The following is a 230,686-nucleotide window of genomic DNA, read 5'->3' on the forward strand; positions in this document are numbered from 1 at the left end:
TCGTGTATGTCTGGTAGCGATAGCGAGAAGGTCACACCTGTTCCCATACCGAACACAGAAGTTAAGCTTCTCAGCGCCGATGGTAGTTGGGGCATTGCCCCTGTGAGAGTAGGACGTCGCCAGGCAAAAAAACCAAGATACAATCGTATCTTGGTTTTTTATTGTGGTCTGGTAAATTATAAATTTAATGCCTGTGGATACTTTTTGGCAGGAACAGCCATGTCCAGCTTCGAAGACAAGCGAGCCATTCCTCGCCCCAGTACGAATAAGGGATGGCCGACTAAATACGAGCTTTACCGGGCTTACGCAACATCGGCAATACCCCTTATGAAGGGCATGTAACTTCAATTTCCTCGGGGAATATATGAATAATATCACCACTGTACGTGGTAACATCAAACCACCGGCACTCCAGTGTTCAGGTGGCGCAGAATATGTTGCTAACCGAAACTGTGCGCATGCGCTTTTACTATGTATTAAAAATTAGTTTTAGACCACAATTAATTATTCTATTGGAAAACGCGGAAGGATTACCCCACCGCGTTTTGTCTTTATAATTGTCTGTTAGCTCATTCCACCTTGACCAGAATTATTACCTCCACCACTTATTTGTGAGACAAGTGGAGCCATTTTAGAAATAGTTTGGCCAATATTTTGGTTGTTTCTTGTCATGGTATAGTAGGTAGCAGCTCCTACACCAACTGAAGCAATAAGTGGTAACCACATTGTATTCCTTTGCATTAGAAATCAACCCCTTCAATTTGTTGCCCCCAGACAGTAGTAGGTTTTCTCATTTAAACGAAAACATGCTAGGAATCATATACCAACATAAGAATTAGCTTCATATGCTGCATTCATACCAGCGACTCTGCCCGTTACTAATGCAGAAGTTATATTATAACCACCTGTATATCCATGTATATCTAATATCTCTCCACAGAAGTACAATCGTTCCATCATTTTAGATTGCATGGTATTTGGAACAATCTCTTTAATTGATACACCTCCGCCTGTAACAAATGCTTTTTCAAGAGGTAATGAGCCATGTACATAAAAAGTGAAATTTTTTAATTCATGAACTAGGTTTCGAATCACGTCTTTAGAAATATTTGCTGCTTTTTGTTCTTCATCCACCTTGTTTTTTGCTAATAAAAAGGTTATAAAACGATCTGGCGCAATTCCTTTTATTAAATTCTTAAATGTTCTTTTTGGAAACTCATCAATTAATTGAAGAATATCTGTAATTAGTTGTTCCTCACGTTTTTGAGGAAGAATGTCTAAATGCATAGGAACTTTATCTCTTCCTTTCATCAATTCCTTAACTACAAATTGGGAACAACGGAGCACTGCTGGACCAGATATTCCAAAATGAGTGAAGATCATATCCATTTGGTGAGTGATTATCGGTTTATTCTTTTTATTTAATACAGTAAGGGAAATATCACGTAAAGATAATCCTTGTAGGGTTTTATGTGTAATAAAGCCTTCCTTAGAAGTTAGAGCAACTTCAGTAGGGTATAGTTCGGTTATCGTATGACCGGCTTTTTTAGCCCATGAATACCCATCTCCTGTTGATCCGGTATGGGGTACTGCTTTTCCACCTACAGCAATAACGATGGAGGAAGTTTCAATTTTATTTCCATTTTGTAAAATGACGGTATGCTGATTCTCACCATAGTGAACAGCTTTAACTGGTGTGTTAAGATGAACGTTGACCTTTAATTCATCCAATTTATTAAGAAGTGCATCGACAACAGTTTTTGCAGAATTAGAGACAGGAAACATTCTACCGTGATCTTCTTCCTTTAATTTAACTCCCATTTCCTCAAAATAATCAATAATATCATAATTATTAAAAACGGAAAATGCACTATATAAAAATCTTCCATTTCCAGGAATATGCTTTATTACCTCTTCTTCAGGAAGCCTATTTGTGACATTACAACGGCCACCACCAGATATTGCAAGTTTTTTCCCTAATTTATTTCCTTTTTCTATTAACATTGTTTTAGCACCATGCTCTGCTGCTGATATAGATGCCATCAATCCTGATGGTCCACCTCCGATTACGATTACATCATACTTCAATTATATTCATTCCTTTCGTAGACTATCTTACCACTTACATGAATAATTGCTCAAATTTGTCGAAATCCGTACATAAATGAAAACAAAACGTAACTATAACGATATCCGTATGATGGATTAATATGATAAAATAGTTATGTTATTTAAATTGTAGATGCAGGTGAAAAGATGTCGAACTCAAATATTGTTAGGGGAGCTATGTTATTAACAGCCGCTTCCTTTATATCGAAATTTTTAGGGATGATTTATGTGATCCCTTTTCATGCTATGGTAGGAGAAAAGGGTGGTGCACTATATCAATATGCCTATATCCCTTATAGTATCCTCATTACAGTAGCAACCGTCGGAATTCCGTTAGCAGTGTCAAAATTTGTATCCAAATATAATTCACTCAATGATTACTATACTGGTATGCGAATGTTTCGAACTGGTATGTCGATTATGGCTATAACTGGAACGATAGCGTTTTTAGGATTGTTTTTTGGTGCTGAAGCATTAGCCAAGCAAATGATTCCAAGCGATGATTTACATAACTCAGTTGAAGATGTAACAATGGTAATTCGGATGGTTAGTTTTGCATTAATTATAACGCCATCGATGAGTATTTTTCGTGGCTTTTTCCAGGGTAATCAGTCAATGGGTCCAACAGCTGTTTCACAAGTGGTGGAGCAGATTGTTCGTATCATATTTTTATTAACTGCTGTATTCCTAGTATTAAAGGTATTTGATGGAGAGTTGGCATTTGCTGTAGGTTTAGCTACGTTTGCAGCTTTTTTAGGTGCGATTGCATCATATGTCGTGTTACTTGTTTATTGGAAAAAAAGGAAACCTTTTTTGGATAAAAATATTTCTCAACAAAAACATGTCTATGATATCCCTAAAAAGGACTTAATGAAAGAATTATTTCGTTACGCAGGACCGTTTGTCATTGTATCGGTTTCCATACCACTATTTCAATTTGTGGATAACTTAACCTTCAGTAAAACGATGGTCAAAATTGGTCGAGGCGAAATAGCAGAAATTGCACTTGCAGGATTTAACTTATATGGACATAAACTGGTTATTATACCAGTATCCATTGCAACAGGTTTATCATTAGCTGTTTTACCTGCAATTACCTCGTCGTTTACACAAAGAAATCAGTCATTACTATATCAGCAAATAAACCAGTCGTTTCAGGTTATTTTAACGCTTGTTATACCTGCTGTTGTTGGGCTTTCATTATTATCAACAGAGGCTTATGGTGCGCTTTATGGATTACAACATATAAGTATAACTGGTCCATTGCTAGGTTGGTATGCATTCGTAGGTTTATTTTATGCGATGCTTACGGTTTCATCCTCCATATTACAAGGGATAAACCAGCAAAATTATGCGGTAATTCACTTAATAATTGGTTTGTTAGTTAAAATCCTGTTTAATATTCAGTTTATATATATGTTTGGACAAAAAGGAGCCATATTTGCAACAGCACTTGCAGCTGGTGTTGCAGTAGCGTTAAATTGTTGGAGAATTAAAAAGGCAATCGAATTTCCTTTTAAACAAACGTGGAAACGTACAATATTAATAATAATCTTTGTGTTGTTTATGGCTTTTGCAATATGGATCACAAAGTTACTATTAGGTATGTTTATTGCCTATGAAGAATCTAGATTTGGAGTAACATTAATGTTAATCATAGGAGTAGTCTTCGGTGGTGGAGTATATCTATGGCTAGCATATGCTTCTACTTTATTAGAGAGAGTATTTGGTGAGAAAGTAAGAATCTTGGACAAATTACTTAAGAGAAAATGAGGGTTTTCATTGCGTCTTGATAAATTATTAGCAAACATGGGTTTTGGTAGTAGAAAAGAAGTTAAAGGATTATTGAAAAAGAAAAAAGTACTAGTAAATAATACTTTAACAATGGACGGAAGTATGCATATTGAACCAACAAAAGACATTGTGGAAGTAGATGACAAAATAGTTGAGTATAAGGAATACATTTATATCATGATGAATAAACCTCCTGGATATATATCAGCCACTGAGGATGTTAGGGAGAAAACGGTTATTGATTTATTACCTCCTGATGTACGTCGTTATCATCCATTTCCAGTAGGACGCTTGGATAAAGATACAGAAGGGCTATTATTATTAACTAATGATGGGAAACTTGCACATCAACTTTTGTCGCCAAAAAAAGATGTGTACAAAACATATTATGCTAGGGTCCAGGGTAATGTAACAAGTGAGGATATAACTGTTTTCGAGCAAGGTGTAACCTTAGATGATGGTTATGTTACCAAACCAGCTAAATTAAACATAATCGTTAGTGATACTATTTCTGAAATAGAAGTTAAAATAACAGAAGGTAAATTTCATCAAGTGAAACGAATGTTTGCTGCGGTAGGAAAGAAAGTGGTTTATTTGAAACGTCTTCGTATGGGAGAACTAAAACTAGATTCAGCTTTAAAACCAGGTGCTTATCGTGAGTTAGAGGAAGAAGAGTTATCCTTTTGCTTATCCATAAAGTGATCCTAGGGAAGGAGTTAACTATGTCTATATCCCATTATTTTATTGCTGTTCCACTACCAAATGAGCTAAAAGAAAAGCTTGCAGAATGGCAAAAAGTATTGAAAAAGCATGTGACTTATAAACAGTGGCCACATGTAGAGGATCTGCATATAACCTTAAAATTTTTAGGTGCTGTAAGTGAAGAGAAACTAAAGAAAGTTACAATGGAACTGAAAAGTATGGAGACATTATCTCCATTCCAATTAAATGTTCATTCCATTGGATCTTTCGGCAACCCTCAAAAACCAAGAGTATTATGGGCAGGCGTTGATACTACAGAGGATATAAAAGATCTTCAGCAAAAAGTAGCCAATTGTGCGGAAAAATGCGGTTTTAGTATGGAAAACAGACCTTATCGTCCACATATTACATTAGCAAAAAAATGGGATGGTACAGGAAAATTTAATTTGGATGAAATAAGACAGTATTTTATAGGGGAAAAATATATCTTCGAAGTAAATAAAATTATTTTATATCAAATTTTTCCGTCCAATACCCCAAAATACAAAGCAATGAACACTTTTCAGTTGGTTGGGAGAGAATGAAGTGGCTCAATTAATCAAGTTACAGAATTATATATCTCGTTATGAATGGAATATATATCGATACCCTAGTCAATACATCCGCTTAAAACAAGATAATTGGAATAAGCTTTTATATCTATGGAACACGGATGACGGTATGACTGAAGAAAAAGATAATGAAGAAGAACAGAAGCAATCTCGTTTTGAGAAATGGAAGACATTTAGAAAAAATAAAGACGAAGATGAGAAAATGGAATCGGAATCCACTGTAAAGAGGGGATTGCCACAATCTGAGCAAGAATTAAAACAGTACTTTTTAAACAGATTACTTCCTTTTCAACTAAAGTGGGCTACTTCTACGGTATCGAATGTATCCTTTATGGAAAAAAAATATGAGGAAGACGTGACCTTAAAGTATTTTTTACAGCGATTTCCGGATACGTATTTATTAATGTACTACCCCATATTCCATATTAAAAAAGCGCCGGTTGAAGGAGAAATTATTTTTATTAGTCCTGTAGGGATAGAGATCATCTATTTATTAGAAGAGGATCCACAGTGTGTATTTACTGTACAGGATGAAAGAACATGGCTAAAAAGGAATGAAAATAAAGACTCTAGCATATTGAGTCCATTTATTGCTTTAAAACGCTCTGAGAGAATTGTAAGAGGGATATTAAACAAATATAATGTTTCCTTTCCAATTACCAAAACAGTTCTGTCACGAAGTAACCGCATAGACTTTATTTCAGAACCATTTAATACCAAAATTATAGATAAAAATAGCTGCAAGACTTGGTTTGAAAGTAGACGTTCCCTTGTTTCTCCATTAAAAAACCAGCAACTAAAAGCGGCTGAACAGCTTTTGAAATATTGCCAAACTACTTCCGTGAAAAGGCCAGAATGGGAAGAAGATGAGCAAACATTTACGATAGTTGGAGAGGAATAAGTTTCGTATGTATATCTTTATTATTAATGTTGTTGCAGGAAATGGTAGGGGCAAGCGGATATTTAAAAAAATACAAAAAAGTAAACTGTATCAAAATATTACTAGTGATTATTATATTACCGAATATGAAGGACATGCCGAAGAAATTGTACGATTTGTTTCCAATCAAAATCTCGTAAACTTGAAAGCTATTATTGTCATTGGTGGGGATGGTACCATATATGAGGTTATGAATGGCTTACAAGATCCAACAATCCCTGTTGCATTTATTCCTGGTGGTTCAGGGAATGATTTTGCTCGAGGACTTTTGATAAAAAGAGATCCTATTACAATTTTAAAACATATTGTACAAAACAAATTTAAGAAGCCTTATTGGTTAGGGAATTATTGGGTAGATGGCACACACAGGAAAAGCTTTGTAAATAGTATAGGATTTGGTTTTGATGCTGAAATTGCCAAACAAGCAAATCAATCTTGGTATAAAAAAGTATTTAACTATTTACATATTGGTACACTTAGTTATGTAATTGCACTTATTCATGTTTTATTTCGTTTTAAACCATTTACAGTAGACCTTGAAGTTGATGGAGAAGTTCGCACTATAAATGAATGCTGGATGGTTACGATTGCTAACCATGCCTTTTATGGTGGGGGTATGAAAATTATTCCTGGTGCAACAATACAACCAAGAAGGTTTCCAGTATTGGTGATACATCAAATTTCTAAATGGAAAATACTAGGGTTATTTTTAACTGTATTTACTGGGAAACATATTGGATTTAAAGAGGTGGATCTCTTAGAGGCTACCAAAATAAAAATATCAACAAGTCACAATATTGAATATCAAGTAGACGGGCAAACAAATCAATGTCAAACATGTACCATCACGAAGAATAGTGAATCCGTCCAAATAATGGGAATGGATAATTGACAAAAATTAGTTTTATTATCTTGCAAAACATTTTATTTTTCGTTAATCTATTAACATGTTTGTAATTTGATAGTAATAAAAAATTAATATCATATACATATATGATTTTTTGAAAGATTTGAGGAATGTATGGTGGAATGGTTTAAAAAGGTATTAGGAAAGGAATGGAAGGTTACACCAGCTGGTGGATTGACTGGTGATGCGTATGTTGCTGAAAAAGACAACAGACGTCTATTCCTGAAAAGAAACTCTTCACCTTTCTTGGCAGTTTTATCCGCAGAAGGAATAGTTCCTAAATTAGTGTGGACGAAACGAATGGAAAATGGTGATGTAATAACTGCACAAGAATGGCTTGAGGGAAGAGAATTGTGGCCAGAAGAAATGCAACATCGACGGGTAGCAGACTTACTGCATAAAATCCATCATTCCTCTGAATTACTCCATATGCTGTTACGTTTAGGTAAAAAGCCGATCACATCTAGTGATCGATTTATTGAAATAAAACATCGTTTACATGCCAATAAACTTGTTGAAAAACATAGTGAGGTTCAACACGCTTTAACTTATCTTCAAAAATTACTACCTGTTACTAAGGAACAAAAACAGGTAGTTTGTCATGGTGATATCAATCATCATAATATGCTATTAACAAATGATGGGCAGTTATACTTGATTGATTGGGATAATGCGATGATCGCCGATCCAATTACGGATTACGGTATGATATTACAATGGTATATTCCTACTGAAAAGTGGGATAATTGGTTGACTAATTACGGCACTTCAAAAGATGAACAATTAGTGAAACGAATGTATTGGTATTTGATATTAGACTCACTTCAATTTATTTCCTGGCATTATGAACGTGATGAAGCGCATAAAGTAACGGAACGTTTGACGAATTTACAAGTATTAAATCAAACGATTGCTACTCTAATTTAGTTTGTTCTATAGCGTTGATCCATTGGGTGATATTGTCTTTGTTAGAGGTGATGTGTTCTTCCGTGTTTTGAACACTTTCACCTTGTCTTCCGTAATTATAAATTTCTGGAAGTAGTTGTAGAAGTTGATTATCTGTAATGGTATTGTTAGCCATCATAGACTTTACTAATCTTTTTATTTGTTGGTATTCAGACACTTCTGCACAGCAATCTGCTTGTTGTTCATCTAACAAGTCAAGTAATAAGGTTAATTGATTATTTACATTTAATGACATACGATCTCACCTCAGAGTATAGTATTCGATGATTAATTAAAAAATATGTAAAAGTAATTTTGAAAGAGGTGCACGTCTTGCGACAACGAAATAAACCATGGGCGGATGATTTTTTAGCAGATAATCAGCACATTGTCATTCCAAATCCAGGAGAACATAAACAAGAATGGAATAAATTATTTAAAAATAATAATCCCATTCATATTGAAATTGGGACGGGCAAAGGTCAATTTATTGTTGGAATGGCAAAGCAGTATCCAAATATTAATTTTATTGGAATAGAGTTAGCTAAGAGTATTATTGTAACGGCAGCTCAAAAGGTATTGGAATCAGAACAAGAAAATATCCTGTTAATAAATGAAAATGCTGAGAACATAACAGATTTATTTGCGGAAAATGAAGTATCTACAATTTATTTAAATTTCTCAGATCCATGGCCAAAAAATCGTCACGAAAAAAGAAGATTAACATACCATACTTTTCTTACTAACTACCGTGAAATATTAGTTCCTAGTGGGAACCTTATTTTTAAAACTGATAATCGTTCATTATTTGAATACTCGTTAGTAAGCTTTTCTCATTTTGGTATGCTATTAAACGAAGTAAATGTAGATCTACACGCAATAGAAGATCCCGAAAATGTCATGACTGAGTATGAAGAGAAATTTTCTGCAAAAGGACAACCAATATATCGTTGTAAATCAACATTTAACCAGGCTGGGACAAAAGGGTTTTAGTCTAAGAAAAATCCGAACTACGATTCATTCTTCAATTAGAATTTGAATTAGTGAGGATTTTTCTTTTGGCTTGTTTTCATAAACCTTGTTACTAATCAAATATAGATTGCGATAAGTTGGATCGCTCCAAAATCACAGGTCAATCGGTCGCTTAACGCACAGGACGTGGTGCTATTAGCTTGTAAGGGGTTTGCGCTTTGTTCTCATAAAATGATAGCGTTTGCGGGCAGAGGTATGTTTCGTTAAACTATATAAAAAGGGGGCAAAGGGTTATGGAGAAACTACAGGTAGGAAGAGCAACGTTAAGGTGGTTAAATGGCGGTGTTAATTTTCTAGATGGAGGCGCAATGTTTGGGGTTGTTCCAAAAGCTTTATGGAGTAAAAAATATCCAGTAAATGATAAAAATCAGATAGAGTTGCGTACAGATCCAATATTACTACAACTTGACGAAAAAAATTTAATAATCGATTCCGGAATGGGGAATGGAAAATTATCAGACAAGCAAATTCGTAATTTTGGAGTGTTAGAAGAGTCTGCACTGGAAAAGTCTCTGGCAGATGTTGGACTTACTGTTAATGATATTGATTATGTATTGATGACTCATTTGCATTTTGACCATGCTTGTGGACTAACGAAGAAAGTAGAAGATGAGTATCAGTCCGTTTTTAAGAATGCTGTAATTTACACTTCGTCTGTGGAATGGAAAGAGATGCAAAATCCTAACATTCGTTCTATAAATACATATTGGGAAATCAATTGGAAAGCTATCGTTAATCAAGTGGAAACATTTGAAGGAGAACTAGAAGTTTTACCAGGATTGAGGATGATCCATACTGGAGGACATAGTGATGGACATAGCCTACTGATATATGAAGATGGTAGTGAATGTTTTATTCACATGGCTGATTTAATGCCAACTCACGGTCACCAAAACAAACTATGGGCATTAGCATATGATGATTATCCAGTAACATCGGTACATCAAAAGGAAAAATGGATGGACATTGGATATCAGAAAAACGCATGGTACACGTTTTACCACGATGCTTATTACAGAGCAATTCAATTTGATGAAACGGGTGAAAAGAAAAATTATCTTGAACGACAACGATACAAATATAAATAAAGAAATAGCTGCTGTGAAGCAGCTATTTCTTTATAGTCTAAGAAATAATAAAATTTACTACTTGTGGATACTTCTTCGCAGGAACAGCCACGTCCAGCGCAAGCGCCCGTTTAGCGACTAGCGCAACTTCCCTCACCTCCGTACGATAAGTCAACATCGGCTTCCTTCGGTCGCCGTGTTTCCTTTATCTCCTGCGGCTCAGTCCAGTTCGTACGTCGCTAAACGGGCGCTTGCGCTTTTGTTCTAAATTAATATGTTTCAAATGCGTCTATTACAGCTCCGGTTTCTACATCAACAAAAAATTCGTATTGTTTATTTTCACCATCAATACTTCTTGTTATTCCACCGCGATAAGCATTATAAGTAAGTCCGTTTTTTTCAATATCCTCGGGTTTCATATAAATCCAAGATCCACTGATTGGGCCTTGTTTCTTAAATGTTTCCTTTGCTTGTTGTAATGCCTTTTCTGGTGTAACCTTCTGATAGCGATCAAGTTGTTGTTTGGCTAAGTAACCAACAGCAACTCCTAATCCAGCAGCCAATACGGCTCTTTTCATTCCCATATCATTTCACCTCTTGCATTATTTTTTCTCGTAACGAACAATACAGTCTTCCCTTTTCCATTTGTGCGCAAACTTATTTCTTATTAGTATACCTTAAATGATTTAATTTAGAAAATCGAAACTGTGATTCATGTGAATAAAGATGGAGCTAATAAAATTATTCTTGTTAATGTATGGTAGAATTGATAAAATATATGGGTGGAATTCTAATATTCTAGTAGTATAAGACTATAGATTACCGTATGATAAAATTACAAGTAAGTGATTTAACAATTACTCACCATGAGTTTGACTGTTAAAAACTTCATTGAGGAGACTATGAGTATGTGTGGTATTGTCGGATTTGCTAATAATGAGATTGATTTAAATAGAGAAAAAGTAATACAAGATATGATGAATACAATAAGCCATCGTGGACCTGATAGCGATGGTTATTCTTCGGATGAAAAAGTTACATTAGGGTTTAGACGTCTTCAAATCATTGATTTGACTACAGATGCAAGTCAACCAATGTTTAATGAAGATGGTAATATTGCGCTAATATTTAATGGAGAAATCTATAATTATCAAGAGTTAATGCGTGATTTGATAGACAAAGGGCATATTTTTAAGAGTCAAAGTGATACCGAGGTAATTATCCATGGCTATGAAGAATACGGAATGGATATTTTACAAAAACTAAGAGGAATGTTTGCCTTTTCCATTTGGGATAAGAAAGAGGACACGCTCTTTATAGCGAGAGACTTTTTCGGTATTAAGCCACTGTATTATACGCAAAACACTTCTGATAACGCGCTTATCTTTGGTTCGGAAATAAAATCATTCTTAAAGTATCCACATTTTAACAAAGAGTTAAATAAAGACGCATTAAAGCCTTATTTAACATTTCAATATTCTGCTTTAGATGAAACTTTTTTCAAAGGGGTATACAAGCTAAAGCCTGGACATTATATGGTTTATAAAAATGGTGAAACGACTATAAAACCATATTGGGATGTCAATTTTAATAGAGAAGAAGAGTCAATGGATTACTATGTGGAAAAAATTAAGCAGACGATGCAAGAGTCTGTTAATTATCATAGAATTAGTGATGTGAAAGTTGGTTCATTCCTATCTGGAGGGGTTGACTCAAGCTATATCACAGCTTTATTAAAACCAGATAAAACCTTCTCTGTTGGTTTTGAAGACTATGATGGAATATTTAATGAAACAAACATCGCAGAGGATTTATCTAAAAAACTAGGAATAGAAAATCATAAGAAACTAATAAATGCGGATGAATTTTTTGATGTTATTCCAAACGTGCAATACCATATGGATGAACCACAATCCAATCTTTCATCGGTACCACTTTATTTCCTAGCAGAGTTAGCTAGTAAACATGCGACCGTATTGCTATCAGGTGAAGGTGCAGATGAAATATTTGGTGGCTATGTTTGGTATGAGACTTCTAAGACGATGCAGAAATATGAAAAAATACCTTTTTCTATTCGTCGAGCAATATCTAATATTTCCAAGTTACTACCGGAAAATCGCATTACTACTTTCTTAACTAAAGGTGGTCAAAAGGTTGAAGAGAAGTTTATTGGCCAAGCCAAAGTATTTGAAGAAGATGATGCATTAAATGTATTGAAGGACGATTATAAACATGGGCCGAAACCAGTTGATATTTTAAGAGATTCATATAAAGTCGTTGACGGTAAAGATAATGTTTCCAAAATGCAATATGTAGATATGAAACACTGGTTGCCTGGAGATATTTTATTAAAGGCAGATAAAATGAGTTCTGCTCATTCTATTGAACTACGTGTTCCATTTCTTGATAAAGAAGTTATGGAAATGGCTGGAAAAATTCCAGCTGAATTAAAGGTAAATGATAAGGATACAAAATATGTTCTACGTAAAGCAGCTAATGATTTATTGCCTAAAGAATGGGCAAATAGACCAAAGGTTGGTTTTCCAGTACCGTTTCGTGATTGGATTAAACAAGAAAAGTATTATAACCGAGTGAAAGAGATCTTTACATCAGATATGTCTGAGGAATTCTTCAATACGGAAGAATTAATCAAATTGCTTGATGAACATTATACAGGTGAAGCAAATCGCGCTAGATACGTATGGACGGTTTATGTATTCCTTATTTGGTATAAAAGGTTTTTTATTGATACGAATGAAAATGAAAAGGATCTTGAAGAGTCAACACTTGTTACTGCTTAATATTATCTTTAAATATTAATCTGTTTCAATTTATATTTTTTGAGGAGAAAATCGATATGAAACTGATTATTAGGAATTCCCTCCTATTTTTTCTATCATTTTCATGTATCCTTATAGTAAGTATACATGGTGACAAATTATTGGACTTAGTCAACAATTTGTTAGATAAAAACAAAGGAACAATTACAATTGTTAATGTGGATGCGGAAAAAAGCTTCCCATTAGCACGTACGGAATTCCAAATTATCGATGTTGATACCAATTCGGTGGTTGATGAAATTCAAACATCGAGTAATGGTACGAATACAACGGATTTATTACCAGTTGAAAAAAAATATAAAATTGTTCAAAAGAAGGTAATGAATCCTTATGCTCTCAATTCGGAATCACCAATTATTGAATTAAATGAAAAAAGCAATCGTGTAGTAGTTGAAAACTCTGTAGAAGAGTATATTACCGATTACCATCGAACAGATGAAGAGGAACTAAAGGTAAATAGTGTAAAACTATCTGTAGATACGGTTTTACAAAATCCAGAGTTACCTAATGGCTGTGAGGTTACTTCATTAGCAGCTGTGTTAGGGTATTACGAGTATGATGTGGAAAAGGTTGAACTATCAGAACGTTACATGCCTAAAGAGTCATTTGTATCTAAAGAAGGCAAACTTTATGGTGCAGATCCACATCATGCCTATGCTGGTGATCCAAAAAGCCGTGGCCAAGGATTCTTTAGTTATCCACCACCAATTATAAATACAGCAAATAAGTTTTTACAAGAAACTAATAGTACGTATCAAGCAACAGATATCAGTGGAAGTAGCAGAGAAGAGATCTTTGAATATCTGAAGAAGGGTATACCAGTTATTACGTGGACGACAACAGATATGAAAGAACCGCGATTTAATTATTCCTGGTATATTTTTGAGACAAATGAATTGATGGAAGTACCGATTAATTCTCATACTGTTGTAGTTACAGGTTTTGATAATCAAGTAGTATATACGATGGACCCCCTTAAGGGGCAAAAATCCTACGACATGGAAGAATTTTTTTCTATTTATGAAAAGGCAGGCAGTCATGCGATGGTCGTTAATTAAATATTTCTAAAAACTAAGGTAGTTTATACCTTAGTTTTTTTTATGAAAAGAATGAATTATATTTTCAATAGTTCATTCATCTGCTAGAACAGTCACCCCAGCTCTTGTTGGTAAGTGTATTATTGCGTTTTGTTCTGGAAAGATTGTAATTCTTTCGTTATACTAAATATATTACATAGAGATAAAGTGGAGGGATTATGTATGAAGCAGGACACATTAGAACTATTTAAAACGTTAACAGAACTTCAAGGTGCACCAGGGAATGAACATGATGTACGTGCATTTATGAGGGGAGAGCTGGAGAAATATTCAGATGAGCTTATTCAGGACAATCTTGGCGGCGTATTTGGAGTAAAAAAAGGTGACGGACCAAGGGTAATGGTTGCTGGACATATGGATGAAGTTGGATTTATGGTTACTCAGATTACGAAAAGAGGCTTAATTCGTTTTCAAACACTTGGTGGCTGGTGGAATCAGGTTATGCTTGCACAGCGCGTTCAAGTTATGACAGATAATGGACCTGTTATCGGAGTGATAAGCTCTATTCCACCTCATAATTTAACCGAAGAGCAACGAAAAAAACCAATGGAAGTTAAAAACATGTTAATTGACATTGGGGCAGACGACAAACAAGATGCTGAAAAAATCGGAATTAAACCGGGCCAACCGATTGTACCAATTTGCCCATTTACACCGATGGCAAACGATAAAAAAATTCTGGCAAAAGCTTGGGATAACCGCTATGGTTGTGGACTTTCTATTGAGCTATTAAAAGAGCTACAAAATGAAACCTTGCCAAATCAGTTATTTTCGGGAGCAACGGTTCAGGAGGAAGTAGGATTACGTGGTGCACGAGTTGCTGCCAACATGATTAAACCGGATATCTTCTTCGCATTAGATGCTTCTCCAGCTAATGATATGACTGATGATAAAGAGTTTGGACAATTAGGTAAAGGTGCTTTATTACGTATTTTTGACCGTTCGATGATTACACATCGTGGTATGAAAGAATTCATATTGGACACGGCAGAATCTAATGACATCCCATATCAATACTTTATCTCACAAGGTGGTACAGATGCTGGACAAGTGCATCTATCAAATAATGGTGTACCTTCCGCAGTAGTCGGAATTTGCTCTCGTTATATTCATACATCAGCATCTATCATCCATGTAGATGATTATCAAGCGGCTAAAGAACTTCTTGTTAAACTAGTAAAGTCAACGGATCAAAATGCAGTAGATCATATACGTCAACAATAGAAATAATCGGCTGCTATCATAAGATGGCAGCTTTTTCTTAATTTCAAATATATGTAGTTTTCAATGGAGGTATTTCTTATGAAAGTAATCATTGGATCGAAAAACCCCACAAAAGTACAAGCTGTAAAAGAGATATTTCCTACCTATGAGGTTCATGCTCTCGATATACCATCACATGTATCATCACAACCATATACAGATGAAGAAACCCGGCTTGGTGCGATTAACCGAGCTACCCAATGTGTGAATCAGGACTCAGATGCAGTAGGTATTGGGTTAGAGGGTGGTGTAATGTATGTAGAAAACCAATTATTTCTCTGTAATTGGGGGGCGCTAGTAACACCTACTAATCAGATTTTTACAGCGAGTGGTGCAAGGATATTATTACCAATCGAAATAGACGAACAATTAAAAGCAGGAAATGAATTAGGAGATATCATGGATGATTATGCTAATAGAAAAGGAGTAAGGCATAATGAAGGAGCGATTGGGGTTTTCACAAATGATCTTATCACAAGACAAGAGATGTTTATGCACGTTGTAAAATTATTAAGAGGACAACTCGAATATTGGAATAACTGATAATTAAGGAGTTACCAAATGGCATACGTTCCTTATTTACCAAAAAGGTATTCGATTTTCACTTCGTTCAGACGAATAACGTACTATATGTCTGTGAACACTTAAAATATAAAGGTATGTTTAGTAATTACGTGCTTGATGTCCACGAACCTATGGAATAACGGATTGACGATAACTCTGTGAAGAGGTCGAGTGGAGGGGAACACCAGCTTTTGCCTGTCCTCCCCCTCATTGACCCCTTACAAATGCAATCATTCGTATATATAAGCAAGAACGTCAAGTGCTTGATCGACAGTTTCCACGGTTACTGTTGCTTTATTAGAAAGTTCTTTTAAAGGGTGGATTAATGATTCCGGTCTTACGATGATTGTCGGCTTATTTAAGGTTATGGCAGCACTAACATCCATTGCTGTATTCCATTGTTTATATTTTTCACCAAATAAGCCAATCACGACATCAGATTTTTGCATGAGAACTTGAGTCCTTAAGTTATTGATACTTGATGCTGCATCATCGTGATATAAATCATTTGGTTGTTTTCCTAATATGTCTTCACCAATACGGTCGGATAAATCATGATTTGTTTGTGGTGCAACAAAATGTAATGGAAGATTTCTTTCACTTGCTTGTTGTTTCAGCTTTTCACGCCAGTTATCATGAATTTGTCCAGCTAAATAAACGGTAAGTTCCATTATAATCCCTCCAATTTCTCATCTTAATTTAAGGTTGTTTTTCTAAATGATTGTTGCATATTACATAGAGTATTAATTCATAATTTATATAGAATGCGCAGTATAATGCACACTGCTCCTGAAATACACTTCGATTCCTGTGCTCCTCGCTCGCAAAACAAGTGCGTCTGCATCTTCTAGTAATGCTTCGCACTAGGCTTCCACGAAGCAAGGGAAAAAAGAAGTTTACGCAAGTAATTCCCTCGCTCCTGTGGGGTCTTATCGTCTTCGCTTGGAGTAGGGGTTTAACGGAGCGGACATGGCGTACGTTATTACGTAAAATAATCTCATTTGAAAATATAATCGGACATCAAGTACGTTATTTGCTCTAATTCGTACCAGGATACCTGTCATTTCGGTTAATAACGGAACAGATGTCCTTTAAACCCCTTTATTACCCAATTTTGTCACAAATAAGGGAAGAATTGTCCGTTTCCATACTTCTCCTATCCATGTACCTTCTTTGCCTCGTCGAGTTCCCTGTGGAAAGCGAAGACGCTGAGACCCCACAGCGAGCGTTCTTTGCGAGTGAGGAGGCTTAGTGCGAGCCCGCGGAAAGCGTAGTGTATTTCTGTAGCGGTATTCAGAGCGATATGTTACTTCGCATTTCACAATAAAAATAGCAACAATCGATATGAAAAAAAACCTAATTTAATGATAACCAATTTGTAATACAATTCAAAGTATTTGCTATCGAACGCAATTCTTGAAATTTGTGCGTCATAGTAATATAGTTATAGGGTATAAAGTACCATAGTAGGGGGAAAAACGTTGAAGAAGTCAACAATGTTTGTCATTGGATTGCTATCATTATTCATAATCATCATTTCGTTTTATACATATGAATCGGAAGATATGATTATAGAAGATGTAAGTAGAGTTGCTGAAAATAGTTTTCATGAGCACACGGAAATCGAAACTACATTTGAAGCCACTAGTTTCTCATTCTATCTTCCCGAAGGCTTAGAAGTAGATGAGGAAGATGCAAGTAATGTTATTTTGCATAGTGGGGAGCAGACATATATTATTTTCTACAATCAGTTTGAGGAACCTACTAGCGAACTGAATTACAATAATGCGAAAACTGATCAAGCAGTACTATTAGAATCATTTGAAGACGAAGAAAAATTCGGTTATATTCGAGTAATTCCAAAGGAAGAGAAAGCGTATGAGCTTCAAATTGGAATTGGAGGAGTAAAGATCACAACGATTACGTCAACTAGTAAGATTGAAGAAGATACAGAAGAATTGATGAAGACCGCTCGCTCCATTATTGAAACAGAAGAATTATAAGTAATTTAGGCTATCCACGTGGATAGCCTTTTGTTTGAAACATCGTAGAATGATGGATATGATAGGGTAAGGGAGATTATTAGTGATATGTTGTATATTGCTTAATTCATCTCCTCCAATTGGTTAAGCCTACTAGGAGGAAATGCTATGAAAATGACTAGTATAAAAATGAAGAAGATATTGGAAGAAAGACTTTCTAATGATAATTTCCATACTTCTTATAATCGAGATAAAGATACATTTCGTATTGAATGGAAAGCTTCCAAACAAGGGGTTACGATTCAATTACCAAATATTATTGCAAAGTATAACGACCGTGGAGAAGAAGCGGTTAATGAATTAGTTGCACATATAACAGAGTCCTTAAGAATAATGAATGAGAACCAGGAGCTGGAAGGGATGGAGAAGCAAATTTTTCCAGTTATTCGTTCTACATCGTTTCCTACGGAGACAAAAGCCGGCGCAAAGATTATTTTTAACGAACATACGGCAGAAACAAGAGTGTTTTATGCGCTTGATTTAGGTAAATCTTATCGTTTGATCGATGAACCAATGCTAGTTCAAGAAGGGTGGACAAAAGAACACCTCGATGAAATAGCTACGTTTAACATCCGCTCTCTATCGAATGATTATAAGGTTGATCAAGTAGCGGATAATGATTTCTATTTTGTAGCTAATCAAGACGGCTATGATGGGAGTCGCATTTTAAATGAAGCATTTTTAGAAGAAATGAAAGCAAAAAGTAAAGGTGAACTAGCTGTAGCCGTTCCACATCAGGATGTGCTCATATTAGCTGACATTCGAAATAAAACAGGGTATGATATATTAGCACAGATGACGATGAAGTTCTTTGCGGAGGGTAGGATACCAATTACTTCTCTTTCCTTCATTTACGAAGAGAAAAAGTTAACTCCTATCTTTATCCTAGCGAAAAATAGACCAGAAACTGAATAATTAAAAATTAGAAAGAGTGATAGAAATGAACGTATTTTACAACCCCAACGGAATTGGTGACGTATTAATTATTCCATTAATAGATGGGAATCGTGATGACTTAAAACATGAAAGTATTGGACCAATTACTAAAATTACAAACAACAATGAGGAAGTACTAGGATATAATATTTTCAATGCATCCTCACATCTTCAATTAACTAACACAGGCAAATTTGCATTAACAGAGGAATTACTTCAAGAAATAAAACAGCTGTTTCAGTCGCAAGGTCTCCATGACAACCTTGACTTTGATTTAAGTCCTAAAATTGTTGTAGGTTATGTGTTGGAGAAAACACAACATGAAAACGCTGATAAATTAAGTGTCTGTAAAGTGGATGTGGGTGATGAGACATTACAAATTGTATGTGGTGCACCGAATGTCGACCAAGGACAAAAGGTAGTTGTAGCAAAGGTTGGATCTACGATGCCAAATGGTTTAAAAATTAAACCGACAGAATTAAGGGGTGTACCTTCGAATGGTATGATATGTTCTCAAAAAGAATTAGGAATTCCTGATGCACCAAAAGAAAAAGGGATTTATGTACTCGATGATTCCTACTCGGTTGGACAGCCATTTTAGTAAGATATACAACCTATGTCTAAATGACATGGGTTGTTTTCATTACATAGCTTATTTTATTTTGTATCTTTCAGTGGATGTATTCCACTGCATGTGAGTAGAACGAATCGGGCTTTTAACGATAGATCTCTCCATTTATTTTAGTATTTGAATTATATTTAGAAGATAAGGGTTTTACTGTCTGTTGACCTGCGATAAAATACAAGTATGCAATGATTGAAAAGAAAAGAGTGAAAAGCATGTGGGATAAATGGAAGAAAAAAATACAAAATTTCATATGGGAAGAAGTAGAAGAGCAAACGACCATCGAACATCCTAAGAAAGAGGAAGAAATACCGAACATCGAAGCAAGAATGGTATACCAATACCCAAATAGGAAATCTTTTCATTTTCCAATCATTCCAGAGCAAGTGAAAAGAAAAGACGATAAGGATATACCTGCTTTTAAACGTAGAGTCCATTACAAACAGAATGATATAAGTAAAAGTACACAACCACAACAGGAGGATGAAAGCCAAGAGACTCCAAAACAACGATTTAAACCAAGTGAAGTACCATCACCAATATATGGTTTTCAACAGCGCAGACAACAAAAGGAAGTTGATCATGTTCCTGCTTTCATGAGGAAGAAGGAGAAAGAAAAAGAGAATAATGAACAGCAACCTATATCTAAACGAGAACACGATAAAGGTAAAATCGAAGAGAGAATAAAAGAATTAGAAAAGAAACCAAGTATCGAGAATGATATTCCTAGAATAGAAGATAAAGAAGAACCAAATAGAAGTACGGAATACGTTGCAGAAATGAAAAAAAAGGTAAAAGATGAAAATGTAAGTGTGAAGCCAGATAGAAATCAAAGAGAAGTAAGAAGAGATAATCAGAGTAAGCAGTCAATTCCATTTAATGTAATGATGACACCAAGAGATAAAAAGAATTTACAAGAACGGTCGAAAGTATCACCACCTATGGAAATAAAGGGTGAAGATAAGAGAACAAATCAATCATTACCAATTCATTTACTAGATGATTCCCAACAAGATGGAAATTCAAATGATATATGGGTGACAGAACAGAGAGCGTTATTAGAAAAAACACTGAAACACTTTAATGTGAAAGCAAGAGTCGTACATGCCACACAGGGACCTTCTGTGACAAGGTTTGAAATTCAACCTGATTTAGGTGTGAAAGTTAGTAAAATCAAGAATTTGAGCGATGATTTAAAATTAAACATGGCCGCAAGGGACATCCGAATTGAAGCGCCGATTCCAGGAAAGAACACGGTTGGAATAGAAGTCCCTAATCCAAAGGCACAAATGGTTAATTTACAAGATATTGTGGAATCAAGTGCATTTAGTGACAATCCTTCTCCTTTAACCATTGCATTAGGGTTAAGTATTGAAGGATCACCGATAGTTACTAATATACAAAAAATGCCACATGGTTTAATTGCTGGTGCTACAGGATCAGGAAAAAGTGTCTGTATTAATACGATTTTAGTAAGCTTAATCTATAAAGCTAGTTATGAAGATGTGAAGTTTTTACTTATCGATCCAAAAATGGTTGAATTAGCGCCATACAATGGTATTCCACATTTAGTTTCACCAGTAATCACCGATGTAAAAGCAGCGACTGCAGCTTTAAAATGGGCAGTTGGTGAAATGGAAGAACGATATGATAAGTTTGTTCACGAAGGCGTTAGAGATATAGAACGCTTCAATCAGAAAGTAAATAGAGAAAATCGAAGTCAGGAAAAAATGCCTTACATCGTAATAGTTATCGATGAGTTGGCTGATCTAATGATGGTTTCTCCACAGGATGTAGAAGATGCGATTTGTCGTATTGCTCAAAAGGCAAGAGCTTGTGGTATTCATCTATTATTAGCAACACAACGTCCGTCGGTTGATGTATTAACAGGATTGATTAAAGCAAATATCCCTACTAGAATCGCATTTAGTGTATCATCACAGGTTGATTCAAGAACAATATTGGACACTGCCGGTGCAGAAAAATTACTTGGTAGAGGGGACATGCTGTTTATTGAAAATGGAGCAGGGAAGAGTGTTCGAATACAAGGACCTTTTGTTTCGGATGATGAAATAGAAAGAGTAACGAAATATGCCCGTAATATCGCAGAACCTAACTATTTGTTCGAACAAGAATCATTACTCCAACAAATGACTATTGATGAAGAAGAAGATGATTTACTACAAGAGGTAATTCAATTTGTATTACATCAAAATAGTGCAAGTACATCTTTATTGCAACGCCATTTTAAAATTGGCTATAATCGCGCTGCACGACTAATCGATACGTTAGAAAGTAAAGGGATAATTTCTGGACAGAATGGAAGTAAACCAAGAGATATTTTGGTAACACATTCACAGATAAGTGAAGGATTCTAAGTTGGAAGATTGGTTGATATGCTAGCAGGTAGAATTTTCTTTAGTGCCGGTATTCCTACTTCTGTTTGAAGTTTTATTTAATATGGTACAATATACTTAAGTATTCAATGTCAATAAGAATCAAAAGGAGAAACACGCATGAAAGAAATAGCGCAAAAGTTAAATGGTGAAATAGAGCGATTAACGAATAAAACCTTTAAATTTGATGAACGAATCAAAGAGGGCTGGTTTTCAGCAGTCTATTTCTTAAAAACGAAGGAAATAGTAGAGAAAAAAATTCCCGATAACAATATTACAATGCAATTTTTTCAAAAACATGAAGCGGTATTATGTGGAACAGATGAAGCAATAGCATTAATACATACATTTTCCAAGGATCCGGAATCATTGGAAATTCATTCATTAAAAGACGGAGATAAAATTAGTCCATTTGAATCGGTGTTAACTATTTCAGGTCCATATCAGAATTTTGGTTTTTTAGAAGGGATCATTGATGGCATTCTTGCAAGAAGAACATCGGTCGCTACAAATGTATATAATGTTGTAAAAGCAGCGAGGACATCTGGAAAGCAAAAGCCTGTTATTTTTATGGGAGACCGTGATGATCACTATACACAACAAGCTGGTGATGGATATGCAGCATTTATAGGTGGCTCAACAGCACAAGCAACACATGCGATGAATGAATGGTGGGGGAAAGAAGGTATGGGTACGATGCCACATGCCATGATTCAAATGTTTAGAGGAGATGTTGTCGCAGCAGCAAGAGCATATCATGAAGTATATCCTGAAGATGATTTAGTAGCACTTGTTGATTATAATAACGATGTGATCACGGATTCCTTGAAAGTAGCAAGAGCATTTGGTGATAAGTTAAAAGGGGTTCGAATCGACACATCGAATACATTAGTTGATAAATATTTTCTAAGAAATCATCACTTGATGGGAACCTTTGACCCTAGAGGTGTTAATCCAGAAATTGTATTTGCATTGCGTAAGGCATTAGATGATGAAGGATATTCACATGTGGAGATTGTTGCTACAGGTGGATTTACAGAGAAGAAGATTCGTCATTTTGAAAATTTAGGTGTTCCTGTTGATACGTACGGAGTAGGAAGAAGCTTATTAAACATGAAAATTGGATTTACAGGTGACAATGTATTGTTAAACGGTACACCTGAGGCAAAAGATGGTCGCCGTTATCGACCTAATCCCCGTCTTGAAAAAGTGGAATATTTCAAGTAAATCCGAATGATTTTTTAATAAAAATAATGTTTTACTACGAACTAGGTTTTGCTATAATAATTTAATAGCTAATATTTTTATCATTGAAGTGTGTGTTCAAAAAGGAGGATGAAAAGGTCCGAGAAGTTCGAGGCGGCGTAGTTGCGAGCAGCGGAATGTATGGATTTAGATACATGAGCAGCGCAGAAACAAGCCAACGAAGAAATTCGATGTGTCATTTTTACCAGACTTTTTGAACATCCTCTTGAAGTGAAAAATAATTAATTTATGAAAAATATGTATTTGTATCTAAATACAAGTTGCCATTTGGTAAAAGATGCAAAGTGTTTTCTTACACATATATATGGAGGTTCTTTTTTATGACAACTTACCATTTTATTGGTATTAAGGGTACTGGAATGAGTGCTCTAGCACAAATACTTCATGATTCAGGTGAAACAGTCCAAGGATCAGATGTAGAAAAAAGTTTTTTTACTCAGGAAGCACTTGAAGAAAAAAATATTCCTATATTTCCTTTTTCAGAAAGTAATATTAAAGATAATTTTACGATTATAGCGGGGAATGCATACGCGGAGGATCACGCTGAGATTAAAGAAGCAAAGCGTCGTGGATTGAAATTCTATTGGTATCATGAATTTTTGGGAGAGTGGTTAAAGCAGTATACAAGTATTGCAGTAACTGGTGCACATGGGAAAACTTCAACGACTGGCCTGCTTGCACACGTATTAAATGCTGCTTATCCGATATCTTACCTCATTGGTGACGGAACTGGTAAAGGGCATGTTGATAGTGAGTATTTTGTATTTGAAGCATGTGAATATCGTCGTCACTTTTTACGATACGAGCCTGATTATGCGATTATGACGAATATTGATTTTGATCATCCTGATTATTTTACAAGTATTAATGATGTCTTTGATGCGTTTCAGTCAATGGCAGATAACGTGAAAAAGGGCATTATCGCTTGTGGTGATGACGAGCAATTACAACAGATTCAAGCTAAAGTTCCTGTTGTGTATTATGGTTTTTCACCTTCAAATGATTTTCAAGCGCAAAATGTAAAAGAAACAGAAGACGGAACGGAGTTTGATGTATTTGTACGAAATACGTATTATGACACATTTAAAATTCCAATGTATGGCGATCATAGTGTTTTAAATGCACTTTCCGTAATAGCAATTTGTCATTATGAAGGGCTTCCGTCAGAAGACATCAAAAATCTTTATACGTTTGAAGGTGTAAAAAGACGATTTACAGAAAAGAAAATGGGAAGTCAAGTCATCATTGATGATTATGCCCATCATCCAAAGGAAATTACTGCAACAATTAATGCAGCAAGAAAAAAATATCGTGATAAATCAATCGTAGCTATATTTCAACCTCACACTTTTACCCGTACTAAAACATTTTTACAAGAGTTTGCAGATAGTTTAAGTGAGGCAGACCACGTTTATTTATGTGATATTTTTGGTTCAGCTAGAGAAGATAATGGACAGTTAACGATTCACGATCTTCAAAAATTGATAGCAGAAAGTTCCATTATGGAACTGTCAAATACTGATGTACTTCAGAAATATCAAGACAGTGTATTGATATTCATGGGTGCCGGAGATATTCAAAAATTCCAGCAATCCTATGAAGATAGCTTGCAACAAGATCATTTAAAAGAAGCATAGTGCAGTAATAATAAGTGTTTATTACAAGTTGAAGATAAATATCATACCAAATCAAACTTTGATTGGTATGATATTTTTTATTTATAATCTATGTTTTAATGGATTTTTTTGCATAGTTTATTACTGTTATGAATATTAAATGTGAAGAAACTACAACGTGATTCCGCTTCAGACAGTCGCTTTCCGCTGGAAAAGCGAAGATGCTAAGAAGGAGAAATGGCCATCCTTCCCTCATCCCATCTCTCAAAAAATCAATTTTCCTAAAATTGCTCCCATCTCATTACTGATATGGGATAATACACGAGGACTTTCACCAATTACAATAACGTTTGTAATAATACTATCCAAGCGTTATTATATATTAAATCAAGTCCTAAAAAAGACGAGAAAAGTAATACAAAACTTGATATATGATTGTAAATTTTCTCTAGTTGTATAAAAGATTTAAAGGGTTTTCACACATAATTGTCGAAATTAGTAATAGAACACGTTATAGTAGTGGTATACTAATTGCAGATTTAACTCATATTAAAAAATAGTTGCCAAGTTTAACGAGGTTTAAAAAAGGGTAGTGTACATAAACAAGCCTTTTGAACCTTAGACCAGGTATTACGTAAAGGAGAAGGGATGGTATTTTAAATGGAAGGCTTATTATACATTGCTGCAATAATTGCTGCAGTTGCATTTGCAGTATTGGTAGTGTTTCTAGCAATGACTTTAAAAGCATCACAACGAACATTAAATAATGTGGCAGATACTTTAGAATCGTTGGAAAAACAAATGCAGGGCATAACAACTGAAACAACAGAACTATTAAATAAAACGAATCAGCTAGCAGAAGATGTTAATCAAAAGGCTACAAAACTAGATGGGTTATTTGATGGTGTGAAAGGTATTGGAGAAACCGTTAATGACTTTAATCAGTCACTTAGACAATTTACATCTAGTATTTCAAGAAACGCTACCCAAAATCAGGATAAGGCATCACAAGCTGTAACATGGGGTGCAGCAATTATGGATTTGTGGAAAAAAAATAGACATAAATAAAATTAGGGAGGAATAGGCATGGGTGATAATATTAACAGTAAAGATTTTTTAATTGGAACATTAATTGGTGGTGCTGTAGGGGCTAGTCTAGCATTGTTATTTGCACCAAAGTCAGGTAAAGAGTTACGTGGGGATATTAATCAAGGTGCAATTAATGCCAGACACCGTGCTGATGAATGGAGAGACAATGTCCAAGTAAAAGGTTCTGAGTGGAAAGATAAAGCATACGTGAAAGGTTCAGAATGGAAACAAAAAGCTATGGATTCCTCTTCGCAACTATCAAAAGTAGTGTCTGAAAAGACCCAAGATTTCACGAAGAACGTTCAAGGAAAATTACAAGAAAATAAAAGTAAAGAGGACGAAGCATTGGATGCAGTAAATGAAGTGTCAGAAGCTATTGACGATGCAACTGAAAAATTGAATAAACAGTAGTATAAATAAATGGAGGCAACTATTCAAAGTTGCCTCCATTTTTCTTATTTTAATTCCAATATATCTCCATGTTGAATGACATCGTAAAAGGTAGATTCTTGATTGTTTTTATATAGCTTAAAATTACCATCAATACGACTTATATCGATATCTACATAACGAAAGACATCTTGAAAAATAAATGCTTCAACCTTGCGATCACTAATTTGTATGTTATCGTTTGGATGTAGAATACTATCTTCATTTAAGGTCGTACCATTTTTCGTAATCGTCTTGGTTGATTGTTTCAATGACACTGGTTTGCCATTAAAGTTTACTTGAATGCTACTCCAATAGTCAGCTTCTTGGTGTTCTAGTATATCCTTTATCGTTACATTTTGACTCGAAGTAATCACTAAACGATCATTATGTTTTAAACTGTGTTCGAGAGAACCTACCTTGTTATTAATGAGAATTTGTGTTTCACCTTTTGCAATAGTAACTTTACGATTATTTACATTTATACGGAATTCTTTATCAGTTAGATAACTAGTTGAACCGATCGTCGCTAAAAATTCCCGGACTGTCTTTGGTTGCTTTAATTCGATACGATCTCTATCTTGAACAATATAATCTTTTGTTTGTAGTACATTGTTTACATATATTTTTGCTTTTAGGTCATAAGCTTTCTCATTATAACTAATTTTAGTAGTTGGTAATTCTTCGATGAGATGAGCGAGTGTCACTCTAGCTGGTGCTCCATTTGATCCATTTTCGACTGTAATATGATCCCCATTTTGCACGATTGTATCGACTGTTGCAGGGCTATCATTTAACATGATTTTCGGAGCTTCCCCAAACTCACCAGGCAACGTCAACTCTTTTCCATTTAGAGATACGATCGATGCCATTCCAGGCTTACCATAGAGTTTGTTAACTTCTATCCCACCTTGCACTAAGCAATCTCCAACTGTTAATTGTTTCATTTCAAACATTCGTATTACTTTATCATTGATCTTTACCGTAATGTAGTGGATCGGATTTTGTTCGGCTACGATCGCAATTCCAATTGGAGTTACAAAATCTGGTCCGCTCGGCAAGTTGTCGGTTTGATTTAACATTTGAATGGCATTGATTTCACGAACCGCCACCCGGTTTGTTGGTAATTGCAATTTTTGCGCTAGTAATGAAGTAAGTTCTGGCGTTAAACTACCACCTCCAACAAGCATAACAGCTTTGGGCGGACTAGCGTTTAAATGGAGTATTTCCTCTGTGATAGCATTAGCAAGCTTTTCGATACTTTCTTGAATGTCAGAAGCTAATGTTTCATATGTAATTGTAGTTTCAAACCCTAGAATGTCAGAAACGACTGCTTCCCCATCATTGACGATGCTTCGTTTTGTTTGTTCTGCCATCGGAAAATCAAGAAGATACTGATCACTTATTGCCTCGGTTATTTCATCTCCAGCAATAGGTACCATTCCATAGGCTACAACCGTTCCATGATTTGTAATTGCAATATCACTTGTACCAGCTCCAATGTCTACTAATGCTACATTTAATCTTCTCATCGATTCCGGAATTAATACGTGGATAGCTGCAATAGGCTCTAATGTTAAAGCTTCCATTTCAAGGTCAGCTTTTTGTAACGCAGTTAATAATGATTCTACTACGATTTTTGGTAGAAAGGTGGCAATGATTTCAGTCAAAGCGGTATTTCCGCTTTGTTCTAACAATGAACCGATTTGCTCCCCGTCGATTTTATACCGAAGTACGGAGTATCCTACACAATAATAATTGAAATAGTCACTTGATGAATCTTGGGATGCTATTTTTAATTGTGCAGCATGGACTGCGCTTAGTTCTAAATGTTTAATAGTTTCTTTTTCTGTAATTGTTTTGTTTTCTAGTGATATTGTAGCCTCTGATTCAATCGTTTTTAAAGACCGACCTGCAGCAGCTACACTAACCTTATGAATCTTGCCGTGTTTTTTCTCTAAGGTCTCCTTAACCTCATTAATAACATTTGCTACTTCAACGACATGATGAATTTGTCCATCATGCATGGATCGTACTTTATGCTCTTTCATACAATAATCAACCAATGAATAGGAATCGTTTATTTTCTCTAATATTATGCCTGTTACTGAGCGCGTCCCTATATCAAGGGCAAATATATAATTATTCATCATAACTCACAACTTTCCCCCTACGAAGTATATCTTCTCTATTATAACTTATTAATGACAAAGGAAAAATTATTAGCTATAATTATTTCTATTAATGATACTAATAATAACAATACATATAGCTTTAAGTTCAAGAGTGAACAAGTTATTCAGGAGGCTTTTAACTATGAGTACTAGTGATTTGGAACAGCTGAGAACACAGTTGGACGATGTGAATTTACAATTATTAGAGTTAATGAATAATCGGGCAGAAATTGTTCAACAGATTGGTCAAATAAAATTTAAGCAAGGAATGAAAGTGTTTGATCCAATTCGAGAAAGAGAGATGCTAAATCATCTCGTGGAACATAATCATGGACCTTTTGAAAATAAAACGGTTGAACATTTATTTAAAGAGGTTTTTAAAGCTTGCCTAGAATTAATAGAGGATGACCATCGAAAAGCTCTCCTTGTTTCTCGTAAAAAGAAACCTGAAAACACGATTATTGATATCAAAGGTGAGAAGATAGGTAACAGCAAAACGCATTTTGTAATGGGTCCTTGTGCTGTTGAAAGTTATGAACAAGTAGCAGAAGTTGCCAAAGCCATAAAAAGTAAAGGAATTAAATTACTACGGGGTGGTGCGTTTAAACCTAGAACCTCTCCATATGACTTTCAAGGATTAGGCTTGGAGGGACTGCAAATTTTAAGACAAGTTGCAGATGAGCATGACTTAGCAGTTGTTAGTGAAATTGTTAATCCTGCTCATATAGAGAACGCGCTTGAATATGTCGATGTGATTCAGATTGGCGCACGTAATATGCAAAATTTTGAATTACTAAAAGCGGCCGGAGATGTGGATAAGCCCGTACTCTTAAAACGAGGATTATCAGCTACAATATCAGAATTTATTAATGCCGCTGAATATATTATCTCGCGTGGGAATGGCAACATCATATTATGTGAACGAGGTATTCGGACGTATGAACGAGCAACAAGGAACACGTTAGATATATCAGCTGTTCCGATATTAAAACAAGAAACACATTTGCCTGTAATGGTTGATGTTACGCATTCGACAGGTAGAAGAGATTTACTTATTCCAATGGCAAAAGCTGCATTAGCAATTGGTGCAGATGGAATTATGGCAGAAGTACATCCAGATCCGGCAGTAGCACTATCTGATTCTGCTCAACAAATGGATATTCCGATGTTTGAACAATTTATGGATGAGTTGGAAAGGTATGCAATTTCACATAATTGAAAATAATGTATAGGGAAGAAATAATTTTTTGTGTTTTTTTTGAGATAAGAGTATGATATATGAAAGTAGAGATCGAAATTTGTTTGATTTTATAGGAGGTAATTTTGATGACGGTGACAATTTATGACGTCGCGAGAGAAGCAAATGTGTCAATGGCAACGGTATCTCGAGTTGTGAATGGCAATCCAAATGTTAAACCAACTACAAGAAAAAAGGTGCTTGCCACCATTGAGCGTTTAGGGTATCGTCCCAATGCCGTTGCACGAGGACTTGCTAGTAAAAAAACAACTACAGTCGGAGCGATTATTCCAGATATATCCAGTATATTTTTTGCAGAATTGGCTCGTGGTATAGAAGATATAGCAACAATGTACAAGTATAATATCATTCTGAGTAACTCAGATCAAAATAAAGATAAAGAACTACAGCTTATTAACACCATGCTAGAAAAGCAAGTTGATGGAATCATCTTTATGGGAGGAAATATATCTGATGAGCATGTTGCTCAATTCTCAACGGCATCTGTACCAGTTGTTTTAGCGGCAACGTATGATGAGTCAGATTCTATCCCTTCGGTTAATATTGACTATGAGGAAGCGGCATACGAAGCAACTAAATATTTAATTGAAAAAGGTAATCATCACCCTGCATTCATTTCTGGCCAAGAGGATACCATCATTAACCAACTTAAATATCAAGGGTATCTAAAAGCGCTGAAAGAATCGTCTATAGATATAAACGAGGATTATATTATTCATGGTGACTATTCTTATGATTCTGGTATGGAGTCTGCTGAAGTATTACTTAAGCTCGACGAAAAACCTTCAGCTATTTTTGTTGCATCCGATGAAATGGCCTTAGGAGTTATTCACGGTGCTCAAGATATGGGCTATCAGGTGCCAGAAGATTTAGAGGTATTCGGATTTGATAATACACGATTGGCCACGATGGTACGTCCTACACTTTCAACGATTGTACAACCTATGTATGATATTGGTGCAGTAGCCATGCGTCTTTTAACAAAATTCATGAATAAAGAGGAAGTTGACGAACAAAAAGTAGTACTTCCACATCGAATTGTTGAAAGAAACTCAACAAAATAAAATATATGCCGATATAATTAGTAAAATGAAATCCTACACAATTTGGGGAGCGAGAGTATGAGAAAACGAGATTTATTAACTCCTATCGGCATTACACTTGGCTTTATCATGATTATGCTTGCAATTCTTACAAAAGGCGGGACAGAAGGAATTACTTCTTTTTTGGATATAGCTTCGATTTTTGTTGTTATAGGTGGTTTAGTTGGATCTTTATTTATTAACTTTAAGATGGAGCAGATAAAGTTAACGAACAAAGTGTTGAAGGAAGCTTTTCGAAAAAGTGAACAACGCTTACCAAATCTAATCAATCTATTTATTCGATTATCAGAAAGAGCTAGAAGGGAAGGAATTCTAGCGTTAGAAAATGATATAGATGATGTAGATGATCCATTTATTAAAAAAGGAGTTCTACTCGCTATCGATGGAATAGAACCAGAAGTTATTAATGATATTATGAATGCAGAAATCACGGCTATGGAAGAGCGACATTACCGAGGAAGAATGATTATTGAAAAGTGTGGTGAGTATGCTCCCGCATGGGGGATGATCGGGACTTTAGTTGGTCTTGTTCTCATGTTAAATAGTCTTCAAGATCCTGCAACTTTAGGGCCAAACATGGCGGTAGCATTATTAACAACTCTATATGGAACGGTACTAGCTAATCTCGTGTTTCTACCAATGGCAAGTAAATTAGAAATTAAAACAGAAGAAGAAGTTTTTATAAAGCAAATCATTATCGAAGGTGTTACTGGCGTGCAATCTGGACAAAACCCTCGAATCCTAGAAGAGAAGCTAAGTGCTTTCCTTTCGAACGAGACAAGTGTGAAACAAGCAAATGATCCAACTGTTGATTTCGTGGAGGAGAGCATCCATGAAGCGTAGAGAGATTAAAAGGAATAAAAAGTCAGGTGCACCTAAATGGATGGTAACTTATTCTGATATGGTAACTTTAATCCTTGTCTTTTTCATTTTATTATTCTCCATGTCACAAATTGATTTAGTAAAGTTTGAAGCAGTTTCTGAATCGTTTCGAAACCAAAAGATTTTCGATTTTTATCCTTCTCCAGTTCCTATGGAAAATCCTTCAGAACAATCGAGTCATGAAGAAAGTAGTAATTTAACCAGTGAAATTGAACAGCCTTCTTCCATCCAGGAAATTGTGGAAGATCAAGACGATGAAGAAGAGTACGGAGAGAACAAAGAAGATTCTCTGTCAGACTTAATGGAAGATGTGGACAGTTATTTGAATCAAAATGATTTAAATAATGTAATTTCAGCTAGCCGAACAGAACGTGGTGTTGTATTGGTATTACAAGACAGCATACTGTTTAATTCAGGGGAGGCTGATATTTTAGATACAGCACTGCCATTTCTAAATAAAGTAGGCGTACTACTTTCTAATATTCCGAATCAGGTGAAGGTAGAAGGCCATACGGATTCCGTTCCTATGTCCAGCTATATTTATCCATCTAACTGGGAATTATCTGGTGCACGAGCAAGTAGTGTTGTACGCCATCTAGTGAATGAAATTAAGTTAGATGAAACGCGTTTTTCAATCGTAGGTTTCGGTGAAACAAGACCGATTGTTCCGAATGATAGTGACAGTAACCGAAGCAAGAATAGAAGAGTGGAAATCGTAATATTAGAAACTTCATCAGAAGAAAATGTTAGGAGTTGATCCATGAAGATCAACTCCTTTATAATGCTTTAAAATGGCGTATTTGTATATTTCAATAGATTCATAAGTACTTTTTCATTCTTATCTGTTATTTCTGCTTTCCGAGGGATATCTGGTACTAAATCTGTTGTGTCATGCCAGTGCCTTGGAAGTGTTACGGAAGCTTCTGTCTCCCATTTTTCAATCCATGCGGGAGTGATTTCCCCTTTTGCAGGGCTTCCTGTTTTCATGACATACCATAGTTGAGACCAAGCACGGGGAACAACTCTCCATATATCATAACCACCTCCACCTAATGCAATCCATCTACCATCACAATATTGATGAGCGAATTGATGTGCTAATTGAGGAATCTTTTCATAGATATTCATAGTTGCACATAAGTGGGTTAATGGATCATGCACATGTGCATCTGCCCCATTTTGTGTGACAATAACATCTGGTTTAAAATAGGCAATGATTTCTTTGAAAGCGAATTCAAATATGTGTAAGAAGGATTCATCTTGTGTAAATGCATCAATTGGTAGATTAAATGAATAACCATGACCTTCTTTTATCCCACGCTCATTCACATTACCAGTACCAGGAAATAAATATCGCCCTGTTTCGTGAATGGAAAAAGTACAAACATTAGGATCATCATAAAATGCCCATTGAACGCCATCACCGTGGTGTGCGTCTGTATCGACATATAAAACTTTCAAGTTGTACTTTTCTCTAATATATTTGATCGCAACTGCACAATCATTATAAATACAAAAACCAGATGCTTTTCGTTTAAAGCCATGGTGTAAGCCACCACCTAAATGAAGTGCATGATCAGATTTACCTTCTAAGACAGAATCAACGGCTGTTATGGAACCACCAACGATATAGGAAGCAGCCTCATGCATTCCCTTAAAGGTGGGTGTATCCTCTGTCCCTAAGCCAAATTCAAATCCCTTTTCTTTTGTTATGGTACCGTTACTTGCTTGTTTTACAGCTTCCACATACGCTCGATCATGAAAAAGTATTAATTCATTATCGGTAGCCATACGCGGTTGTATTATTTCATTTGTTTGGAGTTGGTTTACATGCTCTAATAAATCTTTCGTAAGTAAAACCCTTTTTTGATTAAATGGATGATCCGAGTGAAAATGATAGTCTAATAGCATATCTGAGTATACAAAAGTGGAATTACAGGTCATATTTTTGGCTCCGAAATATTATTTGGCCACATTAATTCATAACCGGCTTTTCGTAAATCCTGTACTAATGGAGTAGGGTTCATGGTTTGTACACGAAAAACTAGTATTTTATAATTCGGATCATCTTGATAGGGGTAAACCAAAACGGAAATTATATTCGTATTTCGTTTTCCAAAGATGGAGGTTACTTTAGGAATCATACCTGGGATATGTCGAACCTTGACTTCGATTTGTGAACCTTGCGTATGGGTTCCAGTAAGTTGTATTAGTGTATAAAGCATATCCTTTTCTGTTACAATTCCAACTAATTTGTTATTTTGAACAACTGGAACAGAGGCGAATTCACGATCATAAAATATTCGTGCTATTTCTTCAACAAAATCAAGAGGGTGAACGGTAATTACTGGCTGAGTCATAATAGTTTGAATTTCATTTTCTAACACTTGTTGGCCAGTACTCTTTTCCAAAATAGATGGACTGGCATCACGAACATCACGATCAGAGACAATACCAACGACATTTCTATCTTCATTGACGATGGGGATATGACGAATTCTGTGTTTCTGCAATAGATGTAAAGCTTCTGCAATGGAGTTTGTTGGTGATAATGTAACAACTTTTGTATTCATAATTTCTTCTACTAACATTTACATTCCCTCCCTCATTTTTCGATATCGATCTCGTTGTAAAAAACGTAATGTGTCAAATTTCTTTATCGATTCCTGATCAACATTTTTACCGATGCGAACCATTAAGCAATTAGCTGGGTGGGAGATTATTTCTGGATCGTCTGTAGGTGCAGGTAATAACCCTCCACTAGCCATCATTTTTTCCATTACTTTTCGGTAATCCCATATACTCAATTTTGTACCTTCTAGATCCCAATGCCAATAATATTCTGTTGATATGACAATATAATTTTCCATAAAATCATCCATCATCGATACCTTTAATAGACTGGAGGCAATTCCTGCTCCACGGAAAGAAGGAATAACTTCGATTGCACCTAGCTCAATTAAATTTTCCATATTGAACGTTGACCATCTTTCTAACGGGTCGGGGTGTAAATACGTAACATAGCCTATAATGGTTTCCTCTGTACGAGCAACGATAATTCGTCCTTCTGGTAAGTCTGCGATACTTAAAATTGCTTCAAATTGCTTTGTGGCTGGACGAAAAGCGGTAAGCTGTTCATGGAAGTTATATTGTTTTAATTCTGATGAAGGAAGTGGACCTTCAATTGTAATCAATCCGCTATTTGAATTACTAGTCATTGCATGGTAAGACATTTCATGATTCATTTTTTCACCACCAGCTCATTTGCTTCAATCATTATTCTTAATTGTATTATACAGGATAATCATGTGATTTTTTAGTGTTTTCAAGAATAGTTTTAAGAAAGAGAGGAGGGGGACACTAACGGGGTTATCGTGAGAGTGATAAATCGGAGCGGGCATGGACGTAATTTCATAAAATAAGGCTGTTTTCTAAAGGCTCTTTTCGCATAGTTTGTTGCTAATTTTACATAAACTGCGAAGCATAGTACTCATCGCTCCGGAAATACACTTCGATTCCCTGCGGGCTTACGATAAGCCTCCTCGCTCGCAAAACAAGTGCGCCAGCATCTTCTAGTAATACTTCGTACTAGGATTCCACGACGCAAGGGAAAAAAGAAGTTTACGCAAGTAGTTCTCTCGTTCCTTTGGGGTCTATCGTCTTCGCTTGGAGTAGGGGGTTAACGGAGCGGACATGTCGTACGTTATTTCGTAAAATAACCTCATTTGAAAATGTAATCGGACATCAAGTACGTTATTTGCTCTAATTCGTACCAGAATACCTGTCATTATGGTTAATAACGGAACAGATGTCCTTTAACCCCCTTTATTACCCAGTTTTGTCACAAATAAGGGAAGAATTGTCCTTTTCCATACTTCTCTTATTCATGTATTTCCTTGCCTCTTCGCGTTACCCGCGGAAAGCGACTGCTCGAAGCGAAAAACAGGTTGCAATTAATGCACATTTGATATAATCAGTAATATAACTGCGAAAATGTTTCAGGATTGATTTATTGATATTAGTTGGGAGGAATGAATATGAAAAGCAAATTTCTATTCGTAGTATTATTCTGTGTTTTAGGGTCTGCAATAGTTAGTAGTATGGATGCATTAAGTCATACTTTTAAATCAGTTTTTTATGGTACATCAATGGCAGTCTTAATCATCATTGGTTTAGTAAGTATCTATAATTATTTAAGAAAAGATAGAAGTAATCGGATTCAATAACTTTAGACAACGTACGCTCTAATTAGACAGATTGAACTTAGTTAAAGGTCTTTTTTATGCAGTTCTTAACATCTCAACCGTTTGTGTGATTTGATTTTTGACACGCTGAAATAGCATCGCTGACATCAAGTACGTTAAAAGCATTAATTCGTGAGAGTTCGATTAATAGATGAATAGATGTCCTTTAGCTTTTTATATTACCACCACATTAGTTCCAAATATGGGTACGAATATCTGGACCTGGACAATATCATTTCCAATCAGGATATTAAAAAAACCGCACAGTAAATTCGGATGTGAATTTACTGCACGATTTTTTATCAGCTTTACATGAAGCCTGTTAGGCGACAATCACTTATTTAGTCAGAGCCATTTTCATCCTCGTCGCCACCTGAGTCTGGGTCTTCAGGCTCTTGTTCTTCATCTCTATCTTCATTGTCACCAGGGTTTCCACCACCTGAATTCTCGTCTCCGTCTTTGTTATTATCATCTTTGTCTCGATCTTTTTTCTGATCTTCCTCTGGTTCTGAGAAATCTCCAACAACGACTTCTTTTGATGCAGATGATTCCATTCCGAAATAATCAACAGCTTTCACATGATATACTGCATTATTATTAGGAATAGAAAAATCGTTTTCAACAGTATTTCCAATTAGGCTGAATTTGCCATCGGGGCTATCTGCTCGATATATTCGATATCCTACAACATCTTTGCTGCTCGGTGCTTTCCAAGTTAGCGTACCACCTGATTTCTTCACTGATGTTGGAGCTGATGGCGCTTTTCCATCATCTTCAATTTCAGATCCCAATTCACTACTCGGTAAACTGATTTTTTCCCATGCCTCGCGATTAACATTCGGGAATAGCTGCGTTATATCACGAAGCTTATCATAGCCGTGTTTCTCTAAGAATTCTGGGTTAAACGTAATCCCATCTCCATCTACAAACTCTTTCGGTGTATTTGGACCAGCCAGAACAGCTTTACCGTTTACCATGACATAGTCACCACGAATCAGACTGTTGTCCACGTCAGTTGGTACGAATTTAGCATTAAATAAATCGCTTGTAACCAATCCAGCTTCACTACATAAATCAGACGGTAGCATACCAGAAATGGCGCAGAAGCTTCTAGAAACAATCCCTTCAGGCTGTGCAAATCTTTCTGAAGGTGCCATTAATTCTGGCTTAATGTCGGTCGCTACATTGACTAATTCTGCCCATAACTTAATATTTCGGTTACTATGATATAGATCACAGGAAGGACACTCTAATGATTTTCCAATCCGATAACCTAACCAGGCTCCCATTGTAACGTTGGGGTTTGTGCCAACAAAGTGTACATCTTTTGTATCGTTCGATGTTCCTGTTTTACCTGCCCAGTCTACACCAGAGTGCTTTAACTGTGAATTTAAATAGGATGCAGACCCTTGACTAATTACGTCACGCATCATATCCAGTGTTAAATAATTTGTTTGTGGAGTAAATACCTCTACTTCTTCACTTTCATGTTGATAAATAACTTCACCATCGGATGTAGTTATTTCTTCAATCATGTAGGCATCCACAAACTTACCGTTATTACCAAAGGTTGTAAATGCATTTGTGTTTTCTTCAATAGTAATACCGTGTGTTGCTGCTCCAATTGCAAGGGACGGATTCATATATTCATTATCAAGTAATGTAGTAATCCCCATTTTTTTAAGGTATTGATCTACTGGATTATCATTCATGATTTCTGCATATGTTTTAATCGCAGGAATATTATATGAATCAACCAAATGAGCACGTGCAGATAGTAAACCATGGTACCTCATGTCAAAGTTGCCTGGTATATATGGACCTTGTGGCGTGTTCCATACTGTTTCCACGTCTGCAATTGGTGTTCCAGGCTGTACAAATCCTGCTTCCATTGCGGGAGCGTAAACTAAAATAGGCTTCATGGTACTACCATTTGAACGCAATGCCTGTGTCGCGTAATTAAATTGATCTTCTAAGCTATAGTCGCGACCACCCAAAAAGCTTATAATTCTTCCTGTACTATTTTCAATTAGCATTCCAGACGCTTGAACCTGCTGTGTTATTTTTTCCGTCTCCCCAGTAACTGGGTTTTCGACTGGACCTGACCAATCTGGACCATAATGTTTGAAATTTTCCGCTACTTTCTGGAAGGCGTCATAAATTTCTTTATCAATAGTTGAATGGATATGGTATCCGTTTCGACGAAGGTCTCTATCAGCAAGGATACTATATTGCTCTTTTAATTCATCATTCTCCTCAAGATCATCCATTGTATAACCATCGTCAGCGGCTAATTTTTCCATAATAATGTCTTTAGCCCTTTCTACAAGTGCATCTTGTACATGCTGATAATTATCAATTTCTGAGTCGAAATCTGATATGAAATCTGCTGCAATGTCGTATTCTAAAGCTTCTTTATATTCCTTTTCGTTGATATATTCCATATCGTACATTCTATTCAGAACTACTTTCATTCGAGTAATTCCTGGTTCGATGCCTGCTTCATCTTTTAGTCCACCACCACTTGCTAAATTTAAAAATGGTGTATATTGGGAAGGGCTTTGTGGAAGGCCAGCAAGATATGCAGCTTGAGCTAAGTTAACATCTTTTGCATCAATACCGAATATCCCTTGAGCCGCCGTTTGTACGCCTGCAATATTTCTACCAGAAGCATCCCGACCATAAGGAACAATGTTAAGGTATGCTTCTAATATTTCATCTTTTTCAAAGAAACGCTCTAAGCGAAGTGCTAACAATATTTCTTTTGCTTTTCTTTCAAATGAAACTTCATTAGTGAGAATTTGATTCTTAATCAGCTGTTGCGTTAACGTACTTCCTCCTGATTTCATATCGGAATTAGTAAATTCTTGAACCAATGCACGAACAATAGCCTTAGGCACAATTCCATTATGTTCATCAAAATACTCGTCTTCCGTAGCAATTACAGCATCAATGAGAGTTTCGGATATTTGATCTAGATTTGTTTCTTCTCTATGTATATCTGAACGTATGTCCCCTAAATATACATTGTCAGCAAAATATAATCGTGAAGTCTCTTCGTAATTATAGATGTCTTTCTCCATACTGTCATATTCTCGTATTGGTTCATCTTTCACCAAGGAAGCAAAGTAACCAGCTCCAACGCCAACACCAAAAAACATACCTACAAAACCGATGACTAAAAAGAATAATATAATATTCCAAATAACATCATATGTTATACGTGATGCCCGTTGGATTTTTCCTGTTTTCCATATTGATTTTATTTTCTTACCATACTCTGTGAGTAGATTTTTAAAATTCACTATAATACCTCCTAAAATTCCACTACTAATTATAGCATATGGGCTCTTTTACGGGTATACATAATTATAAAATAATTGCAATATAACCTTTTATATGGTATGTATATAGAATAATGAATCATAAATGCTATGAAGGAATAAAGTAGTTAAGCAAATCACTATTAAAGAGAACTAGCGGTTGGTGTGAGCTAGTATATATTTGCTAATGAAATACGCTCTGGAGCATCTACTAATAGGATTTTTTAACCTATTGGAAGACGGTGTAGTCATCGTTAACAACCCCAAAGTGGCAATTCAGGTTGCAACAAGGGTGGTACCGCGTGTTAAACTCGTCCCTTATTGATAGGAACGGGTTTTTTTAATGGATAAAAAAATAGGAGTGAGAAGTAATATGGATATTTTACAGGATTTAGATCAACGTGGATTAATTCAACAAACTACTGATTTAGAAGGATTAAAAAAACACTTAGAAGAAAATCAAGTAACTTTATATTGTGGGTTTGATCCAACGGCTGACAGTCTACACATCGGTCACTTATTACCGATAACGATGTTGAAAAGATTTCAACAAGCAGGTCATAAACCAATTGCATTAGTTGGTGGTGGAACTGGAATGATCGGTGACCCGAGTGGACGTTCATCCGAACGTTCATTAAATACATCTGAAGTTGTCGAAGGGTTTAGCGAAAAACTAAAACAACAAATTTCCAAACTACTAGATGTAACTACGGAGTCAACGTCTGTCGTTGTACGAAATAATCATGAATGGTTAGGAAGTATGACGATTATTGACTTTTTACGTGATGCAGGAAAACATTTTGGTGTGAATTATATGTTAGCGAAAGAATCTGTTTCTGCTCGTATCGAACAAGGGATATCTTTTACCGAATTTAGTTACATGATTCTACAGTCACTTGATTTTCAAAAGTTATATGAACTAGAAAATTGCACACTACAAATTGGTGGAAGTGACCAGTGGGGAAATATTACTGCTGGAATGGAATTGATTCGACGTTCTAGGGAAAATCAAGATGAAGAAATTAAAGTATTTGGTTTAACGGTACCGTTAATAACGAAAGCGGATGGTACAAAATTTGGTAAAACTGCAGGTGGAGCAGTATGGCTTGATCCGGAAAAAACTTCGCCGTATGAATTTTATCAATTCTGGATTAATTCGGATGATCGAGATGTAATGAAGTTTTTACGTTACTTTACATTTTTATCTGAAGAAGAATTGGAAGCCCTACAGCAAGAGGTTGACGAACGTCCAGAAAACCGTGTTGCTCAGAAACGTTTAGCTGAGGAAATGACGAAAACTGTTCATAGTCAAGCAGCATTAGAACAAGCGCAAAAAATATCTGATTCATTATTTAGTGGAGATTTAAAACAACTTTCAGCAAGTGATATTAAACAGGGCTTTAAAGACGTGCCAACTTATCAAGCGGATAAAGAGGATATTGGGTTAGTTGATTTATTAGTTAATGCTAAAATCTCATCCTCCAAAAGACAAGCAAGAGAAGACATTAATAATGGTGCGGTCTATATTAATGGGGAAAGACAACAAGACCTACAGTATATTGTTTCAAAGGATGATCGGATTGAAGATACATTTACAATCATACGTAGAGGGAAGAAGAAGTATTTCTTAGTTCGGTTTAATTAAAGTTTTTGTTCGTATCGTTTGTTACAATTGATGTAAATTTTGACGTAACTCGACTGGAGAGCGACAATCTTAATAATACAAACTAGATAGATATAAAAGACTGTATTTAGTGGTGCGCCACATTGCAGTCTTTTTTAATGGTTAGGAATTTATAAAATTTAATGCCTGTGGATACTTCTTGGCATGAACTTCCAACTCCGACGGACAGGGCGTCATCGACCAGCACCTAGCGCAACTTCCTTCACCTTCGTACGATAACAGTCGACTTAGTCGAACATCCTTAAACTGTAAGATTAAAGAGGCGGGCTTTGCGCCAAACGGCGGCATACCCCGATGAAGGGGCATGTTTCCTTTTCGCTTTCGAGCATCACTATGACTGATTGTTTTCCATGGTGAATCCACTTGGTCCTTTAACAGCTATGTATAAAACAATAATTGAAGAGGATAAGGAATTTTGAATGAATTTGGAATCTCAACTATTAGATTACATATTGTTAGTCAACCTGTTGATTATCATTGTTTAGATCTAAATCATGAATGGATGAGAACAGAATAAAATGCTGCAGTGAAGGATTAATACTTGCTAGGGTTTACAATCAACAACCATACTATTATATGATTAAGCATCCAATCCTTACTCTTTTTTATCAATGAATAGGGTGCCATCTGTTTGAATTTGTGCAAAAAGCACATCGGAAATGGAGTTAACACCAAATTGCTTTAGTTGTTGTTTCACCCAATTTATATCAAGGTTTAATTTATCCAAGTTATTCGTTAGTATGATTCCGTCAGATATTACTTCTGTTGGAATTGGATATATTTTTGATTTGCTAGGAATATTCAAATCCAATTTTGTTACAGTGTTTTTATTTTCTTTTCTCTGAACTGATAGTTTGCCGTTAGTTTCAAATATTGCATAATCTACATCTGCTATAGAAAAGATCTTTTGCTGTCTTAACATCGCATTTAAAGAATCTAAGTCTAATCTACTTGTACGTAATGCTTTATCTACTAGTTTCCCTTCCTTGATTACAATTACCGGGGAACCAGTAACAACCATTCTTCCTTTTTTAGATTTAATATCAATGAAATCCATCAGTAAAGTAAATATAGTCCATCCAATTAATGCTAAAATACCATTACGAATGCTAAGATTCGAACTAACTACAAGATTTGCAGCAATGGAACCAATTGCGATTGCGGAAACAAAGTTAAAAAAGGTCATTTGGCTAATTTCTTTTCTTCCTAAAATTCTAGTTAGAATAAAAAGTACTAAAAATCCCGTAGCGATTCTTATTAGTAATTCATTTAATTCCATCTTATTTCCCACCTTTATAGTTTTTCCTTAGCATTATTGGTAGGTTTTTATTATTATAAACCCTATAAAAAATTTATATTATGTTAAAAACTATCTCCTCCAAATTATTGACGATACAACCAAGAAAAAACGTTGATAAAATTATTCAATCTCCATCGAAAGATCAACATTGATGAAACAAGCGCTGAAATAAGAGTATCGTCTATAAACACTGAATGGAGAATTTGTCATATAGATCATTCCCGTGAGTATTGGAATATACTAGTTTCGGTAATGCTGATTTTGAATGCAGAAAAGATTGGTTGAGATAGTACGAGGTACGGATGGATTTTGATGTGATTCTCGATTATCTCTGGAGTGTTTGTTACGTATATCAAAAAGCACATTGCTTAAGTAAAAGACGGATGTATTGATGATAGAAGTAAGTAATTCGGTATTTAGGTAAACACTACTACATCAGCAATCACCACTATGTATGCTAAGTTTTTCAGTCCACTCCTTCACAAAAGCTATTAATCTTTTTGTTCCCAAATTGGCTTCAATTTAGTGCATTATCTTTCAAGCTAGATTAAAATAAAAAACCCTGAAATGTTGATATAACAACATTTCAGGGTTTTTTGGAGTGTTAACCTGCAAAAACAAAAGTTAACGAGAGTAGAACTCAACGATAAGTTGCTCTGAGATTTCTGCAGGAAGTTCAGAACGTTCTGGTAAACGAGTGAACGTACCTTCTAACTTATCTGCATCAAATGAAACATACTCTGGAACAAAGTTGTTCACTTCGATAGCTTCTTTAATGATGTCTAAGTTTTGAGACTTTTCGCGAACACCAATAGATTGACCAGGTTTTACAAGGTAAGATGGAATATCAACACGTGAACCATCTACAGTAATATGACCATGGTTAACAAGCTGACGAGCCTGTCTGCGAGTACGTGCAAGACCTAAACGGTAAACAAGGTTATCTAGGCGAGATTCAAGAAGAACCATGAAGTTTTCACCATGAACACCTTTCATTTTACCAGCTCTATCAAATAAGTTACGGAATTGACGTTCGTTCAACCCATACATAAAGCGTAGTTTTTGTTTTTCTTGCAATTGTAAACCATACTCAGACATTTTTCTGCGTTGGTTTGCTCCATGTTGCCCAGGAGCATAAGGGCGTTTATCTAGCTCTTTGCCAGTTCCAGTTAATGAAATGCCAAGACGACGTGATTTCTTCCATACGGATCCAGTATATCGTGCCATAGGACATTTCCTCCTTTTATTTTATTTGCATAAAATAAAACTCGACCGTGTCTCTTCCACAAGTCCATTATGTATTCATGTACCATCGCTCCAGCAGCAGAGAGTTACACGATACACCTCTAAGATAGGTTTGTTATAAAAGTCTGGTAAAAATGACCGTCGAATTTCTGCGTCAGCTTGCTTTTGCGTTACTCACGTAAGAATACGATCCGTTACTCAAAGCTTCGCTACCTGAACTTCTAAGTCCTTTTTATCCTTTTTTTAAAACTTTACTTATAGAGGTACATAATGCGAACAAGTGGTGATTCACATAGGCTACCTTATTATTTTACACAAAGACTAGTATATAAGTTATACCACGTGAAGTCAATGGTTTTCTTTTCGATTTTAACAATATATAGGAAGAATCTCTGTACCATTATTGCCGTTGATACGTAAAAATAGTATAAAAAATTTCTAAAACTTCTTTAATAGGATAGGAAATATATCATTCTTATTATATAATAAATAAGTAATAGTTAGAAATTCCTAGATAGGTGATATGTGATGAAAAACCTTCAACACTTAATTCATGATTTAAGAAGTACATATTTTATGTTAATTACAGATAAATATTGTCAAAACAGTAAAGCATTCTATACACGCTTAACTAATATTTTAACCGAGTTACTTCAGGTATCCTATGTTGGATTTTATAGATACGATGATTGGAATACGACCTTCAATTTAATATCGGAAAAAAACGAGATGGTTCTCGAGCAAATCCTTGATAAACAACATTATTATAAGGATGCCATATTAAGTGATTCAGATGAAGTGTTTAAAGATCACCGAGATTTTTTCTCTTCCAAGCAGAACGACTATTCCTATGTGATTTTGCCATTGCAACCAACATTAGGTCCTGCATGTTTTTTGTTATTATTGTATCAGTCAAAGAATTTCCATAATGAAGTTTTGCCAATCATCAAAGAAGAGACGGAAAAAGTAATAAGTATAAATAATGACATAAATATACGAAATGACAGAGAGAAGAAAGAACAATTTTTATTGGAGCTGACATCTAGGTTCTTCTCTTTTGTTAGTAAGAGCGATATTCTTGCTGAAATAATTGCATCCGTTAAAAAAATGTATCCAACATTTACACATTTTTTATTATTGTCGCAGGATTATGATCACAATCCAAATTTACCTGTAAAAGCTCTAGAATATAGTGATGATTCCACCAAACGAGTGAGCTCTCAAGCTTTTATTAATGGCGAGATTCAAATCGAAGATCGCTTACAAGATAAAAAAACATATTTGTATGCACCTTTGATCGGCAACCAAGGAATATATGGAGTATTACAAATAATTACTCCAACAAATATGGAGTTTCCAGAGAATGAAATTGAATTTATTAAAGAGTTTGGTAATGCTGCTGGTCAAGCGATTGAAAATGCTTCTTTATATCAGGATTCCAAGCATTTAGTTTCTGACTTAAAGCTAATTAATGACATAACACATCAATTAAACTCAAATTTAAATTTAACAGAAATAACTCGAGTGGTAAGAGGTCAGATCGTAAATATTTGTCATGCTACGCAAATTGGTTTTATATATACGGATCAATCGGACCACCATAGTTTTGAAATATTAAAAGGAAGCACTCCTTATTTTGAATCAATAGAAGGGCGATCACTTTGTAAGTATTTGTGGAAACAGCTAAATACAAGTAAGGATCCGATATTTGCTGGCGAATTTAAAAGTGAGTTTAAAATTCCATATCGTTCTGTAATGGCAATACCGATGCATCATTCTGGAGCGATTAATGGATTAGTGGTAGTACTTCACGAAGAATCGTACTACTTCTCATTTAATAACTTTAAATTGATACAGTCTTTAGTACAACACTCCACATTAGCTTTAGCAAATACTATTTTAAAGGATCAGCTAGAAAAAGCAGTACATACAGATTACTTGACGAAGCTATATGCTAGAAGCTATTTAGATGAGAAGATAAGAGAGCATATGAATTCTGGTGAAATGGGCACACTTATTTTATTTGATATTGATGATTTCAAAAAAATTAATGATACCTATGGACATTATATTGGAGATGAGGTTATTAAACAAATAGCCGAAATTATTCTGACTAATATAGAGGACGAGGATGTCCCTGCTCGATGGGGTGGTGAAGAACTGGCCATTTATTTACCAAATACGTCTTTGAATGACGGCGTTAAGATTGCGGGAACCATTAGTAAGCAAGTGGCAAATTTCACATCACCTGCAGTTACCCTTTCAGCAGGTGTATCACTTTGGTCATATAATAAGAAAGATACTGCTAAGGAATTTTTTGTTCGGGCAGATAGGGCATTATATGAAGCCAAGAATTACGGGAAAAATTGTGTTGTTAAAAAGGGCTTAGATGAAGAAGCCCCCATACTACATGAATAGAGGCGGCTATCGGAGCCGCCTCATTATTATAGATGATTTTTTAATACATCTACAAACTGTTCCAGATATTGTTGATCCGTTTCATCAAAACGGTCTATAACAGGACTATCAATATCAAGTACGCCGTATAGTTCACTGTGAATGATAATTGGTATAACTATTTCTGATTGGGTTGCACTGTCACATGCGATATGGCCAGGGAATTGATGGACATTTTCGATTCGCTGTGTTTTTTGTTCTTTTATTGCTGTTCCACAAACACCTTTACCATATGGAATTCGGATACATGCTGGTAAGCCTTGGAAAGGTCCGAGTACAAGTTCATTATCTTTCCACAAATAAAAACCTACCCAATTGATTTTATCTAAAAATTGATTTAAAAGTGCTGACGCATTAGATAAATTTGCTACTGTATCATGTTCTCCATCTAGCAAAGCACCTAACTGTTTAATTAGTAATTCATAATCTTTCGCTTTATTACCTGAATAATTTTGGGTTTGGAACATGGTAATCGCCCTCTCGTGTTAGATAATGTTCGACAAAATAACAGATAATTGTCGATAAAAAAATGCAGGATTTTTGCCTTCATTGTCGTAATTATGATATAGATGGGTAATTCATTTTCGACATCGTACATTGGTGATATGGAAATCTCAAAATCAGGAGTTGAAAGAAATGAAAAACAATCCAACGAAACAAAAAGTAATTCATGCAGCTTCTAGACTGTTTTTTCAAAAAGGATTTCATGGTACTTCCGTCCGTGATATTGCTGAAGCGGCATCTGTAAATGTTTCTTTAATAAGCTATTATTTTAAAGGGAAGCAAGGATTGTTAGAATATGCGGTTACCCAATATTATGAAGCGTATTTAGAAACAATGGAAGATGCAACGAAGCAAACTGAGTCATTGTCACCTATTGATAATCTTAAGGGATTAATATATTCCATTATACAGTACAAACAGAAAAACCATCAATTGTCCTGTTTCATTCATCGCGAACTTTCATTGGATTCTGTTTTTGTAAGGGAAATGGCAGTAACGTATTTAGCGAAAGAGAATTATATAATCAGTATGGCATTTATGGATGCAGTGAAAATGGGAAAACAAACAAAGCTAGACCGTCAATTTTTATTAATGCAATTAAAAGGAATGTTAGTAACACCTTATATATTACATAATGAATGGAAGGACCAAGTTATTGGTGACTATTCACGTACTCAATTCATCAATAAGTATGTTCAAACGATTCATGACTGGATAGATTATGTCATCCATCAGGATGTGGCAATGAATACCAACTTTTCTAAATAATAAAATTTAGTTCATGTATCGTTTATGTAACCATCAACGCTTTATTCTAATCCGATCCACTGTATCAATGGATTTCTAAAAACATCAATAAAATACATAATTCGTCAATTTAATTTGTTTTTTTTAGCCATAAAAGGCTTTTACATGGTATCATAGGAAATATATAAATATGGATAATCGTCATGTTACATAACGTGTAAGAAAAAGGATATTCCTCTTATTTAGGGATTCGGTTTAGGGGGCTTTAATATGGAGTATATTATAGGATTTGTATTGATTGTAATTGCACTAATCATAGTAGGATTGATATTGCGAAAGCGTGTTTATGATGAGGTGGATCGCCAGGAAAGCTGGAAGATGGATATTATGAATCGAAATATCACGTCACAACTTTCGCGAATTAAAAACTTAAATTTATCAGGAGAAACACAAGAAAGATTTGAATCCTGGAAAGAACGATGGGAGCTTATCCTAGCGAAAGAGCTACCAGATATTGAGGAATATTTATTTGATGCAGAAGAATATGCAGATAGATATCGATTTCACAATTCCAAAAAAACGTTAAGAAAGTCAGATCAAATCCTTCAATCCATAGAAAAAGATATTGAGAAAATTCTACATGAATTAGATGAATTAATGGAATCGGAGGAATCAAGCAGAAAAGAGATTGAACATATTCAACCATCCATTAAATCTATGCGTAAACAACTATTACAAAATAGGTTTCAATATGGAAAGGCAGAGGTTCGCTTTGAAGTTGAGTTAGATGAGCTAGATGAACAATTGGCACAATATCATGAATTGGTGGACTCTGGAAATTACTTAGAAGCAAAAGATCTGGTAACAAATCTAAAGGTTGAACTTGAAAGATTGCAAGTAGAAATAGAAGAATTTCCGTCTTTATATAAAGCTTGTAAAAATGAATTACCGGGTCAAATTGATGACCTCTATACAGGAATAAGTGAAATGAAATCGGAAGGATATCGTGTGGAGCATTTAGGCTTTGAGAAAGAAATCCACTCTTATCAAAAACGATTACTAGACTGTGTAAATGCATTGGAAAAAGGAGATACCTCAGAACCAAAGGTAGTAATTAGTGAATTGGAAGAACGGATACAAGAGATGTATGAACTTTTGGAAAAAGAAGCACTCGCAAAAAGCTATATGGAATCGAAAGTACCTAGCTATCAAAAGTCCTTACATGAAATTGCTGCAACCTTCGAGGATACGAAGGTAGAGGTTGAAACCTTGAAGAAAACGTATTATTTTGATGATCAAGATATGGAAAAATATTTATCATTAGAAAAATCTATAACACAACTTCAAAAGCAATACGAAGAGATTAAAAATGGATTGGAAAAAAATGTCGCTCATTCAGAACTTAGATCACAACTGGATCATGCCTTTGACCAACTTGAGTCGATACAAAATGACCATGAAACATTTAAACAAAGTATTTATAATTTACGTAAAGATGAATTAGAAGCAAAAGAAAAACTTAAAGAAATGCGTGATCAAATTTACTTTACATCTAGGAAAGTAAAGAAAAGCAATATACCTGGTGTTCCAAATTTTATTTGGAACAGTATGGAGGATGCTACAGATAAAACGAATCGTGTACTGCAAGCATTAGAAAAACAGCCATTGGATATTGCAGAGGTACAACGAACATTGGCAGAAGCGAAATCATTGGTCGATAATGTTATAGATCAAACGGATACTATGTTAGAACAAGCATACTTAACAGAACAAGTTATTCAATACGCGAATAGGTATCGAAGTAAGTATCCATTACTGGCTGCAAAATTAGCCGAAGCAGAAAACATGTTTCGTTCTTATGAGTATGAACTTGCTTTAGAACAGGCTGCCGTTGCAATACAAGAAGTAGAACCAGGCGCTTTAAAGCGAATTGAAGAAAATCAATCAGCATTGACTTCCGTGTAAAAGTTAATTACTATATAAGAAATTCCAATAGATATAAGGCTGCCTTATGAAAAGGATTGTTACGAACTCTTTTCTAAAGTCAGCCTTCTATTTTTGCTTACAGCTATGTTAGTTCATAAGCGTAAAGTAAAGGAGACATCATATGATATATTTAGATAATAGTGCTACTACGAAGCCACATCCTGACGTCTTAAAAAGCTTTTATCAAGTATCAGATACGTTTTTTGCTAATCCATCTTCTATTCATCAATTGGGTGGAGAAACGGAGAAGTTACTACTAAAAGCAAAGCAGCAAGCGGCTCAATTACTACATGTAGAAGAAGATGAAATTATTTTTACATCAGGTGGAACAGAAGGGAATAATATAGCTATTAAAGGAATTGCCTTAGAGCATCAGAATCGAGGTAAACATATCATTACCTCTGAAATTGAGCATCCATCTGTATATGAGGCATGCAAAAGTCTCGAACAACTTGGTTTTGAAATTACCTTTTTACCGGTTGATCAAAATGGTGTCGTATCAGTAAAGGAATTGGAACAATCGATCCGAAAAGATACCATTTTAATTAGTATTATGCATGTAAATAATGAGATTGGTTCTATTCAGCCGATAAAGGAAATAGGTGAAATAGCCAAAAAGCACCCTAAATTGTTCTTTCATATTGACTACGTGCAAGGCTTAGGGAAAATCCCTTTAGCATTCGCGAATAGTGGGATAGACCTTTGTACAATGTCTGGTCATAAGATACATGGTTTGAAGGGTACTGGTATTTTGTATATAAATAAACGAACGAAGCTTTTTCCGTTATTTCATGGGGGAGAGCAGGAACGTAGTATTCGTTCGGGAACAGAAAATGTAGCTGGTGCAGTAGCAATGGTGAAAGCACTACGTCTCATTAAAGAACGAGAAAATGTGGAGATCAATAAAATGAAAGCACTCCGTGATCTTCTAAAAATAGAACTTGAGAAGATTGATGACATTCAAATAAATTCACCAGAGGCTGGGGCGCCACATATAATGAATTTTTCTGTTCCAGGAATAAAACCAGAAGTAATGATTCACATACTAGGTGAGCAACATATTTATATATCTACAAAGTCTGCTTGTTCCTCTAAACAAACCGATGAAAGTAGAATTGTTTCAGCTTGCGGTTTTAATCAGGAACGAGCAAAGACAGCGTTACGTGTCAGTCTATCCTATGAAAATACAGAGGAAGAAATAAGGATTTTTTTAACAAAACTAAACGAAGCAATACAACAACTAAAAGAAGTTATGGAGTAGATAAAAATGCAATATGATCATATATTAATTCGGTATGGAGAAATAGCTTTAAAAGGAAAGAATCAAAAAAAGTTTTTACTAAAACTTCAAGAGAATATTCGGCATAAGTTGAAGGATTTTCCAGAGGTTACAGTAAAAAGAACGCAAGGTAGAATGTTTGTTATCCTTAATGGACAAGATCCACATGTCATTATTGAAAAATGTAAAAACATTTTTGGGATTCACAGCTTTAGTCTAGCGATAAAGGTGAACAATGATGTAGATGAGATAAAGCATGCAGCATTATATGCTTTACAAAATGGAGAAAATATAAACACATTTAAAGTCACTGTAAAACGAATTAATAAAGATTTTTCCGTCCGTTCTCAAGAAATGAATCAGATTCTTGGCCGTCACTTACTAACGAATACAACAGATTACACCGTGAATGTGCATCAACCTGATTTGGAAATTAAGGTAGAAATCCGTTCTGAAGCAACATATATAACTTCTAGTGTAGTCCGTGGTCTAGGAGGATTACCAGTGGGTACCTCTGGTAAGACATTATTATTGTTGTCCGGTGGTATCGATAGTCCCGTGGCTGGTTACTTAGCGATGAAGCGAGGAGTTGAAATAGAAGCTATTCACTTCCATTCCCCTCCATTTACCAGTGAAAGGGCAAAACAAAAAGTACTTGATTTAGCAGAAAAATTAACAAGTTATGGATCAAAAATTAAAATCCATGTCGTACCATTTACAAAGCTACAACAGAAAATTTTCCAAGAAACCCCTAATGGATATGGGATGACAGTTATGCGCAGAATGATGCTACGTGTAAGTGAGCAAGTCTGTAAACAGGAAGAAATTTTATCACTTACTACTGGAGAGAATCTTGGTCAAGTTGCTAGTCAAACAATGCATAGCATGAACACTATAAATGAGGTTACGAATTATCCGATATTGCGTCCATTAATTACGATGGATAAGGATGAAATTATTGAAATCTCTAGAGAAATTGATACTTTCGATATCTCTATTCGACCTTATGAAGATTGTTGTACGATCTTTGTACCGAAAGCTCCAAAGACGAAACCTAAACGAGATCGAGTGAATTATTATGAAGAAAAATATAATTATCAAGAGCTCATTGAAGAGGCGATAGATGGAATAGAAGTTATTGAAGTTACAGATCAGAAGCAAGCAAAAGATGATATTTTTCAAGACTTATTCTAAGCTTTTCTCTGAGTTACTACTAAATAGAAAAACTAACAACACTTACCAATATAAAAAGTGAATGAATCACCTCTAATAGGTACAATATAAAAGTACCAAGGAGGTGATATACCATGGCAAATAACAATAGTTCAAACCAATTGGTAGTCCCTGGTGCTCAACAAGCATTAGACCAAATGAAGTATGAAATCGCATCAGAGTTTGGTGTTAATCTTGGTGCTGATACAACTTCTCGTGCAAATGGTTCAGTTGGAGGAGAAATCACTAAACGTCTTGTTCAAACTGCTGAACAACAATTTGGTGGTCCTCAAGCATAGTAAATTAAAATAGTATAATAATGGCTCAAGGACTATTCCGGTTGCGGAATAGTCCTTGTTAGTTTTACAGAAATGTTCGCTTAACCCGATCCCAAAATGAATTGTTTTTTAATTTAACAGTCTTAACTACCTTATCGCTTAGCGTAATCGAAATATCCCTTATATTTCTTATAGAATAAGCTTCATTATCCAGCCCTATTACTGGATAATCATTTCCATCCTGAGCAACTTCTAGTCTTAATGTACGATCACTTCCTAAAACAAAGGACGATCCAAGTGTACGGTAGCGATTATTATTTAATGAAGCGAGTTCAGATACTTGGAAACTTGGTATCATTGGATCAATCACAGCACCATGTGTTGACTTATTATAGCCTGTACTACCAGTTGGTGTTGCTACGATCAAGCCATCCCCTCGAAATGTTTCAAAATGGTTATCATCTATATATACGTCAATGGCAATGGTTTTTATAATAGAAGATCGTATGCTTACTTCATTTAAGCACTGAAAAGAAGTTTCTCCATTAACATTAGCTTGTAGAATTGGAAAGCGGCGAACTTCCATTTCTTCGTGTTCCATTATATGTAACATTTCATCAAAATTATCTAAATTAAAGTCACAGTATAGTCCAGACTCATTATTTTTCGTAATGCCAACATATAGACAGTCCTGACGGAAACCAGTATGACGTACAGCTTGTAAAAATGTCCCATCACCACCTACACTTACGATGATATTCGCTAGTTCCACATCGGAAACAATTGTAAAGTTATTCTTTTTTGCTAGTTGAAATAAAGGTTCTAATTTTTGTTTTAAGTCGTTGTCATGTTGATAAAAAAAGATATTTTTTCGATTTGACATGAAAGGATAGCACCTCCAATAGAGTTAATAAGATAATCTTACCATTCTCTAACTCCGAATTCTAATTCATACAAAAATACTTATAAAATTGGAAAAATGTAACATGCTAATATATAGACGATGTATGAATGGAGTTGGAACAATTGGTATGGATCATCCTTGGATTATTATTACTTATTATGATTTTTATTATCATGATATCTAAAGTCTATATAACACTAGGCTATACATACCAAAATCATGCTCATACTATCATGGTAAAAGTAAAAATGTATCAATTTAGTCTGTATTCAAATGAATGGCATGTTAAAAAGCAAGATGATATAGATCTATTAGATATGATTATGGACTGGGATTTAAGTGGTGGAACAGATGGATTGAAGAATCGTATGAAAAATAGTTTGCAAAAGATGAAAAACTTCGGAAACATACTAAAACGATTACTAGCAAAAACTCATTTTCATCAATTACACTGGCAAACCGTAATTGGAACTGGAAATGCTAGTACTACAGGAATAATAACAGGAGGGATTTGGACAATAAAGGGTTCTATTATCGCTCTGTTAAAAGAATTAGGGAACGTATCTGAAAATCCAACAATAATCATTAACCCTAATTTTCAAATGAAACAATTGGAGTCAAAGATTGATTGCATTGTATCGATAAGAATAGGGCAAGCTATATACACGGTTTTTAAATCACTTCGAAAATCAACTATGAAAAAGGAAGCTTACATCTAAAATACATGCTAATCATAAATAAGGAGGATCATCATGGAAGAACATCCAATTCAAGGCTTAATGACAACTGCTATGGAAAACTTAAAAGACATGGTCGAAGTAAATACCATCATTGGTGATGCAATTGAATCACCAGATGGTAGTGTGATTATTCCGGTTTCAAAACTTGGCTTCGGCTTTGCAGCGGGCGGTAGTGAATTTGTATCAGGTAATTCAAAAGGCGGCGATAATAGTAGTGAGAGTAATAATTCTTCGCTCCCGTTTGGTGGTGGTAGTGGTGGGGGTGTTTCCATTACACCTGTTGCCTTTTTAATTGTTAGTCAAAAAGGAATTAAAATGGTGCATCTAGATGAGAATACACATATTTACGAAAAAATGATTGATTTTGCGCCGAAAGCAGTTGAGAAGATTCAACAAATGTTAAAGGAATCTGGTCAATCTAACAAAGCCGATGGATCAAAAAAATCGAAAAAAGGTAAAAGACAAAGAGAAAGTGATGAAGAAGAGTACGAAGAAGATGAGCAAACAAACTATGATATTTAAGTAATATATTGCTGTTCATTGGACATATTATCCAAACTTCTTCATAATGAAAGAAGAGCAAATTAATATAGGAGGAATGATTATGGCACAGGTGACATTTAAACAAGATCTAGTTACACTTTTAGGGACAGAAGTAAAAGTAGGGGATCAAGCACCTGACTTTTCGGTGTTATCGAATGACCTAAACGAAGTAACGTTAAAGGATTATAAAGGGAAAATTAAACTAATCAGTGTTGTCCCATCCTTAGACACAGGTGTTTGTGCCGAACAGACAAAACGTTTTAATGAAGAAGCGGATCAGTTAGAAAATGTCCAAGTTATTACCGTTAGCATGGATTTACCGTTTGCTCAAAAACGTTGGACGACGGTGAATAATATTCAAGAATTAGAAACGTTATCTGATCATCGAGATGCTAATTTTGGTGAAAAATATGGTGTTTTAATTAAAGAATTACGTTTACTTGCACGGTCCATTTTTGTTGTTGATTCGAATGACAAAGTCTCCTATGTTGAATATGTAAAAGAGGTATCTAATCATCCCGATTATGATGCAGCATTGGCAGCAGCAAAACAAGCAGAATAAGTGTAAGTGTTTACATGATTATTACTCTTTCTCGACCGCATTCGAGAAAGAGTTTTTCTTTGTACAGAAGTACTTACTATTTGGTACAATGGATACGCTCTAGAATGAACGGAGGATTAACTCATGGAAAAATCAAATGTAGAAACACTATTTGAATGGATGGACAAAACAACACAGATTATTGAACAGCATGAACAAGTGCCATATTTGGATAGTTTAGCGATAACACTAGAAACGGTATTCTATCAGAATGTAGAAGATACAATGGATGATATTTTAACACATAAACTTCAACAGGCATTAAAAGAAATCGACATAAACTCATATCAATCAGATGAGATCCGTAAAGCAATACAGTTTACGGTCTTAAAAGGTATGAGCAATACGACGCAACAACAACATATGATTACACCAGAATCAGTGGCTTTAATCGTTGGATATCTTGCTGAGAAATTAACCGAAAATAAGGATAAGATACGCCTATTTGATCCTGCAAGTGGAACAGCAAATTTATTAACAACTGTAATGGGGCATTTAGGTGACAATGTAGAGGCATTTGCCAGTGAAGTAGATCCAACTTTGATAAAATTGGCTTTAGTAAGTGCAAACCTACAAAAAATGCAAGTAGAGTTTTTCCATCAAGATAGTTTACGTCCTTTTTTATTAGACCCATTAGATTTGATTGTTTCAGATTTGCCAGTAGGCTATTATCCAGACGATATTCGAGCAAATGACTTTGAATTAAAAGCAGATGAAGGACATTCTTATGCACATCATCTATTTATAGAGCAGAGTTTAAATTACACTGTTGATGGTGGATATTGCATATTGATCATCCCTAACTTCTTATTTGAGAGTGATCAATCAGATACATTAAATAAATATATGCAAAAGGTTGCTCACGTTGTTGGTGTACTTCAATTACCTGAAACTGCTTTTAAATCGGAGAAGAATGTGAAAAGCATATTAATATTACAAAAGAAAGGGGAAAATACAACCCCACCTAAACAGCCATTGTTAGTAAAGTTACCATCATTTAAGAATACAAAGGCTATGGAAGATATATTAGGACAAATGAATAATTGGTTTACATCATACAAAAGTTAATGACAACAATTAGGAGTGAGACATAATGAGTAATGTATTAGCTATAAATGCCGGAAGTTCATCATTGAAATTCCAATTAATTCAGATGCCTGAAGAAGAAGTATTAGCAATAGGGTTAGTAGAAAGAATTGGTTTGGAGGATTCTGTTTTTACTATTGAAGCAAATGGTAATAAAGATAAACAAGTATCTAATATTCCAGATCATGAAGTTGCAGTTAAACAATTACTAGAGAAGCTTATGGCTTCAGGCGTAATATCTTCTTTCGATGAAATTGATGCTGTTGGACATCGTGTCGTACATGGTGGAGAGAAGTTTAGCGATTCCGTAAAAATTACTGATGAAGTAATCCATGAGATTGAAGAAATTTCTGACTTAGCACCATTACACAACCCTGCCAATTTAACGGGTATTCGTGCCTTCAGAGAAGTACTACCAAACGTACCAATGGTTGCTGTATTTGACACTGCCTTCCATCAAACGATGCCAGAAAAGTCTTTCTTATATAGTTTACCATACGAATATTACGAAAAATATGGTATCCGTAAATATGGATTCCATGGAACTAGTCACAAATATGTATCACAGCGAGCATCGGATTTATTAGGAATTCCATTAGACCAGCTACGTTTGCTGTCTTGCCATCTAGGTAATGGTGCAAGTATTACAGCAATTGAAGGTGGAAAATCACTTGATACATCGATGGGATTTACTCCGCTAGCAGGTGTTACAATGGGAACACGTTCCGGTAATATTGATCCAGCACTAATTCCATATATTATGGAAAAAACAGGTCAATCTGCTGATGAAGTAATTGACGTGCTAAATAAGAAGAGTGGTATGTTAGCATTATCTGGGTTTTCCAGTGATTTAAGAGACATTGAGCAGAAGGCAGATGAGGACAAACGAGCAGAATTAGCCCTTGATGTTTTTGCAGGTCGAATTCATAAGTACATCGGATCTTATGCGGCAAGAATGTCTGGAGTCGATGCTATTATTTTCACAGCCGGTGTAGGGGAAAATAGTGCCACCATTCGTGCAAAAGTATTGAATGGATTAGAATTCATGGGCGTATACTGGGATCCAGCTTTAAACAATACTCGTGGTAAGGAAGCATTTATTAGTTATCCTCATTCACCAGTAAAAGTAATTATTATTCCAACAAATGAGGAAGTAATGATTGCTAGAGACACTGTTCGACTATCATAACTAACTAGAAGACAAGGCTTTTGCTAGAAAAAATTGCAGAGCCTTGTTTTCCTATAAGGGGGACCTGTTATGTCTATTGAAGAACATAAAAAGAATTATACGAAAGTGAATTGTATGATTGTCACAATTAGTGATACGAGGAACCATCAAACAGATAAAAGTGGTGCTCTAATGAAAGAGTTAATTGAACGTGCTGGCCATAAAATAATTGAAAAAGAAATAGTTCCAGATAGTCGGGATGCCATACGAAAACAAATAGAAGCTGGATGTGAAAATCCAATGATAGATGTAATCGTAACAAACGGAGGCACTGGCATAGCATACCGGGATGTTACCATAGAAACCGTACAACCAATGTTGGATAAAGAACTCATTGGGTTTGGAGAGATATTTCGCATGTTAAGTTACCAAGAGGATATTGGTTCAGCAGCTATCTTATCTCGTGCAATAGCAGGTGTGCGGCAATCCACCGCAATCTTTTGTACACCAGGATCTTCAGGTGCTGTGAAATTAGCAATGAATAAACTAATACTCCCGGAAATTAGTCATGTCGTACAAGAAATAAACAAGGATATATCACATATGTAATAACAATCAGTGGCGGATGAAAAAAACACCACTGATTGAAGATTCACCTACATCTAATTTTAATTAAATCGGAAAATGACCGTTTTCTCTTCGCTATCTAATAACCAATACATCACAATTTGCATAGCGAGTAATACTTTCTGATACACTTCCAATTAGGAATCGCTCAACGGCGTTCATACCTGTTGCACCACAGATAATTAAGTCAGCATTGAATGTTTTGGCGATGTCTTTCGCAATTTTAACTTTGGGGGATCCATACTCGACACAGCGAATAATATCCGTAATGCCTACTTCCTTGGCACTTTCAACATAGCTATCAATTAGATCCCTAGCATATTCTTCTGCACGTTCCCCAAGTGTTCTGTCATATGCTTCAGCAGTGGCAAAGGTACGAGAGTCTACAACATGAGCGAGTATAAGTCGTGCATGATTCCTTTTGACAATCGCAACTGCTTTATTAAACGCTTTTTCGGAAGCTTGTGACCCATCAACTGCAACGACAATATTATTGTACTCAAATTTCATCCTTCTCTCCCCCTTCATTCAAAAATTTATTTCTATTTTCATTATATGATAAAACGCTTTCATTTGGAAAAAGAAAACAGGCAATTGTTCAAGGTTTTTGTACAAACTAAGAAAGAAGCTTCAATAGAAGCTTCAACAGTGTGGAGGTGAACGTGTTGGCTAAAAAAGACACAAAAAAAGTCACTGAAGACAGACAAGGTGTAGCGGCAGTTCAAAATCAGCTATTTCAGAGCTATCAAAGTGGTGTAGTTGAGGATCAAAAGCATAATAACATTGGGGTATGGCATTTTAACAATCGCAAGGCATAGGCATACAGAGGCAATCCACCCGTAAAAAAGGGTGGATTGTTTTCTTATAATTATATATATTTATAATGAAGATGCTTTTTTTGGTGTTCTCTGATACAATGTAAGTGCTTACAGCGTATAACTATTGTAGGGAAGGATGAAATAGATGTATATCGGTATTCCAAAAGAGATAAAAAACAATGAAAACAGAGTAGCAATCACACCAGCAGGGGTTTTATCCCTAAAAACTGGAGGACATGAAGTAATAGTTGAAGCAGGTGCGGGAGCCGGTTCCGGATTTACAGATGAACAATATCGCGAAGCGGGTGCCACCATTGTTGCTTCCGCTAAAGAAGTTTGGTCCCAAGAAATGGTTATGAAGGTAAAAGAACCATTACCGGAAGAGTATGATTATTTTTATGAAGGATTGATCCTATTTACATACCTACATCTTGCGGCAGAGCCAGGTTTAACGAAAGCATTAATTGATAAAAAGGTAATTGGTATTGCATATGAAACGGTACAATTGCCAAATGGTGGTTTACCTTTGCTTACACCGATGAGTGAGGTTGCAGGTAGAATGGCATCACAAATCGGAGCTCAATTCTTAGAAAAATCAAAAGGTGGAAAAGGAGTTTTACTAAGTGGAATTCCTGGCGTTAAACGTTCTAAAGTAACTATTATCGGTGGCGGAGTTGTAGGAATGAACGCTGCGAAAATTGCAATTGGTTTAGGAGCAAATGTAACCATTATTGATTTAAACCCAGAACGCTTACGTGAATTGGAAGATATATTTGGTACCTCTATTAATACCATCATGTCGAACCCAATGAACATTGCTGATTCTATTGCTGATTCTGATCTAGTAATCGGTGCTGTGTTAATACCAGGTGCAAGAGCACCGAGGTTAGTAACAGAAGAAATGGTAGAAGCAATGACAGAAGGATCAGTTATTGTGGATGTTGCGATCGACCAGGGTGGGATTTTTGAAACGGTAGACCGGATTACAACTCATGATAATCCGACGTATACCAAGCATGGTGTATTACATTATTCTGTAGCTAACATGCCTGGGGCTGTTCCACGTACTTCAACAATTGGACTAACGAATGTTACCGTTCCATATGCTTTACAAATTGCTAATAAAGGATATAAACAGGCATGCCTTGAGAATGGATCCCTGTTAAAAGGTATCAATACGATTGAAGGATTTGTAACCTATAAAGCAGTTGCTGAGGCACACGGACTGGAATACGATGATGTATTAGGTCATTTACAATAATAGAGGGAGTGACTTCAAATGGGAGTCACTCTTTTTCATAGTTAAAGGTTCTTGGCATGGCTTTATATAGATTAATGCCACAGTTCAACTATGGACAGTCCAGAACTATTTAGCAAACTCGGGAACTAATGGAACAATTAGAAAACATCTTATGTAAAAAAGGATATTGTAAAATAAATATCGAATATATACTATATAACAACATAAAAAAGGAGAGATTATCGTGAAAGTATCGTATCATGGACATTCCGTAGTTAAAGTAAAAACAAGTACACACACTATATTAATCGATCCCTTTATATCTGGTAATGAAGCGTGTGATTTAGATGCAAATAAGGTTGAACCTGACGTAATTCTACTGACACATGGTCATAACGATCATGTAGGAGATACAGTAGAGATTGCTAAACGAACAGGTGCCTTAGTTGTTGCTCCTAATGAATTGGCATTGTACTTAGGACAAAAAGGTATTTCTACTCATCCAATGCATATTGGTGGTGCTCGTACCTTTGAGTTTGGACATGTTAAATTCACGCAAGCGTTTCACGGATCTTCTTATACGGAAGAGGATGGTTCGATTATTTATACTGGAATGCCAGGTGGAATTTTGTTAACGGTAGAAGGGAAAACGATCTATCATTTAGGGGACACAGCATTATTTACGGATTTAAAAATGTATGGGGAAATGAATGATATCGATCTTGCATTTATTACAATTGGGGATAATTTTACTATGGGACCTGAGGATGCGATGATTGCAGCAGAATGGATAAAAGCAAAAGTTGTTGTTCCGGTTCATTATAATACGTTCCCTGTAATTGAGCAGAATCCAGATGACTTTGTTCAAAAAGTAAAGAACGGGAAAGCGCGTAAGATGGAAATTGGGGAAGAATTGGTGTTGTAAACATACAACTAATTGTAAAACGTAACACGTGAGCGTGTTACGTTTTATTTATGATGGAAAAATATAGATATTATACAGGGAACAATAATGGTATAATGTAAACAGTTTTCTGACGGTGAGGGGGAGTCAGTGTTAATGCAAACAACTATAATTATTCTATTCGGAATCATAGGTTTAATATTTGGATCATTTTTTAATGTCGTCGGACTACGGGTCCCTAAAGGTCAACAATTTACAAATGACCGTTCCGTTTGTCCCTCCTGTCATAACCAACTTTCATGGTATGAACTTATTCCTGTAATATCTTTTATAATACAACATGGAAAATGTAGAAACTGTAAAACAGAAATATCTTATATATATCCTCTAGTCGAAGTTATTACCGGATTTTTATTCGCCTTTAGCTATGTCATGATCGGTTTTGATGCAGAATTATGGAAGGCGCTTCTATTAATTTCCCTTTCCATGATTATCCTTGTATCAGATATTGTTTATATGTTAATTCCCAATAAAGTACTTCTATTTTTCTTGCCTTTATTTATCATAATGAATGTTATTGACCCGTTGGAGCCTTGGTGGTCAGCTGTAGCTGGTGGAGCAATAGGATTTAGTATCATTGCAATCATCATTATTATAAGTCGTGGAGGTATGGGAGCAGGCGACATGAAATTATTTGGGTTACTAGGTCTTATGTTAGGAATGGAAAAAGTCTTGATCGCCTTTTTTCTAGCATGTTTCATTGGATCTGTACTAGGTATGCTATTAATCTTACTTGGAATAACTAAAAGGAAACAACCAGTTCCGTTTGGACCATATATTGTGTTAGCCACACTAATATCTTATTTCTTTTCTGAACATTTGATTTCATGGTATGTACGATTAATTTTATAGAAATATATTTTTTTTAATAATGGAAGTTGGGAAACATCGGAATGTTGTTGACGAATATGTAATACGTTGATACTATAAAATTAATACGAAAGTACTAAACAACAATTAAAGAGGAAGCTTTGATATACGATCTTATTATGGGCATCTCGATCGTGTTGAGCTACTGATGCAACCGGCCTTTACACAATTTATGATTATGTAGGGGCTTTTATTGTCTTTTTTTACTAGTTGACTAGGAATAAAATACTACATAAGAAGCGTTAGTAATTAACTATCCTAAAAATATAATTTTATTGTGATGGAGGTGAGATATTCGATGGCTAGAAAGAGACTAGGGGATTTGCTTGTTCACTCAGGGTTAATTACGGAAGAACAATTAGCTGCAACACTTTCTGAAAAATCATCTGATGAAAAGTTAGGCGATGCGTTACTTAAAGAAGGGTATATTTCAGAGCAACAATTAATTGAGGTACTTGAATTTCAACTTGGAATTCCGCATATCAATCTTTATCAATATCCAATAGACGAGGAACTAGTACAATTAGTCCCAAAAGAATTAGCAAAAAGACATACGGTCATGCCAATTAGGGTCGATGGCAACAAGCTTTTTGTCGCGATGGCTGATCCCATGGACTATTTTGCAATGGAAGAACTTCGGATGGCAACTGGTTTTCAGATTACTCCTGGTATTGCGACCAAGGATTCACTATATCGAACAATTACAAAGTATTATGATATACAGGAATCGATTAAAGAGGTAATGGGAGACTTTGCACCAGAGGAAAGTATTGATGAAACAGGGATTACAGATGAAGATTCTCCGATTGTACGACTTGTCAATCAAATTATAGCTAATGCAGTAGCCCAGAGAGCAAGTGATATTCATTTTGATCCACAAGAAACGGAGCTGAGAGTTCGTTATCGCGTAGATGGGATGCTTCGAACAGAGAGAGCATTACCTCGATATATGCAAAACGTACTCATTGCGCGGATTAAAATCATTAGTAATCTCAATATTACGGAAAGCCGAATCCCTCAGGACGGACGGATAAAAATGGATATCAATTATAAACCGCTCGATATCCGTGTTTCTTCCCTTCCATCTGTCTATGGGGAAAAAATAGTGATGCGGATACTAGATTTGTCAAATGCATTAAATGATATAGATAAATTAGGATTTACGACAAGTAATTTAAGAAATTTTAAAAGTATGATTGAAAAGCCAAATGGAATTATCCTTATTACCGGGCCTACAGGTTCAGGGAAATCCTCTACGCTATATGCTGCATTAAATCGACTAAATAGTGAAGAAGTGAATATTGTTACAATCGAGGATCCAGTTGAATATCAGCTACAAGGTATTAATCAGGTACAGGTGAAAGAGGAAATCGGTATGACGTTTGCAAATGGTCTTCGATCTATCTTACGTCAAGATCCAGATATAATTATGATTGGTGAAATTCGTGATTTTGAAACAGCACAAATTGCCGTTCGTGCTTCATTAACTGGACATCTTGTTTTAAGTACACTACATACAAATAGTGCTGTTGCAGCATTAACTCGCTTAATCGATATGGGTATTGAATCCTTTTTAATTGCTTCTTCATTAAATGGTATTGTCGGTCAGCGATTAGTAAGAAGAATATGTTCGGATTGCAATACACAGGTAAGTGTTACAGAACGTGAAATGGAACTATTTAATAAAGCAGGAATTGAAGTAACATCTGTCAATAGAGGAAAAGGATGTTCTAGCTGTGGGATGACTGGATATCGCGGAAGGATAGCCATACATGAAGTTCTTCCTATTGATGACCAGATCCGACGTTTCGTTATGAATACAAGTACTAGAGGGGAAATAAGAGATTATGCCAAAAAAAGTGGTATAAAATTTTTAATTGAGGACGGTCTAGAAAAGGTATCACAGGGATTAACGACGACGGAAGAAGTATTGCGAGTTGCTTCAATGGAATAGGAGGGATTAAATTGCTATTTACTATCAATGAACTCTTGAAAAAAGCATATATTAGCCAAGCATCCGATTTGCATCTTACAGTAGATTCTCCCCCTGTTTATCGAATTAATGGGAACCTAATTCTCAACGGAGAAGAAGTGTTGACACGAAATCATACAGAAGAACTCGCTAGAGAATTACTATCAGAATCAGATTGGGATCGCTTAATGAACGAAGGCGAGATCGATACTTCCTATAGTATAAAAAATGTTTCTCGCTATCGAATTAATGTATATCATCAGTTGGGGAATATTGGAATTGTAGCAAGAGTCGTTCCACAAGCAATTCCTTCATTGGAGCAATTGCAAATGCCTACGGTCTTACAAGAATTAGCACTGAAATCTCAGGGGTTAATTCTAGTAACTGGTCCAACAGGGTCTGGAAAATCAACTACTATGGCGGCTATGATTGATTATGTAAATCAACGTAAATCGAAGCATGTAATAACTCTTGAGGATCCGATTGAATTTGTACATAGCCATAAGAAATCTATCATTAATCAACGAGAAGTTGGTACGGATACGCAAAGTTTTGCCAACGGACTACGATCTGCTTTAAGACAAGATCCAGATATTATATTAGTTGGTGAAATGCGAGATCACACAACGATTTCAACTGCTCTTACCGCTGCTGAGACAGGTCATCTCGTACTGGCAACCTTACATACGAATAGTGCTGCACAAACAATTAATCGCATAATTGATGTATTTCCACCACATCAACAAGCTCAAATCAGGATTCAACTAGCATCTGTTCTTACAGGAGTAATTTCGCAACGACTACTTCCAAGAACTGATGGATCAGGAAGAATAGCTGCGACAGAAATTTTAGTCAATTTACCCGCGGTTGGAAACTTAATTCGTAATGAGAAGGTAGATCAAATTCCGAATGTTTTACAAACGAACCGTTCTGCAGGAATGCATACCTTAGAGATGTCTATCACGAACTTACTAACAAATGGATTGATACAAAACGAAGTTGCTAAGGAATTCCTTCCTGGTGTAGGTGATTATTAATGCCAGTGTATAAATATGTCGGGCGAACTTCAAAAGGAATATTGAAAAAAGGAACAATAGAAAGTGTCTCCAGATCCCTGGCCATAGCCGAGCTTCGAGAAAAAGGGATTAGCCCACGTGATTTAACAGAAACAAAGGCAACTATTTTTAACAAAGATATTTCACTAGGAGGAAACTCGGTTAAAAATCAAGACTTTGTCCTGTATTGTAGGCAATTTGCCACTTTAATTCGTGCAGGAGTTTCCATTGTCGAAGCAACTACTATTCTTGCTGCGCAAACAGAAAGTAAAGGGTTGAAAAAAGCACTCTATTTAGTGGAAAAAGATTTGAAGGAAGGACATGCTTTTTCTGCGGCAGCTGAAAAACAACCGAGAATTTTTCCAACTCTATTTGTTAATATGCTCCGTGCGGGGGAAGTAACTGGAAATATGGATGATACATTGGATCGATTAGCCAGTTATTTTGAGAAACAAAATAACATAAAGAAAAAGGTTCAATCGACGCTGGCTTATCCGGCAGTTCTATTGATAATTATTATTGCAGTTGTGATCTTTTTGATGGTGTCAATAGTTCCTAGTATAACAGCAACTTTTACTGAATTTGGTGGAGAACTACCAGCTATTACCGAACTAGTAGTAGGTATGAGTAATGTTATTAAAGAAGCTTGGTGGCTTGGATTGATCGTTATAGCGTTGTTTATTGGTGTAGTCCTACTTTTATATAAAAATGATAAAAGATTTCATTTCTATACCCATTTCATTTTATTTAAATTGCCAGTGTTCGGTAAGTTGCTACAGAAATCTGCTATTGCACGGATGACTAGAACATTATCTTCCCTTGTTTCTAGTTCTGTTCCAATCTTACAAGCATTAACAATTGTAGAAAGAGTTGTTGGTAATCCGGTAATTGGCAAGTTAATATTAGCATCTCGTGAAAGCCTGGAACAGGGAAGACCGTTATCGGAACCATTAAAGAATAGCTGGGTCTTCCCACCGTTAGTTACACAAATGATTGCAATTGGTGAACAAACAGGTCAGCTAGATTTTATGCTTTCTAAGGTTGCGGATTTTTATGAGGAGGATGTTGATCGTACAGTCGACACGTTGAAATCCTTAATTGAACCATTGATGATTGTTATTCTAGCGATTGTCGTAGGGTTTATCGTGATTGCTATCATGGTTCCAATGTTTTCGATCTACTCGGAAATTTAATATGGGAAATGCTTGGGGAGGTGAGTATAGCAGGACGTAGTTGTACTTATAAATTATTTTAAATTAAACACAATGGAGGAATAAGGATGAAAAAGTTATTCGATTTACTCAAAAATGATGAACGAGGTTTGACTTTGGTTGAGTTACTTGCGGTAATTGTTATTTTAGCTATTATTGGTGGAATTGCATTTGTATCTGTCGGAAATATTATTGAGAATTCTAGACAAGATGCACATATTGCAAATGCAATTCAGGCTATTTCTGCAGCTGAACTTGCTCACGCAAGTGGTGAAGAAATTAGTGAAGAAATCACAGCGAGTACTTTAAATACTTTTAACGATAATCTAGTGAATCCATTTGATAATGCTGACGAAAATTATGATTTTACAATTGTTCCAGATACGGATGGTGAATTTACTGTGACGTCTGATGAAACCGAATGTTCGTTTAACAATAAGACAAAAGCTGATTTAAGTTCTCAAGGAAGAGATATATGTACTAATTAATATAATTTTTTAACTTATTCTCAGCACAATCTGTGCTGGGAATACTTATAAATAACAACTCTTTTTACGATATCATGATTACTATAATGGTGATATCGTAAAAGGAATTGAACTCTAAGTTTTTCACGTATTAAACAGGATGGTGATAAACATGTTTGGTAAACCAGCTAAAGTAATCAATCTTGTAATTGAAGACTATGTCATTCGTATGGTCGAAATAAATGGTTCTAATATTTCATCAATAAAAATAAAGGAAAAAGCTATTCCTTTTGGTTTAATCGAAAATGGAAAAATACTTGATGAGATCGGTTTTTTTGAATTCATGAAGAAATTTGTAAAAGAATTTGGGGTTAAGAATCGCCATGTTCGTTTTTATGTGCCGAATTCTCTTGTCATTATGCGTCAAGTAAAATTCCCTATGAACTTACGGGACAAAGAGATAGATGAATATTTTCGTGAAGAAATTGGAAAATCACTTCATTTACCATTTAAAGACCCAGTTTTTGATGTTCATTATCTTCCTTTGAACGGAGAGGGGATAGAGTCGGAGGATGAACTTCTTCCCGCAACACTCTTTGCTGCTCCAAAGGAAGAAATGATGAAGTATACAGAAATTTTTGATGATGTCTCTTTAAAACCAGTAGCTGCAGATGTAGAAGCACTGGGTGTTTATCGTTACTTTTATCATATGAATAATGTACATCGAAATCATGTGTATATAATTATAGAACTAGATGTTACTTCATTTAATATAAGTATTTTTAAGAGACATCAATTGGAATTTTTACGATACCAAACCTTAGATCTACATTTAGTCGATTCGAGTTCGAAATACGAAAATCTCGGTAAAATAAAATGGAAATATGAAGAAGATGAAAAGGATGTTCGAGGTGTAGTGGAAGATCAGATTGTTGAATTAGAACGAATTATGAATTTCTACCGCTTTTCCATGAAAAAAGGGGAGGAAATGGTTAATGAACTGATCATTTTGGGAGATCACCCATTTATAGATGAATTTTATCAAAGTGCAGAAAACCATTTTGACATTCCTACTCGATTATTAGGAAGTGTTATATCGAGTGTAGAGGATAAAGAAATAGGACCCCAGTTTATACCTGCTTTAGGTTTGGCATTAAAAGGGGGTAACACAAATGCTTCCTGAAGTGAATCTCTTACCTAAAATAGAGCGGCAAAGCTCAGCTTTATATATCTTGTTTATTAGTGGATTACTCATATTTTTAATACTATTAGCAGCGATTACTTTCCTTTATTTTCATGTAAACAATAATCTGGAAGATACAAATCAAAACATAGAAAATTTAAATCAGGAGAGGCAACTTTTAGAGGCACGGCTGTCATCGACTGGTACAGATGAAACGATAGATTTATTTGAAAATGTATTAGCCTATGCACAACATCATGTTACTCCAACATCAAATTTTATTAATGAATTAATGGTGTTATTACCTGAAAATAGCTACTTAAGCAATTACAATTATAGTGTTGAATCGGTGGAATTTGAAGTGCAATTTGAAACAATGGATGATATCGCAGATTATGTTACAAAACTAACTGAATCAGACTACGTCACGGATGTTAAAGTAAATCAATTGAATGCGATTGAGGTGCCTGTTAAACAGGATAAAGAGGACGGAGAAGATAACGAAATTACTACTTCATTCTATACGGTTAGCTATTCTATTATTGTAAACGATAAATACTTGAAAGAGGAGGTAGATGGGGATGAATAATCTATTTCAAGAGAACAGAAAAATTCTCCTTCTACTTCTAGGGTTATTATTTTTACTATTGTTAGTTATTTTCTTTTTCTTTTTTCAACCAAATATTCAGGAGTTAAAATCGAAGGAAGGTCAACTTAGAACACTTGAAAATGAAGTTGCTAACCTTGGTACTGAGATAGAAAATATGGATGAAGCGAGTGAAAATGAAAACAATGATCTTAATAGTGTATCGAATAAAATCCCAATGAATCCTGCTATAGAAGGGTTAATTCTTACATTGCAAGAAATTGAACGGATTAGTGGAAGTAGTTTTGAAAATATTAGCTTTTCATATGGTGGAACTGTGGCACAACGAATGGTAACAGAAGAGGAGACCGAAGAAATAAAAACAGGAATTAATTTGGAAGAAAAGCCAGATAATCTAGAAGTAATCTCGATAACGATAACAGTAACTTCACCAGATTATGAACATTTTCATGAATTTATTAAACAAATTGAAGAGCAAGAGCGATTAATGACGGTTAGCTCTTTGAATTTTCAAAAACCAGCTGAAAAAGAGATTCAAATAAAAGAAAATCAAGCAGAAACTATTACATCAAATGTAACGATTTCGACATTTTATTATAAGAAATAAGGAATTGATCAATGACGTTTATAAATATCTCGATGTAGTAGGTTGGGTTAAAATGTGTGATAACAATCTAAGGTTAAAAATGTAAAAAATGTTCTAGGAACGGTTAGTTCTAATTATGTTAATCTTCTTCTAAATAAGTGAGATTTGATAGTTGTAGTATCGATTTAGAATTATCCTAAATAATAGTTCATTTAAGGATTGCGAGGTTTATATCCACAATGAAAAGATTTAATAGGAAAAGATTAAAGATATTTTGTAATGAAAATGGGATTACTCTCCTTGAAGTATTACTTTCCATTACCATATTAACTATTATTCTAATTTCACTTATGAGCATCTTTCAGCAAATGGGAGTTTTTAATCAGAAAAACGAGGACAAGTCGCAAGCTGTTAATGATGCAAAACAAATTTTATTAGAATGGCAAAGTAATCAAGATTTAAAGACTTTTCTTTCCAATCCAACTTTGAATGAAATACCAGATGCTATAACCGAAAGAGATACATATTTTTACGCAGAAAAAGATAGAGGTAATGAAAAAGAAATTGTTAATATTGCGAAAGACTCAGATTTAGCATCAGAACCTGTTAAAGCACATCAAATTCATGTTCAATTACTGGACGAAAATAATACAGTGATTGGTGAGAGATTTGGTTATATCATAGTGGAGGAGTGAGTTATGAGCCGAAATGAACAAGGTATAACATTAATAGAACTGTTAGCTACAATTACGATTCTCTCCATTGTGGGTATCATCATTTGGAATGTATTTTTACAAGGATATAATTTTTCACAAGATTCCATGATGAAAAGCAGAATGCAGCAAGAAACCCAACTTATTGTAGCTTCATTAGTAAATTTTCACCAGAAAACACCAGAACCATATAAAATCGAAAACTCGGAATGTGCGATAACCGTATCTAACAGTTCCGAAATAAAAAGGTTTGATCATTCTCAGCTATGCATTAGCTCAGACTTTACTGGAAATGTTACTCCAAACAATGAGGATATAAACCTCACGATAACAGTTGAAGACAAAAATGATGAAAGTAATTTGTTTAGTATGGAGACAATACTATATCGATTAAAGAGTGGGGAGTAATGATGAGATCTATCTTAAAGAGTAACAGTGGCTATGCACTCGTATCTGTGTTAATGGTATTCACGATATTTATGATACTATTATTAACCTTTATGACACAATCAATCTCCAGCATGAAGCAAAATACGGCGGTTGAGAAACGATCACAGTCTATTGAATTGGCTGAGATGGGGGGACAGTATTTTCAGTATACTGTAACCAATGTTTCTGATGCTATTTTACAAGCTGTTGGCGATCAAGTTGAAGCAGAATGGAATGTTAATAGCGGTTATTCTGATAATTATTACACGCAAATAGCAATTACATTATTCATGAACAATATTGAGTTACAATCTACAACTGTACCGATAAAGGATATGGAGAATGCCCACTTTGAGATTACCGACATAAGTATAACTCCAAATTTCACCGAGGAACAAATTGAATTTAAATCAAATAGTATTGGTAAAATTAATGGCGAAGAAAGTAAAATTCAAGCCGATCTAACAATTGATTTCACCAACTTTATTACTATAGTTGAACGAGAGGTAGAAGGGATTCCGCTACCAACAGGAGATGAGATTGAAGAGCCTAATAGTAATACTATTTGCACCCCTCAGAGGGAAATTGATTACTCTAATTTAGACTGTAAAATTAATGGAAATAAAACGTATAATAATTCTGCTCCAATATTTAATAATTCAATAGTGAAAATAACTGGTGGAATAAATGTAAATAGCAAAATGGAAGAAACCACTTCTTCTACACTATATGTTATAGGAAATTCAGAGTTAAATAAAAAATCAAGTTTTACTAATTCTAATTTATATGTTGAGGGTTATTCAGACTTTAATGGTAGGGTCGATTTTACAGATGATTCAATTACTTACTTTGGAAGGCGGGCTATTTTTAATAAAAGCTTGAATCATGTCAACTCTGATATGTTTGCAGATGAAAATGTTATATTTAATGATCAAACAAGTATAAATAGTGGTTCGAAAATTTATATAACAGGGAAGGCAGAATTTAATAAAAAGATTGATATCCTCAATTCTTATGCGTATTTTGGGAGTGCTGTATTAAATGACCATATCACAATTAATGGTTCTGAGGTTTATGTAGATGCTTATACAAATTTTAACAAACAATTAAAATTAAATGATTCAACCTTCTTTATTGATGGAGATGCAAATTTTAATGATAAAGTTGAATTATCAAGCAATGCTAAATTATGTATAAATGGTTATAGTCATCATAACAAGAAAATTACTACTACTAGTTCTAGTATGATTTTTGCAAAGGATAGTAATGAATCAGATGTTAATACAACTGATTTTGAAACGGAATGTAACTTTAGTACATCGACTACCGAAAAGCAATTTTTATTAGGAGATCCTCCTGAGATATTACCATACTTTGAGTATAATTGATGACTTGAAGACTTCAACTCTTGGTATCGATATAAATAGTAAATCTTAATAATAAGTGTAGAGACATTGTTCAAATTGTAACAATGTCTTATTTATTGATGTCATATTTAAATTACGAACAAGTACTATTTGGTGTTCAGTGGACTTCCTTAAGTACCCCTGCTCTTATATTTTGGAAACTAAAGAATGAATCTAACACTCCTTTCATAAACTCGATATAGAAAGGAGGAATTAACATGCGTCACTACGCAATTCTACGTTTACTACTAGCCGGTTTCTTTCTATATTTTGCTTGGCCACTTATACCAGTAGCATCGTCACAACTAGAAGCCGTTTTCTGGGGGACATGGCTCGTATTTTTCACACTTGTAGTTGGAGCAAATTTTGCAACACTATTACGAATGAACCCACCACCAGTTATGGAACAGGAAGAAATTAGACAGCGCGAACACTAATATTTATTGAGGTTCATGAGAATCAACTGTATAATAATAGTAAATACTTGGACTAGTACAGTTGAAAGTCGGTGATCAGTCATGGCTACAAAACATGAACAAATTATACAACATATTATTTCATTGAATGTTGGCAATAAGATTTCTGTACGCCAAATTGCAAAAAATCTAAATGTTAGTGAAGGAACGGCATATCGTGCCATAAAAGAAGCAGAAAATCAAGGTCTCGTAAGTACTATTGAACGAGTAGGTACTGTTCGAATTGAACGCAAAAGGAAGGAAAATATTGAACGGCTTACATTTGCAGAAGTGATAAACATTGTTGATGGACAAGTATTAGGTGGGAGAGAAGGTCTGCATAAAACCCTTAATAAATTTGTTATCGGTGCCATGCAACTCGATGCGATGATGCGCTATACAGCTGCTGATTCCTTGCTTATCGTTGGAAACCGGGTGAAGGCACATGAACTAGCACTAAATGAGGGAGCGGCTGTATTGATCACGGGTGGATTCGATACAGAAGATTACATCAAGAAACTCGCTGATGAAAAACAACTTCCTATTATCTCAACAAGCTATGACACGTTTACGGTAGCGGCTATGATTAATCGGGCAATTTATGATCAACTCATTAAAAAGGAGATCGTATTTGTAGGTGATATATCTACACCTTCTGAGGAAGCCTTCTCATTAACAGCGAAGGATACAGTGGAGCGGTGGTATGATTTAAATGAACAATCAACGCATACACGGTTCCCTGTATTAGATGAGAGAAGGCGTGTTATTGGAATTGTAACTTCAAAGGACATTATCGGAAAAGATAGTCATGTTTTAATCGAAAAAGTAATGACGAAGAATCCAATTGTTGTACAATCAAAAACTTCTGTAGCATACGTGGCACATATGATGGTTTGGGAAGGAATCGAAGTGGTTCCTGTTGTAGATCAAGCTGCTACATTACAAGGAATTGTCTCCAGACAAGATGTGATAAAAGCACTTCAACAAATACAAAGACAACCGCAAATTGGGGAAACGATAGATGATATTGTTTCTAGTAATATGGTAGAACTTGAGGATGATGAAGTTACATATCAAGCAAAAGTCATCCCACAAATGACGAATCAATTAGGGACTTTATCCAACGGGGTGTTCACTTCGCTCGTAACTGAAGCAAGCAGTAGAATGTTAGTACATGTGAAAAAAGGCGAATTAGTTGTGGAAAATTTGACCGTTTATTTCATAAAGCCCGTTCCAATAGATAGTACGATTACAATAAAACCTAAATTATTAGAAGCTGGACGTATTTATGCAAAAATTGATGTAGAAGTTTTCAACGAGAAAAAACTAGTAGGAAAAGCATTATTAATGGCACAAATCATGGATCGCTGAATGTAAAAAAGCTGACTAGTGGACCTAGTCAGCTGGATTTAAACGTCTCCATTCACTACGATAATGCTTTGTTTCGCGTATACCTCGTAGGGATTGTAAGATACCAAGAAAAATAAATACGATTCCGATAAAGAGGGATATTCTTGTTCCATAAAATATATATTGATTAATACCGAAGACTAAAAGGAAGATACCAAGACAAATTCGAGATTTTGCATTAAAATATGCTTGAGTCAATCTGTCCTTTGTTTTTAAAATTGCCACTTTATAATATACATATAAAACAACAGAAAGAACAATAAGTATTGGAAAAATAATCATTTGTTTATCTACTCCTAGTTTAGATTTCAAATAGGCTCAATTCATATTGTAGCTTGTTTTAGGCAAGAACGCTAGGATAAGAAGTGACAAATATATTACATATAAAGGAGAAATTAAGGTGACCACGAACAAAATCATGGAACTTATAAAACAATACGATACAATTATTATTCACCGTCATGTACGTCCAGACCCAGATGCGTTGGGATCTCAAGCTGGGTTAGGGGAAATGTTAAAACATTCGTTTCCATCCAAAAAAGTGTACGTGGTTGGAGAAGACGACCCTTCCTTAACTTTCTTAGTTAAAATGGATCATATTGATGATGAAGTTTTTAATCAAGCACTAGTTATTATTTGTGATACTGCAAATACGGAACGAATTGATGATCAAAGGTATCTGTTAGGTGATCACATTATCAAAATTGACCACCACCCTAATGTTGATGCTTATGGAGATGTAGCCTGGGTAGAGACTACGTCTAGTTCTACAAGTGAAATGATTTATGAATTTTATTTAAAACATAAGAATGAAGGATTGAAAATGAATGATGAAGCTGCCAGATTACTTTACGGTGGAATTGTTGGAGATACTGGCAGGTTTTTATTTCCTAGTACAACGAAGAAAACTCTTCAATATGCTGCGGATTTAGTTGCATATGATTTTGACAGACCGAAATTATATGATGGGATATATAGTGTAAAGGATCATATCGCTCGACTAAGAGGATATATTCTACAGAACTTTACCTTATCACCAAGTGGATTAAGTATAGTGAAATTAACGAAAGATATTTTACATGAGTTTCATGTAAGTCCAACAGAATCTGGACAATTAGTTGGCATATTAGGTGATATTGATGGGATTAAAGCATGGGTCTTTTTTATAGAAGAAGATGAACAAATACGTGTTAGACTCCGTTCAAAGGGACCAGTTATTAATGAAATTGCTGCAAAATATCATGGTGGTGGACATCCGTTAGCTGCAGGTGCTTCTGTGTACTCTTGGGAGGAGACGGAACAGGTAATAGAGGACTTAGAAATGGCCTGTCAAAGTAATTCAAAATAATAATAAAATAGCATTGATTTGTCTAAATAAATCAATGCTATTAGCTATGGTAATCGTTCATTATTGTTATTTTAACCATATACTAGCTACTCTTACTTTCTTTCATTGGAATAAACCAACAGCCAGTAGATGTTTCATCATAGTAGACATCTAGATTGTTTTTAAGTATCTCTCTCTTTAATAAACGAATAACTTCCCTTGACTCAGCATAAGCAGAATATCCATTTCTTAGTTGATTCATTTTACGTTCACAAATTCTTCTTTCGTGTAGGACTAACATTTAAATCTACCCCTTTCTTTAGAGTATATAAATGTAAAGAACAGAATATGATATTACTGTTTTTATTTTACAGCAAAAATCAAATAATCTCTACATTATAGTAAGAGGTTTCAAGAAATGTTCACATTAATTTGAAATTTTTGCTTCGGCACTGATTTTTACCTTCTTATTAATTAACAATCTTTTAATCTCAAATGTGTAAATAAAATCATCCACTTTGAAATCCTTGTTTTCAATTGTTGCTTCTAATAACTGATTGCTTTCATATACCGTATTAACATCTTGTCCGATGATGTGTTTAATCTCTTCTTTCATTAAATCTTCTAGTTGGACTAATAGTAATTTATCAATGCGTAGTTGTTCGGCATTCGTTATTTCCAATTCTATCGATTCAACAGTTATAGGCTGTTTTGATTTTTCGTCCAGATTTTGTTTATCTTCCTCTAACGCTTTGATATAGTTTTTTGCCTCGGTAAGCTCGGAACGAATGTTGCTATTTTCCTCTAGTAACCGCTCATACATAGTCGCATACATAAAAATAAGCACGAAATAAGAAATGAGTGCCCCAAAAAATACGCCTGCTAAAAAACGTTGCCAGCCAGGTTTTTTATGATAAGGAGGAATATGCATTATGTAATCTCCTCCTGAATTAACCATCCAATTAAAATCATTGCACCTTTTACGCCACCCATTGCTGACAATATTAATAAGCCCTGTTTCAGAATATCAAGCGAAGAACCGTCTGGACCAAGACTTCTTTCCAAATTTTCGATCGCATCAAATGTTCCACCAATTGCTGCAACAACAGCCCAAATTCGTAACTTTCTTGCTAAGCGACTCATCTCTGTAAACGGAGCATCCCCTGTCGCAAAGGCTCCAATACTTCCTATAAGGGTACCACCGAGAATTACGCCAAATGCAATAAAAAAGCAATGAATTAGAGAAGCAAAAAATCTTTCCTCCATATATGACGCTCCCTTTATGTTCTACTTCTTTCATTGTATGATGGAAATGGACGAGTTATGTTAGAGGGTGTGTTGATATACAGAAGGTATGTATTTTAGATATAATAGACTAGATTAGAGGGACATCCTCATAGAGGGAATGTTAAAGGACGGGATCGTATGTCATTTACCCATTTACAAGTAAGAAGTGGATACAGTTTAATGAATAGTACAATTACTGTCGATAAGTTAGTGAAAAAGGCGAGTGAGCTAGAATTCGATTCACTGGCATTGACAGATGAAAATGTATTATATGGAGCCATTCCATTTTATAAGGCATGCCGTAAATTCGGGATTAAACCGATACTAGGCATGGTTGTAACGATTTTGAATACAGATGAAGAACATGAAGAATGTGTATTATTAGCAAAAACAAATGATGCATATCAACAGTTATTAAAATTAAGTACTTCCATTAAAACATCGCAACATAATGGGATTGAGAAAGATAAACTGAAGGAATATAACGAAGATGTTATATGCATTTTACCAGTCCATAATAGCAAACTGAAAGATAGAATAGGGTCTACATCATATGCACGAGTGAAAGAATATATTGATTCCTGGGAAGGGATGTTTGCACCAGGCGATTTCTATTTAGGAATAGCAAATCATGATCAAGCGTATGATCAAGAAGTTCTGACAGCTGTAAAGGCATATTGTGATCACTATCAGACACAAGCTGTAGCAATAAATGATGTTCGCTACTTAAGTGAGACGGATGATATCGCTTTTGATTGTTTACAAGCGATGAAACATGGGAAAAAGTGGGAGATAAAACAAGTAAAACCGAGACTGCAGCAGCATCATTTACGCTCTGCAATGGAGATGGAGCAGTTATTTTCGACACAATGGCCAGAGATACTTGAAGCAACAAGGTCAATTTCAGATAAATGCCATGTATCTTTTGATTTTGAAAAGCGTATGATACCATCGTTTCCAGTACCACAAGGGATTGAAACACACACTTACTTAGAAAAAATTTGCTGGACGAACCTTGAAAAAAGGTATGAAGTGATCACAGAACAAATTAAGAAACGTCTAACATATGAATTAAATATCATTCAAACGATGAAGTTTAGTGATTATTTCTTAATTGTTTGGGATTTCATTACTTATGCAAAAGACAAGGAGATTGTCGTTGGGCCCGGAAGAGGGTCCTCAGCTGGTTCGATGGTTGCTTATGTTCTAGGCATTACAGATGTTGATCCAATAGAGTACAATTTATTGTTCGAACGATTTCTGAACCCAGAACGGATAACGATGCCAGATATAGATATTGATTTTTCTGATCAGCGACGAGATGAGGTCATCGAATATGTGCGTGGAAAGTATGGAAATGAGCACGTTGCACAAATTATTACGTTTGGAACGTTTGCTGCTCGATCATTATTACGTGAATTAATAAAAACGATGGATATCGATCAACAGGATGCCTACTTTGTTTTAAAAGAGGTTCCAACACAGTCATCGAAAACATTAGTGGAACATGTAAAAACATCAGGTGAACTAACAAACTATATTAAACAATCGGAGAAACTAAAGGCATTATTTCAAGTTGCGATTATATTAGAAGGATTACCAAGGCATGTTTCTACTCACGCTGCTGGAGTCGTTATTAGTGAACAACCACTCGTTGAACATGTTCCATTAACGATTGGTGCTAACGACACAAGTTTAACACAGTATACCATGACAGATTTGGAATCGATTGGACTATTAAAAATAGATTTTTTAGGACTTCGAAATTTAACATTATTGGAACGTATTTTACAATCGATTCAATATACAGATAAGAAAGAATTAGTATTAAATAAGCTTCCTGATGATGATTCATATACCTTCCACTTACTACAAAAAGGGTTAACGAATGGTGTGTTCCAATTAGAATCAGAGGGTATGAAGCAAGTATTGACTCGACTACAACCAAATAATTTTGAGGATATTGTAGCCGTCAATGCTTTATATCGACCAGGACCAATGGAATTTATTTCAGCTTATGTGGATAGAAAGCATAAAAGGAAGCAAACGACCTATCCACATCCAGATTTAATGCCAATTTTGGAATCAACGTATGGCGTATTAATATATCAGGAACAAATTATGCAAATAGCCAACCGTATTGCCGGTTTTTCGTATGGAGAGGCTGATATATTACGTCGCGCAGTAAGTAAAAAACAGCAGGCTGTAATGGATGAGCAAAAAGAAAGATTTTTACAAGGCTGTTTGCAAAATGGCTATAGCAAGGAAGTTAGTGAGGAACTTTTTGAGTGGATTGTTAAGTTTTCAAACTATGGGTTCCCCAAAAGCCATGCTGTTGCATATAGTAAAATTGCCTATCAACTAGCATATTTAAAAGCACATTATCCCAAGAATTTCTATGCCGAATTATTAAGCTCGATTGCAAACCAGCATGACAAGATTCATTTATACCTTCATGAAATGCGAGATTTAAACATCTTAATATATCCACCAAGCATAAATAAAAGTTTTGGTAAGTATACTGTTGAAAAAGACGGAATACGAATGGGATTACTTTCTATTAAAGGAATAGGGAATCAAGTTGTACAAGAAATTATTCGTGAGCGCAAGTCTGGGGGACCATTTAAGAATTTATTTGATTTCTGTTTACGAATTCCTACTAAATTAATCAACAGATCAACGTTGGAATTGCTGATAATGACTGGTGTATTTGATGAAACATATGCTAATCGAGCTAGTTTGTTAGCTTCTATTGACCAAGCAGTCGAACAAGGAGAGCTTTTTCGAGAATTCTCTGACCAACCGAATTTCTTTCAGGAACAGCTTGCGTTAGAGGTTACTTATGTGGACATTGACGATTTTAGCCAAATGAAAAAATTATCAGATGAAAAAGAATTAATTGGCGTATATTTAACCAGTCACCCGTTGAAAAATTACCGATCGCAATTACGACGAAATGGATTTGTATCCTTAGAACGTACCAAACAATTGGTTGGGAATAAACAGGTGAAAAGTGCCGCAATCATACAATCGATAAAAACGATACGAACAAAACGTGGTGACCCAATGGCTTTTATAAAGATCGGTGATGAAACAGGGGAAATGGATGCGGTAGTATTTCCAGATCTATATCGAAATATAAATCGATGGTTAAAAGAAGAAGAGATGATCACGATTAAAGGTAAAGTAGAAAATAGAAATGATAAACTACAATGGATACTCTCTGAAGTTGAAATGTTTCATGAAGAAATCTTCCAAAAGGCTGTGGAGAAAAGGTTATTTATTAAGGTAACAGAACAAACTAGTAATAATGCATTACAGTTTGTACAGAAAATCGCACAGCAATATCCAGGAAGTATACCGATTATTATCCACCATGAGGAGCAGGGGAAGACATATCAATTATCCTATGATTACAATGTCGACCCCAATTATGAATGTATGCAAGCTCTACACCGTCAGTTTGGTAAACCTAGTGTCGTTCTTGAGAAATAGAAGGTCGAATATGTCCATACTTTACAGACATATTCGATCTGTTATAATGTAATAGTTAAGTGGTCTGACCACCCTTGAAAGATTGTTCAAAAAGTCCGGAAAAATGACATCGAATTTCTTCGTTGGTTTGCTTCTCCGTTGCTTACGTATAGTTTACATATATTCTGCGACTACAAAGCTAGACCGCCTCGAAATAATTGGTCCTTTTCCCTTGTTTTTGAACTCTTATCATAGAACAAAGTAAATACCTTCTACTGCAAAAGGAGAGAATAAAGTGAATTTACGCGATGAAGCATTGCAAATGCATAAAGTAAACAAAGGTAAATTAACCACCCAATCGAAAGTATCTGTGCGAAATGCCAAGGATTTAAGTTTGGCATATTCACCAGGCGTAGCAGAGCCTTGTAAGGAGATACATGATCGTAAAGAAACCGTTTATGATTATACGATGAAAGGAAATATGGTTGCAGTAGTAAGTGATGGTTCAGCAGTGTTAGGATTAGGTAATATTGGTCCAGAAGCGGCTTTACCTGTGATGGAAGGGAAATCGTTATTATTTAAAAGCTTTGCAGGTGTAGATTCTTTTCCAATTTGTTTAGGCACAAATGATGTGGAAGAAATCGTCCGTACTGTTAAACTCATGGAACCAACATTTGGTGGCGTTAATTTAGAAGATATTGCAGCACCAAACTGTTTTATTATTGAAGACCGCTTAAAAAAGGAAACAAATATACCAATCTTTCATGATGATCAGCATGGCACTGCGATAGTAACTGTAGCAGGTCTTATTAATTCATTAAAATTAGTAGGGAAAACTTTCTCAGACATTAAAGTTGTAGCAAACGGAGCCGGGGCAGCAGGAATAGCCATTATTAAATTATTATATCATTTCGGTGTCCGTAATATGGTTATGTGTGATTCAAGAGGAGCGATTTTTGAAGGTAGATCCTATGGAATGAATGATGTCAAAGATCAAGTTGCTAAAATTACGAACTTAGATAAAAAAGAAGGTAATCTAGAAGAAATGCTTGAAGATGCTGATGTGTTTATTGGTGTATCTGTTGGTGGAGCATTAACACAAGAGATGGTTCGTAAAATGAATGTAGACCCTATTATATTTGCAATGGCTAATCCGGACCCAGAAATTATGCCGGATGATGCGAAAGAAGCTGGTGCAAAAGTGATTGGAACAGGTAGATCTGATTTCCCTAATCAGGTAAACAACGTATTAGCTTTTCCTGGTATCTTTCGTGGGGCATTAGATGTAAGGGCAACTAGAATAAATGAAAAAATGAAAATTGCTGCAGCCGAGGCAATTGCATCTCTTATTAATGAAGAGGATTTAAACCCAGATTATGTCATACCTGGCCCATTTGATGCTAGAGTTGCACCATTGGTTGCATCTAGTGTTGCAAAAGCAGCAATGGAATCAGGAGTTGCACGCATTCATGTTAATCCAGATGAAGTAGCGGAGAAAACAAGAAAGTTAGCACAGATATAATTATGTGAAATAGATGTTTTAAAGGAGTGGATCATGGCTGTGTCCATGTCGCCAAAACAAAAAGTATATCAAGGGGTACTGCAAGAGATACGTAAATTAATTGATGAGCACAAACTGAAAACAGGGGATAAACTACCCTCAGAAAGAGAACTCTCTGAAAAGTTACATGCAGGTAGATCTTCCATTCGGGAAGCTTTACGTGCGATGGAACTGTTAGGTTTAATAGAAACAAGGCATGGAGAAGGAACTTTTTTAAGTGCTTATCGACCTTATCAAACAGTAGAAGTACTAGCATCATTTATTCTTCAAGAAAATTCGACTAGAAGTGATTTAATCGCAACAAAGAAGATCTTGGAGAAAGAAGCTGCAAAATTAGCTTTTCAACATATGAAAGCTAAAGAAATTATAGATCTACAAGAAATTATATCTAAGCATGAAGATGATTTGAATAAACAGCATTTGGCCTTTTTTTCTTATCTACTTGAGAAAACCGAAAATCTTTTATTGTTAAAGGTTTGGAGATTGATGGAAGAATATTCAAGCACGATGAAAAAGGTGTATTATCCGAAGGACTTTTATATGAAACTCACAAGGTTGTATGGTAATGAGGATTACAGCACAATTGAAGACTTATTTCATGAAGTAGCATTAATAAAATAATTATTATCGACTTAATTTGACACCTTTTTTATTTTTAATTAGATATAGTTAGTAGGACATGAACAACCCAATTTTACTTTTGAAATAATGGCACCACTTGTCGTGGTCATCCTGAAAAAGGGGGAGTTATCTTGCTTAAAGACCTTTTTAGCAAAAAGAAAAAATATGCGTCAATCCCAAATGAACAAGCAAAACTAGATGTTCCTGAAGGACTAATGAAAAAATGTGATAATTGTCATAAAATATTTTATCGAAAAGAATTGAATAAAAACTTAAAAGTTTGCCCAAATTGTGGTCACCATCATCAATTAACTGCTTGGGAAAGAATAGATAGTTTATTTGATGAAGATACATTTCAAGAATGGGACAGCCAATTAGTATCCAGTAATCCACTTGCATTTCCAGATTATGAAGAAAAGTTGGAAAAAGACCGTGTCAAAACCGGCTTGAACGAGGGAGTTGTAACTGGTAAAGGGTGTATCGATGGACAAGCAACTGCATTTGCAGTGATGGATTCGAGCTTTCGGATGGGAAGCATGGGATCTGTGATGGGAGAAAAAATAGCACGTGCAATTGAAAATGCCAAAGATCAATCATTACCATTTATTATATTTACTGCATCTGGTGGGGCGCGTATGCAAGAGGGTGTTCTAAGCTTGATGCAAATGTCCAAAACTTCCGTTGCAATAAAACGATTCTCAGAAGCAGGAGGATTGATGATTTCTGTTATGACACATCCGACCACTGGAGGGGTATCGGCTAGTTTTGCTTCCTTAGGAGACTATAACTTTGCTGAACCAGGTGCATTAATTGGCTTTGCAGGAAGACGTATCATTGAACAAACGACTCGAGAAAAACTACCTGATGATTTCCAAACTGCTGAATTTCTATTTAAACATGGACAATTGGATCAAGTCGTTCACCGGCATGACCAAAAGCAGCTCTTTACAACATTATTGAAAATGCATCAGAAGGGTGGAACATCCTCATGAAGCAAGTACTTGAATTTGAAAAGCCAATTGTTAATTTAAAAGAAAAAATAACGGAATTAAAAAAATTTACAACAGATAGCGAAATTGATTTATCTGAGGAGATCAGCACACTTGAGAAAAGACTAGCAATTTTAGAAGATGATATTTATGGGAACTTAAAGCCATGGCAACGCGTCCAAATGGCTAGGCACCAAGAACGTCCAACGACTTTGGATTATATTAATGAGTTGTTCACAGATTTTTTAGAATTTCATGGAGATAGAGCTTATGGTGATGATGAAGCAATTGTTGCTGGAATTGCTTATTACAAAGAGATTCCTGTAACAGTAATTGGCCATCAGCGTGGAAAAAATACCAAGGAAAACATTCGTAGAAATTTTGGAATGCCTCACCCTGAAGGTTATAGAAAAGCGTTGCGTCATATGAAGCAAGCTGAAAAATTTAATCGACCAATTATCACCTTTATTGATACAAAGGGAGCAGATCCTGGTAAAGAATCTGAAGAACGAGGACAAAGTGAAGCCATCGCAAGGAATCTAATGGAGATGGCAGGACTTACAGTTCCAATTATTTGTATTGTAATTGGTGAAGGTGGTAGTGGAGGTGCGCTAGCCTTAGGTGTAGGTGATCGTATTCATATGCTGGAAAACTCCACATACTCTGTTATTTCACCTGAGGGAGCAGCGGCACTGTTGTGGAAAGATTCTGGTCAAGCACAAAAAGCTGCAGAATCCATGAAAATCACTGCACCAGATTTACATGAACTAGGTGTAATTGATGAAATTATTCCCGAACCCAAAGGTGGTTCTCATCGAGATATAAAAGAACAAGCAGAAAATATTAATATTGTAATAGAAAAATCGTTAGAAGAATTAATAAATCTGTCATCAGATGTATTACTCGAGAACAGATGGGAAAAATATAAACAAATTGGAGATTATAAGGAACTATAAAAATAATCATGGGGCAGTAATACCCCCATGATTATTTTCGTTTAATAAGTATGTTACATTTCCAATAGAATATACTTATTAAATGTTGTCATACCAATAAGTAGAACACATTTAAAAAATATATTTGAATCGACTGTTTTTAATTGATATTTTATGTTTTTACGATTATCTTGTTAATTGGAGGTATACATATCACGATTCACATTCGTGTATCTCGTGATGGTTTTGTACATACTAAAGCTGAATGAAATGAATTAGAATCGTTGTAACTTGAGGTGATTAATATGAAAAAAATCGGAGTTTTAACAAGTGGTGGAGATGCACCAGGAATGAATGCAGCAATTCGTTCTGTTGTCAGAAAGTGCATTTATCATAATGTGGAAGTATATGGAATAAAGAATGGCTACCAAGGACTAATTGAAGGTAGTATTGAAAAAATGGAAATAGGTTCAGTTGGTGATATTATACAACGTGGTGGGACAAAGCTATATTCGGCTCGCTGTGAAGAATTTAAAACAGATGAAGGTCAAAATAAAGGTATTGAACAACTGAAAAAGGTAGGCATTGAAGGATTAGTTGTTATTGGTGGTGACGGTAGCTTTAGAGGAGCACAAAAGTTAACTGAAAAGGGCTATCCTTGTATTGGTGTACCTGGTACGATTGATAATGATATCCCAGGAACTGATTTTACCATTGGTTTTGATACTGCTTTGAATACAATTATTGAAGCAATAGATAAGATTCGTGATACCGCAACATCACATGAACGTACATACGTAATCGAGGTAATGGGTAGAAATGCTGGAGATTTAGCTTTATGGGCTGGGTTAGCTGATGGTGCAGAAAGTATTTTAATTCCAGAACAGCCAGATGATTTTAAGGATGTCATTGATCGCTTAAAACGTGGTCATGAACGCGGGAAGAAGCATAGTATTATTATTCTTGCTGAAGGTGTAGGTAGTGGTATTGACTATGGTAATCGAATTCAGGAAGCCACGGATCTAGAAACGAGGGTAACTGTCTTGGGACATATACAACGTGGGGGGTCTCCTACTGCTAATGACCGTGTTTTAGCGAGTAGACTAGGTGCTAAAGCAGTAGATCTATTATTAGATGGAAAAGCAGGAAGAATGGTTGGTATTCAAAATAATAAACTAGTTGACCATGATATCGATACGATTTTAACTGTTGAACATACGATAGACCAAGATATGTATCAATTATCAAAAGAATTATCTATTTAATTTTCTTTCATTGGAATAGGTTTGAAATAATAAGGTTTATATTTTTATATTTTGTAGGAGGAATCATCAATGAGAAAAACAAAGATTGTTTGTACGATTGGCCCTGCTTCTGAGTCAATTGACAAACTAGAACAACTGATCGAAGCTGGAATGAATGTTGCCCGTCTAAATTTTTCCCACGGGGATTATGAAGAACATGGTGCACGTATAAAAAGCATTCGAGAAGCAGCAGAGAAAACGGGGAAGACAGTAGCGGTTTTACTCGATACGAAAGGTCCGGAAATTCGAACTGGTACATTTAAAGAGGGACAGGCTGAGCTCGTAGAAGGAAATGTTGTCTATATATCGATGAAAGAAGTGGAAGGGACAGCAGAAAGATTTTCCATTACTTACCCTGGTTTAATAGATGATGTCCATGAAGGCTCCAAGATTCTTTTAGATGATGGTCTGATTGAACTTGAAGTAGTTGAGATTGATCATACGAATAAAGAATTAAAAACGAAAACATTAAACTCAGGAACAATAAAAAATAAAAAAGGTGTAAATGTACCAAATGTCAAAGTGAATTTGCCTGGTATTACCGAAAAAGATGCAAATGATATTGTATTTGGTATTGAACAAGGTGTGGATTTTATTGCAGCTTCCTTTGTTCGTCGACCTTCTGATGTTCTTTCTATCAAGGAATTATTAGAAAAATATCAAGCAGAACATATTAAAATTATACCTAAAATTGAGAATCAAGAAGGCGTAGATAATATTGATAGTATTTTAGAAGTTAGTGATGGCTTAATGGTAGCACGTGGAGATCTGGGAGTGGAAATTCCTGCAGAAGATGTACCATTAGTACAAAAAATGCTAATTAAAAAATGTAATACAGTTGGTAAACCAGTAATTACAGCTACTCAAATGCTTGATTCGATGCAGCGGAACCCAAGACCGACAAGAGCAGAAGCGTCAGATGTTGCAAATGCAATTTTTGATGGAACCGATGCAATTATGTTATCAGGGGAAACGGCAGCCGGAAATTATCCTGTTGAATCCGTTAAAACAATGAGAAATATTGCTATAAAAACCGAAACAGGATTAGATCATGATTCGATCTTAAAGCTACGTTCTAAATCAGTAGATATGACCATCACAGATGCGATCAGTCAATCTGTAACACACACTGCCATGAATTTATCTGTTGATGCGATTATAACACCGACAGAAAGTGGACATACAGCTAGAATGATTTCAAAATATAGACCACAGGCTCCTATTGTTGCTGTAACTTTCTCGGAACGTGTAAACCGTCAACTGTCATTAGTGTGGGGGGTACATGCTGTCCTAGGTGCTAAAGCAACAACAACAGATGAAATGTTAGATATTGCCGTAGAAACTGGAATTCGTGCAAACTTATTCAGAAGAGGAAGTCGTGTCATTATTACTGCTGGCGTTCCAGTTGGTGAAAGTGGAACAACAAACTTAATGAAAGTACATGTTATTGGAGATGTTATTGCAAAAGGGCAAGGTGTAGGTAAAAGAGTTGCTTATGGAAGAGCGGTAGTTGTAAAAAATGCCCAAGAAGCTCTGGAAAAAGTGAGTTATGGTGATATCATTGTTACGTATGGTACAGACCGTGACATGATGCCTGCTATTGAAAAAGCAGGCGGAATTGTAACCGTAGAAGGTGGTTTAACTTCTCATGCTGCAGTCGTAGGTTTAAGTGTAGGAATACCTGTTATTGTTGGCGTGAAAGATATTATGGACCAGCTATCAGAAAATGAAGATATTACAATTGATGGTAATAAGGGTGACATTTATAAAGGACATGCAAGTGTACTATAAAAAAGAAGGGGATTCCCTTCTTTTTTATGAAGATTATATTCAGAATGTTTAGACCTGGGAGGAGTTGAACGAAATGCGTTGGTTGCTACTTGCGTTTCTAATTGTACCTGCCCTTGAAATAGGCGTGTTTATTTGGGCAGGCGGGGTAATCGGACCTTGGTGGGTTGTTGGATTAATTTTACTTACTGGGATTGTCGGTGTAACACTTGCCAAGCAACAAGGAGTGGAAACTTGGCATCGTGCTCAAAAATCAATGAATTATGGTCAAGTCCCTGCAGAAGAAATATTAGATGGAATCTGTATTTTTGTAGGTGGTGTATTTTTATTTACACCAGGTTTTATTACAGATATCGTAGGATTTATTTTAGTCTTACCAGGAACAAGAGGAATTTTTAAAGGATTTTTGCAAAAACTAATCAAGCGGTTAATAGACAAAGACATCATTATATATCGTAGATGACTTTTAGCCTTTTATAAACTGCCACACCTTTGTAAAAGTACCTGATTGGAACAGTACGTAAAATAAAATCATTAGTGCAGGAGCAATCAATATCCCTATTACTCCCCATACTTGAATGGTTATAAATAGTATAAATAACCCAAATAGTGGATTAACACCAATGCTACTCGATAAAATTTTTGGCTCCAATATTTGACGTGCCACAATAATAACACCAAATAAGATACATAAACTAATTGTCATCATGTAATTGGTCGTTACAAAAGAGTAAATTATCCAAGGAATAAATATAATTCCTGTTCCAATAAACGGTAAAATATCAAACAAAGCTGCGAAAAAGGTGATTGTTAAAGCATGTTCTACCTGGAGGATGAGCAATCCTATAAAAATAATACAGGTTGAAATAAAAATAAGTAATGCTTGTGCCTTTATATAACCAGCAAACGCACGTTTTAAATGGTCCATAAATTCTTTATAGAATTCATATGCACGAGATGGAATGAACTGTTTTACATTGTCTTTTAAATCATACCAGTCTTTTGTTATGAAAAAGGTTGCTAATAGGATAAATATGATGATGGTGAACGAATTAGGTACAAGTAAAATTATGGTTGGGAAATTTAAGAAAAAACCTTGTAATAAAGTTGTACCAGTTGTCGTAATATACTCCAAAAATTGTTGCACTTTATCTGTTATGGTAGCTTGTTGAGTAGGGTGTAGCGAATTAAAATAGGATGTTATTTGGTCATACAACGGGAGAATTTTATCATATACAAATGATTCAACAATTGTAATAAATGTCTGAAAATAAGTAGGGGTTATTTCTGCCAAGTACAGTGTACCCTGTATTATTTCGGACACAATAATTAGTAGAACACCAATTATGACGGTAAAGATAAATAGTATGACAGCTATGGTTGCTATCGTTCGATGAAATTTAGCTTTTTCCACTAAAGCAGTCACAAGTGGGTTAATTAGTAAGGATAAAGCAATTGCAATGATGAACGGGTATGTATAAGAAAATGTATATACAAACAAAAAGTAACTTGCTACAAGTATACCGATGACGATGAAACTTCTTAGAATTTGAAAAGAAAACTGCTTGTACATCTATAAAACCCCATTTTGGAATAAATCTTTTAAAATCTCTATAATCTTACATATGATATTGAAATGGAAAATAGACGTACGATAAAGTCATTACGATTATTTTCAAAAATAAAAGTAGGTTTTTTGTCGTTAATATAAGAATTTTTTTAGTATTTATCCTCAAAATTAAACGGTTTCAATTCACATTATCGTTAGAATACATTATAATTGTTCATGGGGATGACAATGTTTAGGGATATTGTCGAAAAAAATTAACATTATCCATGTTATAACTCTTAAATTATCTATAGAAAAGGAGAGGGTTTATTATGACAGCAACGAAAGGACTCGAAGGGGTAGTTGCAACACAATCATCAATTAGCTCCATTATTGATGATCAACTAACATATGTTGGTTATAGAATCGATGACTTGGCTGAAAATTCAAGCTTTGAGGAAGTAGTTTATTTATTGTGGAATTTAAGACTACCTACTCAATCTGAATTAGATACGTTTAAAAAGGATCTTGCTAAACATATGGAAGTACCTGATGCAATCATTGAACATTTACGTTCATATGATTTATCAACTGTTCACCCTATGGCAGCATTACGTACTGCAGTTTCTTTATTAGGATTATATGATGAAGAGGCAGATGTAATGGATGAAGATGCGAATAGACGAAAAGCAATTCGTTTGCAAGCGCAAATTTCTGCTGTAGTTGCAGCTTTTGCACGAATTCGTCGAGGACAAGATCCAATTAAACCAAAAAAAGATGTTAGTTATGCAGAAAACTTCTTGTATATGCTAAATGGAAAAGACCCTGAAGATATCGAAGTAGAAGCAATCAACAAAGCGTTAGTACTTCATGCAGACCATGAACTAAATGCTTCAACATTTACTGCAAGAGTTTGTGTAGCGACTCTATCAGATGTATATTCAGGTATCACTGCTGCAATTGGTGCATTAAAAGGTCCACTTCACGGTGGTGCAAATGAACGTGTAATGAAGATGTTATCTGAGATAGGCGAAGAAGAAAACGCAATTCCTTACATTAAGGAAAAACTAGCGAACAAAGAAAAAATTATGGGTATGGGACATCGTGTTTATCGTAACGGGGATCCTCGTGCAAAACACTTGCAGAAAATGTCGAAAGAATTGACTAAACTTACTGGTCAAGAAAAATGGTATAACATGTCTGTTAAAATTGAAGACTATATCAAAGAAAATAAAGGACTTCCAGCTAATGTTGATTTCTATTCGGCTTCTGTATACCATAGCCTAGGAATTGACCATGATTTATTTACACCTATTTTTGCGATGAGTCGTGTTTCAGGGTGGTTAGCACATATCTTAGAGCAATACTCAAACAACCGTCTTATCCGTCCACGTGCGGAATGGATTGGACCAAATACACAGCAATTTGTTGCAATTGAGAACCGATAGGTGAAATAATAGAAATATAATAGCCGGGAATGCCGGCTATTATCATGGGTAAAAAACTGATGATAAGAAGACTAGGAGGATTTTAGTTATGACACAAGGAGAAAAAATTGTTGTAGAAAATGGACAGATGAACGTTCCTAATGTTCCTGTTGTTCCTTTTATAGAAGGAGATGGAACTGGACCAGATATTTGGGCAGCTGCTAGTAAAGTAATCGAGGCTGCTGTTGAAAAAGCTTATAATGGTACTAAGAAAATTGAGTGGTTAGAAGTTCTTGCAGGTCAAAAAGCATTCGATCAAACGGGAGAATGGTTACCACAAGAAACGCTTGATAAAATTGATGAATATAAAATTGCAATTAAAGGACCTCTTACAACACCAATTGGTGGCGGTATTCGTTCTTTAAACGTTGCATTACGTCAAGAACTTGACCTTTTCACTTGCCTACGTCCAGTACGTTATTTTGAAGGAGTTCCATCTCCGGTTAAGCGTCCTGAAGATGTTGATATGGTTATTTTCCGTGAAAATACAGAAGATATCTATGCTGGAATCGAATGGCAAAAAGGTTCTGATGAAGTGAAAAAAGTAATCGACTTCCTAAATAATGAAATGGGAGTACATAAAATCCGTTTCCCGGAAACTTCAGGAATCGGTATTAAACCAGTATCTGAAGAAGGTACAAAGCGTCTGGTACGTTCAGCGATTGAATATGCACTAACAGAAGGACGTAGTAGTGTAACGCTTGTTCACAAAGGGAACATTATGAAATTTACAGAAGGTGCTTTTAAAGCTTGGGGATATGAAGTTGCTGAACAAGAATTTGGCGATAAAGTATTTACATGGGCTGAGTATGACCGCATCGTAGAAAAAGAAGGTAAAGACGCTGCGAATAAAGCACAAGATGAAGCTGTAGCAGCTGGAAAAATCATTGTAAAAGATTCTATTGCTGATATTTTCTTACAACAAATTTTAACTCGTCCAAATGAGTTCGATGTCGTTGCTACAATGAACTTAAATGGCGACTATATTTCTGATGCACTTGCTGCTCAAGTAGGTGGAATTGGTATCGCTCCTGGAGCAAATATCAATTACAATACTGGTCATGCGATCTTTGAAGCAACACATGGTACAGCACCTAAATATGCAGGATTAGACAAAGTGAACCCATCATCTGTTATTCTTTCTGGTGTATTAATGCTTGAACACTTAGGATGGAGAGAAGCAGCTGATTTAATCACGAAGTCTATGGACAAAACCATTGCTTCGAAAGTCGTAACATATGACTTTGCTCGTCTTATGGATGGTGCGACTGAAGTTAAGTGTTCGGAGTTTGGTAACGAATTAATTAAGAATATGGAATAGGTATTGACAACTAACTCTCTGCCACGTCCTCTATGATAGGGCGTGGCGGATTCTATTTTTAAAAAAATTACAAAAATAAGAGGAGGTTTTCAAAATGGGTAATAAAAGAAGTAAAATTTCCGTAATTGGTTCAGGTTTTACTGGAGCAACTACCGCTTTATTGATAGCGCAAAAAGAATTAGGTGATGTAGTTCTTGTAGATATTCCAAATATGGAAGATCCAACAAAAGGTAAAGCATTAGATATGCTAGAAGCTAGCCCTGTACAAGGGTTTGATGCAAATATCGTTGGTACTTCAGATTATGCGGAAACAAAGGATTCAGATTTAGTCATCATTACAGCTGGTATTGCTCGTAAGCCAGGCATGAGTCGAGATGATCTTGTTAATACAAATGCTAAAATTATGAAATCTGTAACACAAGAAGTTGTTAAATATTCACCTGAAACAACAATCGTTGTATTAACAAATCCAGTTGATGCAATGACATATACAGTATTTAAAGAATCTGGATTCCCGAAAGAACGTGTCATTGGTCAATCTGGAGTACTTGACACAGCACGTTTCCGTACGTTTGTTGCACAGGAATTAAATCTATCTGTGAAAGATATAACTGGATTTGTGTTAGGTGGCCATGGTGATGATATGGTTCCATTAATTCGTTATTCCTATGCAGGTGGAATTCCATTAGAAAACTTAATTTCCAAAGAACGACTTGATGCAATTGTGAAACGTACACGTACTGGTGGCGGAGAGATCGTAAACCTACTCGGTAACGGTAGTGCATATTATGCACCGGCTGCATCTTTAACAGTTATGGCAGAAGCGATTCTTAAAGACCAGCGTCGTGTACTTCCTACCATCGCATACCTTGAAGGTGAATATGGTTATAATGATATTTACCTGGGTGTACCAACAATCCTTGGTGGTAATGGAATCGAAGAAATTATTGAATTAAATTTAACAGATGAGGAAAAAGCTGCTTTAGATAAATCAGCTGAATCTGTTAAAAGCGTACTTAACATCTTACAATAGTGTATTAAAAAGCTTCTTTCTGCTTATTTGCAGGAAGAAGCTTTTTTAAGACTAGGCTTAATTGTTTTTTTTTGGTATAATAGAAAACGCTTACATAAATGGAGGTGTTTATATGATTGGAAAGAAACGAAAGTTAGGAAAGAAAATAGATAGTATATCTATTGGTGAATCCTATACGGCAACTCACATTATTCAGGATAAGGACCTTTTATTATATTTAGGTTTAACAAACGATGCTAATCCTCTATATATTCAACATGACTATGCTTCACAGACTCCATATCATCAGCCGATCGTTCCATCTGTAATGCTGTTTGGAATGGTGTCCTCTATGGTTTCGATGCATATACCAGGACCAGGCAGCCATATCATCGATCATGAGATGAAATTTCCGAAACCAGTTTATCATAATTCAGAAGTGAAATTTACTCTAGAAGTAATTGCGATGGATGAAAAAGAACATAAGGTAACTTTATCTGTACATGGGTATGATGTAGAAGGAGATGAAGTTATTCAAGGGAAATTAAATGTATGTCCGGCATATGAACCTAAATCAATCACTGCCAGTTCCTTGGAAAATTTCTTTTAACGAAGACAGAAATTAATTGACCTTACTTCGTATTGGGGATAAAATGCGAAGTAACAGCAGCGTGATTTCTACTCTGGGCAGTCGCTTTCCACAGGGAACGCGAAGAGGATACATGGATAGGAGAAGTATGGAGAGTGACAATTCTTCCCTTATTTGTGACAAAATTGGGTAATGAAGGGGTTTAAAGGACATCTGTTCCGTTATTAACCGGAATGACAGGTATTCTGGTACGAATTAGAGCAAATAACGTACGTGATGTCCGACAACATTTTCAAATGAGATTATTTTACGAAATAACGTACGCCATGTCCGCTCCATTTAAGCCCTACTCCAAGCGAAGGCGATAAGACCCCAAAGGAGCGAGGGAACTACTTGCGTAAACTTCTTTTTTTCCTTGCGTCGTGGAAGCCTAGTGCGAAGCATTATTAGAAGATGCAGGCGCACTTGTTTTCGAGTGAGGAGGCTTATCGTGAGCCCGCAGGAATCGAAATGTATTTCCGGAGCGGTGATCCTATGCTTCGCAGTCTATATAAAAATAGTACCAAATGATGCGAGTAGAGCATGACCGCTAGGGAGTAAGTCGAACTATCCAAACAACATATGGATAGTTTTCTTTTTATAATTTATAAAGTTTTCTTTACAATTACAATCCAATATTTCAATTACTTGCTATCCATTGTAAGATAGAACTATAGATAATAGGTCTTTTTCGGAAATGGGGAATAGATAATGAATGAGAGAATTCTTATTGTAGATGACGAGAGTTCCATTGTAACTTTACTAAAATTTAATATTGAAAAAGCTGGATTTCAAACAGATGTTGCATACAATGGTCTAGAAGCGATTGAAAAAGTTGAAGAAAGTGAATTTGATCTCATCATTCTAGATTTAATGTTACCAGAGATGGATGGAATTGAAGTATGTAAATATTTACGAAGAAAACAAATTGAAATTCCAATTTTAATGTTAACAGCAAAAGATGAAGAATTTGATAAAGTATTTGGGTTAGAATTAGGAGCGGATGATTATTTAACAAAACCGTTCAGTCCGAAAGAGGTTATTGCGCGTATAAAGGCCATCTTGAGGAGAACTACGAAACAGACAGACCTAAGACAGAACACAATTAGAATAGGTAATATTACTATCTATCCAGAGAGATATGAAGCGGAAATGGATAATGAGGTCTTAACGTTTACACGAAAAGAATTTGAATTATTATATTATCTTGCAAATCATAAAGGGAAAGTACTTTCTCGAGATCAGCTACTGAGTGCGGTTTGGGATTATGATTTTGTTGGAGATACTAGGATTGTAGATGTGCATATTAGCCATTTGCGAGAGAAGATTGAACCGGATACCAAAAAGCCGATTTATATCAAAACGATCCGTGGATTAGGGTATAAAATGGAGGTCCCCACAACATGAAAGCTCTTTTTAAAAGACCGATCAATTACTACGCACTAGGTATTACGTTATTAGTTGCTATTACAGGGCTTGTCTTATTTCAAGTAATTGATAATTATATTGTATTAATATCCGTTTTATTAACGGAGTATATTATTTTAATTATGATTCTTTTGCATGTTTACGATACGTATATTAAACCAATACAAAAAGCTACGAAAACAATGGACCAGTTGGTTAAAGGGAATTTTAGAGCAAGAATGCATCACCCGATTACAGGCAGCATTGGTGCCCTTAGTACTAAAATAAATGCTTTGGCAAGAAATTTGAGTGAACTCTCTATACATGAACAAATGCAAGCAGAACAATTTTCTACTGTTATTGATAATACGGAAAGTGGAATGGCATTAATCGATGAAAAAGGTTATATTCACTTAGTAAATCGAAAATTCATCTCTATGTTCGGTAAGTCGCAACGAGATTATATTGGTTATTTATATTACGATGTGATATCCAATGAAAAGGTTCATCGAATTGTCCAAGAAACATTTTTATATGAAAAAAATGTAAAAAAATCTTTTATACAAGATAATGCTAGTAAGCAGTATATTGAAATAGTTGGTGCTCCAATATTTAATGAACGAAACATTTTAAAAGGTGCTGTCTTAGTTTTTTATGATATTACAGAGCTTAAGAAGTTGGAAGTGATGAGAAAAGACTTTGTTGCAAATGTATCCCATGAATTAAAAACACCAATAACTTCTATAAAAGGATTTGCGGAGACCTTGCTTGATGGAGCAATAGATGATAAAGAGGCTAGACAACATTTTACACAAATTATTTATGATGAAAGTAATAGGTTGCAATCCTTGGTAGAAGATTTACTTACATTATCACGATTAGAGAAAGAAGAATACCAATTAACCATTTCAGAAGTTAATGTATCTAGTTTAATTGATGAAATTACCCCAATGATTGAACAATATGCCGGGCAACACGATATTAATTTTATTTTAGAAAGTAGTGAAAATATAACATTTAATGCAGATCATGATCGTGTAAAACAAGTATTAATTAATCTTTTAACGAATGCAATTAACTATACTCCTTCAAATGGGAAGGTTACTCTCGCGGTAACTGACAATCAAGAATTTGTCCAAATAGAAGTAAGTGATACTGGTATCGGTATACCAAGGGACGCATTACCTCGTATATTTGAACGTTTTTATCGTGTTGATAAAGCCCGTAGTAGGAATACTGGAGGAACTGGATTAGGGCTTGCAATTGTTAAACATATTGTCGATGTTCATGAAGGGAAAATCGAAGTAGATAGTGAAGTGAACAAAGGTACGACAATAAAAGTATACTTCCCTAAATAAAGTGCAAAACCTCACTCAAACGAGTGAGGTTTACATATGTCTGTAACCATTTTTACTTAAATAGTTCTACTTCGATTCCATGCATTATATCAAAAGCCCCTTGAGAAATATTCGCACATACAGTTAATGTGACATCATAAGTAGGGTAAAAGGCAGAATGGAAACTTACCCCTGGGTCATATCCCATGACATGAAATCTGTGAATCGTGTTTTTTCTTTTTGAAATCCAAATACCGTAACCATAATATTCCTCATCCTCTTCTTGAACATGAGGTGTAAGTAGTAAATTTGTCATGGTTTCGTTTAATAGATCTTGGTTTAATAGAGCTTTCCAGAAACGATTCATGTCTTTCGAAGTTACAAAAGCTCCACCATCTGCGCCGCCTTGTACAGGTAGAGAATAGATATTTGTTCTCCATGTGCCATTTGGATTTTCAATATAGCCTAAAGCTGTATTGCCAGGTAGTGAATCTAGTGCAAAATAACCTGAATCTAGCATACCGGCTTTTTGGAAAATATGTTTTTCTACATAATCGGTAAATTTAAGCCCGCTCACTTGTTCAATTACTAATCCAAGCAAGATGTACCCGGCATTGTTATAGTGAAAATGATCTCCTGGTTTGAACATCATCTGGCTATCCTGAAATAATGGCAGGAAATCGTGTAATCTACGTAAATGATACATCGGTTGTTTCATCCACAATTCTTCAAAATCATCCATAACTACTTCATCAAAATAATCTGGAATACCAGATGTATGTGTAAGTAAATGATGAATCGTTACTCCGTTATCAAAATGAGGAAGGTTAAAATCAAGATATTCCAATATCTTGGTGTCTAAGGATATCTTCCCTTCTCCAATAAGTTGGCAAACTGCTACTGATGTAAATATCTTACATCCAGAGGCAATGCCAAAACGAGTATGTTCATTGTTCTTTAATTTTTCTGCTCGGTTGGCATAACCATAACTTAAACTTTCTAGGACGGAATTTTGCCCTTCAATAAATGTAGTACCTGAAAAATTGATATTATGTTGAATGTCTCGTATTCGGTCCTGTAAACTATTGCCCATGTATAACACACTCCTAAATTTGCTTTTTTAGATGGCTGTTTTCTAAACAATTGTGCTTTTTCAAGGAATGAATATTCATTCGTAATTGATATAAAATGCGCAGTAAATTCAATCTCAAATTTCACGATGTTTTTTATTTTAAGTTAATGCACAGTCTATATAAAAAGCATCAAAATATGCGAAAAGGCCATTAAATAAAAATCAGTGGATAAAGCAAATTTTATTTATAGGTTCATTCAAATGAATAAATTCACAATACTCACTCCTTTGGGAATAGTTTACCATAATAGACCTTTATTCACTACCACTGAATTGATGTGAGTAGGAAGAATAAAAGGTTATATATTATCATTATTTTTTACGCCTTGTTGACTACATGGTAAAATAAATTAAATGATGTGATATTGAAGAATGGAGGATTTATACATATGTCTAATAAATTAGTTTTAATAGACGGAAACAGTATTATCTACCGTGCGTTTTTTGCCTTGCCTTTATTAAACAATGATAAAGGAGTTTATACGAATGCGGTTTATGGATTTACAACGATGTTATTACGTATATTAGAAGAACAAAAACCAACACATATGCTAGTTGCCTTTGATGCGGGAAAAACGACATTCCGCCATAGTACATATAAAGAATACAAAGGTGGACGTCAAAAAACACCACCAGAATTATCCGAGCAATTTCCTCTAGTAAAAGAATTACTAGATCAATTTAATATTAAGCATTATCAGTTAGACCAATACGAAGCGGACGATATTATCGGTACGTTGTCAAAACATGGAAACGAGAAAAAGTGGGATGTCTCTGTGATTTCCGGTGATAAGGACTTATTACAACTTGTCTCTGATTCCGTTACTGTCAATGTAACGAAGAAAGGAATCAGTGATGTGGAAGCTTATACACCATCTTATATGTTAGAAAAGATGGAGATTAAGCCGGAACAGATTATTGACTTAAAAGCGTTAATGGGTGATAGTTCAGACAATATTCCTGGTGTTCCAGGAGTAGGTGAAAAAACAGCAACGAAGCTGTTAAAGCAATTTCACACATTAGAAGAAGTTTATAATCATGTTGATGATGTTACTGGTAAAAAATTAAAGGAAAATTTAATTAACCATAAAGATGATGCGTTTATGAGTAAAGAACTTGCTACCATTAATCGTGATTCGCCTATAGAAGTTACGTTGGACGACCTTACATATACAGGGTTCCAGCCACATGATGTTAGTGTTATTTTTAAAGATCTAGGTTTTCAATCCTTGTTGGAGCGTATAGGTGAAGAAGGATCAGTAGAAGAAAGTAGTGAGGAACTGGGCGAAATTGAATTCAAGATTATAGATACTGTTACGGAGGATATATTTACTGGAGAAGACGCTCTAGTAATAGAAATGTTATCAGACAGCTATCATAAATCACCAATAGAAGGAATTGGTCTTGTTAATGAGCAAGAATCTTACTTTATACCGACAGAAGTAGCCATTAACTCAGAGGTATTTAAGACTTGGGCAGAAGATTTCTCTAAGAAGAAGAGTGTTTTTGATGCGAAAAAAACATTGGTAGGATTCCTGAAACATAATATCCATTTAAAAGGAATTACGTTTGATATGTTACTTGCATCCTATCTACTTAACCCTTCTGAAAATAATCATGATATACCAGCGATCGGACATCGAATGGGGAAGAAGGCAATTTTGTTTGATGAAGAAGTATATGGTAAGGGTGCAAAAATAAAAGTACCTGAGCAACCGATACTAGCTGATCATGTTGTACGAAAAGCAACATTACTAGCGGATTTAAAAATCGAGATGGAAGAACAATTGAATGAAAATGAACAATCTGCATTATTAAAAGAATTAGAAATGCCACTAGCCCTAATTTTAGGTGAAGTAGAACATTATGGTGTACAAGTAGATATTAACCGTTTAGAAGCAATGGGCACTGAATTAAGGTCGAGATTAGATGAAATTGAAAAAAGCATTTATGAGATAGCTGGTGAAACGTTTAATTTAAACTCTCCAAAGCAATTAGGACCGATCCTATTTGAAAAATTGAAGTTACCAGTGATTAAAAAGACAAAAACAGGCTATTCTACTGCTGCAGATGTACTTGAACAATTAGAAAATGAACACGAAATCATCCCGAAAATTCTACTATACAGGCAGTTAGGAAAACTTCAATCTACATATATTGAAGGGTTGTTAAAAGTTGTTGATAAGAAGACGAGCAAAATCCATACTCGGTTTAATCAAGCATTAACTCAAACCGGAAGACTAAGTTCGATTGATCCTAACTTGCAAAATATTCCGATACGCTTAGAAGAAGGTAGAAAAATTCGCCAAGCGTTTGTTCCATCCAAAGATGATTGGATTATGTTTGCTGCAGATTACTCTCAGATCGAATTGCGTGTGTTAGCTCATATTGCCAATGATGAAAAACTAATTTCTGCTTTTAAGAACGATTTAGATATTCATACCCAAACTGCCATGGATGTTTTTCATGTTCAGAAGGATGAAGTAACAGGTAATATGCGTAGACAAGCAAAAGCAGTAAACTTTGGGATTGTGTATGGTATAAGTGATTATGGATTATCCCAAAACCTTGGAATTACTCGTAAGGAAGCCAAACAGTTTATTGAACGATATTTTGAGAGTTATCCTGGAGTCAAGCAGTATATGGATGATGTCGTACAAGAAGCTAAACATAAAGGGTATGTAACTACATTAATGAATCGAAGAAGGTATTTACCAGATATTACAAGTCGTAATTTTAACTTGCGGAGTTTTGCGGAACGTACAGCTATGAACACACCAATTCAAGGATCAGCTGCTGATATAATTAAGAAAGCAATGATTGATTTACATGAAAAACTTTTAGATGAGAATTTACAATCCCGGATTCTTTTACAAGTACATGATGAATTAATTTTAGAAGCACCAAAGGAAGAACTTGAATCATTAAAAGAAATAGTCCCTGCAATGATGGAAAATACAGTTGAACTGAATGTTCCATTAAAAGTAGACTTTGCATTTGGTTCAAGCTGGTTTGATGCAAAATAAGGAGAAAAAAAGATGCCTGAATTACCTGAAGTTGAAACAATTAAAAATACGTTAAAGCGATTTGTATTAGATAAAAAAATAGAGGACATCTCTGTCTTTTGGGGAAACATCATAAAAGAGCCGGATGATGTGGAACAATTTAAACATATACTTATGGGTCAAACCATCCATAATATTAATCGAAAAGGAAAATTTTTATTATTTGAAATGGATGACTACACAATGATTTCCCATTTGCGAATGGAAGGGAAATACAGTGTAGTATCCAAAGAAGAACCAGTTAAAAAACATACACATGTGATCTTTCGGTTTACAAGCGGAGAAGAATTACGTTATAACGATGTTCGTAAATTTGGAACGATGCATGTTGTTCCAAAAGGGGAGGAGTTTCTCCATAAGCCTCTAAATCAATTAGGTCCAGATCCCTTTGATAATAGCTTTACCTTTGACTATTTTTATGAAAAGTTAAGAAAGACAAATCGCGTTATTAAATCGGTGTTGTTGGATCAATATGTAGTTGCTGGATTAGGAAATATTTATGTTGATGAGACGTTGTTTCGAGCTGGAGTCCATCCATTGAAAAAGGCTAATAAACTTACTAAAAAAGAGGTCAAAAAAGTCCAAGAACAGGCGATTTTAACGTTAAAAGAAGCGGTTGCTCAAGGGGGAACTACCATTCGTTCTTATGTAAATGGTCAAGGTGAAATGGGAATGTTCCAGCAAGAGTTATTTGTTTATGGTCAGGAAAATCAAGGTTGTAAAAATTGTGGGAAACTAATTATTAAGATGAAGGTTGGCGGACGTGGTACACATGTTTGCCCGAGCTGTCAAAAACAGTAATAGTTTTACACATGACTTTTCTTACATCATGGAAATAGGGGGATTTGGTAATGGCTTTAGTTATTGGTTTAACTGGTAGTATAGCCAGTGGAAAGAGTACGGTGTCTCTTATGTTTGATGACCTTCATATCCCTGTAATTGATGCAGACAAAATTTCTAGAGAAGTTGTAAAACCAGGAGAGAAGGCTTATCGAGAGATTGTCGACGTGTTTGGTACGGGAATCTTACAAGAAGATAAAAGCTTAGATCGTAAAAAACTAGGTGCAATTATTTTTACGAATGAACAAAAACGTGAACAGCTAAATCGTATTGTTCATCCGGCTGTTCGTGAAAGTATACTTTTTCAAAGAGATTCATTCGTAAATGCTGGTGAAAAGTGTGTCGTTCTGGATATTCCCCTATTATTTGAAAGCAAATTGACACATTTTGTGGATAAAACCATTGTGGTCTATGTGAATGAAGCAACTCAATTAGAACGGTTAATGGAACGAGATGGTTCCCATGAGGTGGAAGCGAAGCAAAGAATACAGTCACAGCTCCCAGTTAAAGAAAAAGCTAAGCTTGCTGACGCTGTAATCAATAATAATGGTACCAAGCATGAATCTTTTCGGCAATTAGAAGAAATCCTAAAACATTGGGGAATCTTATAATTATGAAAATCCTACGACTTGCCTGTCGTAGGATTTTTCTTTTGGGGTGTTTTAAAGAGTGATGCTATTTCGGAGTGATGTTTTGTAAAAGAAAACACTTTTTCGTGTGCGATGCAATGCTGTAGTTGCTTTCCATGGCCTAAGAGAAAGAGAAGGAGACGTGAATGGGGAAAACTAATCCGAGCAAATCGTAATATTTTTCTGGAGTGATATACTATCGCAGTATATATCAGTTGCAAAAACAATGCGAAAGACTCCTTCTTATTAATTTTAAAAAAATATGTACCTTTTACAACTATATGTGTTATACTATTTGTAAAAATAGAGAAATAAGTATAACACACTTGGGAGGACTATCAATGGAGAGAACACGAATTGCAATTAATGGGTTTGGCCGCATTGGAAGAATGGTGTTTCGCCAAGCAATTCAAGATGAACAATTAGAGGTTGTTGCTATTAATGCAAGTTATCCTCCAGAAACACTGGCACATTTAATCAAATACGATAGTGTCCATGGAATTTTTAACGGGAATGTGGAAGCGCTTCAAGGAGCGTTAGAAGTGAATGACAAAAAAATTATGATTGTAAATTCGAGGGACCCTGAGAAATTGCCTTGGAAAGAAAACAATATTGATGTTGTTATAGAAGCTACAGGTAAGTTTAAAACAAATGAAAGCGCTGGCTTACACCTGAAAGCAGGAGCAAAAAAAGTAGTTATTACTGCACCTGGCAAAGATATTGATAAGACTATAGTAATGGGAGTCAATCATGGCTCATTAGTTGCGGAAGATGATGTTATTTCAAATGCATCCTGTACTACCAACTGTTTAGCACCAGTAGTGAAAGTATTAGATGATCGTTTTTCTATTATTAATGGACTTATGACGACTGTGCATGCCTTTACAAATGATCAAAAGAATTTGGATAATCCCCATAAAGACTTACGACGTGCTAGAGGTTGTACACAATCTATTATTCCAACATCAACAGGGGCAGCAAAGGCGTTATCTGAAGTACTACCACATTTAGAAGGAAAATTACACGGAATGGCATTACGGGTACCCACTCCTAACGTGTCATTAGTTGACCTAGTAGTAGATGTAGAAGAATCTGTTACAGTGGATGATGTTAATCATGCCTTCAAACATGCGGAAGTAAATGAAATGAATGGAATCGTTAAATACAGTGAAGAACCACTTGTTTCGATTGATTATACAACAACAGAGCATTCGGCAATTATAGATGGATTATCGACTATGGTCATGGGTGAAAATAAAATCAAAGTTCTCGCATGGTATGATAATGAATGGGGATACTCCAAAAGAGTAGTGGATTTAGTTAAATATGTAGGTTCTTACTTGTATCAAAAACAAGTAAATATTTCCTAGTTTAATAGAAGTAATAAATAGAGTTCATTCTCTTATTTTGAGAATGAACTCTATTTTTTTGCCTAAAAATAACTAGGGGTTTTGTAGGAAACATGTTAAAATGATTATAGAATATACTGTCGTTTAAAATATATTTACTGGAGTTGACATATATGGCTATTCGTCATAAAGTATCAAAGTACTTAAATAATCATGCGGAAACGAGCGAAACTCATTGGGATCCAGCATTACAATCAAAGTATTATAAGACTACGAAGGATAAAGCGTTAGCTGCTTTAGAAAGCTTATTTAATAGTTCCCAGAAATACGAAATAAACTCAATTTCAAAAGAGCATGGTGAAATTAGTCTTCATGTTAAAAAGGGTAAAAAGGCTTTTGTTGTTATAACCGTTATAATGGTACGTCCTTATCAAACTGCGATTGATTTCTCCGTTACTACTGAAACGTTAATTCCAATTGATTTAGGCTATAGCACAAAATTGATTCAGCAATTATATCAGCAAGTAAATAAAGAGTTACCATTAATTGATAAGAAGTAACATGATTGGAGCTTTGTAGGATGAGATGTTCAAATTGCCAATATAAAAGTACTAAGGTACTAGATTCCCGACCAATTGAAGAAGGGCGTTCGATACGGAGAAGACGTGAGTGTGAACAGTGCGGTTTCCGGTTTACTACTTTTGAACGTATTGAAGAAATTCCTTTAATTGTAGTGAAAAAAGATGGTACAAGACAAGAGTATAGTAGGGAAAAACTGATCCGGGGTTTAATAAAAGCTTGCGAAAAACGACCAGTGTCCATTGAAACGATAGAATCACTCGCGCTTGACGTTGAAAAAGAATTACGTAACACTGGAGCGTCTGAAATAGATAGTAATGAAATCGGAGAAATGGTAATGGAAAGACTGTCAACAGTTGATGAAGTTGCATATGTCCGATTTGCTTCTGTTTATCGACAGTTCAAAGATATTAGTGTGTTTTTAGAGGAATTAAAAGAATTAATAAATGTCGAAAAAAAAGAATCTTAACGAGCCCTAACAATAGGCTCTTTCTTTTTATTTGATTAAAAGGGGTAAGAAGAATCATGAATTACATTGGAAAAATATTGCCTATTGATGGCTATCATGTCGCATATAAAGGGAACTCGATTCCAGCTGATTATACCCAATCATTAACCCATTTATATCAACCGTTGATCGGTGTAAAAGCAGTCATGCTATATCAAACCCTTTTACATGAAATGGACTTACAGCAGGAAGTTCCCCATCAAACACACCACACATTGATGAACTATTTAAATATTCCATTAGATGAAATTTATGAAGCACGAATAAAATTGGAAGGTATTGGCTTGTTAAAGACGTACGAACTAACTAGTCCAGATCAAACCATTTTTACCTATACATTACAATGTCCCTTTGCACCGCAAGATTTTTTTCAAGATGCTATGTTATCACAGCTTTTATATCATCATATTGGAAATAAAAAATTTGAAGCTTTGAAGTCGCATTATGTAAGCAGTAATAACAATGTTGAGGATGGACGTGAAATCACGGTTTCTTTTCACGAAGTTTTTCATACATTCTCTACTCGAAGTGGAAATAACGAACCGCTTACAACAAATCAAGGTAATGATGGCCCAAACTTACAAGAGGTTGATTTCTCTTGGATTGAGCAAATGTTAAAGCAGCGAATGATTCCGACAAAACAAGTGCTAACAAAAGGGAATAGAAGAGTAATTAATCAAATGATGGTATTGTATGACTTAGCAACACATGAAGTCGAAAAAGCAATTTTGTGGGCATTAACTGATGAAAATATTTTACAAGTAGAAGAATTTAAAGAGGCTTGTCATGACCTTTATAAAAAGAAGCCAATTCAAGCGAAGGTTAGATTAGTTGAAAAAAATGAGCATATAGTAGACAATCGATCTGAAGATAAAGCTTTATCCAAGGAAGAACAATTAGTAAAAGAATTAGAAACGATATCACCCAAGCAATTGTTAGAGGATCTATCAAGTGGAAATCGGGCTTCCGATCAAGATCTAAAAGTAATTCGAGAGGTGATGACTTCTCAGGGGCTTCCTTCTCCGGTCATGAATGTATTAATTCATTATGTGTTGCTGCAAACCAATATGAAGCTATCAAAAGCTTACCTAGAAAAAATAGCAAGTCATTGGTCAAGAGCAAATTTAAAATCGGCTAAAGAAGCAATGGTATTCGCTAAACGAGAAAGAGAGCGATTTCGTGCTAGTACGGCTAAGAAACAGACTAGCAACAATAATTATTATCGCAAACAGCAACCAACAGAGGTTATTCCAGATTGGTTTAAGGAAAGAAAAAGTAAAAAAACGAGTAATATATCCAAGGTAGAAATTGAAGACGATGCGGAGAAACAAGCAAGAATTGAAGCAATGCAACAGAAGTTCTCAAGTAAAAAAAACAATAATAATTTCCAAGGATGATTTTTATGAAACCAGTACAATCTACCTTAAAAAGGTGGATGGAAGAAAACAAAAACTTTAGAGAGAACTATGAAAAAATTAAAGATGAGGTATTAAACGATCCGGAAATTAAGGGTTTTTTGGAAGGGCATCCTACTATTCCCCAACATGAAATTGATAAAAAACTAATTAAATTGTATGAATATAAATCACAATCAAAGCAATGTGAAAACTGCTCTTCCATTCATTCATGCAAAAATATGCTTCAGGGCTATTCCCCTGTATTGCATGCTTATAATGATGAGATTCATTTATCCTATGAGAAATGTCATCATAAAATTATTGCTGAAAAACAACAAGAACAACAAAATCTATTCCAAAGCTTATATGTACCAAAAGAAATTTTGCATGCAACGATAGATGATATTGATCGTTCTGACACTCAACGTACAGATGCAATTCTAGAACTATACGAATTTTTGGAGCAAATAGATAGAGGTCTACCACAAAAAGGTATTTATTTTTATGGACCTTTTGGGGTAGGGAAAACTTATTTCTTAGGTGCTTTAGCAAATAAATTAAAAGAATATAATATCTCATCTATGTTAATTTACATGCCTGAATTTGTAAGAGAGATTAAATCTTCATTTAAGGATGACTCCATAAATGAGAAAATAGATTACTTCAAAAAAGCAGATGTGTTAATGATTGATGATATTGGAGCAGAATCACAATCTGCTTGGTTCAGGGATGAAGTACTTGGATCAATTTTACAATACAGAATGATGGAACGCTTGCCAGTATTCTTCACATCGAATTATAGTATGGAACAACTTGAGAGTCATTTAGCTAAAACTAGTCGTGGAGATATTGATACAGTAAAAGCAGGACGAATAATTGAACGGGTGAAACAAGTAAGTAGAGAAGTACCTATTTTTGCAAATAACCGTCGTGAATAGAGAGTAAATGATAGCTAACTAATTGTTAGCTATTTTTTTACAAGGATTTATAGCAGTAACTATAGTTACTAGTTTTCATTTATTAATCATTTTTTTGTTTCCTTGTCCATATAATGTAACAGTTTGGTTTTGGATGAGGGTGATGTTGTTTGCTGGATGTTTATTTTAGTACGAATAAAGAAGTAATTAGTTTTTGTGAGCATTTATTTCGTTATAACAAAAAAATTGAACTGCATTGGAAAACACATGAAGATTGGGGGAATCATTTACAGATTGAGAATCAAGAGGTAAATAATGAGACGTTACAAGCGGTAGCTAAATCAATGGTTGACGTATTTAAGTCTCATCGTCTCTCAGCAATGATTAAAGGAGTTATTGAGGATTTTTATTATTACTCTAATTCGGATGAAATTGAGAGGATATTAGAAATTAGCCACTGGATTATTACTGGAGAGGATGATGATAGTCATCATGTAAGAAATACGAAAGAAGATCCATTACAGCTTCTATACTCTTTGTTTATAGCAAATGTTAAAAATAAATCAACGGTTCATTTTGATTCGATAGTAAATTTTCGTTTGAAGACATTTAAAGATCAAGTTGTTTATTATGTTGGATTGGCCATCGATGAATTTAAGCGGGAAGAAGATCATCAGGAATTTGTTAATATGCTTCGAGATTTTATAACGAAAAGAGAACCAAGGTATAATACAATTCATATATTACAAGGAAACCCTTTTTCTTTTTTTAAGTCTAATGGTAAACGATTTACAAAAATGGAATTACGGATGCTTATGCAACAAGAGCCACTATATATTGTTGGTCTAGATAGTGATGAGCTTAACCTTGCTCCATTAGTTGCGATGGCACCTAAAAAAGTTAAGATTTATGGGGACCATCCGTCAGAACCAAAAACATTAACTGTTATTAATGTATTTCAAGAAAGAGCCCAATTTGAACCGTATAGTAAGTTTCCTTTTCCATATTATTTAAAAAATCAATAATAAGGCTTGATTATATGTGATACAAACGCTATAATGTGATTTATATTAAATCGCATTATGTACAAGTAATGAGAAGGACATGATCATTTGATGTCTCCGTTGTACAGAGAAGGAAGTCTAGGCTGAAAGCTTCCACAACGAATCATATGATTACCACCTTTGAACTCTTCTATTGAATATCCAAGTAGATAGAAGCGTATTATCTGCGTTAAAGATCGATGAAGCCGCAATTCATTTTGCGGGAATTAGGGTGGAACCACGTGACCAAGCGCTCGTCCCTTTGCAATAGGCAAAGGGGTGGGCGTTTTTTAATTTTCTAAAAAATAATCGATATGAAAAGGAGTGTTACGAAATGGAGGAAATTTCAATAGTCTTTCCAGATGGAGCAAGTAAATCTTTTCCTAACGGTACAACTGGAGAAGAAATTGCAGCTTCTATTTCACCGGGATTAAAAAAACAAGCATTAGCAATTAAATTGGACGGAAAGCTATATGACTTACGACGTGAGCTTTCTGTTGGAGGAAAAATTGAAATAATAACGTATAAAAGCCCCGAGGGTATTGATGTTGCACGCCATTCAACTGCACATTTGATGGCACAGGCTGTTAAACGTTTGTTTAAAAATGTTAAATTTGGTGTTGGTCCGGTAATTGAAGAGGGTTTCTATTATGATATGGATCTTGAGCAATCGATTACACCAGAGGATCTACCAAAAATTGAAAAAGAAATGAAACGTATTGTTGATGAGAACTTAGAAATTGAACGAATTGAGGTTTCTCGTGAACAAGCAAAAGAAATGTTTCAGGATATTGGTGATGAGTTAAAGCTTGAATTGATTGATGCGATTCCTGAAGGGGAGCAGGTAACCATATATCAACAAGGTGAGTTTTTTGACCTTTGTCGTGGTGTTCATGTTCCATCAACAAGCAAATTAAAAGCATTTAAATTATTGAGTATTTCTGGAGCATATTGGCGTGGAGATAGTAATAATCAGCAGTTACAACGAATATATGGAACAGCGTTTGAAAAACAAGGTCAAGTGGAGGAATACTTACACTTATTAGAAGAGCGTAAAGAACGCGATCACAGGAAGCTAGGCAAAGAGCTTGATATCTTTACAGTTAATCAAAAAGTAGGTCAAGGTCTACCATTATGGTTACCAAAGGGTGCGACAATCCGTCGTCAAATCGAGCGATATATCGTTGATATAGAAGAACGCTTAGGATATGATCATGTTTATACACCCGTCTTAGCGAATGTGGATTTATACAAAACAAGTGGACACTGGGACCATTACCAAGATGACATGTTCCCTGTCATGGGTATGGATAATGAGGAATTAGTACTTCGCCCAATGAACTGTCCACACCACATGATGGTATTTAAGAATCAACTTTGGAGTTACCGTAATTTACCAGTACGTATTGCCGAACTTGGAACAATGCACCGTTATGAAATGTCGGGAGCATTAGCAGGATTACAACGTGTACGTGCAATGACATTGAATGATGCGCACATATTTGCTCGTCCAGATCAATTAAAAGATGAGTTTATCCGTGTAGTGGAACTCGTACAACGCGTGTATAAAGATTTTGGAATTGACGACTATTATTTCCGTCTTTCCTATCGTGATCCTGAGGATAAAGAGAAATATATTGATAATGATGAGATGTGGGAAAAAACGCAAAGCATCCTCAAAGAGACAATGGAAGATATGGAACTGGAATATGTGGAAGCTGAAGGAGAAGCTGCATTCTATGGTCCTAAACTTGATGTACAGGTGAAAACAGCACTTGGAAAAGATGAGACATTATCAACTGTACAAATCGATGTGCTATTGCCTGAGCGTTTTGAGTTATCATATATTGGTGAAGATGGTAAAGAACATCGTCCAGTTGTGATACATCGTGGGGTTGTTTCTACGATGGAACGATTTGTTGCCTTCTTATTAGAAGAGTATAAAGGTGCATTTCCAACTTGGTTAGCTCCTGTTCAAGCAAAAATTATTCCTGTTTCACCACAGGTTCATTTAGACTATGCAAACGAGGTAGCTGAAAAGTTAAGACTCGAAGGAGTTCGTGTTCAAGTGGATGAGCGTGATGAGAAAATTGGATATAAGATCCGTGAAGCGCAAACTGATAAAGTTCCTTTTGCATTAGTGGTAGGGGATAATGAAATTAAGGAAGATGCAGTAAACGTTAGAAGATATGGAGAGAAAGATTCAGAGACACTTGCATATGAAGTTTTCAAAAACCTAATCAAACAAGAAATCGATGAAAAAACTTTAAGGAAGAATAATTAATTACATTTTATAAGTCCCAAGCACATTGCATGCTGTAAAATGTGCTTGGGCTATTCAAACTTACTATAATATGCTATACTAGTATTCGTGAAACAAGGAATCTACTTTGCTGTTGACAGTTTATACAATACATGATACAGTATAAAAGTTGATTAAAATTAAATGATCTGAGACAAGTAGAAGCACCCGCTTCTCACCTGATCAACGCTGTGATGCAGTTGACTGGTTATAACATCTTTAAATTTTACGATTAAAGACGTGTGGGTGCATTTATGTGCCCACTTTTTATTTGGAATAAAAACACTTGTCAATGACAGATCGGTAAAGAAGGCGTAAGCGACTGTTTCGGGAGCTGAAGCTGGATTAAAAAAATTTGGAGGTGGCTGGCTATTAGCAAAGATATGAATGTAAATGAAAAGATTCGTGCGAAAGAAGTACGTCTTATCGACTCAAATGGTGATCAACTTGGAGTGAAATCACGTCAAGAAGCATTGGAAATTGCAACAACTAGAAACTTAGACTTAGTTTTGGTTGCACCAAATGCAAAACCACCAGTTTGTCGAATTATGAATTACGGTAAATACCGTTACGAGCAACAGAAGAAAGAAAAAGAAGCTCGTAAAAACCAAAAAATTATTAATGTAAAAGAAGTACGTTTTACACCAGGAATTGGCGAACACGATTTTAACACAAAATTGAAAAACGCTAGAAAATTCCTTGAAAAAGGCGACAAAGTAAAAGCGACGGTTCGTTTCCGCGGACGTGCAATTACGCATAAGGAGCTTGGAAAAGAAGTTTTAGACAGATTTTCTGAAGAAGTTAAAGATATTGCAACCATCGAATCTAAAGCAAAAATGGAAGGTCGCAATATGTTCATGATGCTTGCTCCAATAAATGAAAAACAATAATTAATGATGCTTACGAGGAGGAAATCAACATGCCAAAAATGAAAACCCATAAAGGTTCTCAAAAACGTTTTAAAAGAACTGGAACTGGAAAATTAAAACGCGCACATGCTTATACAAGCCATATGTTTGCGAATAAATCACAAAAACAAAAACGTAAATTACGTAAAGGTGCGATTGTATCTTCTGGAGATTACAAACGTATCAAAACAATGCTTCCTAAATAAGAAGCTTTAATTGAAACTAAAAAACTAACTTGGATATATACAATGGACTTGTATTAGGAGGGAATTAATATGCCACGTGTAAAAGGTGGAACAGTTACGCGCAGACGTCGTAAACGCGTATTAAAATTAGCTAAAGGTTATTATGGTTCGAAGAGAACGTTATTTAAAACAGCAAAACAACAGGTAATGAAATCAGGTCAATATGCATACCGTGACCGTAGACAGAAAAAACGTGAATTCCGTAAACTTTGGATCACACGTATTAATGCTGCTGCACGCATGCACGATCTTTCTTACAATAAATTAATGCATGGTTTAAAGCTAGCAGGAATCGAAGTTAACCGTAAAATGTTGTCAGATCTTGCTATTAATGATGAAAAAGCATTTGCTCAACTAGCTGATAAAGCTAAAACAGCACTTAAGTAAGTATTGAAAGACCAAACCGTAGTAAACTAGTCGGTTTGGTCTTTTTAACTATATATTATTAGGGAGCTACAATTATGATTGATTTAGAAATATTACTCTATTTAATAGTTGCCAATATAATTGGATTTATTTTCATGGGAATTGATAAACGCAAGGCAAAAAAAGGGGAGTGGAGATTACCCGAGCGCACCTTATGGGGTATCGCTATCTTAGGTGGTGCAATAGGATCTCTGCTAGGAATGAAAACGTTCCGACATAAAACAAAGCACCGTTCCTTTGTAATTGGCTTGCCGTTGATTATAATCTTTCAGGTAGTCTTTTTCGTTTATATAAATGTTTTCCTGTCATAATGGCTCGTCTATTGTCATATACTTGTTTAAGAAGCTAGAGGATATTCATGATCAAGCTCTAAGGGAGGCAGATTATGGAGGTATTTAGCACTTATATTTTAGCGTTTATTGAAACAGGCGGTTTATTGGCACCATTATTATTTATTAGCTTTCATTTATTAAGACCCTTATTTTTTCTTCCAGTTGTATTTATTTGTATATCGGGTGGAATTATGTTTGGTGCAGTAGCTGGTACGTTTTACTCTGTCATTGGTATTACATTATCAAGTATCATTTTTTATGGCGTTATTCGATGGATGCCGAGAACGTTTGATAGGCTTGTGCGATTAAAGCAAAAAATAATAGGAAAGCATTCGGAATTAACAACTTCGCAAGTTACATTACTACGCCTCATTCCTTTTATCCATTTTCACTTGTTATCACTTTGCTTAATCGAAATTTCTACAAGCTTTAAAGAATATACAAAATCTTCGATCATATCCAATGTTCCATTGGCATTTGTTTATACCTCTATTGGACAATGGATTGCGAATTTATCTCCTCTATATTTCTCCGCATTCTTAATTGCATTACTACCACTCATCTATGCACTTAGACGTAAGGAAGTTATTATTAAATGGCAAGACTTTTTTCAAGTTAGCACATAATGTTAAATGTTAGGTGCTTTCTTAAGGATTGTTTAATTTTAATGGAAATAATTTGAAGTTGATGTAAAATGTGCAGTACTTTGAAACGTGTTTTCCGCTGCGGCCAGTCACTTTCCGCGGGAAATGGAAACGGACAATTCTTCCCTTATTTATGACAATATTGGGTAATAAAGGGGTTTATAGGACATCTGTTCCGTTATTAACCGAAATGACAGGTATTCTGATACGAATTAGAGCAAATAACGTACTTGATGTCCGATTACATTTTCAAATGAGATTATTTTACGAAATAACGTACGCCATGTCCGCTCCGTTAAACTTTTTTTATATTAAATTTCTTCGTAAAACTAACAACATACTATGCGAAAAGAACCTGAAGGTTAAACGCTCATCTTAGTCTAGATGAGCGTTATCTTCATTTTTATTTGTGATAAATATCTGATTAATAGGGTGTTTCCAAGTTACATTAGCAAATGGATAGTGTATCAAAAGCTCTTTTTCTAAAAAGTATAGATCATCACGTGTAAAACCTCTTAATTCCAAATGATCTTGAACCGTTATATGAATGTCTACAACTTCAAATGATTGTTCGGTTGCACCTAAATATTTTTCACCTTCAAATAAACATCCTTTATAGACAAATTGTAAATTCTTCTTCGTATTATTCGACTCATCTAGAAAATAGAATTCCTGTGCTTCTTTAGCTTTGTGTAATCTTCGCTGTGGATTGAGAAAGTATTGAATCACAGTATAAATAACTAGAGTCAATGCAATGATAATGAGTATGCGAAATAAGAATACTATCATACAGATCTTCTCCCTGATATTAGTTATCATCCCATACGTATGACAAAGCCAATTAGTTTCACTAAATATGAAAATTCATGATACAATCGTATAAAATCAGGAAAAGAGGTTAATTAAGTTGGATTGGTCAAGGTTATTTACAATGCAAAAAAACTTGGATTCATACATAGAAAGTAATCACAACCTAGAAGGTAAAAATATTTTTCAAGAAAAATATCTAGCATTATTAGTTGAACTAGGGGAGCTTGCAAATGAAACAAGATGCTTTAAATTTTGGAGTAACAAACCTAGAAGTAATGAGGAAGTTATTTTAGAGGAATATGTAGATGGTATTCACTTTATATTATCGTTAGGAATTGAAAAAGGATTAATATTTCATTCTGAAGTACAAGTTTTATCATCAAAATCAGAGACAGAACAATTTAATGAAGTATTTGATTTATGTGTTATGTTTAAAAATCAGCCTTCACAGGAAAATTATAATCGGTTATTTATAAGTTATATCCAATTAGGAAAACTTCTCGGACTAAGTGAAGAAGATCTGCAAAATGCATATCTAAAAAAGAATGAAATTAATTATGAGCGACAAAATCAAGGTTATTAAAAATATTTTAAAATTTTTCTAATAAAAGTTATACTGAAGAAGTGTAATGAAGAAGGAGGAAGAGTTATATATGGCCAAATTAGATGAAACACTTACCATGTTAAAAGATTTAACCGACTCTCGCGGTATTTCTGGTAATGAAAAAGAAACGAGAGAAGTAATGGAGAAGTACATAAAGCCTTATGCGGATGAAGTATATACCGATAATTTAGGAAGTCTAGTTGCTAAAAAGACTGGTGATGAAAATGGTCCTAAAATAATGGTTGCAGGTCATTTAGATGAAGTCGGATTTATGGTTAAACGTATTGATAAGAATGGTTTTATTTATTTCCAAACCATTGGTGGCTGGTGGAGTCAAGTAATGTTGGCACAACGTGTAACAATTGTTACTGCCAAAGGAGATGTCACTGGAGTTATTGGATCAAAACCTCCACATATCGTTTCTGCCGAAGCTCGTAAGAAACCAATTGATATTAATGATATGTTTATTGATATCGGTGCTTCAAGCAAGGAGGAAGCAGAAGAATTTGGTGTAAAACCAGGAGATTCAGTTGTACCATATTTTGAATTCACCCCATTAAAAAACGAAAAAATGTTACTTGCAAAAGCATGGGATAATCGAATCGGTTGTGCAATTGCAATTGACGTGTTAAAGCAGTTGAAAGGTGAAAACCACCCCAATGTTGTTTATGGTGTCGGTACGGTTCAAGAAGAAACTGGATTGCGTGGTGCAAAAACTTCAGCAAACTTAATACAACCTGATATTGGCTTTGGTGTCGATGTTGGGATTGCAGGAGATACGCCTGGTATTAAAGAGCATGAAGCAGATAGTAAACTAGGTGATGGTCCGCAGATCATAATCTATGATGCTTCAATGATCTCTCATAAAGGAGTACGAGAATTAGTAGTCGAAACGGCGGATGAGAATAATATTCCATATCAATATTCATCGATTGCGGCAGGTGGAACGGATTCAGGCTCTATCCATTTAACAGCCAATGGAGTTCCTTCGTTATCTATTACAGTTGCATCTCGTTATATTCATACTCATGCGGCTATTATCCATCGGGATGATTTTGAAAATGCCGTGAAATTAATAGTAGAAACGATTAAGAAATTAGACAGTGAAAAAGTTAAAGAAATTATTCTTGCTTAAAAAATAATTTTCTAACACACATATAAAAAGACGTTTGGATGAATGAATCCGAACGTCTTTTGTGCTAATTAAGCTAAATAAGATTGCATTACTTTTTTAACATAATTTTGAGTCTCTTTAATAGGGGGTATTCCATTATATTTATCAACATTACCAGGTCCAGCGTTATATGCTGCAAGAGCTAATTCAATATTACCTTCATAACGATCGAGCATTTGGGTTAAGTATTTGGTACCACCTTCGATATTTTGCGCTGGATCAAAAGCGTTCGTTACACCTAGTCCGCGAGCCGTTCCAGGCATAAGTTGCATTAATCCTTGTGCACCTGCATGGCTAACTGCATTGGGGTTATAATTTGACTCAGCTTGAATAACGGAGTGAATTAATTTCTCGTCAATCCCATATTTATTGGCGATTTCAGAGATATTATTGTTGAAATCCGTTTTGGAAGGGATAAAAGAGTTTTGTATATTAGAAAATGCCAACGAATTTATAGGGGATGATTCAAATGAATAATTCATCCTAGTATTCAACATGTTATTGGCCGATTCCGATTCGTTTATTTTATCCTGTAAAAGTTGTTTGAACGCTAAATCTATCATTGGCGACATACTAGACATTCCATCTTTATTTGAATGGAGAATAGACATTGCCTGATTTTGAATAAGTTGTTGTAGTTGTCTTATTTCCACTAATAATCTCTCCCTAATAACCTATCTATTCTATTGTACAATATTTTTTAAAAATTGCTAGGAAGATTTTATTTTTTCTTTTTTGGTTACGAGGGCTCCATTTGAGAAATAATAAGAAACAACTATAAAAGGTGCCTATTTAGGCACCTTGTGGGGTCAGAAATTAACTTGAAGCGGATTTTACACCTTGTTCCAAAGCGTCAATCATCTCTTGTTTTTCTTCTTCACTAGACTGATTCCAAATTAGTTCAAAAAGAACTCCAAGACCAGGAAGCATTTTTTCCTCACCGTTAACGGCATCTACAATGGTTGCCTCTAACTGAGATTGATCATTTTCTGAGATATTTGATAAAATTGCTTTTCTTAAATTTAAATCCACAACTAACACTCCTTTTTTAATTTTAACTATAGATAGTTTGACCAGTTCATATGGAAATATGTATGATAGTACAAGATAAGATGGATGGGAATGATTTTTGCATGATTACTTCTGTACAAAACGATAAAGTGAAAAATTGGAAAAAACTTCAAAGAAGAAAAGAGCGAAAAAATACAGGGACCTTCTTAATCGAAGGATATCATCTGGTGGAAGAAGCATGGAAAAGTGAATGGACAATTCGAGAAATTATTGTTCAACAAGATGTTTCAGTACCGGCATGGTGTGAAAACTACCAAGTGACGGTGGTTGGCGAGAATGTCTTTCAATATATATCTGAAACAAAGACACCTCAAGGAATTGCTGCCATTGTGTCATTTAAGGAACAACCAGCCTCTATAGGGAATTTCGTATTATTAATTGATGCTATTCAAGACCCTGGTAATTTAGGAACTATCATTCGAACAGCTGATGCTGCAGGATTTGATGCTATTATTTTAGGTAATGGTACGGTTGATGTATTTAATGATAAGGTTATACGTGCTACACAGGGCTCTATTTTTCACATCCCTATTTTTCAAGAAAATTTGGAGGAGCGGATCTCCATTCTACAACAAGAAGGTTTTTCTATCTGGGCGACAGCACTAACAAATGCAAAACCATATCATACGATAGAAAAACCAGAAAAAGTTGCACTAGTATTAGGTAATGAAGGAGCAGGAATAAAGGAAGACATCATAAGGCAAGCAGATACCATCGTAAACATTCCAATTTATGGAGAAGCTGAATCATTGAATGTTAGTGTAGCGGCAGGTATACTTATGTATCATGTAAAATGTTAACCTTGCAAAATGTTGTCATTTTAACTATAATCAAGTTTAGATTTCATATTGAAAAGCTGTGAAAGAGCATATTAACAATATAGAGGAGCGGTAAAGGGAAGAAATGCCCTAGACTGTAAGCATTTCTACCGTGACAATTGTTAATTTTCACTCTGGAGCTGACACTTGGACCTTGATGATCAAGTAAAGGTGTTCCGGATTTATCCGTTATTTAATTAAGGTGGGCACAATAGGTGTCAACAAGGGTGGTACCGCGACGAAAGCTTCGTCCCTTTATTTTGGGGATGTAGGCTTTTTTTTGTGGGAAAATCTAATATTATTAGTCATTGGAGGTAATTTGTATGAAGGAACAATTGGAGTTACTGGAAAAAGAGGCAATTGAGAAAATTGAACAAACTGCAGATATAAAAGAACTTCAGTCCATCAAAGTAGCTTATTTAGGAAAAAAAGGATCGCTAACGGGTGTACTTAGAGGAATGGGAAAGCTTTCTAAAGAAGAGCGTCCGGTAATTGGTGAACTTGCCAACAGTGTGAGGGAAGCAATCACAACGGCGATTGAACAGAAGAATGAGGGGCTTGAACATGCTGCACTTGAAGAAAAACTAACGGATGAGGCTATTGATGTGACCTTACCTGGAAGACCGGTCCATGCTGGTGGTCCACATCTGTTGACTAAAATTGTTGAAGAGATTGAAGACTTATTCATTGGTATGGGATTTGAAGTAAGAGAGGGACCTGAAGTAGAAACAGATTATTTCAATTTTGAGGCATTGAACTTGCCGAAAGATCATCCAGCGAGAGATATGCAAGATACGTTTTATTTAACTAATGAATTATTGCTTCGTACACATACTTCACCAGTACAGGCGCGTACGATGCAAGCGTATGAAGATTCGAAAAGTGTGAAGATGATTTGCCCAGGTAAAGTATATCGTCGTGATACGGATGATGCGACACATTCTCATCAATTTACCCAAATCGAAGGATTGTATGTAGATAAACATGTTAAAATGAGTGACTTAAAAGGGATTTTAGATACATTTGCTAAAAAACTTTTCGGTGAGGATCGTGAAATTCGCTTACGTCCTAGCTTCTTCCCTTTCACAGAGCCGTCTGTTGAAATGGATATCTCATGTAAAGTTTGCAATGGTGAAGGATGTTCGGTTTGTAAAGGAACCGGTTGGATTGAAATACTTGGTGCAGGAATGGTACATCCAAATGTACTGTCGATGGCAGGTTATGACCCGAAAGTATATTCCGGATTTGCATTTGGTATGGGACCGGAACGAATTGCGATGCTTAAATATGGTATTAATGATATTCGTCAGTTCTACACAAATGATATACGTTTCTTAAAACAATTTCATAATGCTTAGGGAGGTAAAATAATGTTAGTTTCATTAAATTGGTTAAAAAATTATGTGGATATAGAAGGCATTAGCCCAGAAGAACTGGCTGAGAAAATTACAAAGACAGGTATTGAAGTTGATGGTATTGAATATATAGCTGAAAAAAGCAGTAGTGTTGTTGTTGGGTACGTAGCGTCATGTGAAAAACATCCAAATGCAGACAAGTTAAATCTGTGCCAAGTAGATGTTGGAGATGAAACATTACAAATTATATGTGGTGCACCAAATATTGCTCAAGGTCAGAAGGTCGCTGTTGCCAAACCAGGTGCTGTACTGCCAGGTAATTTTAAAATTAAAAAGGTCAAGTTACGCGGTGTTGAATCTAATGGAATGATCTGCTCATTACAGGAGCTTGGAATTGAAGAAAAATACGTACCTAAGGATATAGCAGAAGGAATTTTTGTTTTCCCTAATGATGTTACAGTTGGAGAAAGCGTGGAACCATTATTAAATTTAAATGATGCCGTATTAGAATTTGATTTGACTCCTAATCGAGCAGATTGCTTAAGTATGCTAGGAGTAGCATATGAAGTTGCAGCTATATTAGATCAAGATGTAAAATTACCAGATGAAACGGTAGAAACAAAAGATGAAAGTGCAGCGGACTATGTGTCTGTTGAGGTGGAGGATGCTGAGCTAAATCCGTATTATGGTGCCATTGTAATCAAGGATATTGAAGTGAAAGCTTCTCCACTTTGGATGCGTAATTATTTAATGGCGGCAGGAATTCGTCCTATTAATAATGTTGTTGATATAACAAATTATGTATTACTCGAGTATGGACAGCCATTACATGCGTTTGATTACGATCGATTAAAATCAAATAAAATTGTGGTACGTCGAGCAAAAAATGATGAAAAAATTGTAACATTAGATGATGTAGAGAGAAGTTTAACAGAAGATAACCTCGTTATTACGAATGGTACAGAACCTGTTGCAGTCGCTGGTGTTATGGGTGGTGCCAATTCGGAAGTAACTGATGAAACATCAACTGTATTGCTAGAAGCAGCTTATTTTGATTCGAAATCTGTTAGAAAAACAGTGAAACAAACTGGGTTACGTAGTGAAGCAAGTACGAGATATGAAAAAGGAATCGATCCAAATCGAGTAATTGGTGCTGGAGTACGCGCTGCTAAATTATTACAACAATATGCAGGTGGCAACGTATTAAGTGGAGTGGTAGAATTTGATAATTTAGACCGTGATGAAAAAGTAGTATCAATGGATGCTGATGAGATTAATAAACGATTAGGTACAGTGATCTCTACTGATGAGATGGCGCATATATTAAATAAGCTTCGATTTGAATTTGTACAGGATCAAAACCTTTTTACAATTAATGTCCCAACTCGTAGAGGCGATGTAACAATTTTTGAGGATATGCTAGAAGAAGTTGCTAGAATTTATGGTTACGATAACTTACCATTTACACTACCAACAGGTTCCTCACAAGCAGGTGGCCTAACGGAACGGCAGCGTTTAAAGCGAGATGTGAAAAGCTTCTTGCAAGGTGTTGGATTAATGGAAACAACAACGTATTCTTTAACAAATGATAAGCATATCCATACCCTGGTTAGTCCTGAAGTAAAAGAAATGAATCCAGAGCCAATTTCACTTGCCATGCCAATGAGTGAAGACCACAAATATTTACGTTTAAGTATTTTACCGGAGTTGTTACAAACAGTTGCTTACAATCGTGCACGAAATCAAGATACTGTAGCCTATTACGAAATGGGTTCTGTATTTTTAACAAAGGAAAAAGAATTAACAGAACAACCTAACGAACAACTACGCCTTTCTGGAGCATTGACTGGTAGATGGATAGAGCATCCATGGCAGCAAGAAGTTAGACCGGTTGATTTCTTTGTTGTAAAAGGAATTATGGAAGAGCTCTTCCATAAGTTGCAAATCCAAGTTGATTTTGATCAAGCGATCATTCCAGATATGCATCCAGGTAGATGTGCGACGATGTCTGTTAACGGGCAAGTAATAGGCTTTCTTGGACAATTACATCCTGCGCTGGAGAAGAAAATGGACCTGAAAGAGACCTATGTATTTGATATGAATATGGATTATGTATTTAATACGCATGAAAATATTCCAACGTATAATCAAATACCAAAATATCCTTCGATTACCCGGGACATCGCTTTTATTTTGGATGAAGATATAAAAGCTGGGGATGTAAAAGAAATTATTGAATCAACAGGTGCTCCACTTGTTAAACAAGTACAAATCTTTGATGTGTATAAAGGGGAGAACTTGCCTGAAGGGAAGAAATCGGTAGCATATAACCTTTTATATCAAAATCCGGAAAAAACATTAAAGGATGACGAAGTAGAAGAATCCTTCCAGAAGGTAATTCAAACTGTAAATGAAATATTTAATTCATATGTAAGATCGTAATGAAAAACATCTGGTATGAAAAATCATACCAGATGTTTTTTTGTTTGATATGTTTTTTTGGGGCAGCTTGTGGTTCTCTTATTGCCCTTTAATCGGATCATATTCTCAAAATCCAACAATTTGTCTATCCAGAAAACAAATTGTTTCCCAATCTTTAAAGAGCAGTTTTCATTCATCTACAAATATGCTCTCGCTTTTTTGGTGTTTGCAAAATGCAATTTAGCATAGTTGTTTAAAACTGCCTCCCCTTTGTCCTTGATGATTTTAGCGATGGTTTGGTCAACTGCTTTTGATGCGCCCTTTTTCAATGGAATGCCTATCATCTCGGAGAGCCTATCCATTTCTTTAACAAAGCTTGCTCTAGCTATAATGGATCCTGCGGCTACTGCAATAGAATAGCTTTCTGCTTTTGTCATGAAATAGGTATTATCGTGTAAGTTCTGTTTTTCGGAAGCGATATGTCTTTTGTATACATGTGGTTCACAAAACTGATCGATCAATATTCCTTTTACAGGGCTTTCATCAATCTTTTGCAATAAATTCGTAATTGCATGATGATGTAACATTGCTTTCATTTTACCTTGTGTCCAACCTCTATCTTGTAGTGTATTGTATTTTTTATTATGTAGTATTAGCAATGAATATGGTATGTTTAATTTCACAATCTCTTTTGAAAGCTCCATTATTGTAGCATCTGTTAGATTTTTAGAATCCTTTACACCAATTTGTTTTAGTATCGGAATATTTTCAGATGTTACAAATGCACTAGCAACTGTTATCGGACCAAAATAATCACCTGTTCCAGCTTCATCAGATCCAATGTGTGAGTTCGTAAACAGTGACTGAGGGGGTGAGTAGGTATGTGATGCTGATGAAGTCGCCTTTTTTTGCTGTGTGGATTTCTGATTTGTCCACTTCATTGCTTCCGTTTCAGGAGAGCTTCCCTGAAATAATACTTTTCCAGATTTATAAGCGGTAATAACGGCATTTTCTGTTTTGGCACGAAAAATAGCCCCTTGTGGTACATTCGATAACGAATTATGATAGTATTGTTTCATAGCTTCTATTGTTTTTATTGGTAAAACATAAACATTTTGTGGCATCGTTTCTCTCCAATCACATTTCTCTATCTTGACTATAGCAAACTAAATCAAATAAATGAAATGTTTAAATTTTGAATAAGAATAGTTTCCTTAATGCGTGTCTTCGTGTTAAGATGAAGTGAAGAATTTTTATGGGAGGCTATTTGCGTGACCCAGAACGATAAAACCCGTTTAACTGTTGAAATACATAATAAATCATATACAATTGTTGGAACTGAATCAGCAAGCCATGTACGTATGGTAGCAAGTTTAGTCGATCAAAAAATGCAAGATATACAGGAAAAGAACCCTCAGCTAGATACAGCTAGTCTTGCTGTTCTTACGGCTGTTAACTCGATGAATGACTACTTAAAATTAAAAGAGGACTATGCTACATTACTGGGGTCATTAAAAAAGAAAGAGGAATAAAAAGGCATGATAGATTTAATACTACTTATACTTTTATTTTTTGGGTTTTTAATAGGTTTAAAAAGGGGCTTAATATTACAAGCAGTACATTTAATAGGCTTCATCATTTCATTTATAGTTGCTGCTACATATTATGACGAATTGGCGACCCAATTAGCACTTTGGATTCCATATCCAGAATTACCAGACGATAGTTTATGGGGAGATTTTATACAAGCGTTGCCATTGGAAAATGCATTTTATAATGCTATTTCCTTTGCGATAATCTTTTTCGCTGTTAAGATCTTATTACAAATCATTGCTTCCATGTTAGACTTTGTGGCTTCATTGCCTATATTAAATTCTATTAATAAGTTGTTAGGTGCTATATTAGGATTTTTAGAGATTTACCTCATATTATTTATTGTTTTATATATTTTAGCTTTAACACCATTATCAGGATTACAAGAGTGGATAAATGACTCATCTATAGCAATGTACATTGTTGAAAAAACACCATACTTATCAGAAAAGATTAAGTCATTGTGGTCAATGGGATCTTATATTTAAAGAAGAATAATACGGAGACTAATTCAAAATATTATGGATATCGTTGTATGGTCATGTACAATAAGAATATCCTAAGATGAGTTAGTCTCTTTGTATGTCATGATATTATTTCAAGCAGGTGAGTAAGGATGTTAGTAAACAAAAAAGATGTTATTAAGCTACTGGAAAAAATAGCAGTTTATTTGGAGTTGAAAGGGGAAAACCCTTTTAAGATTTCTGCCTATCGGAAAGCTGCACAAGCACTAGAACGAGATGACAGATCGCTATCAGATATAGATGATTTTACGAAAATGAATGGAATTGGAAAAGGAACCAGTGCTGTGATTGAGGAGTATGTAAAAACGAATCATTCCGATACGTTACAGCAATTAGAAGAGGAAGTACCAAAAGGTTTAGTACCCTTATTAAATATTCCTGGCCTTGGTGGAAAAAAACTAGCAAAACTGTATCAAGAGTTAGAGGTTGTAGATGCAGAATCTTTAAAAGAAGTATTAAAAAACGGAAAAGTAGAGGCTTTAGCAGGTTTCGGTAAGAAATCCGCTGAAAAAATACTAGCCTCTTTGGAAGAAGCTGGATCACGTCCTGAGCGTCTACCTATTGCTATGATGTTACCTATAGCAGAAAGGGTTGAGAGTTTTCTTCATAACATCCCAGAAATTAAACGATTCTCAAGAGCAGGTAGTTTACGAAGAATGAGGGAAACAATAAAGGACATAGATTATATTATCGCAACAGATCAGCCACAAATAGTCCGAGAATCGTTATTACAGATTAACGACCTAAAAGATGTGATTGCTAAGGGGGATACAAAGGTTTCCGTAACGTTAGAGGATGTATACGATATAAACATCGATTTTAGACTTGTTACGGAGAAAGAGTTTGTAACAACACTGCATCACTTTACCGGTTCTAAGGATCATAATGTTGCGATGAGGCAGTTGGCGAAGTCCCGTGGTGAAAAAATAAATGAATATGGAATTGAAATCGAAGAAACGGACGAATTGATTACATTTCAAACAGAAGCAGAATTTTTTAATCACTTTGGCTTGAACTTTATTCCACCTGAAGTGAGAGAAAACAGTGGCGAGGTAGAGGCATTTAATAATGATGTGCCCTTACTAGAATTGAGTGATATACGTGGTGATTTGCATATGCATACAACCTGGAGTGATGGTGCCCAGTCATTGGAAGAAATGGTGCGAAAAGCAAGAGAAAAAGGGTATACGTATATGGCAATCACCGATCATTCGAAATTTTTAAGAGTTGCAAATGGATTAAGTGAATCCAGATTAAGACAACAGCGGGAAGAAATTCATCGGTTAAATGAGCAGTATGAAGATATCCATATCTTTGCTGGGGTAGAAATGGATATTTTGCCTGATGGAAACCTTGATTTCACCAATGACTTTTTGCGTGAAATGGATTTTGTAATTGGTGCGATTCATTCAAGCTTTAATCAATCGGAAGAGCAAATAATGAATCGATTATTTGCCGCATTAGATAATCCATATGTATCACTTATAGCACATCCAACAGGAAGGTTGATTGGAAGACGAGATGGTTATAAGGTCAATGTTGAAAAGTTAATAGAACGTGCTAAGGAAACGGATACAGCATTAGAAATAAATGCAAATCCAAATCGCTTTGATTTATCTGCTGAATGGGTTCGAGTAGCTCAAGAAATTGGTGTGAAGTTAGCAATAAGTACAGATGCCCATAGTTACCCTATGCTTGATCATATGAAATATGGTGTGCATGTAGCTCGAAAAGGGTGGTCAAGGAAAGAAAACGTTATAAATACTTGGTCAATTGAGAAACTTATGAAGTACTTACAACGTAACAAGTAATAAAGAGTTTAGTTGAACAACTGGAAAAGGAGTAATCCTATGAATGAACGAATTCTCCGTGTTTTGGAATTTAACAAAGTTATTGAACGATTAATAAACCATGCTTCGACATCACTAGGTAAAGACCTAGCATCACAGGTAGTGCCATCAACCGCAATCGATACGGTCATTGAACTACAAAATGAAACAGATGAAGCAGTACAAATTTTACGATTAAATAATGCCATCCCACTCGGCGGAATTTACGATATTCGGGAGAGTTTAAAGCGAAGTGTAATTGGTGGAGTATTGAACTCGAATGAATGCCTGGATATAGCGAATACAATTTACGGTGGCAGGCAAGCAAAGAGCTTTGTTGAAAAGTTAGAAGAGGACTTGCCTATTTTAAAAGATTTAGTAGAGGGCATTACGCCATTACGTGAATTAGAAAGACAGATCAAAAGTTGTATTGATGATCATGGCCATATGATGGATAGTGCTTCTGTAAAACTTCGTAGTATTCGATCATCCATTCGTACGTATGAAAGTAGATTACGGGATAAGCTGGATAATTTTACGAAAACAAAAAGTAATATGTTATCTGATGCAATTATAACTATAAGGAATGATCGTTACGTACTTCCGGTAAAACAAGAATACCGTGGACAGATAGGTGGGATTGTTCATGATCAATCAGCCTCTGGCCAAACATTATTCATGGAACCGAAAGCAGTTGTTGACTTAAATAATCAATTACAAGAAGCGTCCATACAAGAGAAACAGGAAATAGATCGTATTTTAAAGGAATTAAGCGAAGAAGTTGCCAATCAAGAATCATTCTTAGCAATAAACGTATCTATTTTAGCAAAAGTTGATTTTATTTTTTCCAGAGCGAAGCTAGCACAAGAAATGAAAGCTTCGATGCCAAAGATGAACGATAATGGAATCATTAAAATGCAGCAAGCGCGTCATCCATTAATTCCAAAGGACGAAGTAGTCCCAAACGATGTTGAAATTGGGGAAGATTTTACAGCGATTGTCATCACTGGGCCGAACACAGGTGGGAAGACCGTTACATTAAAAATGATTGGACTTTGTACATTAATGGCTCAATCCGGACTACAGGTCCCTGCATTTGACGGCTGCGAACTAGCTGTATTTGATGATGTCTTTGCTGATATTGGTGATGAGCAGTCCATTGAACAAAACTTAAGTACTTTTTCTTCTCATATGACTAATATCGTGGACATATTAAGACATGTTAATGATAAGACATTAGTATTATTTGACGAATTGGGAGCAGGTACTGACCCACAAGAAGGCGCAGCATTAGCGATGGCTATTTTGGATGAAGTCATATCAAGAAATGCAAGAGTAGTTGCAACTACCCATTATCCTGAGTTGAAAGCATATGGCTTTAATCGAAAAAATGTTATCAACGCTTCCGTGGAATTTGATGTAGAAACGTTACAGCCTACGTACCGACTACTAATCGGCGTCCCAGGTCGAAGTAATGCATTTGATATATCAAGAAGGTTAGGGTTAAGTACAGAGGTTATTACCCATGCTAAAAGTCATATCGGTATTGATTCGAAAAGTGTAGAAAATATGATAGCCTCCTTAGAGAAATCGCAAATACAAGCCGAGAAAGACTATGAAGAGGCACATCAAGTGTTGCTTGAAAGCGAGAAGCTTCGATCCGAAATAGAAAAGGAATGGACACAGCTGGAAGAAAAACGAGAAGCAATTTTCGAAAAAGCTGAAGAGAAAGCAAATAAAGCACTTCAAAAAGCGCGCGAGGAAGCGGAAGCTATTGTTGAGGAAATCCGTAATATGAAAACAAATGCGGAGTTAAAGGAACATGAATGGATAGAAGCAAAAAAAATGCTTGAAGAGGCAAAGCCAAGTCTTCGTACAAAGCAGAAAAACGAAGCACAGCCAACTACGAATCAACAAGTAACACTATCTCCTGGAGACGAGATCAAACTATTGACCGTAAATCAAAGTGGTACGGTGTTGGAGAAGGTAAATGAAAAAGAATACTTAGTTCAAGTTGGCATAATGAAGGTAAAGGCAAAACGATCAGATTTACAAAAAGTTGGAAAGAAAAAAGAAACAATAGAGAAACCATTAGCAACCATTAAAGGCTCCAATTATCATGTAAAGACAGAATTGGATTTACGTGGGGAACGTTATGAAGACGCATTACTTCAATTGGAAAAATACATTGATGATGCGACACTGGCAGGTTATCCCAAGGTCTATATTATTCATGGGAAAGGAACCGGAGCGTTACGTAAAGGCGTTCAAGATTTTGTGAAAAGACACCCGAATATTGCATCACATCGACAAGGTTCAGCAGGAGAAGGTGGAAGTGGTGTTACAGTCATTGAATTTCGATAGTATTTCATGGGGAGGAATATAGTATGGATGTTTTTTGGGAAAACGTAATTGTCGAGACTGCTGCAAGATATAGTGTTGTTATATTATGCACAATTGTCTTTTTAGCTGTTTTTGAACTTGTAACATCCTACAAAAACTGGGTGGAGATTAAAAAAGGAAATATCGCTGTTGCAATGGCAACAGGTGGAAAGATTTTTGGTATCGCCACGATTTTTCGCTATTCCATTGAGCATAATGATACCTTATTAACAAGCATTGGTTGGGGAGTAGTAGGTTTTGTTTTATTAATATTAGCCTATTTTATTTTTGAATTCTTGACACCAACGATCAAGGTCGATGAAGAGATTGGAAGCGGAAATATTGCCGTAGGATTTATTTCAATGACAATTTCAATTAGTTTAGCTTTTGTAATAGGAGCAAATATTGTGTAGGGAGAGAAAGCATTGGATACTTTGGAAGTTTTAGCAAAAATATTAGCGGTAGTTGCTGTCATATTTGTCATTGTTGGGGTCATTTACCTATTGTAAATAGTATTCCGTTAGTTCCTACAATCATTATATCGACCAGTTGATATCAAAAAAATGTAGAAAAAGTTAAATAAAATTTCAAAAAATATCAATTAGTCGGTATAATGTAATATAAATATAGTTATAAAGGAGGAATTGATGTGGAAGAAAAGTTATGGCATGCACAATATCCAAAAGAGATTCCAACTACCATTGATTACGACGCAAAAGCATTACATGTCTATTTGGAAGAGTCTGCAAATCTTTACGGAGAAAAGAAAGCGCTTTATTTTATGGGTAAAGAAATGTCATTTTCCGAAGTTAGTACACAAGCTAAGATTATGGCGAACTACTTTCAGCAACTTGGCATAAAAAAGGGTGATCGGGTTGCAATAATGCTTCCGAACTGTCCACAAGCAGTAATTAGTTATTATGGAGCATTAATGGCGGGAGCAATCGTAGTTCAAACAAACCCTTTATACACGGAAAGAGAGTTAGAATATCAATTAAATGACTCGGGTGCAACATTTATCGTATGTTTAGATATATTGGTACCACGTGTCAAAAATGTAAAGGAAGAAACACCGTTAAAACATATGATTGTTACTGGGATTAAGGACTATTTGCCATTCCCTAAAAACTTAATTTACCCATTCATCCAGAAAAAACAATATAATATTGTGGTTAAAGTGGAACATGGTGGAGATACCCATGTCTGGACAGCTATATTGGAAAAAACAACTCCAAATTATCAACAAGTGGATGTTGATCCAATAGAGGATTTGGCACTACTACAATACACCGGGGGTACGACAGGGTTTCCGAAGGGTGTTATGTTAACCCATTACAACCTAGTTTCAAATTGTCAAATGAGTGATGCTTGGTTATATAAAACCAAACAAGGAGAAGAAGTAGTTCTTGGAGTTTTACCTTTCTTTCATGTATATGGTATGACAACTGTAATGAATTTGTCGATTATGTCTGGACAGAAAATGATCTTAATGCCTAAATTTGATGCTGGTGATGTATTAAAGGTAATTCATAAACAAAAGCCAACTTTATTTCCCGGCGCACCTACCATTTATGTAGGGTTATTGAATCATCCTGACATAAAAAAATATGATTTATCTTCTATAGAAGCTTGTATTAGTGGTTCGGCACCTTTACCAGTTGAGGTACAGGAGCAGTTTGAAAAGGTAACAGGTGGAAGACTAGTTGAAGGTTATGGACTAACAGAATCCTCTCCTGTCACACATGCCAATTTTGTATGGGAAAAGCGGATTAATGGTAGTATTGGAATTCCATGGCCAGACACAGATGCTAAAATTCTAGACATGGAAACATTTGAAGAAGCTGAACAAGGAGAAGTCGGTGAGGTTGCTGTTAAAGGACCACAAATAATGCGTGGGTATTGGAATAACCAGGAGGAAACAGATAAAGTATTAAGAGATGGCTGGTTATTGACAGGTGATTTGGGATATATGGATGAAAATGGGTATTTTTATATTGTTGATCGCAAAAAAGATATGATTATTGCTGGCGGTTATAATATTTATCCTAGAGAAGTTGAAGAAGTATTATATGAGCATGAAGGTGTATTGGAAGTAGCGGTAGCAGGTATTCCAGATGCATATAGAGGAGAGACAGTGAAAGCATATGTTGTAGCAAAGAACGGATATACACTTTCAGAAGAGGTTCTAAATACATTTTGCAGAAAACATCTTGCATCGTACAAAGTACCAAGATTATATGAGTTTCGTGATGAATTACCAAAGACTGCAGTAGGAAAAATATTAAGAAGACAGTTAGTTGAAGGAGATAAAGAGAAACAATTGGAAGAAAGCACAACTAGTTGAGCTTCGGCTCTTTTTTAACCATTTTTAGGACAAGTTCGTTATTGACATCTCCAACATGAGAACTTATAATAAAACATGAATGAACATTCATTCATTTTATGTTTTGCTTGAAGGAGATTTCTATGAAGAAAAATAAACCGAAGTACAAATTAATTATTGATGCAGCTGTTGAAGTAATTGCAGAAAATGGCTATCATGCATCCCAAGTGTCAAAGATTGCAAAAAAAGCTGGTGTCGCTGATGGTACAATCTATTTATATTTTAAAAACAAAGAAGATATATTAGTATCTGTATTTGAGGAAAAAATGGGGCAGTTTATTGAACAAATTGCTACAGCAATCGATCAAAAGAGCAATGCAAATGAAAAATTATTGACCTTAATTGAGATGCATTTTAGTCAATTAGCAAAGGACCACCACTTAGCAATCGTGACACAGTTAGAATTAAGACAATCAAATATAGATTTGCGACTGCAAATTAATAAAGTACTTAAACCCTACTTAATGGTCATTGATAGTATTATAAATGAAGGAATTGAACAAAACATTTTCCGTGATGATTTGAATAAAAAGCTAGTCCGACAAATGATCTTTGGGACATTAGATGAAACAGTAACAAACTGGGTTATGAAAGAGGAAAAATATGAATTAGTTAGCCTAGCACCTTCTGTTCACGCATTAATTACGAACGGCCTCTCTACAAGATAAAAAATCTTTACAAGGGAGAGCTAATTAAGAGGGTGTGAAAATAGATATATTTTGTTAAAATACATATGAGGAGGGGTATAGTGGGAACATTAGCGTATGAATTACATGATCAAGTAGCTATATTAACTATTCAAAGTCCACCCGCTAACGCATTGTCTAGTAATCTATTACGAGATTTATCTGTAAAACTCGATGAGGTTGAGGCAGATCATACGGTAAAGGCAATCGTCATTAGAGGAGAAGGAAAGTTCTTCTCTGCAGGTGCAGATATTAAAGAGTTTACTTCATTTCAACATTCCTCTGATTATCAATCGTTATCAGAAGAGGGGCAAAAACTCTTTGATCGAATGGAAGGATTTTCTGTTCCGATCATAGCTGCAATACATGGTGCTGCTTTAGGTGGTGGATTAGAGCTAGCAATGGCTTGTCATATCCGATTAGTATCTGAAACTGCAAAGCTTGGTCTACCTGAATTAAATCTAGGAATTATTCCAGGATTTGCCGGAACGCAGCGATTACCAAGGTATGTTGGTTCCGCTAAGGCTTATGAATTAATCCTAAGTGGTGAGCCAATTACGGGTACCGAAGCACATGCTTTAGGGCTAGCTAATCATGCGGTTGCTGAAGATCGTGTTTTTGATGAAGCTATGAAACTAGCGACTAAAATAGCTGCAAAAAGCAAACCAACTATAAATCATATCATGCAATTAATACCATATGCGAAAACATCGCAATTTTCAAAAGGTGTTAAAGCAGAAGCAATCGCTTTTGGTGAGATATTTGGGTCAGAAGATGCAAAAGAGGGTGTAAAGGCCTTTATGGAAAAGCGGAAACCCAATTTCCAAGATAAATAGATAAATCTATTCTTCTATTATCATATTTTGAAAACGCTTAAAAAGGAGGAAGACCACATGAATATTTATGTGTTATTGAAAAAGACCTTTGATACAGAGGAGAAAATTACTGTAACAAATGGGCGAATTGAGGATGATAGTGCAGAATATATTATTAACCCTTACGACGAATATGCAGTTGAGGAAGCTATTAAGCAACGCGATGAGCATGGAGGGGAAGTTACTGTTATCACGATAGGTGATGAAGATTCAGAAAAGCAGTTACGCACAGCATTAGCAATGGGAGCAGATAAAGCTGTATTGATAAATACGGAAGATGATCTAGAAGATGGCGATCAATTTACTACTGCGAAAATACTAGAAGCATTTTTTGAAGATAAAGAAGTTGATTTGATACTAGCTGGAAATGTTGCTATTGATGAAGCAAGTGGCCAGGTTGGTCCTCGTTTAGCTGAGCTCCTTGATATTCCATATGTTACAACGATAACAAGCTTAGTTATCGAAGGAGACAATGTTAAAATCGACAAGGACGTTGAAGGTGATGTTGAAAAAGTTGAAACGAGCTTACCTGTCCTAGTAACTTGTCAGCAAGGACTGAATGATCCGAGATACCCATCTCTACCAGGAATTATGAAAGCAAAGAAGAAACCACTGGAAGAATTAGAGATCGATGATCTTGATCTAGATGAGGATGAATTAGAACCTAAAACGAAAACAATTGATATATTCTTACCACCTGAAAAAGAGGCTGGAAGAGTTTTAAGTGGAGAGGTTAACGAACAAGTTAAGGAACTTGTTTCATTGCTGAAAAACGAATCTAAAGTACTTTAATCTTGATGACAGAAGGGAGAAATTCTCATGAGCGATAAATTATTAGTAATTGGAGAAATGAGAGATGGTGTGTTACGTAATGTAACATTTGAAGCGATCGCCGCTGCTAAAAAAATAAAGCCTGAAGGCGAGATTGTTGGCTTGCTATGTGGAGAAGATAATCTAGAGAGCCAAGCACAAGAAATGATATATTACGGGGCAGAACGTGTTGTTACACTGAAAAATTCGGGATTGAAAACATATACATCTGATGGATACGGTCAAGCAGTATTATCAGTTATTAATGAAGAATCCCCTTATGGCATTATCATGGGTCATACTGCAGTCGGAAAAGATTTAACACCAAAACTTGCAGCAAAATTAGAATCTGGTTTAGTATCAGATGCTACTGATATAGACGTAGATGGTGATGAAGTGGTATTCACTAGACCAATATATTCAGGTAAAGCTTTTGAAAAGAAAACAATCGCTAGTGGACTTGTTTTTGCTACGATTCGTCCTAATAATATCCCTGCACTAGAACGTGATGACACTCGTTCTGGAGATATTCAAGCAAATGAAGTAGACATTACGGATTTACGTACTGTAATTAAAGATGTTGTTCGTAAAGCTTCAGAAGGTGTCGATCTGTCTGAAGCAAATGTGATTGTTGCTGGTGGTCGTGGAGTTAAAAGTGCTGACGGATTTAATCCACTCTATGAATTAGCAGATGTTTTAGGTGGGGCTGTTGGCGCTTCCCGTGGTGCATGTGATGCAGATTACTGTGATTACTCCTTACAAATTGGTCAAACGGGTAAGGTAGTTACACCAGATCTATATATTGCAGTAGGAATCTCAGGGGCAATCCAACATCTTGCTGGTATGTCTAATTCCAAAGTTATTGTTGCTATTAATAAAGATCCAGAAGCAAACATTTTTAATGTTGCTGATTATGGGATAGTTGGCGATCTATTCGAAGTAGTACCAATGCTGATTGAAGAAATCAAAAAAATTAAAGCATAGTTAATCAAGATCTAACCAATTGGTTAGATCTTTTTTCATAATGAATCTTAATTCGTAGATTACATAAACTGCGCCATAACTTTTGCGTAGATTTACTTTCACACTCTTATTCGATCGAGTGCTACAAAACTGCTCCGGCAGAATACTTCGCTTTCCGTGGGCACGGCCTCAGCCTCCTCAGAAGAAAACCACTTCTTCCGGGGTCTTCGGACACGTGCTGTTCCCACAGGACAAGGAAAGCTACGGCTAGTGGAAATTCTCTAATTATGGAATGGTGTTAGCCAATGATTTCAACACTTAGTGGAGCACTTCCCATGGTATAGAAAGTTATTTTAGGGAATACATGTTATGAAGGTCTCTATGCACTATTCTAGCGGAAGAAATACACGTAGACTCCTTGAAAAAGAAAACCACTTTTTCTGCGTGCGATGTGTCGCTGACGTAGCGTTCCTTGTCCTGCGGGAGGAAAGGCATCGGTGAGACCCCGCAGTGCGTAGCACGAGGAGGCTCACCAGCCGCCCGCGGAAAGCGAAGTGTATTTCTGGAGCGAGGTAAAGGCACCAACCAACATATTAAGTTAATGCACATTTTACATCAATAACGTACTTGCTGGCCACGAACAGTTTCAAATGAAGTTATTTTATGAAATAGCTAACATCATGTCCACTCTTATAGACCCATTGCAACTTTTAGATGCTTCTCTACCTTCTAGTTTTGCTTTGAGGTTTGATTCCTCAATGCAGAAGAACAAAGTAGCAATTTTAATTAGACCCTGGCGATCTCAGGTTCCGAAACTGGGTAAATGAGCCAACCTTACTGCCCTTTTTATATCAATAGTGAGAAACTATCCGAATAGATACTTAATTAATAACTGATAATAATTTTATGTTGAAGCAAACTATTAGTAAGCAACTATTAATGATGATATACTCGATTACGAGTACAGTAATGAGGAGGAATAAATATGGCAATTGTAAATGTAACTGATCAAAACTTCGCTAGTGAAACTGCCGAAGGATTGGTTTTAGCTGATTTTTGGGCGCCATGGTGCGGACCTTGTAAAATGATTGCTCCTGTTCTTGAAGAAATTGATGGCGAAATGTCTGATAAAGTTCAAATCGTTAAACTTGATGTTGATGAAAATCAAGAAACAGCAGGAAAATTTGGAGTTATGAGTATCCCAACGTTATTGTTATTTAAAGACGGAAATGTTGTGGAACAGGTTATTGGTTTCCAACCTAAAGAAGCACTTGTTGAATTAATCAATAAACATGCATAAATAATTTCATTAATTGAAGTATAGATTACAAAATCCCTTGTTACTGCTTATAACAAGGGATTATCTTTAGTTAATTTTTGTTAAGGGATGAAGTTGGAAATGAATCAAACAATTAAAGAAAAATTAGCAGTTCTTCCTGCGCAACCTGGCTGTTACTTAATGAAGGATAAACACAACACTGTTATTTATGTTGGTAAATCCAAGTTGTTAAAAAATAGAGTTAGATCTTATTTTACAGGAGCTAATGACCAAAAAACGCAGCGACTTGTACAAGAGATCCAAGACTTTGAATATATTATTACTTCTACGGAAATTGAAGCACTTATTTTAGAAATGAATTTAATAAAAAAATATGACCCAAAGTATAATGTTTTGTTAAAAGATGATAAATCCTATCCTTACTTGAAAATCACATCAGAAAGACATCCTCGATTATTGATAACACGTAAAGTTAAAAAAGATAAAGGAAAATATTTTGGTCCTTATCCAAATGTATATGCTGCAAGGGAAACGAAAAAGTTGCTTGATCGATTATACCCCCTTCGGAAATGTAATAACCCACCTGGACGGTATTGTCTTTATTATCATATGGGGCAATGCTTAGCGTGTAGGGAAGAGCCAGCTCCGCAAGCAGAATATGATCAGATCGTTCAAAGTATCAGTTCATTTTTACACGGTGGATTTAAGGAAATAAAAAAAGATATACAAACCAAAATGTATGAGGCAAGTGAAAACCTTCATTTCGAACGGGCAAAAGAATTACGTGACCAAATTCAACATATTGAAGTGGTTATGGAACAACAGAAAATGACTCTAAACGATAATGTGGATCGCGATGTTTTTGGCTACAGTTTTGATAAAGGCTGGATGTGTATTCAAGTATTTTTTATCCGTCAAGGTAAGTTAATAGAAAGAGATGTAGCGACTTTTCCGTTTTTCGATGATCCAGAAGATACATTTATAAGCTATATTGGTAGATTCTATTTACATCAAAATCATCCGAAACCAAAACAAATATTTGTCCCAATTGGAATTGAAACAGAGCTTTTAAAAGGACTATTAGATGTAGATGTTCATACCCCATTTCGAGGCAGGAAAAAAGAGTTAGTTGAGCTAGCAATGGAAAATGCAAATGTATTCTTGAAAGAAAAGTTTTCAATCATCGAACGCAATGAGGAACGTACGATTGTTGCCGTTGAAAAACTAGGTGACGCATTAAATATTGAAACCCCACATCGAATTGAAGCCTTTGATAACTCAAATATCCAGGGTACAGACCCAGTATCTGCGATGGTAGTATTTACTGATGGAAAACCCAATAAAAAGGAATATCGAAAGTATAAGATTAAAGATGTAGAAGGTCCAGATGATTATGAAACGATGCGCGAAGTAATTCGTCGACGTTACACACGTGTGTTAAAGGAGTCCCTTCCATTGCCTGATTTAATAGTTATTGATGGAGGAAAAGGGCAGATGAGTGCGGCATTAGATGTATTAGAAAATGAATTAGGGGTAGACATACCGTTGTGTGGTTTAGCGAAAGATGATAAACATAAAACAAGTGAACTTTTATACGGTAATCCGCCAACAGTTATTCCACTATCAAGGAAGTCGCAAGAATTTTACCTTGTACAACGAATTCAGGATGAGGTACACCGGTTTGCAATCTCTTTCCACCGACAATTACGAGGAAAAAGTTTATTTCAATCTGAATTGGACAAAATTCCGGGTGTTGGCGAAAAGCGTCGCAAACTATTATTAACGCACTTTAAATCCGTAAACGATATTAAGAAAGCGAAGCTGACAGACATAACTAAGTTAGGAGTTCCCCAGAATATTGCTGAGGAAATAATAATGCACTTAAATAAGGAAAGTAATTAAAATAGTAGTGCCTATATTTCTAAGAAGTTCACTTATCTTATTAATAATTAGTAAAAGTGCTCCATGTAATAACAGACAAAATCCCAGTGATTTTAGTCTGTTATTTTTCATTTGAGATAGCGATATTTAACAGGCTAGGCAAAGTTGATAATCAATTTATACACCAACAAAGATAGTTAGTAAGTAACTCATTAATCTGCTAAAAAATGGTAAACAAATCTTAGTTACAAGAAGTGGACGAAAGACTTAAACCTGGGTTATCTACAATAAAAATGTCCTTCATCGAGGCTATGAAGGACAAAATTTGGTCTAATTACAATAAAACCGTTCTGAATATTTATTTCTTACCAGCAACAGTGAACAACTTAATATTTTCAGTACCTCTTATTAACAACAATTCAACTTAATCAATAAATACAATCTTGAATTCAATTTGGTGGATTTTATGATTAATTTCTTCAATCCCTTCACAATCTTTACCTTTTAGGTGATAAATTGCTTCCGTGAGAAAACCTGTTTCCAATCGGAAATTTGCCTGTAATGGTGCTTGCAATCGTTGTACAACAGCATCAGAAAGTAGATGGAAAATTAATTCGTTTTTTTTCTCTTTAAATAATTCTAGTTTTCCCCAACCACATTTTTCAAAAAAGTATACAACATCTCCTAAAGATCCAATCTCAAATTTCCTTGCTAAATTTTTACCCATAAAATAAAGAAGCGTATCAGCTTCTGAACCTAGCACATCAGGTAAGCTTATGTAACGAAGTATGTCGTAACCTGCTCCTGCTGTATGTAATTGATCAAGAACAGTTAATGACAGTAATTCTTGTTTTTTTGACATCAGGCATTCCCTTTCTATAAAAAAAGTAAGCGATAAAAATAGTACTAATCATATTATCTATACAATTATACGATTGTGCAAGGGGATAATAAAAGTTCATGAATTTAAAATTCATGATGCCTTTCCTTGACGCTTATTGTAGATAGAAGTACAATAAATATGTTACAAATATGTACATTTTAAGAACAATCAAGAATACATTCTTATTGTCTGAAATGTTGCATTTTACTAAAAATCATAGATGAACTAAGGGGGGTAACACATGGCAGAACATCGTGAGTTTTTTTACAGAAGATTACACTCACTATTAGGCGTAATTCCAATCGGGATTTTCTTGATTCAGCATTTAGTGGTGAATCATTTTGCTGTGTATGGAGAAGAAAGTTTCAATAAAGCTGCATCTTTTATGCATGATCTTCCATTCAGGATTTTACTTGAAACTTTCATTATATTCCTACCAATATTATTCCATGCTATTCTAGGAGTTTACATTGTATTTACGGCTAAGAACAATGTGAAAAGGTATGGATTTTTCCGAAACTGGTTGTTTTACTTACAACGTTTTACCGGAATTGTAACATTAATATTCATTTCATGGCATGTATGGGAAACTCGAGTACAAATTGGATTAGGGAATGAAGATCTAGATTACAGTTTGATGGAAGGGATTTTAGCTAACCCTGTAATGTTCTGGTTCTACATTGTTGGTGTAATTTCGACAGTATTCCACTTTTCTAATGGATTATGGGGCTTCTTGGTTTCATGGGGATTCGCTCAGTCACCGAGATCTCAAAAAATCGTTACATATGCAACGCTTGTTGTATTCTTAGCAGTAAGTTACATCGGTGTTCGTTCGTTAATTAAATTTGCTTATGGAGTTTAAAGATTAAGGGAGTGAGTTATCAATATGAGTAATCGAAAAGTCGCTGTAGTTGGCGGAGGTTTAGCTGGACTTATGGCAACCATAAAAGCTGCTGAAGCTGGTGTAAGCGTTGACTTATTTTCAGTCGTTCCTGTTAAACGCTCTCACTCTGTATGTGCCCAAGGTGGTATTAATGGGGCTGTTAATACAAAAGGAGAAGGTGATTCTCCTATGATTCACTTTGATGATACGGTTTATGGTGGGGATTTCTTAGCAAACCAACCACCAGTAAAAGCAATGTGTGATGCTGCACCTAGTATTATTCATATGTTGGACCGTATGGGTGTAATGTTTAATCGTACGCCGGAAGGTCTCTTGGATTTTAGACGTTTTGGTGGTACACAACATCACCGCACTGCATATGCAGGTGCAACAACAGGACAGCAATTATTATATGCACTAGACGAACAGGTTCGTCGCTATGAAGTAGAAGGATTAGTAACAAAATATGAGAGTTGGGAATTTGTTGGGATCGTTACCGATGATGAAGGAGTCGGTAGAGGTATTGTTGCGCAGGATATTAAGACACATGAAATCAAGTCTTTCCCATCTGATGCGACAATTATGGCTACTGGTGGTCCTGGAATAATCTTTGGTAAGTCGACAAACTCCATGATCAATACTGGTTCTGCATCAAGTGCTTTATACCAGCACGGAGCAAAATATGCAAATGGTGAGTTCATCCAAATTCACCCAACAGCAATACCTGGAGACGATAAACTTCGTCTTATGAGTGAATCTGCTCGTGGTGAAGGTGGTCGCGTATGGACGTATAAAGATGGAGAGCCTTGGTATTTCTTAGAAGAAAAGTATCCAGCATACGGAAACCTTGTTCCACGTGATATTGCAACACGTGAAATATTTGATGTATGTGTTAATCAAAAGCTTGGAATTAACGGAGAGAATATGGTTTATCTCGATCTTTCCCATAAGGATCCAAAAGAATTAGACGTAAAACTTGGTGGTATCATTGAGATTTATGAAAAATTCGTTGGCGAAGATCCTCGTAAAGTTCCAATGAAAATCTTCCCGGCTGTCCACTATTCAATGGGTGGATTATGGGTTGATTATAATCAAATGACCAATATCCCTGGTATTTTCGCAGCAGGTGAATGTGATTATTCACAGCATGGTGGAAACCGTTTAGGTGCAAACTCATTACTTTCTGCAATCTACGGTGGTATGGTAGCTGGACCAAAAGCAATCGAATACATTGATGGTCTAGAGAAACATGTAGATGACCTTCCAGCTAGTATCTTTGATGATAGAGTGAAAGAAGAAGAGGAAAAATTCGAAGCAATGATGAAAATGGATGGTACGGAAAATGCGTATCAGCTTCATCAGGAGCTTGGTGAATGGATGACAGATAATGTTACTGTTGTTCGTGACAATAAAAAGCTATTAAAAACGGATGAGAAAATTCAAGAATTATTGGAGCGTTGGGAAAATATCAATGTAAATGATACTGCTCGTTGGAGCAATCATGGTGTCATGTTTACTCGTCAATTGAAAAACATGCTTCACCTAGCACGTGTCATTACGATTGGCGCATACAATCGTAATGAAAGTCGTGGTGCTCATTACAAACCGGAATTCCCTGAGCGTAATGATGAAGAATACCTAAAAACAACGATTGCTGAGTTTGATAAAGAAACGAAATCTCCTGTGTTCTCGTATGAGGAAGTAGATGTTTCCTTGATTAAACCTCGTAAACGTGACTACACGAAAAAAAGCGAAGGGAGTAAAAAATAATGGCTGAGAAACAGACAGTTACTTTTATTATAACTAGACAAGACAGCCCAGATTCTGCTCCTTATGAAGAAACATTTCATGTTCCTTATCGCAAAAACATGAATGTAATCTCTGGGTTGATGGAAATTCGTAAAAACCCAGTTAATGCAAAGGGAGACAACACAACTCCAGTACAATGGGATATGAACTGTTTGGAGGAAGTTTGTGGAGCTTGTTCGATGGTAATCAACGGAACAGCTAGACAATCATGTGCAGCTCTAGTAGATGAACTAGAGCAACCAATTAGGCTTGAGCCAATGGCAACTTTCCCAGTTGTACGTGATTTAATTATTGACCGTGAGCGTATGTTTGATGCACTTAAGCAAGTAAAAGCTTGGATTCCAATTGATGGCACGCATGATCTTGGGCCAGGTCCTCGTATGCCAGAGAAAAAACGCCAATGGGCATATGAATTATCCAAATGTATGACTTGTGGTGTTTGTTTAGAGGCTTGTCCAAATGTGAACGATAAATCTGAATTTATTGGTCCTGCTGCTATTTCTCAAGCACGCTTATTTAACTCTCACCCAACTGGTGAGATGAATAAGAGTGAGAGATTAGAAGGTTTAATGGAAGATGGAGGCATTGAAGGCTGTGGGAACGCACAAAACTGTGTTCAAGTATGTCCAAAAGGGATTCCTTTAACTACATCTATTGCAGCAATGAATAGAGCAACAAGCATTCAGTCTTTCAAAAACTTTTTTGGTAGCGATAACGCACACTAAAAGTAGATTGCGCAAGAAACATGACCCTTACCAAACAGTGGTAGGGGTTATTTTTTCATGAAAAGGAGAATTCATTTGAAGAATATTAGCTATATCGAGGATATGGAAAAGTGGAGATCAGAATTTACTTTTTCAATAGCCATTAATATCCGTTTTTCGGAAACGGATATGTTTGGACACGTGAATAATGTGTCGCCTTTTATATATTTTGAGGAAGCAAGAATTGCTTTTTTAAAGTCCCTTGGTTTGTTTGGGGGTAATCAAGAAGAGGAAGGGATACCAATTGTAGCAGACTTACAATGCGACTATCATAGACAAATCTTTTTTGGTGAGAAAATAAAACTCTATGTCAAAGTAAATCAAGTTGGCAATAGCTCCTTTGATGTTCATTACATGGCACTGAACGAGAAGGAAGCGTTATGTCTAACAGGACGTGGGAGAATGGTGTTTATTCATCCGTCAACTGGCAAGCCTGTCCCTCTTCGTGAATCTATGAAGCAAAAATTAAGTTCAAACTAAGATTGAAATAAACCGACTTCCGAAAAGAAAGTCGGTTTTGTTTAGAGCTTTAATTCACCCATGCGAATAAGCTCTACTACAGCTTGAGAACGCCCCTTGACTCCTAATTTTTGCATAGCATTTGAAATGTGGTTACGGACAGTTTTTTCAGATATAAACAGTTCCTGGGCAATTTCCTTTGTTGTTTTGTCCTGTACTAAAAGTTCGAAAACTTCTTTTTCACGCTTTGTTAATAATTGCTTCGGTTTGTAGTCGTTGTCCTTCAAATGTTAACCCCTCCTTGCTGTCATAGAGCTGCAGTTTGAAGGGAAATTATTTAGTCACTATAGCTTATGAAGAGTTACATAAACGGTGCGCACATTTAGGATAAGAAGAATATATTACTATAAAAGTTACCCTTTTCGAGCTAAATTTTGGTGTGAAATAATGTTTATCCGAGAAAGTATAAGATTTTTCGTCAATTTGTGATAAAATATGACTATATATAGGGAAAATCACGGGAGGTTACAACTTGGAAAACGAATTACAAAAAGTTAATATAGAAAAATTAGAGAAAAGACTCCGCCATATTTCTGGCGCTATCAAACAAAATGGACGAAAAATCTTAAATAATTATCCTATTACCTCACCACAATTTATCGCTTTACAATGGTTATTAGAAGAAGGCGATTTAACCATAGGCGAGTTATCCACAAAAAATGGTTTAGCCTTTAGTACGACTACAGACCTTGTCGATCGAATGGAGAAAAATGAATTAGTTGAAAGGATACGTGATTCGAATGATCGGCGTGTGGTACGAATTCATGTATTGGAAAAAGGTAAACGTATCATAAATGAAGTAATCAAAAAGCGTCAAGAGTATTTAGGGGAAGTATTAGAAAACTTCTCAAACGACCAAACAGCAACTCTTATCGAGTTGTTAGATCAATTACATGATAAAATGAAAAGCATCAATGAAAAATAACAGCAAAGAAGAGGCGGTATGTTTGAATAGACCAATTGGAGTCATCGATTCTGGTGTTGGTGGCTTAACAGTAGTACATGAGTTAATGCGACAACTACCTAAAGAAAAGTTAATCTACTTAGGTGATACGCAGAGATGTCCATATGGACCAAGACCAGAACACGAAGTAGTAAGCTTTACTTGGGAAATGGTGGATTTTTTGTTGCAAAAAGATGTGAAAATGATAGTAATTGCATGTAACACAGCAACAGCCTATACCTTGAAGGAACTACAAGAAAGATTGGATATACCGGTAGTAGGTGTTATTCAACCAGGAGCACGAGCAGCGATTAAATCGACCCAAAAAAATTTTGTTGGGATTATAGGGACGGAAGGTACGATTAGAAGTAATGCATATATAGAAGCATTACAATATATCAAGTCAGATATTGAAGTAAATGCATTAGCTTGTCCAATGTTTGTTCCTATGGTGGAACAGGGCATTTTAACAGGTGAGAAGGCGGAAGTTATAGTTGAGGAAACACTACGTCCATTATTGAAATATAGAAATGAGATGGATACATTAATATTAGGCTGTACGCATTACCCGCTAATTAAGGGAGTTATCCAAAAAGTACTCGGGACCCAAATTACATTGATATCGTCTAGTGAAGAGACTGCCAGGGAGACGAGTACAATATTAGAGATACATCAATTGTTTAACGATGGTAGAGAAGAAACTAGTCACCAATTTTACACAACTGGAGAGTTAGATATTTTTACTGATATTACCAAAAGTATATTCAATAGCTCCATCGATAATTTACAGTCTGTAACAATAGAACAGGCTATAATTTGCAGAAATTAGGATTCTATACAAATAGAGTCCTATTTTTTTATGCGCGAAATGATAAAGGTTGGTCTATTTTTTAAATAGGCTCGTATATATAATAGTACAAACCATCGTAGGAGGGAATCACATGCAAAAGCACCGCTTGTTTTTTGTTTTAGTGGCTATTAGTATCTCAATCATATTGTCAGGATGTTTTCAAGGTGAGCAATCTCTTGAGGATATGGATCCACCACAGGATGCAGAAGCTGTTGATAATGATTTAACATCGAGCACAGAGTCTGAAGATGAGGGAGAAGATACAGAAGCCACAGACACAACAGAAGCTGAAACGGTTGAACGACAGCTATATTTACTAGATGCTAATGGAATGGTTGCTTCACAAACATTAGAATTACCAGTTCTAGAGTCGAAAGCAGTTGCGGAACAAGTCTTACAGTATTTAGTAAAAGATGGTCCTGTCACTGAATTATTACCAAATGGTTTTCAGGCAGTATTACCAGCGGGAACAGAAATATTGGGTCTAGATATCGAGGAAGATGGTACATTAATTGTTGATGTATCGAAAGAGTTCGAAGAGTATGAGGCAGAAGACGAAGTGAAAATTTTAGAAGCAATGACCTTTACATTAACTCAATTTGATAATGTAGAAAAAGTAAAACTAAGGATTAATGGACATGAACAAAATGCAATGCCTGTAAATGGTACACCAATTGGTGATGGTTATACTAGAGCTAATGGAATTAATATTACTGAAACAGATAATATTGATCTCATAAACAGTAAAGCAGTAACGATGTATTTCCCAGCAGAACATGATGAAAATCGATATTTTGTACCTGTTACACATCATGTGAAAACAGAGCAAGGGGATACACTACACGCTATTGTAGAGTCATTAGTTGATGGTCCAGGATATGTAACAAATCTTATGCAGGTTTTCAATTCGGGGACTGAATTAACTGAAGCGCCTACTTTGAATAATGGTGTATTAGAGCTTGTCTTTAACGAAAATGTCTTACTGGAGAATTCCGTGATATCTGATGAGGTAATGGAGACATTAGTTAGAACATTAACAGAACGGCAAGACGTCGAAGCGGTTAATGTGCGGGTAGAGAATGTGGATCAATTAGTTAATGAAAGTGGAGAAGCATACTCTGAACCAGTAACAAAAGAGACATTTATGCCTTCAGAAAAATTATAAAGAGGCGTACAAAAAAACGCCTCACTCTTTCAACATACTAACAAACTGTTAGTGTGTTTTTTGTTTTTTAGGTAATAATAAAACCCTGTCCGTAAAAGATAATTATCTCATGGTGAATGACTGATCCAATTATAATTTTAGTACATTCTTTCACCTAAAATATGTTAAGCTAATAGGGAAAAGAGGAGGATTTTTTCATGAGAGAAGACCAAAGACAAGCTAATCAATTACGACCAATAACGATTACAACAAATTTCGTAAAGCATCCGGAAGGCTCTGTATTAATTGAGGTAGGTGAAACAAAAGTTATCTGTAATGCGAGTATTGAAGACAGAGTTCCTCCTTTTATGCGTGGGCAAGGAAAGGGTTGGATTACTGCTGAATATGCAATGCTCCCAAGAGCAACACAGGACCGAAATATAAGGGAGTCATCGAAAGGTAAAGTAAGCGGGAGAACGATGGAGATACAACGATTAATTGGAAGGGCATTGCGTTCTGTAGTCGATTTAAATAAAATTGGAGAACGAACGGTATGGGTTGATTGTGATGTCATTCAAGCTGATGGTGGTACAAGAACTGCTTCCATAACGGGAGCTTTTGTAGCCGTTGTTTTAGCATTTGGGAAGTTATTAGAGCAGAAAAAAATAAGTAAAATGCCAGTTACTCATTATCTAGCTGCGACTTCTGTTGGTATGCTAGCGGAAGGTACTGAAATATTGGATTTAAATTATGGTGAGGATTCCAAAGCTGCCGTTGATATGAATGTTGTCATGACTGGTGCTGGTGAATTTGTGGAGATTCAAGGTACTGGTGAAGAAGCTACATTTACTTTTAATCAATTGCAAACAATGCTTGAATTAGCAAATGAAGGGATGAAGCAAATCTTTACTATTCAAAAAGAGGCGTTAGCAGAACTTACCGAGCGTATAGGGGAAACAATAGACGCCGGTGAGCAATCATGAAAAAAGTTATTATAGCTACTAAAAACAAAGGCAAAGCTAAAGAATTTAAGACATTATTTGCAAAATATAATATACAAGCTGTATCTTTATTGGAATTAAAAGATAACATGCCTGACGTCGATGAAACTGGATCAACTTTTGAAGAAAATGCTGCATTAAAAGCCGAAGAGATAGCTGGAGTTCTAAACACTCCTGTTCTGGCCGATGACTCTGGTCTCGTTATTGATGCGTTGGGTGGTAGACCAGGTATATATTCAGCAAGGTATGCTGGTGAACCTAAAAATGATCAAGCTAATACTGAAAAAGTAATAGCAGAATTAGCGAACGTACCAGAACACGAAAGGACAGCTCGTTTTGTCTGTGTATTAGCAGTCGCAATACCTGGGAATAATACGATCTTAAAATCTGGCTATTGTGAAGGTAGAATAGGGACTCATCCTAAAGGGGAAAACGGATTTGGCTATGACCCCATTTTTATTCCGGAAGGTTTTGAAGAAACAATGGCTGAATTGTCTTCAGAAGAGAAAAACAACATAAGTCACCGTAATAATGCGATTGTCCAGTTGGAAGACTGGCTAAGAAGTATATAATATAATTGTAAGAGGTGATTCTTATGAATAATTTACTTATAATGAGCGATAGTCATGGGTTAACAGAAGAGATTGAAGTAATTAAAAATAGACATAATTGTACATATATGTTTCATTGTGGTGATTCAGAGTTAGACATGGATGCACCAGAATTAGCTGGATTTATTAAAGTAGGCGGGAATTGTGATTTTGATAGTCGGTATCCAGATGAGCAAGTTTCTAGAATCGGTGATGTAGCCTTTCTACTAACACATGGGCATCTTCACAATGTGAAGATGAATATGACGACTCTTTCATATAGGGCAGAGGAATTGGGGGCAAGTGTAATTTGTTTTGGGCATACGCATATCGCTGGGGCTGAAAAAATAGGTAATCAGTTATTTATTAATCCAGGAAGTATTCGTCTACCGAGAGCACGGGTAGAAAAAACATATGCCATCATGAAGTGGGAGTCAATTCATGATATTAACATTACATTTTATACGACTTCCGGTGAGCTGGTAAAAGGAATGTCATACAATTTTCAACTAGAATAACCAATTCAGAAATGCTTTTCCTTGAGAAAATTAAATCACAGGGAGAAGTGTTTCTCTTATATTTATAAATTTTAACAGTTGACAATGAAATACATAGTCCATATAATAAATCTTGTGACCAAAAATGAATTATAAGCTAATTTAAATATTATTTATACCTAGATGCGGGTGTAGTTACGAGCAAAACTTCCACCGAGTAATCTACGAGTTGCCCCGAAGCACCTAACATCCATGAATAATCTTGCAGATGTAGGGGCATAGCTTGTCCAATCAATAAGCGTAAGCTATTTTAAAATATTAATATATTTAGATGCGGGTGTAGTTTAGTGGTAAAACCTCAGCCTTCCAAGCTGATGTCGAGGGTTCAATTCCCTTCACCCGCTCCATACATATATGTCCCAGTAGCTCAGCAGGATAGAGCAACAGCCTTCTAAGCTGTGGGTCGGGAGTTCGAATCTCTCCTGGGACGCTATAAAAGAAACCTATGTTTTTATAGGTTTCTTCTTTTTTAGTTGGGTTGACAATGGAATGTCCCGTTTAATTTTTATTTTAATGGGAATGTATATATACTATTAAGTAACCTGAAACTTGTGTAAAGGAGGGAATATATGGAGGGTGAAAATGAAAAAGTTATCCTATTTCCGAAATGGAGAACGATATTAGAAGAGGAGAGCTTAGAAGCTTTAAAACAAAAAAGGTATGAAGAGGCATTATCAAAGTTAAATGAGCTTCTAAATTATCAAATATATAGTCATGAAATTATCATAGGTAAATTGATTTGTCTAATGGAACTAGGTAGGCATGATGAAGCGAAAGACTTATGTGAAGAAGCAATGAGCCTAAAAGATGAGGATTATTATCATTATGTACATATATATTTAACGATTCTATTTCAAACGAATCAATACAACGAATTAATGGATCAAGTTGATTATGAACTTGAGTCACCAGACGTACCATTTATAATCCGCGAGCAATTTCAGCAATTATATGATGTCAGTTCAAAAATGATCAAAGATGCTAATAATGAAGAAGCAATAGCTTACATAAAGGAATTACAAGAAGCAATAGAGAATGAGGATTATTCGAGACAGTGGCACATAGTTGAAAGTTTACGAGATCTAAAAGCATCCCCAGATAAGAATGTTGTAAATTACTTAAAATCAGAACATATTCATCCAGTTATTAAAACAACTATTTTTCTATGGCTACAAGATAAAGAAGTTTCTGAGTTAGTGGATGTTCAAAAATTAGGACTTCAGCTCCATTTGAAACCTACAGATGTCACCGGTATTAGATCACATACTACCGTTAAGCAAACATTGTTACTTATTAACGAATTGGAGCAAAAAAATCCGACACTATTTCACCTACTAATTCAATTACTAGATCGCTATGCTTATGTTAGATATCCATTATTGCCAACAAGCGATCAAGTAGCTGATATAGCAGTTGCTCTTCGATTTTTAGGTGAGGAATTATTGAATATACATAAGAAAACAAGGGAAGAACTTACGGATAACCAAATACGTTATCTACATGAAATACAAACGTGTGAAAAACTTTACTTAAGTATAATAGAGGACTGAATAATCTTATGGCTGTAATTGCTTGAAAGGCATCATAATTATGTTATAATTAGGTGGTTGTAAATTTGAGATTCAACTAGCTTCCATACATATAATCAAGTGATATCGTTATGGAAAGCGAATAACAATTTTAATTGATAGAACGAATCAATGGAAATAATAGATTTTGGAGGGAATTAAATGTCAACAAAATGGGAAAAACAAGAAGGTAATGAAGGTGTTCTAACATTTGAAGTATCCGCAGAGGATTTTGATACTGCTTTAGATAAAGCTTTTAAAAAAGTAGTAAAAACAGTTCAAATTCCAGGATTTCGTAAGGGGAAAATTCCTCGTAGCATGTTTGAAAAACGTTTTGGTGTAGAATCATTATATCAAGATGCAGTAGATATTGTTTTACCTGATGCTTATATGAAAGCTATTGAAGAATCGGGAATTGAACCTATTGATCAACCTTCAATTGATATTGAAGAAATTGAAAAAGGTAAGAATGTTGTATTTACAGCTAAAGTAACTGTGAAACCTGAAGTAACTTTAGGTGACTATAAAGGTCTTGAAGTTGAAGAGCAAGATACAACAGTTACAGACGAAGATGTCCAAAATGAATTAGAACAACTTAGAGAGCGCCATGCCGAGCTAATTGTAAAAGAAGAAGGCAAAGTTGAAAATGGTGACACAGTGGTAATGGATTTTGAAGGTTTCTTAGATGGTGAAGCATTTGATGGTGGTAAAGGCGAAAATCATTCATTAGAAATCGGATCAGGTCAATTCATTCCAGGTTTTGAAGAGAAATTAATTGGAAAAGAAGCAGGAGAAGATACGGAAATTGAAGTAACTTTCCCTGATGATTACCATGCTGAAGAATTAGCTGGTAAAAAAGCTACATTCAAAGTTAAAGTTCATGAAATTAAAACAAAAGAATTACCAGAGTTAGACGATGAATTTGCTAAAGATGTAGACGAAGAAGTAGAATCACTTGAAGAATTAAAAAATAAGAAAAAAGAAGAACTTGAATCTCAAAAGAGTCAAGATGCAGATAATCAAAAGCGTGAAACGTTAATTGAAAAAGCTTCAGATAATGCCAGCGTTGACATTCCAGAAGCAATGGTTGAGACAGAGTTAGAACGTATGGTAAAAGAATTTGAACAACGCTTGCAAATGCAAGGTATGACGATGGAAATGTACTTCCAGTTCTCTGGCCAAGACGAAGCTGCATTAAAAGAGCAAATGAAAGAAGATGCTAGTAAGCGCGTCAAGACTAATCTAACGTTAGAAGCAATTTCAAATGCTGAGAAATTAGAAGCTTCAGATGAAGATGTTCAAGCAGAGTTAGAAAATATGGCATCTATGTATGGAACAGATGTTGATCAGCTAAAACAAATGCTTGGTGGCAATGCAGATGCAATTAAAGAGGACTTGAAATATAGAAAAGCTATTGATTTTCTTGTTGAAAACAGCAAAACAGTTTAAAAATTCGTTTAGTATAACATAATGAATAAAACAAGGTGCGGATTGTCGCACCTTGTTTTACACTATATAAGAAAATTTTTGCGTGATGTTGGACTATTTTACTTGTCCTTTCATACGATAAAGGGAAACTTCTTTTATTAGTGGAAATGCGAAATGGTCAACAAAAAAATCATTTATAGCATAGGTTGTATCATATACTACATTAAATGCTGTAAGAGAAAATAAAAGGCTTACTCTGTCTCCGTATCGCCCTATAGACAACATCAAGAAAATCAAAAGAGTATATTGTTTTGTTTTCTAAATTTGATCTGATATGATAACAATGACAGTTGAAACACAAATCGTATTGCTTAGAAGTAGATTCAAACTTTTAGGGGTGAAATGTAATGTTTAAATTTAATGAAGAAAAAGGGCAATTGAAGTGTTCCTTTTGTGGTAAAAGCCAAGAACAAGTGCGTAAACTAGTTGCTGGCCCTGGCGTTTATATATGTGACGAGTGTATAGATCTTTGTACAGAGATTGTAGAAGAGGAACTTGGGACAGAAGAAGAAACAGAAAATAAAGAAATTCCGAAGCCAAAAGAAATCTGTGAAATTTTAAATGATTATGTCATTGGACAAGAAAAAGCAAAAAAGAATTTGTCTGTTGCAGTTTATAATCATTATAAGCGAATTAATTCAACGAAGAGTACAGACGATGTTGAATTGTCAAAAAGTAATATCGCTATGATTGGACCTACTGGTAGTGGTAAAACGTTACTAGCACAGACACTTGCAAGAATTTTAAATGTACCATTTGCAATGGCTGATGCTACTTCACTAACGGAAGCAGGATATGTTGGTGAAGACGTAGAAAATATTCTTTTAAAGCTTATTCAATCAGCAGATTACGATGTAGAAAAGGCTGAAAAAGGAATTATTTATATTGATGAGATTGATAAGGTAGCACGTAAATCTGAAAATCCATCAATTACTAGGGATGTATCCGGAGAAGGTGTCCAACAAGCATTATTAAAAATCCTTGAAGGTACCGTAGCAAGTGTGCCCCCACAAGGTGGCCGGAAACACCCGCATCAAGAATTTATACAAATTGATACAACAAATATATTATTTATTTGTGGTGGGGCTTTTGATGGTATTGATCAAGTGATCAAACGCCGTCTTGGTAAAAAAGTAATTGGTTTCGGCTCTAATGAGAAACAAGAAGACCTAGAAAAAGGCAAATTACTATCTAAAGTATTGCCAGAAGATCTTTTACGTTATGGATTAATTCCTGAGTTTATTGGAAGACTTCCTGTAATCGGGAGCTTAGAGCCATTAGATGAAGAAGCGTTAGTTGAAATATTGACTAAACCTAAAAATGCCCTAGTGAAACAATATGTGAAATTATTCCAAATGGATGATGTTGAACTAGAGTTTGAAGATGATGCACTCGTTGAAATTGCTAAAAAAGCAATTGAACGTAAAACTGGTGCACGTGGTCTACGTTCTATCATTGAGAGCATCATGTTGGATGTCATGTTTGAATTACCATCACGTGAAGATATTGAAAAATGTGTCATTACAAAAGATACTTTAGTAAATGAAAATGGTAGTCCGAAACTTATCTTTACCGATGGTACGATTAAAGAAGGTAATGAAACCTTACCACGAGAAAGTGCGTAATCCTTAGAGCTCAAATAGAAATGAGACTGACTTAGCTAATAGGTCCTTTGGTCATTGAAAAAGGGCATTCTTGTTGCTAGGTCAGTCTCATTATTTTTATCCTGTATATTTTGGATGATCATTAATGGAAAGGGAACAATATTATTACATAAATGATTTTAAAAGTTTTACAAGTAGGCAATTATTTAATAAACTTTAAAGAAAATATAATGACATAAGATAATTACATTTTAATCTTTTAACTATTTGGAGGTACATAATATGACTAATGAGTATAAACAACTTCCCCTCCTACCGTTACGTGGTCTTTTGGTATTCCCGTCGATGGTCCTTCATCTCGATGTTGGCAGAGATAAATCTGTTGCAGCATTAGAAAAAGCAATGATGGATGATCAAACTATTTTTTTAGCTGCACAAAAAAAAGTTAGTTTGGATGATCCAAAACCTAACGAAATATATCAAATCGGAACGTTAGCAAAGGTGAAACAAATGCTAAAACTTCCTAACGGGACTGTTCGTGTACTTGTGGAAGGTTTATATAGAGCTGAAATTATACGTTTTATTGAAGAAGAGAATGAATTTATTGTTGAAATTAATAAACTGGAAGAGTATACAGGAGATCAAACGGAGGAAGAAGCTTTAATGCGTTCTTTATTCGGACAATTTGAACAATATATTAAAATCTCCAAAAAAATCACACAGGAAACGTTAGCTACTGTAAGTGACATAGACGAGCCAGGGAGATTTGCTGATATAATTACATCGCATTTGTCTTTAAAGATCAAAGATAAGCAGCAATTACTTGAAATTGTCAATGTTCAAAAACGATTACAGCATTTAATGAAATTAATATCTAATGAACAAAAAGTATTGGACCTAGAAAAGAAAATCGGCCAACGTGTTAAGAACTCAATGGAAAAGACCCAAAAAGAATATTACCTACGTGAGCAATTAAAGGCAATTCAAAAAGAGCTTGGAGAAAAAGACGGAAAAACTGGAGAGGTAAGTCAACTAAGAGAGAAACTCGAAAAATCAGATATGCTAGATCGAGTAATGGAAGTAGCGATGAAAGAATTAAATCGTTATGAAACGGTTCCACAAAACTCTGCTGAAAGTTCTGTGATTCGAAATTATTTAGAATGGCTTTTATCCTTACCGTGGACAGAAAAAACCCAGGATACAATTGAAATTAATCATGCAAAGAAAATTTTAGATAAAGATCATTATGGCTTAGAAAAGGTAAAAGAAAGAGTTTTAGAATATTTAGCTGTTCAGAAGTTAACTCAATCCATTAAAGGGCCAATACTTTGTCTTGTAGGACCACCAGGGGTTGGGAAAACATCCCTAGCCAAATCGATTGCCTCATCTATTAATCGTAATTTTGTACGAGTTTCATTAGGTGGGGTACGTGATGAGGCTGAGATTCGAGGTCATCGGAGAACATATATTGGTGCAATGCCAGGGAGAATTATACAAGGGATGAAAAAAGCAAAGACGGTCAACCCTGTATTCTTATTAGATGAAATTGATAAAATGTCTAATGACTTTCGTGGAGATCCATCTTCTGCAATGTTAGAAGTACTAGACCCGGAACAAAATAGCACATTCAGTGATCATTTTATTGAAGAGACATATGATTTATCAAATGTATTGTTCATTGCAACTGCTAACTATGTCAATAACATTCCAGGACCATTGCTCGATCGAATGGAATTAATTTCAATCTCTGGTTATACAGAAGTTGAAAAACTTCATATTGCGAAAGAACATTTGGTTACAAAGCAATTAAAAGAAAATGGATTAAATAAAGGTAATATACAAATAAGAGATAATGCCTTATTAAAGTTAATTCGAATGTATACTCGTGAAGCTGGTGTTCGCGGTTTAGAACGTCAGATTGCAAAACTGTGTAGAAAAGCAGCTAAAATAATTATCTCAGAAGAAAAGAAAAGAGTCATTATTACGGAAAATAGTCTGGAGGATTTGCTTGGTAAACCAATGTTTCGCTATGGTCAGATGGAACAAGAAGATCAAGTTGGGACAGCTACAGGCCTAGCGTACACAGCTGCTGGTGGTGATACGCTATCGATAGAAGTATCACACTACCCTGGTAAGGGGAAACTTACCCTTACTGGAAAATTAGGTGAAGTTATGCGTGAGTCTGCTCAGGCTGCATTTAGCTATATACGATCACGTGCACATGAGCTACAAATTGATCCAGATTTTCACGAGAAATTTGATATTCACATTCATGTTCCAGAAGGAGCAACACCAAAAGATGGTCCATCTGCTGGTATAACCATGGCTACAGCGCTTGTTTCTGCACTCTCCGGTCGAGCTGTCAAAAAAGAAGTTGGTATGACTGGTGAGATAACTTTAAGAGGTCGAGTTTTACCTATCGGTGGTTTAAAAGAGAAATCACTAAGTGCTCATCGTGCTGGTATTTCAACGATCATTATGCCAGAAGATAATAAAAAAGATTTAGATGATATACCGAAAAGTGTACGTGGTGAATTAACTTTTATCCCGGTAAATCATCTGGATCAAGTATTAAAACATGCACTTGTGGAGGAGAATCATGAAAGTAACTAATGCGGAAATTGTTATCAGTGCAGTAAGTCAAAAACAATATCCGAATGATCAGCTACCAGAGATAGCTTTAGCTGGTCGTTCTAATGTAGGAAAGTCATCATTTGTAAACAAATTAATCAACAGAAAAAACCTTGCTAGAACTTCCTCTAAACCAGGAAAAACGCAGACATTGAATTTTTATCGAATCAATGACGCATTTTATTTCGTGGATGTCCCGGGGTATGGATATGCTAAAGTGTCCAAGGTAGAGCGAAAAAAATGGGGCGTCATGATGGAAGAATATTTTCAAACGAGACAAAACCTAAAAGCGGTTTTATTAATTACTGATATACGTCATGAGCCAACAAATGATGATGTACAAATGTATGAATTTCTAAAGCATTTTGATTTACCAGTGATTGTTGTTGCAACAAAGCTTGATAAAATCCCCAAAGGGAAGCGTGCCAAACATTTGAAACGAACGATCCAAACATTACAAGTAGAGCAAGACGATATTGTACTTCCTTTTTCTGCTGAAACCGGTGAAGGGAAAGATGAAGCATGGGGAATTCTGAAGCAATATCTTTAATATTGATTCTTTTTCGCATCGAAACACTCCTACTAGAAAATCGTAGGAGTGTTTTTTTAATATACAATACTTCTCTTTTTTCAGAAAATTTATAGCATATGAAAGGTATTAACAGAATCACAAAGTATATATAAGGTACTATAAGTTATATTCCTATAATAATGAGATTTCTATGTGAATATACGTATATAAGAAAATATGCTATTGGTTGTTTCAATTTATAGTTGATATAATTAAATTGAAACTGTGCGAGTGTTAATAATATTTCGTTTATTGCACATTAATACATACTCGCAAAAACACTAGGAGAGGGATGTTTACACAAAATGAGAAAACTGAAAATTACGTTATTTTTCGCTATGATTCTATTTGTACTAGCTGCCTGTGGTACAGACGGTTCATCTGAGGAGAGTAATGGTGATAATGACAATAATGGATCTAAATTTGATTTGGTAGAAGATGGGAAACTGACATTTGCTGCATCAGGTGAGTTTAAACCATTTAGTTATATGGAAGGTACAGAAATGATTGGTTATGATATCGCAGTTGCAGAAGCAATTGCTGATAAGTTAGGTTTAGAAGTGGTTCAAGAGAAAGCTAAATTTGATGGAATAGTAACAGGTGTTAAACAAGGTCGCTATGACATTGCGGTTGCTAGTCATACGATAACAGACGAACGTTTAGAAGAGGTTGACTTTTCTGACCCATATTATTACTCTGGACCAGTTATATATACTCGAGCAGATAGTGATATCCAAAGTGCAGCTGATTTAGATGGAAAAGAAATTTCGGTATCAAGAGGTTCTACCTATGTAGAAATGGCAGAGGAATATACCGACAATATTCCGAAAGTTGATAGTGACGTAGTTGCATTACAATCGCTTGCGTCTGGACATCATGATGCTGTAATTACGGATGATATAACCGGACAAACAGCAATAGAAAATGGATTGGAAATTGAAAACCGTGGACAATTAGGTGTCAGTGAACAAGCGGTAGCAGTAGCGAAAGAAAATGAAGTATTATTAGAAGCGATTAATGAAGCATTACAAGAATTAAAAGAAAGTGGAGAACTTGCAGAGCTTTCAAAGGAATGGATTGGTGTTGATATAACACAAGAACCAGAAGAATTAGAATAAATATTTAATGCAAATGTGCGCAAAAGCTTGCGCACATTTGTCCTTGTCCAGCAATTACGCTTAGGATAATACGACTTCCTCGCTAACGCTTTTCTATCATAAAGGAGTTGGAATACTTGTCTCATTTTATCGATGTCTTTATAAATACTTATGATTTATTCTTTGAAGGACTTAAGATTACATTATACTTATCTGCTGCCTCATTGCTTATCGCATTTATTATCGGGTTGTTTTTTGCAATCCTTAAAATTTCCAATATCAAAATTTTAGAATGGATTGCGGACGCCTATATTTGGATTGTTCGGGGAACACCATTAATTGTACAAATATTTGTATTGTATTACGGCTTAGCTGAGATCGTGCTCATTGATAAGTTCTGGGCAGGTGCAATAGGTCTGGCTTTCCATAGTGGTGCATATATAGCGGAAATTATTCGCGGAGCAATCCAGTCTATTGATAAAGGACAAATGGAAGCTGGAAGATCATTAGGAATGACAAAAGGTCTAACGATGAAAAGGATTATTTTACCACAAGCATTTAGAAGGGCAGTACCATCGCTTGGAAATCAATTTATAATTGGTATAAAGGATTCTTCACTCGTTTCGTTTATTGGACTACAAGAAATATTTGGGGTGGCAAGCTCAGGTGGGTCTAATAACTTTGACTACTTCACATACTACTTTATTGCAGCAATCTACTATCTCGTAATAGTTCTTGTGCTAACTTTAGTAGTAAATTATATTGAAAAAAGAATGGCTAAAAGTGATTAAGGGAGGAGGTTTCATATGAGCGAACATCATGAAATGATAAGAGTAGAAAAGCTAAATAAATCCTTTGGTGATTTACATGTGTTAAAAGATGTTGATCTTACTGTTAAAGAGAGCGATGTAGTAGTATTAGTTGGTGCTAGTGGGTCTGGAAAAAGTACCTTACTCAGGTGCTTGAATTTTTTAGAGATAAAAAATGACGGTAAAATTTTTATAGATGGTGAGCAAATCGAGAAGGAAACCCATGATTTGAATAAAATCCGTGAACGAGTTGGAATGGTTTTTCAACACTTCAATTTATTCCCTCACAAAACCGTTATCGAAAACGTCATAGAAGCCCCGACACAGGTAAAAGGTTTAAAGAAAGCCCAAGCCTTAGAAGAAGGCAAGGAATTATTGGATAAAGTTGGGTTAGGTGACAAATATGATGTCTATCCTTCTACTTTATCTGGTGGACAAAAACAACGTGTGGCCATCGCAAGGGCACTGGCTATGAAACCTGATGTTATGCTATTCGATGAACCAACTTCAGCATTGGACCCGGAGCTTGTTGGTGAAGTACTGGCAACAATGAAGGAGTTAGCTTTAGAAGGGATGACAATGGTGGTTGTTACCCATGAAATGGGCTTTGCGCGAGAAGTAGGGGATTGGGTTTTTTATATGCATGATGGAAAAATTGTAGAATATGGTCATCCGAATGATTTGTTCGATAACCCAAAAGAAGAAAGAACAAAAGCATTTCTAAGTTCAATTTTATAATAACAAATAACACAGAAAAAATAATCCAGTAAATGACACTGGATTATTTTTTCTTTTTTAATACATATATGCCAATTCCAATAAGTGCAATAGGCCAATATTTTTCGATGAGTTGTATAATAGGGTATAGCCAATGAAAAGTTTCGGGTAATTGAATGGAAAAAATCATAATTAAAGAAATTCCGATCAAAATAATACTAATTGGTAGCCCGTTTTTCGTTTTTAAATAACGTATAAAAAAAGAAATTCCAACTATAAATGGATACATCGCCCAATGGTCAATCCAAAACGTATAATGTTCGAGACCATGAAAATGAATACCTAAACCTAATATAAAAGTACCAGTAAATAATTGCTGATAATCTTTTGACTGGTAACTATATATTAAAAAGGCAATACCTATAATGATTAATAATGTTGGCCATGAATAAAAGTCAGTTAGTATAGGTACCTTTAATTGCCTAAGAAGAAAATATGCTCCTAACCCAACTAGTAGATAACCAATAAATTTATTAGACTTTTTCAATTGATCACCTCTCTTAAGATGAAATATGGTTTGAATTCTTGCTTCTTGAATGTTGTTGTGATAGAGTACAATCGAGTTCAAACATAATATACGTAATATCCTAACATATTGTTTCAAATTATGTTCACAAAATAATAAAATGTGCATAATTACCTATGCTATAATAATAATAGTATAATTTTAAGCGTGAGTTCAAAATAACATCTTTGAACCTCTTGTTTTAATGGAGGAGAGATAGAGTGCATATTCTAAAAGTTGGATTTAATTATAAAACTGCTCCTGTTGAAATTAGAGAGAAGCTTACATTTTCTGAACAGTCACTTTCAGAAGCAATGGCTGTGTTAAAGAACCAAAAAAGTATTTTAGAAAATGTTATTGTTTCTACTTGTAATCGTACAGAGATATATGCAGTAGTTGATCAACTTCATACTGGGCGTTATTACATTAAGCAATTTCTTGCAGATTGGTTTGACCTGGATAAAGAGGAGTTCTCCCCATATCTGCGTATTTCTGAAGATGATGGCGCATTGGAGCATTTATTCCGAGTGTCGACTGGTTTAGACTCCATGGTTCTAGGGGAAACCCAAATTCTTGGTCAAGTTAAACAGTCATTTTTGACCTCTCAACATATACAAGCTACTGGAACCATCTTTAATGAACTATTTAAACAGGCAATTACATTTGCGAAACGAACACAAAAAGAGACAGCTATCGGTGAACATGCTGTTTCTGTAAGTTATGCTGCAGTCGAGCTAGCAAAGAAGATTTTTGGCAATTTATCTGAAAAACACGTTGTTATTCTAGGGGCTGGAAAAATGGGAGAGCTTGCTGCCAAGAACCTTCAAGGTTCTGGAGCAACGAAGATTACAGTCATCAATCGTACCTATTCCAAAGCGCAGGAATTAGCTGCTAAATTTGAAGCAACTGCAGAACAATTAGATAAATTACAGGATGTTTTATTAACTGCTGATATCTTAATTAGTTCTACAGGTTCTGATCAAGTGGTGTTGTCAAAAGAGGTTTTAACACCGATACAAAAAGAACGAAAAGGGAAGGCACTGTTTCTTGTAGATATTGCTGTTCCTAGAGATTTAGATCCTGCGATAAGTACATTAGACAATGTCTTCTTATATGATATTGATGATTTACAACATATCGTTGATAAAAATTTACAAGAGAGAAAAAAAGCTGCTGAAAAAATTGAATTAATGCTTGAAGAAGAAATTGTTATTTTTAATGAATGGTTAAAAACTTTAGGTGTTGTACCAGTTATTTCTGCATTAAGGCAGAAGGCATTATCCATTCAATCGGAGACGATGAAAAGTATTGAACGAAAAATGCCTGACTTAACAGAAAGAGAGAAAAAGGTGCTTAACAAGCATACCAAAAGTATAATTAATCAATTGTTAAAAGAACCAATAACGCAAGCTAAAGAATTAGCTGCAAGTGATCGGGCAGAGGATGCGCTTGAATTGTTTATTGGTATTTTTGGAATTGAGGAAGAAGTTAAGACGGAAATTGCGAACCAAGCTAAAAAAAATGACATCATTATGAAGGCAACACAGAATCATAAAGTATCCTTCCCATTAATTGAAAAATTAGCTGGGCGTTAAGAAAGGATTTCTTATGGTTGAGGCAAAGTGGCTTTACGAAATTATTCTATTCGTTTATGGATTAAGTCTACTGGGATACTTTATTGATTTTATACAACAAAACCGGAGGGTGAATAAAATCGCCTTCTGGTTACTTAGTATGGTTTGGACGCTACAAGCCGTTTTTTTATTTATACAGTTTTTTGCGGCACAAAGTTTTCCGATTGCTACATTGAAGGATAGCTTGTTTTTTTATGGGTGGATTCTTGTTACATTTTCACTACTAATTAACTGTTTGTTTAAGGTTCATTTTATCGTGTTCTTTACGAATTTGTTTGGATTTTTTATTCTACTCCTCTTTATTTTAACAAGAGCACAGGAGAGCATGCAGGATAATGGGATTAAACTCGTTAATGAGATATTAATTACCCATATAACATTAGCTATCGTATCCTATGGATTTTTTACCTTATCATTTTTATTTTCGATCATGTATATTATCCAATATCTTTTTTTGAAAAAGAAGAGAGGGTTAAAATGGATGTGGAGGTTTGGGGATTTGGAGTTACTAGATTCCTATTCGTTTCGATCTGTAACCTTTGGCGTACCAGTCTTATTAATCGGTATTATTATGGGAGTTGTTTGGGCATATACTTCGGGAGCAGAATTTTACTGGTTTGATTTAAAAACAATTGGGTCGATACTAGTACTGGTGGTTTACAGTTTATATTTGATGTTAAGGATAATTACAGGCTATACAGGAAAGGCAATTGCAAAATACAATGTTGCAGCATTTTTAATTTTACTAATTAACTTTTTTTTATTTAGTATGCTCTCTAATTTTCATTTTTGATAACGTCGAAGGAGGAAAAAATATGCGCAAGATAGTAGTTGGTTCTAGGAAAAGTAATTTAGCTTTAACTCAAACAGAATGGGTTATCGATCAATTGAAACAAGCAGGAATATCAAATGAGTTTGAGGTAAAGAAAATTGTAACGAAAGGTGATCGTATACTTGATGTTACCTTATCAAAGGTAGGCGGAAAAGGTCTATTTGTAAAAGAAATTGAGCAAGCAATGTATGACAAAGAAATCGATCTTGCCGTACACAGTATGAAAGATATGCCAGCAGTCTTACCAGATGGATTAGTTATTTCTTCGATTCCTATTCGGGAAGATCATCGTGATGCATTTATATCCAAAGGTAATGTGTTGCTTCAAGATCTTCCTGAAGGTGCAGTAGTTGGTACCAGTAGTCTAAGGCGTGGAGCACAAATCCTTGCTGAAAGACCGGATATTTCTATTAAATGGATTCGAGGAAATATTGAGACTCGCATACGGAAGCTACAAGAGGAAGATTATGATGCTATCATCTTAGCAGTTTCAGGTCTTAAACGAGTTGGATTAAGTGAAGAGCTTATCACAGAGTATTTAGAGCCAGAAGTATGTGTGCCAGCTGTAGGTCAAGGTGCATTGGCGATAGAATGTCGTGAAGATGATGAAGAGGTCCGGAATTTGTTGGCTAAGATAAATCACGAACAAACGACACGAACAGTGACTGCCGAAAGAACATTTTTACATTTATTAGAAGGTGGATGTCAAGTTCCTATTGGTGGATATGCGTATTTAGATCAAGAGGATGTTGTACTTACTGCTTTAGTGGGGACACCTGATGGAAAAACAATTCTAAAAGAGGTTGTTCGGGGCACAGACCCTGTTAAAGTAGGGGAAACGGCTGCAAACAAAATGATAAACCAAGGAGCCAAGGAAATCGTTGACCAAGTGAAAGAGGAGCTTAACAACTAATGTCTCTACCATTACATGAAAAGAAAATACTTGTAACTCGGGAGCGATCACAAGCCAAAACCCTCTCTGATAAAATATTAAAAAATGGAGGGACTCCAGTAGAGATACCTCTATTAAAAATTTCATGTAAAAAGGAAGTTAACACGGAGAATACATTAAGAAATTTATCTAACTACCGATGGATCTTTTTTACGAGTATAAATGGGGTTCAATGCTTCTTTAAGCATCTTAATAGATTAAATATTTCGGTGGAATCGTTAAAAAAAATGAAAATTGCGGTAGTTGGCAGAAAAACAGGTCAAGCACTAAACGAGTATGGTTTATCACCTGCGTTCATTCCAACAATCTATAATGCAGAAAACATGGCTGACGAGTTTCTACAAACCGTTGAACATGTGGAACCTATTTTAATAGTTCGTGGTAATCGATCTCGGAATGTTTTATTACGTAGGTTTAATCAGCTTAATATTCCTTATCAGACAATAGAAGTTTATGAAACCGCTAGTAATGTAGAGATAAGAGATCAATTAGAGCAAACCTTAAAGAAAAATGAGTTTGATTTTATTACATTTACAAGTCCATCTGCAGTTGAAGCATATATGGAAATGGCTAACCGTGGTTCTAATTATAAGAATACACTTAAGACAAATTGTGTTTGTATCGGCACAACTACGGAACAACGAGCCAATGAATTAGGTTTTGTACATACAATTACCCCTTATGAATTCACTGTAGATGGCATGATTGAATGTATGAGTAAATATTTAAGAGAGGATAATTAATATGGAACAATTGCCAAGCTTTAAACGACACCGTCGTTTAAGATCTTCGGACGCAATGCGTGCTATTGTAAGGGAAAACCATTTGCGAACAGAGGATTTTATTTATCCTATGTTTGTCATTGAAGGGAATAATATTAAGAATGAAGTACCTTCTATGCCAGGAGTTTTTCAAGTTTCCTTGGATCTCCTAAAGGATGAAGTGAAAGAAGTACATCAGTTAGGAATTAAATCAGTGATTTTCTTTGGGGTACCTTCAGAAAAGGATGAGGTTGGTTCGGGTGCATATGTCGAAGATGGTATGATCCAGCAAGCTACACGTCTTGTGAAAAAAGAATTTCCTGATATGCTTGTGGTGGCAGATACATGTTTATGTGAATATACTTCCCATGGACACTGTGGTGTTATTCATAATCACGATGTTGATAATGATGAATCTCTTACCCTATTGGCTAAGACGGCTGTCTCACAAGCCGAAGCTGGTGCAGATATTATAGCTCCATCGAATATGATGGACGGGTTTGTTGCCGTAATCCGTCAAGCTTTGGATAGAGCTGGTTATCAACATGTTCCAATTATGTCTTATGCGGTGAAGTATGCATCAGCCTTTTATGGACCCTTCCGTGATGCAGCAGATAGTACACCACAATTTGGCGACAGAAAAACGTACCAAATGGATCCTGCAAATCGTGTAGAAGCGTTACGTGAAGCAGAATCTGATGTTCAAGAGGGGGCAGACTTCTTAATTGTAAAGCCTGCTATGTCTTATTTGGATATTGTGAGAGATGTTAAGAATAATTTTAATTTACCAGTAGTGGCTTACAATGTAAGTGGTGAGTATTCCATGGTAAAAGCAGCTTCCTTAAATGGATGGATTAATGAAAAAGAACTCGTACTAGAGAAACTAACTGCTATGAAAAGAGCTGGAGCAGATTTAATCATTACTTATTTTGCAAAAGATGTTGCAAAATGGCTTAGTGAATAATAAATGTGAGGTGGTAACATGAAAAACTTTCAAAATTCTGTTGATGCGTATAAAGAAGCAGTCGATTTAATGCCTGGTGGTGTCAATTCACCTGTACGTGCATTTAAGTCGGTAGGTATGTCGCCAATATTTATGGAACAGGGGAAAGGTTCTAAAATTGTAGATATTGATGGGAACGAATATATTGATTACGTATTAAGCTGGGGACCATTAATTTTAGGACATGCTGATGAACGCGTAGTAGAAAAACTTAAAGAAACAGCTGCAAAAGGAACTAGCTTTGGTGCACCGACTATTTTAGAAAATAAACTTGCTCAGCTCGTAATTGACCGGGTCCCATCGATTGAAATGGTTCGTATGGTTAACTCAGGTACTGAAGCAACAATGAGTGCATTACGACTAGCACGAGGATATACCGGTAGAGATAAAATATTGAAATTTGAAGGTAATTATCATGGACACGGTGATTCCTTACTAATCAAGGCAGGTTCTGGAGTTGCAACTTTAGGTCTTCCTGATAGCCCTGGTGTACCAGAATCGATTGCACGAAATACGATTACTGTTCCTTACAATGACGTAGAGAGTGTTCGTTATGCCTTTGAAAATTTTGGTGATGATTTAGCCGCGGTTATTGTAGAACCTGTATCTGGAAACATGGGAGTAGTTCCACCACAAGGTAACTTCCTACAAGAATTGCGAAATCTAACGGAAGAAAATGGCACGGTTCTAATTTTTGATGAGGTAATGACAGGGTTTAGAGTAGGTTATAACTGTGCACAAGGCCATTTTGGCGTAACACCAGATTTAACTTGTCTCGGAAAAGTAATTGGTGGTGGTTTACCAGTAGGTGCATATGGTGGTAAACGAGAAATAATGGAAAAGGTAGCACCAGTAGGTTCTATCTACCAAGCGGGTACCTTATCTGGCAATCCTTTAGCAATGACTGCCGGTTATGAGACTTTAAATGCTTTGTCGGAATCTTCCTATGATGATATTAATCAAAAAGTAGAGAGATTAATGGAAGGTTTTAGACAGGCTGCAGAAGAATTTAGTATTCCACTACAGATTAATCGGGCAGGGTCGATGGTTGGTGTATTCTTCACAGATGAACCGGTTATAAACTATGAAACCGCACAAAATTCAAACCTAGATTATTTTGCTCAATATTACCGTGCGATGATTGAAGAGGGAGTTTTCTTACCACCTTCTCAATTTGAGGGGCTATTTCTATCAACCGCACATTCAGATGAAGACATTACAAAAACAATTGAAGCAGTTAAAAAGGCTTTTGCAAAAATTAATAAATAGAAATTATTACTGAGCTACTCCCTAATGAGTAGCTCAGATTCTTTTTTAAGGCTTAATTTGCATCGTTTATTACAATTTACATAAACTGCGAAGTATCTTAGTATGAAAAAAGTCGTGAAATTTGAGATTAAATATACTGCACCAAATCTCGCTCCAGAAATACACTTCGCTTTCCGCGGGCGGCTGGTGAGCCTCCTCGAACTCCGTTCTGCGGGGTCTCACCGATGCCTTTCCTCCCGCAGGACAAGGAACGCTACGTCAGCGACACATCGCACGCAGAAAAAGTGGTTTTCTTTTTCAAGGAGTCTACGTGTATTTCTTGCGCTAGAATAGTGCATTGAGACCTTCATAACATGTGTTCCCTAAAATAACTTTCTATACCATGGGAAGAACCCACTAAGTGTTGAAATCAATGGCTAACACCATTCCATAATTAGAAAATCGCCACTAGCGGAGGCAGAATATGAAGACTCCTCGAAAATATAAACCAATTTTCTTCGTGCGATGCAATGCTGCCGTAGCTTTCCTTGTCCTGTGGGAACAGTACGTGTCCGAAGACCCCGGAAGAAGTGGTTTTCTTCTGAGGAGGCTGAGGCCGTGCCCACGGAAAGCGAAGTATTCTGACGGAGCGGTTTTGTAGCACTCTCAATTCAATAAGATTAAGAGAAAAAAACGTGTTAAAGTTACTGCACATTTTACATCAATTACGAATTAGCATTCTTTTATTCCCAAAAAGCAAATTTTATACTCATATTCACTTTCTATGTAAAATTCCCCCTGTGAAGCATATCCTTTTACATGCATTCATATAGATAATTAAGAGATATAAGTATATGGATTTATGCTGAAGGGAGGAAGCCACTTGTCAAACGATCAATCCGTGTTTAGCTTTGAGTTGAACGAGTCTCTTTATTTTGAAAGAGGACAGGAAGTTGGAGAAATAATGGGGATATCATTAGAACCAGAAATTTCTATACAGCCATTCAATGAGTATATATCAATACGCGGTGTAGTTGAGTTGCAAGGGTCTTATTTAAAAACGGAAAATACTACTGAAGAAAACGAGGATGCTCATTTTACAGATGTCTATCATTCCAAGCGTTATATGGAACGAGTAGTGGATACGGAGCATGATAGTGCAGAATTTATGCACCGTTTTCCAGTAGAGATTTCAGTACCATCGTACCGAGTAGAAGACTTAGATGATGTATCTGTCATGATCACTTCTTTCGATTATGAATTACCGGACCCTCATCAATTACAATTAATGTCTACTATTGAAATTCACGGTATTAATGACCAATTAGAAGAAGCCAGGGATGTAGAAAGATCTGTAAAGGAATCTGTTAACAACCAAGAAGAACAAAAGGCGAGCGAAGAGGATACATTTCAATTTGAAATAAGAAAACAAAAGGAAGAATTAGAACAAGAAGATCTACCTAGCACGCAAGATGATAAAGAAGAATCAAATGAAATCGGTCGTTGGAAATATAAGCAGACGCAAACTTTCTCTGAATTCTTTCAAAATGAAAATGATGATGATAACTCACCTGATGATGATGATGCAGATTCACCTGAATTCTCTCCAGAACATCTTGATTACAATGAGTCACCAAGTCTATATGAAAGTAACGAGATTGGAAGAGAGAGCAGTGAAAGTAGTAGTGAGAGTAGTTCAAAACAAAAAGCTGATTTGCGTTATCTATCTGATATGTTTCGGAATGAAGAGGAAAGCTATGCTAAGATGAGGCTTTGTATCGTGCAAGAGAAAGACACACTTGAAACTATCGCAGAACGATATGACACGACGTCAATGCATATTGTAAAACAAAATCGATTATCAGATGATAGTATCGCAGAAGGACAGTTATTGTATATCCCCTATAGGAAACAAGATTAACAATATGTAATACCCCTTGCCTAAGTATAGCCAAGGGGTATCTAAATTTGGTATTAAATTTTGGTGGTGATAATAGGGTGGAAACCGTTCGAAATGTCCTACAGTCATATGGAGTTTACCCTGTCGAAATAGAGTCCATAACAAATCGTTTATATAAAATTACCGATATGAACCATTATCAATATGCTTTAAAAAAGAGTCAACTTACACAAGAAACTGTTGCATTTTGGGAACAAGTACTTCATATAGCAAATGAGAATAAATTACCGTCTATCGTACCTGTTTATTTAACAAGACAAGGTAATTTCTATCATGAATTAGAGGGTCAGCTTTTTTATTTAACACCCTGGTTTGAAGAAGTAGATGATAGCTTGGTTACGGAAAAATTATATCAAGCGATAGGTCATATACATCACAGCACGAAAAAAGTCCAACCTATTTCTACAGAATCAATTATATCTTCATTTCATCGATATAAACAGGAGTTGGAAACAGTTCAATCAACTCATTTATCCTATGTCGAACAGTTTGAACAAAAAAGATATATGTCCCCGTTTGAGTTATTAGTTTGTACGCAGTACCAAATCTTAGAAAAAGTATTTTTCAAGTTGAATTGGCGTCTCGAGCAATTAATCGTTGAATTGACCGATACAGAATCTTGGAGTGTGAGTCTCTGTCATGGAGACCTATGCTCGGAGCATGTTATTCAAGCGAATCAAATCCTTTTTTTAAATTGGGAAAAGGCATACGTTGATAATGCGATTTTTGATTTAGTAACGTTCTATAAGGCAAAAGTTGTTCCTTATGATGTATCAGTAGATAATTTAATCGATAGTTTTGTTACGTACACCAAGGAAAATGAATTACAGAAAAGTGAATTGTTTTTATTGGCTATCTACTTGATGGACCCTGCAGAATACATGGAGCTAATCCAAGTTTATCAGGAGAATCCGAATGTATCCATGATGGAACAAGTAAAACATTTACAGCAAGCTAACAGGAGATTAGTCTTTGCATTACAATTCTCTGATTATGTGGAATCAGAGTACGAAAGTTTGGACCTTGATGAATTTGAAAGCTAAATCCATTTTAAGTAAAAACTAATAAATAATCCAGCTAAGAAAATGGACAACAATACATCAAAGCTAGTTGGAAGAATAATGGTACGAATTAATTGAAAGATGAATAACGGTAACGTGCAATTTTCAATTACTATAATGGTATTTCTACACCACGGTGGAAGACGATAACGATAGTATCTAGCCATGTAATCACCCCTTAAAAAGTACTCACCTTTTTTTATTCCTTTAATACTATATGTATGCATATAGTGAATTTGTGCAATTCTTAATATAATAGTTGATTTTATGAAAGAAATTGGCTACAATATATTAATAATTATCCGATATTCAAAATTAAATGCTGTGAGAGGGAAGAGTACAAAATGTATCACCTTTAGAGAGGGAAACCGTGAGCTGAAAGTTTCCTAGGATGATGTTTTGGAAGGTCGCCCTTGATGCTGCTTCTTTGAAATAATAGTAGGAGAAGGCCGGTTACTTGCCGTTATCAAGAATGAGTGTACAGGATCATGTTTCCTGTAAACAAAGGTGGTACCACGGAAATATACCCTTTTCGTCCTTTTTTAGGATGAAAAGGGTTTTTTTAATATATTTTTAGGAGGGGCAAATTATGAATGAAAAGGAAACATCGTTACCGTCCAAATACGATCCACAAGCAGTTGAAAAGGATCGATACAAATTTTGGATAGATGGCAAGTTTTTTGAAGCTACAGGAGACCCAGATAAGGAGCCGTTTTCTATAGTAATCCCACCACCAAATGTAACTGGTAGGTTGCATCTAGGTCATGCTTGGGATACGGCAATGCAGGATACAATTTCTCGTATGAAGCGAATGCAAGGGTATGATGTATTATGGCTACCTGGAATGGATCATGCTGGAATAGCAACTCAGGCGAAAGTTGAAGCAAAATTGAAGGAACAAGGTAAGAGTCGTTATGATTTAGGACGAGACAAATTTCTGGAAAAATCCTGGGAATGGAAAGAAGAGTATGCAGATTTCATTCGTGCTCAATGGGAAAAATTAGGGCTTGGCGTAGATTACTCGCGTGAACGTTTCACATTAGATGAGGGGCTGTCTGATGCTGTAAAAGAAGTATTTATTACACTTTATGAAAAAGGGTTAATTTATCGTGGGGAGTATATAATCAACTGGGATCCAAAAACAAAAACAGCCTTGTCCGATATAGAGGTACTATATGAAGAAGTGCAAGGTAAGTTTTATCACATGAAATACCCCATTAAAGATAGTGATGAAACTATTGAGATTGCTACAACCAGACCAGAAACGATGTTAGGTGATACAGCTATTGCAGTTCATCCTAATGATGAACGTTACAAGGATCTAATTGGAAAAACAGTTGTATTACCAATAGTAGGACGGGAAATTGAAATCGTTGCGGATGATTATGTTGATATGGAGTTTGGTTCGGGAGCGGTTAAAATCACCCCAGCCCATGATCCGAATGATTTTGAAATTGGTAATCGTCATAACTTACAACGTGTATTGGTAATGCATGAAGATGGAACAATGAATGCAAATGCTGGTAAATACGAAGGGCTAGATCGTTTTGAATGCCGTAAACAAATTGTTAAAGATCTTCAAGAACAAGGCGTATTATTCAATATAGAGGATCATACACATCAAGTTGGACATTCCGAACGTAGCGGAGCAGTTGTAGAACCATATTTATCGACACAATGGTTTGTAAAAATGCAACCACTAGCAGATGAAGTAGTAGGTATGCAAGATACGGATGAAAAAGTCAATTTCTATCCACCACGCTTTGAGCGAACTTATCTGAACTGGATGGATAATATCCGTGATTGGTGTATTTCTCGTCAATTATGGTGGGGACATCGAATCCCAGCGTGGTATCACAAGGAAACAAAAGAAATTTATGTTGGTAAGGAAGCACCAGCTGACCTAGAAAACTGGGAGCAGGATGAGGATGTATTAGACACATGGTTCTCCAGTGCACTATGGCCATTTTCGACGATGGGCTGGCCAAATGAAGAAGTGGAAGACTATAAGCGTTATTTCCCAACAGATGTGTTGGTGACTGGATATGATATCATTTTTTTCTGGGTAGCTCGAATGATTTTTCAATCTAAAGAGTTTACTGGTAAAAGACCTTTTAAGGATGTATTAATGCATGGTTTAATCCGTGATTCAGATGGTCGTAAAATGAGTAAATCACTGGGTAACGGTGTGGATCCGATGGATGTCATAGACAAATATGGTGCCGATTCATTACGTTATTTCTTGTTAACTGGCTCAACACCTGGTCAAGATTTACGTTTTTATTGGGAAAAAGTAGAGTCAACTTGGAACTTTGCCAATAAAGTTTGGAACGCTTCTCGTTTTTCATTGATGAACATGGAAGGGTTCAGCTATGAGGATATTGATCTGACTGGAGAAAAATCGCTCGCCGATAAGTGGATATTAACACGATTAAATGAAACGATTGATCATGTTACGAAAAACACAAATAAATATGAATTTGGTGAAGCGGGGCGTCATTTATACAATTTTATTTGGGATGAATTATGTGATTGGTATATTGAAATGGCTAAGTTACCATTATATGGTGAGGATGAGGAACAAAAGAAAACGACTCGTTCTGTATTGGCTTATGTGCTTGATCAAACCATGCGCTTATTACACCCATTCATGCCATTTATTACCGAGGAAATATGGCAGAAGCTGCCACATCAAGGAGAATCAATTACAGTAGCAAAATGGCCAGAAATTAGAAGTGAGTTCCACGATGAGAAAGCTGCTACTGAAATGGATCGCCTGGTGTCTATTATCAAATCAGTACGAAATATACGTTCCGAAGTAGACACACCTATGTCTAAACAAGTAAGCTTGTTAATTCAGACCGAAAATGATGATATAGCAGCTGAACTTGAGAGTAATCGTGCATACTTGGAACGCTTCTGTAACCCAGATGAGTTATCTATCAGTACGAAAGTGGATGTACCTGCAAAAGCAATGTCTGCCGTTATTACTGGTGCTGAGATATTCTTACCACTCGAAGGGTTGATCGATTTTGATAAAGAAATAGAGCGATTAGAGAAAGAGTTTGACAAATGGACAAAAGAAGTAGAACGAGTTCAGAAAAAGTTAGCCAATCAAGGGTTTGTTAGTAAGGCACCACAAGCTGTTGTTGATGAAGAGAAACGTAAAGAACAAGATTATCTTGAAAAGCAAAGCAAAGTGAAAGCACGCTTAAATGAATTGAAATCAAGATAAAAAGAGCGGGAGATTACCTTAATGGTATTTCCCGCTTATTTCTTTTTTAATATGACGTGTATATTGTTCAAGTATGTTTATATTACTAACAGCGCTTAAAGTCCGAGAACCTACTATATCTTCAATTTCATTAAAAAGTAAACTGCCATCTGGATTAATCAGAAAATCAATTCCTACCATTCCGAAATCAAAGTGATGAATAATTTTATTAATCAGCTTGGTCTCCTCTTTATTTAGCGCATACCATTTAGCAGAGCCACCGAGTTTAAAATTTGCTCGAAAGTCAGTTTTGCTTTCGCGAAGAACGGCACCTATAATTTCTTTTCCTACAACAAATACCCGTATATCTTTTCCTAATTGAACTTGGCATCTCTGGACGATTACATCATGTGAAACAAGCTTTGATCTACACTGTACCCATTGTTCTTTATTTTCTACAAGATATACTTGGTTTCCACCTCTACCAGTTGCTTCTTTTATAACAAATGGAAATGGCAATGGTGCTTTAGAAGTGAAATTCTTTTTGTTGAAAAAATATGTATCGACCATTGGAATACGAAGTTTACTGACTTCAAGGTGGGTTAATGCTTTATGGTTACAAATTTCCGCCGTTTTTGCTGAATTATAAACTTGAACTCCCATCTCTTCTAGTTGTAAATTCAATAATGGTTCTACTGTACGAACTACGGCATAAGTAGGTAATTCTATATCAGTGTGATTAACGAATAACCGTTGTTCATCATTGATGATCCCAATACTTATTTCTTCTCGTAATATTAATTCTAAGGTTAAGCCTTGGTTCAGAGCTTCATGAATGAACCATTTTATATATGCTTCATTATCCAATGCATCCTGTTTACTATAAATTAACCATCCATCGTAATTCATCTTTACTATCCTCACTTAATAGATTCTAGAATATAATCAATGATAAAGTCTGCTACATTAATTCCTGTACAATCCAAGAGATTACGGATATGAGCATTTGAATTAATTTCACAAATTAATGGTTGATCATTTTGTCCAAACAATAGATCAACACCTGCAAAATCAGCTCCAATAACTTTAGTTGCTTGAATAGCAAGTTCTTTCTCCAGGTCGGTAGGATCGTAGGCTTCCATTGAACCTCCGACTGTTACATTAGCTCTAAAATCATTCGTTGTAATTCTTTTCATAGCAGCTACAACTCGATTTCCTACTACTTGGATACGTAAATCTCTACCAAAACTAGATGAAATAAATTCTTGAAACATAAATGCTTTTCCTTGTAATTCTGTTACTTTTTCCTGTAATTCCTCTTTGTTTTGGATTAAATAGACTTGCTCTCCAAAAGAGCCAAAGGATTCTTTTACAATCATTGGTAAGCCTAATTTCGCTATAATTGTATCAAGATCAGGATAAGAAGGTTCATTTTGATTTCGGAAGAATACCTTTGGCGAAATAATGGTTTTAGGAATCGGTAGTCGATGCATAGCAAGTTGCTGATAGGTAGCAATTTTATCATCACTAGTTTCGATTGCCTTTGCACGATTGAAAACGGGTATTCCTAATAACGCTAGTTGTTTTGCTAAATAAAGATCTTTATCCGTAAATACGACATAATCTGGTAGATTCATTTTATCTTTTGTTAAAATATGTATCTCGTCCGAACCAAGAAGTGTTAGAAGTTCATTGTTTTTATAAATTACTGTATCACTATTTTTGCGGGTTGCAGCTGCTTGTAGCATCTGGGCAAAGTCTAAAAATTTATTACTTGGTAGGTTACCGTTGTATATTATCCATCCAGTTTTATTCAAGTTGCCGATTTCCTTTCTATATATGCTATAATTTTTTTAATTCTTATAAAGTTGGTGTAAGACTATGTTTACTAATATTAATCAAGTAGAAGCTTTTTTTCAAAGTAGATATAAACTCGGAATTAAACCTGGCTTAGAGCGTATGGATCAATTATTACGTATGCAGGGAAATCCTGAGAATGGCATGGAAGCTATCCATATTGCCGGTACGAATGGAAAAGGTTCAACAATTCAGTATATAAAGAATGCTTTAATAGCAAGTGGATATCGTGTCGGTGTTTTTACCTCTCCAAGTCTCGAAGGGCGAAATGGACATATCATTGATAATGACCAAGTAATCTCCGAGAAAGCATTTATTTCATTACTTAATCAATTATATCCATCCATTAAGCAATTGGATCATAAAAATTTGCATCCATCTGAATTTGAAATTTTAACCGTATTAGCATTTATGTATTTTTCTAATTCAGTGGATATTGCACTAATTGAAGCCGGAATGGGCGGGAGGGAAGACACGACCAACTGCTTTACCCCCATCTTGTCCATTATAACAAATGTATCTAAAGATCATACGGCTTTTTTAGGAAATACTATCGAACAAATTACCTACCATAAAGCAGGAATTATAAAACAAAATGTGCCTGTAATTATAGGGAACGTAAGCGATCAAAGCTTCAACATTATCAAGAATGAAGCAGCACACAATAATGCTTCTATTTACCAATTGAATAAACACTTTTTTTATCGAGATAGAGAAATTAAAGAAAACGCACAATATTATATTTGGATAGACGAAAATAACCAGCAATTATCGGTAGTTCTTCATATGGAAGGAATGCATCAAGTGCAAAATGCTTCTATGGCAATTATGGCATTAAAGTTACTATCAACTACAAAATTTGTTATTAATTGGAATGATGCACTCGAAGCAATTAAAACGACAAAAGTACCTGGTAGATTTGAAACGATTTATAGTGACCCTACCATCATTATTGATGGGGCACACAATCTTGCAGGTATTGAATCTTTTCTACATACTGTTTCCTATCATGAACGGAAAAAGAAGAAGCATTTAATATTTGCTGGTTTTAAAGATAAGGATCTAGAGCAAATGATCGATCAATGTATCCCTTACTTTGATTCAATTACAATAACATCCTTTGACCATCCAAGAGCAGCATCTATTCTTGAACTACAAAAAGTAATAGAATCCTCGAAAATTATAAAAGAACCCAACTGGGAGGCATTAATGGAAAATATATTAGATCAAAACGGGGGAATTTATTATATAACAGGATCATTACATTTTATAGCAAAGGTTAGAAAATATTTTGAAACTTATTAGTTCTATATGGTATAGTTAATTTATCAGAAAGTTTTTAATAAATGAGAAAAAAGTCACATTTTGTAGAATTATTACCATCAGAAAATAGTATAAAAGGGATGGAGCTAATAAGATGATACCTAAGTGGAAGATCAAACTGGTTTGGTTAATTACATTGGTAGCCTGGCCATTTATATTATGGCTCTCATTAAATAATTACTATATAAATATAGAAGGAAATTGGATTGATATATTGCTCTTTGCGGTTTTTATGTGTGTCGTTGCTTTTTTTCCGTTAATAATTCAGGATGCTCCTATTTTTTTTGTTAACGGTATTAGTATTGCTGTATTTTTATCATTTGGCCTTTTTGCGGAAATAATACTTACATTAATTGCATTAATTATTGTATTGTTTAAATCGGGATTAAAACAAAAGGAATCATATCGTGTTCCACTAAATGTGCTTATGTTTGCTTTCGTTTCAATTATAAGTGCAGGAATATATCAATTCATTGGTGGAAACCATAGTATGATTATTTATGGAAACACTTCTGAAATTATCGCTATATTTGGTTATGCCATTTCAATCTTTGTGGTTAATCAGGTATTGATTAAAATTGTGCAAAGAGTACTTAGAGGACAAAAGACAAAATTCCTTGATAAAGGTTTATGGTGGGAATTAACATCTTCTTTATTAATTATCCCTGTTGGATTTGTATTGTATTTGCTATACTCGGAGATTGGCACGGCTGCTATCTTTTATTTATGTATTCCGTTTATTAGTATATCTATAATATTGAGGCTTTTATATTCTTATCAGGAAGTTAACCGCTATCTGAAGCGTACTGGAGAAGTCGGCCATAAATTAGCACAAAACCTAGAAGTTGCGGAAGTTTATAATGTATTTATGCGAGAGTTGGTACAATTACTACCGCTGAATTATGCATATGTTTACCAAAAGGTGGATGAGAGTAAATTAAAGTTAGTGCGATTTGAAGATGTTCATGGCCAATCAGAGCAAACATTTAATAAAGTTGGGTTACATGAAGGATTTAGTGGGAAAGTGTTTGCAACAAAGGAATCATTATTATTTAAAAGTTCGCGGGAATGGACTCATATTCAATCTCCGAATATACCCATTCAGACGGAAAGTGTTTTATCATTACCAATAGAGTATGGTGATGAAACGGTTGGAGTAGTGACTATCGTTTCATCGGAGAAAAGAACGTATGAGAAAATTCATCATCGAATATTAAATATATTAACAAGTTATCTTGGAGTAGCTATCAAAAATGCAAAGCACTATGAATTGACAAAAGCGGATAGTGAAAAAGATGGATTAACGAAATTATACAATTATCGCTACTTAGAGAACACGCTAACAAACTATTTTAATGATCAACGAAATATAAATAATAACTGTTCCGTCCTTATAATGGACTTAGATCATTTTAAAGATATTAATGATAGGTATGGTCATGAATCAGGTAATGAAATTTTACGAGACTTAGCAAGCAGACTAAAGAATTATATTGGAACTAAAGGTCTCGTTGCGAGATATGGTGGTGAAGAGTTTACGGTACTTCTACCAAACACGGACCTATCCAATGCAGTTGAGTTTGCCGAGTTAATACGAGCAGAAATAGAAGAAAATACGTTTACTTTAACAAAGCATATTTTGCATACTCAAGAATCTGTTGACATTTCGGTTACTGTAAGTATTGGTGTAGCAAACTATCCATTGCACTGTGACACACCTATTGAATTAATTCGGTATGCTGACCGTGCGATGTATATAGGAGCAAAACGTAAAGGAAGAAATAAAGTCGCTATTTATAATAGTTACAACGATAAGGCAGTATTGTAATTATCTAAGGGATCGCTCTTTTCTGATCGCTTACGAGCAACATTAGACGTAGTGGAGGTTGCAAAGCACATTACTGGGGAAATTCACGAAGACTCAATAGGGACAGGGGGACAGGAGGACAGGAGACAGTCCTAGATCCCACAATTCGAACTACCACTTTTCTAGGTAGTTCTTTTTGTATTTTTTGTAGAAAGAAAAAATAATAGAATGACAATTTTCGCCTTACTTTTTATTTGGTCTGTGCTAGAGTTGAGTAAATCGATTCTAGCTAAGTGAGGGCGATTCTGCGATGAGTATAAAAAAACCGATTGTTGTAAAGATAGATCAAAAAAGAGTAGCATTTAAGCAACATAAGCTTGCTGATTCCTATTCATCCAAAGCCACAAGTCACGAACAAGCAGCTACTACGGAAAACTCAAATCAAGAAATTCAACCGTATACGAGAGAGTATCCGGAACATACACTTCCTTCTTCATATAAAAATAAAAAAACACAATTTCGTAATGTAAGGCCGATAGTTATTGCTGCTGTTTCTGCAGTGGTTATAGGGAGTATTTTAGGGGTCATTCTATTAAATATGTTTGTCAATATCGATGAATTGACGAGTAACGGTAATTCTAATCAAGTTGGCTCAATAGGTACAGTTGATACCAATGATCAGGACGATCAATCAGAATCAAATGATAAGGGGAATAGTAGTGAGGGATCATTAAAAACACTTCCTGCGATGAATGCATTTGTCCTACAAGGTGGAGTGTTTTCAGAGGAGACAAATGCAAGTGATGAAGCTAATCGATTCGAGCAGGAGGGATATACGCCGGTTATTTGGGAACAAGATGAGCAATTTTATTTACTAGTTGGATTGTCGGATTCGAAGGAGCACGCGAAGTCACTTGCTGAAACACTTGATAGTCATAATTTAGAGGTATTTGTAAAAGACTGGACAAGCCCTGAACTAGAGCTAGACTTGTCTGAGGAAGAACGTGAATGGTTTCAGTCTGTACAAGAACAATGGCAAAAATCATTAGCTTCTATAAGTGAACAGGAATCTATGGTTTTACATGATTGGGAGTCGATATTAGAAACGCACCCACAAGGATCAGATAAGGTTGATTCGTTCATACAATCATCTGAACCGATCTTAAGTAATCTACAAGAAGCAAATAATACGGAATCTCAAACCTTATTGCTGAAGATGTGGAAAGCGTTAAATAAACTAGGAGAATAGTATCACATAGTGACAGGTATAGTAAAATACCTGTTTTTCTACTTTTATATGTTGATTCGGATTGAAAAACGTTTTTTCTTATATAGAAATATTAGATTTTATTAATGCTGAATCCTTCAAATTACTTTTTTCCATAGTTGTGCAAAAAAAATAATTAAGCTATTCTCAAATTAACTTTGATAAAGGAGGTTTGAGTATGAGTACATCAAACATTATGATAAAAGATGTGCCAAAGGAAGATCGGCCAAGGGAACGTTTGTTAAAGCTTGGCGCCAATCATCTTTCTAATCAAGAAATATTAGCGATATTATTAGGAAGCGGAACGAAAGAAGAGTCAGTAATGACGCTTGCAAATCGAGTGTTAATGCATTTTGAAGGGCTGAATTTATTAAAAGATGCAACGATTGAAGAATTAACTGCCATAAAGGGAATTGGCAGTGCGAGGGGTGTATTGATTCTATCTGCGATTGAAATTGGAAAACGGATGAACCAATATAAACCAAATGAACGCTATGTTATTCGGTCACCAGAAGATGGGGCGGATTATATAATGGAAGAGATGCGTAGTTTGAAACAGGAACATTTTGTTGTGCTATTCCTAAATACGAAAAACCAAATCATACATCGACAAACTATCTTTATCGGGAGTTTAAACGCCTCGATTGTCCACCCAAGAGAAGTGTATCGTGAAGCAGTTAAGCGATCAGCTGCATCCATTATTGTCGCTCATAATCATCCCTCTGGAGATCCTACCCCGTCGCAAGAAGATATCCTCGTTACGAGAAGACTAGTTGATTCTGGAAAAATGATCGGTATTGAATTACTGGATCATTTAGTTATTGGTGATCGCAAATTTGTATCTTTAAAAGAAAAAGGATATTTATAGTACTATCTATTTTCACGTTTTTTTCGTATAATTATATAGACAGCTAAAAAATGGCGCCATTTTTCATGTAGTGAAAGTGGCGCTTCTTAAGATTCATTAGCTTTTTCAGTTGTTTTACATAATATCCACAGATTATTTTTTTGTAATAGGAATCTCATTGCATCACATAAAATAAATAGATATAGTAAAGCTACAGATATAGAAAATTGAATAGTTATTGGAAAGGGAGATTTTTTTGGGAAGATTCAGTTTTTCACAAGATTTAGGAATTGATTTAGGTACTGCAAATACACTTGTATTTATTAAGGGTAAAGGTGTTGTCTTACGAGAGCCTTCCGTGGTTGCGAAAAATATAGAGACTGGAGAGGTTGAAGCTGTAGGTAGCTCAGCTAAAAACATGATTGGAAGAACACCAGGAAATATTACAGTCATCCGACCGATGAAGGATGGGGTTATTGCTGATTATGATACTACAGCAATAATGATGAAATACTATATTAAGAAAGCGATGCGAAGCAGATCCATGTTTGCCAAAAAACCGAATGTGATGGTTTGTGTACCGTCTGGCATTACGATGGTTGAAGAGCGTGCAGTTATTGATGCATCGAAACAGGCAGGAGCAAGGGATGCTTTTCCTATTGCAGAACCATTCGCAGCAGCTATTGGAGCTGGTTTACCTGTCTGGGAACCAACTGGAAGTATGATCATAGATATTGGCGGAGGTACGACAGAAGTAGCGGTCATTTCATTAGGAGGTATTGTTACTAGCATGTCCATTCGTACTGCTGGTGATGATATGGATGAAGCAATCATACATTATATTCGAAAAAATTATAATCTAATGATTGGAGAAAGGACGGCAGAATCCATTAAAATAGATATAGGGTCTGCTGGAGAAGTGACTAATGATGAAGAAATGGATATACGTGGACGAGATTTATTGACAGGTTTACCGAAGACAATATCCATTACGGCAAAAGAAATTGCAGAAGCATTACAAGATACAGTAGATGCCGTTGTCGAAGCTGTTAAAAATACGCTGGAGAAAACACCACCAGAATTATCCGCAGATATTATGGATCGTGGTATTGTTTTGTCTGGCGGTGGTTCTTTATTAAAGAATCTAGACAATGTCATAAGTGAAGAAACGAAAATGCCTGTGTTTGTAACTGATAATCCACTCGATAGTGTTGCAATCGGTACTGGGAAATCATTAGATTATATACAGCATTTTCGTGCAAATCCAAATGTATCTAGTCGGCCAACTGTAGAATAAGTAGGTGTTTTGATGACGTTTTTTCGAAAAAAAAGATTATTTTTATTATTAATAGGAATTATTGTTCTTGTTGCTCTAATTGGTTATTCGTTAAGGGATAGAGATAATTTAACTACTGCTGAACAGTTTATTAACGACACAGTTGGATGGGCACAAAGAGTAATTCATGCGCCTATAAATTATATCTCTAATGTTTTCACTAATATCGATGATATCAAAAATACTTATAGTGAAAATCAATTATTACGTGAAAAGTTAGCACAATACAAGAGTCTCATATATGAAGTACAGGAAATAAAAGAAGAAAACGAGGAGTTGCGTGAAATAATTGATAAGCAGGATTCCATTCGAGACTTTCATTCGATTCATGCTACTGTTACCTCAAGATCTCCTGAAAGATGGGTTGAACAAGTAACAATTAATAAAGGAACGCAAGCAGGAGTTAAAGAAAATATGGCGGTTATCACAGCAGATGGGATGATTGGAAAAATTCAAAGTACGTCTCCATATACTGCAACCGTCCAACTTTTATCTGGATTTGACCAGTTTAATCGTATATCAGCTACCATTTCTCGAAAAGAAGGAAAAGATATTTTCGGTTTGATTGAAGAGTATGATAAAGAAACTGATTCTTTATTGTTTCGGATCATTGATGAATCCGACCAAGATTTAGAAGGTGGAGAATTAGTTGTTTCCTCTGGTATGGGAGGCGTTTTCCCAGCGGGATTAGAAATTGGAAAAGTAAAAGAAGTTATCCCGGATCAGTATGGCTTAACACGAACAGCGTTAATAGAGCCTGCTGCAGATTTATATGATATTAATAATGTTATCGTAGTGGATCGTAAACTACCTGGTAATGAGGAGGAAGAGTAATGAAGCGATTGTTTCTTCCTCTCATCTTATTTGTTTTTTTGGTATTTGAAGGTGTTGCTATTGAATTATTACCTGAAAGCCTAGTTGGAAGTAGCCTCTTAATCATTCCACATTGGGTATTAATTACTTTAATATATATAACCATTTTTTATGATCTAAAAGACACGTATCATTCTATCGTCTACGCATTAGTTTTTGGGTTATTAATTGATATTGTATATACAGGAGTTTTAGGTGTGTACATGTTTACGTACGCTATTGTAACCTATATTATTCATAGCTTGATGAAATTATTGCATAGTAATTTCTATGCCACGATTTTAGCTGGAACACTTGCAATTGCTTTTGCGGATATGGCTATATATGTTATCTATCTGGTAGTTGGGATCACTGCATTACCATGGAATGATTATCTCATGATTCGATTAATACCAACCGTGTTAGCGAATCAAATGTTTCTTCTACTTCTTTATCCCCTGATTGCAAAGCGACTTTCGATATGGAAACAACAACAACTCAGTGGAAATAGTTAAACATTTTATATTTTTTCATGCGGTAATTGCAAACTTACTTGAGAATGAAACATATATAATGATAAGGTTATACTTAACGAGGTGAACGTATTGCATGACTTAAAGCAACTAATAACAATTAAGGGTACGAGAGATGGATTAACGTTATTTATAGATGATACGTGTTCTTTTGATGAGGCTGTTAACGAGCTTCGTGAAAAGTTGCTCGCAAACCAACCGAAACAAAAAGAACCACGTGTATCGGTAACGATTAAATTAGGGAATCGTTTTTTAAGTGATGATCAAAAAGAGTCTCTCCATAATTTGATAAGAGATGAAAATCGTTTTATCATACAAGGTATTGAATCTGAAGTAATTACTAAAAATGAGGCACTAGCTTTTATGGAAGATAGTGAAGTAAAAACGGTAAATCGTATTGTTCGCTCTGGACAAGTACTAGAGGTGACAGGTGACTTACTATTAATTGGGGATGTTAACCCAGGTGGAACAGTAGTTTCAACCGGGAATATATACATAATGGGTCATTTGCATGGAATCGCTCATGCAGGAGTAAATGGTGATCGGAATACAATTATTGCTGCTTCATACATGAATCCTAGTCAACTTCGAATAGCAGATTATATTAGCCGAGCTCCAGATTATGAATCAGATGGCGTTTATATGGAATGTGGTCTAATTGATGAAGAACAAGATAAAATTATTATTGATCGACTACAAGTTCTAGCACAAAAACAAAAATCTATAAATAGATTCGAAAGGAGAATAAAAAATGGGTGAAGCAATCGTCATTACTTCTGGAAAAGGCGGAGTTGGAAAGACAACCACAACAGCAAATATTGGTACTGCATTAGCGTTAATGGAGAAAAAAGTATGTTTAATCGATACTGATATTGGACTTAGGAACTTGGATGTTGTTATGGGATTAGAAAATAGAATTATTTATGACATAGTAGACGTTATTCAAGAGCGTTGTAAATTAAAGCAAGCATTAATAAAAGATAAGCGTTTCGATTATTTGTCACTTCTACCAGCTGCGCAAACAAGTGATAAATCTGCAGTAACACCAGATGGTATGAAAAAGATTATTAAAGAATTAAAACAAGAATATGATTATATTATTATAGATTGTCCAGCTGGTATTGAACAAGGGTATCAAAATGCTGTTGCAGGTGCAGACCGTGCAATTGTTGTAACAACACCTGAGAAATCTAGTGTTAGGGATGCAGACCGAATTATTGGATTACTAGAAAAAGAGGATTTAGACCCACCTAATTTAGTAGTTAATAGAATTAGAAATCATATGGTAAAAAATGGCGATATGCTAGATATAGATGAAATCGTCCAAATCCTCTCCATTAATCTTATTGGGATTGTCCTAGATGATGATGAAGTTATTAAAGCATCCAATCATGGGGAACCTATTGCGTTTCAACCTAAGTCAAAAGCATCTATTGCTTACCGTAATATAGCTCGTCGAATATTAGGTGAAACTGTGCCACTACAATCGTTAGAAGATGAATCTGGTATGTTTAAAAAAGTGAAACGATTCTTCGGTATGAGGAGTCAGTGAATACATTAAAAAATATGAAATGGTTAATAAATCCCATTTCATCTTTTTTAATGGTGCTTTCTTCTTAGTTTGCTACAAAGTATACATATACTATGCATTAACAGCACAGCAACGTGATTTCCGCTTCGGGCAGTCGCTTTCCGCGGGCACGGCTTCAGCCTCCTCGCGGAAAACCACCGCTGCGGGGTCTTCAGACACGTGCTGTTCCCGCAGGAGTCGACTGCCCTACGCTCCAATCAATGAATACAGGACCGATCCTAGCAAAGGAAATACACGGAGATTCCTTGAAAAAGAAAACCACTTTTTCTGCGTGCGATGTGTCGCTAACGTAGCGTTCCTTGGGACTGCGATTACTCGCCCCACCGAAAACCTTTGTCCTGCGGGAGGAAAGGCATCGGTGAGACCCCACAGTGCGTAGCACGAGGAGGCTCACCAGCCGCCCGCGGAAAGCGAAGTGTATTTCCGAAGCGATGTTGCGAGCGTTATATTAATTCACAATTCGTAGTCAGAGCAATTTTTTATATGATACTGCACAGTTTAATCAATTACTCATAAAAATACATACTTAGAAAAAGCACCAGGTTTCTAGAAAACAACCTTTTAATCGTCTAGCTACTATCATATCTTTAATCATTCTTTCATACACTTGTACAAAAGATGATGAAGGAATGAGATAATATGAACAAAGGAGTAAATCAGGTTAGAAAATCAATTACTGAACGTAAAAAAAAGCGAGGTATTACTTCAAATTCTCAAGGGATATCGACAAAGCAAGTAATCCCTTTACCTCAAGACGAAGAAAAACATGGATACTATCCTAGCTTCTTTGATGGTTCAGGCGATGGTAAGCCAAAAAGTAGATTTATCTCAGGTTTTATCTTAAAAGGTATTCTTTCTGTGATGCTGTTTTTTGGGATTGCTCTAATGTGGGAAACAGACTCAGATATACTACATCAACCAAAAGAATGGACAAGCAGTATGTTAACCGAAGAGTTTCCTTTTGCTAATGTATATAAATGGTATCAAGATACGTTTGGTAGTCCATTAGCATTTTCACCTTCACCGAGTGATACAACGGAAGGAAGTGAGGCATTAGCCTATCCGGTAAATGGTAGCGTAACAGAAACTTTTCAAGCCAATGGAAAAGGTATCATGATTGCACCTGAGAAAACAACTAATGTATCTGCATTACGTGAGGGGATCGTGATTTTTTCAGGTAATGATCGCGTGATGAATAAAACGGTTGTAGTTCAACATGCAGATGGAAGCAAATCAACATACGGCTATTTAAGTAATATAGATGTTCATTTATATCAATATATAGCAGCAAATCAAAGAATTGGACAGTTCTCCCCATCAACAGAAAGTGAGACCGTATATTTTTCAATTGAAAAAGATAATGAGTATATCGACCCTGTTCAGGTGATTAAAGTTGATGACAATTCATAAGCATTTGCCTCCGATTCATTTACATCCAATTCTTTTAATTTTTATCGTCATTGCATTTTTAACAGGTACATTTGTGGAGTTAATGATTATTTTATTGATTGTATTATGGCACGAATTAGGTCATTATATAGCTGCAAAAGCCTTTAAATGGCGAATTCAAAGTATTATTCTATGGGTTTTCGGTGGTAAAATGGTTACAGATGAGCATGGAAATAAATCAATCTATGAGGAAGCCGTAGTTACAATTGCTGGTCCATTTCAACATGTGTTAATTTATTTGCTTGTGTCAATATTGTCTATTTATCATGTAATTCCACCGTTTTTTATAGAAACGATCATATTTTATAACACGGTTATCCTTATTTTTAATCTATTACCAATTTGGCCATTAGATGGTGGAAAGTTGTTATTCTTATTATTAACATTATTTTTTCCATATCGAAAAGCATATCATACTATAATTATGTTCTCTATGATTACCTGTATAGGTCTAATTATTGGACAGTTTCTATTTTATCCATTTACATTAAGTACGTTTTTAATTTTGCTATTTTTGTTTATGGAGAACAAAACAGAGTGGAAACAACGGTATTATGTTTTCATGCGCTTTTTACTACATAGGTATGAAGGAAGCTCTACTATTAAAAGCGTTCGTGCTATTGAAGTATCACATCATGTATCCTTAATGGATGTATTCGCACAATTTCAAAGGGATAAAAAGCATTCTATTTATATTTCGCTACCTGGAAAAAATCGAATAGCATTAGATGAAAATGATTGTTTACATAGTTATTTTTATGATAAACAATATTCGAAAACAATTGGTGAAGTTGCAGTAAAGATATAGGAATCTTTTTACGTATGCTTGACAAATCGTTAGGATACGTGATAACATCAGTATGTTATTCATCGTAGCACCCGTGCTACAACCGCACAGAACAGGTTATTAAACTCCTAGTATGAGTACCTGTATGGCGAGTCTGAGTTAATTAAGGAGGTGCATAGTTATGTACGCAATTATCGAAACAGGCGGTAAACAAGTAAAAGTAGAAGAAGGCCAAGAAATCTACGTAGAAAAAGTTACAGCTGATGCAAACGAAACAGTTACATTTGATAAAGTTCTTTTTGTAGGTGGGGATGATGTAAAAGTTGGTTCTCCATATGTGGAAGGTGCTACTGTTACTGCTAAAGTAGAAAAGCATGGTCGTCAGAAAAAGGTTACTGTTTTCAAATACAAGCCTAAGAAAAACTATCATCGTAAACAAGGTCATCGTCAACCTTATACGAAACTAGTAATCGAAAAGATTAATCAATAAGGGATTTGTCACATGATTCAAGTAACTGTGTCTAAAGAAAACAATCAAATAACAGCATTTGAGTTATCCGGACATGCTGAAAGTGGTCCTTATGGCTATGATCTAGTCTGTGCAGGTGTTTCTGCTGTGTCATTTGGTTCAATTAATGCAGTTATGGCGTTATGTAACATTGATCTTGAAATCGAGCAAGGAAAAGAAGGTGGCTACCTTCGTGTTCAAGTTCCACACTCTTTAAATAAAGAGATAATGGAAAAAACACAAACTTTGCTTGAAGGAATGATTATTTCATTGGAAACAATAGAACGTGAATATAGTCAATTCATTAAAATTCATCGTAAATAAGGAGGTGCAGCAAGATGCTACGTCTAGATTTACAATTCTTCGCTACGAAAAAAGGTCAAGGTAGTACAAAAAACGGTCGTGACTCTGAGTCTAAACGTTTAGGTTCTAAACGCGCAGATGGTCAATTCGTTTCTGGTGGATCTATTTTATATCGCCAACGCGGTACAAAAATCTATCCAGGTGAAAATGTAGGCCGTGGTGGAGATGACACTCTTTTTGCTAAAATCGATGGTGTTGTAAAATTTGAACGCTATGGTCGTGACCGCAAAAAAGTAAGTGTATATCCAGTTGCACAAGAAGCGTAATCAATATAATTGATAAAAACTCCAACCGTTTGATAGGTTGGAGTTTTTTTTAACGCTGAAAAAGTATAAAATAAGAGGATAGGTGTTATAAAATAGTTCTGTCCTGTTGTTTTATAATTTCTTTTGTTAATTATTTCAACATATTGGGGGGAGAAATGTGGAAACTAAAGATGTTATAGAATTACTCCGTCATCAACGGCATGATTTGATGAATCATATGCAAATAATACAGGGCTATTTGAGTATGGGAAAAAAAGAAAAAGTAGAGGAAAAGCTGTCTTCACTCATGCAAGAATTCCATAACGAAAGAAAATTAATGAACCTGAATGCTCCCGAATTAGCGATTTGGTTAATTCAGTTTAATACAATCAGTAAAAATATCCGAATAACTTACAATATACATACAGAAAGAAAAGATTTAACCTTCATTGATGAAGTAATAATGGCAGCATGTGTAAGTATTTCAAATGCCTATGAGCAATCAGGTGTGAAAACAGAGTTATATGATATGGAGCTAGATATACATGATGCAATAGAAGATGCCGGTGTTGTGTTAAAATATGCAATTTGGGGTAAGTTCTTGGATAAGGAAAAAATTAAATTATTACTAAAAAAGATAAATTTAGGGATAACAATAGAAGTGATGGATTCAGAACCAGATAGTTTTATTTGTGAAGTTTCGATTCCATCAGACTAGATGAGGTGAGTTGTAATGTTTGTAGATCAAGTTAGTGTTTACGTGAAAGCCGGTGACGGTGGGAACGGTTTAGTTGCGTACCGAAGAGAGAAATATGTACCAAAAGGTGGTCCTGCTGGTGGTGATGGCGGTAACGGGGGAAATGTTGTATTTAAAGTTGATGAAGGTTTAAATACATTAATGGACTTTCGTTATAATAAACATTTTAAAGCAAAACGAGGAGAAAATGGAATGAGTAAAACTCAGCATGGGAAAAATGCTGAACCACTAATTGTTCCTGTCCCTCCTGGTACTACTGTTATAGATGAGGATACGAATCAAGTAATTGCAGATTTAACCATGCATGATCAAGAAGCAATTATTGTAAAAGGTGGAAGAGGTGGGCGTGGAAACACTCGATTTGCATCACCACGTAACCCTGCACCAGATTTTGCTGAAAATGGTGAGCCAGGTCAAGAACGAAATATTAAAGTAGAATTAAAATTAATCGCAGATGTAGGTCTAGTTGGATTTCCGAGTGTTGGAAAATCAACGTTTCTATCGGTAGTAAGTGCAGCAAAACCTAAAATTGCTGATTATCACTTTACAACATTGGCTCCGAATCTTGGTGTAGTTGAAACAGGTGATCAACGTAGTTTTGTACTAGCAGATTTACCCGGATTAATTGAAGGAGCTCATGAGGGTATAGGACTCGGACACCAATTTTTGCGCCATGTTGAGCGAACAAGAGTAATTATACATGTAATAGATATGGCGAGTACAGAAGGTAGAGATCCATATGAGGACTTTGTGAAAATTAATCAAGAGTTGCAAGAGTATGATGCAAAACTAATAGATCGTCCACAAATTATTGCGGCAAATAAAATGGACATGCCAGGTGCTGAAGAAAATTTGGAGCAATTTAAACAACAATTAGATGACGGGATTTCCGTATATCCGATTTCGGCCCTTACTAAAGAAGGGTTAAGAGATATACTATTTGCTGTTGCAGATCTATTAGAAACTATTCCAAAGCTTGCTCCTAAAATAGAGGATACCGAGGAGAAGGTTGTTTATCGTTACGAAAAAGAGGATAAAGGCTTTGAAATCACTCGAGATGATGATGGGGCATATGTTTTGTCAGGAATAAAAATTGAAAAATTATTTAAGATGACGGATTTTAATAGGGATGAGGCAGTTCAACGTTTTTCAAGACAATTACGTACAATGGGTGTTGACGAAGCTCTAAGGAAGAAAGGAGCAGAGGACGGAGACACAATTCGATTATTGGATTTCGAATTTGAATTTATTGAGTAGTAGAATGGGGATACGAAAATGAAGGAAGAAGAGAGATTCTATCTGGTTCGGAGTGATGTTTTACCTGAGTCCATCAAGCGAACAATTGAAATTAAAAATTTACTTGAACGAGGAAAGGTTCAAACAATTAATGAAGCGACGAAACAGGTTGATTTATCTAGGAGTGCATATTATAAATATAAAGATGCAGTCTTCCCATTTCAAGCAATGGTTAAAGAGAAGATTATTACGTTGTTTTTCCATTTGGAAGACCGTACAGGTACATTATCCAAATTATTAAATATCGTTGCCTCTGCAGGGTGCAATATTTTAACCATTCACCAAACAATACCAATACAGGGTAAAGCGAATGTAACTTTATCATTGGACATATCACGAATTGATGAAAATGTTGATATTCTTATTCATAAGTTAAAACAACTTGAGTTTGTGGAACAGGTTACATTGCTTAGTTCAGGTGTATAGTATCTACATTTTCAATATGTTTAAGAGTGATGGGCTTCAATTCTAAATGAGAACAAAACTAAATCATATACAATACAAGGGTACAAATCGTATTTCGATTTGTACCCTTACTTTCTTGGTATGATAGCATTTGTTATAGGAAAAATATGAGTCAGCTATTTGACAAGTCCATTCATCAAGTATCGGATTTACGTTTTTATTTATTATTTTATCCCAAATACGGTCTCCGTTACTATGAAGATACGGCTTTTTCTTTTTCATTATTTCTAGTTATGGTTCAACTTTTTTTGTTTCTTTGCATATGTTGATATAGAGTAATTAGCCCAGCTATAGAAACGAAAGGAGTTCGAGTTGACTTGAAAATTCATATTGTACAAAAAGGGGATACTTTGTGGGAAATAGCGAAGCAATATGGGGTTGATTTTGAAGAAGTAAAACAGCTTAATTCACATTTATCAAGTCCTGATATGATTATGCCTGGTATGAAGATTAGGATACCTACTACTGCAAAAACGGTTAAGAAGGAAATGCCTACAAAAGAAGCCCAAAAACCAGCGGTAAAGCAACCATATAAGGATATATCTCCCAAGCCATTGCCAGTAATTAAAGAGGATGACGTAAAACCAATTAAGGAAGTTAAACAAGAGATGCCTATGCCACAAATGCCACAGATGCCATTACAACCAATGATGCAGATGCCTATGATGAGCCAGGAATTTCAACAAGACTTAACTATTAATTTCCCTAAAATGCCTACTCCTAAAGAAAAACCGAAAAAGATAAAAGAAAAGCCGAAGGAAGAACCGATGCAACAACCCGTTCAACAGCCAGTACATCAACCATTACCACAGCAACCGGTTCATATGGTGCCATGTTTTCCAGTAGTACATCATCCTTGTTGTCCGCCTTTTCATCCTTGTCATCCACATGAACTAATGCATTTTCAACCGATGTATCACCCAGGAGTATTAGGTACGCAATTTGACGATTTTGAATCATCCATGATGGAAATGCCAATGCAGCAGATGCCGGCACAACAGATGCCAATGCAACAAATGCCAACAGGTGACTGTGGCTGTAACGGAAGTAATGCAGCACCTACTCAACAAATGGGGTATATGCAACCACCGTTTGGATATGATCAATTCCAACAACCTTCCCAAACGCAACCAATGCCTCCATTTGGGAATCAACCAACACAATATCCACCGATGACAGGTTTCAATCAAACTGCTTATCCAACACCGCCTGGGTTTCCTTCATTTAGACCACAGGAAGAGGATGAATCATCAAGTGAGTAGGAATAAACGAAGAGACGATAAAGATATTGATCGTCTCTCTTCTTTTTTATATTGGGAGGGTAATTTTCGTCTTAAAGAATTGAAGCCGATTAAAAACGATGTTTTATTAATTACCAGTGATAATCTGGAACGATATATACTAAAAAGGCATAGTAACAAGAAAAACATTACACAGCAGTGGGAATTTTTTTCGAAAATAAATGCAGAAATGATCACCCCGTTTGTTCGGTTTCCTAATGGTCGAAAAATAATTAGTGACGAAAATCATTTTTATTGGACACTAACACCCTTTATTCAAGGAAGAAAGCTGAACTACATTAGTCCGATCGATAGAAAAACTGCTGTACAAACTTTAAGAAATTTTCATCGAAATGCTTCAGAAGTATTTGTAGAAAATCGAGTTAATAAGCAATTATTTTATTTACGTTGGTATAATCGATTACAGACTTTTAAAAAGACAGAATACTTATTCTTAAAGTTTGGATATGAGAACTTATATAAGGATATTACTAAAAAAACAGAACAATCTATTCAATTGGTAGCCACGTATCCGTGGAAGCTAATTCAGCGCCAAGCAGAGGAATCTGGAATATGGGTTCATGGGGATGTTGCATCACATAATTTTATTCAAAATGAAAGAACCTACTTAATTGATTTCGATTTACTACTATGTACTTCACAAATATATGATTATATCCAATTAGGGCAACGCTTTTTACCATACGTCAATTGGGATATCGATCAATTACTCACCTATAGAATGGTAGAAGATTCAGACGTACCAATTTGGCTAATGGCGATAGCAATTCCTAGTGATGTACTTAGAGAGTGGTTGCATTATTTATCACATCAACGCTCCGATCGCTCCATTGATAACTACTTAACAGAGATGGAAAAGAACTGGATGAAGAGAAAAGATTTTGTGAAAATGGCAAAATTAGTGGTAAAATAAGAAATTATATAAAGAGATAAAGGAGCGTTTATTTTGGAGAAATTAGTAGAAAAAATAGTTGATTGGCTAAGGAAGCAAGTAGAAGAGGCCGGTGTAAATGGCTTGGTCGTCGGAGTTAGTGGGGGAATAGATTCTGCTGTCGTTGCAAATTTAATAAAACGAGCTTGTCCAGATGATTCACTTGGTGTTATCATGCCCTTAAATAGTGATCCTGAGGGTATGCAGCATGCAGAAAAAGTAATTGATGCATGTGGAATGAAAGGAATAACCGTCGACTTAGCTGAAACTCATCACGTTTTGTTTTCCGAAGTGAAAAAACAATTAAAAGAAGAATTTAATGAGGAAAAAGGAAAATTAGCTGACGCAAATTTAAGAGCTAGGCTAAGAATGAGTACGCTGTACACGGTTGCAACGAATTATAATTATTTAGTAGTTGGTACAGATAATGCAGCAGAATGGTATACGGGCTACTTTACAAAATATGGTGATGGTGGAGTCGATATTTTACCTATTGTCGAATTTACTAAAGGTGAAGTAAGAGAATTAGCAAAATACTTAGGAGTACCTCAAGAAGTAATTGATAAGAAACCTAGTGCAGATCTTTGGGAAGGCCAAACAGATGAATCTGAAATGGGTACAACATATAATAAGATTGATGCATACTTAAAAGGTGAATCAATCCCTGATGCAGATAAGGAAATAATAGAGCGTATGCACCGAAAATCTGCACATAAACGAAATCCTCTTGCGCAATTCACACGAAATTAAAAATTACCATGTGTATTTAAACCTCCCTTATACAAACTAGGCATAAGGGAGGTTTTTAATATGAGAAAATATATCATGTTATATGCAGCAATGCTTTTTCTTATTGGTTGTACAAACCAAGAGGAAGGTAGACATGCAAATAATCAAGAAAATAATTTACAACCCATTCATTATGAAACACCGGAAGAACAGCGAGATAGACTAGGGCAGGATCAATCCATAGGGGAACAAGGTGGTTACCCTCAAAGTGAATTGGAGGGGTTAAATGGTGGTGAAACAAACGAAAGAAATATGGACCGATATACAAATGAACGGACCATGGAGATCTCAGAACATTTATCTGAGCATAAATACATTAAGCAAGCTCAGGTATCCGAAACAGATGACCGAATTGTAGTAGCCGTCATATTAAATAACCATTCAGATCAAACTTCACTAGGAGATGTGGATGATCGTGCACAACAAATTGAACGAGAGGTACAACAATTCGTCCAGGATAAACAAATAGTTGTTTACACAGACAATATCTACTGGAACCGAATGAGGAATTTAAATTCTAATCAAATTAGTTCAGATGAGAACACAGATCGATTTTTGGAAGACTTTTTTGGTACAGATCAATAAATGAATTTGTTTCAAATTTGCCTCACTTCATATCCTGCTTCATTTTTGATATAGTTAAATGATGAATCAAAAGGGAGAGGAGATTCTCTTATGGCGGGACATTCAAAATGGAAGAATATACAGAAAAGAAAAAATGCTCAGGATGCAAAAAAAGGCAAAATTTTCATGCGTCATGCAAAAGATATTTATATTGCTGCTAAACAGGGCGGAGGAGATCTATCTACAAATGCTTCGTTAAGGGCAGCTGTAGATAAGGCAAAAGCAGATAATATGCCAAATGATAATATTGATCGGGCAATAAAGAAGGCAACAGGTTCAATAGATGGAGCGAAGTATGAGGAAATTACCTACGAAGGCTATGGTCCAGGTGGTGTAGCTGTAATCGTTCACGTTCTAACGGACAATCGAAATAGAACAGCTGCTGAGATTAGACATGCTTTTAAGAAAAATGGTGGTAATCTAGGGGAAAATGGAAGTGTATCTTTTATGTTCGAAAGAAAAGGATATATTGCCATTGTCAATGAGAATGGAAGCATTTCAGAAGAGGATATGACGTTAGAGGTAATTGAAGCTGGAGCGGAAGATATTATAACAGACGGTGACGTGTTTGAAGTTTTTACATCACCAGATGACTTTCCATCAGTTTGTGACCATTTACGGGCTAATGATTATGAGCTAGAAGAGCAAGAAGTTACTCTCATACCACAAAACTATCAAACATTAGCGCCTGAAGACGAGGCTAACATGCACAATTTAATGGAAACACTTGAAGAAAATGAAGATGTTCAAGATATTTACCATAATTTAAAGGAAATTGAATAAGTTAACTTCCATTCTATATTGGGTGGAAGTTTTTCATGTATTACTTGGAATTGTGTTAGAATAGAAAAGAATATTGGGGGAGATACGATGATTGCTTATATAAATGGTGATTTAACATACATAACGGATGAAGCTGTGATTGTGGATATACAAGGTATCGGATACGAAATTATATGCCCAAACCCATATTACTTTCAGCAATCTTTAAATAAAGAAGTAAAAATTTATACATATCATTATGTACGAGAAGATGCTCAAATATTATATGGTTTTAAGAATGAGGAAGAGAAACATTTATTTACGAAATTAATATCTGTTTCTGGTATAGGACCAAAAGGTGCTTTAGCTATTTTAGGTAGTGTGGATATTCCTGGATTCATTAGTGCAATTGAGCAGGAAGATGATAAGTTTCTAACGAGTTTTCCAGGGGTTGGGAAGAAAACGGCACGCCAAATGATATTAGATTTAAAAGGAAAACTCACTTCTATGGTGACAATTACCAATGAAACAGATGTATCGAACGATACGGATCGAGTAGGTGCTGAGGATATCAAAGAAGCACAAGAAGCATTAAAAGCTCTAGGGTATACAGACAGAGAGATTAAGCCTATCTTACCGGAACTCCAAAAGGAACAATTAGGTAGTACAGATGAGATAATTCGAAAAGCATTGTCATTATTAATGAAAAACTAACAAGGGGGAAAAAATAATGGAAGAGCGTATGGTAACAGGTGAATTACAAGAGGAAGATTCTACTGTTGAACTAAGTCTTCGCCCCACATCACTTAAACAATATATTGGACAGTCAAAGGTAAAAGAGAATTTAAGTATATTTATACAAGCTGCTAAAATGAGGAATGAACCGTTAGACCACGTGCTATTATATGGACCTCCAGGACTAGGTAAAACAACATTAGCTGCTATCATTGCAAATGAATTGGGAGTTCAATTTCGCTCTACATCTGGACCTGCGATAGACCGTGCTGGAGACTTAGCTGCTATTCTTTCATCACTAGAACCGGGGGACGTTTTATTTATTGATGAGGTGCACCGCTTGCCTAGATCGGTTGAAGAAGTGTTGTATTCCGCAATGGAAGACTTTTTTATTGATATTGTGATTGGAACTGGGCCAAGTGCAAGGTCGGTTCGGATAGACCTACCTCCATTCACGTTAGTTGGAGCAACGACGAGAGCGGGTTTATTATCTGCACCACTACGAGATAGATTCGGAGTGCTAAGTCGGTTAGAATATTATGAAGCGAAGGATTTATGTGCGATCGTCGAACGTACTGCGGATATTTTTGAAGCCCCGATAGCAAAAGAAGCTGCTATTGAGGTAGCGAGAAGATCGAGGGGAACTCCACGGATTGCAAATCGATTATTAAAAAGGATTCGAGATATATCCCAAGTGAGGGGTGAAACAGAAATAAGTCTGGAAACAACGTCAACTGCACTAAAAATGTTACAGGTTGATGACGTTGGTTTGGATCACATTGACCACAAACTTCTTAAGGGAATAATAGAAGGATTTCAAGGTGGCCCAGTTGGTTTAGAGACAATTGCAGCAACTATTAGAGAAGAATCACAGACAATTGAAGACGTGTACGAACCATATTTATTACAAATTGGGTTTATTCAACGTACTCCAAGGGGAAGATTAGTAACAGCAAAAGCATATGAACATTTTGGATTGAAAGTGAATGATTCGTAATGAATATTGGCAAGGTATTCATTTTAATTGGTATTATATTTTTAGTTATTGGGCTGCTTTGGACGTTTATTGGCAGGTTACCAGGAGACATTAGTTTCAAAAAGGGGAATTTTTCCTTTCATTTTCCAATCATGACGTCGATCGTGGTTAGTATTATTTTATCATTGATTTTTTTCATTATAGGAAGATTTCGATAGGAAGAATAGGAGTTACATCATGAAAATTGAAGATTTTGATTTTGATTTACCAGAAGAATTAATTGCACAAACACCATTAAAAGATCGAACATCATCACGACTACTCGTATTAAATCGAGACACCAAGAAAACCAAGCATAGTGTTTTTAAGGATATTAAACAGTACTTAAAAAAGGGGGACTGTCTTGTATTAAATGACACAAGAGTTCTTCCGGCCAGACTGTTTGGTGTAAAAAAAGATACAGGTGCCAAGATTGAAGTGTTGCTTTTACATCAGCAAGAAGAAGATAAATGGGAAGTGCTAACGAAACCGGCTAAAAAGGTTAAAAAAGGTACTACGCTCCTATTTGGAGACGGAAAATTAAAGGCGACTTGTACAGATGTAAAGGACCATGGAGGACGCATTTTTCAGTTTGAATATGAGGGAATATTTTATGAGGTTCTCGATCAATTAGGTGAAATGCCACTTCCACCGTACATTAAGGAGCAGCTACCTGAAAGAGAGCGGTATCAAACTGTGTATGCTAAAGAAGAAGGGTCAGCAGCTGCCCCAACAGCGGGACTTCATTTCACAGAGGAATTACTTGAAGAGATAAAAGAGATGGGCGTAACCATAGCGTTTATCACTTTACACGTAGGTCTAGGGACATTTCGACCAGTAAGTGTTGAGGATGTTGATGATCATGAGATGCATGCCGAATTTTACCATATGTCCAAAGAAACAGCAGATACACTTACGAAGGAGAAGGAAAATGGCGGAAGAATTATTTCAGTAGGTACAACATCGACTCGAACACTCGAAACAATCGCAAGAGATCATGACGGAAGATTTGTGGAATCAAGTGGTTGGACAGATATTTTTATCTATCCACCGTATCAATTCCGAGCAATTGATGGGTTAATTACTAACTTCCACCTACCTAAATCTACATTAATTATGCTTGTTAGTGCTTTTGTAGACAAAGAAACGGTATTATCAGCTTACGAAGAAGCGGTTAGAGAACGTTACCGGTTTTTTAGTTTTGGTGATGCTATGCTAATTTTATAAAAAAAGGAACGAGATATATGACAACACCTATAAGATATGAATTTATAAAAACATGTAAGCAAACTGGCGCAAGACTTGGACGAGTCCATACACCCCATGGAACCTTTGATACGCCAACATTTATGCCGGTTGGAACTCTTGCAACGGTAAAAACAATGAGCCCGGAAGAATTACAAGATATGAATGCAAACATCATTCTTTCTAATACGTATCATTTATGGTTACGTCCTGGAGAAGACATCATTCGTGAGGCAGGCGGATTACATAAATTCATGAATTGGGATGGGGCAATCCTTACTGATTCAGGAGGATTTCAAGTATTTAGCCTGAGTGATATGCGAGAAATAAAAGAGGAAGGTGTCCATTTCCGGAATCATTTAAGTGGTGAGAAGTTATTTCTATCACCAGAAAGGGCGATGCAAATCCAAAATGCGTTAGGTTCGGATATCATGATGGCATTTGATGAATGTCCACCATATCCAGCAACGTATGATTATATGAAAGCATCGGTAGAAAGAACATCTCGATGGGCAGAACGATGTTTGCAAGCACATGAACGCAAAGATGTGCAAGGACTGTTTGGAATTATCCAAGGTGGCGAGTATGAGGAATTACGTAAGCAGAGTGCTCAAGATTTAGTATCACTTGATTTCCCGGGATATGCGGTTGGAGGACTTTCAGTTGGTGAACCTAAGGATGTCATGAATCGAGTGCTAGAATTTACGACGCCATTAATGCCAACTAACAAGCCTCGTTATTTAATGGGAGTAGGTTCTCCTGACTCCTTAATTGATGGTGCAATTCGAGGAATTGATATGTTTGATTGTGTATTGCCAACAAGAATTGCACGAAATGGAACATGTATGACATCAAACGGAAGGTTAGTCGTACGTAATGCGAAATATGCTAGAGATTTTAGTCCAATAGATGAAAACTGTGATTGTCATGTATGTAAAAATTATACGCGTGCCTACATTCGACACCTAATTAAATGTAATGAAACGTATGGTTTTAGACTTACTACTTATCATAACTTATATTTTCTGTTAAAATTAATGGAGCAAGTCCGAAATGCGATTCGAGAAGATCGACTTGGGGACTTTCGAGAAGCATTCTTTGAACAATATGGATTGAATCAACCGAATGCCAAAAATTTCTAATGAAAGAGGTGAAATGAAATGGAAGCTTTTAGTCCTATTATTATGCTTGTGTTGATGTTTGTTATTTTTTATTTCTTGCTTATTCGTCCACAACAAAAACGTCAAAAGCAAGTAGGTCAAATGCAAGCTAATCTTCAAAAAGGTGATACTGTAGTTACTATTGGTGGATTTCATGGTGTTATTCATGCACTTGATGAGAACACAATCGTATTGCAAGCAGGCGACGGTACGAAACTTACATATGACCGTTCAGCAGTAAGAGAGTTAAAATCTGAGTAACACTGATTAGCGGACGAGCACGTGCGAAATGGAACACCACGTCACTGAATGAAGAAACTTTTTTCATAGGAGGGCGTGATTGTTCATGGCTGTACGTTATCCGCAGGTATTATTTTTATTTTTTCCAATTAAAAAGAGGCTCCTCTAAGGATGCCTCTTTTTTTCATTAGGAATTCTTATTTTCATCGGTTACAATATTTACACCAATAACACCACCGAATAGAGCCGCAGAAATATAAAACAGGTGATGAATCGATTGTTCTAGAGAAAAGGATTGCTGATAACCTAGATATTGAACAAGAAATGTGAAAATAGTAAATCCTAAGCCAGTAAATGCTCCAATCATCCATCCTTTTGCTTTTCCTTTGATCCCTGCGATTAGCCCACCGATAAATAAAGAAATTAATCCAATAACTAACGCAACCCATGATAATGTTGGTTCATTAAATGATGAAAAACGAAGTAATAATGCTAATGAAAAGCTTGCAATCAATATTAACCCAAGTATTACAATCCACCCATACATTAATGCAACAAAATGTTTACTTTGCATCATATCTCCCCCCTGAATGTCCAGTTACTGTCATTTTATTCATGTCCAAAGAAAATAGACGAGTTTTTTTAAAAAATTAAATCCATTTTTGCAATATAGGTATTTGTTTCAATTCTTCCTTCGTGATAAATTTCAAAATAAATAAAAAGAAAATATAGATTATCACTAGGGCGATTAATAATACTAGAAAAATAAAAATATTCGAATCCAGTGTCATATAAATATTCTTGAGGAAACTTCCAACCATCCAGGTTAGTAAAAGTAATAATACCATTTTAATAATGTCTTTCATTGGAATAGAAAATTGGATTAATTTTTGTAATGTTCCTAGATGCAATAACGTAACCAAGATAACTCCTACCGACATGGACATAGCAACGCCCATCATGCCGAATTGTTCATTAGATGCAAGCAAACATAATAACGTCAATTTACATACTGCGCCTATTAAACTATTCCACATTGCTGGTCTGGCAAAGTCTAGTGCTTGTAATGTAGCTTGTAACGGTGCTTGAATGTACAGGAGAATAAATAATGGAGCCATAAGCACTAAATACTTACTAGCATTTGCTGAACCATACATAAAAGTAAGTATAGGGTCAGAAAATAGCGTTAATACAATGGTAGCTATAGCACCAGATGCAAAGGAAATACGGATTGATTGGTGGATACGATAATGAATTATTTTTCTATTTAAATTTGCTTCTGCTTCGGATATAGATGGGACTAAAGCAATCGACAACGAATGAGTAATAAATGTCGGCAAGAACAATAAGGGAAGTACATACCCTGTAAGTTCTCCATATTGTTTCGTTGCCACAGTTGTCGAAATACCAGCAATATAAAGACTTTGGGCGACTAAAATGGGCTCTAAAAAGTTTGATATCGATCCAATCATTCTACTACCTGTGCTTGGCAGTGCAATGGAAAACAGTTCCTTTAATGTATTTTTACTCGTTTTTAAATAAGAGAAAAACCTGTATCTAATTCGAACGGTTTTTTTCCGTTTAAATAGATATATCATATAACAGAGTGATACGAATTCTCCTAAAATAACACTAAACATGGCACCTGCAGCTGCGTATTCGACACCAAAAGGTAGAAGTAGATTTACAAATAAAGCCACACAACTAATTCGTACGATCTGTTCAATAACCTGGGCATAACTTTGTGGTTTCATGTTTTGTTTCCCTTGGAAATAGCCACGTAAAACAGATGATATAGCAACTATGGGGATAATAGGACTTATGGCAATGAGTGGGTATAATGTCCGTTCATCCGTTAATAATGTAGTTGCGATAAATGGTCCTGCAAAGATCATAATCGATGTAAAAAGAATGCTAGAAACACCTGTTATAATTAGTGATACAATGAGAATTTGTTTTACTTTTGCAGGGTTATTTTTCGCTTCTGCTTCAGCCACACGTTTTGATATAGCAACAGGTAGTCCAAGCTGTGTGAAAGTCATGACTAAGAACAAGGTAGGAAGAGCCATCATATACAGACCGACACCCTCTTCTCCCATTAAACGAGCAACTACTAAGCGATTAATAAATCCTAAGAATCTTGTTATCATTCCTGCGATTATCAAGATAAGTGTTCCTTGTAAAAAAGTTTGTTTGGACAAGATAGACGACCTGCCTTCTCAAAAAATAAAATTTCATATACAATGATATATATGCAATAAAGTGGGCCAAGCATGACAAGTAAGCTAAATTACATGGTACATATATTGGGGGGATCGTCTTGGAACTTGTTAAAAGCGTTGAGGAATGGAAGGAAATGCTTCAACCTGTGTTGGAGAGTAAGACGCAAGAATTTCTTATGATGGGCTATTCAAAAGCGACAAATGATGATATTTGGAACTGCTTAGTGAAAAAAGTTTGGAAGGGTCATCCGAGTAAACGATTATATGAAGTCGTTCAAGATATATTACACCTAGGCTCGAATATATATATGAGTTATTTAACAGTTAACGCTTATCAAGATGATGATTTAATGGCTTCTATTGCTGCATTGACTGAAGGAGAAGAGAGAGAATAGAAATACATATAAGTTTGGTTGATAATAAGGGAGGAACTAGTACATGAAAAATAGAGGTAGAATTATTGCCTTCTTTGTAATTGTAATCGGTTTTGCTGTTAGTATTGGTTTGTTTACACCAGGGATAGCAAAAAATATTAATTTAGGTTTAGATCTTCAAGGTGGTTTTGAAGTATTGTATAAGGTTGAACCTGTTGATGAATCACAGGAAGTTAACCGCGATCTATTAGAATCGACTGTTCAAACATTAAATGACCGGGTGAATCGCCTAGGTATAAGTGAGGCGACAATTGACATTGAAGGCGAAGACCGAATCCGTGTTCAATTAGCAGGGATTAAAGATCAGACAGAAGCAAGAGAAATGTTATCAACTTCTGCTAATCTCTCGTTTCGTGATGTCAATGATAATGAATTATTAGATGGAAACGATGTAAAAGAAGGTAGTGCAAAACAGGATTTTCATCCCGACACAAATGCCCCAATTGTGACATTACAATTGAAGGATGCATCGAAGTTCCGTGATGTCACTAGCCAAATAAAAGATATGGGACCACCAGATAACTTATTAGTCATCTGGATGGATTTTAAAGAGGGAGATTCCTTTGAGGAAGAAGTAACGAAAGAGGACCCTAAATTTGTCTCTTCACCTAGTGTTAGGAAGACGCTTAATACTACAAATGTTATGATTGAAGGAAACTTCACAGTGGAATCGGCTCAATATTTAGCTGACATCATCAATTCTGGATCCTTACCAGTACATATGACAGAACTATTCTCAACTTCTGTAGGGGCAAAATTCGGTGAACAAGCATTAAATGAGACGGTATTCGCAGCGTTTATAGGTATTGGTTTTATCTTTTTATTTATGATAGCAGTTTACCGTTTTCCAGGTGCTATTTCTGTCGTTAATTTAGCTATTTACATTTTCTTCGTTTTATTAGTGTTTAAAGAAATGAACGGTGTATTGACGTTACCTGGTATTGCCGCCTTGATATTAGGGGTTGGTATGGCAGTAGATGCTAACGTAATTACATTTGAACGGATAAAGGAAGAATTACGAGAAGGGAAATCATTAATCGCAGCTTTTAAAGCTGGAACAAGTAATTCATTACGTGCCATTGTCGATGCCAATATAACGACATTGCTAGCTGCAACTGTTTTATTTATATTTGGTACGAGCTCTGTTAAAGGTTTTGCGACCATGTTAATTCTTAGTATTGTTATTAGCTTTCTCACAGCTGTTTACGGAACTAGGTTGTTATTGCAATTATGGATAAGAGTGAAATTTCTGAAAGAACGACCGTCATGGTTTGGTGTTAAGAAAACGGATATAAAAGATATTAGTGATGAAACAGAAGTAGAGCCGACATTTCTTAATCGTAATGTAAACATTGTAGACAATCGTAGGAAGTTCTTTATGATCACATCTATTATTGTTATTGTAGGTGCACTTTCCTTAATCGTGTTGAAATTGAATCCTGGTATTGACTTTACTAGTGGTTCTAGAGTAGAAATCATGGCTAATGAGAGTTTAACAACTGAAGAAGTCAATACTGGTTTGGAAGAACTGGAGCTTGAAGGTCGATCTGTCGTGATTTCCGGTGAAAATAATGAAATTGCGGTTGTTCGTTATGATGAAGTAATACCGGAAAATAAAATCAATGAGTTAAATACATACTTTAATGAAAAGTATGGAATTGATCCAAATGTAAGTGTCGTATCGTCAATTGTCGGTGAAGAGCTAGTCAAAAATGCTTTGTATGCACTTGCTATTGCCTCCATTGGGATGATCATTTATGTGGCTTTACGGTTTGAGTTTTTCTTTGCAATAACAACGATTATTGCATTGTTGCATGATGTCTTTATTACACTTGCCGTATTTAGTATCACACGAATTGAATTTGATGTTACGATTGTTGCTGCAGTATTAACCATTATAGGTTACTCCATCAACGCTACGATTGTAACCTTTGACCGAATTAGAGAAAACCTGCGACGTAAGAAAAAGGCAGTAAAGTCATTTAAAGAGCTTGCTTCAGTAGTAAATAAAAGTATCGTTCAAACGATGACAAGGACCGTTAATACAACAATAACGACATTGATTGCAGTACTGGCTTTCCTATTCTTAGGAGCCGATCCTATCACAGGATTTGCCATTGCATTAGCGGTAGGATTATTGGCTGGTACGTATTCATCGTTATTCTTAGCAACGCAAATTTGGCTTGTATGGCGCGGGAAAATGCTTAAAGAAAAGCCTGTAGATTTTCGGAAGAAGAAACGTGTAGAAGGACCACAGGTATAAGTGGTGGGAGATTACTCAAGGATGGGTGATCTCCTTTTTCTGTGATTACTTCAGGTGTATATAGGGTAAATTAATAACAACCTATTATAGAATGAAAAGGGGTTTTATAATGAAAGGTCAATCATATGTTATTTTAGCAATCATCTTCGTTATTATTGTAGCTATTTTTGCAGTTACTAATGTTTCTCCGGTCGAAGTAAACTACCTTTTTTGGACGGGTGAATCTCCGTTAATCCTAGTTATTTTATTTTCCGTGTTAATGGGTGGTATTATAACAGGCGCAGTAGGTATGGTGAAAATGTTTCGTATGCAGCGTGAAATTAAGTTGTTAAAAATAGAAAATCAAAAGATGAACAACGTAATGGAAGACAATGGTTTGAATGATTTATCACTAGAAGAAACAAATGAAGTTCCAATTTCTGATCAAGAACAAATGGAAAAATAAATAATTATTCTTTCACATTGCGACCCCTGATTCTATTCGCTATAATAGATTAGTCAGGGGTGAATTTATGTTACAAAGCAAGTCTAATTGGAAATTTAATATGCTACCAGAAAATATGACTCAATGGATGGATGATTCTAGCAATTTGTCCCCCGTCATGAAAGAACTGTTAATACAACGAGGAATTTCAACCGCACAGGAAGCACAGGATTTTTTATCCCCAAAGCTAGAAAACTTAAATGATCCAATCGGATTTCAATCCATTGATAAAGCATGTACTCGGGTACATACTGCAATTGAGCAAAATGAAAAAATACTAGTATATGGTGATTACGATGCAGACGGTGTTAGTTCTACTACCGTATTATTAAAAGCACTTCAAGAATTGGGTGCAAACTGTGACTATTATATCCCTAATCGTTTCACAGAGGGATACGGTCCAAATGAAGAGGCATTTAAGCATGCATCTGAAGAAGGATATTCTGTTATTATTACGGTGGATACAGGAATAGCGTCTGTTCACGAAGCAGAAGTTGCAAAACAGTTAGGGATGGACTTGATTATTACGGACCACCATGAACCACAAGAAGAATTGCCGGATGCATATGCAATTATTCATCCAAAGTGCTCTCCAGATTATCCGTTTAAAGAACTAGCTGGAGTTGGCGTTGCTTTCAAGTTTTCCCAGCATCTATTAGGTTATTTTCCCGATCATTTACTAGATTTAGTAGCGATAGGAACGATCGCAGACTTAGTTCCATTAGTACGTGAGAATCGGATACTTACGTTTTATGGTTTAAAGAAACTAGCAATAACCAAACGATTTGGATTACAAGCATTAATGAAGCAATGTAAAATAGAAGGGAAAATTAACGAACAAGATATTGGTTTTCTTATTGGGCCTAGGCTAAATGCTGTTGGAAGACTACAGGATGCTGATTTAGCAGTTCAATTGTTGATGACAGACGATGTGGAAGAAGCAGAACATTTGGCAGAGGTTGTAAATGAATTAAATCAGGAGCGTCAAAGGATTGTTGCTTCGATAGTGAAGGAAGCAGAGAAGATGGTTTCTGATCAAACGGAGCAGTCAGTAATTATTGTTGCTAAAGCTGGATGGAATGAAGGTGTACTTGGTATAGTTGCTTCTCGATTAGTAAAAAAATACGATCGACCAGCAATAGTACTTGCCATAAATGAAGAGAAACAGACTGCCAAGGGGTCTGCAAGAAGTATTCCTGCCTTTGATTTATTTCAAAATTGTATGAAGATCAGACCGCTATTTACTCATTTCGGAGGACATGCTCAAGCTGCTGGGATGACACTACCTCTTTCTAATGTATTGGAAATACAGGCTGAATTAAATGCACTCATACAAGAGCAATTAACAAGTGATGACTTTAAACAAGTAATTGAGATAAGTAAAACAATTTGTATACCAGAAATAAATGAAGAGCTTATTACCGAAATCGATCAACTGGCACCTTTTGGTATGGCTAATCCAAAGCCAATATTTCACTTAAATGCTATACCTTCTGAAATTCGACAATTAGGAAACATGAAGAATCATTTAAAGGTCCTTTTTAATGAGAAAGACAAAAAAATTGAAGGAATTGGGTTTAGTATGGGTGAATTGTTCCATAATATCACCCCTAAAACACCAATTTCAATTGTCGGTGAACTAGGAATTAATGAGTGGAATGGGATAAAAAAACCACAACTTATCATACAAGATTTGAAGATAGAGGAATGGCAATTATTTGATCATAGAGGGAAGAAACAATTTGATATTTCTCCCTATTTTCATCCTCAAGAACAACATGTTGTAATAAGTAATCAAGAGATAGAAAGTGAAAGTGGCTATCCGGGTAATGTCTGCAGGATTTCGTATGATACACCGTTAGACACCATAGCGCGTGCTGAAACGTTATATATATATGAATTGCCAGACAATCTCCAACAATTACAAGACATTATAAATCAGGTACAACCTGTTAATATCCATGTATGTTTGTATGTTGAAAATAGCTTGTATTTATCTTCGATTCCATCTCGAGAAGACTTTAAGTGGTTTTATGCTATGGTATGGAAGAAAAAGCAAATAGACTTAAATAAAGAGTTACAAATGATCATGGATGCAAAAGGTTGGAAAAAAGATCATGTTATATTTATTTCTAAAGTGTTTTTTGAGTTGGAATTTGTTAAGATAGAGAATGGAGTTATTCAACTTAACACTTCACCTGTGAAAAAGGATTTACAGGAATCGAGGATATATCAAGAGCGAATGAATAAAGCACATATTGAAAAGACATTGTACTATTCAACATACCAAGAGTTAATTGATTGGTTCCGAGCGACAATTAATTATATGGATAGGGAAGGTCTTAAGGAGGAAATCACCCATGGATTATAAAAAGTATATAAAAATTGTAGAGAACTGGCCAAAAGAAGGCATTCAGTTTAAAGATATTACACCGTTGATGGATAATGGAAAAGCATTTAAATCTGCGGTAGATGAGATTGTACAATTTGCAAATGAAAAAAACATTGATATCGTTGTTGGTCCTGAAGCAAGAGGGTTTATTATTGGATGCCCTGTTTCTTACGCGTTGGAGGTTGGATTCGCACCTGTTCGTAAAGAAGGGAAGCTACCTCGAGAAGTAATTAAAGTTGATTACGGCTTAGAGTATGGTAAAAATGTTCTAACCATTCATAAGGATGCTATTAAACCAGGGCAGCGAGTTCTCATTACAGATGATTTACTTGCAACTGGTGGTACAATTGAAGCAACGATAAAACTTGTTGAGGAACTTGGTGGAATTGTTGTAGGTTGTGCATTCTTAATTGAGCTTACTTACCTAGATGGTCTAAAAAAACTTGATGGTTATGATGTACTTACATTAATGAAATACTAAATGTATCCCATGAGGGTCTGGTGGATGAAATTTCACCAGGCCTCTTATAATAGGGGTTGTTCCATATTTAATGTTTTTCTCTTTACATTTTCGTAAAAGTTTTCGATACTATTAGAAAAGTATCTTATTTCGTAGCATGCAGGATTAAGGTGATTAAATGGCAAAAGATGGCGTAATAACAATAGAAAATTTAATAGATAATGCGCGGGAATATCTTTCAGAAGAGGATATAGCTTTTATTCAGCGCGCATATGAATTTGCAAAAGATGCACATAAAGATCAGTACCGTAAATCAGGTGAGGCATATATTATTCATCCTGTACAAGTTGCTGGTATATTAGTGGACTTAACTATGGATCCTGTAACCGTAGCTAGTGGTTTTTTACATGATGTTGTAGAAGATACTGAAGTAACGTTAGAAGATTTAGAAGAAGCATTCAATCCAGAAGTTGCATTACTGGTTGATGGTGTAACGAAGCTAGGGAAGATTAAATATAAATCAAAAGAGGCACAACAAGCCGAAAACCACAGAAAAATGTTTGTAGCTATGGCAAAGGATATCCGAGTAATTTTAATCAAGCTCGCCGACCGCCTGCATAATATGCGTACATTAAAGCATTTACCACCCGAAAAGCAACGAATTAAGGCAAATGAAACGTTAGAAATATTTGCACCATTAGCCCATCGGCTAGGTATTTCGACAATCAAATGGGAACTAGAAGATACCGCTTTACGATACTTAAATCCACAACAATATTATCGAATTGTTCAATTAATGAAGCAAAAAAGAAATGAACGGGAAACTAATATTGATGAAGTAATTGATGAGGTAACAAAACAACTGGAAGATGTTAATATTAAAGCAGATTTTTCAGGGAGACCAAAGCATTTATATAGTATTTATCGGAAAATGTCGATACAAAATAAACAATTTAATGAAATATACGATTTGTTAGCTGTCCGAATTATTGTTGATAGTATAAAAGATTGTTATGCGGTTTTAGGGATTATTCATACATGCTGGAAACCGATGCCTGGAAGGTTTAAAGATTACATTGCAATGCCGAAACCGAACCTGTACCAATCGTTGCATACGACCGTAATTGGACCGAAGGGAGATCCTTTAGAGGTTCAAATCCGTACGAAAGATATGCATGAAATAGCTGAGTATGGGATAGCTGCACACTGGGCCTATAAAGAAGGGAAACAACTTCATAAAGGAAAGAAATCTTTTGAAGAAAAACTGACATGGTTTAGAGAAATTCTTGAATGGCAAACCGAGACACATGATGCGGAAGAATTTATAGAATCACTAAAAATTGATTTGTTTTCGGATATGGTGTACGTGTTCACACCAAAAGGCGATGTAATTGAACTTCCTTCGGGATCCATTCCACTTGATTTTGCTTATCGTATTCATACGGAGATTGGAAATCAAACCATTGGTGCTAAAGTGAATGGAAAGATGGAACCTTTGGATTATGTACTGCAAAATGGGGATATCGTGGAAGTAATGACTTCCAAGCATTCTTACGGTCCATCTCAAGATTGGTTGAAGATCACCCAAACATCACAAGCGAAGAATAAAATAAAACAATTCTTTAAGAAACAAAAACGAGACGAGAATATAGTAAAAGGTAAGGACATCGTGGAGAAAGAAATTCGATCCCTTGGTATCGAGCCAAAAGAAGCATTGACAGAAGAAAACCTACGACGGATTTATGAAAGGTTTAATTTCACAAATGCAGATGATATGTATGCCGCAGTAGGTTACCAAGGAATTACTGGTGCATTAATTGCAACACGACTTACCGAAAAAATTCGTCAAACAAGGCAAAAAGAGCAAGACCTAGCTCAGACAATAGAAGAAGTTAACAATGATGTAAAAGAGAAGAAGGCTCATAAAAAAGACTCTGGTGTAAAAGTAGAAGGAGTCGATAATTTATTAGTAAGGCTCTCGAAATGCTGTAACCCAGTTCCTGGAGATACAATTGTAGGGTATATTACAAAAGGTAGAGGTGTTTCGGTTCACCGGAATGATTGTCCAAATATACAAACTGAAGAAGCAAAACAAAGACATTTACATGTAGAATGGGAAAACAATCAAACACTTAAACAATACCATGTAGACTTGGAAATATCGGGATATGATAGAAGAGGTTTATTAAATGAGGTATTACAAGCTGTGAATGAGACGAAAACGAATATAACTCATGTAAATGGACGATCAGACAGAAATAAAATGGCTGTTATTCAGATCACTATTTTAATTCATAATACGGACCATTTACGTAAAATTGTAGAGCGAATTAAACAGATAAAAGATATCTATTCTGTATCTCGGACAGTACAATAGAACCATTACCTATAAAGGGGATATTTTTACATGAAGGCAGTAATTCAACGGGCTAATCATGCTAGTGTTACGGTAAAAGACAAGGTTGTAGGACAAGTTGACCACGGTTTTGTCGTACTCCTTGGAGTGACACTTACGGACACGATGGAAGATGCAAAGTATTTAGTAAATAAGATCGTTCATTTACGTGTATTTGAAGACGAGAATGAAAAAATGAATCTCTCGCTTAAGGATGTTGGAGGGAGCATTCTTTCGATTTCTCAATTTACATTATATGGTGATACGCGTAAGGGGAGAAGACCTAATTTTCTACAAGCTGCAAAACCGGATGCTGCGAATGAGTTATATGAGCAATTCAATCAATTGCTAGTGGATGAGGGTATCAATGTAGAAACTGGGGAATTCGGAGCAATGATGCAAGTTCAGCTGACTAATGATGGTCCGGTAACGTTAATAATAGACAGCCAAGAAAAATAAAAACGGACATGGAGTATGTTTATTTCATAAGAAGCGGAAAATAGTTGCCCCCTTATAAAAAAGGAATTTGCCACATATAAGGGGGTGCTTGTCCGTTGCAATAATTCTCATACATCAATATGGATATAAAAAAATCGTACATTACATTGTACGATTTTTTTGCATGTTATTATTTTTGGCAGTTCTTCAAGATTGTTGCTTTTTCCAATGAATCATAATTCCTAATCTATAAAAACTCCAAAGTAATTTTATTTTTCATTTTAACTCGGATACTCTACTAGTTGGCATTTGAAAAATATTTCCCTAGACCATATACAATACCAGAAACGATTTTTTGCTGATATGCATTTGTTAGCAGAAGCATTTCTTCCTCAGCATTAGAAATGAATCCTAACTCAAGTAATACAGAAGGTTTATAATTTTGTCGTATAACTTGGTAGTCACCAAATGTTGCGTTTCTATCTCTTGCATCGGTTTCTTTAACAATACCTTCCTGAATATAGTTAGCAAGTGATTCGTATTGATCGTGATAATAATATGTACCAATTCCTGTTGCACTAGGTAATTCCGGGACACTATTATAATGAATACTTATAAATGCATCTGTATTGGAATGATTGGACACACTTGATCTACTACCCAGAAAAATGTATTCATCCTCACTTCTTGTTAGAACCACTTCAGCACCAAGTAGCGTGAGTAATTGTTCAAGTTCGTAGGCAGTTTTATAAGTTAAATGCTTTTCATACGTTTCATTGGCGCCAATAGCCCCAACATCTCTTCCACCATGGCCAGCATCAATTACGATTGTTTTACCCTTGAAACCACTAGCATTAGATTGCTGATTCTTGTTAACTAGATCTTTATGGACAAAACCACTGACCGAATCGTTCTCTATTTCGTACCATTCAGCTGTTTCAGATATTACATTGAAAACTGTACCTTTATCCGCAAAATGAATAATTTCGTGGTCGGTTGAAGAACCGTCTCGAATTTGCGTGTTATCATACACAATTGTTATTGACTTCTCATTTTCCATGAGAGAAGAGGGGGGAGATGTTTCTTCTGTTTCTCCTTTAACCGTTATGTATTCAGAACTAACCCAGCCAGTTCCATTCTCTAGTTGTATTTCAATCCATTCATTATCTTTTTGAATAATCGGGTACGATTCATCTGTATGAATTTGACCAACAACATCAAAATTCGTCCCAGGGCCACCCCTTACATTTAGATTATCGACGTTTATTACAGCATCATCAGCAAATACAACTTGACTCATTGAAAAGACAAGAATAATAATACCAATGGCAAGAATAATGATTTTTTTACTTTGCAATACAAGTTCCTCCTGATCTATACCTAGTTGTGACAAATAAATAGCGAATTCGATATTCTTCTTCTTATTCTAATAAAAAAAATCCATTTAGGCAAAACTATTAATACGAAAGGAGGAATCGAATTGCGTTATAATGAAAAACATTGGAATTCAAAAAATAATAAAGACATCTTTGGTGTTAACTTTCATCGTTTTGTAGAGTTAGAAGATTCATCAAATCATATGGAGATTGCTCAAGAATTGGGGATTTCATTAGGGGAAGTAAAGTCTTTAAAGAAAAAGATAAATCGTACTTGACATTCATGTAAGGAAACATTAAGATAGTATTCATTCAAGATGTAATTATATGGATTATATATTTAGTAAACCAGTGAGGGAAAAAGTAATTAGATGTCATCTGGAAAGAGAAAAAATGTCATTGGCTGAAAACATTTTACACGATGCTCTAATGAAAGACACTCCTGAGGTTCCATATTGAACGGTAGTAGGTATGGACGTCTTGCAGGCGTTAACTGTGAAGAGCGGATGCAATTAACATGCATCAACTAGGGTGGCAACGCGGGTTACTCTCGTCCCTTTTTATTTAGGGATGGGAGTTTTTTTATATTTTTTTACATATTAAAAAAAATTGGGGGTAATTAACATGAATATGAAAGCTCCAAGAGGTACAGCTGATGTATTACCGACTGAGGCAAAAAAATGGCAATTTGTTGAAAATAAGATAAAAGAGATTTGTGATCGATATCACTTTAATGAGATTCGAACACCCCTATTTGAACATACGGAATTATTTCAGCGTGGAGTTGGAGATTCTACTGATATTGTGCAAAAGGAAATGTATACGTTTGAAGATAGAGGTGGAAGGAGTTTGACTCTTCGTCCGGAGGGAACAGCTTCAGTAGCACGTGCATTTGTTCAAAATAAGCTTTATGGGGAAGTGAATCAACCTGTAAAACTATTTTACTTTATGCAAATGTTCCGATATGAACGTCCACAACAGGGGAGAATGAGACAATTAAATCAATTTGGTGTGGAGGTATTAGGAAGTGCAGATCCAGCCATTGATGCAGAGGTTATTGATCTTGCCATGACTTGTTATAAAGAGCTTGGACTCACATCTTTAAAATTAGTGATTAACTCTTTAGGGGATCAAGAAAGTCGTATCAATTATCGCGAAGCATTAATGAAACACTTTGCTCCCCATAAAGAGGAACTATGTGAAGATTGCCAAACACGACTAACACAAAATCCGATGCGAATTCTCGACTGCAAAAAAGATAAGGAACACCCGTCAATGAGTACCGCACCGTCGATATTAGACTATTTGAATGACGAGTCACGTCATTATTTTGAAAAGTTGAAGTCGTATCTAACCATGTTGGATGTTGAATATGAAGTTGACCCTAATTTGGTACGTGGCTTAGACTACTATAATCATACTGCCTTTGAAATAATGAGTGAGGCAGAAGGATTTGGTGCGATTACCACGCTTGCTGGTGGCGGGAGATACAATGGATTAGTAGAAGATATTGGTGGACCAGATACCCCTGGAATTGGCTTTGGAATGGGAATTGAACGACTACTAATGGCTTTAGAAGCAGAAAATCAAGAATTGACATTAGATGAGCAATTAGATGCCTTCTTTATTGCCGTAGGAGAGAACCCGAAGAGTCAAGCGGTGAAACTTGTCCACGATTTACGAACCAATGGCATTCAAACAGATATGGACTACCAGGGGCGCAAGATGAAAGCGCAATTTAAAGCTGCTGATCGCTATAAAGCAAAATATGTTCTAATCCTTGGTGAGGATGAATTTGAAAAACAAGTTGTAAATGTGAAGGATATGGAAACTGGAGACCAGGATGAGGTTTCTATTGACAAATTAGTCGAAATGCTTAAGCAGAAGCTACTAGGAGGAAAAGGGCATGAGTGAACGTAAATTAGCAGGTACATTACGCCATACCGATATCGATTCGACTGTTTTACTGAAAGGATGGGTGCAAAAGCGCCGTGATTTAGGTGGGTTAATTTTTATAGATTTACGTGATAAATCTGGAATTGTACAAATCGTGTTTAATCCGGATTTTTCTAAGGAAGCTTTAGAAGTTGCGGAGTCAGTGCGTAGTGAATACGTGGTTCAAATAAAAGGTCAAGTTGTTAAAAGGGATGAAGCAACCGTAAACCCTGTTATGAAAACAGGAGATATTGAAGTATTGGCATCTGAGATTGACATTCTAAACAAAGCCAAAAATCCACCATTCCTCATTCAGGACGAATCAGACGTGGCAGAGGATTTACGGTTAAAATATCGTTATTTGGATTTACGGAGAACACCATTACAAGAAACTTTTAAATTACGCCATCAAATTACGCAATCGATACGTAATTTCTTAAATGAGGATGGATACTTAGAAATGGAAACTCCTATTCTAACGAAAAGTACACCAGAAGGAGCACGTGATTACCTTGTTCCAAGTCGAGTACATCCAGGCGAATTTTATGCATTACCCCAGTCACCTCAATTGTTTAAGCAATTGATTATGATGAGTGGTTTTGAGAAGTACTATCAAATTGCAAGATGTTTCCGAGATGAAGATTTACGAGCAGACCGTCAACCGGAATTCACACAGATAGATATAGAAACTTCTTTCTTATCTAGTGATGAGATCATGGAAATGACAGAAAAAATGATCCAGCGACTCATGAAAGAAGTTAAAAACACGGATATTTCGTTACCATTACAACGAATGCCTTATAATGAAGCGATGGAAAGGTATGGATCAGATAAGCCAGATACTAGATTTGACTTAGAACTCATACATGTATCCGATGTACTTGCCAATTCAACGTTTAAAGTGTTTCAAGGTGCTATCGAATCAGGTGGTAAGGTATGCTTATTAAATGTAAAAGGTCAAGCTAGTCATTTTTCCCGTAAAGATATCGATAAGCTAACGGATTTTGTTAAAGTATATGGCGCAAAAGGGTTAGCATGGTTGAAAGTAGAAGGGGCGGAATTAAAAGGACCTATAGCAAAATTCTTAACTGACGAAGAAATGACAGGATTAATGGAAAAAGCAGCAGCTCAAGATGGTGATTTATTGCTGTTTGGTGCAGATAAGACTTCTGTTGTATATGATAGTTTAGGCGCCTTACGTTTGAAATTAGGAAAAGAATTACAATTAATTGATGAATCTAAATTCAACTTTTTATGGGTAACGGAATGGCCATTACTTGAGTATGATGAAGCACTTGATCGTTACTCGGCAGCACATCATCCATTTACAATGCCTGAGGAAGGAGATGTCGATAAATTATCAACTGATCCAGGAAATGTACGAGCGATAGCATATGATCTTGTTCTAAATGGGTATGAGCTTGGTGGTGGATCATTGCGTATCTATAAGCGAGAGCAACAGGATAAAATGTTTGAAGTGTTAGGTTTCACAAAAGAAGAAGCAGAAGAACAGTTTGGTTTTCTTTTAGATGCATTGGACTTTGGAGCACCGCCACATGGTGGTATCGCGTTAGGGTTAGATAGACTTGTCATGCTACTTGCAGGTAGATCGAACTTACGTGACACAATATTATTCCCAAAAACGGCATCTGCTTCCGACTTGCTTACCGATGCACCGAACGAAGTGAGTGATACTCAGTTAAACGAACTAGCTATCCAAGTAAATGAAAAATATGAGTAAAATGACAAATTGTTTATAAATTGTAACAAATGTAATGAATACTTCATACTTCGCTTTATTGAAATAAAGGGTGTGATGTGTTAATATATTTTTACAATATAGTAATCTTAATCAATCCTGATGTGTACGTCTATATAAAATGTTTTGACCGAACATTTATAGATTTGGGAGCCTGACGGTTTTTATATTGCGTGCATGCCTCTCATTTATGGAGGAAGCACAATACATATAAAACAGGGCACCCACCTGCTGCGAGCGGGATCAAAACTATCGGATAGACGGCACTATTGGGATTGAAGGATACATAAAATCAAAATGGACTTATATTTACTTAACATGTGAATATAAGTCCATTTTTTGTATGTATTCATTGAGGGGTAATTAGCAAATAAAAAACCTTCCACATGATTGATTGTGAAAGGCTAATCTATCCTATTAATTTGATCCTTGTGCTAACTGTTCTAAATTGCCATTTTTGTCCATTCGAAATGCTGGAGCTTTCATGGATGAACCGTGATCATCTAATACAGTCATTTTTCTTGCGCGATCCATGATTTGAACAAATACTTGATAATCTTCTTGAATCGTATTCAATTGTTTTTCAGTTTGTTCTAATTGCTTTTCTAATTTAGCAATCTGTTGTTTCAGCATATCATTTTCTTTTTGTGTTTGATCTAGTGTTAGTTTTGATTGATTAGAAGCATAATAGTCTTTTTTCATTTGTCTTAAAAATTGAATAATAGTATCTAGTGTAATTGTCGATTCCTTTGTGACTTCTGTTTGAGTATCAGCATCACTGTCATTATTACTATATTCTTGTTGTAAAGAAACGACAGGTTGCTTTGTTACCGTTTTCGACCTTTCCATAGCACGTTTTTTCTCTTTTCGTTGTCTCTTTGCAAGATCAATAGCATCTTCATACTTTTGCCTTATTTCTGCATTCCACCGAAACCCACACGCTGCTGAGGTGCGATTTAACTTATCTCCAACCTCTTCAAATGCATTAAGTTGTGTACTACCTTCTCTAATATGGCGTAAGACCGTTTCTGCTAATAATAGATCATCTTCGTGTGACCAAGCATCTTGTCTAACTTTAACCATTCTGATTCATCTCCTTTTCCAAAAACACGTGTTGATTCATAAACAATAGATTTAATACCTATTAATTTGTGTTTACTTTTCATTAGTTTGACCGTTTGGAAAAAGATTTATACCTATCTTTTACTGTACTTTTTATCTTGCATCTAACAGGCAGCAAATTTCAACTTAGATTTTACAAATAGATATACGTGAGGGAGGAATAACTACTAGTAAAGGTTTTCGATTGGTCAACAATAATAAGTGGAAAAGAGTATTCAACGCTATTGTTGTTTCTCTTTATCCTTTTGTATTTTTTCGTAAACTTGTTTCATAGCTTTTTCGAATTTACCTGTGCCTTTTGGATGATAGTATTGTTTGTTTTTTATAGAGTCAGGTAGATATTGTTGACTTACCCATCCATTCTCATAATTATGTGGATATTTATACTCTACTCCACGTCCTAGCTTTTTAGCACCTTGATAATGTGAATCTTTTAAATGGAGTGGTATTTCCCCACTTTTACCATGGCGAATATCAGCTAATGCCGCATCTAAAGATTTATAAGCGGTATTCGATTTAGGGGAGAGACAAAGTTCAGTAATAGCAACAGCAAGTGGAATTCTAGCCTCAGGAAATCCTAACCGTTCAGCAGCTTCAACAGCTGCAACAGCTCGGGGTCCTGCCTGTGGATTAGCTAAACCGATATCCTCGTAGGCGATAACAATCATTCTGCGTGCAATACTATCTAAGTCGCCAGCTTCAATTAATCTACCTAAATAATGTAGGGCTGCATCGACGTCACTTCCTCTAATTGACTTTTGAAATGCAGACAGTACATCGTAATGAGCATCACCATCTTTATCATGTGAAAAACTCTTCTTTTGCATGCACTCTTCAGCTGTTTCCAAGTTTATAATAATTTGTCCTTTATCATTTTTAGGGGTAGATGAAATAGCCAATTCTAAACCATTTAATGCAGAACGCATATCGCCACCTGAGCTATTAGCAAAGTGTTCGATAGCTTCATCCACCAGTATGATCTCCTTTTCACCAAGTCCATTTATTTCATCTGTTATTGCCCTATGTAATGCAGTTATTACATGGTCAACCGTTAATGCATGTAATTCAAAAAGATGGCATCTACTTCTAATAGCTGGATTAATTGCATGATATGGATTACTAGTTGTGCAACCTATCAGGGTGATTAGATTACTCTCTAAATGGGGTAATAGAAAGTCTTGCTTTGCTTTATCTAAGCGATGCACTTCATCAAGAATCAATACAATATGACCAGTCATTTTTGCTTCCTCTACAACAATTTCCATATCTTTCTTTTTATCAACTACTGCATTTAATAGTTTTACTGGTAACTGGAGGCTTTTAGCTAAAGCAACCGCCATGGAAGTTTTACCAGTTCCGGGTGGACCAAATAGAATCATGGAAGCTAATTGCTCAGCTTTAACCATACGGTTAATAATTTTTCCTTCTCCTACTAAATGTTCTTGTCCGATAATTTCCTTGATATGAGTTGGTCTCATACGATAAGCTAATGGTTGCTGTTTCATAAATATCTTCCTTTATAAATAATAGTCTACTAATTCAGCGTAAGCTTGAAATGGATAAAATGCAAGAGACTAATATTTCATGCTATAATACCATGTATTAAAAACTTTGGTTTCGATATGTTATATTTATAAGGAAAAATGTAGTTATTAGGGGAGTATGAAGATGAAAATATCTACGAAAGGCCGTTATGGCTTAACAATAATGATTGAACTAGCGAAAAAATATGGGGATGGACCTACTCCATTAAAAGTGATAGCTAAAGACAATGATCTTTCAGAGCATTATTTAGAACAACTTGCAACTCCTTTACGTAATGCAGGGTTGATTAAAAGTGTTCGTGGAGCATATGGAGGTTATATGCTGCCAAAAGATCCGAAAGAAATTAGCGCAGGTGACATTATTCGAGTTCTTGAAGGACCAATTACACCTGTAGAAGGTATTGAAGATGAAGAGCCTGCGAAACAACAATTATGGTTAAGAATCCGTGATGCAGTGAAAGATGTATTAGATACTACTACATTAGAGGACTTAATAAATCATGATAATGATGACTTAGTACAAGATGCATATATGTTTTATATTTAGTTGAAAGAAGGGAACGAATCATGGAACACATATATTTGGATCATGCTGCAACAACACCGATGGATCAACGGGTTATTGATACCATGTATCCAATATACAGCGAAGTCTTTGGAAATCCATCAAGTGTACATTCTTTTGGTAGGAAAGCAAGGCAATTATTAGATGAAGCTAGACGAATCTTAGCTAAAAGCATACATGCCAATGAAAAAGAAATTATTTTTACTAGTGGTGGAACAGAAGCAGATAACTTAGCTTTAATTGGTACAGCAAAAGCTAATAAACATAATGGTACTCACATTATAACGACAAAACAAGAGCATCATGCTGCTCTTCATACTGCGGAATACTTGGAAAAAGAAGGTTTCGATATAACGTATTTAGCCGTAAATGAAGATGGAAAGATTAACCTTGAAGATTTGAAAAATGCGTTAACGGATGAAACCATTTTAGTTTCTATCATGTATGTAAACAATGAAACTGGTGTTATCCAACCTATTCAAGAAGCTGCAGCGTTACTACGTGAGCATCAAGCATATTTCCATACAGATGCAGTCCAAGCTTATGGCTTATTAGATATAGACGTAAAAGAAATGGGAATTGACTTGCTTACAGTTTCTGCACATAAGATTAATGGACCAAAAGGGATAGGTTTTTTATATGTAGGTGAAGATGTAAAAGTAAATGCATTGCAATTTGGTGGTGAACAAGAACGAAAACGTCGACCAGGAACGGAAAATGTAGTTAGTGCTGTCGGATTCCAAAAAGCAGTAGAATTAGCGATAGAACATAAAGAATCTCGAAGAAAAGAATATCAGCAATTTAAAGATTTATTCCTATCCATATTAAGCGAGGAAGGGATTTCCTTTCAATTGAATGGGAAGTTAGAAGACACTGTTCCAGCAATAGTCAATATTAGTTTCCCAGGTACAAATGTTGAAACCCTTTTAACTAATTTTGATCTATCAGGAATTGCAGCCTCAAGTGGAAGTGCATGTACAGCAGGTTCCATAGAGCCTTCACATGTATTGTCTGCGATTTACGGTGAAAATAATGAATGTACTACTAATTCTATTCGATTTAGTTTTGGTATATTTAACACGAAAGAAAATATAACAGATGCAGCTAACAGAGTATCAAAAATTATAAAACGGTTAACAGCGTGAAAAGGTGGTGGACAACATGAATAATAATCAAAATACACGAGTTGTAGTTGGAATGAGTGGTGGTGTCGATTCTTCCGTTGCTGCTTTACTATTAAAAGAGCAAGGATATGATGTTGTCGGTATTTTTATGAAAAACTGGGACGATACGGATGAATTTGGAGTATGTACAGCTACAGAAGATTTCGATGATGTCGTTCGTGTTTGTAATCAATTGGATATCCCATATTATGCGGTGAATTTTGAAAAGCAATATTGGGATAAAGTATTTACTTACTTTTTAGATGAGTATAAAGCAGGAAGAACACCAAACCCGGATGTCATGTGTAATAAAGAAATCAAATTTAAAGCATTTTTAGAGCATGCACTGTCACTTGGAGCTGATTATTTGGCAACAGGGCACTATGCACAAGTACGTGAAAATAATGGTGAATTTGAAATGCTACGTGGTGTTGACGATAATAAGGATCAAACATACTTTTTAAATCAGCTCTCTGAAGACGTCCTACAAAAAGTGATGTTTCCATTAGGGCATCTACCAAAATCAAAAGTAAGAGAAATAGCAAAGGATCGTGGACTAGTTACAGCAACTAAGAAAGATAGTACTGGAATTTGTTTTATTGGTGAACGTAATTTCAAAGAATTTCTGAGTGAATATTTGCCAGCACAACCTGGAGAAATGCAAACGTTAGATGGTATAGTAAAAGGGCGTCATGATGGATTAATGTATTATACCATTGGTCAACGACAAGGCTTGGGTATTGGTGGAGCAGGCGATCCATGGTTTGTAGTGGGGAAAAATTTAAACGAGAATATCTTATACGTTGAACAAGGTTATCACAACGAAAAATTATACTCAGATGAATTAACTGCTGCAGATATAAACTGGATTAATCCCGATAAAATTAACAAGACCTTTGCATGTACTGCAAAATTTCGTTATCGTCAACAAGATAGTGGAGTTACAGTCCATTTATTAGATAACGGAAATGTAAAAGTTGTTTTTGATGAAAAACAACGAGCTATCACCCCAGGACAAGCAGTTGTTTTTTATGATGGTGATGTGTGTCTTGGTGGAGGAACGATTGATGAAGTTATTAAGGATCAAAAAGCGCTAGATTATGTAGGATAAATACTGGGGATCACGCTAATAACGTGATCCTTTTTACAAAGATCATGCAAGGAGTTTACAGATGGATAAAAACACAAAAGCAATTCAATTAATGAAAGAAAACAAATATGAAGAGGCAGCTAGTATTTTTCATGAAGTTATTCAAGAAGAACCCAATGATCCACTTGGTTACATTAATTTTGGAAATTTGCTATTACATGTAAAGGACCAAGAGCGAGCGAAACGATTTTATGAAAAGGCAATTGAACTAGATAAAAATGCTGCTACAGCCTATTATGGGTTAGGTAATTTATATTTTGAACAAGCGATTTTTCCAAAAGCGCAAGCTAATTTTCAACAAGCAATTGAATTAGGATTAGAAGAGGCAGACGTTTACTTTATGCTAGGAATGACGTTCCAACATCAGGAACATTATAAGTTAGCATTACCATACTTACTCCGTGCAACGGAGCTTGATGAGAATGATATTGAACTACACTTTCAATATGGTCTAGCTTTAGCTCAAAGCGATCTAATCACGGATGCAAAAAAAGTATTTCAACACGTATTGGAGAAAGATAATGAACATAGTGACGCCCATTATAACTTGGGTGTAATTGCTTTATATAATGATCAAGTCGAAGAAGCACGAGACCATTTTGAGGAAGCGCTAGCCATTCAACCTGAGCATGTATTAGCAGCAAATGGGAAGAAGCAGCTCGATCAATTATTAAAAGAAAAAGAACAGTAAGACAGTGGGGTCGTTAAAATGGAAACAGGTACTGGGGAAAAAGAATATATCAAAGGAGAACTTCTTTATACGATTTTTCAAAATGAAGTAGAGCATTTTTCGATCGTAAAGTTAAAAATCCATGATACTAATACGGACTATAAAGAAAAGGAAATCGTGGCCAAGGGGTATTTTTCCAGCCTTCTGGATGGAAATGCTTATTATTTTTATGGCCAATTTGAAAAGCATCCAAGATATGGAACCCAGTACCATGTAACATCCTACCAAACCTATGTACCTGATACGAAAGATGGTCTGGTAGCCTATTTATCTAGTGATTTGTTTTATGGAATTGGAAAAAAGACAGCACAAAAGATTGTTAATCATTTAGGAGATCAAGCTGTATCAAAGATTCTTAATGACAAAGATGCATTAGCATCTGTACCAGGACTTAAGAAAGAAACAGCTGATAGTCTTGTGAAGCGATTACAGGAAAATCAAGGTTTTGAGCATGTAGTTGTCCATCTATCGAAGTATAATATCGGACTAAAAACCGCACAGAAAATATATGAAGTTTATCACGAGGAAGCGACTAAAGTTTTACAAGAAGATCCATACCGGTATGTTTTTGATATTGATGGATTTGGCTTTCAAACTGCTGATGATATAGCGAGAAAGAATGGTCTATCGTTAACACATCCAAATCGTATTGGTGCTGGTTGTATATATGTTTTACAAAAAAGTATTCAAGATGGGCATGTGTATTTGCCGATAGAGGAATGCATAGGACAGGTTATCCAGTTATTACTAAATCCTGAACAATCTCTAGACCAAGCATCGATTAGTTCTCGGTTAGAAGAATTGAATAAAGAAAAAACTGTAATTCTTCAACAAGGTAATGTATATTTGCCGTCACTATATTATGCTGAAGACGGTTTTGCTTCACATGTGAAGCGGTTATTATCTAATGAGGTAGAAGATGATACCACAATGGCAGAGCTGATGAAAATAATTGGTCAAATTGAAGAGGAAGAAGTCCTAAGCTATGGTAAAGAGCAGTTCCATGCGATTAATCAAGCTTTACACTCCAAACTAATGATCTTAACAGGAGGTCCTGGGACAGGTAAAACTACTGTTATTAAAGGAATTATTAAAGCGTATGGAGTCATTCATAGTCTTTCTATCGATCCAACAGATTATGATAAGAAATCGGATTTCCCATTCGTGTTAACTGCACCTACTGGACGAGCGGCTAAGCGTATAAATGAATCTACCGGATTACCTGCTGTTACCATTCATCGATTATTAGGGTGGAATGGGAGTGATGGGTTTGAAAAAGATGAACATGAACAATTATCTGGAAAAATATTAATTATTGATGAATTTTCAATGGTCGATATATGGTTAGCGAATCATTTATTTAAAGCTATACCGGATGATATGCAGGTCCTTGTTGTTGGTGATGAGGATCAACTGCCCTCGGTCGGACCAGGGCAAGTTCTTACGGATTTGTTGGAAAGTGCAATTATTCCAACCGTTAGTTTACATGAAGTATACCGTCAGAAGGAAGGCTCTAAAATTATCCAATTAGCCCATTCGATTAAAAATGAATCTTTTCAAATAGATTTACTACATAACGATACGGATTTTAGTTTTATTAATTGTAGAGAACATCACGTTATTGAGGTTATTACTAAAGTCTATAAAAAAGCTATGGATAAAGGTATTGACCTAATGGATATACAAGTTCTAGCTCCAATGTATCGTACACAAGCTGGTATCACGATGATTAATAAAGCGTTACAGCAATTAGTGAATCCGAAGACATCGAAGAAACGCGAAGTAAAGGTTAATGATTCCATATTTCGTATTGGTGATAAAGTGATTCAGCTTGTAAACCAACCTGAGGATGGGGTCTTTAATGGTGATATAGGTGAAGTGGTAGCTATATTTGAAGAAGATGAGAACACGGATCATGTTGAGCAGCTTGTCGTATTATTTGATGATAAAGAAGTAGTATATGAACGAAAAGATTATATTAATCTCATGCTTGCCTATTGTATTTCCATTCATAAATCACAAGGTAGTGAGTTTCCCATTGTCATTCTACCCATTGTTTCAACCTATTATCGCATGTTACGTAAGAACTTATTATACACTGCTATTACGAGGGGAAAGCAATCCTTAATTATTTGTGGTGAAACGAATGCTTTGATGAGAGGGATACGAACACAAGATACAAATAAACGTTTCACTTCGTTAAAGGAGCAGTTGACAGATCGAATAAGTGATGAATCCAACATTCTTCAACAAAAGCAGGAGAATGAAGAAGATGAGGATATTTCACCGTACGATTTTATGTGATAATGTATAATTTATTAATTATCGGTTAGCATAACATAATATCTTAGCAATAATAGAGGTTGTTCAAAAAGTCTGGTAAAAATGACACATCGAATTTCTTCGTTGGCTTGTTTCTGCGTTGCTCATAACTACACCGCCTCGAAATTTTCGGTCCTTTTCATCCTATTTTTGAACACACAATAATAGGGGAGATATTATGTTGATGCAATGCCCAAACTGCAATGGAAAGGATATTGGAAAAATAGGTTCCCAACAGTTCTACTGTTGGAATTGCTTTATTGAGATGTCGATTACAGGGGATGAATTGACAGTACATCAAGTAGAGGCTGATGGTTCTTTGAGTTCTTTAGATGATTTATTTACGGATGATGAAAGAAAGTTAAATTGGTAATCCTTAGTGTAATGCAAAGACTATATTTATACTAAGGAGAGGTCATCTATGTTTCTGCAAAAAAAGCCAATAAACTTTCTGTATTGGATTATTTCAGGTATATTATTATTTTTATTTATTTACTTACTAGTGAAGTTATTTCCATTTTATCACGCCTTTTTCACCTTTGTATTACAGCTCTTTTCACCATTTATTATTGCTTGCTTAATCGCATACTTACTTTTTCCAATAGTAAAAAAACTCCATCAGTATAATATCCCCAAAAGTATTGCAGTTCTATTGATTTATATTTTGTTTTTTGGTGGAGCTGGATATTTAATTTATCGCATATATCCTGTCGTTGTTCATCAATTACATGATTTAAATGAGTATTTACCCCAATTGGTTGAAATGTATCAAGGTTTCATTTATCAAATATATGATTCTACATCCTTTTTACCTGAAAGGGTACATGATAAGATAGATGGAATTATTGCTAATATTGAAACGTATATAGAAGGAATTATTGGCAATGTAATTGGTGGTATAACACGGGTGTTTGATATGATTGTTATAATCACGGTCATTCCAGTACTCGTTTTTTATTTTTTAAAAGATTACACAAAAATAAGAAGTTATTTAAAAGGTTTTATCCCGAAGAAGTATCAGCAGCAATCAAGTAGATTAGTGCAAGCGATTGATAAAAGTCTTGGAAATTATATACGAGGGCAGTTAATAGTTTGTCTCTTTGTCAGTTTAGCATCATATATTATTTTTCATTTTTTAGATTTAAAATATGCCTTATTACTGGCTATAATCATGGGGCTAACTAACATAATCCCTTATTTCGGACCCATTATCGGTGCGATTCCAGCTATTGGTATTGCACTTACGCTTTCCGGAAACCTTGTGTTTTTTGTTATTATAGCGATCTTTGTCATTCAATTAATTGAGAGTAACTTATTACAACCGTATATTGTTGGTAAGAGTGTTGCGATTCATCCAGTTGCAATTATATTTGCACTACTTCTCGGCGGTAAACTAGGAGGCGTACTTGGGATGATAGTTGCTGTGCCATTACTTACAATATTAAAAGTAATTACAAAACATATTGTTACTATCAGTCGTGATCGTTGACTTTTTTTAAAAAATTATCTATAATATCGCATAACATCATATCGTTAATATGTTGAAGGTAAAGAGTACATGGAATTCGATTTTTCAGAGAGGGATTTTCATTAGGCTGAAAAAAATCCTAAATAAGAGCCATGGAAAGCTAGACTGGAGTGCGGCTAATACCCGTCGGTTTCAAACCGTTACCATGATCAAGTGATGAACATTTAATAATTGTTCATAATTAGGGTGGTACCGCGAATATCTCGTCCCTGCAGTAGAGCAGAGAGGGGATTTTTTTATTTGTAAAAATAATGGAGGGTGAAAAATGAAACAATTAACTTCAGCGCAAGTTAGACAAATGTTTATAGACTTTTTTAAAGAGAAAGGACATCGTGTTGAGCCAAGCGCATCACTTGTGCCTATGGATGATCCAACATTACTTTGGATCAATAGTGGAGTGGCAACACTAAAAAAATATTTTGATGGTCGAGTGATCCCAGAGAACCCAAGAATTGTTAATGCACAGAAATCAATACGAACAAATGACATCGAGAATGTAGGTTTTACAGCAAGACACCATACGTTTTTCGAGATGCTAGGGAATTTCTCTATCGGTGATTATTTTAAAAAAGAAGCGATTGAATGGGCTTGGGAATTTTTAACGAATGAAAATTGGATCGGATTTGATCCGGAACGATTATCTGTAACCGTCCATCCTGAAGATGATGAAGCATATGATATTTGGCTTAACAATATGAATATACCAAAAGAAAGAATTATTCGATTAGAGGAGAACTTTTGGGATATTGGTGAAGGACCGAGTGGACCAAATACGGAGATTTTTTATGATCGAGGTGAAAAGTACGGAAATGACCCAAACGATCCGGAGCTATATCCTGGTGGCGAGAATGAGCGTTACTTAGAGATATGGAATCTAGTCTTTTCCCAATTTAATCACAATCCAGATGATACGTATACACCACTTCCAAAGAAAAATATTGATACTGGAATGGGACTTGAACGTATGGTATGCGTAATCCAAGATGCTCCAACAAACTTTGAGACGGATTTATTTATGCCGATCATACAAAAAACGGAGAAACTTACGTCAACTCCTTATGGTAAAGATAAAGATAGTGATACGGCTTATAAAGTGATTGCAGATCATATCCGTACGGTGAGCTTTGCTATTAGTGATGGAGCACTTCCATCTAATGAAGGTAGAGGGTATGTTTTACGTAGATTATTACGTCGAGCTGTGAGATTTGCCAAAGAGATCGGCATTGAGAAACCGTTTATGTATGAATTAGTACAAACGGTAGGCGAAATCATGAAAGATTTCTATCCAGAGGTATTAAAACAAAAAGACTTTATTCAGAACATCATCAAAGTGGAAGAAGAGCGATTTCATGAAACGTTAAATGACGGATTAGAAATACTAACTTCGATTATGGACAAAGAAAAATCGAAGGGCAGTACGGTATTTCCAGGAGAAGAAGTTTTTCGTCTATACGACACATACGGATTCCCAAAAGAATTAACGGAAGAGTATGTTGAACAACAAGGGTTTAACATTGATGAAGAAGCGTTTCATAAAGAAATGGAAAAACAACGAGAGCGCGCTAGAAATGCTCGACAAAAAGTTGACTCTATGCAGGTGCAAGATGATATTTTAAGTACGATTGATGTAAAGAGTGAATTTGTTGGGTATCATACACTAGAAATAAAGACAACAATTCATGGCATTATAAGCGGAAAAGAAACGAAGCAATCAGCAAGTGTAGATGAAGAGGTTTTCGTTATTCTAGAAGAAACACCGTTTTACGCGGAAAGTGGGGGGCAAGTTGCTGACCACGGTTGGATCTATACTAGCACAGCTTCTGCGTATGTAGAAGATGTACAAAAATCACCAAAAGGAGATCACATTCATAAAATCCGTGTGAAGGATGGTGAATTTAAAGTTGGAGATCTTGTACAGGCAATAGTAGATAGCCAATTCCGTACATCGGTTATCAAAAATCATACCGCAACACACTTATTACATCAGGCTTTGAAGGATGTTCTAGGTACCCATGTAAACCAAGCAGGCTCATTAGTTACACCAGATCGATTACGCTTTGATTTCTCCCATTTTAGTGCAGTGGATAACGATGAACTACAACGAATAGAAAAAATAGTTAATGAAAAAATTTGGGATTCTATCGGTGTCGTTGTAGATAATAAAAAACTTGCTGAAGCGAAAGAAATTGGAGCAATGGCATTATTTGGAGAAAAATATGGTGACGTTGTACGTGTTGTACAAATAGATGATTATAGTATCGAATTATGTGGTGGATGTCATGTTCGAAATACTTCAGAAATTGGTTTGTTTAAAATTGTTTCAGAAGGTGGTATTGGTGCTGGCACAAGAAGAATTGAGGCAGTTACTAGTAAACAAGCATACAATTTCTTATCCAACAAGATGAATGTATTACAACAAGCTGCACAACTTGTCAAAACCAATGAAGAAAAACTACCAGAACGTATTGAGAGCTTGTTCCAGGAAATCAAATTAGTGCAAAAAGAAAACGAATCGTTACATGCTAAAATGTCCAATTTAGAAGCTTCGAATATTTTAGATCAAGTAGAAACTGTACAAGGTGTTAATGTGTTGGCTCAAAAGGTAACTGTGAAAGATATGAACCAGCTTCGTAATATGGTTGATGAATTAAAGCAAAAATTGGACGATGGAATTATTTTACTAGCAGCTGAAAATGATCAAAAAGTACAGCTCATAGCAGGTGTTTCGAAAGCGTTAATAGATCGAGGATTACATGCAGGTAATCTGATAAAACATGCCGCTCAAATATGTGGAGGCGGGGGCGGTGGTCGCCCTGATATGGCACAGGCTGGAGGAAAAGATCCTAGTAAAATTAATGAGGCTCTCACATATGTCAAACAATATGTAAAAGAGAATATAAATAGTTAATAGTCCCTTGTATATCTATCATGTATAAAAAGATATATTAAATCCATTAAACATGTTAGAATAATGAAAGAAGGGTAATAAACGGAATGAGGTGTCACGATGAGTTCGATTGATAAAACAATGAAGTTTAATTTTTCGGAAGAACCATTTGATCAAGACATTAAGGAAATTTTAATGACAGTACATGAGGCACTGCAGGAAAAAGGATATAACCCAATAAATCAAATTGTAGGCTATTTATTGTCAGGAGATCCTGCATATATACCTAGATATAAAGATGCTAGAAATTTAATCCGTAAAGTTGAACGTGATGAAGTAATAGAAGAGTTGGTAAAATACTATCTAGAGCAACAAAAAAAGGATAAATAAATGAAAATAATGGGTTTAGATGTTGGTTCCAAAACAATTGGGGTTGCAGTTAGTGATGAGTTAGGATGGACAGCTCAAGGAGTAACTACAATTAAATGGGATGAAAATGAAATAGAGTCAGCAGACGAACAGCTAAAAGAAATTATATCTGAGCATAAAATTGGGAAAGCTATTATCGGGTTACCCAAAAATATGAATGGTACAATCGGTGAACGCGGAGAGGCTTCTAAAGTATTTGCGAAACACATAGAAGATGTTCATCACGTACCAACCGTATTATGGGATGAACGATTGACGACAATCGCGGCTGAACGAGTTTTACTAGAGGCAGATATGAGTAGAAAGAAACGGAAGAAAGTCATTGATAAAATGGCAGCAGTTATGATCTTACAAGGTTACCTTGATCAAAAATTATAGAGGAGGATTTTTTATGGCTTTAGAAGAAAAGGAACGAATAATTATTCCTGATGAGAATGGTGAAGAGCACTTATTTGAAGTATTGTTTACATTTGATGTAGATGAAACCAATCACTCTTATATTGCTGTCGTGCCAGTAGAACAAAAAGATGATGAAGAAGTAGAAGTATATGCGTTTCGCTACGAAGAAAAGGAAAAAGATGATAATGATCTTTCCCTTTTTCCAATAGAATCTGATGAAGAGTGGGAAATGGTAGAAGAAATGCTAAATACATTAGCAGATGAAGAAGAACTAAATCAATAAACAGTCATATACAAATTAGCTGGTGTCTCAATGACATCAGCTAATTTCATGTTAATATGTATTTTAAAATCCTAGTCTCTAGTTCGATTCTGGATATTATTATAGAGGCTGCTATCATGCCGCAAAGCATTACTAGTGGATGAGCTAAAGGAAGTTATGTGAGTACGGTTGGCGGTAACTTGAGGAGCTATTTTAGTGGCTAAGTTAAACAAGTGGGTTATAGAGTCCAAATTATAACCACCGGTACTACCGGCGGATACCTACTATTAATGGTATTCCTTTCTTCCTTCATCTAACTCTAGCGTAGATGATATTTTTTTAGTATAATATACCGGATGAGAGGGGTATGTTGAATGTCTGATAAAAAAAAGACAAAAAAATATAGAGAAAATTTAATTGTGCGGGGAGAGGAAGCGAGAACTGTCCGTAAGGTTGTAGCAATTATAATTGTTTCTTTAATATTAATTCTAGTAGTTGGTGGAATTTCAGGGTATAACTATATTAAGTCTGGATTACAACCAGTTGACCCAGATAATGAGCAGGGTATCGAAGTTGAAATACCTTTAGGCTCATCTACATCAAGCATTGCTTCATTACTCGAGGAAAATGAAATAATTAAAGACTCACGTATTTTTCGATTTTACATAAAGTTTAAAAATGAATCTGGTTTTCAAGCCGGTGAATATACATTTACAAAATCGATGACGTTTGATGAAATTATAGAATCTCTAAAGAGTGGGCGTATTATTAAAGAGCCAGTTTATCGTGTTACGATTCCAGAAGGGTTGACTGTTGAACAAATTGCAGAAGTCTATGCAGATGCCCTACCTATTACAAAAGAAGAGTTTTTAGATAAGGTCAATGATACAGCATATGTAGAGTCGTTAATTGACACTTATCCTTCCATTTTATCCGAGGAGATACTACAGGAGGATATCTTAACACCATTAGAAGGTTATTTGTTTGCTGCAACATATGATTTTTATGAAGCAGAACCACCAATAGAGACGATAATTACAAATATGCTTGATAAAACGAGAGATGTCGTTTATTCCTACATGGACGGTATTAATGAAAAAGGATTTTCTATCCATGAGGCGTTAACGATGGCATCCATCGTAGAAAAAGAAGCAGTTACAGAAGAACAACGAAAGATCATATCAGGAGTTTTCTATAATCGTTTGGATGCAGGTATGCGTCTTCAAACAGATCCAACAGTGTTATATGCACTTGGTACGCATAAAGGAAGAGTGCTATTAACTGATACTGAAGTAGAATCACCGTATAACACCTATGTTATAGATGCACTTCCAATAGGTCCTATTTCGAATTTTTCTCAGAGTGCATTAGAATCATCTATATACCCAGAAGAAACAGATTACCTATATTTCTTGCATGATAGTGAAGGTAATATTCATTATGCAGAGACAAATGAAGAACATAATGAAAATAGAAGTAAATATATTAATTAAACTAGGGAAGGAAGTGTGAATTAAAAAATTCACATTTCCCGTTTTTTTGAATCGAAGACTAACATATAAAGAGGTTGTTAACATGGACGATCAGATTACAAATTATTTGTTAGACCTATTGCCTACAGATAATGGTTGGATTAAAGATTTGCAGCAACAAGCTGAAGAAGATAGGATACCAATTATGGATTCCATAGGGATGGAATTTCTTTTGCAGTTAATCCGACTCCAGAAACCGAAACGTATTTTAGAGATTGGTACAGCAATAGGTTATTCTGCCCTCCGCATGCTCGAAGTAAGTCCGAATAGTAACATTGTTACGATCGAAAAAGATGATAAGAGATATAAAGAAGCAATTGAAAATATTAATAAACGAAATAAGCATACTAATATACAGGTGATACATGGAGATGCGCTTGAAGAACTAGAAAAATTGTCACTTAGCGACAAATTTAATTGTATATTTATCGATGCTGCAAAAGGACAATACAAAAACTTTTTTGAACAATCAAGCCCATTATTAGCTGATAATGGATTTATTATTACGGATAATGTATTATTTAGAGGTTATGTTGCTGACCCTAATTTTGAACATCCAAGATATAAGAAGATGGTAGAAAAAATTAGAGCATTTAATGAATGGTTAATGAATCACTCAGACTATGTTACAACAATTTTGCCTATCGGGGATGGCATAGCAATTAGTTACAAAAAGTAAGAGAAAGGGGCCATAATTTGGTATGCGAGATAAACCAGTAGTAATTGGTGTTGCAGGTGGAAGCGGTAGTGGTAAAACATCTGTAACAAGGTCCATTTACAATCGATTTCCAGATAAAACGATATTAGTAATCGAACAAGATTATTATTATAAAGATCAAAGTCATTTACCTTTTGAAGAGAGATTAAATACAAATTACGATCATCCACTCGCATTTGATAATGATTTATTAATTGAACATGTACATGATTTATTACACCATACTTCTGTTGATAAACCTGTGTATGATTATAAATTACATACACGCTCTAATGAGGTTATAAAAGTAGAACCTAAAGATGTAATCATATTGGAAGGTATTTTAATTTTAGAGGATCCACGTTTAGTGGATTTAATGGATATCAAAGTGTTTGTTGATACAGATGCAGACCTTAGAATCATTAGAAGGCTTCTTAGAGATATAAAAGAGCGAGGAAGAACATTAGATTCCGTAATAGATCAATATTTAAATGCTGTTCGTCCCATGCATTTGCAATTTGTTGAACCAACAAAACGTTATGCAGACATTATTATTCCTGAAGGTGGTCAAAATCACGTAGCTATTGACTTAATGGCTACAAAGATTGAGCAAATATTAAAGAAGTATCAAACAAATAATTAACAAGAAACTATTGCGAATTTATAGAAAATCTGCCATAGTAATGAAAAGTAAACTTTTTAGATATAATGGTTGAGTCAAATCAGTATAAATAGTATCATACAATTTATACTGTTTATCTAATTTATTATGGTTCATTCAAAAACCTGTATCAGAGTTTGTAGTCACGCATGTGCGACTAGATAAAAAAGGAGTGTTTTTTTTATGGCAGTAGAGAAAAATTTTTATATGACACAAGAGGGGAAAGAGAAATTAGAAAAGGAATTATTGTACTTAAAAACGGAAAGAAGACAAGAAGTAGTAGAGCGCATTAAAGTAGCTCGTGACTTCGGAGACCTTTCTGAGAACTCGGAATACGATTCTGCAAAGGATGAGCAAGCGTTTGTTGAATCAAGAATTGCTCAAGTAGAAAAAATGATTCGGAACGCCGTAATAATTGAAAATGATAATGAAAATCCAGATATCGTATCCCTAGGTAAATCGGTTACTTTTCAAGAGTTACCTGATGGAGACGAAGAAACATATACGATTGTTGGTAGTGCAGAAGCAGATCCATTTGAAGGAAAGATTTCGAATGATTCACCAATGGCAAAAAGTCTTATCGGACATGAAGTTGGAGAAGAGATTTCTGTAGTAACACCTGGTGGCGATATTCAAGTAAAGATATTAAAAGTTGAATAAAGTTAAAATAGGTTATGCTGTAGGGCATAACCTATTTTTTAATTTAATCCAATTCATAGACAGGGTCATCTTCAAAAACAAAGAAATGTTTATTTTCATACTGATCCACTTTCCATTCATTTGCTTGTTCATCGAATAGTAAAACTACATTTACACCACGTTCATATTCATGCTCATTTTCACCTTCGAAAAGTCTGCCAAGTTTTCCATTTGGTTCATAGTAAGTGAACATGACATCTATGTCGAATACATATGCTCCAACTTCCTTATCATATTCTGGATCTTGATACCAGTCCAGACGATACTGTGCTTTTCGTAACGTTCCCTCATAATCAGGTAAATTCTCTTCGACATATTCTATTTGTTCTTGTAAATCTTTTACCATGTTGTCAGTAATGTTATCCATTAATATGGAAGCGTCACGTGCATTTAACGCTTCTGTATAGGTTGTAAATACATCATTTATAATATCTATAATTTTTTCTTCTTCTTGATCTGAAATGATTGATACTTTCTTCATTCTAATTTCACTTACATCTTCAGAAATCGTTTCTTTTTGACTTACGACAGTTTCCCAAGGCATTTCTTTTTCCAAATGTATTTCAATATCTTCACTGAGCGGAAAGGGGCCGACCACTTGGTTACCTTTATTAATGATAATATCTGTTTCTTGGTCATTTACAAATAATGTTGCTTCCTCTTCAAATGTCGAAACGATTCGGAATGTTCCAACATTCACCTGTAGTTCATGTCGTGATATATTATTTTCCATTTGGAATAACGTAACTTCTTGTTCATTTTCAGTCGTTGTATATGAATTATCAAACATAGCTTTTAAAAAATGTGTACCTGGCATGTATGGTCCGTACTTCTTTTCGTGAACCCCTTCTTCGGTTGTTGTATCTACTGTCTTTCCATCTATAATTAGATCTACACTATTATCTGTTGTATATACTTCGATAAAAGCTGGAATGACAACTAATTTATAATCATGAAACAGAAACCATTTTTTCTCACTTTTCTCTATCGTAATTGTTGCGTACAAATCTGAAGAGAGTGTATTTCCACCTTCTAGAGCTGCAGCCTTATTCTTTAATTCGTTAACTATTGTTTGAAGTGAACCTGGATTTTTTCGGAAAAAATCTACTAGGTTAGCTGTGCTTTCCTCATCGATTGTAAAGGAATCCTCATAAGGAGTTAATAATTTTGTTAACTCCTCTAGATTTTCATTCGAAATGGCTTCTTCAAAAGAGCTAATTTTATGTATCGGATCATACTTAGCGTTCCCAATAAAATAAAAGGTAATGAGGCCACCAACAAATAGAATTCCAATAGTTAACAACAACATCATGAATTTCTTAGGGAATTTCTTGGTATGAGTTTCTTTTACTTTATTTCCACATTCAGGGCAAAACTGAATATCTCTTGATGGAAATTTATAGCCACAGTTTCTGCATTTCAATCCTTTTCACTCCTAACGTCATATTCATACCATTAATCGTATCATAATGAGCAGAAAAAATGATGCAACTTTTTAACTATTTAAAAAAATAACACGATAATCCATGCGTGCGGTTCGTAATTAATAAAATGGAATTAAGAAATTTTCAGGGGTTAATTAGATTACATTTTGATTACATTAATGTTACATAATGATTAAATCTTGGGAAATATCAATCGAAAGTACTAGTCGTATGGGCCCTGTTGTTTTTTTGCTTCTTTTAGTTCTAATTTACCGATAATTACAAAATTATCTTTTCGATATTTTTCGTCAAATTCCTACGGGTGAAACTTCAATTAATACGAATGTTATTTGGTGATTTAGTTTTAATGTTCGCTTTTTATAGTTTCCGAAGTCATTTTTAATTCATATATCTTGAATTAAGTATATTTACATATGGAATATAGGCGAAATTTCCTGTTTTTGGGTATTCCTATTTATTTAAATTGTAATTTTAGTAAAATTTATAAAAGTATACAACAATAATGGTGGTGTTTTTCTTTGAAGAAGATTCGAATCGTAATTGCAGATACAAATAAAGAATATTTAGAATCACTTGGTGCCTATATGCGTACATCTAGTAACAGTAATCAATTTATTGTCACTTACTTTTCCAATAATGAGGCATTACAGGGATATATGGACCAAGGAGAAATTGTTGATATTTTACTTATCAGTCCTGAAATGAAGCTTCAAGAACTTCAAAATCTTGAAGACATGTTTGTAATTTTACTGGAGGATGATGTACTTGCAAGTTCAGGTCAATCGAGACCTTCAGTCTATCGATACCAGCGATTAGATCAATTAGTTGCGAATATATTAGGGTTATAT

The 230,686-nt window shown here is 35.4% G+C and carries 218 protein-coding genes, 2 tRNA genes, 1 rRNA gene, 1 other RNA gene, 1 riboswitch and 8 other annotated features (1 of these 231 cut by a window edge); of the genes, 185 read left to right on the forward strand and 37 right to left on the reverse strand.

Annotated elements, in window-relative coordinates; all coding sequences use genetic code 11:
• Positions 1 to 9 precede the first annotated feature (9 nt).
• A 5S ribosomal RNA gene (gene rrf / locus ACFSTA_RS10615) occupies positions 10 to 125 on the forward strand.
• Positions 126 to 564: 439 nt separating this feature from the next.
• Here the strand turns inward: rrf and ACFSTA_RS10620 are convergent.
• Both ACFSTA_RS10620 and ACFSTA_RS10625 read right to left on the reverse strand, forming a co-directional pair.
• Positions 565 to 741 (reverse strand): hypothetical protein, encoded by a 177-nt coding sequence (locus ACFSTA_RS10620; RefSeq protein WP_377556658.1) that lies wholly within the window; start codon positions 739 to 741, stop codon positions 565 to 567.
• 75 nt (positions 742 to 816) lie between these two features.
• Entirely contained in the window at positions 817 to 2,088 is a 1,272-nt protein-coding gene (locus tag ACFSTA_RS10625) for a BaiN/RdsA family NAD(P)/FAD-dependent oxidoreductase (RefSeq protein ID WP_377556659.1), read from the reverse strand.
• Between the two features lie 168 nt (positions 2,089 to 2,256).
• On the opposite strand from ACFSTA_RS10625, the gene ACFSTA_RS10630 reads away from it, so the two are divergent.
• The 6 genes from ACFSTA_RS10630 to ACFSTA_RS10655 all read left to right on the forward strand — a co-directional run bounded on the left by ACFSTA_RS10630 (position 2,257) and on the right by ACFSTA_RS10655 (position 7,990).
• Complete coding sequence (locus ACFSTA_RS10630; protein ID WP_377556660.1) at positions 2,257 to 3,882, forward strand: putative polysaccharide biosynthesis protein; 1,626 nt, start codon at positions 2,257 to 2,259, stop codon at positions 3,880 to 3,882.
• A 9-nt stretch (positions 3,883 to 3,891) separates the two neighbouring features.
• Entirely contained in the window at positions 3,892 to 4,605 is a 714-nt protein-coding gene (locus ACFSTA_RS10635; RefSeq protein WP_377556661.1) for a 16S rRNA pseudouridine(516) synthase, read from the forward strand.
• A 20-nt stretch (positions 4,606 to 4,625) separates the two neighbouring features.
• Positions 4,626 to 5,189, forward strand: a complete 564-nt coding sequence (thpR, locus tag ACFSTA_RS10640; protein WP_377556662.1) for an RNA 2',3'-cyclic phosphodiesterase — start codon at positions 4,626 to 4,628, stop codon at positions 5,187 to 5,189.
• 1 nt (position 5,190) lies between these two features.
• Positions 5,191 to 6,117, forward strand: a complete 927-nt coding sequence (locus ACFSTA_RS10645; protein ID WP_377556663.1) for an NERD domain-containing protein — start codon at positions 5,191 to 5,193, stop codon at positions 6,115 to 6,117.
• A gap of 7 nt (positions 6,118 to 6,124) precedes the next feature.
• Positions 6,125 to 7,048 carry a diacylglycerol/lipid kinase family protein gene (locus tag ACFSTA_RS10650; protein ID WP_377556664.1) on the forward strand — a complete coding sequence of 308 codons (924 nt, stop codon included), beginning with the start codon at positions 6,125 to 6,127 and terminating at the stop codon, positions 7,046 to 7,048.
• A 129-nt stretch (positions 7,049 to 7,177) separates the two neighbouring features.
• On the forward strand, positions 7,178 to 7,990 hold the full coding sequence (locus ACFSTA_RS10655) for a phosphotransferase (RefSeq protein ID WP_377556665.1): 813 nt from the start codon (positions 7,178 to 7,180) through the stop codon (positions 7,988 to 7,990).
• Here the strand turns inward: ACFSTA_RS10655 and ACFSTA_RS10660 are convergent.
• Positions 7,977 to 8,264, reverse strand: a complete 288-nt coding sequence (locus tag ACFSTA_RS10660) for a YtzH-like family protein (protein ID WP_377556666.1) — start codon at positions 8,262 to 8,264, stop codon at positions 7,977 to 7,979. The genes ACFSTA_RS10655 and ACFSTA_RS10660 overlap by 14 nt on opposite strands.
• 77 nt (positions 8,265 to 8,341) lie before the next feature.
• On the opposite strand from ACFSTA_RS10660, the gene trmB reads away from it, so the two are divergent.
• On the forward strand, positions 8,342 to 9,001 hold the full coding sequence (trmB, locus tag ACFSTA_RS10665; protein ID WP_377556667.1) for a tRNA (guanosine(46)-N7)-methyltransferase TrmB: 660 nt from the start codon (positions 8,342 to 8,344) through the stop codon (positions 8,999 to 9,001).
• A 272-nt stretch (positions 9,002 to 9,273) separates the two neighbouring features.
• The gene (locus tag ACFSTA_RS10670) at positions 9,274 to 10,128 is read left to right on the forward strand and encodes a YtnP family quorum-quenching lactonase (RefSeq protein ID WP_377556668.1); all 855 of its coding nucleotides are present in this window, start codon (positions 9,274 to 9,276) and stop codon (positions 10,126 to 10,128) included.
• 248 nt (positions 10,129 to 10,376) lie between these two features.
• On the opposite strand, the gene ACFSTA_RS10675 is transcribed toward ACFSTA_RS10670, so the two are convergent.
• Positions 10,377 to 10,691 carry a PepSY domain-containing protein gene (locus ACFSTA_RS10675; protein WP_377556669.1) on the reverse strand — a complete coding sequence of 105 codons (315 nt, stop codon included), beginning with the start codon at positions 10,689 to 10,691 and terminating at the stop codon, positions 10,377 to 10,379.
• 324 nt (positions 10,692 to 11,015) lie between these two features.
• Between ACFSTA_RS10675 and asnB the strand changes: the two genes are divergently transcribed.
• From asnB to ACFSTA_RS10695, 4 genes are all read left to right on the forward strand, one after another.
• Positions 11,016 to 12,908 (forward strand): asparagine synthase (glutamine-hydrolyzing), encoded by a 1,893-nt coding sequence (gene asnB / locus ACFSTA_RS10680; protein WP_377556670.1) that lies wholly within the window; start codon positions 11,016 to 11,018, stop codon positions 12,906 to 12,908.
• Positions 12,909 to 12,964: 56 nt separating this feature from the next.
• Entirely contained in the window at positions 12,965 to 14,005 is a 1,041-nt protein-coding gene (locus tag ACFSTA_RS10685; protein ID WP_377556671.1) for a C39 family peptidase, read from the forward strand.
• Between the two features lie 201 nt (positions 14,006 to 14,206).
• Positions 14,207 to 15,268: a M42 family metallopeptidase gene (locus ACFSTA_RS10690; RefSeq protein ID WP_377556673.1), complete on the forward strand. Its 1,062-nt coding sequence runs from the start codon at positions 14,207 to 14,209 to the stop codon at positions 15,266 to 15,268.
• A gap of 78 nt (positions 15,269 to 15,346) precedes the next feature.
• On the forward strand, positions 15,347 to 15,850 hold the full coding sequence (locus tag ACFSTA_RS10695) for a DUF84 family protein (RefSeq protein ID WP_377556674.1): 504 nt from the start codon (positions 15,347 to 15,349) through the stop codon (positions 15,848 to 15,850).
• Positions 15,851 to 16,101: 251 nt separating this feature from the next.
• Here ACFSTA_RS10695 and ACFSTA_RS10700 read toward each other — a convergent pair whose 3' ends face one another.
• Positions 16,102 to 16,542 carry a YtoQ family protein gene (locus ACFSTA_RS10700; RefSeq protein ID WP_377556675.1) on the reverse strand — a complete coding sequence of 147 codons (441 nt, stop codon included), beginning with the start codon at positions 16,540 to 16,542 and terminating at the stop codon, positions 16,102 to 16,104.
• Between the two features lie 810 nt (positions 16,543 to 17,352).
• On the opposite strand from ACFSTA_RS10700, the gene ACFSTA_RS10705 reads away from it, so the two are divergent.
• From ACFSTA_RS10705 to ACFSTA_RS10740, 8 genes are all read left to right on the forward strand, one after another.
• Positions 17,353 to 17,874 (forward strand): hypothetical protein, encoded by a 522-nt coding sequence (locus ACFSTA_RS10705; RefSeq protein WP_377556676.1) that lies wholly within the window; start codon positions 17,353 to 17,355, stop codon positions 17,872 to 17,874.
• 147 nt (positions 17,875 to 18,021) lie between these two features.
• Positions 18,022 to 18,828: a DUF1444 domain-containing protein gene (locus ACFSTA_RS10710; RefSeq protein WP_377556677.1), complete on the forward strand. Its 807-nt coding sequence runs from the start codon at positions 18,022 to 18,024 to the stop codon at positions 18,826 to 18,828.
• Between the two features lie 25 nt (positions 18,829 to 18,853).
• Positions 18,854 to 19,450 carry a YtpR family tRNA-binding protein gene (gene ytpR, locus ACFSTA_RS10715; protein ID WP_377556679.1) on the forward strand — a complete coding sequence of 199 codons (597 nt, stop codon included), beginning with the start codon at positions 18,854 to 18,856 and terminating at the stop codon, positions 19,448 to 19,450.
• A gap of 239 nt (positions 19,451 to 19,689) precedes the next feature.
• Positions 19,690 to 21,852, forward strand: coding sequence for a DNA translocase FtsK (locus ACFSTA_RS10720; RefSeq protein ID WP_377556680.1), 2,163 nt, complete (start codon positions 19,690 to 19,692; stop codon positions 21,850 to 21,852).
• A 138-nt stretch (positions 21,853 to 21,990) separates the two neighbouring features.
• Positions 21,991 to 23,097 carry a nicotinate phosphoribosyltransferase gene (locus ACFSTA_RS10725; RefSeq protein WP_377556681.1) on the forward strand — a complete coding sequence of 369 codons (1,107 nt, stop codon included), beginning with the start codon at positions 21,991 to 21,993 and terminating at the stop codon, positions 23,095 to 23,097.
• A 359-nt stretch (positions 23,098 to 23,456) separates the two neighbouring features.
• Positions 23,457 to 24,773, forward strand: coding sequence for a UDP-N-acetylmuramate--L-alanine ligase (murC, locus tag ACFSTA_RS10730; protein WP_377556682.1), 1,317 nt, complete (start codon positions 23,457 to 23,459; stop codon positions 24,771 to 24,773).
• Between the two features lie 639 nt (positions 24,774 to 25,412).
• Positions 25,413 to 25,820: a DUF948 domain-containing protein gene (locus ACFSTA_RS10735; protein ID WP_377556683.1), complete on the forward strand. Its 408-nt coding sequence runs from the start codon at positions 25,413 to 25,415 to the stop codon at positions 25,818 to 25,820.
• A gap of 18 nt (positions 25,821 to 25,838) precedes the next feature.
• Positions 25,839 to 26,252 carry a YtxH domain-containing protein gene (locus tag ACFSTA_RS10740; protein ID WP_377556684.1) on the forward strand — a complete coding sequence of 138 codons (414 nt, stop codon included), beginning with the start codon at positions 25,839 to 25,841 and terminating at the stop codon, positions 26,250 to 26,252.
• Between the two features lie 44 nt (positions 26,253 to 26,296).
• Here the strand turns inward: ACFSTA_RS10740 and ACFSTA_RS10745 are convergent, their stop codons facing one another.
• Positions 26,297 to 28,423 carry a cell division protein FtsA gene (locus tag ACFSTA_RS10745; protein ID WP_377556685.1) on the reverse strand — a complete coding sequence of 709 codons (2,127 nt, stop codon included), beginning with the start codon at positions 28,421 to 28,423 and terminating at the stop codon, positions 26,297 to 26,299.
• A gap of 163 nt (positions 28,424 to 28,586) precedes the next feature.
• On the opposite strand from ACFSTA_RS10745, the gene ACFSTA_RS10750 reads away from it, so the two are divergent.
• The 4 genes from ACFSTA_RS10750 to motS all read left to right on the forward strand — a co-directional run bounded on the left by ACFSTA_RS10750 (position 28,587) and on the right by motS (position 32,444).
• Entirely contained in the window at positions 28,587 to 29,663 is a 1,077-nt protein-coding gene (locus tag ACFSTA_RS10750; protein WP_377556686.1) for a bifunctional 3-deoxy-7-phosphoheptulonate synthase/chorismate mutase, read from the forward strand.
• Between the two features lie 107 nt (positions 29,664 to 29,770).
• The gene (gene ccpA, locus ACFSTA_RS10755; RefSeq protein ID WP_377556687.1) at positions 29,771 to 30,766 is read left to right on the forward strand and encodes a catabolite control protein A; all 996 of its coding nucleotides are present in this window, start codon (positions 29,771 to 29,773) and stop codon (positions 30,764 to 30,766) included.
• 57 nt (positions 30,767 to 30,823) lie between these two features.
• Entirely contained in the window at positions 30,824 to 31,648 is an 825-nt protein-coding gene (gene motP, locus ACFSTA_RS10760; RefSeq protein WP_377556688.1) for a flagellar motor protein MotP, read from the forward strand.
• Positions 31,638 to 32,444, forward strand: coding sequence for a flagellar motor protein MotS (gene motS / locus ACFSTA_RS10765; protein ID WP_377556689.1), 807 nt, complete (start codon positions 31,638 to 31,640; stop codon positions 32,442 to 32,444). Before motP ends, motS begins: the two co-directional genes overlap by 11 nt.
• 29 nt (positions 32,445 to 32,473) lie before the next feature.
• On the opposite strand, the gene ACFSTA_RS10770 is transcribed toward motS, so the two are convergent.
• The 4 genes from ACFSTA_RS10770 to ACFSTA_RS10785 all read right to left on the reverse strand — a co-directional run bounded on the left by ACFSTA_RS10770 (position 32,474) and on the right by ACFSTA_RS10785 (position 39,236).
• Positions 32,474 to 33,631 (reverse strand): acetoin utilization protein AcuC, encoded by a 1,158-nt coding sequence (locus ACFSTA_RS10770; protein ID WP_377556690.1) that lies wholly within the window; start codon positions 33,629 to 33,631, stop codon positions 32,474 to 32,476.
• Positions 33,628 to 34,278 carry an acetoin utilization AcuB family protein gene (locus ACFSTA_RS10775; protein WP_377556691.1) on the reverse strand — a complete coding sequence of 217 codons (651 nt, stop codon included), beginning with the start codon at positions 34,276 to 34,278 and terminating at the stop codon, positions 33,628 to 33,630. The genes ACFSTA_RS10770 and ACFSTA_RS10775 overlap by 4 nt, the downstream gene beginning before the upstream one ends.
• Complete coding sequence (locus ACFSTA_RS10780) at positions 34,279 to 34,932, reverse strand: GNAT family N-acetyltransferase (RefSeq protein WP_377556692.1); 654 nt, start codon at positions 34,930 to 34,932, stop codon at positions 34,279 to 34,281.
• 1,340 nt (positions 34,933 to 36,272) lie between these two features.
• Complete coding sequence (locus ACFSTA_RS10785; RefSeq protein WP_377556694.1) at positions 36,273 to 39,236, reverse strand: transglycosylase domain-containing protein; 2,964 nt, start codon at positions 39,234 to 39,236, stop codon at positions 36,273 to 36,275.
• 120 nt (positions 39,237 to 39,356) lie between these two features.
• Positions 39,357 to 39,576 (forward strand) — a binding site (T-box leader).
• Positions 39,577 to 39,627: 51 nt separating this feature from the next.
• Between ACFSTA_RS10785 and tyrS the strand changes: the two genes are divergently transcribed.
• Complete coding sequence (tyrS, locus tag ACFSTA_RS10790) at positions 39,628 to 40,899, forward strand: tyrosine--tRNA ligase (protein ID WP_377556695.1); 1,272 nt, start codon at positions 39,628 to 39,630, stop codon at positions 40,897 to 40,899.
• A gap of 634 nt (positions 40,900 to 41,533) precedes the next feature.
• Here tyrS and ACFSTA_RS10795 read toward each other — a convergent pair.
• Together ACFSTA_RS10795 and rpsD are read right to left on the reverse strand one after the other, a co-directional pair.
• A complete protein-coding gene (locus ACFSTA_RS10795) occupies positions 41,534 to 42,217 on the reverse strand; it encodes a YetF domain-containing protein (RefSeq protein WP_377556696.1) in 684 nt (227 codons plus the stop codon).
• Positions 42,218 to 42,862: 645 nt separating this feature from the next.
• Positions 42,863 to 43,465, reverse strand: coding sequence for a 30S ribosomal protein S4 (rpsD, locus tag ACFSTA_RS10800; RefSeq protein ID WP_377556697.1), 603 nt, complete (start codon positions 43,463 to 43,465; stop codon positions 42,863 to 42,865).
• A gap of 546 nt (positions 43,466 to 44,011) precedes the next feature.
• On the opposite strand from rpsD, the gene ACFSTA_RS10805 reads away from it, so the two are divergent.
• Positions 44,012 to 45,901: a sensor domain-containing diguanylate cyclase gene (locus ACFSTA_RS10805; protein ID WP_377556699.1), complete on the forward strand. Its 1,890-nt coding sequence runs from the start codon at positions 44,012 to 44,014 to the stop codon at positions 45,899 to 45,901.
• A 26-nt stretch (positions 45,902 to 45,927) separates the two neighbouring features.
• Here ACFSTA_RS10805 and ACFSTA_RS10810 read toward each other — a convergent pair whose 3' ends face one another.
• A complete protein-coding gene (locus ACFSTA_RS10810) occupies positions 45,928 to 46,407 on the reverse strand; it encodes a GAF domain-containing protein (RefSeq protein ID WP_377556700.1) in 480 nt (159 codons plus the stop codon).
• Between the two features lie 169 nt (positions 46,408 to 46,576).
• Here ACFSTA_RS10810 and refZ point away from each other — a divergent pair, with 169 nt between their 5' ends.
• From refZ to ACFSTA_RS10835, 5 genes are all read left to right on the forward strand, one after another.
• Positions 46,577 to 47,212 carry a forespore capture DNA-binding protein RefZ gene (gene refZ / locus ACFSTA_RS10815; protein WP_377556702.1) on the forward strand — a complete coding sequence of 212 codons (636 nt, stop codon included), beginning with the start codon at positions 46,577 to 46,579 and terminating at the stop codon, positions 47,210 to 47,212.
• Positions 47,213 to 47,461: 249 nt separating this feature from the next.
• Positions 47,462 to 49,156, forward strand: a complete 1,695-nt coding sequence (ezrA, locus tag ACFSTA_RS10820) for a septation ring formation regulator EzrA (RefSeq protein ID WP_377556703.1) — start codon at positions 47,462 to 47,464, stop codon at positions 49,154 to 49,156.
• A gap of 142 nt (positions 49,157 to 49,298) precedes the next feature.
• Complete coding sequence (locus tag ACFSTA_RS10825; protein WP_377556704.1) at positions 49,299 to 50,438, forward strand: cysteine desulfurase family protein; 1,140 nt, start codon at positions 49,299 to 49,301, stop codon at positions 50,436 to 50,438.
• A 6-nt stretch (positions 50,439 to 50,444) separates the two neighbouring features.
• Positions 50,445 to 51,650 (forward strand): tRNA uracil 4-sulfurtransferase ThiI, encoded by a 1,206-nt coding sequence (thiI, locus tag ACFSTA_RS10830; protein ID WP_377556705.1) that lies wholly within the window; start codon positions 50,445 to 50,447, stop codon positions 51,648 to 51,650.
• 113 nt (positions 51,651 to 51,763) lie between these two features.
• Complete coding sequence (locus ACFSTA_RS10835; RefSeq protein ID WP_377556706.1) at positions 51,764 to 51,967, forward strand: small, acid-soluble spore protein, alpha/beta type; 204 nt, start codon at positions 51,764 to 51,766, stop codon at positions 51,965 to 51,967.
• Positions 51,968 to 52,031: 64 nt separating this feature from the next.
• On the opposite strand, the gene ACFSTA_RS10840 is transcribed toward ACFSTA_RS10835, so the two are convergent.
• Entirely contained in the window at positions 52,032 to 52,829 is a 798-nt protein-coding gene (locus ACFSTA_RS10840) for an NAD kinase (RefSeq protein WP_377556708.1), read from the reverse strand.
• 143 nt (positions 52,830 to 52,972) lie between these two features.
• Here ACFSTA_RS10840 and ACFSTA_RS10845 point away from each other — a divergent pair, with 143 nt between their 5' ends.
• The 6 genes from ACFSTA_RS10845 to ACFSTA_RS10870 all read left to right on the forward strand — a co-directional run bounded on the left by ACFSTA_RS10845 (position 52,973) and on the right by ACFSTA_RS10870 (position 57,597).
• Positions 52,973 to 53,569 (forward strand): DUF2953 domain-containing protein, encoded by a 597-nt coding sequence (locus ACFSTA_RS10845; protein WP_377556709.1) that lies wholly within the window; start codon positions 52,973 to 52,975, stop codon positions 53,567 to 53,569.
• A gap of 33 nt (positions 53,570 to 53,602) precedes the next feature.
• The gene (gene ytfJ, locus ACFSTA_RS10850; RefSeq protein ID WP_377556710.1) at positions 53,603 to 54,112 is read left to right on the forward strand and encodes a GerW family sporulation protein; all 510 of its coding nucleotides are present in this window, start codon (positions 53,603 to 53,605) and stop codon (positions 54,110 to 54,112) included.
• A gap of 82 nt (positions 54,113 to 54,194) precedes the next feature.
• Positions 54,195 to 54,695, forward strand: coding sequence for a thiol peroxidase (gene tpx / locus ACFSTA_RS10855; RefSeq protein ID WP_377556711.1), 501 nt, complete (start codon positions 54,195 to 54,197; stop codon positions 54,693 to 54,695).
• A 123-nt stretch (positions 54,696 to 54,818) separates the two neighbouring features.
• Entirely contained in the window at positions 54,819 to 55,802 is a 984-nt protein-coding gene (locus ACFSTA_RS10860) for a class I SAM-dependent methyltransferase (RefSeq protein ID WP_377556712.1), read from the forward strand.
• A 25-nt stretch (positions 55,803 to 55,827) separates the two neighbouring features.
• Entirely contained in the window at positions 55,828 to 57,009 is a 1,182-nt protein-coding gene (locus ACFSTA_RS10865; protein ID WP_377556713.1) for an acetate kinase, read from the forward strand.
• A gap of 69 nt (positions 57,010 to 57,078) precedes the next feature.
• Positions 57,079 to 57,597, forward strand: coding sequence for a MogA/MoaB family molybdenum cofactor biosynthesis protein (locus tag ACFSTA_RS10870; RefSeq protein ID WP_377556714.1), 519 nt, complete (start codon positions 57,079 to 57,081; stop codon positions 57,595 to 57,597).
• 93 nt (positions 57,598 to 57,690) lie between these two features.
• Here ACFSTA_RS10870 and ACFSTA_RS10875 read toward each other — a convergent pair whose 3' ends face one another.
• Positions 57,691 to 58,125, reverse strand: a complete 435-nt coding sequence (locus ACFSTA_RS10875; RefSeq protein ID WP_377556715.1) for a universal stress protein — start codon at positions 58,123 to 58,125, stop codon at positions 57,691 to 57,693.
• 155 nt (positions 58,126 to 58,280) lie between these two features.
• Here ACFSTA_RS10875 and ACFSTA_RS10880 point away from each other — a divergent pair, with 155 nt between their 5' ends.
• The 16 genes from ACFSTA_RS10880 to ACFSTA_RS10955 all read left to right on the forward strand — a co-directional run bounded on the left by ACFSTA_RS10880 (position 58,281) and on the right by ACFSTA_RS10955 (position 72,962).
• Positions 58,281 to 58,433 (forward strand): hypothetical protein, encoded by a 153-nt coding sequence (locus tag ACFSTA_RS10880; RefSeq protein ID WP_377557388.1) that lies wholly within the window; start codon positions 58,281 to 58,283, stop codon positions 58,431 to 58,433.
• A gap of 145 nt (positions 58,434 to 58,578) precedes the next feature.
• Positions 58,579 to 59,694 (forward strand): alanine dehydrogenase, encoded by a 1,116-nt coding sequence (ald, locus tag ACFSTA_RS10885; protein WP_377556717.1) that lies wholly within the window; start codon positions 58,579 to 58,581, stop codon positions 59,692 to 59,694.
• Between the two features lie 223 nt (positions 59,695 to 59,917).
• Positions 59,918 to 60,598, forward strand: a complete 681-nt coding sequence (locus ACFSTA_RS10890; protein ID WP_377556718.1) for a metal-dependent hydrolase — start codon at positions 59,918 to 59,920, stop codon at positions 60,596 to 60,598.
• A 135-nt stretch (positions 60,599 to 60,733) separates the two neighbouring features.
• Positions 60,734 to 61,489 (forward strand): prepilin peptidase, encoded by a 756-nt coding sequence (locus ACFSTA_RS10895; protein WP_377556719.1) that lies wholly within the window; start codon positions 60,734 to 60,736, stop codon positions 61,487 to 61,489.
• Positions 61,490 to 61,592: 103 nt separating this feature from the next.
• Positions 61,593 to 61,676: riboswitch (cyclic di-GMP riboswitch) on the forward strand.
• Positions 61,677 to 61,805: 129 nt separating this feature from the next.
• Positions 61,806 to 63,461 carry a GspE/PulE family protein gene (locus ACFSTA_RS10900; RefSeq protein ID WP_377556720.1) on the forward strand — a complete coding sequence of 552 codons (1,656 nt, stop codon included), beginning with the start codon at positions 61,806 to 61,808 and terminating at the stop codon, positions 63,459 to 63,461.
• Between the two features lie 11 nt (positions 63,462 to 63,472).
• Positions 63,473 to 64,516, forward strand: a complete 1,044-nt coding sequence (locus ACFSTA_RS10905; RefSeq protein WP_377556721.1) for a type IV pilus twitching motility protein PilT — start codon at positions 63,473 to 63,475, stop codon at positions 64,514 to 64,516.
• Positions 64,516 to 65,727 carry a type II secretion system F family protein gene (locus tag ACFSTA_RS10910; RefSeq protein WP_377556722.1) on the forward strand — a complete coding sequence of 404 codons (1,212 nt, stop codon included), beginning with the start codon at positions 64,516 to 64,518 and terminating at the stop codon, positions 65,725 to 65,727. The genes ACFSTA_RS10905 and ACFSTA_RS10910 overlap by 1 nt, the downstream gene beginning before the upstream one ends.
• A gap of 86 nt (positions 65,728 to 65,813) precedes the next feature.
• On the forward strand, positions 65,814 to 66,233 hold the full coding sequence (locus ACFSTA_RS10915; RefSeq protein WP_377556723.1) for a type II secretion system protein: 420 nt from the start codon (positions 65,814 to 65,816) through the stop codon (positions 66,231 to 66,233).
• A gap of 151 nt (positions 66,234 to 66,384) precedes the next feature.
• Positions 66,385 to 67,395, forward strand: a complete 1,011-nt coding sequence (gene pilM / locus ACFSTA_RS10920; RefSeq protein WP_377556724.1) for a type IV pilus biogenesis protein PilM — start codon at positions 66,385 to 66,387, stop codon at positions 67,393 to 67,395.
• Entirely contained in the window at positions 67,385 to 67,984 is a 600-nt protein-coding gene (locus ACFSTA_RS10925) for a PilN domain-containing protein (RefSeq protein WP_377556725.1), read from the forward strand. Before pilM ends, ACFSTA_RS10925 begins: the two co-directional genes overlap by 11 nt.
• Positions 67,977 to 68,609, forward strand: a complete 633-nt coding sequence (locus tag ACFSTA_RS10930; RefSeq protein ID WP_377556726.1) for a hypothetical protein — start codon at positions 67,977 to 67,979, stop codon at positions 68,607 to 68,609. Before ACFSTA_RS10925 ends, ACFSTA_RS10930 begins: the two co-directional genes overlap by 8 nt.
• A gap of 218 nt (positions 68,610 to 68,827) precedes the next feature.
• The gene (locus ACFSTA_RS10935) at positions 68,828 to 69,283 is read left to right on the forward strand and encodes a prepilin-type N-terminal cleavage/methylation domain-containing protein (RefSeq protein ID WP_377556727.1); all 456 of its coding nucleotides are present in this window, start codon (positions 68,828 to 68,830) and stop codon (positions 69,281 to 69,283) included.
• A 3-nt stretch (positions 69,284 to 69,286) separates the two neighbouring features.
• On the forward strand, positions 69,287 to 69,709 hold the full coding sequence (locus ACFSTA_RS10940; RefSeq protein ID WP_377556728.1) for a type II secretion system protein: 423 nt from the start codon (positions 69,287 to 69,289) through the stop codon (positions 69,707 to 69,709).
• Positions 69,710 to 69,711: 2 nt separating this feature from the next.
• Positions 69,712 to 71,118 carry a type IV pilus modification PilV family protein gene (locus tag ACFSTA_RS10945; protein ID WP_377556729.1) on the forward strand — a complete coding sequence of 469 codons (1,407 nt, stop codon included), beginning with the start codon at positions 69,712 to 69,714 and terminating at the stop codon, positions 71,116 to 71,118.
• 236 nt (positions 71,119 to 71,354) lie between these two features.
• Positions 71,355 to 71,573, forward strand: coding sequence for a hypothetical protein (locus ACFSTA_RS10950; RefSeq protein ID WP_377556730.1), 219 nt, complete (start codon positions 71,355 to 71,357; stop codon positions 71,571 to 71,573).
• A gap of 81 nt (positions 71,574 to 71,654) precedes the next feature.
• A complete protein-coding gene (locus ACFSTA_RS10955) occupies positions 71,655 to 72,962 on the forward strand; it encodes a DRTGG domain-containing protein (RefSeq protein WP_377556731.1) in 1,308 nt (435 codons plus the stop codon).
• A gap of 24 nt (positions 72,963 to 72,986) precedes the next feature.
• On the opposite strand, the gene ACFSTA_RS10960 is transcribed toward ACFSTA_RS10955, so the two are convergent.
• The gene (locus ACFSTA_RS10960; protein WP_377556732.1) at positions 72,987 to 73,283 is read right to left on the reverse strand and encodes a YtpI family protein; all 297 of its coding nucleotides are present in this window, start codon (positions 73,281 to 73,283) and stop codon (positions 72,987 to 72,989) included.
• 136 nt (positions 73,284 to 73,419) lie between these two features.
• Between ACFSTA_RS10960 and ACFSTA_RS10965 the strand changes: the two genes are divergently transcribed.
• Positions 73,420 to 74,349 carry a DHH family phosphoesterase gene (locus ACFSTA_RS10965; protein WP_377557369.1) on the forward strand — a complete coding sequence of 310 codons (930 nt, stop codon included), beginning with the start codon at positions 73,420 to 73,422 and terminating at the stop codon, positions 74,347 to 74,349.
• 82 nt (positions 74,350 to 74,431) lie between these two features.
• Here the strand turns inward: ACFSTA_RS10965 and ACFSTA_RS10970 are convergent, their stop codons facing one another.
• The 3 genes from ACFSTA_RS10970 to ACFSTA_RS10980 all read right to left on the reverse strand — a co-directional run bounded on the left by ACFSTA_RS10970 (position 74,432) and on the right by ACFSTA_RS10980 (position 75,594).
• On the reverse strand, positions 74,432 to 74,629 hold the full coding sequence (locus ACFSTA_RS10970) for a hypothetical protein (RefSeq protein WP_377556733.1): 198 nt from the start codon (positions 74,627 to 74,629) through the stop codon (positions 74,432 to 74,434).
• 126 nt (positions 74,630 to 74,755) lie between these two features.
• Positions 74,756 to 75,259 carry a sporulation membrane protein YtrI gene (gene ytrI, locus ACFSTA_RS10975; protein ID WP_377556734.1) on the reverse strand — a complete coding sequence of 168 codons (504 nt, stop codon included), beginning with the start codon at positions 75,257 to 75,259 and terminating at the stop codon, positions 74,756 to 74,758.
• Positions 75,259 to 75,594, reverse strand: a complete 336-nt coding sequence (locus ACFSTA_RS10980; RefSeq protein WP_377556735.1) for a YtrH family sporulation protein — start codon at positions 75,592 to 75,594, stop codon at positions 75,259 to 75,261. Before ACFSTA_RS10980 ends, ytrI begins: the two co-directional genes overlap by 1 nt.
• A gap of 159 nt (positions 75,595 to 75,753) precedes the next feature.
• Here ACFSTA_RS10980 and dnaE point away from each other — a divergent pair, with 159 nt between their 5' ends.
• The 8 genes from dnaE to ACFSTA_RS11020 all read left to right on the forward strand — a co-directional run bounded on the left by dnaE (position 75,754) and on the right by ACFSTA_RS11020 (position 86,750).
• On the forward strand, positions 75,754 to 79,110 hold the full coding sequence (dnaE, locus tag ACFSTA_RS10985; protein WP_377556737.1) for a DNA polymerase III subunit alpha: 3,357 nt from the start codon (positions 75,754 to 75,756) through the stop codon (positions 79,108 to 79,110).
• A 274-nt stretch (positions 79,111 to 79,384) separates the two neighbouring features.
• The gene (locus tag ACFSTA_RS10990; RefSeq protein ID WP_377556738.1) at positions 79,385 to 80,611 is read left to right on the forward strand and encodes an NAD(P)-dependent malic enzyme; all 1,227 of its coding nucleotides are present in this window, start codon (positions 79,385 to 79,387) and stop codon (positions 80,609 to 80,611) included.
• Between the two features lie 33 nt (positions 80,612 to 80,644).
• Positions 80,645 to 81,271: a FadR/GntR family transcriptional regulator gene (locus ACFSTA_RS10995; protein WP_377556739.1), complete on the forward strand. Its 627-nt coding sequence runs from the start codon at positions 80,645 to 80,647 to the stop codon at positions 81,269 to 81,271.
• A gap of 131 nt (positions 81,272 to 81,402) precedes the next feature.
• Entirely contained in the window at positions 81,403 to 82,263 is an 861-nt protein-coding gene (gene accD / locus ACFSTA_RS11000; RefSeq protein WP_377556740.1) for an acetyl-CoA carboxylase, carboxyltransferase subunit beta, read from the forward strand.
• Complete coding sequence (gene accA / locus ACFSTA_RS11005; protein ID WP_377556741.1) at positions 82,260 to 83,216, forward strand: acetyl-CoA carboxylase carboxyl transferase subunit alpha; 957 nt, start codon at positions 82,260 to 82,262, stop codon at positions 83,214 to 83,216. Before accD ends, accA begins: the two co-directional genes overlap by 4 nt.
• 284 nt (positions 83,217 to 83,500) lie before the next feature.
• Entirely contained in the window at positions 83,501 to 84,460 is a 960-nt protein-coding gene (gene pfkA, locus ACFSTA_RS11010; RefSeq protein ID WP_377556742.1) for a 6-phosphofructokinase, read from the forward strand.
• A 69-nt stretch (positions 84,461 to 84,529) separates the two neighbouring features.
• Positions 84,530 to 86,290, forward strand: a complete 1,761-nt coding sequence (gene pyk / locus ACFSTA_RS11015) for a pyruvate kinase (protein ID WP_377556743.1) — start codon at positions 84,530 to 84,532, stop codon at positions 86,288 to 86,290.
• 73 nt (positions 86,291 to 86,363) lie between these two features.
• Complete coding sequence (locus tag ACFSTA_RS11020) at positions 86,364 to 86,750, forward strand: FxsA family protein (protein WP_377556744.1); 387 nt, start codon at positions 86,364 to 86,366, stop codon at positions 86,748 to 86,750.
• Between the two features lie 3 nt (positions 86,751 to 86,753).
• Here the strand turns inward: ACFSTA_RS11020 and ytvI are convergent, their stop codons facing one another.
• Complete coding sequence (ytvI, locus tag ACFSTA_RS11025; RefSeq protein ID WP_377556745.1) at positions 86,754 to 87,860, reverse strand: sporulation integral membrane protein YtvI; 1,107 nt, start codon at positions 87,858 to 87,860, stop codon at positions 86,754 to 86,756.
• Positions 87,861 to 88,168: 308 nt separating this feature from the next.
• Here ytvI and citZ point away from each other — a divergent pair, with 308 nt between their 5' ends.
• From citZ to pnpS, 6 genes are all read left to right on the forward strand, one after another.
• Complete coding sequence (gene citZ / locus ACFSTA_RS11030; RefSeq protein WP_377556746.1) at positions 88,169 to 89,284, forward strand: citrate synthase; 1,116 nt, start codon at positions 88,169 to 88,171, stop codon at positions 89,282 to 89,284.
• A gap of 79 nt (positions 89,285 to 89,363) precedes the next feature.
• Positions 89,364 to 90,644, forward strand: coding sequence for an NADP-dependent isocitrate dehydrogenase (gene icd, locus ACFSTA_RS11035; RefSeq protein ID WP_377557370.1), 1,281 nt, complete (start codon positions 89,364 to 89,366; stop codon positions 90,642 to 90,644).
• A gap of 94 nt (positions 90,645 to 90,738) precedes the next feature.
• A complete protein-coding gene (gene mdh, locus ACFSTA_RS11040; protein WP_377556747.1) occupies positions 90,739 to 91,677 on the forward strand; it encodes a malate dehydrogenase in 939 nt (312 codons plus the stop codon).
• A 112-nt stretch (positions 91,678 to 91,789) separates the two neighbouring features.
• A complete protein-coding gene (locus ACFSTA_RS11045; protein ID WP_377556748.1) occupies positions 91,790 to 92,266 on the forward strand; it encodes a MaoC family dehydratase in 477 nt (158 codons plus the stop codon).
• A gap of 729 nt (positions 92,267 to 92,995) precedes the next feature.
• The gene (locus ACFSTA_RS11050; protein WP_377556749.1) at positions 92,996 to 93,691 is read left to right on the forward strand and encodes a response regulator transcription factor; all 696 of its coding nucleotides are present in this window, start codon (positions 92,996 to 92,998) and stop codon (positions 93,689 to 93,691) included.
• Positions 93,688 to 95,049, forward strand: a complete 1,362-nt coding sequence (gene pnpS / locus ACFSTA_RS11055) for a two-component system histidine kinase PnpS (RefSeq protein WP_377556750.1) — start codon at positions 93,688 to 93,690, stop codon at positions 95,047 to 95,049. The genes ACFSTA_RS11050 and pnpS overlap by 4 nt, the downstream gene beginning before the upstream one ends.
• A gap of 52 nt (positions 95,050 to 95,101) precedes the next feature.
• On the opposite strand, the gene ACFSTA_RS11060 is transcribed toward pnpS, so the two are convergent.
• Positions 95,102 to 96,121, reverse strand: coding sequence for a serine hydrolase domain-containing protein (locus ACFSTA_RS11060; RefSeq protein WP_377556752.1), 1,020 nt, complete (start codon positions 96,119 to 96,121; stop codon positions 95,102 to 95,104).
• A 428-nt stretch (positions 96,122 to 96,549) separates the two neighbouring features.
• Here ACFSTA_RS11060 and polA point away from each other — a divergent pair, with 428 nt between their 5' ends.
• The 15 genes from polA (at position 96,550) to ACFSTA_RS11135 (ending at position 111,326) form a co-directional block, all read left to right on the forward strand.
• A complete protein-coding gene (gene polA / locus ACFSTA_RS11065; RefSeq protein ID WP_377556754.1) occupies positions 96,550 to 99,186 on the forward strand; it encodes a DNA polymerase I in 2,637 nt (878 codons plus the stop codon).
• A 12-nt stretch (positions 99,187 to 99,198) separates the two neighbouring features.
• Positions 99,199 to 100,026 (forward strand): DNA-formamidopyrimidine glycosylase, encoded by an 828-nt coding sequence (gene mutM, locus ACFSTA_RS11070; protein WP_377556755.1) that lies wholly within the window; start codon positions 99,199 to 99,201, stop codon positions 100,024 to 100,026.
• Positions 100,027 to 100,076: 50 nt separating this feature from the next.
• The gene (coaE, locus tag ACFSTA_RS11075; RefSeq protein WP_377556756.1) at positions 100,077 to 100,676 is read left to right on the forward strand and encodes a dephospho-CoA kinase; all 600 of its coding nucleotides are present in this window, start codon (positions 100,077 to 100,079) and stop codon (positions 100,674 to 100,676) included.
• Positions 100,677 to 101,035: 359 nt separating this feature from the next.
• The gene (locus ACFSTA_RS11080) at positions 101,036 to 102,064 is read left to right on the forward strand and encodes a glyceraldehyde-3-phosphate dehydrogenase (protein ID WP_377556757.1); all 1,029 of its coding nucleotides are present in this window, start codon (positions 101,036 to 101,038) and stop codon (positions 102,062 to 102,064) included.
• A 152-nt stretch (positions 102,065 to 102,216) separates the two neighbouring features.
• On the forward strand, positions 102,217 to 102,603 hold the full coding sequence (locus ACFSTA_RS11085; protein ID WP_377556758.1) for a cytosolic protein: 387 nt from the start codon (positions 102,217 to 102,219) through the stop codon (positions 102,601 to 102,603).
• 20 nt (positions 102,604 to 102,623) lie between these two features.
• Positions 102,624 to 103,091 carry a transcriptional regulator NrdR gene (nrdR, locus tag ACFSTA_RS11090; RefSeq protein ID WP_377556759.1) on the forward strand — a complete coding sequence of 156 codons (468 nt, stop codon included), beginning with the start codon at positions 102,624 to 102,626 and terminating at the stop codon, positions 103,089 to 103,091.
• 56 nt (positions 103,092 to 103,147) lie between these two features.
• Positions 103,148 to 104,527 (forward strand): replication initiation and membrane attachment family protein, encoded by a 1,380-nt coding sequence (locus ACFSTA_RS11095; RefSeq protein ID WP_377556760.1) that lies wholly within the window; start codon positions 103,148 to 103,150, stop codon positions 104,525 to 104,527.
• A gap of 5 nt (positions 104,528 to 104,532) precedes the next feature.
• Entirely contained in the window at positions 104,533 to 105,465 is a 933-nt protein-coding gene (dnaI, locus tag ACFSTA_RS11100) for a primosomal protein DnaI (protein WP_377556761.1), read from the forward strand.
• Between the two features lie 149 nt (positions 105,466 to 105,614).
• Complete coding sequence (ytxC, locus tag ACFSTA_RS11105) at positions 105,615 to 106,469, forward strand: putative sporulation protein YtxC (RefSeq protein WP_377556762.1); 855 nt, start codon at positions 105,615 to 105,617, stop codon at positions 106,467 to 106,469.
• 59 nt (positions 106,470 to 106,528) lie between these two features.
• Positions 106,529 to 106,752 (forward strand) — a binding site (T-box leader).
• A 69-nt stretch (positions 106,753 to 106,821) separates the two neighbouring features.
• Positions 106,822 to 108,771, forward strand: coding sequence for a threonine--tRNA ligase (gene thrS / locus ACFSTA_RS11110; RefSeq protein ID WP_377556763.1), 1,950 nt, complete (start codon positions 106,822 to 106,824; stop codon positions 108,769 to 108,771).
• A gap of 168 nt (positions 108,772 to 108,939) precedes the next feature.
• Positions 108,940 to 109,067: a sequence feature (ribosomal protein L20 leader region), on the forward strand.
• A gap of 105 nt (positions 109,068 to 109,172) precedes the next feature.
• Positions 109,173 to 109,679 (forward strand): translation initiation factor IF-3, encoded by a 507-nt coding sequence (infC, locus tag ACFSTA_RS11115; protein WP_377556764.1) that lies wholly within the window; start codon positions 109,173 to 109,175, stop codon positions 109,677 to 109,679.
• A gap of 29 nt (positions 109,680 to 109,708) precedes the next feature.
• On the forward strand, positions 109,709 to 109,903 hold the full coding sequence (rpmI, locus tag ACFSTA_RS11120) for a 50S ribosomal protein L35 (RefSeq protein WP_377556765.1): 195 nt from the start codon (positions 109,709 to 109,711) through the stop codon (positions 109,901 to 109,903).
• A gap of 69 nt (positions 109,904 to 109,972) precedes the next feature.
• Positions 109,973 to 110,329 carry a 50S ribosomal protein L20 gene (gene rplT, locus ACFSTA_RS11125; protein ID WP_377556767.1) on the forward strand — a complete coding sequence of 119 codons (357 nt, stop codon included), beginning with the start codon at positions 109,973 to 109,975 and terminating at the stop codon, positions 110,327 to 110,329.
• Positions 110,330 to 110,403: 74 nt separating this feature from the next.
• Entirely contained in the window at positions 110,404 to 110,679 is a 276-nt protein-coding gene (locus ACFSTA_RS11130) for a DUF1294 domain-containing protein (RefSeq protein WP_377556768.1), read from the forward strand.
• Positions 110,680 to 110,753: 74 nt separating this feature from the next.
• Positions 110,754 to 111,326: a TVP38/TMEM64 family protein gene (locus tag ACFSTA_RS11135; RefSeq protein WP_377556769.1), complete on the forward strand. Its 573-nt coding sequence runs from the start codon at positions 110,754 to 110,756 to the stop codon at positions 111,324 to 111,326.
• A 393-nt stretch (positions 111,327 to 111,719) separates the two neighbouring features.
• Here ACFSTA_RS11135 and ACFSTA_RS11140 read toward each other — a convergent pair whose 3' ends face one another.
• The gene (locus ACFSTA_RS11140) at positions 111,720 to 112,133 is read right to left on the reverse strand and encodes a sigma-w pathway protein ysdB (RefSeq protein ID WP_377556770.1); all 414 of its coding nucleotides are present in this window, start codon (positions 112,131 to 112,133) and stop codon (positions 111,720 to 111,722) included.
• 118 nt (positions 112,134 to 112,251) lie between these two features.
• Between ACFSTA_RS11140 and ACFSTA_RS11145 the strand changes: the two genes are divergently transcribed.
• Together ACFSTA_RS11145 and ACFSTA_RS11150 are read left to right on the forward strand one after the other, a co-directional pair.
• The gene (locus tag ACFSTA_RS11145) at positions 112,252 to 112,737 is read left to right on the forward strand and encodes a dUTP diphosphatase (protein ID WP_377556771.1); all 486 of its coding nucleotides are present in this window, start codon (positions 112,252 to 112,254) and stop codon (positions 112,735 to 112,737) included.
• 70 nt (positions 112,738 to 112,807) lie between these two features.
• Positions 112,808 to 113,893, forward strand: a complete 1,086-nt coding sequence (locus ACFSTA_RS11150) for a M42 family metallopeptidase (protein WP_377556772.1) — start codon at positions 112,808 to 112,810, stop codon at positions 113,891 to 113,893.
• 68 nt (positions 113,894 to 113,961) lie between these two features.
• On the opposite strand, the gene ACFSTA_RS11155 is transcribed toward ACFSTA_RS11150, so the two are convergent.
• Together ACFSTA_RS11155 and sspI are read right to left on the reverse strand one after the other, a co-directional pair.
• Positions 113,962 to 114,585, reverse strand: a complete 624-nt coding sequence (locus ACFSTA_RS11155; RefSeq protein WP_377556773.1) for a lytic transglycosylase domain-containing protein — start codon at positions 114,583 to 114,585, stop codon at positions 113,962 to 113,964.
• 163 nt (positions 114,586 to 114,748) lie between these two features.
• Positions 114,749 to 114,964, reverse strand: a complete 216-nt coding sequence (gene sspI, locus ACFSTA_RS11160) for a small acid-soluble spore protein SspI (protein ID WP_377556774.1) — start codon at positions 114,962 to 114,964, stop codon at positions 114,749 to 114,751.
• A 101-nt stretch (positions 114,965 to 115,065) separates the two neighbouring features.
• On the opposite strand from sspI, the gene ACFSTA_RS11165 reads away from it, so the two are divergent.
• The 3 genes from ACFSTA_RS11165 (at position 115,066) to pheT (ending at position 119,618) form a co-directional block, all read left to right on the forward strand.
• A complete protein-coding gene (locus ACFSTA_RS11165; RefSeq protein ID WP_377557371.1) occupies positions 115,066 to 115,803 on the forward strand; it encodes a TrmH family RNA methyltransferase in 738 nt (245 codons plus the stop codon).
• A 49-nt stretch (positions 115,804 to 115,852) separates the two neighbouring features.
• Positions 115,853 to 116,079 (forward strand) — a binding site (T-box leader).
• A 65-nt stretch (positions 116,080 to 116,144) separates the two neighbouring features.
• The gene (gene pheS / locus ACFSTA_RS11170) at positions 116,145 to 117,179 is read left to right on the forward strand and encodes a phenylalanine--tRNA ligase subunit alpha (RefSeq protein ID WP_377556776.1); all 1,035 of its coding nucleotides are present in this window, start codon (positions 116,145 to 116,147) and stop codon (positions 117,177 to 117,179) included.
• A 12-nt stretch (positions 117,180 to 117,191) separates the two neighbouring features.
• Entirely contained in the window at positions 117,192 to 119,618 is a 2,427-nt protein-coding gene (gene pheT / locus ACFSTA_RS11175; RefSeq protein WP_377556777.1) for a phenylalanine--tRNA ligase subunit beta, read from the forward strand.
• 176 nt (positions 119,619 to 119,794) lie between these two features.
• Here pheT and rnhC read toward each other — a convergent pair whose 3' ends face one another.
• Entirely contained in the window at positions 119,795 to 120,721 is a 927-nt protein-coding gene (gene rnhC, locus ACFSTA_RS11180; protein WP_377556778.1) for a ribonuclease HIII, read from the reverse strand.
• A gap of 147 nt (positions 120,722 to 120,868) precedes the next feature.
• On the opposite strand from rnhC, the gene zapA reads away from it, so the two are divergent.
• The 12 genes from zapA to uvrC all read left to right on the forward strand — a co-directional run bounded on the left by zapA (position 120,869) and on the right by uvrC (position 134,823).
• Positions 120,869 to 121,129, forward strand: coding sequence for a cell division protein ZapA (zapA, locus tag ACFSTA_RS11185; protein WP_377556779.1), 261 nt, complete (start codon positions 120,869 to 120,871; stop codon positions 121,127 to 121,129).
• Between the two features lie 6 nt (positions 121,130 to 121,135).
• Positions 121,136 to 121,678 (forward strand): CvpA family protein, encoded by a 543-nt coding sequence (locus ACFSTA_RS11190; RefSeq protein WP_377556780.1) that lies wholly within the window; start codon positions 121,136 to 121,138, stop codon positions 121,676 to 121,678.
• Between the two features lie 128 nt (positions 121,679 to 121,806).
• Entirely contained in the window at positions 121,807 to 123,525 is a 1,719-nt protein-coding gene (polX, locus tag ACFSTA_RS11195; RefSeq protein WP_377556782.1) for a DNA polymerase/3'-5' exonuclease PolX, read from the forward strand.
• Between the two features lie 39 nt (positions 123,526 to 123,564).
• Positions 123,565 to 125,907, forward strand: coding sequence for an endonuclease MutS2 (locus ACFSTA_RS11200; protein WP_377556783.1), 2,343 nt, complete (start codon positions 123,565 to 123,567; stop codon positions 125,905 to 125,907).
• 23 nt (positions 125,908 to 125,930) lie between these two features.
• Positions 125,931 to 126,338: a DUF350 domain-containing protein gene (locus tag ACFSTA_RS11205; RefSeq protein WP_377556784.1), complete on the forward strand. Its 408-nt coding sequence runs from the start codon at positions 125,931 to 125,933 to the stop codon at positions 126,336 to 126,338.
• Positions 126,339 to 126,568: 230 nt separating this feature from the next.
• Complete coding sequence (locus ACFSTA_RS11210) at positions 126,569 to 128,269, forward strand: long-chain-fatty-acid--CoA ligase (RefSeq protein ID WP_377557372.1); 1,701 nt, start codon at positions 126,569 to 126,571, stop codon at positions 128,267 to 128,269.
• Positions 128,270 to 128,391: 122 nt separating this feature from the next.
• The gene (locus ACFSTA_RS11215) at positions 128,392 to 128,976 is read left to right on the forward strand and encodes a TetR/AcrR family transcriptional regulator (protein ID WP_377556785.1); all 585 of its coding nucleotides are present in this window, start codon (positions 128,392 to 128,394) and stop codon (positions 128,974 to 128,976) included.
• Between the two features lie 80 nt (positions 128,977 to 129,056).
• On the forward strand, positions 129,057 to 129,830 hold the full coding sequence (locus ACFSTA_RS11220; protein WP_377556786.1) for an enoyl-CoA hydratase: 774 nt from the start codon (positions 129,057 to 129,059) through the stop codon (positions 129,828 to 129,830).
• Between the two features lie 57 nt (positions 129,831 to 129,887).
• The gene (locus ACFSTA_RS11225; RefSeq protein WP_377556787.1) at positions 129,888 to 130,661 is read left to right on the forward strand and encodes an electron transfer flavoprotein subunit beta/FixA family protein; all 774 of its coding nucleotides are present in this window, start codon (positions 129,888 to 129,890) and stop codon (positions 130,659 to 130,661) included.
• A 27-nt stretch (positions 130,662 to 130,688) separates the two neighbouring features.
• Positions 130,689 to 131,663, forward strand: a complete 975-nt coding sequence (locus tag ACFSTA_RS11230; RefSeq protein ID WP_377556788.1) for an electron transfer flavoprotein subunit alpha/FixB family protein — start codon at positions 130,689 to 130,691, stop codon at positions 131,661 to 131,663.
• 964 nt (positions 131,664 to 132,627) lie between these two features.
• The gene (gene trxA / locus ACFSTA_RS11235; RefSeq protein WP_377556789.1) at positions 132,628 to 132,942 is read left to right on the forward strand and encodes a thioredoxin; all 315 of its coding nucleotides are present in this window, start codon (positions 132,628 to 132,630) and stop codon (positions 132,940 to 132,942) included.
• 99 nt (positions 132,943 to 133,041) lie between these two features.
• The gene (gene uvrC / locus ACFSTA_RS11240) at positions 133,042 to 134,823 is read left to right on the forward strand and encodes an excinuclease ABC subunit UvrC (protein ID WP_377556790.1); all 1,782 of its coding nucleotides are present in this window, start codon (positions 133,042 to 133,044) and stop codon (positions 134,821 to 134,823) included.
• Between the two features lie 403 nt (positions 134,824 to 135,226).
• Here uvrC and ACFSTA_RS11245 read toward each other — a convergent pair whose 3' ends face one another.
• Positions 135,227 to 135,664 carry a DUF2507 domain-containing protein gene (locus ACFSTA_RS11245; RefSeq protein WP_377556791.1) on the reverse strand — a complete coding sequence of 146 codons (438 nt, stop codon included), beginning with the start codon at positions 135,662 to 135,664 and terminating at the stop codon, positions 135,227 to 135,229.
• 262 nt (positions 135,665 to 135,926) lie between these two features.
• Between ACFSTA_RS11245 and ACFSTA_RS11250 the strand changes: the two genes are divergently transcribed.
• From ACFSTA_RS11250 to ACFSTA_RS11265, 4 genes are read left to right on the forward strand one after another with little or no spacing between them, the layout of a single operon-like run.
• Entirely contained in the window at positions 135,927 to 136,547 is a 621-nt protein-coding gene (locus ACFSTA_RS11250) for a succinate dehydrogenase cytochrome b558 subunit (RefSeq protein ID WP_377556792.1), read from the forward strand.
• Positions 136,548 to 136,571: 24 nt separating this feature from the next.
• On the forward strand, positions 136,572 to 138,338 hold the full coding sequence (gene sdhA, locus ACFSTA_RS11255; RefSeq protein WP_377556793.1) for a succinate dehydrogenase flavoprotein subunit: 1,767 nt from the start codon (positions 136,572 to 136,574) through the stop codon (positions 138,336 to 138,338).
• Positions 138,338 to 139,102 (forward strand): succinate dehydrogenase iron-sulfur subunit, encoded by a 765-nt coding sequence (gene sdhB, locus ACFSTA_RS11260; protein WP_377556794.1) that lies wholly within the window; start codon positions 138,338 to 138,340, stop codon positions 139,100 to 139,102. Before sdhA ends, sdhB begins: the two co-directional genes overlap by 1 nt.
• A gap of 57 nt (positions 139,103 to 139,159) precedes the next feature.
• Positions 139,160 to 139,621, forward strand: a complete 462-nt coding sequence (locus ACFSTA_RS11265; protein ID WP_377556795.1) for an acyl-CoA thioesterase — start codon at positions 139,160 to 139,162, stop codon at positions 139,619 to 139,621.
• A 41-nt stretch (positions 139,622 to 139,662) separates the two neighbouring features.
• On the opposite strand, the gene ACFSTA_RS11270 is transcribed toward ACFSTA_RS11265, so the two are convergent.
• Complete coding sequence (locus tag ACFSTA_RS11270; protein ID WP_072892025.1) at positions 139,663 to 139,887, reverse strand: helix-turn-helix domain-containing protein; 225 nt, start codon at positions 139,885 to 139,887, stop codon at positions 139,663 to 139,665.
• Between the two features lie 245 nt (positions 139,888 to 140,132).
• On the opposite strand from ACFSTA_RS11270, the gene ACFSTA_RS11275 reads away from it, so the two are divergent.
• The 16 genes from ACFSTA_RS11275 to ACFSTA_RS11350 all read left to right on the forward strand — a co-directional run bounded on the left by ACFSTA_RS11275 (position 140,133) and on the right by ACFSTA_RS11350 (position 155,251).
• Positions 140,133 to 140,585, forward strand: a complete 453-nt coding sequence (locus ACFSTA_RS11275; protein ID WP_377556796.1) for a MarR family winged helix-turn-helix transcriptional regulator — start codon at positions 140,133 to 140,135, stop codon at positions 140,583 to 140,585.
• 22 nt (positions 140,586 to 140,607) lie between these two features.
• Positions 140,608 to 141,432 (forward strand): glutamate racemase, encoded by an 825-nt coding sequence (racE, locus tag ACFSTA_RS11280; RefSeq protein WP_377556797.1) that lies wholly within the window; start codon positions 140,608 to 140,610, stop codon positions 141,430 to 141,432.
• A gap of 112 nt (positions 141,433 to 141,544) precedes the next feature.
• Positions 141,545 to 142,618: a GerMN domain-containing protein gene (locus ACFSTA_RS11285; RefSeq protein ID WP_377556799.1), complete on the forward strand. Its 1,074-nt coding sequence runs from the start codon at positions 141,545 to 141,547 to the stop codon at positions 142,616 to 142,618.
• 197 nt (positions 142,619 to 142,815) lie between these two features.
• Positions 142,816 to 143,580 (forward strand): ribonuclease PH, encoded by a 765-nt coding sequence (gene rph / locus ACFSTA_RS11290; RefSeq protein WP_377556801.1) that lies wholly within the window; start codon positions 142,816 to 142,818, stop codon positions 143,578 to 143,580.
• Positions 143,577 to 144,170: an XTP/dITP diphosphatase gene (locus tag ACFSTA_RS11295; protein WP_377556802.1), complete on the forward strand. Its 594-nt coding sequence runs from the start codon at positions 143,577 to 143,579 to the stop codon at positions 144,168 to 144,170. Before rph ends, ACFSTA_RS11295 begins: the two co-directional genes overlap by 4 nt.
• A 23-nt stretch (positions 144,171 to 144,193) precedes the next feature.
• Positions 144,194 to 144,706, forward strand: coding sequence for a metallophosphoesterase (locus ACFSTA_RS11300; protein ID WP_377556803.1), 513 nt, complete (start codon positions 144,194 to 144,196; stop codon positions 144,704 to 144,706).
• Positions 144,707 to 145,018: 312 nt separating this feature from the next.
• Positions 145,019 to 145,092 (forward strand) — tRNA-Gly (locus tag ACFSTA_RS11305).
• A gap of 9 nt (positions 145,093 to 145,101) precedes the next feature.
• Positions 145,102 to 145,175 (forward strand) — tRNA-Arg (locus ACFSTA_RS11310).
• A 139-nt stretch (positions 145,176 to 145,314) separates the two neighbouring features.
• Complete coding sequence (locus ACFSTA_RS11315; protein WP_377556804.1) at positions 145,315 to 146,295, forward strand: tetratricopeptide repeat protein; 981 nt, start codon at positions 145,315 to 145,317, stop codon at positions 146,293 to 146,295.
• 180 nt (positions 146,296 to 146,475) lie between these two features.
• A complete protein-coding gene (gene tig, locus ACFSTA_RS11320; RefSeq protein ID WP_377556805.1) occupies positions 146,476 to 147,762 on the forward strand; it encodes a trigger factor in 1,287 nt (428 codons plus the stop codon).
• Between the two features lie 386 nt (positions 147,763 to 148,148).
• Positions 148,149 to 149,426 carry an ATP-dependent protease ATP-binding subunit ClpX gene (gene clpX / locus ACFSTA_RS11325; protein ID WP_377556807.1) on the forward strand — a complete coding sequence of 426 codons (1,278 nt, stop codon included), beginning with the start codon at positions 148,149 to 148,151 and terminating at the stop codon, positions 149,424 to 149,426.
• 261 nt (positions 149,427 to 149,687) lie between these two features.
• Positions 149,688 to 152,018, forward strand: a complete 2,331-nt coding sequence (gene lon / locus ACFSTA_RS11330) for an endopeptidase La (RefSeq protein ID WP_377556808.1) — start codon at positions 149,688 to 149,690, stop codon at positions 152,016 to 152,018.
• Complete coding sequence (gene yihA / locus ACFSTA_RS11335; RefSeq protein ID WP_377556809.1) at positions 152,005 to 152,586, forward strand: ribosome biogenesis GTP-binding protein YihA/YsxC; 582 nt, start codon at positions 152,005 to 152,007, stop codon at positions 152,584 to 152,586. Before lon ends, yihA begins: the two co-directional genes overlap by 14 nt.
• Positions 152,587 to 152,912: 326 nt before the next feature.
• Positions 152,913 to 153,725, forward strand: a complete 813-nt coding sequence (locus ACFSTA_RS11340) for a transporter substrate-binding domain-containing protein (RefSeq protein WP_377556810.1) — start codon at positions 152,913 to 152,915, stop codon at positions 153,723 to 153,725.
• 107 nt (positions 153,726 to 153,832) lie between these two features.
• Positions 153,833 to 154,495, forward strand: a complete 663-nt coding sequence (locus ACFSTA_RS11345) for an amino acid ABC transporter permease (RefSeq protein ID WP_377556811.1) — start codon at positions 153,833 to 153,835, stop codon at positions 154,493 to 154,495.
• 15 nt (positions 154,496 to 154,510) lie between these two features.
• Positions 154,511 to 155,251, forward strand: a complete 741-nt coding sequence (locus tag ACFSTA_RS11350) for an amino acid ABC transporter ATP-binding protein (RefSeq protein ID WP_377556813.1) — start codon at positions 154,511 to 154,513, stop codon at positions 155,249 to 155,251.
• Between the two features lie 43 nt (positions 155,252 to 155,294).
• Here the strand turns inward: ACFSTA_RS11350 and ACFSTA_RS11355 are convergent, their stop codons facing one another.
• Positions 155,295 to 155,777: a LiaI-LiaF-like domain-containing protein gene (locus ACFSTA_RS11355; RefSeq protein ID WP_377556814.1), complete on the reverse strand. Its 483-nt coding sequence runs from the start codon at positions 155,775 to 155,777 to the stop codon at positions 155,295 to 155,297.
• A gap of 239 nt (positions 155,778 to 156,016) precedes the next feature.
• Between ACFSTA_RS11355 and hemA the strand changes: the two genes are divergently transcribed.
• The 8 genes from hemA to ACFSTA_RS11395 all read left to right on the forward strand — a co-directional run bounded on the left by hemA (position 156,017) and on the right by ACFSTA_RS11395 (position 165,228).
• Positions 156,017 to 157,390 carry a glutamyl-tRNA reductase gene (gene hemA, locus ACFSTA_RS11360; RefSeq protein ID WP_377556815.1) on the forward strand — a complete coding sequence of 458 codons (1,374 nt, stop codon included), beginning with the start codon at positions 156,017 to 156,019 and terminating at the stop codon, positions 157,388 to 157,390.
• 13 nt (positions 157,391 to 157,403) lie between these two features.
• Positions 157,404 to 158,222 (forward strand): cytochrome c biogenesis protein CcsA, encoded by an 819-nt coding sequence (ccsA, locus tag ACFSTA_RS11365; RefSeq protein WP_377556817.1) that lies wholly within the window; start codon positions 157,404 to 157,406, stop codon positions 158,220 to 158,222.
• A 22-nt stretch (positions 158,223 to 158,244) separates the two neighbouring features.
• The gene (gene hemC / locus ACFSTA_RS11370) at positions 158,245 to 159,174 is read left to right on the forward strand and encodes a hydroxymethylbilane synthase (protein WP_377556818.1); all 930 of its coding nucleotides are present in this window, start codon (positions 158,245 to 158,247) and stop codon (positions 159,172 to 159,174) included.
• Positions 159,174 to 159,956 carry a uroporphyrinogen-III synthase gene (locus tag ACFSTA_RS11375; RefSeq protein WP_377556819.1) on the forward strand — a complete coding sequence of 261 codons (783 nt, stop codon included), beginning with the start codon at positions 159,174 to 159,176 and terminating at the stop codon, positions 159,954 to 159,956. The genes hemC and ACFSTA_RS11375 overlap by 1 nt, the downstream gene beginning before the upstream one ends.
• Before the next feature lies 1 nt (position 159,957).
• A complete protein-coding gene (gene hemB, locus ACFSTA_RS11380) occupies positions 159,958 to 160,938 on the forward strand; it encodes a porphobilinogen synthase (RefSeq protein ID WP_377556820.1) in 981 nt (326 codons plus the stop codon).
• A gap of 18 nt (positions 160,939 to 160,956) precedes the next feature.
• Positions 160,957 to 162,246 carry a glutamate-1-semialdehyde 2,1-aminomutase gene (gene hemL / locus ACFSTA_RS11385; RefSeq protein ID WP_377556821.1) on the forward strand — a complete coding sequence of 430 codons (1,290 nt, stop codon included), beginning with the start codon at positions 160,957 to 160,959 and terminating at the stop codon, positions 162,244 to 162,246.
• Positions 162,247 to 163,108: 862 nt separating this feature from the next.
• Complete coding sequence (gene spoVID / locus ACFSTA_RS11390) at positions 163,109 to 164,146, forward strand: stage VI sporulation protein D (protein ID WP_377556822.1); 1,038 nt, start codon at positions 163,109 to 163,111, stop codon at positions 164,144 to 164,146.
• A 47-nt stretch (positions 164,147 to 164,193) separates the two neighbouring features.
• The gene (locus ACFSTA_RS11395; RefSeq protein ID WP_377556823.1) at positions 164,194 to 165,228 is read left to right on the forward strand and encodes a phosphotransferase; all 1,035 of its coding nucleotides are present in this window, start codon (positions 164,194 to 164,196) and stop codon (positions 165,226 to 165,228) included.
• Here the strand turns inward: ACFSTA_RS11395 and ACFSTA_RS11400 are convergent.
• Entirely contained in the window at positions 165,225 to 165,413 is a 189-nt protein-coding gene (locus ACFSTA_RS11400; protein WP_377556824.1) for a hypothetical protein, read from the reverse strand. The two genes, ACFSTA_RS11395 and ACFSTA_RS11400, sit on opposite strands and share 4 nt — an antisense overlap.
• 148 nt (positions 165,414 to 165,561) lie before the next feature.
• Positions 165,562 to 165,789: a binding site (T-box leader), on the forward strand.
• Positions 165,790 to 165,835: 46 nt separating this feature from the next.
• Between ACFSTA_RS11400 and ACFSTA_RS11405 the strand changes: the two genes are divergently transcribed.
• Entirely contained in the window at positions 165,836 to 168,481 is a 2,646-nt protein-coding gene (locus ACFSTA_RS11405; protein ID WP_377556825.1) for a valine--tRNA ligase, read from the forward strand.
• Between the two features lie 18 nt (positions 168,482 to 168,499).
• Here ACFSTA_RS11405 and ACFSTA_RS11410 read toward each other — a convergent pair whose 3' ends face one another.
• Together ACFSTA_RS11410 and ACFSTA_RS11415 are read right to left on the reverse strand one after the other, a co-directional pair.
• On the reverse strand, positions 168,500 to 169,369 hold the full coding sequence (locus ACFSTA_RS11410) for an ATP-grasp domain-containing protein (RefSeq protein WP_377556826.1): 870 nt from the start codon (positions 169,367 to 169,369) through the stop codon (positions 168,500 to 168,502).
• 11 nt (positions 169,370 to 169,380) lie between these two features.
• Entirely contained in the window at positions 169,381 to 170,277 is an 897-nt protein-coding gene (locus tag ACFSTA_RS11415) for an ATP-grasp domain-containing protein (protein WP_377556827.1), read from the reverse strand.
• 64 nt (positions 170,278 to 170,341) lie between these two features.
• Between ACFSTA_RS11415 and ACFSTA_RS11420 the strand changes: the two genes are divergently transcribed.
• From ACFSTA_RS11420 to yajC, 28 genes are all read left to right on the forward strand, one after another.
• A complete protein-coding gene (locus tag ACFSTA_RS11420) occupies positions 170,342 to 171,622 on the forward strand; it encodes a bifunctional folylpolyglutamate synthase/dihydrofolate synthase (RefSeq protein WP_377556828.1) in 1,281 nt (426 codons plus the stop codon).
• 112 nt (positions 171,623 to 171,734) lie between these two features.
• The gene (locus tag ACFSTA_RS11425) at positions 171,735 to 173,468 is read left to right on the forward strand and encodes a sensor domain-containing diguanylate cyclase (RefSeq protein WP_377556829.1); all 1,734 of its coding nucleotides are present in this window, start codon (positions 171,735 to 171,737) and stop codon (positions 173,466 to 173,468) included.
• A gap of 289 nt (positions 173,469 to 173,757) precedes the next feature.
• Positions 173,758 to 174,696, forward strand: coding sequence for an SPOR domain-containing protein (locus ACFSTA_RS11430; protein WP_377556830.1), 939 nt, complete (start codon positions 173,758 to 173,760; stop codon positions 174,694 to 174,696).
• A gap of 196 nt (positions 174,697 to 174,892) precedes the next feature.
• On the forward strand, positions 174,893 to 175,582 hold the full coding sequence (radC, locus tag ACFSTA_RS11435) for a RadC family protein (RefSeq protein WP_377556831.1): 690 nt from the start codon (positions 174,893 to 174,895) through the stop codon (positions 175,580 to 175,582).
• Between the two features lie 235 nt (positions 175,583 to 175,817).
• Positions 175,818 to 176,858, forward strand: coding sequence for a rod shape-determining protein (locus ACFSTA_RS11440; RefSeq protein WP_377556832.1), 1,041 nt, complete (start codon positions 175,818 to 175,820; stop codon positions 176,856 to 176,858).
• 12 nt (positions 176,859 to 176,870) lie between these two features.
• Positions 176,871 to 177,731, forward strand: a complete 861-nt coding sequence (gene mreC, locus ACFSTA_RS11445) for a rod shape-determining protein MreC (RefSeq protein ID WP_377556833.1) — start codon at positions 176,871 to 176,873, stop codon at positions 177,729 to 177,731.
• Positions 177,731 to 178,264, forward strand: coding sequence for a rod shape-determining protein MreD (gene mreD, locus ACFSTA_RS11450; RefSeq protein WP_377556834.1), 534 nt, complete (start codon positions 177,731 to 177,733; stop codon positions 178,262 to 178,264). Before mreC ends, mreD begins: the two co-directional genes overlap by 1 nt.
• A 90-nt stretch (positions 178,265 to 178,354) precedes the next feature.
• Positions 178,355 to 179,041, forward strand: coding sequence for a septum site-determining protein MinC (gene minC / locus ACFSTA_RS11455; RefSeq protein ID WP_377556835.1), 687 nt, complete (start codon positions 178,355 to 178,357; stop codon positions 179,039 to 179,041).
• Positions 179,034 to 179,834: a septum site-determining protein MinD gene (gene minD / locus ACFSTA_RS11460; RefSeq protein ID WP_377556836.1), complete on the forward strand. Its 801-nt coding sequence runs from the start codon at positions 179,034 to 179,036 to the stop codon at positions 179,832 to 179,834. Before minC ends, minD begins: the two co-directional genes overlap by 8 nt.
• A 678-nt stretch (positions 179,835 to 180,512) precedes the next feature.
• The gene (locus ACFSTA_RS11465) at positions 180,513 to 181,283 is read left to right on the forward strand and encodes a peptidoglycan DD-metalloendopeptidase family protein (RefSeq protein ID WP_377556837.1); all 771 of its coding nucleotides are present in this window, start codon (positions 180,513 to 180,515) and stop codon (positions 181,281 to 181,283) included.
• Positions 181,270 to 182,130, forward strand: coding sequence for a site-2 protease family protein (locus ACFSTA_RS11470; RefSeq protein WP_377556838.1), 861 nt, complete (start codon positions 181,270 to 181,272; stop codon positions 182,128 to 182,130). The genes ACFSTA_RS11465 and ACFSTA_RS11470 overlap by 14 nt, the downstream gene beginning before the upstream one ends.
• A 70-nt stretch (positions 182,131 to 182,200) precedes the next feature.
• Positions 182,201 to 182,275, forward strand: a sequence feature (ribosomal protein L21 leader region).
• 15 nt (positions 182,276 to 182,290) lie between these two features.
• The gene (rplU, locus tag ACFSTA_RS11475) at positions 182,291 to 182,599 is read left to right on the forward strand and encodes a 50S ribosomal protein L21 (protein ID WP_155666265.1); all 309 of its coding nucleotides are present in this window, start codon (positions 182,291 to 182,293) and stop codon (positions 182,597 to 182,599) included.
• Between the two features lie 12 nt (positions 182,600 to 182,611).
• Complete coding sequence (locus ACFSTA_RS11480; RefSeq protein WP_377556839.1) at positions 182,612 to 182,941, forward strand: ribosomal-processing cysteine protease Prp; 330 nt, start codon at positions 182,612 to 182,614, stop codon at positions 182,939 to 182,941.
• A 14-nt stretch (positions 182,942 to 182,955) separates the two neighbouring features.
• Positions 182,956 to 183,246: a 50S ribosomal protein L27 gene (rpmA, locus tag ACFSTA_RS11485; RefSeq protein ID WP_377556840.1), complete on the forward strand. Its 291-nt coding sequence runs from the start codon at positions 182,956 to 182,958 to the stop codon at positions 183,244 to 183,246.
• A gap of 157 nt (positions 183,247 to 183,403) precedes the next feature.
• Positions 183,404 to 183,943 (forward strand): Spo0B domain-containing protein, encoded by a 540-nt coding sequence (locus ACFSTA_RS11490; RefSeq protein WP_377556841.1) that lies wholly within the window; start codon positions 183,404 to 183,406, stop codon positions 183,941 to 183,943.
• Positions 183,944 to 183,958: 15 nt separating this feature from the next.
• Positions 183,959 to 185,239 (forward strand): GTPase ObgE, encoded by a 1,281-nt coding sequence (gene obgE / locus ACFSTA_RS11495; RefSeq protein WP_377556842.1) that lies wholly within the window; start codon positions 183,959 to 183,961, stop codon positions 185,237 to 185,239.
• An 18-nt stretch (positions 185,240 to 185,257) separates the two neighbouring features.
• Positions 185,258 to 185,704, forward strand: a complete 447-nt coding sequence (locus ACFSTA_RS11500; RefSeq protein WP_377556843.1) for an ACT domain-containing protein — start codon at positions 185,258 to 185,260, stop codon at positions 185,702 to 185,704.
• Between the two features lie 356 nt (positions 185,705 to 186,060).
• Positions 186,061 to 187,005, forward strand: a complete 945-nt coding sequence (gene safA / locus ACFSTA_RS11505) for a SafA/ExsA family spore coat assembly protein (RefSeq protein ID WP_377556844.1) — start codon at positions 186,061 to 186,063, stop codon at positions 187,003 to 187,005.
• Positions 186,998 to 187,957 carry a phosphotransferase gene (locus ACFSTA_RS11510; protein WP_377556845.1) on the forward strand — a complete coding sequence of 320 codons (960 nt, stop codon included), beginning with the start codon at positions 186,998 to 187,000 and terminating at the stop codon, positions 187,955 to 187,957. The genes safA and ACFSTA_RS11510 overlap by 8 nt, the downstream gene beginning before the upstream one ends.
• A 33-nt stretch (positions 187,958 to 187,990) precedes the next feature.
• A complete protein-coding gene (nadE, locus tag ACFSTA_RS11515; RefSeq protein ID WP_377556846.1) occupies positions 187,991 to 188,725 on the forward strand; it encodes an NAD(+) synthase in 735 nt (244 codons plus the stop codon).
• Between the two features lie 60 nt (positions 188,726 to 188,785).
• Positions 188,786 to 189,349 carry a YhcN/YlaJ family sporulation lipoprotein gene (locus ACFSTA_RS11520; protein ID WP_377556847.1) on the forward strand — a complete coding sequence of 188 codons (564 nt, stop codon included), beginning with the start codon at positions 188,786 to 188,788 and terminating at the stop codon, positions 189,347 to 189,349.
• Between the two features lie 90 nt (positions 189,350 to 189,439).
• Entirely contained in the window at positions 189,440 to 190,171 is a 732-nt protein-coding gene (locus tag ACFSTA_RS11525; RefSeq protein WP_377556848.1) for a YebC/PmpR family DNA-binding transcriptional regulator, read from the forward strand.
• Between the two features lie 87 nt (positions 190,172 to 190,258).
• On the forward strand, positions 190,259 to 190,864 hold the full coding sequence (gene ruvA / locus ACFSTA_RS11530) for a Holliday junction branch migration protein RuvA (protein WP_377556849.1): 606 nt from the start codon (positions 190,259 to 190,261) through the stop codon (positions 190,862 to 190,864).
• 16 nt (positions 190,865 to 190,880) lie between these two features.
• Positions 190,881 to 191,882 (forward strand): Holliday junction branch migration DNA helicase RuvB, encoded by a 1,002-nt coding sequence (gene ruvB, locus ACFSTA_RS11535; RefSeq protein ID WP_377556850.1) that lies wholly within the window; start codon positions 190,881 to 190,883, stop codon positions 191,880 to 191,882.
• Positions 191,882 to 192,079, forward strand: a complete 198-nt coding sequence (locus ACFSTA_RS11540; RefSeq protein WP_377556851.1) for a DUF2905 domain-containing protein — start codon at positions 191,882 to 191,884, stop codon at positions 192,077 to 192,079. Before ruvB ends, ACFSTA_RS11540 begins: the two co-directional genes overlap by 1 nt.
• Before the next feature lie 19 nt (positions 192,080 to 192,098).
• Complete coding sequence (queA, locus tag ACFSTA_RS11545) at positions 192,099 to 193,127, forward strand: tRNA preQ1(34) S-adenosylmethionine ribosyltransferase-isomerase QueA (protein WP_377556852.1); 1,029 nt, start codon at positions 192,099 to 192,101, stop codon at positions 193,125 to 193,127.
• A 17-nt stretch (positions 193,128 to 193,144) separates the two neighbouring features.
• Entirely contained in the window at positions 193,145 to 194,287 is a 1,143-nt protein-coding gene (gene tgt / locus ACFSTA_RS11550; RefSeq protein ID WP_377556853.1) for a tRNA guanosine(34) transglycosylase Tgt, read from the forward strand.
• A gap of 18 nt (positions 194,288 to 194,305) precedes the next feature.
• The gene (yajC, locus tag ACFSTA_RS11555; protein ID WP_377556854.1) at positions 194,306 to 194,566 is read left to right on the forward strand and encodes a preprotein translocase subunit YajC; all 261 of its coding nucleotides are present in this window, start codon (positions 194,306 to 194,308) and stop codon (positions 194,564 to 194,566) included.
• A 166-nt stretch (positions 194,567 to 194,732) separates the two neighbouring features.
• Here the strand turns inward: yajC and ACFSTA_RS11560 are convergent, their stop codons facing one another.
• Together ACFSTA_RS11560 and spoVB are read right to left on the reverse strand one after the other, a co-directional pair.
• On the reverse strand, positions 194,733 to 195,119 hold the full coding sequence (locus tag ACFSTA_RS11560; protein ID WP_377556855.1) for a TIGR04086 family membrane protein: 387 nt from the start codon (positions 195,117 to 195,119) through the stop codon (positions 194,733 to 194,735).
• A gap of 76 nt (positions 195,120 to 195,195) precedes the next feature.
• Positions 195,196 to 196,746: a stage V sporulation protein B gene (gene spoVB, locus ACFSTA_RS11565; protein ID WP_377556856.1), complete on the reverse strand. Its 1,551-nt coding sequence runs from the start codon at positions 196,744 to 196,746 to the stop codon at positions 195,196 to 195,198.
• Between the two features lie 119 nt (positions 196,747 to 196,865).
• Here spoVB and ACFSTA_RS11570 point away from each other — a divergent pair, with 119 nt between their 5' ends.
• From ACFSTA_RS11570 to dtd, 7 genes are all read left to right on the forward strand, one after another.
• Entirely contained in the window at positions 196,866 to 197,162 is a 297-nt protein-coding gene (locus tag ACFSTA_RS11570) for a post-transcriptional regulator (protein ID WP_377556857.1), read from the forward strand.
• Positions 197,163 to 197,205: 43 nt separating this feature from the next.
• Positions 197,206 to 199,464: a protein translocase subunit SecDF gene (gene secDF, locus ACFSTA_RS11575; protein ID WP_377556858.1), complete on the forward strand. Its 2,259-nt coding sequence runs from the start codon at positions 197,206 to 197,208 to the stop codon at positions 199,462 to 199,464.
• Positions 199,465 to 199,573: 109 nt separating this feature from the next.
• Positions 199,574 to 199,909, forward strand: coding sequence for a LapA family protein (locus ACFSTA_RS11580; RefSeq protein WP_377556859.1), 336 nt, complete (start codon positions 199,574 to 199,576; stop codon positions 199,907 to 199,909).
• A gap of 67 nt (positions 199,910 to 199,976) precedes the next feature.
• Positions 199,977 to 202,319, forward strand: coding sequence for a single-stranded-DNA-specific exonuclease RecJ (gene recJ / locus ACFSTA_RS11585; protein ID WP_377556860.1), 2,343 nt, complete (start codon positions 199,977 to 199,979; stop codon positions 202,317 to 202,319).
• The gene (locus tag ACFSTA_RS11590; protein WP_377556861.1) at positions 202,309 to 202,821 is read left to right on the forward strand and encodes an adenine phosphoribosyltransferase; all 513 of its coding nucleotides are present in this window, start codon (positions 202,309 to 202,311) and stop codon (positions 202,819 to 202,821) included. Before recJ ends, ACFSTA_RS11590 begins: the two co-directional genes overlap by 11 nt.
• 157 nt (positions 202,822 to 202,978) lie before the next feature.
• Positions 202,979 to 205,177: a RelA/SpoT family protein gene (locus tag ACFSTA_RS11595; protein WP_377556862.1), complete on the forward strand. Its 2,199-nt coding sequence runs from the start codon at positions 202,979 to 202,981 to the stop codon at positions 205,175 to 205,177.
• Positions 205,178 to 205,207: 30 nt separating this feature from the next.
• Positions 205,208 to 205,654, forward strand: a complete 447-nt coding sequence (gene dtd / locus ACFSTA_RS11600) for a D-aminoacyl-tRNA deacylase (RefSeq protein ID WP_377556864.1) — start codon at positions 205,208 to 205,210, stop codon at positions 205,652 to 205,654.
• Positions 205,655 to 205,931: 277 nt separating this feature from the next.
• Here the strand turns inward: dtd and ACFSTA_RS11605 are convergent, their stop codons facing one another.
• Positions 205,932 to 206,990 (reverse strand): N-acetylmuramoyl-L-alanine amidase, encoded by a 1,059-nt coding sequence (locus tag ACFSTA_RS11605; protein ID WP_377556865.1) that lies wholly within the window; start codon positions 206,988 to 206,990, stop codon positions 205,932 to 205,934.
• Between the two features lie 123 nt (positions 206,991 to 207,113).
• Between ACFSTA_RS11605 and ACFSTA_RS11610 the strand changes: the two genes are divergently transcribed.
• The 4 genes from ACFSTA_RS11610 to ssrS all read left to right on the forward strand — a co-directional run bounded on the left by ACFSTA_RS11610 (position 207,114) and on the right by ssrS (position 210,983).
• Complete coding sequence (locus ACFSTA_RS11610; protein ID WP_377556866.1) at positions 207,114 to 207,287, forward strand: hypothetical protein; 174 nt, start codon at positions 207,114 to 207,116, stop codon at positions 207,285 to 207,287.
• Between the two features lie 64 nt (positions 207,288 to 207,351).
• Positions 207,352 to 207,570 (forward strand) — a binding site (T-box leader).
• 63 nt (positions 207,571 to 207,633) lie between these two features.
• Positions 207,634 to 208,923 carry a histidine--tRNA ligase gene (hisS, locus tag ACFSTA_RS11615; protein WP_377556867.1) on the forward strand — a complete coding sequence of 430 codons (1,290 nt, stop codon included), beginning with the start codon at positions 207,634 to 207,636 and terminating at the stop codon, positions 208,921 to 208,923.
• The gene (gene aspS / locus ACFSTA_RS11620; protein WP_377556868.1) at positions 208,916 to 210,685 is read left to right on the forward strand and encodes an aspartate--tRNA ligase; all 1,770 of its coding nucleotides are present in this window, start codon (positions 208,916 to 208,918) and stop codon (positions 210,683 to 210,685) included. Before hisS ends, aspS begins: the two co-directional genes overlap by 8 nt.
• 111 nt (positions 210,686 to 210,796) lie before the next feature.
• Positions 210,797 to 210,983: non-coding RNA, 6S RNA (gene ssrS, locus ACFSTA_RS11625), on the forward strand.
• 137 nt (positions 210,984 to 211,120) lie between these two features.
• Here ssrS and ACFSTA_RS11630 read toward each other — a convergent pair.
• Together ACFSTA_RS11630 and ACFSTA_RS11635 are read right to left on the reverse strand one after the other, a co-directional pair.
• On the reverse strand, positions 211,121 to 211,786 hold the full coding sequence (locus ACFSTA_RS11630; RefSeq protein ID WP_377556869.1) for an RsfA family transcriptional regulator: 666 nt from the start codon (positions 211,784 to 211,786) through the stop codon (positions 211,121 to 211,123).
• 260 nt (positions 211,787 to 212,046) lie between these two features.
• Positions 212,047 to 213,330 carry a replication-associated recombination protein A gene (locus ACFSTA_RS11635; protein ID WP_377556870.1) on the reverse strand — a complete coding sequence of 428 codons (1,284 nt, stop codon included), beginning with the start codon at positions 213,328 to 213,330 and terminating at the stop codon, positions 212,047 to 212,049.
• A 163-nt stretch (positions 213,331 to 213,493) separates the two neighbouring features.
• On the opposite strand from ACFSTA_RS11635, the gene cymR reads away from it, so the two are divergent.
• The 15 genes from cymR to greA all read left to right on the forward strand — a co-directional run bounded on the left by cymR (position 213,494) and on the right by greA (position 228,354).
• Positions 213,494 to 213,916: a cysteine metabolism transcriptional regulator CymR gene (gene cymR, locus ACFSTA_RS11640; RefSeq protein WP_377556871.1), complete on the forward strand. Its 423-nt coding sequence runs from the start codon at positions 213,494 to 213,496 to the stop codon at positions 213,914 to 213,916.
• A gap of 20 nt (positions 213,917 to 213,936) precedes the next feature.
• Entirely contained in the window at positions 213,937 to 215,079 is a 1,143-nt protein-coding gene (locus ACFSTA_RS11645; RefSeq protein WP_377556872.1) for a cysteine desulfurase family protein, read from the forward strand.
• Between the two features lie 16 nt (positions 215,080 to 215,095).
• Positions 215,096 to 216,208 (forward strand): tRNA 2-thiouridine(34) synthase MnmA, encoded by a 1,113-nt coding sequence (mnmA, locus tag ACFSTA_RS11650; RefSeq protein WP_377556873.1) that lies wholly within the window; start codon positions 215,096 to 215,098, stop codon positions 216,206 to 216,208.
• 61 nt (positions 216,209 to 216,269) lie between these two features.
• On the forward strand, positions 216,270 to 216,938 hold the full coding sequence (locus ACFSTA_RS11655) for a tetratricopeptide repeat protein (protein ID WP_377556874.1): 669 nt from the start codon (positions 216,270 to 216,272) through the stop codon (positions 216,936 to 216,938).
• An 18-nt stretch (positions 216,939 to 216,956) separates the two neighbouring features.
• Positions 216,957 to 219,281: an SF1B family DNA helicase RecD2 gene (recD2, locus tag ACFSTA_RS11660; RefSeq protein ID WP_377556875.1), complete on the forward strand. Its 2,325-nt coding sequence runs from the start codon at positions 216,957 to 216,959 to the stop codon at positions 219,279 to 219,281.
• A 202-nt stretch (positions 219,282 to 219,483) separates the two neighbouring features.
• Positions 219,484 to 219,672, forward strand: a complete 189-nt coding sequence (locus tag ACFSTA_RS11665; protein WP_377557373.1) for a hypothetical protein — start codon at positions 219,484 to 219,486, stop codon at positions 219,670 to 219,672.
• Positions 219,673 to 219,720: 48 nt separating this feature from the next.
• On the forward strand, positions 219,721 to 220,788 hold the full coding sequence (locus ACFSTA_RS11670; protein WP_377556876.1) for an AI-2E family transporter: 1,068 nt from the start codon (positions 219,721 to 219,723) through the stop codon (positions 220,786 to 220,788).
• Between the two features lie 43 nt (positions 220,789 to 220,831).
• Positions 220,832 to 221,041 (forward strand) — a binding site (T-box leader).
• 51 nt (positions 221,042 to 221,092) lie between these two features.
• On the forward strand, positions 221,093 to 223,735 hold the full coding sequence (gene alaS / locus ACFSTA_RS11675) for an alanine--tRNA ligase (protein ID WP_377556877.1): 2,643 nt from the start codon (positions 221,093 to 221,095) through the stop codon (positions 223,733 to 223,735).
• Positions 223,736 to 223,834: 99 nt separating this feature from the next.
• Positions 223,835 to 224,104, forward strand: coding sequence for an IreB family regulatory phosphoprotein (locus tag ACFSTA_RS11680; protein ID WP_377556878.1), 270 nt, complete (start codon positions 223,835 to 223,837; stop codon positions 224,102 to 224,104).
• A complete protein-coding gene (gene ruvX, locus ACFSTA_RS11685) occupies positions 224,105 to 224,521 on the forward strand; it encodes a Holliday junction resolvase RuvX (RefSeq protein WP_377556879.1) in 417 nt (138 codons plus the stop codon). It begins immediately after the preceding gene.
• Between the two features lie 13 nt (positions 224,522 to 224,534).
• A complete protein-coding gene (locus ACFSTA_RS11690; protein ID WP_377556880.1) occupies positions 224,535 to 224,825 on the forward strand; it encodes a DUF1292 domain-containing protein in 291 nt (96 codons plus the stop codon).
• 353 nt (positions 224,826 to 225,178) lie between these two features.
• Positions 225,179 to 226,297: an endolytic transglycosylase MltG gene (mltG, locus tag ACFSTA_RS11695; protein ID WP_377556881.1), complete on the forward strand. Its 1,119-nt coding sequence runs from the start codon at positions 225,179 to 225,181 to the stop codon at positions 226,295 to 226,297.
• 82 nt (positions 226,298 to 226,379) lie between these two features.
• Positions 226,380 to 227,015, forward strand: a complete 636-nt coding sequence (locus ACFSTA_RS11700) for an O-methyltransferase (protein WP_377556882.1) — start codon at positions 226,380 to 226,382, stop codon at positions 227,013 to 227,015.
• Between the two features lie 22 nt (positions 227,016 to 227,037).
• The gene (gene udk, locus ACFSTA_RS11705) at positions 227,038 to 227,676 is read left to right on the forward strand and encodes a uridine kinase (RefSeq protein WP_377556884.1); all 639 of its coding nucleotides are present in this window, start codon (positions 227,038 to 227,040) and stop codon (positions 227,674 to 227,676) included.
• Between the two features lie 201 nt (positions 227,677 to 227,877).
• Positions 227,878 to 228,354: a transcription elongation factor GreA gene (gene greA, locus ACFSTA_RS11710; RefSeq protein WP_377556885.1), complete on the forward strand. Its 477-nt coding sequence runs from the start codon at positions 227,878 to 227,880 to the stop codon at positions 228,352 to 228,354.
• A gap of 43 nt (positions 228,355 to 228,397) precedes the next feature.
• On the opposite strand, the gene ACFSTA_RS11715 is transcribed toward greA, so the two are convergent.
• Positions 228,398 to 229,816, reverse strand: coding sequence for a zinc ribbon domain-containing protein (locus ACFSTA_RS11715; RefSeq protein ID WP_377556886.1), 1,419 nt, complete (start codon positions 229,814 to 229,816; stop codon positions 228,398 to 228,400).
• Positions 229,817 to 230,356: 540 nt separating this feature from the next.
• Here ACFSTA_RS11715 and ACFSTA_RS11720 point away from each other — a divergent pair.
• Positions 230,357 to 230,686, forward strand: the start of a protein-coding gene (locus tag ACFSTA_RS11720) for an AAA family ATPase (protein ID WP_377556887.1). 801 nt of this gene lie beyond the right edge of the window; only the first 330 of its 1,131 coding nucleotides appear in the window; it begins with the start codon at positions 230,357 to 230,359; its stop codon lies off the right edge, out of view.

Origin of the sequence: Ornithinibacillus salinisoli (assembly GCF_042684965.1) — a bacterium.
In the GTDB taxonomy this organism is placed as follows: domain Bacteria; phylum Bacillota; class Bacilli; order Bacillales; family Amphibacillaceae; genus Ornithinibacillus; species Ornithinibacillus salinisoli.

Bases quoted from the DNA above. Each gene is read 5' to 3' on its own strand.
- ACFSTA_RS10620 (WP_377556658.1), bottom strand. From the start codon at position 741: ATGCAAAGGAATACAATGTGGTTACCACTTATTGCTTCAGTTGGTGTA.
- ACFSTA_RS10630 (WP_377556660.1), top strand. From the start codon at position 2,257: ATGTCGAACTCAAATATTGTTAGGGGAGCTATGTTATTAACAGCCGCT.
- thpR (WP_377556662.1), top strand. From the start codon at position 4,626: ATGTCTATATCCCATTATTTTATTGCTGTTCCACTACCAAATGAGCTA.
- ACFSTA_RS10650 (WP_377556664.1), top strand. From the start codon at position 6,125: ATGTATATCTTTATTATTAATGTTGTTGCAGGAAATGGTAGGGGCAAG.
- ACFSTA_RS10655 (WP_377556665.1), top strand. From the start codon at position 7,178: ATGGTGGAATGGTTTAAAAAGGTATTAGGAAAGGAATGGAAGGTTACA.
- ACFSTA_RS10660 (WP_377556666.1), bottom strand. From the start codon at position 8,264: ATGTCATTAAATGTAAATAATCAATTAACCTTATTACTTGACTTGTTA.
- ACFSTA_RS10670 (WP_377556668.1), top strand. From the start codon at position 9,274: ATGGAGAAACTACAGGTAGGAAGAGCAACGTTAAGGTGGTTAAATGGC.
- ACFSTA_RS10675 (WP_377556669.1), bottom strand. From the start codon at position 10,691: ATGGGAATGAAAAGAGCCGTATTGGCTGCTGGATTAGGAGTTGCTGTT.
- asnB (WP_377556670.1), top strand. From the start codon at position 11,016: ATGTGTGGTATTGTCGGATTTGCTAATAATGAGATTGATTTAAATAGA.
- ACFSTA_RS10685 (WP_377556671.1), top strand. From the start codon at position 12,965: ATGAAACTGATTATTAGGAATTCCCTCCTATTTTTTCTATCATTTTCA.
- ACFSTA_RS10690 (WP_377556673.1), top strand. From the start codon at position 14,207: ATGAAGCAGGACACATTAGAACTATTTAAAACGTTAACAGAACTTCAA.
- ACFSTA_RS10695 (WP_377556674.1), top strand. From the start codon at position 15,347: ATGAAAGTAATCATTGGATCGAAAAACCCCACAAAAGTACAAGCTGTA.
- ACFSTA_RS10700 (WP_377556675.1), bottom strand. From the start codon at position 16,542: ATGGAACTTACCGTTTATTTAGCTGGACAAATTCATGATAACTGGCGT.
- ACFSTA_RS10710 (WP_377556677.1), top strand. From the start codon at position 18,022: ATGAAAATGACTAGTATAAAAATGAAGAAGATATTGGAAGAAAGACTT.
- ytpR (WP_377556679.1), top strand. From the start codon at position 18,854: ATGAACGTATTTTACAACCCCAACGGAATTGGTGACGTATTAATTATT.
- ACFSTA_RS10720 (WP_377556680.1), top strand. From the start codon at position 19,690: ATGTGGGATAAATGGAAGAAAAAAATACAAAATTTCATATGGGAAGAA.
- ACFSTA_RS10725 (WP_377556681.1), top strand. From the start codon at position 21,991: ATGAAAGAAATAGCGCAAAAGTTAAATGGTGAAATAGAGCGATTAACG.
- murC (WP_377556682.1), top strand. From the start codon at position 23,457: ATGACAACTTACCATTTTATTGGTATTAAGGGTACTGGAATGAGTGCT.
- ACFSTA_RS10735 (WP_377556683.1), top strand. From the start codon at position 25,413: ATGGAAGGCTTATTATACATTGCTGCAATAATTGCTGCAGTTGCATTT.
- ACFSTA_RS10740 (WP_377556684.1), top strand. From the start codon at position 25,839: ATGGGTGATAATATTAACAGTAAAGATTTTTTAATTGGAACATTAATT.
- ACFSTA_RS10745 (WP_377556685.1), bottom strand. From the start codon at position 28,423: ATGATGAATAATTATATATTTGCCCTTGATATAGGGACGCGCTCAGTA.
- ACFSTA_RS10750 (WP_377556686.1), top strand. From the start codon at position 28,587: ATGAGTACTAGTGATTTGGAACAGCTGAGAACACAGTTGGACGATGTG.
- ccpA (WP_377556687.1), top strand. From the start codon at position 29,771: ATGACGGTGACAATTTATGACGTCGCGAGAGAAGCAAATGTGTCAATG.
- motP (WP_377556688.1), top strand. From the start codon at position 30,824: ATGAGAAAACGAGATTTATTAACTCCTATCGGCATTACACTTGGCTTT.
- motS (WP_377556689.1), top strand. From the start codon at position 31,638: ATGAAGCGTAGAGAGATTAAAAGGAATAAAAAGTCAGGTGCACCTAAA.
- ACFSTA_RS10770 (WP_377556690.1), bottom strand. From the start codon at position 33,631: ATGACCTGTAATTCCACTTTTGTATACTCAGATATGCTATTAGACTAT.
- ACFSTA_RS10775 (WP_377556691.1), bottom strand. From the start codon at position 34,278: ATGTTAGTAGAAGAAATTATGAATACAAAAGTTGTTACATTATCACCA.
- ACFSTA_RS10780 (WP_377556692.1), bottom strand. From the start codon at position 34,932: ATGAATCATGAAATGTCTTACCATGCAATGACTAGTAATTCAAATAGC.
- tyrS (WP_377556695.1), top strand. From the start codon at position 39,628: ATGGATATTTTACAGGATTTAGATCAACGTGGATTAATTCAACAAACT.
- ACFSTA_RS10795 (WP_377556696.1), bottom strand. From the start codon at position 42,217: ATGGAATTAAATGAATTACTAATAAGAATCGCTACGGGATTTTTAGTA.
- rpsD (WP_377556697.1), bottom strand. From the start codon at position 43,465: ATGGCACGATATACTGGATCCGTATGGAAGAAATCACGTCGTCTTGGC.
- ACFSTA_RS10805 (WP_377556699.1), top strand. From the start codon at position 44,012: ATGAAAAACCTTCAACACTTAATTCATGATTTAAGAAGTACATATTTT.
- ACFSTA_RS10810 (WP_377556700.1), bottom strand. From the start codon at position 46,407: ATGTTCCAAACCCAAAATTATTCAGGTAATAAAGCGAAAGATTATGAA.
- refZ (WP_377556702.1), top strand. From the start codon at position 46,577: ATGAAAAACAATCCAACGAAACAAAAAGTAATTCATGCAGCTTCTAGA.
- ezrA (WP_377556703.1), top strand. From the start codon at position 47,462: ATGGAGTATATTATAGGATTTGTATTGATTGTAATTGCACTAATCATA.
- ACFSTA_RS10825 (WP_377556704.1), top strand. From the start codon at position 49,299: ATGATATATTTAGATAATAGTGCTACTACGAAGCCACATCCTGACGTC.
- thiI (WP_377556705.1), top strand. From the start codon at position 50,445: ATGCAATATGATCATATATTAATTCGGTATGGAGAAATAGCTTTAAAA.
- ACFSTA_RS10835 (WP_377556706.1), top strand. From the start codon at position 51,764: ATGGCAAATAACAATAGTTCAAACCAATTGGTAGTCCCTGGTGCTCAA.
- ACFSTA_RS10840 (WP_377556708.1), bottom strand. From the start codon at position 52,829: ATGTCAAATCGAAAAAATATCTTTTTTTATCAACATGACAACGACTTA.
- ytfJ (WP_377556710.1), top strand. From the start codon at position 53,603: ATGGAAGAACATCCAATTCAAGGCTTAATGACAACTGCTATGGAAAAC.
- tpx (WP_377556711.1), top strand. From the start codon at position 54,195: ATGGCACAGGTGACATTTAAACAAGATCTAGTTACACTTTTAGGGACA.
- ACFSTA_RS10860 (WP_377556712.1), top strand. From the start codon at position 54,819: ATGGAAAAATCAAATGTAGAAACACTATTTGAATGGATGGACAAAACA.
- ACFSTA_RS10865 (WP_377556713.1), top strand. From the start codon at position 55,828: ATGAGTAATGTATTAGCTATAAATGCCGGAAGTTCATCATTGAAATTC.
- ACFSTA_RS10870 (WP_377556714.1), top strand. From the start codon at position 57,079: ATGTCTATTGAAGAACATAAAAAGAATTATACGAAAGTGAATTGTATG.
- ACFSTA_RS10875 (WP_377556715.1), bottom strand. From the start codon at position 58,125: ATGAAATTTGAGTACAATAATATTGTCGTTGCAGTTGATGGGTCACAA.
- ald (WP_377556717.1), top strand. From the start codon at position 58,579: ATGTATATCGGTATTCCAAAAGAGATAAAAAACAATGAAAACAGAGTA.
- ACFSTA_RS10895 (WP_377556719.1), top strand. From the start codon at position 60,734: ATGCAAACAACTATAATTATTCTATTCGGAATCATAGGTTTAATATTT.
- ACFSTA_RS10900 (WP_377556720.1), top strand. From the start codon at position 61,806: ATGGCTAGAAAGAGACTAGGGGATTTGCTTGTTCACTCAGGGTTAATT.
- ACFSTA_RS10910 (WP_377556722.1), top strand. From the start codon at position 64,516: ATGCCAGTGTATAAATATGTCGGGCGAACTTCAAAAGGAATATTGAAA.
- ACFSTA_RS10915 (WP_377556723.1), top strand. From the start codon at position 65,814: ATGAAAAAGTTATTCGATTTACTCAAAAATGATGAACGAGGTTTGACT.
- pilM (WP_377556724.1), top strand. From the start codon at position 66,385: ATGTTTGGTAAACCAGCTAAAGTAATCAATCTTGTAATTGAAGACTAT.
- ACFSTA_RS10925 (WP_377556725.1), top strand. From the start codon at position 67,385: ATGCTTCCTGAAGTGAATCTCTTACCTAAAATAGAGCGGCAAAGCTCA.
- ACFSTA_RS10930 (WP_377556726.1), top strand. From the start codon at position 67,977: ATGAATAATCTATTTCAAGAGAACAGAAAAATTCTCCTTCTACTTCTA.
- ACFSTA_RS10935 (WP_377556727.1), top strand. From the start codon at position 68,828: ATGAAAAGATTTAATAGGAAAAGATTAAAGATATTTTGTAATGAAAAT.
- ACFSTA_RS10940 (WP_377556728.1), top strand. From the start codon at position 69,287: ATGAGCCGAAATGAACAAGGTATAACATTAATAGAACTGTTAGCTACA.
- ACFSTA_RS10945 (WP_377556729.1), top strand. From the start codon at position 69,712: ATGAGATCTATCTTAAAGAGTAACAGTGGCTATGCACTCGTATCTGTG.
- ACFSTA_RS10950 (WP_377556730.1), top strand. From the start codon at position 71,355: ATGCGTCACTACGCAATTCTACGTTTACTACTAGCCGGTTTCTTTCTA.
- ACFSTA_RS10955 (WP_377556731.1), top strand. From the start codon at position 71,655: ATGGCTACAAAACATGAACAAATTATACAACATATTATTTCATTGAAT.
- ACFSTA_RS10960 (WP_377556732.1), bottom strand. From the start codon at position 73,283: ATGATTATTTTTCCAATACTTATTGTTCTTTCTGTTGTTTTATATGTA.
- ACFSTA_RS10965 (WP_377557369.1), top strand. From the start codon at position 73,420: ATGGAACTTATAAAACAATACGATACAATTATTATTCACCGTCATGTA.
- ACFSTA_RS10970 (WP_377556733.1), bottom strand. From the start codon at position 74,629: ATGTTAGTCCTACACGAAAGAAGAATTTGTGAACGTAAAATGAATCAA.
- ytrI (WP_377556734.1), bottom strand. From the start codon at position 75,259: ATGCATATTCCTCCTTATCATAAAAAACCTGGCTGGCAACGTTTTTTA.
- ACFSTA_RS10980 (WP_377556735.1), bottom strand. From the start codon at position 75,594: ATGGAGGAAAGATTTTTTGCTTCTCTAATTCATTGCTTTTTTATTGCA.
- dnaE (WP_377556737.1), top strand. From the start codon at position 75,754: ATGTCATTTACCCATTTACAAGTAAGAAGTGGATACAGTTTAATGAAT.
- ACFSTA_RS10995 (WP_377556739.1), top strand. From the start codon at position 80,645: ATGGCTGTGTCCATGTCGCCAAAACAAAAAGTATATCAAGGGGTACTG.
- accA (WP_377556741.1), top strand. From the start codon at position 82,260: ATGAAGCAAGTACTTGAATTTGAAAAGCCAATTGTTAATTTAAAAGAA.
- pfkA (WP_377556742.1), top strand. From the start codon at position 83,501: ATGAAAAAAATCGGAGTTTTAACAAGTGGTGGAGATGCACCAGGAATG.
- pyk (WP_377556743.1), top strand. From the start codon at position 84,530: ATGAGAAAAACAAAGATTGTTTGTACGATTGGCCCTGCTTCTGAGTCA.
- ACFSTA_RS11020 (WP_377556744.1), top strand. From the start codon at position 86,364: ATGCGTTGGTTGCTACTTGCGTTTCTAATTGTACCTGCCCTTGAAATA.
- ytvI (WP_377556745.1), bottom strand. From the start codon at position 87,860: ATGTACAAGCAGTTTTCTTTTCAAATTCTAAGAAGTTTCATCGTCATC.
- citZ (WP_377556746.1), top strand. From the start codon at position 88,169: ATGACAGCAACGAAAGGACTCGAAGGGGTAGTTGCAACACAATCATCA.
- mdh (WP_377556747.1), top strand. From the start codon at position 90,739: ATGGGTAATAAAAGAAGTAAAATTTCCGTAATTGGTTCAGGTTTTACT.
- ACFSTA_RS11045 (WP_377556748.1), top strand. From the start codon at position 91,790: ATGATTGGAAAGAAACGAAAGTTAGGAAAGAAAATAGATAGTATATCT.
- ACFSTA_RS11050 (WP_377556749.1), top strand. From the start codon at position 92,996: ATGAATGAGAGAATTCTTATTGTAGATGACGAGAGTTCCATTGTAACT.
- pnpS (WP_377556750.1), top strand. From the start codon at position 93,688: ATGAAAGCTCTTTTTAAAAGACCGATCAATTACTACGCACTAGGTATT.
- ACFSTA_RS11060 (WP_377556752.1), bottom strand. From the start codon at position 96,121: ATGGGCAATAGTTTACAGGACCGAATACGAGACATTCAACATAATATC.
- polA (WP_377556754.1), top strand. From the start codon at position 96,550: ATGTCTAATAAATTAGTTTTAATAGACGGAAACAGTATTATCTACCGT.
- mutM (WP_377556755.1), top strand. From the start codon at position 99,199: ATGCCTGAATTACCTGAAGTTGAAACAATTAAAAATACGTTAAAGCGA.
- coaE (WP_377556756.1), top strand. From the start codon at position 100,077: ATGGCTTTAGTTATTGGTTTAACTGGTAGTATAGCCAGTGGAAAGAGT.
- ACFSTA_RS11080 (WP_377556757.1), top strand. From the start codon at position 101,036: ATGGAGAGAACACGAATTGCAATTAATGGGTTTGGCCGCATTGGAAGA.
- ACFSTA_RS11085 (WP_377556758.1), top strand. From the start codon at position 102,217: ATGGCTATTCGTCATAAAGTATCAAAGTACTTAAATAATCATGCGGAA.
- nrdR (WP_377556759.1), top strand. From the start codon at position 102,624: ATGAGATGTTCAAATTGCCAATATAAAAGTACTAAGGTACTAGATTCC.
- ACFSTA_RS11095 (WP_377556760.1), top strand. From the start codon at position 103,148: ATGAATTACATTGGAAAAATATTGCCTATTGATGGCTATCATGTCGCA.
- dnaI (WP_377556761.1), top strand. From the start codon at position 104,533: ATGAAACCAGTACAATCTACCTTAAAAAGGTGGATGGAAGAAAACAAA.
- thrS (WP_377556763.1), top strand. From the start codon at position 106,822: ATGGAGGAAATTTCAATAGTCTTTCCAGATGGAGCAAGTAAATCTTTT.
- infC (WP_377556764.1), top strand. From the start codon at position 109,173: ATGAATGTAAATGAAAAGATTCGTGCGAAAGAAGTACGTCTTATCGAC.
- rpmI (WP_377556765.1), top strand. From the start codon at position 109,709: ATGCCAAAAATGAAAACCCATAAAGGTTCTCAAAAACGTTTTAAAAGA.
- rplT (WP_377556767.1), top strand. From the start codon at position 109,973: ATGCCACGTGTAAAAGGTGGAACAGTTACGCGCAGACGTCGTAAACGC.
- ACFSTA_RS11130 (WP_377556768.1), top strand. From the start codon at position 110,404: ATGATTGATTTAGAAATATTACTCTATTTAATAGTTGCCAATATAATT.
- ACFSTA_RS11135 (WP_377556769.1), top strand. From the start codon at position 110,754: ATGGAGGTATTTAGCACTTATATTTTAGCGTTTATTGAAACAGGCGGT.
- ACFSTA_RS11140 (WP_377556770.1), bottom strand. From the start codon at position 112,133: ATGATAGTATTCTTATTTCGCATACTCATTATCATTGCATTGACTCTA.
- ACFSTA_RS11150 (WP_377556772.1), top strand. From the start codon at position 112,808: ATGGCCAAATTAGATGAAACACTTACCATGTTAAAAGATTTAACCGAC.
- ACFSTA_RS11165 (WP_377557371.1), top strand. From the start codon at position 115,066: ATGATTACTTCTGTACAAAACGATAAAGTGAAAAATTGGAAAAAACTT.
- pheS (WP_377556776.1), top strand. From the start codon at position 116,145: ATGAAGGAACAATTGGAGTTACTGGAAAAAGAGGCAATTGAGAAAATT.
- pheT (WP_377556777.1), top strand. From the start codon at position 117,192: ATGTTAGTTTCATTAAATTGGTTAAAAAATTATGTGGATATAGAAGGC.
- rnhC (WP_377556778.1), bottom strand. From the start codon at position 120,721: ATGCCACAAAATGTTTATGTTTTACCAATAAAAACAATAGAAGCTATG.
- ACFSTA_RS11190 (WP_377556780.1), top strand. From the start codon at position 121,136: ATGATAGATTTAATACTACTTATACTTTTATTTTTTGGGTTTTTAATA.
- polX (WP_377556782.1), top strand. From the start codon at position 121,807: ATGTTAGTAAACAAAAAAGATGTTATTAAGCTACTGGAAAAAATAGCA.
- ACFSTA_RS11200 (WP_377556783.1), top strand. From the start codon at position 123,565: ATGAATGAACGAATTCTCCGTGTTTTGGAATTTAACAAAGTTATTGAA.
- ACFSTA_RS11205 (WP_377556784.1), top strand. From the start codon at position 125,931: ATGGATGTTTTTTGGGAAAACGTAATTGTCGAGACTGCTGCAAGATAT.
- ACFSTA_RS11215 (WP_377556785.1), top strand. From the start codon at position 128,392: ATGAAGAAAAATAAACCGAAGTACAAATTAATTATTGATGCAGCTGTT.
- ACFSTA_RS11225 (WP_377556787.1), top strand. From the start codon at position 129,888: ATGAATATTTATGTGTTATTGAAAAAGACCTTTGATACAGAGGAGAAA.
- ACFSTA_RS11230 (WP_377556788.1), top strand. From the start codon at position 130,689: ATGAGCGATAAATTATTAGTAATTGGAGAAATGAGAGATGGTGTGTTA.
- trxA (WP_377556789.1), top strand. From the start codon at position 132,628: ATGGCAATTGTAAATGTAACTGATCAAAACTTCGCTAGTGAAACTGCC.
- uvrC (WP_377556790.1), top strand. From the start codon at position 133,042: ATGAATCAAACAATTAAAGAAAAATTAGCAGTTCTTCCTGCGCAACCT.
- ACFSTA_RS11245 (WP_377556791.1), bottom strand. From the start codon at position 135,664: ATGTCAAAAAAACAAGAATTACTGTCATTAACTGTTCTTGATCAATTA.
- ACFSTA_RS11250 (WP_377556792.1), top strand. From the start codon at position 135,927: ATGGCAGAACATCGTGAGTTTTTTTACAGAAGATTACACTCACTATTA.
- sdhA (WP_377556793.1), top strand. From the start codon at position 136,572: ATGAGTAATCGAAAAGTCGCTGTAGTTGGCGGAGGTTTAGCTGGACTT.
- sdhB (WP_377556794.1), top strand. From the start codon at position 138,338: ATGGCTGAGAAACAGACAGTTACTTTTATTATAACTAGACAAGACAGC.
- ACFSTA_RS11265 (WP_377556795.1), top strand. From the start codon at position 139,160: ATGAAAAGGAGAATTCATTTGAAGAATATTAGCTATATCGAGGATATG.
- ACFSTA_RS11285 (WP_377556799.1), top strand. From the start codon at position 141,545: ATGCAAAAGCACCGCTTGTTTTTTGTTTTAGTGGCTATTAGTATCTCA.
- rph (WP_377556801.1), top strand. From the start codon at position 142,816: ATGAGAGAAGACCAAAGACAAGCTAATCAATTACGACCAATAACGATT.
- ACFSTA_RS11295 (WP_377556802.1), top strand. From the start codon at position 143,577: ATGAAAAAAGTTATTATAGCTACTAAAAACAAAGGCAAAGCTAAAGAA.
- ACFSTA_RS11300 (WP_377556803.1), top strand. From the start codon at position 144,194: ATGAATAATTTACTTATAATGAGCGATAGTCATGGGTTAACAGAAGAG.
- ACFSTA_RS11315 (WP_377556804.1), top strand. From the start codon at position 145,315: ATGGAGGGTGAAAATGAAAAAGTTATCCTATTTCCGAAATGGAGAACG.
- tig (WP_377556805.1), top strand. From the start codon at position 146,476: ATGTCAACAAAATGGGAAAAACAAGAAGGTAATGAAGGTGTTCTAACA.
- clpX (WP_377556807.1), top strand. From the start codon at position 148,149: ATGTTTAAATTTAATGAAGAAAAAGGGCAATTGAAGTGTTCCTTTTGT.
- lon (WP_377556808.1), top strand. From the start codon at position 149,688: ATGACTAATGAGTATAAACAACTTCCCCTCCTACCGTTACGTGGTCTT.
- yihA (WP_377556809.1), top strand. From the start codon at position 152,005: ATGAAAGTAACTAATGCGGAAATTGTTATCAGTGCAGTAAGTCAAAAA.
- ACFSTA_RS11340 (WP_377556810.1), top strand. From the start codon at position 152,913: ATGAGAAAACTGAAAATTACGTTATTTTTCGCTATGATTCTATTTGTA.
- ACFSTA_RS11350 (WP_377556813.1), top strand. From the start codon at position 154,511: ATGAGCGAACATCATGAAATGATAAGAGTAGAAAAGCTAAATAAATCC.
- ccsA (WP_377556817.1), top strand. From the start codon at position 157,404: ATGGTTGAGGCAAAGTGGCTTTACGAAATTATTCTATTCGTTTATGGA.
- hemC (WP_377556818.1), top strand. From the start codon at position 158,245: ATGCGCAAGATAGTAGTTGGTTCTAGGAAAAGTAATTTAGCTTTAACT.
- ACFSTA_RS11375 (WP_377556819.1), top strand. From the start codon at position 159,174: ATGTCTCTACCATTACATGAAAAGAAAATACTTGTAACTCGGGAGCGA.
- hemB (WP_377556820.1), top strand. From the start codon at position 159,958: ATGGAACAATTGCCAAGCTTTAAACGACACCGTCGTTTAAGATCTTCG.
- hemL (WP_377556821.1), top strand. From the start codon at position 160,957: ATGAAAAACTTTCAAAATTCTGTTGATGCGTATAAAGAAGCAGTCGAT.
- ACFSTA_RS11400 (WP_377556824.1), bottom strand. From the start codon at position 165,413: ATGGCTAGATACTATCGTTATCGTCTTCCACCGTGGTGTAGAAATACC.
- ACFSTA_RS11405 (WP_377556825.1), top strand. From the start codon at position 165,836: ATGAATGAAAAGGAAACATCGTTACCGTCCAAATACGATCCACAAGCA.
- ACFSTA_RS11410 (WP_377556826.1), bottom strand. From the start codon at position 169,369: ATGAATTACGATGGATGGTTAATTTATAGTAAACAGGATGCATTGGAT.
- ACFSTA_RS11420 (WP_377556828.1), top strand. From the start codon at position 170,342: ATGTTTACTAATATTAATCAAGTAGAAGCTTTTTTTCAAAGTAGATAT.
- ACFSTA_RS11425 (WP_377556829.1), top strand. From the start codon at position 171,735: ATGATACCTAAGTGGAAGATCAAACTGGTTTGGTTAATTACATTGGTA.
- ACFSTA_RS11430 (WP_377556830.1), top strand. From the start codon at position 173,758: ATGAGTATAAAAAAACCGATTGTTGTAAAGATAGATCAAAAAAGAGTA.
- radC (WP_377556831.1), top strand. From the start codon at position 174,893: ATGAGTACATCAAACATTATGATAAAAGATGTGCCAAAGGAAGATCGG.
- mreC (WP_377556833.1), top strand. From the start codon at position 176,871: ATGACGTTTTTTCGAAAAAAAAGATTATTTTTATTATTAATAGGAATT.
- mreD (WP_377556834.1), top strand. From the start codon at position 177,731: ATGAAGCGATTGTTTCTTCCTCTCATCTTATTTGTTTTTTTGGTATTT.
- minD (WP_377556836.1), top strand. From the start codon at position 179,034: ATGGGTGAAGCAATCGTCATTACTTCTGGAAAAGGCGGAGTTGGAAAG.
- ACFSTA_RS11465 (WP_377556837.1), top strand. From the start codon at position 180,513: ATGAACAAAGGAGTAAATCAGGTTAGAAAATCAATTACTGAACGTAAA.
- ACFSTA_RS11470 (WP_377556838.1), top strand. From the start codon at position 181,270: ATGACAATTCATAAGCATTTGCCTCCGATTCATTTACATCCAATTCTT.
- rplU (WP_155666265.1), top strand. From the start codon at position 182,291: ATGTACGCAATTATCGAAACAGGCGGTAAACAAGTAAAAGTAGAAGAA.
- ACFSTA_RS11480 (WP_377556839.1), top strand. From the start codon at position 182,612: ATGATTCAAGTAACTGTGTCTAAAGAAAACAATCAAATAACAGCATTT.
- rpmA (WP_377556840.1), top strand. From the start codon at position 182,956: ATGCTACGTCTAGATTTACAATTCTTCGCTACGAAAAAAGGTCAAGGT.
- obgE (WP_377556842.1), top strand. From the start codon at position 183,959: ATGTTTGTAGATCAAGTTAGTGTTTACGTGAAAGCCGGTGACGGTGGG.
- ACFSTA_RS11500 (WP_377556843.1), top strand. From the start codon at position 185,258: ATGAAGGAAGAAGAGAGATTCTATCTGGTTCGGAGTGATGTTTTACCT.
- ACFSTA_RS11520 (WP_377556847.1), top strand. From the start codon at position 188,786: ATGAGAAAATATATCATGTTATATGCAGCAATGCTTTTTCTTATTGGT.
- ACFSTA_RS11525 (WP_377556848.1), top strand. From the start codon at position 189,440: ATGGCGGGACATTCAAAATGGAAGAATATACAGAAAAGAAAAAATGCT.
- ruvA (WP_377556849.1), top strand. From the start codon at position 190,259: ATGATTGCTTATATAAATGGTGATTTAACATACATAACGGATGAAGCT.
- ruvB (WP_377556850.1), top strand. From the start codon at position 190,881: ATGGAAGAGCGTATGGTAACAGGTGAATTACAAGAGGAAGATTCTACT.
- ACFSTA_RS11540 (WP_377556851.1), top strand. From the start codon at position 191,882: ATGAATATTGGCAAGGTATTCATTTTAATTGGTATTATATTTTTAGTT.
- queA (WP_377556852.1), top strand. From the start codon at position 192,099: ATGAAAATTGAAGATTTTGATTTTGATTTACCAGAAGAATTAATTGCA.
- tgt (WP_377556853.1), top strand. From the start codon at position 193,145: ATGACAACACCTATAAGATATGAATTTATAAAAACATGTAAGCAAACT.
- yajC (WP_377556854.1), top strand. From the start codon at position 194,306: ATGGAAGCTTTTAGTCCTATTATTATGCTTGTGTTGATGTTTGTTATT.
- ACFSTA_RS11560 (WP_377556855.1), bottom strand. From the start codon at position 195,119: ATGCAAAGTAAACATTTTGTTGCATTAATGTATGGGTGGATTGTAATA.
- secDF (WP_377556858.1), top strand. From the start codon at position 197,206: ATGAAAAATAGAGGTAGAATTATTGCCTTCTTTGTAATTGTAATCGGT.
- ACFSTA_RS11580 (WP_377556859.1), top strand. From the start codon at position 199,574: ATGAAAGGTCAATCATATGTTATTTTAGCAATCATCTTCGTTATTATT.
- recJ (WP_377556860.1), top strand. From the start codon at position 199,977: ATGTTACAAAGCAAGTCTAATTGGAAATTTAATATGCTACCAGAAAAT.
- ACFSTA_RS11590 (WP_377556861.1), top strand. From the start codon at position 202,309: ATGGATTATAAAAAGTATATAAAAATTGTAGAGAACTGGCCAAAAGAA.
- ACFSTA_RS11595 (WP_377556862.1), top strand. From the start codon at position 202,979: ATGGCAAAAGATGGCGTAATAACAATAGAAAATTTAATAGATAATGCG.
- dtd (WP_377556864.1), top strand. From the start codon at position 205,208: ATGAAGGCAGTAATTCAACGGGCTAATCATGCTAGTGTTACGGTAAAA.
- hisS (WP_377556867.1), top strand. From the start codon at position 207,634: ATGAATATGAAAGCTCCAAGAGGTACAGCTGATGTATTACCGACTGAG.
- aspS (WP_377556868.1), top strand. From the start codon at position 208,916: ATGAGTGAACGTAAATTAGCAGGTACATTACGCCATACCGATATCGAT.
- ACFSTA_RS11630 (WP_377556869.1), bottom strand. From the start codon at position 211,786: ATGGTTAAAGTTAGACAAGATGCTTGGTCACACGAAGATGATCTATTA.
- ACFSTA_RS11635 (WP_377556870.1), bottom strand. From the start codon at position 213,330: ATGAAACAGCAACCATTAGCTTATCGTATGAGACCAACTCATATCAAG.
- cymR (WP_377556871.1), top strand. From the start codon at position 213,494: ATGAAAATATCTACGAAAGGCCGTTATGGCTTAACAATAATGATTGAA.
- ACFSTA_RS11645 (WP_377556872.1), top strand. From the start codon at position 213,937: ATGGAACACATATATTTGGATCATGCTGCAACAACACCGATGGATCAA.
- mnmA (WP_377556873.1), top strand. From the start codon at position 215,096: ATGAATAATAATCAAAATACACGAGTTGTAGTTGGAATGAGTGGTGGT.
- ACFSTA_RS11655 (WP_377556874.1), top strand. From the start codon at position 216,270: ATGGATAAAAACACAAAAGCAATTCAATTAATGAAAGAAAACAAATAT.
- recD2 (WP_377556875.1), top strand. From the start codon at position 216,957: ATGGAAACAGGTACTGGGGAAAAAGAATATATCAAAGGAGAACTTCTT.
- ACFSTA_RS11665 (WP_377557373.1), top strand. From the start codon at position 219,484: ATGCAATGCCCAAACTGCAATGGAAAGGATATTGGAAAAATAGGTTCC.
- ACFSTA_RS11670 (WP_377556876.1), top strand. From the start codon at position 219,721: ATGTTTCTGCAAAAAAAGCCAATAAACTTTCTGTATTGGATTATTTCA.
- alaS (WP_377556877.1), top strand. From the start codon at position 221,093: ATGAAACAATTAACTTCAGCGCAAGTTAGACAAATGTTTATAGACTTT.
- ACFSTA_RS11680 (WP_377556878.1), top strand. From the start codon at position 223,835: ATGAGTTCGATTGATAAAACAATGAAGTTTAATTTTTCGGAAGAACCA.
- ruvX (WP_377556879.1), top strand. From the start codon at position 224,105: ATGAAAATAATGGGTTTAGATGTTGGTTCCAAAACAATTGGGGTTGCA.
- ACFSTA_RS11690 (WP_377556880.1), top strand. From the start codon at position 224,535: ATGGCTTTAGAAGAAAAGGAACGAATAATTATTCCTGATGAGAATGGT.
- mltG (WP_377556881.1), top strand. From the start codon at position 225,179: ATGTCTGATAAAAAAAAGACAAAAAAATATAGAGAAAATTTAATTGTG.
- ACFSTA_RS11700 (WP_377556882.1), top strand. From the start codon at position 226,380: ATGGACGATCAGATTACAAATTATTTGTTAGACCTATTGCCTACAGAT.
- udk (WP_377556884.1), top strand. From the start codon at position 227,038: ATGCGAGATAAACCAGTAGTAATTGGTGTTGCAGGTGGAAGCGGTAGT.
- greA (WP_377556885.1), top strand. From the start codon at position 227,878: ATGGCAGTAGAGAAAAATTTTTATATGACACAAGAGGGGAAAGAGAAA.